Origin of the sequence: Vagococcus sp. CY53-2 (assembly GCF_022604695.1) — a bacterium.
Lineage (GTDB): Bacteria > Bacillota > Bacilli > Lactobacillales > Vagococcaceae > Vagococcus.
The window spans coordinates 595,981-791,158 of record NZ_JALAHP010000001.1 but is presented as its reverse complement, the minus strand read 5'-3'; the positions used below and the strand labels follow the sequence as shown (position 1 = coordinate 791,158).

Annotated in this window: 176 protein-coding genes, 1 tRNA gene, 1 rRNA gene, 1 riboswitch and 2 other annotated features (1 of these 181 cut by a window edge); of the genes, 136 read left to right on the top strand and 42 right to left on the bottom strand. The window is 32.9% G+C overall.

Annotated elements, in window-relative coordinates; genetic code table 11:
- Nucleotides 1-9: 9 nt before the first annotated feature.
- The 7 genes from rrf to MN581_RS03730 all read left to right on the top strand — a co-directional run bounded on the left by rrf (nucleotide 10) and on the right by MN581_RS03730 (nucleotide 6,080).
- Nucleotides 10-125 (top strand): 5S ribosomal RNA (rrf, locus tag MN581_RS03760).
- Nucleotides 126-455: 330 nt separating this feature from the next.
- The gene (locus MN581_RS03755) at nucleotides 456-611 is read left to right on the top strand and encodes a teichoic acid D-Ala incorporation-associated protein DltX (RefSeq protein WP_117974196.1); all 156 of its coding nucleotides are present in this window, start codon (nucleotides 456-458) and stop codon (nucleotides 609-611) included.
- A 17-nt stretch (nucleotides 612-628) separates the two neighbouring features.
- The gene (gene dltA, locus MN581_RS03750; RefSeq protein ID WP_117974198.1) at nucleotides 629-2,140 is read left to right on the top strand and encodes a D-alanine--poly(phosphoribitol) ligase subunit DltA; all 1,512 of its coding nucleotides are present in this window, start codon (nucleotides 629-631) and stop codon (nucleotides 2,138-2,140) included.
- Nucleotides 2,140-3,363, top strand: a complete 1,224-nt coding sequence (gene dltB, locus MN581_RS03745) for a D-alanyl-lipoteichoic acid biosynthesis protein DltB (RefSeq protein WP_117974200.1) — start codon at nucleotides 2,140-2,142, stop codon at nucleotides 3,361-3,363. The genes dltA and dltB overlap by 1 nt, the downstream gene beginning before the upstream one ends.
- Before the next feature lie 13 nt (nucleotides 3,364-3,376).
- On the top strand, nucleotides 3,377-3,613 hold the full coding sequence (gene dltC / locus MN581_RS03740) for a D-alanine--poly(phosphoribitol) ligase subunit DltC (RefSeq protein WP_117974202.1): 237 nt from the start codon (nucleotides 3,377-3,379) through the stop codon (nucleotides 3,611-3,613).
- Nucleotides 3,610-4,869 carry a D-alanyl-lipoteichoic acid biosynthesis protein DltD gene (gene dltD / locus MN581_RS03735; protein WP_117974204.1) on the top strand — a complete coding sequence of 420 codons (1,260 nt, stop codon included), beginning with the start codon at nucleotides 3,610-3,612 and terminating at the stop codon, nucleotides 4,867-4,869. The genes dltC and dltD overlap by 4 nt, the downstream gene beginning before the upstream one ends.
- 599 nt (nucleotides 4,870-5,468) lie before the next feature.
- Nucleotides 5,469-6,080 carry a lysozyme family protein gene (locus MN581_RS03730; RefSeq protein ID WP_241699212.1) on the top strand — a complete coding sequence of 204 codons (612 nt, stop codon included), beginning with the start codon at nucleotides 5,469-5,471 and terminating at the stop codon, nucleotides 6,078-6,080.
- Between the two features lie 24 nt (nucleotides 6,081-6,104).
- Here the strand turns inward: MN581_RS03730 and MN581_RS03725 are convergent, their stop codons facing one another.
- Nucleotides 6,105-6,770 carry a carbonic anhydrase family protein gene (locus MN581_RS03725; RefSeq protein ID WP_117974208.1) on the bottom strand — a complete coding sequence of 222 codons (666 nt, stop codon included), beginning with the start codon at nucleotides 6,768-6,770 and terminating at the stop codon, nucleotides 6,105-6,107.
- A gap of 231 nt (nucleotides 6,771-7,001) precedes the next feature.
- Here MN581_RS03725 and MN581_RS03720 point away from each other — a divergent pair, with 231 nt between their 5' ends.
- The 7 genes from MN581_RS03720 (at nucleotide 7,002) to MN581_RS03690 (ending at nucleotide 15,631) form a co-directional block, all read left to right on the top strand.
- Nucleotides 7,002-8,807, top strand: a complete 1,806-nt coding sequence (locus MN581_RS03720; protein ID WP_241699211.1) for a glycerophosphodiester phosphodiesterase — start codon at nucleotides 7,002-7,004, stop codon at nucleotides 8,805-8,807.
- A gap of 79 nt (nucleotides 8,808-8,886) precedes the next feature.
- On the top strand, nucleotides 8,887-9,603 hold the full coding sequence (locus MN581_RS03715) for an HAD family hydrolase (RefSeq protein ID WP_117974212.1): 717 nt from the start codon (nucleotides 8,887-8,889) through the stop codon (nucleotides 9,601-9,603).
- A gap of 4 nt (nucleotides 9,604-9,607) precedes the next feature.
- Nucleotides 9,608-10,192, top strand: coding sequence for a ribosome biogenesis GTP-binding protein YihA/YsxC (gene yihA / locus MN581_RS03710; protein WP_117974214.1), 585 nt, complete (start codon nucleotides 9,608-9,610; stop codon nucleotides 10,190-10,192).
- A gap of 184 nt (nucleotides 10,193-10,376) precedes the next feature.
- Nucleotides 10,377-10,823, top strand: coding sequence for a flavodoxin (locus tag MN581_RS03705; RefSeq protein ID WP_117974216.1), 447 nt, complete (start codon nucleotides 10,377-10,379; stop codon nucleotides 10,821-10,823).
- Between the two features lie 58 nt (nucleotides 10,824-10,881).
- Complete coding sequence (gene nifJ / locus MN581_RS03700) at nucleotides 10,882-14,415, top strand: pyruvate:ferredoxin (flavodoxin) oxidoreductase (RefSeq protein WP_241699210.1); 3,534 nt, start codon at nucleotides 10,882-10,884, stop codon at nucleotides 14,413-14,415.
- 221 nt (nucleotides 14,416-14,636) lie between these two features.
- Complete coding sequence (locus tag MN581_RS03695) at nucleotides 14,637-14,891, top strand: FtsX-like permease family protein (protein ID WP_241699209.1); 255 nt, start codon at nucleotides 14,637-14,639, stop codon at nucleotides 14,889-14,891.
- A gap of 320 nt (nucleotides 14,892-15,211) precedes the next feature.
- Nucleotides 15,212-15,631, top strand: coding sequence for an FtsX-like permease family protein (locus MN581_RS03690; protein ID WP_241699208.1), 420 nt, complete (start codon nucleotides 15,212-15,214; stop codon nucleotides 15,629-15,631).
- Nucleotides 15,632-15,682: 51 nt separating this feature from the next.
- Here the strand turns inward: MN581_RS03690 and MN581_RS03685 are convergent, their stop codons facing one another.
- Genes MN581_RS03685 through MN581_RS03675 form a run of 3 tightly spaced genes read right to left on the bottom strand, consistent with a single transcriptional unit; the run spans nucleotide 15,683 to nucleotide 18,673 of the window.
- Complete coding sequence (locus tag MN581_RS03685) at nucleotides 15,683-16,459, bottom strand: DUF1295 domain-containing protein (RefSeq protein ID WP_117973172.1); 777 nt, start codon at nucleotides 16,457-16,459, stop codon at nucleotides 15,683-15,685.
- Nucleotides 16,460-18,262 (bottom strand): DegV family protein, encoded by a 1,803-nt coding sequence (locus MN581_RS03680; protein WP_241699207.1) that lies wholly within the window; start codon nucleotides 18,260-18,262, stop codon nucleotides 16,460-16,462.
- Nucleotides 18,263-18,268: 6 nt separating this feature from the next.
- Nucleotides 18,269-18,673, bottom strand: coding sequence for a DUF2177 family protein (locus MN581_RS03675; RefSeq protein WP_241699206.1), 405 nt, complete (start codon nucleotides 18,671-18,673; stop codon nucleotides 18,269-18,271).
- 173 nt (nucleotides 18,674-18,846) lie between these two features.
- On the opposite strand from MN581_RS03675, the gene MN581_RS03670 reads away from it, so the two are divergent.
- The 6 genes from MN581_RS03670 (at nucleotide 18,847) to iolG (ending at nucleotide 26,173) form a co-directional block, all read left to right on the top strand.
- Nucleotides 18,847-19,905: a DNA/RNA non-specific endonuclease gene (locus tag MN581_RS03670; RefSeq protein WP_241699205.1), complete on the top strand. Its 1,059-nt coding sequence runs from the start codon at nucleotides 18,847-18,849 to the stop codon at nucleotides 19,903-19,905.
- Nucleotides 19,906-20,259: 354 nt separating this feature from the next.
- Nucleotides 20,260-20,489, top strand: a binding site (T-box leader).
- Nucleotides 20,490-20,520: 31 nt separating this feature from the next.
- Nucleotides 20,521-20,770: a binding site (T-box leader), on the top strand.
- Between the two features lie 98 nt (nucleotides 20,771-20,868).
- Nucleotides 20,869-21,510 (top strand): amino acid ABC transporter permease, encoded by a 642-nt coding sequence (locus MN581_RS03665; protein ID WP_117973168.1) that lies wholly within the window; start codon nucleotides 20,869-20,871, stop codon nucleotides 21,508-21,510.
- Nucleotides 21,511-21,522: 12 nt separating this feature from the next.
- On the top strand, nucleotides 21,523-22,158 hold the full coding sequence (locus tag MN581_RS03660; RefSeq protein WP_117973167.1) for an amino acid ABC transporter ATP-binding protein: 636 nt from the start codon (nucleotides 21,523-21,525) through the stop codon (nucleotides 22,156-22,158).
- 9 nt (nucleotides 22,159-22,167) lie between these two features.
- Complete coding sequence (locus tag MN581_RS03655) at nucleotides 22,168-23,010, top strand: amino acid ABC transporter substrate-binding protein (protein WP_241699204.1); 843 nt, start codon at nucleotides 22,168-22,170, stop codon at nucleotides 23,008-23,010.
- A 641-nt stretch (nucleotides 23,011-23,651) separates the two neighbouring features.
- Nucleotides 23,652-25,004 carry an amino acid permease gene (locus MN581_RS03650; protein ID WP_241699203.1) on the top strand — a complete coding sequence of 451 codons (1,353 nt, stop codon included), beginning with the start codon at nucleotides 23,652-23,654 and terminating at the stop codon, nucleotides 25,002-25,004.
- A gap of 149 nt (nucleotides 25,005-25,153) precedes the next feature.
- Nucleotides 25,154-26,173 carry an inositol 2-dehydrogenase gene (iolG, locus tag MN581_RS03645; RefSeq protein ID WP_241699202.1) on the top strand — a complete coding sequence of 340 codons (1,020 nt, stop codon included), beginning with the start codon at nucleotides 25,154-25,156 and terminating at the stop codon, nucleotides 26,171-26,173.
- Between the two features lie 62 nt (nucleotides 26,174-26,235).
- On the opposite strand, the gene MN581_RS03640 is transcribed toward iolG, so the two are convergent.
- The gene (locus MN581_RS03640) at nucleotides 26,236-26,625 is read right to left on the bottom strand and encodes a tautomerase family protein (RefSeq protein WP_117973163.1); all 390 of its coding nucleotides are present in this window, start codon (nucleotides 26,623-26,625) and stop codon (nucleotides 26,236-26,238) included.
- 227 nt (nucleotides 26,626-26,852) lie between these two features.
- On the opposite strand from MN581_RS03640, the gene MN581_RS03635 reads away from it, so the two are divergent.
- The 7 genes from MN581_RS03635 to MN581_RS03605 all read left to right on the top strand — a co-directional run bounded on the left by MN581_RS03635 (nucleotide 26,853) and on the right by MN581_RS03605 (nucleotide 37,691).
- Nucleotides 26,853-27,722, top strand: a complete 870-nt coding sequence (locus MN581_RS03635; protein ID WP_117973162.1) for a helix-turn-helix transcriptional regulator — start codon at nucleotides 26,853-26,855, stop codon at nucleotides 27,720-27,722.
- 3 nt (nucleotides 27,723-27,725) lie between these two features.
- Entirely contained in the window at nucleotides 27,726-28,655 is a 930-nt protein-coding gene (locus MN581_RS03630) for an FAD:protein FMN transferase (RefSeq protein ID WP_071456437.1), read from the top strand.
- A gap of 16 nt (nucleotides 28,656-28,671) precedes the next feature.
- Nucleotides 28,672-29,280, top strand: a complete 609-nt coding sequence (locus tag MN581_RS03625; RefSeq protein ID WP_117973161.1) for an NADPH-dependent FMN reductase — start codon at nucleotides 28,672-28,674, stop codon at nucleotides 29,278-29,280.
- A gap of 12 nt (nucleotides 29,281-29,292) precedes the next feature.
- Nucleotides 29,293-30,495 carry an NADPH-dependent oxidoreductase gene (locus MN581_RS03620; RefSeq protein WP_241699201.1) on the top strand — a complete coding sequence of 401 codons (1,203 nt, stop codon included), beginning with the start codon at nucleotides 29,293-29,295 and terminating at the stop codon, nucleotides 30,493-30,495.
- A 192-nt stretch (nucleotides 30,496-30,687) separates the two neighbouring features.
- The gene (locus tag MN581_RS03615; RefSeq protein ID WP_241699200.1) at nucleotides 30,688-36,024 is read left to right on the top strand and encodes a S8 family serine peptidase; all 5,337 of its coding nucleotides are present in this window, start codon (nucleotides 30,688-30,690) and stop codon (nucleotides 36,022-36,024) included.
- A 138-nt stretch (nucleotides 36,025-36,162) separates the two neighbouring features.
- Nucleotides 36,163-36,516 carry a PTS glucitol/sorbitol transporter subunit IIA gene (locus MN581_RS03610; protein WP_117973158.1) on the top strand — a complete coding sequence of 118 codons (354 nt, stop codon included), beginning with the start codon at nucleotides 36,163-36,165 and terminating at the stop codon, nucleotides 36,514-36,516.
- Between the two features lie 11 nt (nucleotides 36,517-36,527).
- Nucleotides 36,528-37,691, top strand: coding sequence for an AI-2E family transporter (locus tag MN581_RS03605; protein ID WP_233519178.1), 1,164 nt, complete (start codon nucleotides 36,528-36,530; stop codon nucleotides 37,689-37,691).
- A 258-nt stretch (nucleotides 37,692-37,949) separates the two neighbouring features.
- On the opposite strand, the gene MN581_RS03600 is transcribed toward MN581_RS03605, so the two are convergent.
- A complete protein-coding gene (locus MN581_RS03600) occupies nucleotides 37,950-38,804 on the bottom strand; it encodes a LysR family transcriptional regulator (protein WP_117973157.1) in 855 nt (284 codons plus the stop codon).
- A 149-nt stretch (nucleotides 38,805-38,953) separates the two neighbouring features.
- Between MN581_RS03600 and MN581_RS03595 the strand changes: the two genes are divergently transcribed.
- Complete coding sequence (locus MN581_RS03595; RefSeq protein WP_117973156.1) at nucleotides 38,954-39,244, top strand: hypothetical protein; 291 nt, start codon at nucleotides 38,954-38,956, stop codon at nucleotides 39,242-39,244.
- 43 nt (nucleotides 39,245-39,287) lie between these two features.
- On the opposite strand, the gene zwf is transcribed toward MN581_RS03595, so the two are convergent.
- Nucleotides 39,288-40,799 carry a glucose-6-phosphate dehydrogenase gene (zwf, locus tag MN581_RS03590; RefSeq protein ID WP_117973155.1) on the bottom strand — a complete coding sequence of 504 codons (1,512 nt, stop codon included), beginning with the start codon at nucleotides 40,797-40,799 and terminating at the stop codon, nucleotides 39,288-39,290.
- A gap of 183 nt (nucleotides 40,800-40,982) precedes the next feature.
- Between zwf and MN581_RS03585 the strand changes: the two genes are divergently transcribed.
- The 6 genes from MN581_RS03585 to MN581_RS03560 all read left to right on the top strand — a co-directional run bounded on the left by MN581_RS03585 (nucleotide 40,983) and on the right by MN581_RS03560 (nucleotide 46,534).
- Entirely contained in the window at nucleotides 40,983-41,714 is a 732-nt protein-coding gene (locus MN581_RS03585) for an acyl-ACP thioesterase domain-containing protein (RefSeq protein WP_117973154.1), read from the top strand.
- A gap of 86 nt (nucleotides 41,715-41,800) precedes the next feature.
- Nucleotides 41,801-42,967, top strand: a complete 1,167-nt coding sequence (locus MN581_RS03580) for an ABC transporter ATP-binding protein (RefSeq protein WP_241699199.1) — start codon at nucleotides 41,801-41,803, stop codon at nucleotides 42,965-42,967.
- A complete protein-coding gene (locus MN581_RS03575; RefSeq protein ID WP_117973152.1) occupies nucleotides 42,967-43,602 on the top strand; it encodes an ABC transporter permease in 636 nt (211 codons plus the stop codon). The genes MN581_RS03580 and MN581_RS03575 overlap by 1 nt, the downstream gene beginning before the upstream one ends.
- Nucleotides 43,602-44,531 (top strand): osmoprotectant ABC transporter substrate-binding protein, encoded by a 930-nt coding sequence (locus MN581_RS03570; RefSeq protein WP_117973151.1) that lies wholly within the window; start codon nucleotides 43,602-43,604, stop codon nucleotides 44,529-44,531. The genes MN581_RS03575 and MN581_RS03570 overlap by 1 nt, the downstream gene beginning before the upstream one ends.
- Nucleotides 44,531-45,226, top strand: coding sequence for an ABC transporter permease (locus MN581_RS03565; RefSeq protein ID WP_117973150.1), 696 nt, complete (start codon nucleotides 44,531-44,533; stop codon nucleotides 45,224-45,226). The genes MN581_RS03570 and MN581_RS03565 overlap by 1 nt, the downstream gene beginning before the upstream one ends.
- Before the next feature lie 90 nt (nucleotides 45,227-45,316).
- Nucleotides 45,317-46,534 carry a pyridoxal phosphate-dependent aminotransferase gene (locus tag MN581_RS03560; protein WP_117973149.1) on the top strand — a complete coding sequence of 406 codons (1,218 nt, stop codon included), beginning with the start codon at nucleotides 45,317-45,319 and terminating at the stop codon, nucleotides 46,532-46,534.
- A 38-nt stretch (nucleotides 46,535-46,572) separates the two neighbouring features.
- Here the strand turns inward: MN581_RS03560 and MN581_RS03555 are convergent, their stop codons facing one another.
- Complete coding sequence (locus MN581_RS03555; RefSeq protein ID WP_117973148.1) at nucleotides 46,573-46,746, bottom strand: DUF2187 domain-containing protein; 174 nt, start codon at nucleotides 46,744-46,746, stop codon at nucleotides 46,573-46,575.
- 236 nt (nucleotides 46,747-46,982) lie between these two features.
- Here MN581_RS03555 and nagA point away from each other — a divergent pair, with 236 nt between their 5' ends.
- Nucleotides 46,983-48,134 (top strand): N-acetylglucosamine-6-phosphate deacetylase, encoded by a 1,152-nt coding sequence (nagA, locus tag MN581_RS03550; RefSeq protein WP_241699198.1) that lies wholly within the window; start codon nucleotides 46,983-46,985, stop codon nucleotides 48,132-48,134.
- A 62-nt stretch (nucleotides 48,135-48,196) separates the two neighbouring features.
- Nucleotides 48,197-49,288, top strand: a complete 1,092-nt coding sequence (locus tag MN581_RS03545; RefSeq protein WP_241699197.1) for an aminopeptidase P family protein — start codon at nucleotides 48,197-48,199, stop codon at nucleotides 49,286-49,288.
- A gap of 629 nt (nucleotides 49,289-49,917) precedes the next feature.
- Here the strand turns inward: MN581_RS03545 and MN581_RS03540 are convergent.
- Together MN581_RS03540 and MN581_RS03535 are read right to left on the bottom strand one after the other, a co-directional pair.
- Entirely contained in the window at nucleotides 49,918-50,298 is a 381-nt protein-coding gene (locus MN581_RS03540; RefSeq protein WP_117973145.1) for a hypothetical protein, read from the bottom strand.
- 14 nt (nucleotides 50,299-50,312) lie between these two features.
- Nucleotides 50,313-50,987 carry a DNA/RNA non-specific endonuclease gene (locus MN581_RS03535; RefSeq protein WP_117973144.1) on the bottom strand — a complete coding sequence of 225 codons (675 nt, stop codon included), beginning with the start codon at nucleotides 50,985-50,987 and terminating at the stop codon, nucleotides 50,313-50,315.
- Nucleotides 50,988-51,126: 139 nt separating this feature from the next.
- On the opposite strand from MN581_RS03535, the gene MN581_RS03530 reads away from it, so the two are divergent.
- The 7 genes from MN581_RS03530 (at nucleotide 51,127) to MN581_RS03500 (ending at nucleotide 60,695) form a co-directional block, all read left to right on the top strand.
- Nucleotides 51,127-51,828: an ABC transporter ATP-binding protein gene (locus MN581_RS03530; protein ID WP_241699196.1), complete on the top strand. Its 702-nt coding sequence runs from the start codon at nucleotides 51,127-51,129 to the stop codon at nucleotides 51,826-51,828.
- A 16-nt stretch (nucleotides 51,829-51,844) separates the two neighbouring features.
- Nucleotides 51,845-54,595, top strand: coding sequence for an ABC transporter permease (locus tag MN581_RS03525; protein ID WP_241699195.1), 2,751 nt, complete (start codon nucleotides 51,845-51,847; stop codon nucleotides 54,593-54,595).
- Between the two features lie 141 nt (nucleotides 54,596-54,736).
- Nucleotides 54,737-55,255, top strand: coding sequence for a hypothetical protein (locus MN581_RS03520; protein ID WP_117973141.1), 519 nt, complete (start codon nucleotides 54,737-54,739; stop codon nucleotides 55,253-55,255).
- Between the two features lie 19 nt (nucleotides 55,256-55,274).
- Nucleotides 55,275-56,705 (top strand): flotillin family protein, encoded by a 1,431-nt coding sequence (locus MN581_RS03515; RefSeq protein WP_117973140.1) that lies wholly within the window; start codon nucleotides 55,275-55,277, stop codon nucleotides 56,703-56,705.
- A gap of 364 nt (nucleotides 56,706-57,069) precedes the next feature.
- Nucleotides 57,070-58,647, top strand: a complete 1,578-nt coding sequence (locus tag MN581_RS03510) for a peptide chain release factor 3 (protein WP_117973139.1) — start codon at nucleotides 57,070-57,072, stop codon at nucleotides 58,645-58,647.
- A 124-nt stretch (nucleotides 58,648-58,771) separates the two neighbouring features.
- Complete coding sequence (locus MN581_RS03505) at nucleotides 58,772-59,311, top strand: sigma-70 family RNA polymerase sigma factor (RefSeq protein ID WP_117973138.1); 540 nt, start codon at nucleotides 58,772-58,774, stop codon at nucleotides 59,309-59,311.
- The gene (locus MN581_RS03500) at nucleotides 59,298-60,695 is read left to right on the top strand and encodes a hypothetical protein (RefSeq protein ID WP_117973137.1); all 1,398 of its coding nucleotides are present in this window, start codon (nucleotides 59,298-59,300) and stop codon (nucleotides 60,693-60,695) included. The genes MN581_RS03505 and MN581_RS03500 overlap by 14 nt, the downstream gene beginning before the upstream one ends.
- A 50-nt stretch (nucleotides 60,696-60,745) precedes the next feature.
- Here the strand turns inward: MN581_RS03500 and MN581_RS03495 are convergent, their stop codons facing one another.
- From MN581_RS03495 to MN581_RS03485, 3 genes are all read right to left on the bottom strand, one after another.
- Complete coding sequence (locus MN581_RS03495; RefSeq protein ID WP_117973136.1) at nucleotides 60,746-61,789, bottom strand: hypothetical protein; 1,044 nt, start codon at nucleotides 61,787-61,789, stop codon at nucleotides 60,746-60,748.
- Nucleotides 61,790-62,146: 357 nt separating this feature from the next.
- On the bottom strand, nucleotides 62,147-62,461 hold the full coding sequence (locus tag MN581_RS03490; protein WP_241699194.1) for a multidrug efflux SMR transporter: 315 nt from the start codon (nucleotides 62,459-62,461) through the stop codon (nucleotides 62,147-62,149).
- Nucleotide 62,462: 1 nt separating this feature from the next.
- Entirely contained in the window at nucleotides 62,463-62,801 is a 339-nt protein-coding gene (locus tag MN581_RS03485) for an SMR family transporter (protein ID WP_117973134.1), read from the bottom strand.
- Nucleotides 62,802-62,855: 54 nt separating this feature from the next.
- A riboswitch (guanidine-I (ykkC/yxkD leader) is annotated at nucleotides 62,856-62,959 on the bottom strand.
- Nucleotides 62,960-63,078: 119 nt separating this feature from the next.
- Between MN581_RS03485 and MN581_RS03480 the strand changes: the two genes are divergently transcribed.
- From MN581_RS03480 to MN581_RS03465, 4 genes are all read left to right on the top strand, one after another.
- On the top strand, nucleotides 63,079-63,636 hold the full coding sequence (locus MN581_RS03480) for a hypothetical protein (RefSeq protein WP_117973133.1): 558 nt from the start codon (nucleotides 63,079-63,081) through the stop codon (nucleotides 63,634-63,636).
- A gap of 28 nt (nucleotides 63,637-63,664) precedes the next feature.
- Nucleotides 63,665-64,750, top strand: coding sequence for a UDP-N-acetylglucosamine 2-epimerase (non-hydrolyzing) (gene wecB, locus MN581_RS03475; RefSeq protein ID WP_117973197.1), 1,086 nt, complete (start codon nucleotides 63,665-63,667; stop codon nucleotides 64,748-64,750).
- A gap of 102 nt (nucleotides 64,751-64,852) precedes the next feature.
- Nucleotides 64,853-65,401 (top strand): sigma-70 family RNA polymerase sigma factor, encoded by a 549-nt coding sequence (locus MN581_RS03470; protein ID WP_117973132.1) that lies wholly within the window; start codon nucleotides 64,853-64,855, stop codon nucleotides 65,399-65,401.
- Entirely contained in the window at nucleotides 65,398-66,843 is a 1,446-nt protein-coding gene (locus tag MN581_RS03465) for a hypothetical protein (RefSeq protein WP_241699193.1), read from the top strand. The genes MN581_RS03470 and MN581_RS03465 overlap by 4 nt, the downstream gene beginning before the upstream one ends.
- 53 nt (nucleotides 66,844-66,896) lie before the next feature.
- Here the strand turns inward: MN581_RS03465 and MN581_RS03460 are convergent, their stop codons facing one another.
- Complete coding sequence (locus tag MN581_RS03460; protein WP_071456472.1) at nucleotides 66,897-67,205, bottom strand: DUF1827 family protein; 309 nt, start codon at nucleotides 67,203-67,205, stop codon at nucleotides 66,897-66,899.
- 117 nt (nucleotides 67,206-67,322) lie between these two features.
- Entirely contained in the window at nucleotides 67,323-69,485 is a 2,163-nt protein-coding gene (locus tag MN581_RS03455; protein WP_117973130.1) for an ATP-dependent Clp protease ATP-binding subunit, read from the bottom strand.
- A gap of 428 nt (nucleotides 69,486-69,913) precedes the next feature.
- Here MN581_RS03455 and MN581_RS03450 point away from each other — a divergent pair, with 428 nt between their 5' ends.
- The 15 genes from MN581_RS03450 (at nucleotide 69,914) to MN581_RS03380 (ending at nucleotide 87,198) form a co-directional block, all read left to right on the top strand.
- Complete coding sequence (locus MN581_RS03450) at nucleotides 69,914-70,180, top strand: phosphocarrier protein HPr (protein WP_071456474.1); 267 nt, start codon at nucleotides 69,914-69,916, stop codon at nucleotides 70,178-70,180.
- Complete coding sequence (gene ptsP, locus MN581_RS03445) at nucleotides 70,180-71,901, top strand: phosphoenolpyruvate--protein phosphotransferase (protein ID WP_241699192.1); 1,722 nt, start codon at nucleotides 70,180-70,182, stop codon at nucleotides 71,899-71,901. Before MN581_RS03450 ends, ptsP begins: the two co-directional genes overlap by 1 nt.
- A 172-nt stretch (nucleotides 71,902-72,073) precedes the next feature.
- On the top strand, nucleotides 72,074-73,102 hold the full coding sequence (locus MN581_RS03440) for a glycosyltransferase family 4 protein (protein WP_117973128.1): 1,029 nt from the start codon (nucleotides 72,074-72,076) through the stop codon (nucleotides 73,100-73,102).
- On the top strand, nucleotides 73,103-74,308 hold the full coding sequence (locus tag MN581_RS10150) for a glycosyltransferase family 4 protein (protein ID WP_241699191.1): 1,206 nt from the start codon (nucleotides 73,103-73,105) through the stop codon (nucleotides 74,306-74,308).
- Nucleotides 74,309-74,326: 18 nt separating this feature from the next.
- The gene (locus MN581_RS03430) at nucleotides 74,327-75,337 is read left to right on the top strand and encodes a lysylphosphatidylglycerol synthase transmembrane domain-containing protein (RefSeq protein ID WP_117973126.1); all 1,011 of its coding nucleotides are present in this window, start codon (nucleotides 74,327-74,329) and stop codon (nucleotides 75,335-75,337) included.
- A gap of 131 nt (nucleotides 75,338-75,468) precedes the next feature.
- A complete protein-coding gene (locus MN581_RS03425; RefSeq protein ID WP_117973125.1) occupies nucleotides 75,469-76,335 on the top strand; it encodes an NAD(P)-dependent oxidoreductase in 867 nt (288 codons plus the stop codon).
- Between the two features lie 89 nt (nucleotides 76,336-76,424).
- Complete coding sequence (locus MN581_RS03420) at nucleotides 76,425-76,658, top strand: YkuJ family protein (RefSeq protein ID WP_117973124.1); 234 nt, start codon at nucleotides 76,425-76,427, stop codon at nucleotides 76,656-76,658.
- A gap of 82 nt (nucleotides 76,659-76,740) precedes the next feature.
- Nucleotides 76,741-77,682 (top strand): hypothetical protein, encoded by a 942-nt coding sequence (locus MN581_RS03415; RefSeq protein WP_117973123.1) that lies wholly within the window; start codon nucleotides 76,741-76,743, stop codon nucleotides 77,680-77,682.
- A gap of 108 nt (nucleotides 77,683-77,790) precedes the next feature.
- Nucleotides 77,791-79,074, top strand: coding sequence for a trigger factor (gene tig, locus MN581_RS03410; RefSeq protein ID WP_241699190.1), 1,284 nt, complete (start codon nucleotides 77,791-77,793; stop codon nucleotides 79,072-79,074).
- A gap of 147 nt (nucleotides 79,075-79,221) precedes the next feature.
- Nucleotides 79,222-80,475 carry an ATP-dependent Clp protease ATP-binding subunit ClpX gene (clpX, locus tag MN581_RS03405; protein ID WP_117973121.1) on the top strand — a complete coding sequence of 418 codons (1,254 nt, stop codon included), beginning with the start codon at nucleotides 79,222-79,224 and terminating at the stop codon, nucleotides 80,473-80,475.
- A gap of 226 nt (nucleotides 80,476-80,701) precedes the next feature.
- Nucleotides 80,702-81,604 carry a phosphate ABC transporter substrate-binding protein PstS family protein gene (locus MN581_RS03400; protein ID WP_241699189.1) on the top strand — a complete coding sequence of 301 codons (903 nt, stop codon included), beginning with the start codon at nucleotides 80,702-80,704 and terminating at the stop codon, nucleotides 81,602-81,604.
- 99 nt (nucleotides 81,605-81,703) lie between these two features.
- Nucleotides 81,704-82,414 (top strand): response regulator transcription factor, encoded by a 711-nt coding sequence (locus MN581_RS03395; RefSeq protein WP_241699188.1) that lies wholly within the window; start codon nucleotides 81,704-81,706, stop codon nucleotides 82,412-82,414.
- Nucleotides 82,411-84,189, top strand: a complete 1,779-nt coding sequence (locus MN581_RS03390; protein ID WP_117973118.1) for an ATP-binding protein — start codon at nucleotides 82,411-82,413, stop codon at nucleotides 84,187-84,189. Before MN581_RS03395 ends, MN581_RS03390 begins: the two co-directional genes overlap by 4 nt.
- A 96-nt stretch (nucleotides 84,190-84,285) precedes the next feature.
- The gene (locus MN581_RS03385; RefSeq protein ID WP_117973117.1) at nucleotides 84,286-84,726 is read left to right on the top strand and encodes a CopY/TcrY family copper transport repressor; all 441 of its coding nucleotides are present in this window, start codon (nucleotides 84,286-84,288) and stop codon (nucleotides 84,724-84,726) included.
- 9 nt (nucleotides 84,727-84,735) lie between these two features.
- Nucleotides 84,736-87,198: a heavy metal translocating P-type ATPase gene (locus tag MN581_RS03380; protein WP_117973116.1), complete on the top strand. Its 2,463-nt coding sequence runs from the start codon at nucleotides 84,736-84,738 to the stop codon at nucleotides 87,196-87,198.
- Nucleotides 87,199-87,279: 81 nt separating this feature from the next.
- On the opposite strand, the gene MN581_RS03375 is transcribed toward MN581_RS03380, so the two are convergent.
- Entirely contained in the window at nucleotides 87,280-87,858 is a 579-nt protein-coding gene (locus tag MN581_RS03375; RefSeq protein ID WP_117973115.1) for a LysM peptidoglycan-binding domain-containing protein, read from the bottom strand.
- A 498-nt stretch (nucleotides 87,859-88,356) separates the two neighbouring features.
- On the opposite strand from MN581_RS03375, the gene MN581_RS03370 reads away from it, so the two are divergent.
- On the top strand, nucleotides 88,357-89,169 hold the full coding sequence (locus tag MN581_RS03370; RefSeq protein ID WP_117973114.1) for a hypothetical protein: 813 nt from the start codon (nucleotides 88,357-88,359) through the stop codon (nucleotides 89,167-89,169).
- 68 nt (nucleotides 89,170-89,237) lie between these two features.
- Here the strand turns inward: MN581_RS03370 and MN581_RS03365 are convergent, their stop codons facing one another.
- Nucleotides 89,238-90,572 carry an FAD-dependent oxidoreductase gene (locus MN581_RS03365; protein WP_117973113.1) on the bottom strand — a complete coding sequence of 445 codons (1,335 nt, stop codon included), beginning with the start codon at nucleotides 90,570-90,572 and terminating at the stop codon, nucleotides 89,238-89,240.
- Nucleotides 90,573-90,921: 349 nt separating this feature from the next.
- Between MN581_RS03365 and MN581_RS03360 the strand changes: the two genes are divergently transcribed.
- Together MN581_RS03360 and MN581_RS03355 are read left to right on the top strand one after the other, a co-directional pair.
- Nucleotides 90,922-92,295, top strand: coding sequence for a glycoside hydrolase family 1 protein (locus tag MN581_RS03360; RefSeq protein ID WP_117973112.1), 1,374 nt, complete (start codon nucleotides 90,922-90,924; stop codon nucleotides 92,293-92,295).
- A gap of 9 nt (nucleotides 92,296-92,304) precedes the next feature.
- Nucleotides 92,305-93,165, top strand: coding sequence for an ROK family protein (locus tag MN581_RS03355; protein WP_117973111.1), 861 nt, complete (start codon nucleotides 92,305-92,307; stop codon nucleotides 93,163-93,165).
- Nucleotides 93,166-93,188: 23 nt separating this feature from the next.
- On the opposite strand, the gene MN581_RS03350 is transcribed toward MN581_RS03355, so the two are convergent.
- Both MN581_RS03350 and MN581_RS03345 read right to left on the bottom strand, forming a co-directional pair.
- The gene (locus tag MN581_RS03350) at nucleotides 93,189-94,178 is read right to left on the bottom strand and encodes an aldose epimerase family protein (protein WP_117973110.1); all 990 of its coding nucleotides are present in this window, start codon (nucleotides 94,176-94,178) and stop codon (nucleotides 93,189-93,191) included.
- Nucleotides 94,175-94,756: an HAD hydrolase-like protein gene (locus MN581_RS03345; protein WP_117973109.1), complete on the bottom strand. Its 582-nt coding sequence runs from the start codon at nucleotides 94,754-94,756 to the stop codon at nucleotides 94,175-94,177. Before MN581_RS03345 ends, MN581_RS03350 begins: the two co-directional genes overlap by 4 nt.
- Before the next feature lie 260 nt (nucleotides 94,757-95,016).
- On the opposite strand from MN581_RS03345, the gene ahpC reads away from it, so the two are divergent.
- The 4 genes from ahpC (at nucleotide 95,017) to MN581_RS03325 (ending at nucleotide 98,386) form a co-directional block, all read left to right on the top strand.
- Nucleotides 95,017-95,580, top strand: a complete 564-nt coding sequence (gene ahpC, locus MN581_RS03340) for an alkyl hydroperoxide reductase subunit C (RefSeq protein WP_117973108.1) — start codon at nucleotides 95,017-95,019, stop codon at nucleotides 95,578-95,580.
- Nucleotides 95,581-95,590: 10 nt separating this feature from the next.
- On the top strand, nucleotides 95,591-97,117 hold the full coding sequence (gene ahpF / locus MN581_RS03335; RefSeq protein ID WP_241699187.1) for an alkyl hydroperoxide reductase subunit F: 1,527 nt from the start codon (nucleotides 95,591-95,593) through the stop codon (nucleotides 97,115-97,117).
- 122 nt (nucleotides 97,118-97,239) lie between these two features.
- On the top strand, nucleotides 97,240-97,560 hold the full coding sequence (locus MN581_RS03330) for a PadR family transcriptional regulator (protein WP_071456497.1): 321 nt from the start codon (nucleotides 97,240-97,242) through the stop codon (nucleotides 97,558-97,560).
- A gap of 4 nt (nucleotides 97,561-97,564) precedes the next feature.
- Nucleotides 97,565-98,386, top strand: coding sequence for a DUF1129 family protein (locus MN581_RS03325; RefSeq protein ID WP_117973106.1), 822 nt, complete (start codon nucleotides 97,565-97,567; stop codon nucleotides 98,384-98,386).
- A 39-nt stretch (nucleotides 98,387-98,425) separates the two neighbouring features.
- Here MN581_RS03325 and MN581_RS03320 read toward each other — a convergent pair whose 3' ends face one another.
- The 3 genes from MN581_RS03320 to MN581_RS03310 form a co-directional block, all read right to left on the bottom strand.
- Nucleotides 98,426-100,147 (bottom strand): ABC transporter permease/substrate binding protein, encoded by a 1,722-nt coding sequence (locus MN581_RS03320; protein ID WP_117973105.1) that lies wholly within the window; start codon nucleotides 100,145-100,147, stop codon nucleotides 98,426-98,428.
- The gene (locus MN581_RS03315) at nucleotides 100,140-101,357 is read right to left on the bottom strand and encodes a glycine betaine/L-proline ABC transporter ATP-binding protein (protein WP_117973104.1); all 1,218 of its coding nucleotides are present in this window, start codon (nucleotides 101,355-101,357) and stop codon (nucleotides 100,140-100,142) included. The genes MN581_RS03320 and MN581_RS03315 overlap by 8 nt, the downstream gene beginning before the upstream one ends.
- Nucleotides 101,358-101,495: 138 nt before the next feature.
- On the bottom strand, nucleotides 101,496-102,131 hold the full coding sequence (locus MN581_RS03310; RefSeq protein ID WP_241699186.1) for a TrkA C-terminal domain-containing protein: 636 nt from the start codon (nucleotides 102,129-102,131) through the stop codon (nucleotides 101,496-101,498).
- A gap of 614 nt (nucleotides 102,132-102,745) precedes the next feature.
- Here MN581_RS03310 and MN581_RS03305 point away from each other — a divergent pair.
- From MN581_RS03305 to MN581_RS03290, 4 genes are all read left to right on the top strand, one after another.
- Nucleotides 102,746-102,928 (top strand): hypothetical protein, encoded by a 183-nt coding sequence (locus MN581_RS03305; protein ID WP_241699185.1) that lies wholly within the window; start codon nucleotides 102,746-102,748, stop codon nucleotides 102,926-102,928.
- 122 nt (nucleotides 102,929-103,050) lie between these two features.
- Nucleotides 103,051-105,204, top strand: a complete 2,154-nt coding sequence (locus MN581_RS03300) for a UvrD-helicase domain-containing protein (RefSeq protein ID WP_241699184.1) — start codon at nucleotides 103,051-103,053, stop codon at nucleotides 105,202-105,204.
- Between the two features lie 68 nt (nucleotides 105,205-105,272).
- On the top strand, nucleotides 105,273-106,052 hold the full coding sequence (locus tag MN581_RS03295) for a sulfite exporter TauE/SafE family protein (protein WP_241699183.1): 780 nt from the start codon (nucleotides 105,273-105,275) through the stop codon (nucleotides 106,050-106,052).
- A gap of 130 nt (nucleotides 106,053-106,182) precedes the next feature.
- Nucleotides 106,183-107,964 (top strand): oleate hydratase, encoded by a 1,782-nt coding sequence (locus tag MN581_RS03290; protein WP_117973100.1) that lies wholly within the window; start codon nucleotides 106,183-106,185, stop codon nucleotides 107,962-107,964.
- 37 nt (nucleotides 107,965-108,001) lie between these two features.
- Here MN581_RS03290 and MN581_RS03285 read toward each other — a convergent pair whose 3' ends face one another.
- The 6 genes from MN581_RS03285 to lexA form a co-directional block, all read right to left on the bottom strand.
- Nucleotides 108,002-109,279, bottom strand: coding sequence for a hydroxymethylglutaryl-CoA reductase, degradative (locus MN581_RS03285; protein ID WP_117973099.1), 1,278 nt, complete (start codon nucleotides 109,277-109,279; stop codon nucleotides 108,002-108,004).
- 20 nt (nucleotides 109,280-109,299) lie between these two features.
- The gene (locus MN581_RS03280; RefSeq protein ID WP_241699182.1) at nucleotides 109,300-110,472 is read right to left on the bottom strand and encodes a hydroxymethylglutaryl-CoA synthase; all 1,173 of its coding nucleotides are present in this window, start codon (nucleotides 110,470-110,472) and stop codon (nucleotides 109,300-109,302) included.
- 155 nt (nucleotides 110,473-110,627) lie between these two features.
- Entirely contained in the window at nucleotides 110,628-111,248 is a 621-nt protein-coding gene (locus tag MN581_RS03275) for a 50S ribosomal protein L25/general stress protein Ctc (protein ID WP_117973097.1), read from the bottom strand.
- Nucleotides 111,249-111,607: 359 nt separating this feature from the next.
- Nucleotides 111,608-112,651: a M42 family metallopeptidase gene (locus MN581_RS03270; protein WP_199500905.1), complete on the bottom strand. Its 1,044-nt coding sequence runs from the start codon at nucleotides 112,649-112,651 to the stop codon at nucleotides 111,608-111,610.
- Between the two features lie 48 nt (nucleotides 112,652-112,699).
- A complete protein-coding gene (locus tag MN581_RS03265; RefSeq protein WP_117973095.1) occupies nucleotides 112,700-112,888 on the bottom strand; it encodes a hypothetical protein in 189 nt (62 codons plus the stop codon).
- 111 nt (nucleotides 112,889-112,999) lie between these two features.
- A complete protein-coding gene (lexA, locus tag MN581_RS03260) occupies nucleotides 113,000-113,620 on the bottom strand; it encodes a transcriptional repressor LexA (protein WP_117973094.1) in 621 nt (206 codons plus the stop codon).
- A 145-nt stretch (nucleotides 113,621-113,765) separates the two neighbouring features.
- Here lexA and MN581_RS03255 point away from each other — a divergent pair, with 145 nt between their 5' ends.
- Nucleotides 113,766-114,008, top strand: a complete 243-nt coding sequence (locus MN581_RS03255; RefSeq protein WP_117973093.1) for a DUF896 family protein — start codon at nucleotides 113,766-113,768, stop codon at nucleotides 114,006-114,008.
- Nucleotides 114,009-114,105: 97 nt separating this feature from the next.
- Entirely contained in the window at nucleotides 114,106-116,106 is a 2,001-nt protein-coding gene (tkt, locus tag MN581_RS03250; protein WP_117973092.1) for a transketolase, read from the top strand.
- Nucleotides 116,107-116,395: 289 nt separating this feature from the next.
- On the opposite strand, the gene MN581_RS03245 is transcribed toward tkt, so the two are convergent.
- Nucleotides 116,396-117,835 (bottom strand): MDR family MFS transporter, encoded by a 1,440-nt coding sequence (locus MN581_RS03245; RefSeq protein ID WP_117973091.1) that lies wholly within the window; start codon nucleotides 117,833-117,835, stop codon nucleotides 116,396-116,398.
- Between the two features lie 228 nt (nucleotides 117,836-118,063).
- On the opposite strand from MN581_RS03245, the gene glsA reads away from it, so the two are divergent.
- The 14 genes from glsA to MN581_RS03175 all read left to right on the top strand — a co-directional run bounded on the left by glsA (nucleotide 118,064) and on the right by MN581_RS03175 (nucleotide 135,665).
- A complete protein-coding gene (gene glsA / locus MN581_RS03240) occupies nucleotides 118,064-118,990 on the top strand; it encodes a glutaminase A (RefSeq protein ID WP_117973090.1) in 927 nt (308 codons plus the stop codon).
- 165 nt (nucleotides 118,991-119,155) lie between these two features.
- Nucleotides 119,156-120,097, top strand: a complete 942-nt coding sequence (locus MN581_RS03235) for a sugar ABC transporter permease (protein ID WP_117973089.1) — start codon at nucleotides 119,156-119,158, stop codon at nucleotides 120,095-120,097.
- A gap of 15 nt (nucleotides 120,098-120,112) precedes the next feature.
- On the top strand, nucleotides 120,113-121,039 hold the full coding sequence (locus MN581_RS03230; RefSeq protein ID WP_117973088.1) for a carbohydrate ABC transporter permease: 927 nt from the start codon (nucleotides 120,113-120,115) through the stop codon (nucleotides 121,037-121,039).
- A 59-nt stretch (nucleotides 121,040-121,098) separates the two neighbouring features.
- On the top strand, nucleotides 121,099-122,532 hold the full coding sequence (locus MN581_RS03225; protein WP_304466099.1) for an ABC transporter substrate-binding protein: 1,434 nt from the start codon (nucleotides 121,099-121,101) through the stop codon (nucleotides 122,530-122,532).
- Between the two features lie 107 nt (nucleotides 122,533-122,639).
- On the top strand, nucleotides 122,640-123,245 hold the full coding sequence (locus MN581_RS03220; RefSeq protein WP_117973087.1) for a DUF624 domain-containing protein: 606 nt from the start codon (nucleotides 122,640-122,642) through the stop codon (nucleotides 123,243-123,245).
- The gene (locus MN581_RS03215) at nucleotides 123,235-124,962 is read left to right on the top strand and encodes a sensor histidine kinase (protein WP_241699181.1); all 1,728 of its coding nucleotides are present in this window, start codon (nucleotides 123,235-123,237) and stop codon (nucleotides 124,960-124,962) included. Before MN581_RS03220 ends, MN581_RS03215 begins: the two co-directional genes overlap by 11 nt.
- A complete protein-coding gene (locus tag MN581_RS03210) occupies nucleotides 124,955-126,424 on the top strand; it encodes a response regulator transcription factor (protein ID WP_241699180.1) in 1,470 nt (489 codons plus the stop codon). Before MN581_RS03215 ends, MN581_RS03210 begins: the two co-directional genes overlap by 8 nt.
- A 51-nt stretch (nucleotides 126,425-126,475) precedes the next feature.
- Entirely contained in the window at nucleotides 126,476-127,984 is a 1,509-nt protein-coding gene (locus MN581_RS03205) for a helix-turn-helix domain-containing protein (RefSeq protein WP_241699179.1), read from the top strand.
- Nucleotides 127,985-128,193: 209 nt separating this feature from the next.
- Nucleotides 128,194-130,035, top strand: a complete 1,842-nt coding sequence (gene asnB, locus MN581_RS03200; RefSeq protein WP_117973083.1) for an asparagine synthase (glutamine-hydrolyzing) — start codon at nucleotides 128,194-128,196, stop codon at nucleotides 130,033-130,035.
- An 83-nt stretch (nucleotides 130,036-130,118) separates the two neighbouring features.
- Complete coding sequence (locus tag MN581_RS03195; RefSeq protein WP_233519180.1) at nucleotides 130,119-131,297, top strand: carboxylate--amine ligase; 1,179 nt, start codon at nucleotides 130,119-130,121, stop codon at nucleotides 131,295-131,297.
- Between the two features lie 11 nt (nucleotides 131,298-131,308).
- Nucleotides 131,309-132,019, top strand: coding sequence for an amino acid racemase (locus MN581_RS03190; protein ID WP_117973081.1), 711 nt, complete (start codon nucleotides 131,309-131,311; stop codon nucleotides 132,017-132,019).
- A gap of 106 nt (nucleotides 132,020-132,125) precedes the next feature.
- The gene (locus tag MN581_RS03185; protein ID WP_241699178.1) at nucleotides 132,126-134,084 is read left to right on the top strand and encodes a S9 family peptidase; all 1,959 of its coding nucleotides are present in this window, start codon (nucleotides 132,126-132,128) and stop codon (nucleotides 134,082-134,084) included.
- A complete protein-coding gene (locus MN581_RS03180; RefSeq protein WP_241699177.1) occupies nucleotides 134,081-135,052 on the top strand; it encodes a biotin--[acetyl-CoA-carboxylase] ligase in 972 nt (323 codons plus the stop codon). The genes MN581_RS03185 and MN581_RS03180 overlap by 4 nt, the downstream gene beginning before the upstream one ends.
- Before the next feature lie 76 nt (nucleotides 135,053-135,128).
- Entirely contained in the window at nucleotides 135,129-135,665 is a 537-nt protein-coding gene (locus MN581_RS03175; protein ID WP_241699176.1) for a biotin transporter BioY, read from the top strand.
- A gap of 140 nt (nucleotides 135,666-135,805) precedes the next feature.
- Here the strand turns inward: MN581_RS03175 and MN581_RS03170 are convergent, their stop codons facing one another.
- Entirely contained in the window at nucleotides 135,806-136,693 is an 888-nt protein-coding gene (locus MN581_RS03170; RefSeq protein WP_117973077.1) for a polysaccharide deacetylase family protein, read from the bottom strand.
- 138 nt (nucleotides 136,694-136,831) lie between these two features.
- Here MN581_RS03170 and recJ point away from each other — a divergent pair, with 138 nt between their 5' ends.
- A complete protein-coding gene (gene recJ, locus MN581_RS03165) occupies nucleotides 136,832-139,141 on the top strand; it encodes a single-stranded-DNA-specific exonuclease RecJ (protein WP_147340779.1) in 2,310 nt (769 codons plus the stop codon).
- The gene (locus tag MN581_RS03160) at nucleotides 139,138-139,650 is read left to right on the top strand and encodes an adenine phosphoribosyltransferase (protein ID WP_117973076.1); all 513 of its coding nucleotides are present in this window, start codon (nucleotides 139,138-139,140) and stop codon (nucleotides 139,648-139,650) included. The genes recJ and MN581_RS03160 overlap by 4 nt, the downstream gene beginning before the upstream one ends.
- 24 nt (nucleotides 139,651-139,674) lie before the next feature.
- On the opposite strand, the gene MN581_RS03155 is transcribed toward MN581_RS03160, so the two are convergent.
- Nucleotides 139,675-140,202: a hypothetical protein gene (locus MN581_RS03155; RefSeq protein WP_117973075.1), complete on the bottom strand. Its 528-nt coding sequence runs from the start codon at nucleotides 140,200-140,202 to the stop codon at nucleotides 139,675-139,677.
- Between the two features lie 171 nt (nucleotides 140,203-140,373).
- On the opposite strand from MN581_RS03155, the gene MN581_RS03150 reads away from it, so the two are divergent.
- Nucleotides 140,374-140,446 (top strand) — tRNA-Thr (locus MN581_RS03150).
- Between the two features lie 44 nt (nucleotides 140,447-140,490).
- Here MN581_RS03150 and MN581_RS03145 read toward each other — a convergent pair.
- Complete coding sequence (locus tag MN581_RS03145) at nucleotides 140,491-140,823, bottom strand: zinc ribbon domain-containing protein YjdM (protein ID WP_117973074.1); 333 nt, start codon at nucleotides 140,821-140,823, stop codon at nucleotides 140,491-140,493.
- Nucleotides 140,824-140,993: 170 nt separating this feature from the next.
- Between MN581_RS03145 and mltG the strand changes: the two genes are divergently transcribed.
- The 8 genes from mltG (at nucleotide 140,994) to MN581_RS03105 (ending at nucleotide 146,884) form a co-directional block, all read left to right on the top strand.
- Nucleotides 140,994-142,280: an endolytic transglycosylase MltG gene (gene mltG / locus MN581_RS03140; protein WP_233519177.1), complete on the top strand. Its 1,287-nt coding sequence runs from the start codon at nucleotides 140,994-140,996 to the stop codon at nucleotides 142,278-142,280.
- A 171-nt stretch (nucleotides 142,281-142,451) separates the two neighbouring features.
- A complete protein-coding gene (gene greA / locus MN581_RS03135) occupies nucleotides 142,452-142,925 on the top strand; it encodes a transcription elongation factor GreA (RefSeq protein ID WP_117973073.1) in 474 nt (157 codons plus the stop codon).
- Nucleotides 142,926-143,062: 137 nt separating this feature from the next.
- Nucleotides 143,063-143,794 carry a cell wall-active antibiotics response protein LiaF gene (gene liaF / locus MN581_RS03130; protein ID WP_117973072.1) on the top strand — a complete coding sequence of 244 codons (732 nt, stop codon included), beginning with the start codon at nucleotides 143,063-143,065 and terminating at the stop codon, nucleotides 143,792-143,794.
- On the top strand, nucleotides 143,791-144,867 hold the full coding sequence (locus MN581_RS03125; RefSeq protein ID WP_117973071.1) for a sensor histidine kinase: 1,077 nt from the start codon (nucleotides 143,791-143,793) through the stop codon (nucleotides 144,865-144,867). The genes liaF and MN581_RS03125 overlap by 4 nt, the downstream gene beginning before the upstream one ends.
- The gene (locus tag MN581_RS03120) at nucleotides 144,860-145,492 is read left to right on the top strand and encodes a response regulator transcription factor (protein ID WP_117973070.1); all 633 of its coding nucleotides are present in this window, start codon (nucleotides 144,860-144,862) and stop codon (nucleotides 145,490-145,492) included. The genes MN581_RS03125 and MN581_RS03120 overlap by 8 nt, the downstream gene beginning before the upstream one ends.
- Nucleotides 145,493-145,517: 25 nt before the next feature.
- On the top strand, nucleotides 145,518-146,180 hold the full coding sequence (locus tag MN581_RS03115) for a TrkA family potassium uptake protein (protein WP_117973069.1): 663 nt from the start codon (nucleotides 145,518-145,520) through the stop codon (nucleotides 146,178-146,180).
- Nucleotides 146,181-146,258: 78 nt separating this feature from the next.
- Nucleotides 146,259-146,546, top strand: coding sequence for a HesB/YadR/YfhF family protein (locus tag MN581_RS03110; RefSeq protein ID WP_117973068.1), 288 nt, complete (start codon nucleotides 146,259-146,261; stop codon nucleotides 146,544-146,546).
- Nucleotides 146,547-146,659: 113 nt separating this feature from the next.
- Nucleotides 146,660-146,884: a DUF6290 family protein gene (locus tag MN581_RS03105; protein WP_117973067.1), complete on the top strand. Its 225-nt coding sequence runs from the start codon at nucleotides 146,660-146,662 to the stop codon at nucleotides 146,882-146,884.
- 98 nt (nucleotides 146,885-146,982) lie between these two features.
- Here MN581_RS03105 and MN581_RS03100 read toward each other — a convergent pair whose 3' ends face one another.
- Entirely contained in the window at nucleotides 146,983-147,780 is a 798-nt protein-coding gene (locus tag MN581_RS03100) for a DUF1189 domain-containing protein (RefSeq protein ID WP_117973066.1), read from the bottom strand.
- A gap of 172 nt (nucleotides 147,781-147,952) precedes the next feature.
- Between MN581_RS03100 and MN581_RS03095 the strand changes: the two genes are divergently transcribed.
- The 14 genes from MN581_RS03095 to holA all read left to right on the top strand — a co-directional run bounded on the left by MN581_RS03095 (nucleotide 147,953) and on the right by holA (nucleotide 162,358).
- The gene (locus MN581_RS03095) at nucleotides 147,953-148,564 is read left to right on the top strand and encodes a superoxide dismutase (protein ID WP_241699175.1); all 612 of its coding nucleotides are present in this window, start codon (nucleotides 147,953-147,955) and stop codon (nucleotides 148,562-148,564) included.
- A 130-nt stretch (nucleotides 148,565-148,694) separates the two neighbouring features.
- Nucleotides 148,695-148,982 (top strand): DUF1507 family protein, encoded by a 288-nt coding sequence (locus MN581_RS03090; protein ID WP_125956165.1) that lies wholly within the window; start codon nucleotides 148,695-148,697, stop codon nucleotides 148,980-148,982.
- A gap of 23 nt (nucleotides 148,983-149,005) precedes the next feature.
- Complete coding sequence (locus tag MN581_RS03085) at nucleotides 149,006-150,205, top strand: FtsW/RodA/SpoVE family cell cycle protein (RefSeq protein ID WP_241699174.1); 1,200 nt, start codon at nucleotides 149,006-149,008, stop codon at nucleotides 150,203-150,205.
- Between the two features lie 23 nt (nucleotides 150,206-150,228).
- The gene (locus MN581_RS03080) at nucleotides 150,229-153,657 is read left to right on the top strand and encodes a pyruvate carboxylase (RefSeq protein ID WP_241699173.1); all 3,429 of its coding nucleotides are present in this window, start codon (nucleotides 150,229-150,231) and stop codon (nucleotides 153,655-153,657) included.
- Nucleotides 153,658-153,682: 25 nt separating this feature from the next.
- Entirely contained in the window at nucleotides 153,683-154,828 is a 1,146-nt protein-coding gene (locus MN581_RS03075; protein ID WP_241699172.1) for a CAP-associated domain-containing protein, read from the top strand.
- Nucleotides 154,825-155,256 (top strand): YlbF family regulator, encoded by a 432-nt coding sequence (locus tag MN581_RS03070; protein ID WP_117973060.1) that lies wholly within the window; start codon nucleotides 154,825-154,827, stop codon nucleotides 155,254-155,256. The genes MN581_RS03075 and MN581_RS03070 overlap by 4 nt, the downstream gene beginning before the upstream one ends.
- Nucleotides 155,243-155,575 carry a YlbG family protein gene (locus MN581_RS03065; protein ID WP_117973059.1) on the top strand — a complete coding sequence of 111 codons (333 nt, stop codon included), beginning with the start codon at nucleotides 155,243-155,245 and terminating at the stop codon, nucleotides 155,573-155,575. The genes MN581_RS03070 and MN581_RS03065 overlap by 14 nt, the downstream gene beginning before the upstream one ends.
- 67 nt (nucleotides 155,576-155,642) lie before the next feature.
- A complete protein-coding gene (rsmD, locus tag MN581_RS03060) occupies nucleotides 155,643-156,209 on the top strand; it encodes a 16S rRNA (guanine(966)-N(2))-methyltransferase RsmD (RefSeq protein WP_117973058.1) in 567 nt (188 codons plus the stop codon).
- Nucleotides 156,202-156,690 carry a pantetheine-phosphate adenylyltransferase gene (coaD, locus tag MN581_RS03055; protein WP_241699171.1) on the top strand — a complete coding sequence of 163 codons (489 nt, stop codon included), beginning with the start codon at nucleotides 156,202-156,204 and terminating at the stop codon, nucleotides 156,688-156,690. Before rsmD ends, coaD begins: the two co-directional genes overlap by 8 nt.
- A gap of 16 nt (nucleotides 156,691-156,706) precedes the next feature.
- Nucleotides 156,707-157,732: a SepM family pheromone-processing serine protease gene (locus MN581_RS03050; protein WP_241699170.1), complete on the top strand. Its 1,026-nt coding sequence runs from the start codon at nucleotides 156,707-156,709 to the stop codon at nucleotides 157,730-157,732.
- 48 nt (nucleotides 157,733-157,780) lie between these two features.
- The gene (locus tag MN581_RS03045) at nucleotides 157,781-158,410 is read left to right on the top strand and encodes a helix-hairpin-helix domain-containing protein (protein WP_241699169.1); all 630 of its coding nucleotides are present in this window, start codon (nucleotides 157,781-157,783) and stop codon (nucleotides 158,408-158,410) included.
- Nucleotides 158,411-158,516: 106 nt separating this feature from the next.
- Nucleotides 158,517-158,993, top strand: a complete 477-nt coding sequence (locus tag MN581_RS03040) for a ComE operon protein 2 (RefSeq protein ID WP_117973054.1) — start codon at nucleotides 158,517-158,519, stop codon at nucleotides 158,991-158,993.
- A 49-nt stretch (nucleotides 158,994-159,042) separates the two neighbouring features.
- Nucleotides 159,043-161,289 carry a DNA internalization-related competence protein ComEC/Rec2 gene (locus tag MN581_RS03035; RefSeq protein WP_241699168.1) on the top strand — a complete coding sequence of 749 codons (2,247 nt, stop codon included), beginning with the start codon at nucleotides 159,043-159,045 and terminating at the stop codon, nucleotides 161,287-161,289.
- Between the two features lie 49 nt (nucleotides 161,290-161,338).
- Nucleotides 161,339-162,358, top strand: a complete 1,020-nt coding sequence (gene holA, locus MN581_RS03030) for a DNA polymerase III subunit delta (protein WP_117973052.1) — start codon at nucleotides 161,339-161,341, stop codon at nucleotides 162,356-162,358.
- 51 nt (nucleotides 162,359-162,409) lie between these two features.
- On the opposite strand, the gene rpsT is transcribed toward holA, so the two are convergent.
- The 6 genes from rpsT to MN581_RS03000 form a co-directional block, all read right to left on the bottom strand.
- The gene (gene rpsT, locus MN581_RS03025; protein WP_117973051.1) at nucleotides 162,410-162,664 is read right to left on the bottom strand and encodes a 30S ribosomal protein S20; all 255 of its coding nucleotides are present in this window, start codon (nucleotides 162,662-162,664) and stop codon (nucleotides 162,410-162,412) included.
- 107 nt (nucleotides 162,665-162,771) lie between these two features.
- The gene (locus tag MN581_RS03020) at nucleotides 162,772-163,626 is read right to left on the bottom strand and encodes a DegV family protein (RefSeq protein ID WP_117973050.1); all 855 of its coding nucleotides are present in this window, start codon (nucleotides 163,624-163,626) and stop codon (nucleotides 162,772-162,774) included.
- Entirely contained in the window at nucleotides 163,619-164,161 is a 543-nt protein-coding gene (locus tag MN581_RS03015; protein WP_117973049.1) for a DUF1836 domain-containing protein, read from the bottom strand. Before MN581_RS03015 ends, MN581_RS03020 begins: the two co-directional genes overlap by 8 nt.
- Before the next feature lie 90 nt (nucleotides 164,162-164,251).
- Complete coding sequence (locus tag MN581_RS03010; protein ID WP_241699167.1) at nucleotides 164,252-166,165, bottom strand: heavy metal translocating P-type ATPase; 1,914 nt, start codon at nucleotides 166,163-166,165, stop codon at nucleotides 164,252-164,254.
- A 146-nt stretch (nucleotides 166,166-166,311) separates the two neighbouring features.
- Nucleotides 166,312-167,145, bottom strand: coding sequence for an undecaprenyl-diphosphate phosphatase (locus MN581_RS03005; protein ID WP_117973047.1), 834 nt, complete (start codon nucleotides 167,143-167,145; stop codon nucleotides 166,312-166,314).
- Between the two features lie 124 nt (nucleotides 167,146-167,269).
- Nucleotides 167,270-167,899, bottom strand: coding sequence for an MBL fold metallo-hydrolase (locus MN581_RS03000; RefSeq protein WP_241699166.1), 630 nt, complete (start codon nucleotides 167,897-167,899; stop codon nucleotides 167,270-167,272).
- 121 nt (nucleotides 167,900-168,020) lie between these two features.
- On the opposite strand from MN581_RS03000, the gene MN581_RS02995 reads away from it, so the two are divergent.
- The gene (locus MN581_RS02995) at nucleotides 168,021-169,364 is read left to right on the top strand and encodes a hypothetical protein (protein WP_241699165.1); all 1,344 of its coding nucleotides are present in this window, start codon (nucleotides 168,021-168,023) and stop codon (nucleotides 169,362-169,364) included.
- A 4-nt stretch (nucleotides 169,365-169,368) separates the two neighbouring features.
- On the opposite strand, the gene MN581_RS02990 is transcribed toward MN581_RS02995, so the two are convergent.
- Both MN581_RS02990 and MN581_RS02985 read right to left on the bottom strand, forming a co-directional pair.
- Complete coding sequence (locus MN581_RS02990; protein WP_117973044.1) at nucleotides 169,369-169,938, bottom strand: DUF308 domain-containing protein; 570 nt, start codon at nucleotides 169,936-169,938, stop codon at nucleotides 169,369-169,371.
- A gap of 74 nt (nucleotides 169,939-170,012) precedes the next feature.
- Nucleotides 170,013-170,633: a histidine phosphatase family protein gene (locus MN581_RS02985; protein WP_117973043.1), complete on the bottom strand. Its 621-nt coding sequence runs from the start codon at nucleotides 170,631-170,633 to the stop codon at nucleotides 170,013-170,015.
- Nucleotides 170,634-170,908: 275 nt separating this feature from the next.
- Between MN581_RS02985 and rpsB the strand changes: the two genes are divergently transcribed.
- The 10 genes from rpsB to galE all read left to right on the top strand — a co-directional run bounded on the left by rpsB (nucleotide 170,909) and on the right by galE (nucleotide 184,314).
- Entirely contained in the window at nucleotides 170,909-171,694 is a 786-nt protein-coding gene (gene rpsB, locus MN581_RS02980; RefSeq protein ID WP_117973042.1) for a 30S ribosomal protein S2, read from the top strand.
- A 123-nt stretch (nucleotides 171,695-171,817) separates the two neighbouring features.
- A complete protein-coding gene (tsf, locus tag MN581_RS02975) occupies nucleotides 171,818-172,699 on the top strand; it encodes a translation elongation factor Ts (protein WP_241699164.1) in 882 nt (293 codons plus the stop codon).
- Between the two features lie 118 nt (nucleotides 172,700-172,817).
- On the top strand, nucleotides 172,818-173,540 hold the full coding sequence (gene pyrH, locus MN581_RS02970) for a UMP kinase (protein ID WP_117973040.1): 723 nt from the start codon (nucleotides 172,818-172,820) through the stop codon (nucleotides 173,538-173,540).
- A gap of 3 nt (nucleotides 173,541-173,543) precedes the next feature.
- A complete protein-coding gene (gene frr, locus MN581_RS02965; protein ID WP_117973039.1) occupies nucleotides 173,544-174,101 on the top strand; it encodes a ribosome recycling factor in 558 nt (185 codons plus the stop codon).
- A 158-nt stretch (nucleotides 174,102-174,259) separates the two neighbouring features.
- A complete protein-coding gene (locus MN581_RS02960; RefSeq protein WP_117973038.1) occupies nucleotides 174,260-175,063 on the top strand; it encodes an isoprenyl transferase in 804 nt (267 codons plus the stop codon).
- Nucleotides 175,060-175,848: a phosphatidate cytidylyltransferase gene (locus tag MN581_RS02955; protein WP_117973037.1), complete on the top strand. Its 789-nt coding sequence runs from the start codon at nucleotides 175,060-175,062 to the stop codon at nucleotides 175,846-175,848. The genes MN581_RS02960 and MN581_RS02955 overlap by 4 nt, the downstream gene beginning before the upstream one ends.
- A gap of 34 nt (nucleotides 175,849-175,882) precedes the next feature.
- The gene (gene rseP, locus MN581_RS02950; protein WP_117973036.1) at nucleotides 175,883-177,163 is read left to right on the top strand and encodes an RIP metalloprotease RseP; all 1,281 of its coding nucleotides are present in this window, start codon (nucleotides 175,883-175,885) and stop codon (nucleotides 177,161-177,163) included.
- A 24-nt stretch (nucleotides 177,164-177,187) separates the two neighbouring features.
- Complete coding sequence (locus tag MN581_RS02945; protein ID WP_241699163.1) at nucleotides 177,188-178,888, top strand: proline--tRNA ligase; 1,701 nt, start codon at nucleotides 177,188-177,190, stop codon at nucleotides 178,886-178,888.
- A gap of 78 nt (nucleotides 178,889-178,966) precedes the next feature.
- Nucleotides 178,967-183,298: a PolC-type DNA polymerase III gene (locus MN581_RS02940; protein ID WP_241699162.1), complete on the top strand. Its 4,332-nt coding sequence runs from the start codon at nucleotides 178,967-178,969 to the stop codon at nucleotides 183,296-183,298.
- Nucleotides 183,299-183,321: 23 nt separating this feature from the next.
- Nucleotides 183,322-184,314, top strand: a complete 993-nt coding sequence (gene galE / locus MN581_RS02935; protein WP_241699161.1) for a UDP-glucose 4-epimerase GalE — start codon at nucleotides 183,322-183,324, stop codon at nucleotides 184,312-184,314.
- Between the two features lie 45 nt (nucleotides 184,315-184,359).
- On the opposite strand, the gene MN581_RS02930 is transcribed toward galE, so the two are convergent.
- Nucleotides 184,360-185,178: a metallophosphoesterase gene (locus MN581_RS02930; RefSeq protein ID WP_241699160.1), complete on the bottom strand. Its 819-nt coding sequence runs from the start codon at nucleotides 185,176-185,178 to the stop codon at nucleotides 184,360-184,362.
- 241 nt (nucleotides 185,179-185,419) lie between these two features.
- On the opposite strand from MN581_RS02930, the gene rimP reads away from it, so the two are divergent.
- The 11 genes from rimP to hrcA form a co-directional block, all read left to right on the top strand.
- The gene (gene rimP, locus MN581_RS02925) at nucleotides 185,420-185,893 is read left to right on the top strand and encodes a ribosome maturation factor RimP (protein ID WP_241699159.1); all 474 of its coding nucleotides are present in this window, start codon (nucleotides 185,420-185,422) and stop codon (nucleotides 185,891-185,893) included.
- Nucleotides 185,894-185,913: 20 nt separating this feature from the next.
- Nucleotides 185,914-187,128 (top strand): transcription termination factor NusA, encoded by a 1,215-nt coding sequence (gene nusA, locus MN581_RS02920; RefSeq protein ID WP_117973026.1) that lies wholly within the window; start codon nucleotides 185,914-185,916, stop codon nucleotides 187,126-187,128.
- A gap of 25 nt (nucleotides 187,129-187,153) precedes the next feature.
- Nucleotides 187,154-187,453 (top strand): YlxR family protein, encoded by a 300-nt coding sequence (locus MN581_RS02915; protein ID WP_117973025.1) that lies wholly within the window; start codon nucleotides 187,154-187,156, stop codon nucleotides 187,451-187,453.
- The gene (locus tag MN581_RS02910; protein WP_071456580.1) at nucleotides 187,443-187,748 is read left to right on the top strand and encodes a ribosomal L7Ae/L30e/S12e/Gadd45 family protein; all 306 of its coding nucleotides are present in this window, start codon (nucleotides 187,443-187,445) and stop codon (nucleotides 187,746-187,748) included. The genes MN581_RS02915 and MN581_RS02910 overlap by 11 nt, the downstream gene beginning before the upstream one ends.
- Before the next feature lie 12 nt (nucleotides 187,749-187,760).
- The gene (gene infB, locus MN581_RS02905) at nucleotides 187,761-190,085 is read left to right on the top strand and encodes a translation initiation factor IF-2 (protein WP_241699158.1); all 2,325 of its coding nucleotides are present in this window, start codon (nucleotides 187,761-187,763) and stop codon (nucleotides 190,083-190,085) included.
- A 31-nt stretch (nucleotides 190,086-190,116) separates the two neighbouring features.
- Entirely contained in the window at nucleotides 190,117-190,464 is a 348-nt protein-coding gene (rbfA, locus tag MN581_RS02900; RefSeq protein WP_241699157.1) for a 30S ribosome-binding factor RbfA, read from the top strand.
- Between the two features lie 125 nt (nucleotides 190,465-190,589).
- On the top strand, nucleotides 190,590-191,555 hold the full coding sequence (locus MN581_RS02895) for a Gfo/Idh/MocA family oxidoreductase (RefSeq protein WP_158559438.1): 966 nt from the start codon (nucleotides 190,590-190,592) through the stop codon (nucleotides 191,553-191,555).
- Between the two features lie 118 nt (nucleotides 191,556-191,673).
- Nucleotides 191,674-192,591: a tRNA pseudouridine(55) synthase TruB gene (truB, locus tag MN581_RS02890; protein WP_117973020.1), complete on the top strand. Its 918-nt coding sequence runs from the start codon at nucleotides 191,674-191,676 to the stop codon at nucleotides 192,589-192,591.
- A 13-nt stretch (nucleotides 192,592-192,604) separates the two neighbouring features.
- The gene (locus tag MN581_RS02885; protein WP_241699156.1) at nucleotides 192,605-193,558 is read left to right on the top strand and encodes a bifunctional riboflavin kinase/FAD synthetase; all 954 of its coding nucleotides are present in this window, start codon (nucleotides 192,605-192,607) and stop codon (nucleotides 193,556-193,558) included.
- Nucleotides 193,555-194,691, top strand: coding sequence for a radical SAM family heme chaperone HemW (gene hemW, locus MN581_RS02880; protein WP_117973018.1), 1,137 nt, complete (start codon nucleotides 193,555-193,557; stop codon nucleotides 194,689-194,691). The genes MN581_RS02885 and hemW overlap by 4 nt, the downstream gene beginning before the upstream one ends.
- A 289-nt stretch (nucleotides 194,692-194,980) precedes the next feature.
- Nucleotides 194,981-195,178 carry the 5' end (the start) of a heat-inducible transcriptional repressor HrcA gene (gene hrcA, locus MN581_RS02875; protein ID WP_117973017.1) on the top strand. Its footprint extends 849 nt past the window's final position, so the window shows 198 of its 1,047 coding nt (coding positions 1-198); the start codon lies at nucleotides 194,981-194,983; its stop codon lies off the right edge, out of view.

Here is a 195,178-nt window from a genome sequence, read left to right as displayed (position 1 = left end):
ACATATAAGTGCGGTGACGATGGCAAGAAGGATACACCTGTAACCATGCCGAACACAGAAGTTAAGCTTCTTAGCGCCGAGGGTAGTGAAGGGTTTCCCTTTGTGAGAGTAGGACGTTGCCGTGCTTTTTGTATTAATTTAAATATTAACGAGAGAGGGGGGTACATTTAATTATGTTATCTCCTTTTTTTGTTATAATAGACATGTTAATAATAATAAAGTGAGAATAAAGAATGAAATCACACAAAATATTATAAAATATAGTAGAAATATGATAAACTCATATATGAGGTTTTTTAATATTTGACTATTATTGTTGACAATAGTATTTACACTAAACTAGTCAAAGATTTATAAAAAATAGGTCTCAAGACCTATTATAAATTCAATCATATGCTTGATATAATTTAACTTAAATGATTGTAAAATGAGTTGAAAGTAAAGGAGTGCTATGTATGGAATTAAAAAAAATTGAAGTGCCAGAAAATACAAAAAGATGGATGAGTTTTGTTGGAAAAACACTTTTTTATGCAGCCATAATACTTGTATTAATTTATTTGTATCAATATAGCCATGTTGGTGGGGGCTCTTTCATATATAATCAATTTTAAAAAGGAGCTAGTAAATAATGTTAAATAAAATTTTAGAAAAAATTAAAGATATTTCATTAAATAGTGAAGAAACCATCTTTTTTGAAGAAAATAATCGTCGATACACTTATAAAGAGTTAGATAAATTATCAGATTCTCTCGCTGGATTTTTAGAAGAAAGGTACCCAGTGAAAACGCCTATTATTGTCTACGGTGGGCAAGAGGCTTTAATGGTTATTTCTTTTTTAGCTTGTACTAAATCGGGTCATTCATACGTGCCTGTTGATGATCACACACCTAAAGAACGAGTATCGATGATTGTTGAAGAAGCAAATGCTTCTTGTGTTTTATCTTTGTCTGATTGGCCATTAGATACAAAAGAAGTTTATGATAGACAAACAGTTATTTCTTTGATGAATGATGAAAAAGAATATTTAGCAAAACAAGTGGTGTGTGAAAATGATGTGTATTATATTATTTTTACATCTGGAACAACTGGAAAGCCAAAAGGGGTGCAAATCACTTATAATAATTTAATTAGTTTTACCAATTGGATGTTGAGTGATTTTTATTTGAAAAAAAATCAACGTTTTTTATGTCAAGCACCATTTTCATTTGATTTATCAGTAATGGATTTGTATCCTGCTTTATTATCAGCTGGAACTCTTATTCCAATGCCGAAAACGATGATTGAGAATTTTCCATTATTATTCAAATCAATTCCAGAAATGGCCTTGAATGTCTGGGTATCAACTCCTTCATTAATTGAAATGGTATTATTGAATCCAGAATTTGATTCTGAACATTTACCAACATTAGAAAATTTTGAATTTTGTGGCGAAGAATTACCAAAAAATACTGCTCAAAAATTGTTAGACCGTTTCCCTAATGCTAAAATTTATAATACATATGGTCCAACAGAAACAACTGTTGCTATTACTAATATTATCATCACGCAAGATGTTTTAGATAACTATGAACGAGTACCACTTGGAAAAGTTAAAAGTGATACAACAATTCATATTTTGAATGATCAGGGTGAAAAATTACCTAGTGGTGAAATTGGTGAAATTGTTATTTCTGGTCCAAGTGTATCTATAGGTTATTTTAATAATTCTGAAAAAACAAAAGAGGTGTTCTTTGAATTTGAAGGGGTACCTTCCTATCGAACCGGAGATGCAGGTTTAATCAAAGACGATTTGTTATTTTATAAAGGAAGAATGGATTTTCAAATTAAGTTAAATGGTTATAGGATGGAATTAGGTGATATTGATCACCATTTAATCACTCTGCCAGAAATTCGTTCGGCATGTTCTGTTCCAAAATATAATAAGTCTGGTAAGGTACAACAATTATTAGCTTATGTGGTGTTGGAAACACCTGTTGAAAAAGCAGATGAAAAAAGCTTGATTCAAAAATTAAAAGAGGACTTAAATAAAACAGTAATGGATTATATGGTGCCACATCGTTTTGTCTTTGTTGAAAGTCTTCCAATGACACAAAACGGAAAAATAGATCGTAAAAAGTTAATAAATGAGGTGAATAGTTAATGAGTCAGCTAGCACAGTTGATCCCATACTTGACTCCTTATGAAAAACCTTTTTATTTTATTATATTAGGTGTATTATTTATTCCATCGATTCTTTTATCCTTAAATGGTAAAAGAATGATGTGGTATCAAAATTTTTTAACTATTTTCTTTTTATGGATTAGTTTTGGTGGCCCAAATTCAAAACAGGGATTGGCTTTAATTGCCTACATGATTTGGCAAACACTATTAACGGCTATATACTTTAAATACAGACAAAAAGATAATAAAAGTAGTATTTTTTACTTAGCAGTTTTGCTAAATCTATTGCCTATGATTATCATTAAGCTTTCACCATTTTTTGGTTCTCAGTCGATTTTAGCTTTTCTAGGTTATTCTTATTTAACCTTTAAATCTGTTCAAGTCGTGATGGAAATACGTGACGGGATATTAAAGGAATTTAATATTAAATATTATATTCAATTTTTAATTTTCTTTCCAACTATTTCATCTGGTCCAATTGATCGTTATCGTCGATTTTTAAAAGATTATTTAAATCCGCCAGATAAAGAAAAATATGTAGAGTTGTTACAAAAAGGTATTCATTATATATTCTTAGGTTTATTATATAAATTTATTATAGGATATGTTTTAGGTAGTCAATTATTACCAACTGTTCAAGGAGTTGCACTAGGTGGAACGGCTCCTGTTCTTGGAACAATTGGGTATATGTATGTGTATAGTTTTTATTTATTTTTTGATTTTGCTGGTTATAGTTTGTTTGCAGTAGGGACAAGTTATTTACTTGGTTATGAAACACCCATGAACTTTAATAAACCATTTATTAGTCCCAACATCAAAGAATTTTGGAATAGATGGCACATCACTTTATCATTTTGGTTTAGAGATTATGTTTACATGAGATTGATGTTTACGTTATTAAAGAAAAAAATATTTAAGAGTCGTGTTGTGGCTTCAAACGTTGGGTATTTCGGCCTGTTCCTGTTAATGGGGTTATGGCATGGATTAACCTGGTATTATATTGTATATGGTATTTACCATGCTTTATTAATTTGTATTAATGATGCTTGGTTGAGATATAAAAAGAAACATAAAGACACATTGCCAAGTAATCGTTGGACTCATGCTTTAGCAATTTTTATTACATTTAATGCAGTATGTTTTAGTTTCTTGATATTCTCAGGATTTTTAGATACATTAATTAAGCACTTTATTTTAGTATAGGAGATGGGTAAAAATGAACGTAAAAGAGACAGTTTTAAGTATTTTAGAAGATTTAACAGGAAGTGATTTTTCAGATCAAATGACTGTTGATTTATATGAAGAAGGTATTTTAGATTCAATGGCTACTGTTCAATTGTTAGTAGAAATTGATGGTCAATTAGGTATAACTGTTCCTGTTTCAGAATATGAAAGAAGCGAGTGGGCGACTCCTGAACAAATTATTGCACAGGTTGAAGCTTTACAATCATGACACTAAAGAAAAAAATATTTTTCGCTGTTGGACCATTCGCTTTAGCAGCTTTGTTCATAGTAGTTTTATTGTATTCGCCACTAGAATTTATTAAGGAACCTTCAGAAAAGAAAGTACATGAAGCTGCATCGTCTATGTCTGTTAATGTATTAAAAGGATCTGAAATAAAAAGAGAAGCAATGGAATCTGGAAAGTATTTACCATTCTTTGGTTCATCTGAATTAAGTCGTGTGAATCCTTTTCATCCATCTGTAATGGCAAAAAAATATGATAGATCTTATGAACCGTTCCTCTTAGGAGCGCCAGGAACGCAATCTTTAACGCACTTTTTTATGTTAAATTCTGTTAAAAAACCATTAGAAAATAAAAAAGTTGTATTTATTATTTCTCCACAATGGTTTGTTAAAAAAGGTGTATCAGATCCCATGTACTCACTTTTTTATTCACCGATTGAAACGTATGAATGGTTAGTAGATTTAGATGAAACTGATCAAACTGATCAATATATTGCTGGTCGGTTACTTGAATTTGAAAGTGTAAAATCTGATACTCAGTTAAAGAAAATGTTGTTAAAATTAAAAAATGGCGAAGAACTATCAAAAGCTGATAGAAGAAAAGCTTATTATAAATATAAACGACTTCGAAATGAAGATTTACTATTTGGTCAAATTGGAATTGTTTCTAAGAATAAACGAATTGATAAACAAGCAACATATTTACCAAATCAATATAATTTTAATGAGCTTGATGCATTAGCTTATAAAATTGGACAAGAGAAAACGAATAATAACCCATTTGAAATTTCAAATGGATTTTACTCAAATAGAATTATGCCGATGAAAGGGAGGTTAAAGGATTCTCAAAAGAAATTTAACTATATCTCTTCACCAGAATATGCAGATTTTGAGGCTTTCTTAGAATTGCTTGATAAAAATAATATTGATGCCATGTTTGTTATTCCACCGGTGAATAAGTTGTGGTCTGATTATACAGGCTTATCAACTGAGATGTTAGATGATTTTTCTAAAAAAATTAATTATCAATTAACGTCACAAGGCTTTAATAATGTTGTCGATTTTACTGATAAACGTGGTGAAAAATTCTTCATGGAAGACACGATTCACATTGGTTGGCGTGGATGGTTAGAAATGGATACTCATTTACAAGAGTTTCTGAAGTCTAATAAAAAGCCTGATTATAAAATGAATCCAGAATTATTCTTTAGTAAAGAATGGCAGACAGAACAATATAAATAAACAAACACTCCATTTACCTAAACAGTAAGTGGAGTTTTTTGTATTTTTAGAGAGTCTAAAAAGAATCGCGTGGATGTGGGAGTATCCTTGAATTTCAGTGGAACAAAGTATAGCTTATGGGTCTGAATAGCAAAAATTGTCAGCTGAGGAAATAAAACAAAAAGTCACTACATTGATTACTCAGGTTGGATTGATAGGATTAGAAACTATGAACTATCTGGCGGCATGAAACAATGTTTATATAGCGCTAGAGCGATGTTAAATGAACCCTTTAGTTGTATTAGATGCGATTACAAGATGAAATAGGCAAGGCTTATTGCGATGTCTGTGGAAAGAAAAACATCAAAGTATTTTTATGATTACCCATGATATAGAAAAAGCACCTAAACTAAGTACAAGAGTATTAGTTTTACCGAAAAAATAGCACAAGATTTACATATGAGCCTGATACAGATGAGATATTTCAATAAAATAAATTATTGTTATTAAATGATATTATGTAATTGTTAAAATAAGACTAAACAGTTTAACTATGACTTGATTATTAAAACATAATATGACAAAATAATGCTACCTTGATTATAAGGAGCAATGCATGAGTGAGTAAAAAAATAATAAAACGGTATATTTTATTTTTGACATTAGTATTTTTGATTGCATGTAGTTGGTATGTTTGGCAGTTAAAAAAACATGTTACCCAAACATTAAAATGGGAACCTTTAGTGAAGACTGTTCTAGAAGAAGAAAATATGGATCAATATGAAGACCTTGTATTAGCCATTATATTTACGGAAACAAAAGGCAACAGTGTAGACGTTATGCAGAGTAGTGAAAGTAAGTATGGTGAACAAAATAAAATAACAACAGAAAAAGAGAGTATCACAAGTGGTGTGACACATTTAGCAGAGGCAATCAAGTATGCACTTGATAATGGGTGTGATATTTGGACAGGAGTTCAAGCGTATAATTTTGGTACAAGCTATGTGGATTATGTAGTCACTCATGGTGAGAAAAATTCTTTAGAATTAGCTCAAACTTATTCTAAAGAGGTGTTAGCACCTATGTTAGGAAATGCAACAGGTGCAACATATCATTATTATGAACCGATTGCATTATTTCATAATGGTGGTAAATTATATCAAAATGGTGGGAATTTCTTTTATGCGGAACTTGTTAAACGAAATATGAAGATTATTAACATATTATCATAGAAAACTCCTAATGGTATCTAGCCATTAGGAGTTTTTATTGAATGATTTAAATAAGACTTTTCGTCCATTTAATGGTTGGGTATGACGAGCATTATTAGCATGGAAATGTTTTAAAGTTTGAATTTGTTTGGCAGAAATTTCCACAGTTTCTCTAAAGAGATACCATTCGACATTTTCAGTAAGTGGAGGTGTTGTTAAAGAGCCTAGATAGTGATAATAATCAGAAATTTTAGGTAATAAGTCATACAGATACACATTGTGAATGGATTTATTTGTGTTCACAGCATCTAGTAATGTTTGAAGTGTCTCATTATGAGCACCTTCAATTAAGAATACACCTAAAACAGCTAAACGACCATTTTGTGCCTCATGAACAAAATGAAGTTCAGCATCAGATAGTTTACCATCAATTTTATGTTCGCTATGAGTATGAAAATGGAATTGTTGTAGGTTGAAAAAACGATTGTTAATATTAGCTGTTCCTGTAGCTAATCCTTGAATAGCTGAGCCAGTATCAAAAATAGCATCCACTGTACGAGAATAGGTTAGTTGTAACTTCCCCATATCCATCATTGGTTCCAAGGTACTTGTATCTATATCAATAGGTGATTGCGACATTGAGTGTTCACAACACCAGTCATGTTGATTAACGTAGTTCCAGTCAAGTATTGGTGCATTAAAATGTTTCATTCAAAAACTCCTTTTCAATCATTCAACTTTATTGTTATCAAAATTTTATCTGAAATGAATTCTTTTCGCCAAGTCAGACGTCTTGAAAAATAGTATTGTAAAGAATGTTTATTATTTAATGATATATAAATGAACAAGAAGGTGATATAACAAAAATGACACAGAATAAATAAATTATTTATCCCCTTTATGACATGTTTTAGTATATAATATTAAGAGTGAGGTGATATAATGTACAAAGTGAAGAATAGTATAAAAAGGTCACTTGAATTCATAAAAGATGGGGTAAGTTCATCTAAAAGTGTTATATTGGCCAACGTTATCATATTATTTATCATGGCACCTTTTATGGTTACATTAACTCGTTTTATTTTAAAAATGGGAGATATCCCTTATTTGTCTTATGATACTGTGGGATTAATTCTTTTTCATCATCCAATTGTGCTTTTTTTAATGATTATGATGTTATTTTTATTAGTGTTTACAATATATTTTGAGTATACGTTTTTACTACTGACGATGTACTTTGTAAAACATAAAGTAGCAATATCTTTGAGGCAATTAGCTAAGGAAACTATTTTCCAGATGAAAAAATTAAAAATTAGTAATTTTTTATTTTTTTTGTGTTATTTTATTTTATTAGGCTCAATAGGAGCAATAAGATTTAATTCGGACCTATTATCAAAATTTAAAATACCAATTTTTATTGTTGATTTTATTTTTGAGAATCGTGTTATTTTTATTATACTATTTATTTTAGCTTATGTAAGTTTAATAGCAATAGCCATTCGTTTGATGTTTACATTACCGTTAATGATTTTTAAGGACTACACTTTTAAAAAGGCTAGCCAAACAAGTTGGTATTTAACCAAAAAACATTTAAAAACGATTATCATTCAATTTATTTCGGTAATGGGTACAATCGCCATAATAGCTGTGGTGGTCAATGGATTGCTAATAGGAATACAAGAGGTGGTAGATACTTATTATCAATCATCTAGTTTTTATGTGGCAATTGTATTATTAACACTCCTTCAATTTAATTGGGTATTTAATTTAGTTTTAACGACGATTGGAATTTTCTTTATTACGATTTCATATTTAGATAAATCAGGTTATCTACCAAATACCAATGATATGTTTCCATTGATTAATAAAACAACGTTTAAACAAGTAACCTGGCCACAAAAAATAATCGTTACACTTGGTGGAATCTGGTTAATCATCAGTGTCTTGTCATACAATTATTTATTTTTAACCCAGCCAAGTATTCATCGACCGTTAACAATCTCACATCGAGGAGTTGATAATGGGAACCATGTACAAAACTCAATAGAGGCATTGGAGATGACAAGTAAGAAAACACGGCCTAATTTTGTTGAAATGGATGTGCAAGAGACAAAAGATAAGGAATTTATTGTGATGCATGATTTTAAACTAAATCAGTTAGTTAAACAAAAAGGTCGTCCAAATGAATTTACACGAGAAGAATTACAACATATGACAGCCAAAGAAAATGGCAAACAAGCACATTTGGTATCTTTTGATGACTATTTAAAACGAGCTAAGGAGCTAAACCAAAAATTATTGATTGAAATCAAAGCAACAAAACAAGATAGCCCTGATATGGTCGAGCGGTTTATAAAAAAATATTACGATACGATAAAAGAAGAAGGGCATGAAATTCAGTCATTGTCTTTTGATGTGGTAAAAGAATTAAAAGAAAAAAAACCCGATTTATATGTGGGATATATTATGCCTTTCACATTAGCTGGCCCTCCTGAAGGAAAGATGGATTTTTATTCGGTTGAATACACAACACTTACAAAAAATTTGGTTCAGTCTATGCATAATCAAGAGAAGAAAGTTTATGTGTGGACATTAAACGATACAGATACCATTAATCGTATGATTTTTTATGGAGTAGATGGAGTAATTACTGATAATATGACGTTATTAAATACTGTGCTTTCAAGGGATATTAAAGAAACGACTTATGCTGATAAGTTATTATATTTCTTGGTAGGAATTGGTTAACTCATTTGTTTCAAATAAAAATGGCATAACAGCCATTTTTTTTATATAATGAAGTGAGAATTGATTGGAGATGGAATGAATGACTGTTGTGGTGTTTGATGTGGATGATACGTTATATGACCAATTTAGTCCGTTTGAATTGGCTATGATTAAGAATTTTGGTGAAAAAAAGTGGCTAAGTGAGATTTCTTTACGAACGTTATACCAATTATTTCGTTATCATAGTGATTTAGCTTTTCCTGATACAGTATCAGGCGCATTGTCGCTAAAAGATATGCGAGTCTATCGTATTCAAGCGGCATTAAATGATTTAGGGATAGAGGAATCTAAAGGAGTGTGTCAGGCGTTTCAAGATTGTTATTTCTATGAACAAAATCAACTTGTTCTTCATCCAGAGATGGTACGATTACTTACTATCTTAGATGAAAAAAAAGTGCTAACAGGACTTTTGACTAACGGACCGACAGAACATCAACAGTTAAAAATCGAGCAATTAGGAGTGTCGAAATGGATTAGTGAAGACACCCATCATATTTCAGAAAGTATTGGCTATAGTAAACCAGATGTATCGGCATTTAAAGTAGTCGAAACCATTTATCCTGATAATAGTCAGTTTTTATATGTTGGAGATTCATATGAAAATGATGTCATCGGGGCTAAAAAGGCTGGATGGCAAATCGTTTGGTTAAACAAAAATAATAAAAGACTAACACAAGAAATGATAAAACCAGATGTGGCGTTATCATCTTATGACAACATTGTGGAAACAGTGTTAGGCTTATTACAAGAGGAGTAAACACATGAATGTAAATCATGCAGATATCGTGATTAGTGCGGTACAACCAGAGCAATACCCTAAAACAAATTTACCAGAAATAGCATTAGCAGGACGTTCGAATGTTGGAAAGTCATCCTTTATTAATACACTAGTTAATCGTAAAAATTTAGCCAGGACATCAGGGAAACCTGGAAAAACACAAACCCTAAATTTTTACATTATTGAAGATAGTTTACATTTTGTTGACGTACCAGGATATGGTTATGCCAAAGTATCTAAAACTGAGCGTGCAAAATGGGGACAAATGATTGAAACGTATCTGACTGAAAGAGAGCAATTAAAAGCTGTTGTGTCACTTGTTGATATGCGCCATGCTCCTTCGACTGAAGATATTCAAATGTATGAATTCTTGAAGTATTACAATATACCAGTCATTGTTGTTGCAACAAAATGCGATAAAATTCCTCGTGGAAAATGGAACAAGCATGAATCAATGATTAAGAAAAAATTGAATTTTGATCCATTAGATGACTTTATTATCTTTTCTTCTGAAACAAAAGAAGGAAAAGATAAAGCGTGGAAAGCCATTGAAAGTTATATGGATTAAATAAAATAAGTAGTCAAAATGAAGTATGCTCGACATGCTTCATTTTTTTATGAAAAAAGTAACAAATTGCTAAGTATTTTCATTAATTTTAGGTTTAGAATATTCATAAAATGTCTTATCTATGGTAAAATTTAGGAGACAAGGTTTGTGAAATAATTAAGATAATGTTAAGTGAGGGAGAATAATGGCTTTAGTAAAAATCGTATATGCAAGTATGACAGGAAATACAGAAGGTATTTCTGAAATTATAGAAGATCAGTTTATAGATGCAGGTTTAGAAGTGGAACGTGAAGAGTGTACAGATGTTGATCCAGACTTTTTTGAAGATGCAGATATTTGTATTGTAGCCACTTATACATATGGAGATGGTGAATTACCATTTGAGATAGAAGACTTCTTTGCTGATTTAGAAGAGGAAGATTTAGAAGACAAATTATTCGGCGTTGTTGGATCAGGTGATACAGAATACGGGGAATATTTCTGCCAGTCAGCACGAGATTTTGTGGAACAATTTAAAAAGACTGGTGCCACAGAAGGTGCTGAGATGGTTGAGATTGAAAATGAAGCAGACGGAGAAGATACAGAACGTCTTCAAGCATTTGTTGACCAATTAGTTAGTAAAGTGGAGTAGTCAGGAGCAAGGGTCACACCTTGCTTTTATTTTTAGCATAGAAAAGGATGTAACGACAATGACAGAAAAAATTACCATGGATGGCAACACAGCTGCGGCTTATGTATCTTATGCATTTACTGAATTAGTGGCAGTTTATCCGATAACACCAAGTTCTACAATGGCAGAAGTGGTAGAAAATTGGTCAGTGAAACATCGTAAAAATATTTTTGGTGAACCAGTTAAAGTAGTAAACATGCAATCAGAAGCTGGAGCAGCAGGAGCGGTACATGGATCGCTAAAAGCTGGCACATTAACCTCAACGTATACAGCATCTCAAGGATTATTGTTAATGATACCTAATATGTATAAAATAGCTGGCGAGTTGTTGCCGACAGTGTTTCATGTGGCCTCTCGAGCAGTTACAACGAACGCGTTAAGTATTTTTGGGGATCATGGAGATGTCATGGCAGCCAGACAAACTGGTTTCTGTATGTTAGCTGAGAGCTCTGTTCAAGAAGTGATGGATTTATCTGCGGTAGCTCACTTAGCTTCCATCGAAGCAAGTTTACCATTTATGAACTTTTTTGATGGGTTTAGAACAAGTCATGAAATTCAAAAAATTGATGTGATTCCATATGACGTGTTAGGAAATTTGGTGAATCAGGAAGCACTAGATGCTTTTAGAAAACGTGCAATGAATCCAAATCATCCAAGTGTTTCAGGTACAGCACAAAATCCTGATATACACTTTCAACAGAGAGAAACAATTAATCAATATTATGAACGTGTACCAGAAATTGTTCAAAAATACATGAACGACATTAATGCAATTCGTGGCACGAATTATGATTTGAGTACTTATTATGGTCATGAAGAAGCAACAGAAATTATCATTTCAATGGGGTCAGTCGCACCAACTGTTAGACAAACAGTTGATTATCTAAATAATCAAGGTCGTAAAGTAGGGCATTTAAATATACATTTGTATCGCCCATTTCCAACTGAAAATATTTTAAAAAATATTCCAGATACAGTAGAACGAATTGCTGTTTTAGATAGAACAAAAGAACCAGGGGCTGATGGCGAGCCACTTTTACTAGATATTCAAAGTGCGATGTATCGTCATAAAAATCGACCAATTGTCATTGGTGGACGATATGGATTAGGATCTAAAGATGTGCCGCCTAACCAAATTAAAGCGATTTTTGATCATTTAAGTGGACCGGTGGATAAATTATTGTATCGTTTTACTGTTGGTATCAATGATGATGTCACACATTTGTCATTACCAGTGGGACCATTGCTTGATTTAACACCAAAAAATACTTACCAAGCAAAATTTTGGGGATTTGGATCTGACGGAACAGTTGGTGCTAATAAGCAAGCCATTAAAATCATTGGAAATCACACTGACCTATATGCACAAGGGTATTTTTCTTATGATTCAAAAAAATCTGGTGGGTTAACGACCTCTTATTTACGTTTTGGAAAAGAACCAATCAATTCCCCTTATTTAATTGAAACAGCAGACTTTATTGGCTGTCATAATGGGTCATACATTCATCAATACGATTTGTTGCGTGGACTTAAAAAAGGTGGGACATTCCTTTTAAATACGACGTGGGATAAAGATCGAGTGTTACGTTTATTGCCAAAACGTTTGAAAAAAGAATTAGCTAAAAAAGAAGCAAACTTTTATATCATTGATGCGATGTCCATAGCACAAGAAGTTGGTTTGGGTCGACGTATTAATCAAGTCATGTCGACAGCGTTTTTTGAGTTGAATCAACTTATGCCAAAAGATGAATACATTAAATATTTAAAAGAAGAAGTCGTCGCAAGTTATGGTAAAAAATCGCAAGCAATTGTGGATAAAAATCATGCAGCTATAGATTTGACACTCTCCGATTTGGTAAAAGTAGATATACCTAGTGATTGGTTAGATATTGAAATAGACAAAGCAGTCGTTGATATGACAAAACCAAAATATGTCAGAGAAATATTAGAACCTGTTAATGCACAACAAGGTGATTCATTGAGTGTTAAAACACTTATTGATAATAATATGACGGATGGTAGTGTACCAATGGGAACGGCCGCTTTTGAAAAACGCGGCATTGCGTTAGAAGTTCCAGAATGGATACCTGAAGCATGTACGATGTGTAATGAGTGTGCGTTTATCTGTCCACATGCCGCGATTCGTCCATTTTTAGCGGACGATGAGGAGATGGCAGAAGCACCTGAAGGATTTATTGTACGTGAAATGAAAGGTGCAGATGGCTTGAAATATCGTATTCAAGTGTCATTGGAAGATTGTACAGGTTGTGGATTGTGTGTGGATGTGTGTCCAGCAAAAGAAAAAGCGTTAGTCATGAAACCTTATGATGAGCAAAAAGAAGAAGCAATCAACTGGGCATTTGCTATGACGCTAAAACAAAAAGCAAATCCTGTGAAGAAAAAAGAATCAATAAAAGGGTCTCAATTTGAGCAACCTTTAATGGAATTTTCAGGTGCGTGTTCTGGTTGTGGTGAAACAACTTATATCAAGCTATTAACGCAACTTTATGGTGATCGTATGTTGATGGCTAATGCGACAGGTTGTTCTTCTATTTGGGGTGCATCAGCACCATCAACTCCTTATACAACTAATTCAGAAGGACAAGGTCCTGCTTGGAGCAATTCGTTATTCGAGGACAATGCTGAGTTTGGTTTGGGGATGTACCTTGCTAATAAAACACAACGAGATGGCGTACAACATTTACTAGAAGAAGCGATTGAACAGCAAGTTGGAACCGACTCATTAAGAGAGTTGATGGCTGATTGGATTGAACACAAGGACGAAGGAAAAGGATCAAGACAGAGGTCAACAAAACTAGAAGCAGCTTTGTTAGAAGAAATGGATGGCAATGAATTACTCGAAGATATCTATCGTAAAAGAGATTTGTTTGTCAAACCTAGCCAATGGATTATTGGTGGTGATGGTTGGGCTTATGATATTGGCTTTGGTGGGATTGATCACTGTTTAGCTAGTGGTGAAGACGTGAATATTTTTATCATGGACAATGAAGTGTACTCTAATACTGGAGGTCAAACATCAAAAGCAACGCCAACTGGAGCAATTGCAAAATTCTCATCCGAAGGTAAGAGAACACCTAAAAAAGATTTAGGATTAATTGCCATGACATATGGTGGGGTGTATGTCGCACAAATTGCGATTAATGCCAACCCTACCCAAGCAATCAAAGCAATTGCTGAAGCAGAAAATTATCCAGGTCCATCCCTTATTATTGGATATGTTCCTTGTATCAATCATGGGATTCAAGGTGGAATGAGCCATGCCGTTGAAGTAACTAAACGAGCTGTCGAGTCAGGTTACTGGCCGCTTTATCGTTATAATCCTGAGCTAGTGGATAAAGGAAAAGAGCCACTAAAAATAGATTATAAAAAAGCTAATTTTGATAATCTAACAGAATTCTTTAACTATCAAACTCGTTTTTCTGCATTGGAAAATGTATTAGAAGATGAAGCAGAAGTAGCAACATTACTTGAAAAATCAGCAGATGATGCTATAGAAAAAGCTCAGACCTACAAAAAACTGTCAGGCAAATAAGTAAAAAGCATAGCAACACAAGTGAAAACCATTTCTATTATGTATAGACATAATAGAAATGGTTTTTTTATTCTAAAAAGGCGTTTCAATATGAATCACAAATTATTTATTGTAGAAGATGATTCGATTATCAGTTAAGGATTAACAACATATTTATCTTATCGATGATTTTTTTGGTCAACGTCAATGTAATTATACAAATTTTATTAAAAAATGATGGAATGAATTCTTTACTAGGAGCAGATTCAGCAAAATTATTATCTGACTTTGGCTCAATCGTCATCTTAATCTTTACAACTATTTTTTCATTGTACACCAATAGTTTTTTGCTCAAACAAAGAAAAAAAGAACTAGGGTTATACAATATATTAGGGATGGGAAAACGTGAACTTGGCAAGATTTTATTTATCGAGACCATGTTAGTGTCATTGTTTTCAATAGTAATTGGATTATTTTCTCAAAATTATCGTTTCTAATTTTGAAAAAATAACAGGATTCGGTGAAGGATGTACTTATAATTTAACGATGACGAGCCTAGGTTATGTGTTAGTATGTTTTATCGGTATCTTTTTATTATTTTATGCGATTAATATGATTCAGTTAAAACTAGTCAATCTTTTAGAATTATTAAAAGGTACTCAAACAGGGGAAAAAGAACCAAAAGTAAAATGATTAACAGGTATATCAGGCATTGATTGTATTGGTGCTGGATATTATATGTCAGTCACTATCGAGTTTCCTTTAAAAAGCAATTAGCTTATTTTTATTGCGATTGTACTTGTGATTTTTGGAACGTATGCTTTATTTATGGCAAGTAGCATTATGTGGTTTCTTATTTTTAGGTATGATTTTAGGACTTAGTTTCACTTTAGCCACAGGGTTAATCATCTACTACAAACAAATATCAGAAGGTATGCAGGATGAACATCGCTATGATATTATGCAAAAGGTTGGCATGAGTCATCAAGAAGTGAAACAAAGTATTAGAGGACAAATCATTATGGTATTCTTTTTCCCGATTATCCTCGCGACATTTCACTTAGCTTTTGCGTTTCCTTTGATGAGTAATTTACTGATGTTATTTGGATTGAGTAATAAAGTATTATTTATGATAATTTGTATCATTATGGTAGTAATCTTTTTACTAATTTACCTTGTGATGTATGCTCAAACATCTAAAGTGTATTATCGATTAGTTGAGAGAAAAGTAGTATAAGAAAAAACAGCGACGCAGAATCAAACTGTGTCGCTGTTTTAATATGTTAGTTTATAATCCCTTTTTTCCAATAAAAGGAAAGAATTTTGAAGTATGTTGTGCATAAGATTGAAAATCTTTTCTAGTTTTATATTTATTTTCTAGTAAGGGAACACCTGACACAAATAATATTAAAAAGGTAATAGTAATAGGACCAATGATAATCCAAAGATTAGTCCAATGTGATAAAGATAAAAGAAAAATCCCCCACCAACTTGTGACTTCTCCAAAATAATTTGGGTGTCTAGTAATAGACCAAAGTCCAGTTGTTAATAATTTTCCTTTATTACTAGGATTTTCTTTAAATTTAGTCAATTGATAATCTCCAATGACTTCAAATAAAAATCCAATAATCCAAATGAATACACCAAGTATTTGCCACCAACGTAAAGTATTATATACTTGTTGATTGGTAAAAGTATGTGTAACAGGTAGTGCAACAATAAACAATAAGAGGCCTTGAAGAAGAAAAACATTGATAAATGCTTTTAAGTGAACAAATTGATTTCCCCAACGTTGTTTGATTTTAACGTATCGATAATCTTCAGGAGCATTCCAATTACGTAACCCTAAATGCCAAGCAAGACGACCTCCCCAAAGTGTAACAAAGAGTAGAACAAGTATCTGTTGAATGGTATGCGGAGAGGCCATTAAAAAGCCTACCCAAGCTACCACAACAAATCCTCCCCCCCAAGCAATATCAACTAAGGAATAGTTGGATTTAATAGTTGATATAATGAACCAAATAATAAAATAAGCAAATAATGCTAGAATAATTGTAAGATACATTTAACTTTCTCCTTTTTTTAAAATACCTGCAATGGCGATACTATTTTTTCCGGCGCTGATAGCAATAGATGTTGAACTGGCTACTGAATAGTCAATTTTATCAGTATAATCTTTTAAATAATATTTTAGTAATTCAACTTGATTTTCCGAGTAAACATATGCGATAGCTAAACGATCAATTTGATGATGTCGAAATAGTTTTTTTATTTTGTTTGCTATTTTTTTAATACTTTGTTTTTGACTAAATGAAAGAGTCATTAGTTTTCCTTCGCCAAATGAATCCAGACTAACAATTGGCAAGATGTGGCAATTTTGAGCCATTTTTCCAAGAGATAAAGGAATTCGACCAGACTGTAACATCGGCGATAAATCAGCGACAGCTACATAGATAAATAACCGATGAATGGTATCTTTTAGATTAGTTATAATGTCATTAAAGCTCAAGGATTTTTCTACTAATTCTGCTGCTTTCATAACTAATAGACCTTGCGCTACAGAGTTAGCTTTTGAATCAATAACTGTTATCCATTGAGATGCCAATTTTTTAGTTTGTATTCTTTGGTTGACTAGTTGATAAGTACCACTGAGTTTTGAAGAGACTGTAATAACAATCACATGGTCATATTTCCCTTGTAAAAAAGATAGGAGGTTATCAATTGATTGAATAGTAGGTTGCGATGTACTGCATTGACTCGTATTTATACCCTTTTCAAAAATAAGCTGTGAATCAATACTTAATTTATCGAGATAATTATTAGACTCGCTTTGAACAGGCATTGGAATGACATGTATTTGGTGTTTCAATAGTAAGTCACTTGGTATATCAGCAATAGAGTCTGTCACAATAGCGATAGATGATACAGGCTTGGTATTAACTTCATATTGAAGAAGCATATCATCTATTTTTTGATAAGATATACGACCGTAGTGGTTTAATAATGATAGAACGTCTTTAGGGTTATTAGTATGTATATGAACTTTTAACTGTTGTTTATTTCCAATAACAATAACAGAATCCCCTTTATTTAATAGTTTACCTTTCAATTTTTTATCGGAAATACTTGGTTGAGTCATAATAAACTCCGAGCAGTATCGATAAGAAGGCTTTTCAGATATGATATGATCAGATGATATCAAGTTAGATGGATAGTTAGTTATAGAAGAAGGGATGGTTTCTTCTATCAACTCTTGTGGTAAATTTTGAGAGAAGGCTTCAGTCAAACCAGTAATAAAATAATAAAAACCTTTTGCTCCAGCATCCACCAACTTATTTTCTTTAAAAATTGTCATTTGAAATTGTGTCTCTAAAACGGCTTTTTCTGCTATCATCTGTGCTTGTGATAAAGATTCTTCTAATGATTGTGTTTTTTTATAAGTATCAACAAGTTTTTCAGACCAAGAGGAGATAACTGTTAGTATGGTTCCTTCTTTTGGATCTAGCAACGAATCATATACTTTAACAAGAGCTGTTTTAAAAGAAAAAACGAGTTGTTCTGTTGATAAATCACTTTGAGCATAATCTTCTGCTAAGGCATTTAAATACTGTCCTAAAATCATTCCAGAGTTACCACGAGCTCCAAGTAAAGCGGCTGATGCTACGTTAGTTAATAGAGAATGTACCGTGTCGTGATAACTAACAAGATTATCCATAATTGATTGCATAAGAAAGGCCAAATTACTACCAGTATCACCATCTGCAACAGGAAAGACATTAATACGATTTAATTCATTTTTATTCTTTATAACTAAGTTAGCACCTGATTTGATACTGTTAGCTAACTTTTTAATATCAACTTCTTCCAAATTAAATTACCCCTTCAAAAAATTAAAATTAATAAAATAAACAATTGCTGATGTAATAGCAGTGACGGATGTTCCCCATACTAAGTCAATAATTGTCATCGTTACTGGCCAATTTTTAATAGTGGCTAAATTGGTTAAATCATAGGTACTATAACAAATAAAACCAAATAGAGCCCCAGAAGAAATGGTGTAGAAAATACTTTGTTTGTCAATACCAGGGATTAGGACAAAAAATACAACCCCAACAAGGTAGACAAAATAAAAAATAATAGCGGGAGTTACCTTTACATCACCGAGTAACTCTCCTATGAAAGTTTGGTACAAATTTTTTGATACAACTAATAGCCAAAATAGATCAAACATTAAAAAGATAACAGCACTTATACCAAACAATTTTAAAAACTGATTCATAATTACTCCTCCATTCTGATTAAATAAATAGTATCATGAAAAAAAATTTTATTAAAAGGATTTACCTTGATTAACAAAAATGTACTTTTAAAAAAGTATTTTTACCACTATTAACTAAAAGTGTATAGTTTATTATAAGATAGTTTATAGGAATGAAAATATAGGAGGAAAAGATGAAGAAGAAAATGAAAAAGTGGGCGTTATCTGCTCTGTTATTGACAGGGTTAATAACTTTTGGGGGATGTGTAGCTGATAAAACAGTGGAAACAAGTGATACATCAGTTTCATCAAGTGTTATAAAAGAAAGTACAGTAGATACATCAAGTAAAGAAAAAGAAGAATTAGCTAAAAAAGAAGTAGAAGAAAAAGTAAAACAAGCTGAAATAGAAAAAAAGAAAAAAGAAGAGCAAGCCTCACAATTAAAAAATCAAGTTAGTGATTTGGCAAACTTAGAATACGAAGGAACTCAAACGATAAATGTAAACGATGGTGTACCAAGCTTTAGCGATGAAGAGCTATCTTTGAGTAATGGCGCTTGGGAAATTTATGGTGATTTAGATGGGTTAAATAGAGCAACAAGTGCAAATGCTATGCTAAATCAATCATTAATGCCAACTGGAAAAAGAGAAAGTATTTCGTCTGTTACACCAACAGGTTGGAAAAATAAAAAGATTGAAGGTGGGTATTTATTTAATCGATCACACTTAATTGGTTGGGCATTAGCTGGTGAAAATGCGAATTGGAAAAATTTAATTACAGGAACAAGACAATTAAACAGTCCAGAGATGTTACGTCATGAGATGGATGTTAAACATTATCTTGAACAAAATTCAGATAATTATGTAAGATATCGTGTGACACCAGTTTTTAGAGGAGAAGAGTTACTGGCGCGTGGCGTTCAAATGGAAGCACAATCTATTGGAAATGATACCATAAAATTTAATGTTTACATCTTTAATATTCAGGATGGGATTGACTTGAATTATGCAGATGGTAGCAGTTCAATAGGAGAGAGAGCTCAAGAAAATGAACCATCACAAGAAGAACACAATATCACGAATCATGAATCATTGGCTAATGATAATGATTCATCTGATGATATGAATCAAGTATTTGTTACACCTACTGGAAAAAAATATCATACTCATGCTCATGGGCGCGGTAATTTCACTCCCTCTACATTGGGTGAAGCCAAAAAGAAAGGGTTAGAACCATGTAACATTTGTTATTAAGTTAAAATAAAAAAGAAACGACTTTTTTGTCAGTTTCTTTTTTTGTATTTAGGGATGACTTTTTAGAAATAAAATCTAAAGATATAACAAAACATTGGAATATTTTTCTAAACTAATTGTTGAATTAGCTGACGAGTTAAGTTTTTTATCACGAAAAAAACACGTTGGTTACATGGTAAGATATTAGTTGATTATCAATATAAGAAATTAAAAAAATATGACTATGATAATTCATTCATTTACTTATATTTACATTCATTATCGAAAATTTAATTAATGATAGTTGTAGAAAAGAAGAAGTTATTACGATTAAATTAATTTTGTTGACAAGATTAAAGCCTGATGATAAAGTTGTTAAAAACCATGAACAGAAAAAGTAACTTAAATGACGTTTTATAGAGAGCCTTTGGTTGGTGGAAAAAGGTAGACGTGTTAAGTGAATCACATCTGGGAGTTAACTTTTTGAATTGTTAGTAGAAAAGTTCGTTTGAGAAACGTTATGAGCTCGAAGTTATAAACTTCATGAGGTTATTGTTGTGAAACAATAACAAATAAAGGTGGAACCGCGAATTTTCGTCCTTTGGCTTTTATAAGCCAAGGGACTTTTTTTATACCAAACAATCAATGACTAGACAAGTAGTGTATTAAGTCCATTTTGACAGAGAATTTTTCAATAGGCTGAGAGAAAAATCAACATGCTTTTACATGAACACAACTAGAAAGATGTATTTCTGAACAACAAAGTAGGGAATAACGTTTTATCCGCGTTAAGGATGAGTGTTTAAAATATTAGTTTAAACATCATGAGATTGTTATTGTGAAATAGCAATAAATTGAGGTGGAATCACGGTTTATCGTCCTCTTGGGTTATACCAAGGGGATTTTTTGTACCAACAATTAAAAATAAACGATAGGTAAATAAAAAATTATCTTGTTTAATAATTGAAAATGGAGGGATTTACCATGGAATACATAATGAAAATTTTACCATCACTTATTGATGGGGCAGGTATGACGTTAAAAGTTTTTTTCTTTACACTATTAGGATCTATCCCACTAGGAGTACTCGTTGCGTTTGGTTTACGTGTGACATTTAAACCATTGACCTTTATATTAAATCTTTATATTTGGTTAATGCGAGGGACACCGCTATTATTACAACTTATCTTTATCTTTTTTGGTTTACCAGCAATAGGTATTGTCTTTGAACGATATGATGCTGTGATGATTGCCTTTATTCTAAATTATGGAGCTTACTTCGCTGAGATATTTAGAGGAGGGTTACAGGCTATACCAAAAGGTCAAATTGAGAGTGCACAAGTGCTTGGTTTAACACCGTTTCAAACAGCATATAAAATCGTTTTGCCACAAGTGATAAAAATTATTTTACCATCCATTGGGAACGAGGTGATTAACTTAGTAAAAGACACTTCGCTGATGTATGTGTTGGGATTAGGTGACTTGTTACGAGCAGGTAAAATCGCGACAAATCGTGATGTAACACTTGTACCACTCGTTATGGTTGGGGTGATTTATCTCTTTTTCACCGCCGTTTTAACTGGTTTAATGAAATACCTTGAAAAACGATTTAGCTATTATAAATAAGGAGTGATGAGAATGCTTGAGATAAAAAATGTATCCAAAAGTTTCGGAGAAAAGAAAATTTTAGATGAGGTATCTTACACGTTTCCAATGGGAGAAATTACTGTTATCCTCGGCCCTTCAGGTGGAGGAAAAACCACTTTATTGAGATGTATTAGTGGGTTAGAAACATTCGATGGTGGCACACTACTACTTGATGAGGAAGATTTAACAAAGAAATCTCATCAAGCTATTAATGGAAAAATTGGTGTGGTATTTCAAGATTTTCAGTTGTTTCCTCATTTAAATGTATTAGAAAATATTGTATTAGCACCGACAATGGTCTTAAAACAATCCAAAGAAGAGGCTGAAAAAACCGCTAGAACATTATTAATAACTTTAGGATTAGAGGATAAAGAAAAAGCTTATCCTTTTGAATTATCTGGTGGACAAAAACAACGTGTGGCAATTGCACGTGCATTAGCTATGAAGCCACGTGTATTATGTTATGATGAGCCAACAAGTGCTTTAGATCCAGGTCTTAGTGGTGATGTAGCAGAAGTCATTTTAAATTTAAAATCGCCAGATGTGACACAAATTGTGGTCACACATGATCCAACTTTTGCAGAACGTATTGCCGATAACACTATTAGAGTAGAACCAATAAAATAAAAGGATGGGATGACAATGAAAAAAAGACATATATTAATCGTGGTGTTAGGAATTATGTTATTAGCTGTATCAGCTTGTGGAAGTAAAAAAAGCAGTAATGACTCTAGCAGGACTAATAAAGATAAATGGAGCGAGATAGAAAAAAACAAAAAAGTTGTGATAGGGTTGGATGATACGTTTGTGCCAATGGGATTTCGAGATGAATCAGATAATATTGTGGGATTTGATATTGATTTGGCTAAAGCAGTATTTGCAGAATATGGAATTGATCCTGAATTTCAATCAATAGATTGGTCAATGAAAGAAAATGAATTAAACAATGGGACAATTGATTTAATTTGGAATGGGTATAATATTACGGATGAAAGAAAGGAAAAAGTCGCCTTTAGTGATCCTTATATTACTAGTCGTCAAGAATTAGTCGTGATGAAAGATAATGGTATAACATCATATAAAGACATGAAAGGCAAAATCTTAGGAGCTCAAAATGCGTCAACAGGACAAGATATGATTGATAAAAATCCTGAAGTATTTACAGATGTGATCGCCGATAATGAGCCAGTTTTGTTTGATACTTTTAATGAAGCGTTTATTGATTTAAAAGCCAAACGAATTGATGGATTAATTGTAGATAATGTGTATGCTAATTATTATATAGCGCAACAAAAAAATCCAAATGACTACGCCATTGTTGAAACACCATTTGAAAGTGCAGATTTTGCTGTAGGTATTCGTAAAAGTGATAAAGAGTTAAAAATAAAAATTGATGAAGCTTTTAAAAAATTAAAAGATGATGGAAAAATGAAGAAAATTAGTGAAAAATGGTTTGGAAATGACCAAGCGATTCAATAAAAAAGAGCCTATAATCGGGCTCTTTTTGCTTGTTTAATGGTCAGATAACTTGTATTGATTAATGAGAAGAGTTTCGTTGTATCATGCAGAGAGGATAAGTCAATGCTAATCCATTGTTCTTTATTCATGTGATAGGCTTTATAAAACCCTTCTTTTTGAATAAGGAACTCCGATTAATTCGGTGTCTAATTTAACATCAATGATGATTGTATCTGATGATTCATCTAATCATAATTAGGAGTATTGATATTAGTATCAGAAGATAATAGAAATATCTTTATTTTTTGGCACTTGGAAGATGATGTCAATACATGATGTGACGAATATTTACGTGATAAATAAAAAGGATTAAACACTGAGTTTCTTGAAAAGTATGCTTATTTTTATGATAAAAGATTTAAGCAAATATGGCGTTTAGAAGCAAGTGTGTTCTTTCAAAATTGAATCAATGGTATTTATCAACAAACGCCATATGATGGATTTTATAATATAAGGTTTTTTCTGAAAATAGTAAGTAAATTAACATGTAAAGTTGTTTGCTTTCCCATAAGTATGATAAAATGTGCTATGTTTTAAATTTATCATTCGTTAATTCATAATGAACAGTTACTATAGATGAATTAACTTAAAAGGAGAGAAGTATGTCAAATCAAGAGGAAATTATAGTTGAAGATAGCAATCAGTTAAATCGAACGATGACGTTCTTTCCTGCTTTATCTACCGTTATGGGGACTGTTATAGGTGGAGGAGTGTTTTTCAAAGCAGCTAGTGTGACGCAATCAACTGGATCAGCTAGTCTAACGCTAATGTCATGGTTTTTAGGCGGTGTGATTAGTATCTGTGCAGGATTAACAGCAGCAGAACTATCGGCTGCTATCCCAGAAACAGGTGGAATGGTGAGATATATTGAACGGGCGTATGGTAAGTTATGGAGCTTTTTATTAGGATGGGCATTAATCATTATTTATTTTCCAGCCAACGTCGCAGCTCTTTCTATTATATTCGGTACCCAGTTTAAAAACTTATTTGGTTTATCCCACTCAGTGATTGTACCAATAGCTATTTTAGTTGGTGGTTCCATTATGTTGATTAATTTTTTAGGAGCCAGAGCTAGTGGAATATTTCAATCGATTACATTGGTTTGTAAGTTAATACCACTTGCCTTAATTGTGATTTTTGGATTACTGAGACAAGGTGACGTAAGCGTCAGTTTATTTCCAGTAACCGCAGGGGCACAAACATCTGGATTTTTCCCAGCGTTAGGAGCAGGGCTTCTTGCTACTATGTTTGCATATGATGGTTGGATTCATGTGGGAAATATATCAGGGGAGTTAAAAAATCCTGAGCGAGATTTACCAAGATCAATAGCCGGTGGATTGTTTGGTGTTATGGTGATTTATTTATTAGTTAACTTTGTTTATTTAAAAAGTTTACCCATCGAATCATTAGCAGGGAATGAAAATGCTGCGATGGATGTATCAAAACAAATATTTGGAGACTTTGGTGGGAAAATTGTTACAATCGGAATTCTAATTTCTGTATACGGTGCAATTAATGGCTATACAATGACTGGTATGAGAATCCCTTATACTATGGGATTAGATAAACAATTACCATACTCAAATCAATTAGCAAAATTAAATCGTAATAAAGTGCCTTTTATTGCAGGACTTTTTGAGTTAGCAGTAGCAGTTGTCATGATGTTATTAGGTGGATTTGATATTTTAACGGATATGTTAGTATTTGTTATTTGGATTTTTTACACATTGGTTTTTTGTGCTGTGATAAAACTTCGTAAGAAAGAACCTGATTTACCAAGGCCATATAAAGTTCCGTTATATCCATTTATCCCCATTATTTCCATCATTGGGGGAGTATTTATTCTATCCATGACGTTGATTAATCAATTATCTCTTGTCGTCACAGGTTTAGGACTAACAGCTTTAGGTATTCCATTTTATTTATATGCGAATAGAAAAAAAACTAGAAAGTGAGAGGCTTTCTAGTTTTTTGATTAATAAGAGTAACTTATAGTGGGGATTTATTTTTTTTAATATCTATCTGGATATGTTATGGATAACTTGATTATTTTATGATAAACTATTTTTAGGTAACGGTTTCATAAAAATAGGAGGTCTGATAGATGGAAACAATAAAAGTAGGTATCGTTGGATTAGGGAGATTAGGTAAGGTTCACGCTCACAATTTAAACGATAAAGTAGCTAATGCCACATTGTATGCTGCATGTAGTCCCGTTTCAGAAGAGCTAGAGTATGCTAAAAATAACTTAGGTGTACAAGTTACCTATACTGATTATGAAGAGATGGTTAAAGATGAACAACTTGATGCGATTTTTATTGTGTCACCATCAGGATTACATTGTTCTCAAATACAACTTGGATTAAAACATGGAAAACATGTTTTTTCTGAAAAACCAATCGGACTTAATATTGAAGAAATTAATGAAACGATTCAAGTTATTAATCAATACCCAAACCAAAAATTTATGCTTGGATTTATGCGACGCTTTGATACGGATTATATGTATGCGAAAGAACTTGTTGATAATGGTGAACTGGGTGACGTAACATTAATTCGTTGTTATGGAATTGATCCAAGTGAAGGTTTAGAAAGTTTTGTTAAATTTGCTGGAGCAAGTAATAGTGGTGGTTTGTTTGCTGATATGTCAATTCATGATATTGATTTAGTTCGTTGGTTTACAGGTCAAGAAGTAAGTAAAGTTTGGGCAATAGGGAAAAATGCTGCTTATAAAGAACTTGATGAAGTGGGAGAACTTGAAACAGGAGCCGCCATGCTCCAGTTAGCTGATAATACTATGGGAATATTAGTAGCTGGTAGAAATTGTCATCATGGGTATCATGTTGAAACAGAATTAATTGGAACAAAAGGCATGCTGCGTATAGCACAAGTACCAGAAAAAAATCTAGTCACTATTATGAATGAACATGGCGTTGTTCGGCCAACCTCACAAAATTTCCCAGAACGTTTTTCTCAAGCCTTTATTAATGAAGCAAATGAGTTTATTGAGTGTATTCTAACTGATAGACAGCCTAGTATTAATGCAATTGACGGATTAGAATCGACAAAAGTAGCACTTGCTTGTAAAGAATCATACGAAAAAAATCAACTAGTTACAATATAAATACAACAGAACAACGCCCTTGAAACATAGTGTTTCAAGGGCATTGTTTTGTGATATCTCATTTACAATTCTCCTGTTAAAAACTGCGCTTTACCAAATGCAAAGCTCCAATCTTCATCATCATTAACAACTAAGTTAATCATAACGTCTTCTTTTCGAATGCCTAATTCATCATTTAAAGCAGCCACTAAATTGTGGTAAAATTGTTTTTTTTGTTCAGTTGTTCTGGGGCGAGTAATAAGACTAAATAGAAGCACATCTTTTGTTCGTTCAAATCCTAAACCAGTATCTAATATTTGCATTTCATATGGTTCGTGTTGGTTGACTATTTGGTATCTATCGCCCACAGGTGCATCAAAGGCTTCTAACATCACTCTATAGGAAATTTTTAGAATTTCTTCTATTTCTTCTTGTTGTCGTCCTTTTATCATATCAATTTTCATTAATGGCATTAAAAAATTCCTCCCATAACTTAGTGATTAAAGTATCTCAAATTTAACCAACATAATCAAATTAAATGCACTAGTTTAGTAAAAGTTAATCAAAAATATTTCTTTTATACTTAAAAATATATGGTTAGATATAAAAAAATATATATTATGATTTGACATAAATGTATAAAAGTAGTATGATTTTTCCATAGAATGTGAAAAGTTAAACAATAGATCGAAAGTAAGTGATGATAGTGAATATTGAACGTTTTATAGAAGCAAGGAGACAAAAAGGGTTTTCGCAAAATGACTTAGCAGAAAATATTTGCACGCAAGCAACGTTAAGTCGGTTTGAAAATAACTCTCAAGTTCCAAATTTAAAGATACTAATTAAACTGTGTGAAAGATTGGATTTACCTTTGAGTGAGTTGTTTCCTAAAGTTGGAATTCGATACACTGATGTAATTGAAATATTAAATCAAGCAGAATTTTTATTAATAACCAGCGAATATCAAAAAGCAAAGAATTTAATGGAAACAATTGATATTTGCAAAATCGAAGACAATGATATTTTGTTGAGGTATCATTATTTGACAGGTTTTTTAATGGTTTTTCAACATGCTAAAATTACCGATATTTTGTTTAATTTTGATCAAATTTTATTAGACAATGGAGAAACTGAAGATATCTATCATCTACTGGCTTACACTGGAATTGGGATGGTATTTGCCAGAGAGAATGATGTGGAAAAAGCAGAGTTTTATTTTAATAAAGTGTTGGAAAAAATCTATCGTTATCCTATAAAAAAAGTAGAAGATACTTGGCGAGTATTAAATATTGTCTATCAATGTGGTGAGTTTTATGCTAGCATTCATGAGCTCGAGGCTAGTAATGTTTTATTAAATTATGCGATAAAAATATGCTCAGATAATCACGTGACGTATTATTTAGCTCGTGCTGCGGCACAGCTTGCGCAAAATGCAATAGAAGAAAAGAAAGATAAAAATGACATTTTAGAATTAATTTACGATGCGAGAGCTTATGCCAAAATTAATCGTAATGAGATTAAGTTAAAAGAGTTAAAGCAATTAGAAATTGCTGTTAAGAAAGGATTGTAGGCCATGCAAAATAAAGTGGTCAAACAATTACATTTGATGGGAACAGTAATAGATATTACTGTAGTAGGAAATAAAGCGGAAGAAGTAGTTGAGAAGACAGTTAGAATGCTAGAGTATTATGAAAAAATGTTTAGTGCTAATGACGATACTTCAGAATTAATGAAAATAAACTTTAATGCTGGAAAAACAGATACCATGGTTTCTCCTGAGCTATACAATCTTATTTCCCTAGGCAAGTATCATAGTATTCAGGATGATAGTTTTTTAAATATAGCGATTGGCCCTTTAATAAAAGAGTGGAAAATTGGGTTTGAAGGAGCGTTAGTTCCATCAAAAGAAGTCATTGAAAGTCTATTAAGAAAAACCAATCCAGAAAAAATTATTTTAAGTCCTAATACACATAGTATTTATTTAGAGGATAAACAAATGGAGATTGATCTAGGTGCATTAGCAAAAGGATTCATTGCTGATAAAGTAGTTGAGTATTATAAACAACAAGATATAACGTCGGCTATTTTAAATCTTGGTGGTAATGTGGTGGTCTATGGAGAAAGTCATCATCCAGATGGTTATTTTAGAGTAGGAATCCAACATCCAACAGAACCACGCTCTCATTGTTTAGTAACTATTCAAGCTAAAAATGAATCGATTGTGACGTCTGGTATTTACGAAAGAACGCTAACAGTTGGAAAAACAATCTATCATCACATAATTAATCCAAAGACAGGATATCCAATCGAAACAGATGTCGCTAGTTTGACGATTATTTCTAAACGATCAGTTGATGGAGAAATATGGACAACACGTCTATTTGGTAAAAATACTAAAGATATTATTAGTACTGTGAATCAACTTGATGCTATTGAGTGTGTTGTTATAGATAAAACAAATAAAGTATTTACTTCAGAGATGATTAAAACAAAACTAATGTAAAGAGAGGAAGATTTTTATGGATAAGTATATAGCGATAGTAGGGACAAATTCTGATCAGTCAACAAATCGAAAATTATTGTACTTTATTAGAGATTACTTTAAAAACGAGGCAGATATTGAAATAATCGAAATCAAAGAGTTCCCTATGTTCAATAAACCTGACGATGGAAATTTACCAAGTATTGTAAAAGAAGTAGCGCAAAAAATAGAAGAGGCAGACGGTGTCATTATCAGTACACCGGAATATAATCATGCCGTTCCTGCAGCATTAATGAATGCATTGAATTGGTTATCTTACAATATTTACCCATTTGTGGATAAACCAGTTATGATTACAGGAGCTTCATATGGTACGTTAGGTTCATCAAGAGCACAAAGTCATTTAAAACAAATGCTTGATTCACCTGAGTTAAAGGCTAGAACAATGCCGAGTTCGGAATTTCTATTAAGTCACTCACTTCAAGCTTTCGATGAAAGTGGAAAATTAGTAGATGAGGATCAAATTCAAAAATTACATAGTCTATTTTTAGACTTTAAGCATTTTGTCTATATGACCAATCAATTAATGAGTGCTCACAAACAAAATAAAAAAGAAGCAGAAAACTTTTCATGGGAAAATATTTAAGGAGGAAGTCAAATGAAACTAGTAGGAATTGTAGGATCAAATGCTGATAAATCATATAATCGTACGTTGTTACAATACATAAAAAAACACTTTTCTGATAAATTTGATTTAGAATTAATCGAAATTAAAGATGTTCCATTGTTTAATCAAAGTAATGATCAAACAAATACGCCAGTGATTCAGTCAATAAACCGTAAGATTTTAAATGCAGATGGGGTTATTATTGCAACACCTGAACATAACCATACAATACCAGCCAGTTTAAAGAGTGTATTAGAGTGGTTATCATTTAAAATACATCCACTAGAAAACAAACCAGTAATGATTATTGGTGCTTCATACTATGACCAAGGTTCTTCACGAGCTCAATTACATTTACGACAAATACTTGATGCACCAGGTGTTCATGCTTTAGTCATGCCAGGAAATGAATTTTTACTTGGAAAAGTACGCGAAGCTTTTGATGACAATAATGACCTAAAAGACGCTAAAACTGTTGAGTTTTTAAGTAATGTATTAGATAAATTTTTACGATATATTGAAGTAATATCTGAGCTAGAAGGAACGAAAAAGCCTGAACTGGAAAAAGAAGATTTATATTGCGAAGGGTCAATCGATACCACAATTGATGGAGTTGACAAGGGAGCTGATGACTGGGTTGAACAAGCATCAGAAAAAGTTCACGCAGTAGAAGGTGATACTTATGTCAAATTAAATCGTGGTATATTAACGGTTAATCAGTTAAATCATTTCTTTGCCTCAATGCCTATGGAATTAACCTATGCAGATAATAATAATCAATTTTTATATTATAATTATACAAAAGAAGATAAAGATATGTTAGCCTCACGTCATCCAAGTCAAGTAGGGAACCCTCTAGCCTATTGTCATCCAGAAAAAGCATTAAACGGTGTGAATTGGGTTGTTCAGCAGTTACGATCTGGAGCTCAAGATTGCGTAAGAGTACATGTTCCAACACATGGACCAGATAAATTTGTTGTACATAATTATCAAGCAATTCATGATGATGAAGGAAATTATGCTGGCATAAACGAATACATATTAGATTTTAAACCAATTGTTGATTGGTATTTAAAACAAACAGGTCAAACTTTAACACCAGGAACAGATACAGTCAGTGGAGCTTCAGAATCTTCCAAACATACTGGTTCATCTGATGCGGATGCAGTTTCAAGTGCGTCAAAAACAGAATAATAACTAGACAGCAAAAGACTAAGATGTCCTATCTTGGTCTTTTTTTTGTTCGCAAATAGTAAAGTTACTAGTATAAATTAGTTTATCCTATTGAAAATGAGAAAAAAGTTTATCATAATGAGAAAAACTTAATAAATAATAAACAATATTTTAATCTTATTGTTGTTATTAAATAATCAAAGGGGTAGGTAAATGAAAAAGTCGGTTGTTAAAAAATCTGCAGTACTTATGAGTAGCTTATTATTGTTGTCCACGCCAATTTTAGATGCAACAATTGTATTGGCACAAGAAAATGAGAAAACTAGCGACAAGCAAACAGGGAAAAAGCAGATAGAAGAGAGTTTGAAGAAGTATTTATTGGAGGAAAATGCTTCTGCAAATAAAGCGTATTCTAAAGACTTTTACGCTAGAGTCAACGAACAATTAAAAAAAGATGGGTTAATACAGGAAAAATCATCAGAAACAAAAGTTGATAATAGTCAGCGTATTAGAGTACTAATTCAACTTGATAAAGAAGTGGCTATTGATCATGTTGATTTACCAACAGGCTCTAAGTCTTCTGTTCAATCAATTGAAAAAGCGACAGAAAAAGTAGTAAAAAAACAATCGTCTTTAAAAACTAAAATTGAAAAAATATCCGGCTCACAAGCTAAACGATCATTTGGTTATTTATTAAATGGTTTTTCAATTGATGTCAAAGTAGGCGATATTGAAAAAATTGAAGCGTTACAAGGTGTCATTTCAGTCACACCAGCACAAGTTTTTTATCCAACAGATACGCATGCGAATGCTATTGCTGAAGTTCAAAAGGTTTGGGAAGAAAGAAAACTTCATGGTGAGGGAATGGTCATTTCAATCATTGATAGTGGAATTGATCCGAGTCATAAAGATTTGTTTTTATCTAATCCAGAGAGTGGCGTGTTAACAAAGGATAGTATTAACAAAATGGATAAGGGTTCTTATTTTAGTGAAAAAGTCCCATTTGGTTATAACTACGCAGATGGTAGTGATGATATCGTCGATGTGGGTGATGCTGGGATGCATGGACAACACGTTGCAGGAATTGCAGCATCAAATGGTGATGTAAAAGGAGTGGCTCCAGAAGCACAATTACTTGCAATGAAAGTTTTTTCAAATAATAAAAACATTCGTGGGTGTTATAGTGATGATGTCATTGCTGCGATTGAGGATTCTGTCAAATTAGGAGCAGACGTTATTAACATGAGTTTGGGTTCTGTTAGTGCTAACACTGATCCAGAAGATCCACAAAATCAAGCGATTAAACGAGCGAGTGATGCGGGGGTTATTTCAGTTATTTCTGCCGGGAATAACAGTGTTAGTGGAACAAATGACATGCATGATACACCAAAAAATTTACTTGATACTTCAGATATGAGTACTGTTGGAAGTCCTGGTGTAACGACAGAGGCCTTAACAGTTGCTTCATCTGAAAATTCGATTGTGACAATGGAAACGCTACAGGATAAATTAGGACATGCTGTTTTCAATTCAGTACCTGAACTAACAGATGGATCTACCACTATTTTTAGTAAAGTAGAAACAAATTATGATGTATTAAATAGTGAGCGTCAATTAGTTGACGTAGGTCTTGGACGAAAAGAAGACTACACAGACGATATTAAGAAAGCACTTAAAGGAAATATCGCTTTAATTAAACGTGGGGAAATTTCTTTTACCAATAAAGCAAGATTAGCTAAAGAAAATGGAGCTGTTGCTGCTTTTATCTATAATAATACAGATGGTGTCGTTCAAATGTCTCTAGAAGATACTGAATATCCAACGATTGGTCTATCTGATGTAGATGGAGAAGTATTGCTTCAAATCGCTAAAGATAAAAAGCCTGTTGCTTTTACGCTTGGGAAGGCAGAAGTTGATAACAAAATGTATGGTAAAATGTCTGATTTTAGCTCATGGGGACCAACACCTGAATTGAATTTTAAACCAGAAATTTCAGCACCTGGTGGAAATATCTACTCATTAGCTAATGGTAATAAATATCAAACAATGAGTGGGACGAGTATGGCATCACCATTTGTTGCAGGGTCACAGGCATTGATTTTACAAGCAATTAAAGAGAAAAAATTAAATTTAAGTGGAAAAGAATTAGTAAAATTTGCAAAAGACTCAGCTATCAGTACTTCTGTACCACTGCTTGATGTGTCACATACGAAGGAAATTATTTCACCTAGACGTCAAGGTGCTGGTGAAATAAACGTGGCTTCAGCTATTGAAAATGATGTGAGTCTTCATTACACACCAACTAAAGATTCAACCATTGCCTTAAAAGAAATTGGTCGCTCGACAACTATCAATGTTACATTAACCAATCATGGAGAAAAAGAAAAAGAGTTTACTGTTAATGATTTTGGTGGGGTATACACTCAAGCAACAGACGCTAATAAAGAAATCTACGATACGAAGATTGAAAAAGCATCTCTGTCAACAGAGAATCAAACCATTAAACTTGCAGCTGGAGAAAGTAAAGAAGTAGTATTCCAGTTAAGTTTGCCTTACTCTTTTGAAGAGCAACAATTTGTTGAAGGATTTATTGGTTTTGATGGCGTGGATACGCCAAATCTTGTGATACCTTATATGGGATTTTTTGGTAAATATTCAACTGGAAACACAATTGATCCATTAATTTACCAAGATGGACATAGTGCTCCTACGGCGTCAGGTTTTTTAGCAAGTAATAATAACTTTATTTTAGGAATGCTTAAAGATGATCAAGGTCAATCAGTTGTTTCTCCTGATGCGATGGCCATCTCTCCTCAAAATAAAGATAACATTCAAGATTATAGTATTCCTTATTTATTTTTCAATCGTAATTTTGCTAAAGCGACTTATGATATTGTAGATGATAAAGGGGAGACGATAAAAGAGTTATATATTGCTAAAAACGGACGAAAAGATTTTTACAATACAAGTTCTGGAAAATGGACAACTCATGTCGTATCTCAAGCAAAATGGTCAGGAACTCAATACGATAAAAAATCAGGAAAAGAAGTATTAGTTCCAGATGGTCGTTACCAATATAAAGTTACGGTGTCATCACAAAGTGATAATTCCGATCAAGTAACGTATATCCCAGTCACAGTCGATAATACAAAACCTAAGATAGAAAAAGTTGAGGTAACAAAGTCTGGGAAACTATTAGTAGATGCAAGTGATAAGTTATCGGGGATTAAGCAAGACGTTGTAGCATTAAGCGTCAATGGCAAGAATTACAAAGTAGCACTTAGACAGATACCACAAGGTGAGGAAAATGCAGGAAAATATGAAACGGTTCAAAAAATTTCAAGTGTCTTTTCACCAGGGAAAAATCAAATCATTCTTGCATTGAGTGATCATGCAGGTAACGTTGAATTTTCTTCAACAATCGAAGAACAAGGGAACCAAGATAATTTATTAATGTACAACGTGTCTCCAAATCAAACCATTAGCCAAAATACAGCAGGGTATAACAAAGAGGACAGTACGTTTACTTTAATAGGAAGTTATGCAAAAGATACGTTACTTTATGTGGATGGTATAGAGGTTAAAACATCAAATAAAGGATTATTTGAAGTGAAGGTTCCAATTACTAAAGACAAGACGGATTTTAATTTTACTTTAGACAAAGAAGGAAATGAACCTTTAGGAACATTATCTGTAAAAGTAGATATCGAAGCACCAATTATTCAAGTGCAGGACTTGACAGATGGTGTCATTAATACAACAAAAAATAATTATACAGTAACTGGACAGATAACAGATGCAAAAGAAGCTGTCATATATGATCCAAAAGAAGATGTTTCAACGCCACTGACATTAGATAATGGGGCATTTTCATATGATTTATCGCTTGTTTACGGGGATAATTTATACTTTGTTATTGCGGCTGACGATGCTGGTAATGAATCCGTTCAACAAGTTGTTATTCACTCATCTGGCACGACAAAATTAGATGATACTTTCATTAAATTTGATAATATCGAATCAAGTTTATCTATTATTAATACAGAGAGTCCTGGCTATGACAAGGAAAATAAAGTATTAACCATAACAGGTAAATTAGCTTATCCAGTTAAACAGTTTACATTAAATGGAGAGAAAGTTGATTATGATCCAGCGACATTAGCGTTTAGCTACCAAATGAAAAATATTTCAACAGGTTCTTATCGATTAACTGCTTATGCACAAGATGATGATTTAAATAATGGTCGACCTGTTGTTAATTATGGCTATACGATTTGGGTAGATGACAAATTACCAACATTAACGTTAGACAATGTAGAACAAGATGAGTCAGGAAAACTTGTAGGCTTTACTAATCATAATCCATATGTAGTAAAAGCAACGATTACAGATAACTTAGCCGGGTATAACTTAAGTATCAATCATAATCACGTTCACACTGATTCAGATTATGATGTGTTTAATGAAGCATTTTTTGCTAATCGACCTGCTGTTGATGTAGCGTATAAAGTAAAAATATTACCTGAAGAAACATCAAAAATGACAGCAACGCTAACAGATTTGGTTGGGAATAAACAACAGTTAGATTTTGATATTCATCATCATAAAGATGAGGCTATTAGTGCGCCAGAGATTACGTCCAATGAAACCTCATTAACCAATAAACCAATTGTTCTAACACCAAAAAATAAAGAGTCTGTCATTAAACACGCAGGGAAATTCAGTGCACCAGAGTTATATTATTCAACTGATCAAAACACTTGGACACTTGTGCCAGATACGATAACGGTCAGTGAAAATGGTGATTATTTCTTTAAATACAGTGACAAATATGGCAATGAATCTCCAGTGACTCATACAGCAATTCAAACTATTCGTTCTGAAGTTAAAGCTCTTCCAACGGTCTCATTAAGCTCATATGGAGGAAAAGAAAAGCAAGTAACAGTTACTTTAGGTATGACGGCAAAGGATGAGCATACAAGTATTAAGTATAGTTTGGACGAAGGGAAAACATGGGAAGATTATAAAGATGCTTTTGTTGTAACAAAAAATAGTGTGCTACAAGTGAAAACGGTTGATACAGCATCTAATGAAAGTCCAGTATTTTCTGAAAATATTATGGTAAAACCATCATCTGTTGAAACGACTGACAGTGGTACACAAACAGATTTACCAACTAAAAAAGAAGATGAATTAACGAAGGATAACGATAAAAAAGGAACAGACTCTGATGATAAATCAAAAGAGGGAAATCCACCTTTTGAAAAAAACAAAGATAACTCAGAAAAAGATAAAGAAGATAAAAAATCCGAAAATAGCGTGATATCGCAAGCACCTATTGGATTTATTGATGGAAATATAAATAAATATAGCGCTACATCAAATCAATCATCAACACAACATACGCAACAAGGCTCTAAAATAACCAAAGCGTTACCTAAAACTGGAGAAGTAGAGAATAAAAAAGTATTTATTTTAGGATTGTTAATGTTGTCATTACTTTCTATTAGTTGGTTTGGTAAACATAAAAGAAATAAAAAAAATAGTTAATACATGAAAAAGAAGAAGGATGGGAAGCCCTTCTTCTTTTTTAATACTTTTCAAATAATCTAGCATAAAATGAGAGTCTTATTTATTATTGTGGTATAGTTATATCATAAATACTATAAAAGTGGGGAAGATGTCTTTATGATAAAAGCAGTTGTCAAACAAATTGGCGAGCATTCAATGGATGCAAAAGATGAAATGATTATTTTATTTGGAGAAAAAGTAACAAATGAATTAGAAAAATTTTCTGTTATTCAAACAATTGAAACAGATGAACCGTTTAACATTGAAGTTGGTGGGACTATTTCTTTTGATGATCAAGAGTACCATGTTGTAAAAATTGGTCCTATAGCTAATAGACAATTAGACTCTATGGGCCATGTGTCATTAATGTTTAAAAGTCCAGAAGGAATGGACGAATTATCTAACGCTATCTATTTAGAACCATATACATTCCCTGTCATTAATGAAGGGACTATTATTACATATCGTTAGGGGGAAAGTAGTTGAAAGTAAAAAAAGAAGGAAATACCAAATCTTTATTTTATCGTTTATTTTTAAATAATAAACTTATTACTGGGTTAATGGTTATATTGCTCGTATTATTAATATTATTAGTGTTTACACAAGTATCACACTTATTTACACCAGTTGCACAATTTTTAGGTATTGTTGGTGTGCCAATCATTATATCTGGATTATTATATTATTTATTAAATCCAGTCGTAAATTTTTTTGAGAGACGTGGTATTAAGCGTGTGTATACGATAAGTGCTCTTTTTATTACCATTCTAGGTTTAATTATTTGGGGAATTGTCATCTTGATTCCTAAAATTGAATATCAGACCAAAAGTTTTGTCACAGAATGGCCTCATTATTGGGATATTATTGAACAAAAGACGACAGAATTTTTGGCTCTCCCAGCTTTAAGTGAGTTTAGTGAACCATTTGAAAAATATTTTAATGAATTAATCACATCCATTAGTAGTTTAGCTAGTTCTGTTTCAAAAACAACGTTTAATAGTCTAGGTAATATTGTGGGAGCTGTTGCGAATGTTGTTGTTACTACAATTACTGTTCCATTTATTTTATTTTATTTATTAAAAGATGGAAAACAACTTGTACCATATATTACCCCCGTAATACCTACTAAAATGAGAAAACCAACGCTGAAAGTGTTGGAAGATATCAATAAGCAATTATCTTCTTATGTTAGAGGTCAAGTGACAGTTGCCTTTGCAGTAGCTGTTATGTTTATGATTGGTTTTAGTGTAATAGGATTGGAATACAGTGTGACGTTAGGTATCTTGGCTGGTGTACTAAATCTCATTCCTTATATTGGTTCAGCTTTAGCAACTATCCCAGCAATTGTTTTAGCGTTGGTAAATGGTCCTAAGATGTTAATAGCTGTGATTATTGTTTTTGTTTTGGAACAAACCATTGAAGGTAGAGTCGTATCGCCACTTGTTTTAGGTAGTCAATTAGATATTCATCCTATTACCATTATTTTTGTATTATTATCAGCTGGTAAACTATTCGGTGTACTGGGCGTTATCTTAGGGATTCCTGGATATGCGGCCATTAAAGTTATCGTAATACATTTATTTACTTGGTACAAGGAAGTGTCAGGATTATACGAAGAAGAAAAAGAGGATACAACGTTAGTGTAATAAAAAAGTCACCAATTAATGATATTGGTGGCTTTTTTCTATTGTTAAAGAGATTTTAATATTTATGATAGCATTTTTCACATTTAGTTACAAAAAGAGTCATAAATAAATGATTTAATAAGAGTGCTCTTAGCTAAGAAATATTTTAAAGAATTTTTAAACGTAATATGTCATTCATCAAATTTATATGAGTTGTTTTTTTAATTTTAATTTGTTGTTACACTAATCAAAAAGTATTTTTTAAATGATTAAATATAATTAAAATGATAAAAATTCGGTCATAATGTGTGGAAAATATCGATGTTTTAGATAAATCCATTTATAAGAATAATGTAACTTTGGATGGGTAAGTTTATGGACATGAATACTTTTGGGCAATTCACTAAGTAAAAATTCTGGAACAAAACTGATACATTGTTTAGTCTTTATAAGTTGTAAAAGTAATTTAACATCTGTACAGCTTGTTATTTGTTTTTTACTATTAGTAGTAAGATTTAACCAAATAACAAGATCCCTATAAAGTTCTTCTTCTTTATGCAATGGTAAAATGATATCTTTTGATTGATTAAGAATTTCATTCATTGTCCAATGTTTGTCATAGTTTTCAGAGTAAACGAGGTAAACAGGAACCGTTTCTTTGTGAGCTATAGTATATTCTTTTTGATCAAGAGTGTAGTGAGTCAAAGCTACATCAATTTGTCTTTCATCTAGCCTTTCTTTTAATGTGAATTGATCATTTTGAAAAAAATTGAGTTTAATATCAGGATATTTTTTTACATAGTCTTTAATATTTGTATATAATACTGTGGATAAGAGTGAATCCACTCCGATGTTAAGGGAGCCTAGAGTTCCTACTGTACTATCGTGAATACGTTGTTTCGCTAAGTTGATTTGCGCAATAATAGATAACGCCTCGTTATACATAATACGACCACTAGGGGTAAGATGATGTTGTTTTTTGTGACGTTCAACTAAAATGGTCCCTAATTCAGTTTCTAATTGTTTTAGCATTTGACTTAATGCTGATTGAGCAATATTTAATTTTTTAGCAGCGTCGGAAATCGTATTTGCTTCGGCAATTGCAACAAAATAAGTTAGCTGTCTTATGTCCATGTGATTTCCTCCTTCCTGATTATAAAATAATTAAAAAATGAGATTATTCTAATGATATCAAAAAAAGAGATAAACGTCATTACTAAATTAAATAGAAAATAAATTTCTTTGTCATTGTACAATGAATAAATAATAATGGAGTGTTTAAAATGGAAATAAAAGAAAAAAAAGAAGAAAAAATTATTCATAATATTGTAAAGAGTATAGAAAAAATGGATAAGCATTTAGATGATATAAAACAAGAAGGAAAATTGACACAAACAAGGTTAAAGGAATGGTTTTTTGAAAAAGAAGTATTATATGATATTAGACATATACTACATGAAATTGATAAATATGATGGCTACAATCTAAACAGAATTCAACCAATCGATGAAAATTTTTTGGAACTTGGTTTAGATTCAGAAACGGCTTCTTTTATGAAGGATTACTTTGGTTAAAATAAAAAAGGTGAACTTGATGATGTAATCAAGTTCACCTTTTTTATTTTAATAATTCTTTTTCTCTATACCACTGATCAGGTTCCCAAACCCATGAACGTCCATCGTTTTCAAGTAAGTCGAAGGCTTCTTTAGGTCCCATCGTCCTAGCAGGATACGTTGGAATGTTGGAAGTATCCTTGTCCCATACATGTTTAATAACGTCAACAATTTTCCATGATGCAGCTACTTCATCCCAATGAGTGAAGTTAGTGGCATCTCCTTTTAGACAGTCTAAAAGTAATTTTTCATATGCTTCAGGACTGTTTTCTAATGTTTCACTTGAGTGACGATAATTTAGTTTAACAGGATCCATTGCAAAGCCTGATCCGATTTCTTTGCCATTTAACGTTAAAGAAAATCCTTCAGTAGGTTGGATATAAATGGTTAAGATATTTTCAGGAATATCTTCTGTTTGATCTGCTGAACGGAATACGTTAATTGGTGTTGTTTTAAAGACAATATTAATACGTGTTCCTTTTTCAGTCAGACGTTTCCCAGTACGAATATAAAAAGGAACACCTGCCCAACGAAACGTATCAATCATTAATTTTCCGGCCACAAATGTTTCAGTTGAAGAGGTAGGGTCGACATCTTTTTCTTCATGATACCCTGGGAATTGATTACTACCAAGATGACCTTTAGAATATTGTCCTCGTACAACATTTTCTTTGACTTCTTTTTCGTTGTAGATACGAATAGATTCTAATGCACTAATCTTTTCAGTTCGAATGGCATGATCAGAAAAGATGGTTGGTGGTTCCATAGCTAAAAGTGCGACTATTTGTAGAATATGATTTTGTACCATATCCTTTAATGCACCACTCTTATCATAATACCCTCCGCGCTCTTCTACACCTAAAGATTCTGCCAACGTGATTTGAACATTATCAATATAGTAGTGATTCCATAACGATTCAAAAATATTATTTCCAAAACGAATGGCAGAAATATTTTGAACCATCTCTTTTCCTAAGTAATGATCAATACGGAAAATCTGATCTTCAGTAAATGCGGCAGAAATAGAATCATTTAATTCTTTTGCTGTTTGATAATCTGTTCCAAATGGTTTTTCGATAATTAAGCGGTTGAAACCATTCTCACTTAAAATATGCTCAGATTTAATGTGTTGAGCAATTGTTCCAAAGAAACTTGGTGCCATAGCTAGGTAAAATACACGATTACCATTCAATTGGTAAGTATTATCTAGTTCACTAGCAAGTTTTTCAAGAGTAACGTACTCTTGTGTATTGGTAACATTATGTGCTTGATAATAAAAATGTGATGTGAAAGAATCAAGCTCTTTTGGGGTAGGGTTTAATTCTTGAATACTGTCTGTTATGACTTCTCTGAAGTGTTCATTTGTCCATTCACGACGAGCTGTTCCTATAACAGCAAAATGTTTGTTGATAGCTCCTTTACGGAATAAACGAAAAAGAGACGGATAAAGTTTTCTTTTAGCTAAATCTCCAGTTCCCCCAAAGATGATAAATAATGCTTTGTTGTCTTGTGTCATCTTATTTCCTACTTTCCTAACAATATATCTAAATAATCTTATTATTGGTCTTATTTTACTTGTAAAAGACGGACAAATCAATAAATTAGAGTTTTATGAGAATCTTTTTTACTTAATCGCCATGATAAGATAAACACTATTTTTATGATATAATTGATTAAAAACATATGAGAGGTTGATAATATGACAAATACGTTTACTGAAAAGTACACAATTCCTTATTATGATTGTGATGCTGAAGGGTTATTAAAAGTTCCAACACTGATAAAGATGATGATACGAACTTCTGCTAATCAAAGTGATTCTTTAGGTGTTAATGAGACGTTACTTCAAAGTTTTAATATCAATTGGATTATTACTGAACATGATTTAACCATACATTCTTTACCAGTTTCTGGAGATGATGTTTTTATAACGACTCAAGCTGAAAGTTATAATAAATATTTTTGTTATCGAAAATTTTGGTTACATGATAAAAAAAACAATGAATTGGCTTTTATGGAGTCAACCTTCGCACTAATGGATAATACCACCAGAAAAGTTCATGCCGTTCCAGATGAAGTTATTTTACCTTTTCAATCTGAGAAAACAAAACGAATAAAACGTGGAGAAAAAATTCCAACATTACAATCAGAATCGATCAATCGCTCGTTTGGTGTGAGTTTTTGGGACATTGATGATAATCATCATGTTAATAATGCCACCTATCCTGCTTGGATGATGGATAGTATGTCTTATGATTTTTTGATTAGTCATGTTCCAAGTCGAGTGATCATTAAATTTAATAAAGAAATTCGCTATGGGGAAACAGTGGATAGCTATATTGAGGAAATAGATGATAATAAAACACTTCATCAAATAAAATCTGGTACAGATATATGTGCAGATGGTTTGATAAAGTGGGAAATACGATAGTTTTATGATCAGGATAAATGAAATTTGCATATTGAGTTAAAATCGTTCACACTTAAATAAACTAAATAAAAAGGAGTTGCAAAATTTTGATTGAATTTCAAAATGTATCGAAAATTTATAAAGGAAATAAAAAGGCAGTATCTGACATAAATTTATCATTTGGGGATGGTGAATTTATTTGTTTTATCGGAACAAGTGGTAGCGGTAAAACAACTGCAATGCGTATGGTTAATCGTATGATTGAACCAACATCAGGAAAGATTTTAATTGATGGAAAAGATATCACAAAAGAAAATCCTGTTGATTTAAGACGTAGTATTGGATATGTCATCCAAAATATTGGTTTATTACCTCATATGACAATTCGAGAAAATATTACATTGGTACCGAAATTACTAAAATGGCCTGAAGAAGAACGCAATGAAATAGCAGAAAGATTGATTAAGCTAGTTGAGCTTCCTAAAGAAATGCTTGATCGCTATCCAAATGAATTATCTGGTGGACAACAACAACGTATCGGTGTGATTCGTGCGTTGGCTGCTGATCAAAATATTATTTTGATGGATGAGCCTTTTGGAGCATTAGATCCTATTACTCGCGATTCATTACAAGATTTTGTTAAAGAATTGCAAGAAAAAATGGGGAAAACGATTGTATTTGTTACACATGATATGGATGAAGCACTAAAATTAGCAACGAAAATTGTAGTCATGAGTCATGGAAAAGTGGTTCAATGTGACACGCCTGAAAATATTTTACGTAATCCAGCGAATGATTTTGTCCGCGAATTAATCGGAGAAGAACGTTTGATGCATAGTCAGCAAGATTTTATTACAGTAGGTGAAGTCATGATGAAACGTGCTATTTCGATTACACCAGAAAAATCATTGTCTCAAGCGATTCGTTTAATGCGTGAAAAACGAGTGGATACGTTACTTGTTGTCGATGGAAATAATGTCTTAAAAGGCTTTATTGATGTTGAGTCTATTAATGATAAGCGTGGGTACTCGACAAGTGTTGGGGACATCATGGAACTTGATGTATTCTATATAAAACAAACAGCCCTTTTAAGAGATGCCATTCAACGTATCTTAAAACGTGGTTTGAAATATGTGCCAGTAGTTGATGACAATAAAAAACTAGTCGGAATTTTAACTCGTTCATCTCTTGTAGACATGGTTTATGATACGATTTGGGGAGAAGAGGATTCATCATCTGAAGATGAAACACCAGTAGAGAAGGAGGAAGTATAATGAATACCTTCTTATTGGAAAATGGAAATGAATTAGTTGTCAAAACATTTGAACATATATATATTTCAGTCATCGCTTTACTACTTGGTGTGATTGTAGCGGTACCTTTAGGCATTGCATTGACTCGCACAAATAAATTAGCAAACATTATCATTGGACTTGCTAGTGTATTACAAACTATTCCTTCTTTAGCTTTATTAACAATGTTTATACCTTTTTTTGGGGTCGGGAAAATGACCGCAGTTGTCGCGTTGTTCATCTATTCGCTTCTACCTATTTTAAGAAATACATATTTGGGTATTAAAGGAGTAGATCCTAATATGGTAGATGCAGCTAAAGGAATGGGTATGACCGACTATGAACAAATTCGTTTGGTAGAAGTTCCACTTGCCTTGCCTACAATTATGCGTGGTATTCGTTTAGGAACGGTTTACGTTATTGCTTGGGCAACTTTAGCCTCGTATATTGGTGGTGGTGGTTTAGGTGATTTAATTTTTAGTGGATTGAACCTATACAAACCAGAATTAATTATTGGAGGAACTATTCCAGTGGTGCTACTAGCTTTAATAAGTGATTTTTTGTTAGGACTATTAGAAAAAAGACTATCTCCTAAAATGAAGGAGGCTAATAGTTAATGAGAACAAAACAAAACAAATTATTATTCATTTTAATGATAGGGCTTCTCTTTTTAACAGGTTGCGAATTACCTGGATTAGGTGGTGGAAAAGGAGATACTCAAACCATTCGTGTCGGATCTTTGGCCACAACGGAAAATCAGATATTAGCCAATTTAGTTAAAGGGATGATTGAACATTATACAGATGATAAAGTCGTTCTTATCAATAATTTGGGAACAAGTACAGTAGCACACAATGCAATGGTTAATGGAGATATTGATATTTCTGCTGGTCGTTATACAGGGACGGACTTAAGTGGGACACTAAATTTACCTGCTGAAAAAGATCCAGAAAAAGCGTTTGATATTGTTTCAGAAGAATTTAACAAGCGATATCATCAAACATGGTTACCTTCTTATGGATTCGCTAATACTTATGCTTTTATGGTATCAAAGGAAACAGCTGAAAAATATAATTTGAAAAAAATTAGTGATTTGAAAAATGTTGCCGATCAACTAACAGCTGGTGTTGATACATCTTGGATGAAACGTGATGGAGATGGGTATCAAGCATTCTCAGACACATATGACGTCGATTTTAAAAAGGTTTATCCTATGCAAATAGGTCTTGTATATGATGCGGTTGCTGCTGGAAAAATGGATGTTGTTTTAGGGTATTCAACAGATGGACGTATTGCAAGTTATGATTTAGTTGTGTTAGAAGATGATTTGAGATTTTTCCCACCTTATGATGGTAGTATTGTGATTGATAATGATGTGATGAATAAAAATCTAAAATTAAAAGAAGCATTACTTAAATTGTCTGGGAAAATAGATACAAAAACCATGCAACGACTTAATTACGAAGCAGATAATAATCTATTAGAACCCGAAACAGTCGCCAAAAAATTCTTAAGAGAAAATAACTTTTTTGAGGGGGAAAAATAATGCAAGATATGAATATAATGCAACAGTTCTTTTATTATTTACAAAACAATAGTGGCTATGTCCTCTCCCAATTTGTTAGACATTTTCTTATTTCAATCTACGGGGTATTTTTTGCAGCTATTGTGGGAATTCCTATTGGAATTTTTATTGCAAAAAAGAAGCATTTAGTAGATTGGGTGATTGGAGCTGCCAATGTTATTCAAACTGTTCCATCGCTGGCAATGGTATCTCTATTAATGCTTGCCTTTGGTTTAGGGGTGAATACGGTTATTATTACGGTATTTTTATATTCTCTCTTACCAATTATTTCTAATACTTATACAGGTATGACACAAGTCGATAAAGACATACTTGATGCAGGAAAAGGAATGGGAATGACGTCTTTCCAACGTTTATGGATGATTGAATTGCCATTGTCTATTTCTGTTCTGATGGCAGGAATTAGAAATGCCCTTGTCGTAGCAATAGGCATTACAGCAATTGGATCATTTGTTGGAGCTGGTGGGTTAGGAGATATTATTATCCGTGGAACAAACGCGACTGATGGAACGGCTATTATTTTAGTTGGAGCATTACCCACTGCACTGATGGCGATTGTAACAGATTGGGTACTAGGATTGGTGGAAAAACGACTGGATCCAGCTGGAAAACTAGTTGGTGCGTCAACGGCAGTAGAAGGAAAAGACACACCATAAATAATTTAAAGAAAAATTAACTTGTCTTTCATTGTTTATAGGTGTAATTTAGAAAAAAATGAAGCGAGTTTTTTATTAGGGGGAAAGTTAGTGAGACAATTTAAAAAATCATCCAAATTAGATTATGTTAGCTATGATGTAAGAGGTCCTGTATTAGAAGAGGCAGATAGAATGACAGCTAGAGGGGTTGATGTATTAAAATTAAATACTGGAAACCCTGCTGCGTTTGGCTTTAAAGCCCCTGATGAAATTATTCATGATTTAATAACGAATGCTAGAGAATCTGAAGGTTATTCAGATTCAAAAGGAATTTTTTCGGCGCGAAAAGCGATTCAGCAATACTGCCAATTAAAGAAAATGCCAAATGTTACGATTAATGACATCTATACTGGAAATGGTGTTAGCGAATTAATTACATTATCTATGCAGGCACTAATTGATAATGATGATGAAGTACTTGTTCCTATGCCAGATTATCCTTTATGGACAGCAGCGATTACACTATCAGGTGGTCGTGCGGTTCATTATGTATGTGATGAACAAGCTGATTGGTATCCTGATATTGAGGATATCAAAAGTAAAATCACACCAAAAACGAAAGGGATTGTGTTGATTAATCCTAATAATCCAACTGGAGCTCTTTATTCAAAAGAGTTATTATTAGAAATTGTAAAATTGGCGAGAGAACATGAATTAATTATTTATTCAGATGAAATTTATGATCGATTAGTAATGGATGGTTTGGAACATGTATCAATTGCTAGTTTAGCCCCTGATTTATGCGTGGTAACGTTTAATGGGTTATCCAAATCTCATCGTGTAGCAGGATTTCGTTGCGGTTGGATGGTTATTAGTGGAGAAAAGAAACACGTTAAAGGTTACATTGAAGGAATTAATATGTTAGCTTCTATGCGATTATGTTCAAACGTATTGTCGCAGCAAATTATCCAAACAGCTTTAGGTGGGCATCAAAGTGTGGATGAATTACTCTTACCAGGTGGACGAATTTATGAGCAACGTGAATACATAACCAATGCTTTAAATGCGATTCCTGGTGTAACAGTGAAAAAACCACAAGCAGCCTTTTACATTTTTCCAAAACTAGATATAGAGAAATTTAATATCCGAGATGATGAAAAATTTGTGTTAGATTTTTTACATGAACACCAAATTTTATTGGTTCATGGAAAAGGATTTAATATGTCTACTCCAGATCATTTTAGAATTGTTTATTTACCGGAAATGGAAGAACTAAAAAAAGCCACATTAAGTTTAGAAACATTTTTATCTACATATAGACAGAAATAAAAGTAGCTAGCCTAACAGGCTAACTACTTTTTTAATCATTATTTCTTTTTAATCTCTTTTTTACTCACGACGATTCGACTTAAATATTTATCTTTTAATTCATCATCGGGATTATTGACTTCAATTAAAACAGAATTCTCATATTCTTTTTCAATGATGCCTTCATAGCGTCCACCTTGCCATTTAAAGAACACTTTTTCTTTAGTATCCATACTAATCTCTCCCATATCATCCAAAAATAAAAAGCATAGTAATAATATTTCTGTATTATAACATTAAACTTTCTAAATGTGGAATAAAAACCCTTTTATTTTTCTTCTATTATTCATAAAAAAATATACAGTACATTAACAAACGAAGCGTTTATGAAATATCTAGACCAATTATTGACTAATGAATTAAATAATGATAGTTTTAAGATATATAAGAAAAGAAAGAAGTGTTAGCAATGAAAAAAGTAATCTATGCTGATAAATTTTTTTTGGCAAGTGGAGAAGTTGGACCGGGCTATTTGGAAATAAATGACGATATTTTTGGAAACGTTACACATGAGATACCTAATGAGTATGATGAATTAATTGATTTATCTGGCAAATGGGTAGCACCAGGACTGGTAGATACTCATATTCATGGTTTTAAGAACCATGATGTCATGGATAACGATGCTGACGGATTAAAAGTCATGTCAGAAGCCCTTTTATCATGTGGAGTGACTTCTTTTTTACCCACAACATTGACGTCTGATCACAAGAGACTGAAAGAAGTGGCGACAACAATTGGTAAAGTAAAAAATCAAGTCAATGGAGCTAAAATCCAAGGGATTTATTTTGAAGGTCCGTTTTTCACGGAAGAACATAAAGGAGCTCAAAATCCTGGTTACTTTTCAGACCCAAGTATTGAAGTATTTCATGAATGGCAAGACGCTTCTGGTGGCATGATTAAAAAAATAGCATTGGCTCCTGAAAGAGAAGGCGTAAAAGAATTTGTTCAACAAGTGACAAATGAAGGAGTTGTTGTGTCTCTTGGTCACAGTAATGCCACACTTGCTCAAGCGAAAGAAGTAGTTGAGTCAGGTGCAAGTGTCTTTGTTCATACTTATAATGGGATGCGTGGTTTAAATCACCGAGAGCCAGGAATGGTAGGAGCAGCACTTAGTTTGGAACATGTTTTTTCAGAATTAATTTGTGATGGTCATCATGTTCATCCTACAGCTGCTGAAATTTTAATGGATTCAACTGGTCGAGATCATGTGGCACTAATTACTGATTGTATGATGGCTGGGGGGATGCCTGATGGAGAATATATGTTGGGTGAATTTAAAGTAACGGTTAAAGATGGCACTGCCAGAATGCAAGAGGGAAATCTAGCCGGTAGTATTTTGAAATTAAAAGAAGCTGTTAAAAACGTGGTAGAGTGGGGGATTGCGACACCTGCTGAAGCCATTATGATGGCAAGTTATGTTCCCGCCATTAGTTGTAAAATAGATGACGTATGTGGCATGATTAAGCCAGGTCGTGCGGCTGACTTTATTGTTCTAGACAAATCATTAAATTTAGAAGCAACTTACCTAGACGGTGAATGCCGTTATGAAGTACAATAAAATAAGTGAAACGGTAGAGTTTTCTACCGTTTTTTTATTCAAGAAAAAGGAGACGAAGTTTAATGAATAAAGAACGAATGAACCGTGTATTACAAGAGATGAAACGACAACAGTTACCTCAATTAATCGTATCGGATCAGGCATCAATTGCCTACTTGACAGGACAATCCATTGATCCGGGAGAACGTTTAGTTGCTTTAATTATTAAAGAAGATGGCCACCACGTAGCTGTGATAAATCGATTGTTTCCTGTTTCTGAAGAATCATTAGGAATGCCAATTATTTTTGTTGATGATACTGATAAAGGAATGGGTGTTTTAACATTAGCTAAAGAACTAGATCGTAACAAACCAATAGCAGTTGAAAAAAATTGGGCAGCCCATTTTTTATTAGATATTATGAAAGAATTAGATGCACCTATTAGTCAATATACGTTAAGTTCCAATGTCATTGATAAAGTGAGAGCAGTTAAAACTGAAGAAGAAATAGAAAAAATGTTAGAAGCCTCTCATGATAATGATTTGGCGATGAATCAATTAATCGGTTTAATCCCAGAAGAATTAACTGAATTAAACATGACGGAACGATTAGAAAAAATTTATCATAAATTAGGTAATGATGGCTTCTCATTCGAACCAATTGTCGCTTATGGTGCTAATGGAGCTGATCCGCATCATATGAATGACGATTCAAAGGTAAAACCTGGTGATAGTATTATTTTAGATATCGGTGGTGTGAAAAATGGGTATTGTTCTGATATGACGCGAACTGTTTTTTATAAAGAGGTATCTGATAAAAGCCGTGATGTATACGAAACGGTACTCGAAGCAAATAAGCGAGCAATTGAAACAGTTAAACCTGGCGTTCGTTTATGTGATATTGACGCAGCGGCAAGAGATTATATTGACTCAAAAGGATATGGAGAGTACTTTACTCATAGGACAGGACATTTTATCGGCACAGAGGTACATGAGGCTGGAGATGTATCAGCAAGTAATACAGATATAGTTGAAGAAGGAATGATTTTCTCAATTGAACCCGGTATTTATATTTCTGGAGAAGTTGGTGTTCGAATTGAAGATTTAGTTGTCGTAACAAAAGATGGCTGTCAGATTTTAAATGAGTATCCAAAAGAATTAATTGTAATAGATTAAATGTGATTAAAACTATGAATTGGAGGAATAAGCTTCAGTTCATAGTTTTTATTATGATGATTAGGTGAATTGATTAGATAACGATACATTTTTTAAGACATAAACATGTTATTAGTTTCATTAGTTTTTCTAATGTCATTATTTTTCCGTTTATTTAATATAATATAAAAAAGTGAGTATCGTTTTTTTGAAAAACTTTAAGTAAGATTGTTATGAAGGATAAGTATATAGTCATAAAAGGATTGTATCAGGGAGAACAGGGTGGAAAAAAAGCAAAAAATATATAATAGCATACCTCAATTGAAACGCGTTATATCATTTTTAATAAAAATTTTTTTGTTTCTTAATAGTGTTTAGCATTTCATGATTTATATGGGGTATTTACAATACCATCATATTAGTATCATTGTATTGTTCGTTTTTGGTCATTCACTTTTTGGTTTGGGGTTATTAAAAGATTTAAAAACACATCAATTAAACGACTGTCTTTTTTTACTTTAATTTATGTTATGATTTATTTTGTTGAGTATGTCACTGTAAACGGAAAATTTAGTAAATGAAAGTATAGAGTGATATTGTTAACATATAGTATTTTTAATGTAAAAAATAGACTAGCAGGAACCTATCCTCTAGTCTATTTTGGCGATGATTTTTGAGTGTAGTTCATTATCCTCAACAAGTGAAAAAAAGGTGAAGACAGATACATCAAATGATTCACTATCAGATTGATAGCAAGAATAAGGGATAACTAGTGTTTGTTCATCTGTTGCGACAATATAATCATTGTCAATGGTTTGTGCAATAAAGGTGTAGTCTGTTAAGTCTTCTTTTGTCCAAATCCCATCATCTGCTAAAAAGTCCAATGCTTGATAAAATTGTTGGCTATTTTTGTCATTGTTAAAAATAAAATAGTCTGTCATCTCTTGCAGATTTTTTTCTTTAATGAGAGTTAAAAAATGTGCAGGTGAAGTATTTGTTGTCATTAGTGCTAGTTGTTTAAACGTCTCCATTAACCTCAACTCCATTATTGTTTGTTTTCAATTGTGACATAAAAATCAATGTTTGATTGTTTACTTAAACCTTTACCTTCTATATCGACTGCAATAGGCATAGGTTCTTTTCCATTATACACCGGCTTCACTCGATATCGAATTGTTTCCCCATCATCAGCAGCTTTTCGAACCATATTTTCATATTTTGTCATGAAGGGAGTGTTAACTGGATTTTGATATAGCGTGACCAAGTTTTCTAACTTGTCGCCCGTTCCGCCAAGTTGTCTTCCAATCAAATGGCCACGCGAATGGTTATGAGGTTCTAAACCAGAAATAAAACCAGGAGGACGAATACTTTGGTTAGCAGATGTGCCTGTATTGACCATATTGGGTTTAATAAGGGCATTGGCAGTAGTTGGTCTACCAAGTTTATCTAATTTGCCATATTCTATCCATCCTTTTGAACTATTTCTCAATTCTTCTGCTGTAAACTTTGCTTTACCATGTTCAACTGGACCTGGATTATCCTTTTGAATTGAGCTATTAGTGTGTTCATTTTTTGTGACAGAATGATTTTGCTCAAATGGTAAAAACGCCATTAATGTTTCAGGTGATTTTACACCTGCTACTACCAATATAATACAAATCACTAACCCAATGATATATTGAATAGGTGATGATTTTTTATTCTTGTTTTTCTTAGTCATGTTGTACTCCTTTTTTGTAGTTGCTTGTCATTATATGATATTACCATAAAAAGAAAAAGCGTTCTGTTTTTTTATGTTATGAATGTTTAAATAATCCATCTTTTGTTACAATAATAAGTGAGAAAAAAGGAGGGATTAGATGAGTTATGTGGAATTAAAGAATGTGTATAAACGTTATAAAATGGGAGATAGTATCATTGTTGCGAATAATGATATTAATTTTTCAATTGAGAAAGGTGAGTTTGTTGTAATACTAGGACCAAGTGGCGCAGGAAAATCAACTGTTTTAAATATTTTAGGTGGTATGGATAGTTGTAATGAAGGTCAAGTTATTGTGGATGAAACAGATATTGCAACATTCAATGCAAAGGAATTGACAAAGTATCGTCGTGTAGATGTAGGATTTGTTTTTCAATTTTATAATTTGGTACCTAACTTAACGGCTAAAGAAAATGTTGAGTTAGCATCACAAGTCTCACCAAAGGCATTAGATGTCGATAGTGTGATTGAGATGGTTCAATTGGATCATCGTAAAGATAATTTTCCTGCTCAATTATCTGGAGGTGAACAGCAACGTGTAGCCATTGCTAGAGCACTAGCTAAAAATCCTAAATTATTGTTATGTGATGAACCTACTGGAGCTTTGGATTTTGAAACAGGTAAGCATATATTGGCTATTTTGGAAGAAACTTGCCGAAAATATGGTACAACTGTGATTGTGATTACACACAATTCAGAAATTGCAAAAATGGCCGATCGCGTTATTAAAATCAATGATGCAAAAGTAAGAAGTATTGAAAAAAATGACCATCCAGTAAAAGCCAGCGAGTTAGAATGGTAAAGGGAGGTTCAGCTAAATGAAAAAGAAAAAAGCATTATGGACATCTACTTTTCGAGAAATGTATCAATCTAAGGCGAGATTTATCTCAATCCTATTAATTATTATGTTAGGTGTTGGATTTTACGCAGGTATTAAAGCAACAGGCCCTGACATGTTAAATACAGCAGATAATTATTATAAAGACTATAAATTAATGGATACAAAACTTGTGTCAACAACAGGATTAGAAGACAAAGACATTGAATTAATCAAGGAAGACAAGACTGTCCAAACAGTTGAACCGTCATATAGTTTAGATGTTCTTACAAAAGAAAATAATCATGTCTTAAAATTAATGTCCTATGAATCTAGAAAAAATGAACTTAACAAACCAGTCCTTGTAAAAGGAAAATTACCAGAAAAAGATAATGAAATGGCACTTGATACTCAAGTACAAGACAATCAATTTTATAAAATCGGTGATACGTTAACAATTCAGTTAGATGATAGCAAAAGTGTCTCACAAACTAGTTTTAAAGTTGTTGGATTTGTGAATAGTCCTATGTATATAGATAAAGTTTCCAGAGGCTATACAACAGTTGGTAAAGGAACCATTGATTATTTTGGTTATATAAAAGAAGAGGTATTTACGTTACCCGTTTACACAGAAGCGTATATTAAATATGTTAATACTGAAAAGACAGCAAGTTATAGTAAAGCTTATAATAACTACTATGATACAGATGTCAAAAATTTAAAAAATACTTTGAAAAATCGCCCATCAGAACAACTAGAAGCAATGAAAAAAGAAGCAAATGAGTCATTAGCTAAAGCTAAAACACAGATAACTGATAGCGAGACACAATTAACAAATGGAAAAAAACAATTAGCTGAAAAAGAAAAAGAATTAAATGATAATAAACAGTTAATCGAAACAGCAAAACAGCAAGGATTACCTGTAGATGAAGTACAGGAAAAAACACTAGAAGAAGCTAGTAATACATTAAATGAAGAAAAGAAAAAAATAGAACAAGAAGAACAAAAATTAGCAGAGTCAAAAGAAGAATTAGCAAAAAATCAACAAACCATTGATGACTTAAAAGCACCAACTTATCATTATTTTTCAAGAGAAGATAATCCTTCTTATGCAGAATTTCAAGATAATGCTGATCGGATTTCTTCCATCGCCACAGTATTTCCAGTATTTTTCTTTATGATAGCTGCTCTTATTTCTTTAACAACTATGACACGTATGGTGGATGAAAAGCGTGGAGAGATAGGAACACTAAAAGCCTTAGGTTATACAAATTGGGAAATTTCACAAAAATATATTGTTTACTCTACAACAGCCAGTATTATTGGAAGTTTAATTGGACTGGCAATAGGTTATTATTTATTTCCAACTGTCATTTTTGATGCATATGGTAGTATGTATAATTTGCCATCTGTGATTATTACTCATTATCCAAGTTACACCATTCAATCAATTATAGTAGCTTTACTTTGTACGTTATTAGCATCACTTCTTGTATTAAGAGTTGATTTATTGAGTACTCCAGCTACATTGATGAGACCCAAAGCACCTAAACCAGGTAAACGTATTTTATTAGAAAGAATATCTTGGTTATGGTCTAAATTTAGTTTTAATCAAAAAGTAACAGCTAGAAATCTATTTCGTTATAAACAACGTATGTTGATGACAGTCTTAGGGATAGCAGGCTGTACAGCAATGATTTTAACTGGATTTGGATTGAAAGATTCAATCGGTGATATTGTTAATCTTCAGTTTAATAAAATATGGCATTATGATGCGACAGTAACCATTAATGAAGATAGTACGACTCAAGAAAAAGAAAATTATGAGAAAATAAAAGCAGATGATAGTCAGATTAAAACAAGTTTGACTCTATCTCAACACAATATGACCGTTGTCAAAAAAGGATACATAAGTCGAGAAGTGACAGTGGATGTTCCGCAGCAAGAGAAGAGGTTAGCAGAATTTATTACATTCAATAACCGAAAATCTGGTGACACATACATGTTATCTAATGATGGAGTCATTATCAATGAAAAGTTAGCAAACTTCTTTGATGTAAAATCTGGAGATGAATTAACTATCAGAGATACAGACAATAAAGATATGACGGTAAAAGTTCAAGAGGTTGTTGAAAACTATGCCATGCATTTTGTGTACATGACACCAAGTTATTTTGAAAAAACGTTTAATAAAAAGCCTGAATATAATGTGGAATTGCTGAAATTTGATAAGTCATTAAGTGACAAACAAGAAGATAATTTAGCTGATAAATTAATGAAAAGTAATTATGCTGCAAATGTCTCCTTTACCAGTCAAATAGGTAAAACGATGGATGATACGATGTCTAGTTTAAATATCGTAGTATGGGTATTAATTATTTCAGCAGCGTTACTTGCGTTTGTCGTGTTGTATAATCTAACCAATATTAATATATCTGAACGTATACGTGAATTATCTACTATTAAAGTATTAGGATTTTACGATAGAGAAGTGACCATGTATGTGTATAGAGAAAATAATATCTTAACCGTTTTAGGGATTTTACTAGGATTTGTATTAGGGGTCCTTTTACATGGTTATGTTCTTAAAACAGCAGAAATTGATATGATGATGTTTCCAACAACCGTTCATCCAATTAGTTATGTGTATTCAGCATTACTAACGATTCTATTTTCATTTATTGTCATGTTAATTATGCATCGAAAATTAAAACATGTGGATATGATTGAAGCACTAAAATCAACTGAATAATCTTTTTAGACAAAGGAGGAAAGTCCTTTGTCTTTTTTATACCATTTTCGAATATCGGTTGGAAAATATACGATTTTTCTGTTGTTTTGATTGAAATATTGGTAAACTAATAATAATAAGGTGGGAAGGAGAGTGGGAGAGATGTTTGGAATACAATCAATTGAACAAGTGTACTTTTATATTTTAATATTTTGTACTATTTTATCTGTTGTTTTATTTTTAGTTGGTGACATCTTACAGTTTGATGGGCCAATTGATCCAGTATTAATTGTACCTTGGATTGCATTTGTTTCGCTTTTTGGCTATCTAGGGGAAACGCTATCATCATTAGGTAGTGGCTGGGTATTAATTATCGCCATTCTACTATCATCAGTTATTGTATTTTTATTAAACTTTTACATATTAATTCCTCTAAAAAATTCTGAATCAACCCTATCTGTGTCAGAAAAAACATTAGAAGGAAGAGTGGCAACTGTCATTACGCCAATACCTGTTAAGGGAATGGGAGAGATTACCATTAGCAATGTTACAGGTACGATGAGTCGTCCTGCGGCATTTTATAAGGAACAGGAAACACCAATTAATAAGGGTGAAGAAGTTCTTATTATCGAAATTAGGGAAAGAGTATGCTATGTGGTGCCATATGTTGAAAATTTTTAAAATAAAAGGAGAAATGTAAATGAATTTAGGGATTATTGCGATTGGGCTTGTGGTGTTTATACTAATCATGCTATTGATTGTATTTGTTTCAAAATATCAAACAGCTAAACCAGATGAGGCATTGATTATTAGTGGGAGCTATTTAGGAAATAAAAATGTCCATGCTGACAATGAAGGAAATCGTGTCAAAATTGTACGTGGTGGTGGAGCATTTGTTTTACCAGTGTTTCAACGAAGCAATCGTTTAAGTCTTTTATCAAGTAAATTAGATGTATCAACACCAGATGTTTATACTGAACAAGGTGTACCAGTTATGGCTGATGGGACATCCATTATTAAAATTGGCTCATCAGTTGAAGAAATCGCAACTGCAGCGGAACAATTTTTAGGAAAAACACGTGAAGAATTAGAAAATGAAGCCAGAGAAGTGTTAGAAGGACATTTACGTTCGATATTAGGTTCAATGACAGTGGAAGAAATTTATCAAAACCGAGATAAGTTCTCTCAAAGTGTGCAAGAAGTAGCCAGTGTAGATTTAGCTAAAATGGGACTTGTGATTGTGTCGTTTACTATTAAAGAAGTACGAGATAAAAATGGTTACCTTGATTCATTAGGAAAACCTCGTATTGCTCAAGTAAAACGTGATGCTGAAATTGCTGAAGCTGAAGCAAGCAAAGAAACACGTATTAAAAAAGCACAAGCGGAAAAAGAATCTCAAGAAGCAGAATTACAACGTCAGACAGAAATTGCTGAAGCAACGAAAGAAAAAGAATTAAAATTAGCTGCTTATAAGCAAGAACAAGATATTGCTAAAGCCAAAGCCGATCAAGCCTATAATTTAGAAAGTGCCAAAGCACAACAACACGTTATCGAACAAGAGATGGAAGTTAAAGTTATTGAGCGTCAAAAACAGATTGAATTAGAAGAAAAAGAAATTCAACGTCGTGAACGACAATATGATTCTGAAGTGAAGAAAAAAGCGGACGCAGATCGCTATGCTAAAGAACAAGAAGCCTTAGCAGAAAAAGCAACTGAAGTAGCTGAAGCCGAAGCACAACAATTTAAAGTGGAAGCAATGGCTAAAGCAAATGCTACTCAACTTAGAATGGAAGGGCAAGCTGAAGCGGATGCTATTCTAGCGATTGGTGAAGCCGAAGCCAAAGCGAAAGAACAAATTGCCGAAGCCTTTAAACAATACGGGGAAGCGGCTGTTATGAGTATGATTATTGAAATCTTACCTGAATTAGTGAAACAAGCAGCACAACCATTAGGAAATATCGAGAAAATTTCTGTTGTAGATACTGGTCAAGGTGGAGACAATAGTGGAGCGAATCGTGTCACAAATTATGCTACGAACCTTTTAGCTTCTACTCAAGAAACACTAAAAGAAACAACAGGGTTAAATGTTAAGGATATGTTAGAATCATTTGTTGCAAAAAAAAGTGAATAAAGAAAGAACACCTGTAGGTATTTTACTAAGGGCATTCTGACGGTAGACAAAGTATTGATAAATTTCGATGCTTTGTCTTTTTTTGGTAAAATAGAGAAAAGGCGTGACTGTTAATGTTGGAATAGATAAAGAAAAATGCACATGAAAAATTGGATAACTGTTGCATGTCTTAATATAAAAAAGATAACCCGATACGCTTAATGAGTAATTAGTTTGTCTTCGCTCTGAGACAAGGGTATTTTCTTTTGCCTTTTTAAAATTTTATGAAATAAAATCTATTGTTTGAGATTTTATGTTATACTAGAGCGTGAATTTCTACTAAATTAGTAATATAAATACATAGAAAATTAAGAGGAGTCTATATATGGGATTTGATCAACAAAAAGAAGTCGATAGAAGAAGAACATTTGCTATTATTTCGCATCCGGATGCTGGTAAAACAACAATTACGGAACAGTTACTATTGTTTGGTGGTGCAATTAGAAATGCGGGAACTGTAAAAGGTAAAAAAACGGGAAACTATGCAAAATCAGACTGGATGGATATTGAAAAACAACGTGGGATTTCGGTAACAAGTTCCGTGATGCAATTTGATTTTCAAGGCAAACGCGTGAATATTTTAGATACACCAGGACATGAGGATTTCTCGGAAGATACTTATCGTACATTGATGGCAGTCGATAGTGCTGTCATGGTCATTGATAGTGCTAAAGGGATTGAAGCACAAACGAAAAAACTTTTCCAAGTATGTCGTATGCGTGGTATTCCTATTTTTACATTCATTAACAAACTAGATAGAGATGGTCGTGAGCCACTTGATTTACTAGAAGAATTAGAAGAAGTGTTAGAAATTGATTCTTATCCAATGAACTGGCCAATCGGTATGGGAAAAGGATTTGAAGGGTTATATGATATTTACAATAATCGTATCGAAATTCATCGTCCTGATCGATTTGATGGTGAAAGGTTTTTACCTCTAAATGACGAAAGAGAATTAGAAATGGATCACCCATTAAAACAACAATCTATTTTTTCACAAGTAATGGAAGAAGTTGAGTTGTTACTTGAAGCTGGAAATGAATTTTCAGAAGAAAAAATTGCTAAAGGTGAATTAACCCCAGTATTCTTTGGTTCTGCTTTGACAAACTTTGGTGTGGAAACATTTTTAGAAACATTTTTACAATTTGCACCAAAACCGAGTGAGCATGAAACAAAAGATGGTGGCGAAGTTAGTCCTTATGACAAAGACTTTTCTGGATTTGTCTTTAAAATTCAAGCAAATATGAACCCAGCTCATAGAGATAGAATTGCATTTGTTCGTATCTGTTCAGGAAGTTTTGAAAAAGGCATGGAAGTTAAGTTAGCTCGCGAATCGAAAAAAATAAAATTAAATAACTCAACCCAGTTTATGGCTGATTCTCGTGAAATCGTAGAAGAAGCAGTGGCTGGTGATATTATCGGGCTATATGATACAGGAACCTATCAAATTGGGGACACTTTGTTCACTGGTAAAGATAAGATTGAATTTGAAGATTTACCACAATTTACGCCAGAGTTATTTATGAAAGTTACGGCGAAAAACGTGATGAAACAAAAATCGTTCCACAAAGGACTTTATCAACTAGTACAAGAAGGAGCTATTCAATTATATAAAACTTATTTAACTGAGGATTATATTATTGGAGCTGTTGGACAGTTGCAGTTTGAGGTATTCAAACATCGTATGTTGAATGAGTACAATACTGAGTTAATCATGGAACCAATGGGAACAAAAATTGCTCGTTGGATTGACCCATCTCAGTTAGATGAAAAAATGAGTTCAAGTCGAAATATCTTAGCAAAAGATCGATTTGACCAACCATTATTCTTATTTGAAAACCAATTCGCGATGCGTTGGTTTGCAGATAAGTATCCAGAAGTAGAATTGAAAACATTGTTGTAAAAATGATTTATTAGAGATTTTTCCTGTAATTTAGGAAAAATCTCTTTTTGTATGTTAAAAAGTGTCACATATTAGTTTCTTGAAACGTTATATATTATGAAGGTAGCTATGAGAGGAGTTTATCATGAAAAATCACAAATCAGATAAAGAATTTTTTGAATATTTATATGAGATTTATGAACAGAAAATATTTTATCAAGCTTTATCAGTATTGAATAATAAAGAGCAAGCAGAAGATATTACTCAAGAAGTTTTTGAACAATTATATTCAGATTTGGAAAGTATAAAAAAATTTGATGATCTACATTTAAAAAAATTTATTATCAAAATAACAAAGAATAAATCGATTGATTTGTATCGTAAAAACAATACTCAGATAAAATATCTTGAAAATTATAAAACTAAAAAGGATAAACATGAAGAAGATAATAATGTGAATGATTATGTGGATAAAATGATATCTGAACAGGAAATATTAGATATTAGTAAGCAATTAAAAGAACCATATCTTCATGTCTTTTTGTATAGAGTTTACTATGGATTATCAAATAAAGAGATAGCAAAAATAATGGATTCAAAAGAAGCAACTATACGAAAACAATTTGAGAGAGCTATAAGTATGGTGAAAAATGTGATTGGAGGGAAGAAATATGGGAAAGAATGAAAAATTTGAAAGGAAAACAATAGAAGAAATAGCAAATAGATTAGCTGAAGAAGAGTTTGATAAAGAACAAGAGATACATCATTTTTCTTCAACCTATCAATTAAATAAACAAAATTTTTTAAAAAAGGTGTCAACAAAAAAATCAAAAACCAAATTTGGATTAAAACGTGTGTTGATGATAGCCATTATATCAATAGTTTTGATTCCAACGACTATTTATGCCTCAAAAGAAATTTATCAATGGATAGTAAATAAAAATAATTATGAATTAAATATTTCTTTATCAGATAGAAAAAAATATAATCATGATCATTTTTATAAATTGAAATTCGACTATATTCCAAGAGATATGGTAGAAGATAACGACTCTAATAAGTTTAGTTATAAGAACAACATAAACAGTGGAGGAATAAGTTTCGTTTTATGGCAATTATCTGGAAAAGAAGACTTTAAAGAACTTTACACAAAAGACTATGAAGAATTAACACTTAATAATCATCCTAGTATTGTCATTAAAAAAAATATGATGAATTCCGGAGATATTCAATTTGATAAGATTGTTTATCTATTTTTTGAGAAGGAAGGTTATGTTTTACAAGCCTATATTTCAAATGATGTTAAGGAATCAGAATGGAAAAAAATGTTAGAAAAAGTATCTTTAGAAGAAACCAATGAAAAGGATGCTACTCATTATGGTATTTTAAGTAAAGACTTATTCAAAGGTAAACAACCAGAAAAAAATTACTATTTATCTAAAAATAGTTCTAATATCCATAAGATAGGTGATGCAGTAAATACTAAAGTTTATGACATGCAAGAGGTTTTATTTACCGTTAAAAGTGCCACCGTTATGGATAATATAAAATTATTAGATAAAAATAATTTTAATAGTAATTCATATGAACAGCTTAAAGACAAACAGTTAATAGCAAATGATGGTGAATTATTACCATTTAATCAAAAAATAATCAAAAAAGGAGATGGTATACAAACACTTGATGAAGTAGTAGGAGAAAGAAAAGTAAAAACTAAATTTGTTTATTTGACAGCTACGATAGAAAATAAAAGTAAAAAAACCATTAAAGACTTATATTTTCAAAATAGACTTTATCTTTTAGAAGATAGTAAAAAAGGGTTGAGTGCTACTAAAGAAGAAGTTGATTTTACTCCGTATTCTGGAGAAGTAGATTATTTAGATAGCCATGGTGAAGGAAAAAGTTTTTATAAAATGCCAGATATTAAACCTGGAGAAAAAAGGGAAATAAAATTTGGTTATTTTGTTGATGATACACAAATTAGTAAGATGTTTTTACCAGTTTTGTATTATGGTGATATTGAAAAATTAAACGCAAAGGGATTAGAATGGATAGATATTAGACAATAAATAAAAAGTCTCCTCAAACGATTTTGGATTCTTTGAGGAGACTATACTATTCATTCTAATATTTTCTCCATATCCAATGGCACGACATAATTCACAACAGTCAACCCTTTTTTATCTCTGAAACGTTGCGTACCAGATTCAAAAATAGTGTAGAGTTTGTTACCTGATACGGAAATTTGTTCTAAGTAGGGTGGTGCTAATATCATTTTTATGGCATCTTTTTCAAGGAATAAATCATTGTCATCTAATTCGTAGACAAGTATTTTCGAGTTTTTATCCCCGTAAGAACGTGATAAAAGCATATAATTTTTATAAAAAGTAATACCCTGAATTTGTGTTCCAACATGTAATTTTTCTTCAGGAGAAAGAGTTGTATCATCATCTATCAGTTCTTTTTTTCCTTTTAATGTTGTATCAAATACACCTTTTCCATTAAATAAATATTTTTCTAAAATGGCTTTATGATCAATTGAGAAATAACCAACATAAAGGGCTTTATCATGATAAGTGACGTAAGATGACCGTTTAATACCATCTAATGTGATTTCTTGGTCATAGACAATGGGTTCATAATGTTCTTCCATGTTGTATGCTTTTAATTTATCCATTGAAAAAGCCACGAGTTCAGCTTTATTAGAATCTGTTGAAGAACATACCCAAATATTTTTTGCAATAGGATCATAGGTAATACCTCCTACATGAGGATGTCCTTTTAAAATAATGGTTTTAATGTATTTGTGAGTGTTTTTATCTAGGACATAGACAACAGAGTGGTGAGTATCATCATGACTATAAGATGAAATTAATAAATAATCCTCTGCAATCGTTACACCTTGTGGATCCATAGATTGACTGACACTTTTTTTACCAGGTTTATCAAGTAATGGAACAATCGTTTCCTTGAGTCCAGGTACTGGATAGGTATCACCATTTGGTATATTAGGGAAATAACTTAAGTTATAAAAATCGGTATAGTTTTCTTTTAGCTCTTCGGCTTGTCTAGCGACACCTTTTTGTTCTGATTCTTTAGAAGATTGGCAAGCACTAATAAAAAATAATGAAATCGTTAGGATAGTTAAGGATAGTTTGTTCATTAAATATCGTCCTTTTTTATATGATATCCTTAGCATAATGGATAGGTATTTGAAACACAATGTATTTTATAGATAAATAAAAAGGACTGAATTGATTATCAATCCTTTTATTTTACTAATCCAAATTATTTATTTTTAAATTCGTAGATAGCATCGCATGTTTCTGCAACATCTTGTTCATGAATCACAATTATAATACATTAACCATCCATTATTTAAGTGCTAAAGGGCGTATTATTTTCTATTATCGACTTGTGTTTGGCAGATACTCATAGCGGTTAAAACCTTATCTAAGGCAATAAATTGTACGATTGAAAAATGGTCGATCCATCATTTTTCGATCGTATTTTATTTATCTTATCCAATCAATTTTAATCCGATTGCTGATAATAGAATAATAAAGATACACAATAGACGTTTCCAATCTTTTGATTCGCAAAAAAACAGCATACCAATCACCGACCCACCAACAACACCAATACCAGTCCAAATGGCGTATCCAGTACCCATAGGAATCGTCTTCAATGCGATACTAAGTAATATTAAACTCACACCAAATCCTAAAATAATAAGTAATCCAGTAGAGAATATGCGCTGTACAGACAAACGATTGATCATTGTGACCCCAAACATTTCAAATAAACCTGCTACAATCAAAATAATCCAGTCCATGTTATTTTTTCTCCTTTGTATTGTTTTCTGGTGTTAATAGTTTTAAACCAATAACACCACTAATAAGTAATAAAATGAGTATCAGTTTTAATAAAGTAAGTGTCGCACCAAAAAATAAGGCATCTGATAGCACAATTCCAACTGTACCAAGACCTACAAATACAGCATAGACCGTTCCAGTTGGTAGCTTACTTGTGGCTGAAACCATTAAGTAATTACTGGCAACAATAAGAAAAATAGTGAGTGTCCATTGGAATAAGTTGTTTGAGTGCGTCAAACCAATCACCCAAAAAACTTCTAGTATTGCTGCTAAGATAACTTTCGTCCATTCTTTGTTCATTGATATTCCTCCTTTTAAAATAAAAAAGCCTGAAAGACACTGTAAAAAAACAGTATCTCCCAGGCTTTTGTCCTTCCGTGACATAGATAAATTCTCTATGAGTTTTCTCTTGGACCAGACTAATACAGCGATATTACGGAACCCTAGAAAACTTAGTGTATGTAATTGGTTGTCATTTTATCAAACTATGAATCACTCGTCAACTCAGGTTAAAGTAATAGAATGTATCGTTTGTTTTCTTCATTCATGGTAATATGGATTAAAAAGGTATGAGAGTATGAAAGATTTTTTACAAACTGATCGGCTAGAGATATTATTTTCTTATCAAGAAGCAGTGGATTTGCATCCTAATATGTATCAATTTTTAGAGGATAGCTCATATAATGAGGAGATGTTTTTTCTTACATATACAACATTAAAAAGTATCTTAACTGATTTATTTTTTAAAGATGATAAGGTAATTCTTTTAATAAATAAATATCCGCTACATAACAAAAATAAAACAGATAAAATTCTCCATAAAATAGTGAAAAATATAAGAGAAATCACCTTATCTGAACAAACATTTGATTATCTTAATGATGATATAGATACTTATCTGCGATTGCAAATTGAAACAACTTACTCCAATATAAAGTGGAAGCAGTTGATACTTAGTCTGATTAATCAAGATTTTCCAGATAGACAACCGCAGTTTAAGACAAAGAATTCTTTTAAAACACCTGACATATATATCATTAGCCCGACAACTGATACGATGATACATATATATGATGATAGGGGATATATCATTTATAGTGACGACAAAATGAAAATAAAGCAACTAATTAAATAATGAGGTGACACTTTTGAAGAAAAAAATAATGTTAGTATTTGGGACACGCCCAGAAGCCATAAAGATGTGCCCACTTGTTAACGAATTAGAAAAACAGGATGAATTTGAAACGGTCGTCTGTGTGACAGGACAACATAGGGAAATGCTGGATCAAGTATTGAGTGTGTTTCATGTAGTACCCAAATATGACTTGGATATTATGAAATCACAACAAGATCTATTTGATGTCACGACAAATATTTTAGAAAAAATCAAACCTATTTTAATAAAAGAAACACCTGATATGGTACTGGTTCATGGTGATACGAGTACGTCTTATGCATCAGCTTTAGCTGCGTTTTATCTTCAAATACCAGTAGGGCATGTTGAAGCAGGCCTGCGTACGCATAATATTTCGTCACCATTTCCTGAAGAATTTAACAGGCAGTCAATTAGTTTGATGTCATCACTTGATTTTGCGCCAACTAATCAAGCAAAAGAAACCTTGCTTAATGAAGGAAAAAAAGAAGACACAGTATTTGTCACAGGCAATACAGCGATTGATGCGCTAAAAACAACGGTTAAAAATGAATACACTAGTGAGATATTAGAGTGGGTAGGAGATAGCCGACTAATTGTATTAACAGCTCATAGACGAGAAAACCAAGGAAAACCGATGAAAGAAATGTTTCAAGCTGTCAAACGAGTGGTAGATACACATGAAGACGTTAAAGTAGTGTACCCGATTCATATGAATCCTTCCATTCAGACACTTGCCAAAGAAGTATTCGGTCAGACGAATCGAGTTAAATTAATTCCACCAATGGATGTGATAGATTTCCATAACTTACTTGCTAAAAGTTATTTGATTATAACCGATAGTGGTGGAATACAAGAAGAAGCCCCTTCGCTTGGTAAACCTGTGTTAGTCATGCGTGACACAACAGAAAGACCTGAGGGAATAAAAGCAGGGACATTAAAACTAGTTGGAACAAAAGAAGACATCATTTATGAAGCACTAGACAACTTACTAACAAATGAAGCGACGTATCTTGAGATGTCGACTGCTAGTAATCCCTATGGTGATGGGACAGCTTCACAACAAATTGCGACTATTTTAAAGAAGAAACTATAACAAATAAAAGTTTTAGAGATTTCTCTAGAACTTTTTTTATGCATTTAAGGAATTTCGAAAAAATCATTGTACTGTAAGTGAGAATCATAGAGGAGGGATAATATGACAGATGAAGAGTACTTGACTAGCTTGCTTAATAAAGATGAAGAAGCATTGAGTCAATTGATGGATACATACACGAAGCTATTGTGGGCAGTTGGTTCAAAATATTTAAATCATCAGCAAGGCATGGAGATTCAAGATATTGATGAGTTAGTCAGTGATGTGTTTATTAGACTATGGAAAAATCCAAAGGGGTTTGATCCAAGCAAAGGCACACTAAAAACGTATCTATGCATGATGACGCGAAGTATGGCATTAAATAAGCTTAAACAAGTAGCCAAAGATGTGACTGTAGAGCTCGATGATAGTATCACAGCGACATTGACAAAAGAAGAAAATAACATGGATTGGCAAGCTTTTTATCAAGCGGTTATGACACTTGAAGAACCCATGAGAGAAATTATTATTAAACGTTATTTCTATGAAATGAAACCAAAAGACATTCAAGAAAAGACAGGTTATGACTCAAAATTAATTGATAATAAATTGTATCAAGGTAAGAAACAATTACAAAAACAGTTTAAAGAATTAGGAGGAGAATTGGGATGAATAAATATCAAAAAGAACCATTTGAAGAATTAACAGATGAGCAATTAGATGAATTGTTGGCGCAAATGAATCAAGAGATGCCTAATGAGTCAAAAGAAAAAATAAAACAATCAGTATTTGAAGATATCAATAAAGAAGCAGAGAAAGTCAAACCACTAAAACCTAAAAAGAAAAAATGGGCGGCTATTCTTGGGGCAGTGGCAGTGCTTAGTTTGATGGTTGGGTATACGCAGTTAGATACGATAAAAGTAACTTATACCAAAGCTTTTGGTACAGAAGCAGATAAGATATTAGTAGATGCAGAAAAACTTGATTATTCAGTAGAAGATCGAGGATTAAAACTAACGGCTAAAAATACATTCAAAGATGGTAATACTACCTATGTTTTAATGGAGTTACAAGATTTAACTGGGGATAGATTGTCTGAAGATACCATTATTGAGGATTGGTCCATGTTAAATGGTGGGAACACGCAAGTGATTAACTATGATAAAAAAACAAAGACAGCGACGTTATTAGTCAGTTCAGTAGCATGGGAAGAACATAAAGATACTGGGTTTATACTAACAGGTTTTGGTTCTCATACCAAAGAAATGGAAAATATTGTATCAGTTGATTGGAAAAAAGATTTGGCGACAAATGTTAAATGGAAAAAATATGATGGAAAAAGTGGAGTAGGAGGTGGAAGTGTTGAGGATTCAATTCTAGAGAAATTGAATGTCAACTATGAGGCGTTGTATAGTGAATACTTACCGAACAAACGATTATCGATTCCATTAATTCCTGATGAAGATTATTTTATTGAAAATATGGCTTATAAAGACGGCTTATTACATATTTTGGTGAAATGGCCCAATATAAAAGGGTACAATTTCTTAAACTTAGACTTTCAACCTAAAAATTCTAGTGAAAAAAAAACAGAAAGAAATGGTAATAAGTTATGGCCATACATTGCTTCTTATTCAGCTTATAATAATGAAACACATAAAAACGAAACAGGAAAAAGTGATTATGAGGAATTTGTTTTTGATATCAAAGAATCAGAGTTACAAAATTATGATTTAAAAGTAGAATCTGCAAAAACTCAAACGGTTGTTTTGGGTAATTGGGCAATAAAATTAAAAGAACCAAAAGAAATAGAAAGAAAAGCATTAAAAGATATCATACTTAAAAAAGAAAACTTAGCATTATCTAATATAAATCTATCCGGTTTATCTTTAAGTTTTGATGTAAAAGATTCTTCTCCAGAAAAAATGAAGGAATTGAATTTAGATGTAAAACTAGTTAAAAAAGATGGGGAGATAATTGATTTAACAAAAGATGGTGACGGTAATATATACACTGAAAACGGAGAAAGCCATGTATCCTTGATATATGATTACACTGAATTAAGTGACATTGACTCTGTTATCATTAATGGACAAACACTCAAAGTAGAATAAAAAATAAAACCATTCCTGTGCAAACGACAATTAAAGCATAGGAATGGTTTTATTTAACTAATTTTTTTTGTTTTTTTCGGTTTGACAGGAATTTCAACTTCTATAACACCGTGTGTTCGAATGATTTCTAACTCTGGATTATCCACTGTGGTATGTAATAGTTCTTCTAATACAGCATTTAGTTCTAAATCTTTAATATCACGTGTCTTATTCACTAAAACAACATCGATATGAGTGTCTGCTGTACTGTGAATCACTAATGTTTTACCTAATGAATAGACACTGACAAATCTAGCATCTGTGTTTTCCAATTGTTTAGAAACCAAAGTAGCATAACTATTTGTAACGTCAATCAATTTCATTAATATCACCCCAATTTAGTTGTATCCTTTTCTATAGATTAATTATACCACAATGATTAAAAATTAAGGAGAAAACCTTCCCATATAATAGGAAGAATTTTCTCCTTAAAACATGTATTAGTTCATTTGTTCAGTTATTGTGATAGTATCATCTACTAAATCAGCAGATAATCTTTTTGCAGAAGGGTTATCTAAATAACAATCAGCAATCCCATCTTCAATATATTCTTGAATGGTACGTCTAAGAGGTCTTGCACCCATAGCCTGATCATAACCAAGTTCAACTAATTTTTCTTTTGTTTCTTCAGTCGTATCAATATGAATACCTTGTTCTTGTAATTTTATGTTTATCTCATCAAGCATTAATGACACAATAGACAACAGATTTTCTTTACTCAATGGTTTAAATTCGATAATTCCATCAAATCGGTTTAGAAATTCTGGCTTAAAGTAATGGGTTAATTGATTTAGAACTGATTGAGTCGTACCTTCTTTGATAGCACCAAATCCAACACTTGCTTCAACATGTTGAGTTCCAGCATTGCTTGTCATGATTATCAAAGTATCTTTAAAACTGACAGTTCTTCCTTTCGCATCTGTCAATCGTCCATCTTCAAGAATTTGAAGGAATAGATGTAAAACATCTGGATGAGCTTTTTCGACTTCATCTAATAGAATTAAACTATACGGATTTCTTCTCACTCTTTCAGTTAATTGACCTGCTTCGTTGTACCCAACATAGCCAGGTGGTGAGCCAATTAATTTAGACACGCTATGTTTTTCCATGTATTCACTCATATCAAAACGAACCATGTTAGATTCATGCCCAAATAACTCTGTCGCTAGTTGTTTTGCTAGTTCAGTTTTACCAACACCAGTCGGTCCAACAAAAAGAAATGAGCCAATTGGACGATTTTTATTTCCTAAACCAATTCGATTTCGTCTAATGGCACGTGATACTTTATCAATAGCATCATCTTGCCCAATGACATGTTTTTTCAAATCACTTGCTAAATGTTTCATTTGTTGCTGCTCTGTTTCTTTTAATTTACCAACCGGAATTCCTGTCATGGTTTCCACGGTTTCTTCCATATCATTTATTGTCACAGTAGGCATACTGTCTTCAGATACTTGATGAATTTTCAAGTCTTCCAATTTTTTGATTTGATCACGGTAATAAGCCGCTTTTTCAAAATCTTCTTCTTCTGAAGCAATTTGTTTATTAGCTTCAGCCCGTGCAATTCTAGAATTTAAAATTTTGGGATCAATAGAAGGAATGGTTAAATTTTTCTTAGAACCTGTTTCATCTAGTAAGTCGATAGCTTTATCAGGTAAATGTCTGTCTTGTATAAAACGACTAGACAAGTGTACAGCCCCCTCGATGGCTTCATCTGTGTATTTCACATGATGGTAATTTTCATATTTTTCTTGGATCCCTTTTAAAATATGAATGGTTTCTTCAATAGTAGGTTCATCCACTTTTACAGGTTGTAAACGTCGTTCAAGTGCTGCATCTTTTTCGATGATTCGATATTCATTGAATGTTGTTGCGCCAACTAATTGTAATTCACCTCTAGCTAAAGCAGGTTTTAAGATATTTCCAGCGTCCATTGAACCATCACTAACTGATCCTGCTCCAACGATTTCATGGATTTCATCAATAAATAAAATGACATTCTTTTGTTCTTTTAGTTCAGTAATCAGTTGTTTCATCCGTTCTTCAAACTGGCCTCTAACACCTGTTCCTTGAACAAGTGACACGACATCAAGACGAATGACTTCTTTATTTTCTAGTTTTTGTGGGACATCACCATTAATAATACTTAACGCTAACCCTTCAACGACCGCGGTTTTACCAACACCAGGTTCACCAATAAGTACTGGATTGTTTTTAGTTCGTCTATTTAATATTTCTATCACACGTTTTATTTCAGCATCGCGACCAATAACAGGATCAATTTTTCCATCACGAGCAAGTTGTGTTAGGTTTTCCCCGTATTCTACCAGGATAGAAGAATTTCCACCACCACCGCCTTGTTGAGCTTGAATAGTTGGTTGTTGTGGTTGTTTCATTGATTGTTGGGCCAACTGTTTGAAAAAATCATTTAATTGACCAAAACCATAAGGGTCTTGAGCAAATTTTTCTCGATTCATTTGATCTTCTTGAGATTTTAAATCACGATAACATTGTTGACATAAATCTATTTGTTGTTTCTCTCCATTAACTGATGCGTGTAAGTGAATGGTTGCATCATTTTTTTTACAGTTTTTACATATCATAGGCAAATCCTCCTCTAATCAAATGATTCACCAAAACAGTTTGACCTGTTTTGACCTTATGTTTATTATATAATTTTTGAATATAAGAAGCAAAAATTATGCTTAAATTTTTTAGATAAAAACTGAAAAAAATCGTGATGTTTATTTTTATAAAAAACGTTTTTTTATAAAAAAATTTAAAATAAAGAGTAAGTGGACAAAATAGCCTCTATATCAAATTATTTCTCAAATAAACTCGCGATATTTTCTGAAATGGAACTGAAAAGTTTATAAAAGGTTTTTAAAGTTCTTTATGGAACATGGGAAAAAAGTTGTAAGTAATAGAAAAACATGGTATTCTTTATCATTGAAAGGGTTATTTTTTGAGTTATTATTCAATTAAATAATCCATCATAAAAATTTTTCACATGACAAAGGAGAAGATAATTATGGAAAAAAAAGAATTTCACGTAGTAGCAGATACAGGTATTCATGCTAGACCAGCAACTTTATTGGTACAAACAGCTAGTAAATTTAGCTCAGATGTAAATTTAGAATACAAAGGTAAATCTGTAAACTTAAAATCAATCATGGGTGTTATGTCATTAGGTGTTGGACAAGGTGCTGATGTGACAATTACAGCTGAAGGTGCTGACGAAGCAGATGCAATCGCAGCGATCGAAGAAACAATGAAAAAAGAAGGACTATCTGAATAATGACTAAACAGTTGAAAGGTATTGCGGTTAGTGATGGTATCGCAGTTGCTAAAGCATATCTTTTAGTTGAGCCGGATTTATCATTTGAAAAACGTTCAGTTGAAAACGTTGAAGCCGAAGCAGCGCGTCTTTCAGATGCTCTTAGTCAATCAACTAAAGATTTGCAAGCAATCAGAGACAAAGCGGTGAAAACTTTAGGTGAAGAAGAAGCACAAGTTTTTGATGCTCACTTAATGGTTTTATCTGACCCTGAATTAATCAGTGCAATTGAAGGAAATATCAAAGATAACAAAGTTAATGCTGAATCAGCATTAAAAGAAGTTACAGACATGTTTATTGGAATGTTTGAGGCTATGGAAGATAACCCTTACATGCAAGAAAGAGCTGCTGATATTCGTGACGTAACAAAACGTGTTATGAGTCACTTGTTAGGTGTTAAATTACCTGATTTAACAATGATTGACGAAGAAGTCATTATTGTTGCTGAAGATTTAACTCCAAGTGATACAGCACAATTAGATCGTAATTTTGTTCGTGCTTTTGTAACTAATATTGGCGGACGTACATCTCACTCTGCTATCATGGCTCGTTCTTTAGAAATTCCAGCAGTTGTTGGAACAAAAGACATTACTGAGTATGTTGTTGAAGGTGATATCTTATCTGTTGATGGTAGTGAAGGTGATGTTATTGTCAATCCTACTGATGAACAAGTTACTGATTTTAAAGCAAAAGAAAAAGCATTTAATGAATTGAAAGCTGAATGGGACAAATTAAAATACGCTAAAACAGTGACAGCAGATGGTAAACATTTTGAATTAGCTGGAAATATTGGAACACCAAAAGATCTAGATGGTGTGTTAGGTCATGGTGGAGAAGCAGTTGGTTTATACCGTACTGAATTCTTGTACATGGACTCTCCTGATTTTCCAACTGAAGACGAACAATTTGAAGCGTATAAAGCTGTCTTGGAGGGTATGGAAGGTAAACCAGTTGTGGTTCGTACGATGGATATTGGTGGGGATAAAGAACTACCTTACTTGAAATTCCCTGAAGAGATGAACCCATTCCTAGGATACCGTGCTATCCGTATTTGTTTAGCAGAAGATCAAATGTTCCGTACTCAACTACGTGCATTGTTACGTGCATCTGTTTATGGAAATTTACGTATTATGTTCCCAATGATTGCTACTTTAGCTGAATTTAGAGAAGCTAAAGCATTGCTTGAAGAGGAAAAAGCTAAATTAGTTGCTGAAGGTGTGGATGTTTCTGATGATATCCAAGTAGGTATTATGATTGAAATTCCAGCTGCGGCAGTAATTGCTGACCGTTTCGCTAAAGAAGTTGATTTCTTTAGCATTGGAACAAATGATTTAATTCAATATACAATGGCAGCAGACCGTATGAACGAACGTGTTTCTTACTTATATCAACCTTATAATCCTGCAATTTTACGTTTAATTAAAAACGTTATTGATTCAGCTCATGCTGAAGGAAAATGGGCTGGTATGTGTGGGGAAATGGCCGGCGATCAAACAGCTGTTCCATTACTAGTTGGTTTAGGATTAGATGAGTTTTCTATGAGTGCAACAAGTATTTTACGTACTCGTAGCTTAATGAGTCGTCTTGATTCTAAAAAAATGGCTGAATTAGCTGAGAAAGCAATTACCGATTGTGATACAGCTGAAGAAGTTGTTGCTTTAGTTGAAGAATATACTAAATAATTAATATTGAAAACCATAATTTACTGTTTTTATACAGTAAATTATGGTTTTTTTTTATTATAACGTGTTAAGATATATACTAGTGTACACATTTCGCATTAAAAATGCGACTGTAGTATGATGTATTGTGAAATGACTTTACGTATTATAGTAGATAGTAGGAGTGGATTTTTTGTTAAGGATAAATATGTTTTCATCAGCTGATAAAGTGAAAGGCCAAGGGGTTGGAAGTGCCTATATAGAATTAATTAATATGCTCAATAAACATTTTTCAACTGAATTTGATATTTCAATTAATAAATTTAAGCAATCAGATATTTCACATTATCATACTGTGGACCCACAGTTTTTTATTTCGACTTTTTTTAAAAAGAAAAGAGGAACAACGATAGGATATGTTCACTTTTTACCTGAAACGCTTGAGGGGAGTTTGACGCTTTTTTCACCATTTAAAAAAGTATTTGATTGGTACCTTATACGTTTTTATGGGAGAATGGATCAATTAGTGGTTGTTAATCCAACCTTTATTCCCAAATTAGTGGATGCAGGATTAAAAGAAAAGAGAATTACCTATATTCCAAATTTTGTATCAAATAAAAAGTTTTACGAAGCGACGATGGATGAAAAAAATAATTGGCGAAAAAATTACCATATTTCAGAAGAAAAACTAGTTATTTTAGGGACTGGACAAATTCAACAGAGAAAAGGCATTGATGATTTTGTTCAGTTAGCTATTGATAATCCAGACGTTCAATTTATTTGGGCAGGAGGATTTTCATTTGGAAAAATGACAGATGGATATGATCGTTATAAAAAAATATATGACAATCCACCTGAAAATTTATTATTTACTGGAATTGTAGACAGAGAAGAAATTATGAAATTGTATAACTTGGCAGATGTATTTTTATTGCCATCATATAATGAATTATTTCCTATGAGCATTCTAGAAGCATTTAATTGTGGTACACCTGTTATGTTAAGGGATTTAGATTTATATCATGCCATCATTGATGAACAGTATATATCAACGACAAATATTTATGATATGAATGAAACAATTAAAAAAATCAAAGATAATCCTGAGATATTAGAGGAATATAAGGAGAAATCGAAAAAATCAGCTTTATATTATAGTGAAGAAAATGTTGCTAAAATATGGTATGACTATTATAAAAGAAGTGCTAAGGAGGAGAACTAAGTGAAAATAGGTTTTTTTACAGATACATATTTCCCTCAAGTTAGTGGTGTATCAACATCTATTAAAATACTGAAGCAAGAACTTGAAAAATTGGGACATGACGTGTATATTTTCACCACAACAGATCCTGACGCAAAAGAAGTAGAACCACGCATTATACGTATGCCTAGTATTCCGTTTATTTCTTTTAAAGATAGACGCGTCGTTATTAGGGGAATGTTGTATGCGTATCATGTTGCAAAAGAAATAGATTTAGATATTGTTCACACACATACAGAATTTGGTGTAGGTATTTTAGGGAAACAAACAGCAAAAGCACTAGATGTTCCAGTCGTTCATACTTATCACACGATGTATGAAGATTATCTACATTATATTGCTAAGGGAAAAGTGTTAAAACCAGTTCATGTTAAGCAATTATCTAAATTATATACTAATCATATGTCTGGTATTATTTGCCCAAGTCAAAGAGTTGTTAATAAATTAAAAGAGTATGGGATTGAGCGACCAATGTCTGTTATCCCTACAGGAATTGATGTATCGCAATTTAAACCTGTTGAAGAAAAGCTCATTGAGAGTATACGAGAGACTTATAAAATTGATAATGATGCATGTCTATTGTTATCTGTGAGTCGGATATCTTACGAAAAGAATATTCAAACTTTGCTCAAAGGTATGCCTAAAGTAGTGAAAGAAATTCCAAATGTTAAATTATTGATAGTTGGTGATGGTCCGTTTAAGGCTAAATTAGAAAAACAGGTAGATGAATTAGGGTTGTTGGAGCAAGTGATTTTTACTGGTGAAATACCTAATAAAGATATAGCTCCTTTTTATCAAGCAGCAGACTATTTTGTTAGTGCATCGGATTCTGAAACACAAGGATTAACTTATACAGAAGCAATGGCGGCAAAAACAAAGGTTGTTGCAAAAGGAAATGACTATTTGGATAACTTATTTGATGATGAGAGTTTAGGTGTAACATATGATGAAAATGAAGAGTTTTCACAGACGTTAATAGATTATATTAAAAAGGATATTTCAATAAAACAATCTATTTTAGAAAATAAATTATATGATATTTCAAGTGAAGCATTTGGTAAACGAGTAGAAGAATTTTATCAAAAAGCTCTTGTCTATTTTGAAGAAAATCATCAGGAGTATGAAGATGATAGCAATTTATACTCATTAAAGTTATTTAGAAAGTAGTGCGTTAGGAGGAGCTCTATGACCAAAAAAAATAAATGGTATCTAGTTTTAGCTGTTTTATTAGGGTTGATAGTGATTGGTACTGAAATGAAAAAGGTCAGTTTGCAAGATATGGCTACAGAGTTTTCCACAATAAATTGGTGGTGGATAGCTGCAGCAGTTGCTTGTATCTTAATATATTGGGGAATTGAAGCAAAAATTGTTCAAGTACTGTTAAAACGAAGCAATCCTACCTTTAGATTTACATCAAGCTATCGAATACCGTTGATTGAACACTTATTTAATGCTATCACACCATTTTCAACAGGTGGGCAACCAGCACAAATTATTGCATTATCTAAGTCAGATGTTGACACTGGAGTAGCAACATCTGTAAGTTTGATGAAATTTGTTGTGTATCAAGTGTGGATTGTGATTAATTTTTTAATGTGTTTGGTAGGTGGATATGGTTATTTATCAAATAATTTATCTAAATTAAAACTATTAATACTGCTCAGTTTTATTATTCATTTTGTCATTGTTATTGCGTTATTGATGATAATGTATTGGTATAGTTTTACAAGAAAGTTAGTAAATATTGTATTTAAGGGGATTTATGTATTTAAGAAAGATGAAAAAGTTAATCAGTTATACCAACGAACGATTGAAAAAATGGATACTTTTTATGCAGAAAGTAACTATATGAGAGATCAGCCCATTTTAATGATTAAAGTAAGTGCGCTAACTGTTCTTCAATTGGTAGCTTATTATATTATCCCTTATTTTGTTTTACATGGGTTAGGTATTCATAATATTAGCATTTTTCATATTGTTGTTTTACATGCGTTTATTACAATGATTACTTCACTATTTCCTATTCCTGGTGGAACTGGTGGTGCAGAGTACAGTTTTAGTTTATTATTTGGAACGTTCACTTTATCACAAAGTAAATTAGTTTTAGCTATTTTTTTATGGCGCGGAGTGACCTATTATTTAGGTATTATTTTAGGTCTTGTTGCATTGACTTTTCAACAAAAAAGAACTCAATAATATTAGGACATTTAAGTTTCTGACTTGAATGTTTTTTTATTTATACATATTTAGAAGTGCTGTGACTTTATTTAATTGTTTCCTTTTTCTATAATAAGAGTATCAAACTTATTTATATGAGGTGAATTGGCATGGAAAAAATAGGATTTATAGGAACAGGTGTGATGGGTGCATCAATAGTAAAACATTTATTAACATCTGGTTATACAGTAAATGTGTATAATCGTACGAAGTCTAAGACAGATGAATTAGTCAAAGAGGGAGCTATTTGGCAAGGTACACCAAAAGATGTGACTAATAAAAGTGATATTATTTTTTCAATGGTTGGTTATCCAAAAGATGTTGAAGAAATATATTATGGAGAAAATGGTATATTTTCTGCAGACGTAATAGGAAAAATACTCATTGATATGACAACAAGTACGCCGTCACTAGCAAAAAAAATTTCACAAACAGCTAGAGAAAAAGGAGCATATAGTCTTGATGCTCCAGTATCTGGTGGTGATTTAGGAGCTAAAAATGGTACGCTAACTACGATGGTAGGTGGTGATGATGCCATTTTTGATAAAGTGGAACCAATTTTAAATGTTTTTAGTAGTAAAGTGAATCTACAAGGAAAAGCTGGTAGTGGGCAACATACTAAGATGGCTAATCAAATCATGATTGCAGGCACTATGACAGGAATGACTGAGTTACTTGTTTATGCTAAATCAGCAGATTTAGACTTAGAAAAAGTTCTTGATACAGTCGGTGGAGGAAGTGCAGCAAATTGGTCACTCACCAATTATGCTCCAAGAATTTTGAAGGAGGATTTTACGCCTGGCTTTTTTGTTAAACATTTTTTAAAGGATTTAACCATTGCATTAGAAGAAGCTGAGAAAATGTCCATTGACTTACCTGCCACTAAAGAAGCAAGACATCTCTATCAATCACTAGTAGACAAAGGGTTTGAAGACGATGGAACGCAAGCTTTGATTAAACTTTGGTGGGATATTTAAAAAAGTTAAAAAAAGACACAGTTTTTCAATGCATGTTAGGAGTGTTTCTGTTACAATATAACAGAAGAAATGCGAAGGAGGCTAGCTCTATGAAAAGTTCACAGTTAGCAGCAATTATTAAACGATTGAATGCAATGGTGGAATCTAGCGACAATGAAGTACAAGTTCGTCGATTTGAAAGAGAAGGACAAGAGCGATGCATCGTGACGTTTGATGGGAACAATGAGATGTTTGAATTAACGGAAACAGGTTCTCAAGAAGTCTATCAATTTGATGACATTGATTTAGTCACTTTAGAAATTTTTGAATTGTTACAAGACTAACGATTAAAAAGTGCGCACTGATGTGTGACGCTTTTTTTTTATAGTGTCAGTAGAATGATAAGAATGTGATGGAGGAAAGATGATGGGAGAGATGTTAGAATTTCCAGCTAATGAAAATAGATTGCTTTATCTAGGAAAAAAAAGTAGTGAACAGGGTGATGATTTAAAAGCCATACAATATTTTAACGATAGTTATGAAACTAGTCAGTCTTTAGAAGTAAATTATTTGTTAGTTAAAGCATTAATCAATGTTGGTCGGTTAGAAACGGCCTATATATATATGAAAGAATATGAAGATGACTACCGAGAACAGTCGGAATTACAGCCACTTTATTTTGATATTTTATTAAAAAGGAAGCAGTTTCTGGTTTTAGAAAAATGGCTATTGACGTTTGATAGAGCATCTCATTTAAGTGAGGAATTCAAACAGACATTGAATCAAACTCAAAAATATTGGACGCTGGTTGATAAAACGGATTATACGAATAGATTATTAAGAATAAAGTCAATAGAAAAAGTTTCTTTTATAAAGCAAAAGGCATTACTACAAGAAATGAATTATTTAACTAAGTTGGATTTTTTTAAGTTATCATCTGAAATATTTTTGATTAGTAAAAATATTTCCCCACTTATACGTTCTCAAATCATTGATGAATTGGTGCAATTAAAATATGAAGGAACAGTTAGTATTTTAGATGTATTTGGTCAACTACATCATCATGCTAAACTTAATGAAATGAATCGACTAATGCCTAGTGTCAAAAATAATTCTTTATATAAGGATTTGTCAGAATACATGGAAAATAATCAACCCAGTCAAGAGACTCTAGTTTTAAATATTGTTAAGACGCATTTAGGTATGATGTATCCTTATATTGATGATATAGTAACTGACGTGAAAAGTTGGAATAAAGCCTATCTAACTTATTTTGGGTTTGATATAATTGACAATCAGGAAGTTAACAAAATCAATCAACAAATTCAATTACTCGATCGTATTATGATGAATACGATGACAAAATAGTGAGTTGTTAGTGAAAAATGTTTACAATTAAAGGTCTTTAGTGTAATATTGTATGGTATGAAATAGTATAAAAACTATTAATGAATAGATAACTTGGAGGTACATTATATGTCTACGAAATGGGAAAAAAAAGGAACAAACGATGGTGTTTTAACGTTTGAAGTTTCTACAGAACATATTGAAAAAGGATTAAAAGCTGCATTTGATCGCGTGAAGAAAGATTTAAACGTGCCAGGATTCCGTAAAGGGAAAGTACCTCGCCAAATGTTTAACCAAATGTATGGTGAAGAAGCATTATATGAAGATGCTTTAAACGTTGTTTTGCCTGAACTGTATGAAGCAGCAATTGAAGAAGCGGGAATTGAGCCAGTTGCTCAACCAAAAATCAATGTTGAATCAATGGAAAAAGGTCAACCATGGGTTATCACAGCTGAAGTTGTTGTAAAACCTGAAGTTAAATTAGGAGATTACAAAAACTTAACAGTTCCTAAGCAAGACCGCTCAGTCACTGATGAAGAAGTTGAAGAAAACTTAGCTCAAAAACAACAATCACAAGCAGAATTAGTGATTAAAGAATCAGCAGCTGAAAATGGTGACACAGTTGTTATTGACTTTGAAGGTTTCAAAGATGATGTGGCCTTTGAAGGTGGAAAAGGTGAGAACTATTCATTAGAATTAGGTTCTAACTCATTCATCCCAGGCTTTGAAGAACAATTAGTTGGAACTAAAGCTGGAGATGACGTGGAAGTTAAAGTCACTTTCCCAGAAGAATACCAAGCTGAAGATTTAGCTGGTCAAGAAGCAGTTTTTAAAGTAACTGTTCATGAAGTAAAAGCAAAAGAATTACCTGAATTAGATGATGAGTTTGCTAAAGATGTGGATGAAGAAGTTGAAACATTAGCAGAATTAAAAGAAAAAATCAAAGCTGAATTAGTAGCTTCTAAAGAGGCAGCAGCTGAAGCAGCAATTGAGGAAGCAGCAATTTCTCAAGCAGTTGAAAATGCTGAAATCGTTGAATTACCAGAAGTAATGGTTCATGATGAAGTTCACCGTGGTATGAATGAATTCTTATCAAACATGCAAAACCAAGGTATTTCACCTGAATTATACTATCAAATCAGTGGAACAACTGAGGAAGACTTGCATAAACAATTTGAAGGCGAAGCAGAATCACGTGTTAAAACTAACTTAGTGATTGAAGCAATCGTTGAGGCTGAAAACTTTGAAGTAACTGATGAAGACATTCAAGCTGAAATTGATGATTTAGCATCTCAATACAACATGGAAGCTTCAGCTGTAAGAAACGCTTTATCTGATGATATGTTAGCTCATGATATCAAAATGAAACGAGCAGTTGATGCTATCGTTAAAACAGTTAAAGAAGAAGCATAAGAAAGACTAGAAAGACAAGGTAATAGAGCCTTGTCTTTTGTTTTCTTTTTTAATGCATTGTCTAGTATAGTATGTTATTATAAACAAGATGATTAGACTTTTGGTGAATTAGGCCGTATAGGTCTTTTTTCAATTAGGAGGGAAAACATGTACGACAATACAGGTGAAAATAATGAAGTTCGCTGTTCATTTTGTGGAAAGTCACAAGATGAAGTGAAAAAATTAGTCGCAGGACCTGGAGTATATATATGTAACGAATGTATCGATTTATGTAAAGAAATCATTGATGAAGAGATGCAAGATGAAATGGTATCTGATTTAATTAATGTATTAAAGCCAAAAGAAATTTTAGATGTGTTAAATGAATATGTTATAGGACAAGAAAGAGCCAAAATCGTCTTATCTGTTGCAGTATATAACCATTATAAGCGAGTGCAACAAATGGCAATCAACGAAGAAAATGAAGAAGTTGATGAAGTAGAACTTCAAAAAAGTAATATTTGTTTGATTGGACCAACAGGATCTGGGAAAACATTTTTAGCCCAAACTCTTGCTAGAACATTAAATGTTCCATTTGCTATTGCTGATGCAACAAGTCTAACTGAAGCTGGATATGTTGGGGAAGATGTTGAAAATATTCTTTTAAAACTATTACAAGCAGCTGACTTTAATGTTGAAAAAGCGCAGCGTGGGATTATCTATATTGATGAGATTGATAAAATTGCTAGAAAAAGTGAAAATGTATCTATTACACGTGATGTGTCGGGTGAAGGGGTACAGCAAGCTTTACTTAAAATATTAGAAGGAACAGTAGCCAGTGTGCCACCTCAAGGAGGACGTAAACACCCACAACAAGAATTGATTCAGATTGATACATCTGAAATTCTATTCATCGTAGGCGGAGCGTTTGACGGTATTGAAACAATCGTAAAAGAACGTCTAGGTGAAAAAGTAATCGGATTTGGTTCAACAAATAAAAATAAACGTGACGAAGAAAAAAGTATTATGGCACAGATTATTCCGGAAGATTTATTAAAATTCGGATTGATTCCAGAGTTTATTGGACGATTACCAGTGACAGCATCTCTTGAAAAATTAACCCGAGAAGATTTGGTAAGAATTTTAACTGAACCTAAAAATGCATTAGTGAAACAGTATAAGAAACTCTTATCTCTAGATAATGTGGAGCTTGAATTCACACCCGGAGCATTAGATGCTATTGCTAATCAAGCAATTGAACGCGATACAGGTGCTCGTGGTCTTCGTTCAATCATTGAACACGTGATGATGGGCATTATGTATGAAATTCCAACCCGAGAAGATGTAGAAAAAGTTATTATTACTAAAGAAGCTGTTGAAGGTGATGGTGAACCAGAATTAAAATTAAAAACGATTAAATAGGTAAAAGAGAGTAGAGAAATCTGCTCTCTTTTTTTGATATATTTGTTTCAATTGACGCATAACTGTTATAAAGTTTTCATTGTTTTGAAAAATGAACCAATATAATCTTACATTTGGATAATTTACGTTCATTTTACATTTATAAGACTATAAATTTTACACAAACTTGATACACTCTGTGTGTAATAAATAAATCAAACAAATAACTTTTAAGGAGTTTTGAAAAATGAAAAAGAAATTATTATCTGTCATTACAGTAGGCGTATTATTTACATTAGTAGGCTGTAAAGGTAATGGGTCAACTGAAAGTAGCAATAGTGGGACAAGTGGTTCTGAAAAAGCAAAATCTACTGAAAAAGTAGATATTACATCTGTTGGATCAACAGCATTACAGCCATTAGTAGAGAAAGTAGCAGAAATTTATATGACTGATAATCCAAACTATACTATTACAGTTCAAGGTGGTGGTAGTGGAACAGGGTTAACGCAAGTATCAACAGGTGCTGTTGATATTGGAAACTCAGATGTTTACGCCGAAGAAAAAGATGGAATTGATGCGTCGAAGATTGAAGACCATAAAGTAGCAGTTGTAGGTGTGGCTCCTGTTGTTAATAAAGAAGTAGGTGTTAAAAACCTTACTTCTGAGCAGTTAAAAGATATTTTCACTGGTAAAGTAACCAACTGGAAAGAAGTAGGTGGAAAAGATCAGAAAATTGAATTAATTAATCGTGCATCAGGAAGCGGAACTCGTGCAACTTTTGAAAAATGGGGAATCGGTGGCGCAGAAGCGGCTAAAGGACAGGAACAAGATTCATCTGGTACTGTTCGAAAAATCGTTTCTGAAACGCCCGGAGCTATTAGTTACTTAGCCTTTTCTTATATTGATGATAGTATTATTGGTCTTTCTATTGATAATGTGGAACCAAAAGATAAAAATGTATTAGATAATTCTTGGAAAATTTGGGCATATGAGCATATGTATACAAAAAAAGATGCAAGTTCTGATGTGACAGCATTCCTTGATTACATGAAATCTGATGATGTACAAAAAAATGTAGTGAACGAGTTAGGCTATATTGCTATTTCTGATATGAAGGTTGAACGTGAGTTAAACGGAACTATTAAATAATTGACTCCACGCTCATTGTTATCCTGTATTCATCTATTTATATTAACTGTGGTATAATGGAACAAACTAAACAGGATAGGGAAGGGACGTTTAGCTATTATGAAGCGAATTTTAGTAGTTGATGATGAGCCATCTATTACAACACTCTTAAAATATAATCTAGAAAAAGAAAACTTTGAAGTTGATGTCGTACATGATGGTGAAGCTGCTATTGATTGTGCTATGTCTAATCAATACAGTTTTATTATTTTGGACTTAATGTTACCTAAAATTAATGGATTTGATGTCACGAAAACATTGCGTAAAGAAAAAATTAGTACACCAATTATTATGTTAACAGCAAAAGATGAAACAATTGATAAAATTGTTGGTCTGGAGATAGGAGCAGATGATTATGTGACAAAACCATTTAGTCCAAGAGAGCTTATTGCTAGACTTAGAGCAGTGGAAAGGCGCTTAGATCATCAAACAACTGATGAAACTGAAAGTGATGTTGGAAGTAATCATTTAAATGTAGGTGATATTATAGCCTATCCAAATGATTATAAAGTATTGAAAAGGGGGATGGACATCTCTCTGACGAAAAAAGAGTTTGAACTACTTATTTATTTTATGGAACGACAAAATCGTATCATCGGACGTGATGAATTAATGTTATCAATTTGGAAAGACGATATGTATCATTTATCTCGAACAGTTGATATTCATGTTAGTCATTTAAGAGAAAAAATAGAAGACGATGCCAAAAATCCTGGATATATAAAAACAGTCAGAGGATTTGGTTATAAATTTCAGGAGCCATATGCATGAAACAGTTACAAAAAATAGTGAATCCAGCTTGGGTTATTTTAATAATAATAATATTTGTGCTCATAGGTGGTTATTATACCACCTATTTTTTTAAAAAAGATGTTATCAATCAACAAACAAAACAATTATCTGAAGAAATTGATAGATTGGTTCCATTTATTTTGCAAGATAAAGAATTTATTTTAGATAAGGAAAAACTTGATAAAAGTGTAGGAAAACATGAACGTTTAACTATATTAGATAAATCTGGGGATATCTTATATGATTCATCTAGTAATAATTTAGTTAAAGAATCAAGAAAAAATCGTCCTGAAATTAAAGAAGTGTTGCAAGAAGGTCGATCAGAAGGAGTGGCTATTAGAGAAAGTAATACAGTTGATGAAAAGCTAATCTATGTTGCAAAATCAGTGTACCAAGATAATCAGTTAATAGGGGTTATTCGTCTATCAGAAACGTATCAAGGCATTTCACAATATGTTGAGAACTTTCAGCGAATTGTGATTACAATCATGGTGTTATTATTTGTCGCAATCCTCATTATGGGATATTACATCCATCGTCAGTCAAAAAAACCAATTCAATTTATGCTACCAATTTTAAGACAAGCAATTCAAAATCCTGAGAAAAAACAAAAGGTTATAGATGCCCCTAAGGAATGGCATGAACTCTATCAAACGGTGTATGAGTTAATGGAAGAAACAAATTTACTGTATTATAAGCAGTTAAAAAATGAAGAGACATTGCATTTTTTATTTGAGAACTTAGATATCGGTATTTTTATTTTGAATGATCGATTGGAGATAACATTAGCCAATCAAACAATAGAAGAAATGTTCCAGAAAACATGGACGATTTCTCCATATGATGAATGGTTTACAGAGCCTAGATTGACTGAATTAATTAACCAGGCTGTTAAGACAAAAGAAGCAGTTCAAGGGGAAATTCGTATAGAAAAACCAAGAACGCAAGATTTAAAAATTGTTATTCGACAATTATCAATAGACAATCATGAATATGTTGGGATTATTTATGATGTTACGGAAGTCCGACAGATTGAGAGAGTACATGAGGATTTTATTAGTAATATATCACATGAGTTAAAAACACCAACGACATCCATTATTGGTTTTTCTGAAACTTTATTAGCAGGAGCAAAAGACGATCCAGAAGCTAGTAAAGAATTTTTAACGATTATTGAACGTGAAGCACAACGGTTGATGAGTTTAATTCAAACAATCTTAATGTTACTAAAAACGGAAAAAGATATTTATATGATGGATTCTTTTGTTGTCCATCCTAAGTTAGTTATAGAGGATGAAATTGATCGTTATCGATATAAAGCTTTTGACAAAGATATATCTGTTATTTTTGAAAGTGCAGTAGGAGAAGATTTAGTTATTCCTAATGATTCATTTCAAATTATTGTTAAAAATTTGTTAGAAAATGCTATTGAATACTCTGAAGAGCATGGCAAAATATTTGTTTATTTAACACAACAAAATAATGAATTAACGTTAAAAGTTGAAGACACTGGTATTGGTATTTCTGAAGAAGATCAAAAATGGATATTTGAAAGGTTTTATCGTGTGAGTCATTCAAGACAGAGAAATAATGGAGGCTCTGGGTTAGGTTTGTCACTTGTTAAACATTATGCCGAAATACTTGGTGGACGGGTTAAATTAGTAAGTGAATTAGAAGAAGGAACCACTGTTATTGTTAAAATAAATTTAGATATTCTGTCTTCAAACTATGAGAATAAACAATTAAAAGAGTAGCTAATCGCGAGCTATTCTTTTTTTAAACTCTATCGTTGACAAATGTAGACGATTAAGTTATAGTAAATTTATCAATGAATGAAGAGGTGTGACTGAATGATTCAAAAAAAGAAGTCTTTTTCTATTACGCAAGCAGAGTGGGAGATAATGAAAGTTATTTGGGCAAATGATATTGTAACAAGTCGGCAAGTGTTGGAAATACTGGGTGATAAAATGGATTGGAGCATGTCAACAGTTAAGACGTTACTCGCTAGATTAGTTGATAAGCATTTTTTATCAACTGAAAAGCAAGGAAAACAGTTTATCTATCAAGCACTTGTGGATGAAGAATTTGCTGTAAATTATATATTATTAGATGACTTAAATAAAATTTGTCAAAAAAAGAAGGGACAAGCTTTGTATCAAGTGATTGAAAAAGAAGAATTTTCTCAAAATGATATCGATCAGTTAATCTATTTATTAAAAGAAAAAAAGGTAAAAGCTCCGAAAACAGTTGATTGTAACTGTGCTATCGGTCAATGTAATTGTCATAAGTGAGGTGGAAATATGGAAAAAAGAGTGATTTTACCAGTAGAAGGAATGAGTTGTGCTTCTTGTTCTAGTACGGTTGAAAAGGTTGTATCAAAGTTAAGTGGGGTTGAAAAAGCAAGTGTTAATTTAGCGACAGAAAAATTAGATGTGACGTATGATACAACTAAATTGACTGAAGCAGATATTGCAAAAGCGGTGAGAGATGCTGGATATGAGGTTAGAGAACAACTTATCACAAATCAATTTGATGTAGAAGGAATGAGTTGCGCCTCCTGTTCTAGTACAATTGAAAAAGTTGTCGGGAAATTAGATGGTGTTAAAGAAGTATCTGTTAATTTGGCGACAGAAGAGATGAGTGTATCATATAATCCCGATGTTTTGACGAAATCAGCTATTATTCAATCAGTAGAGGCTGCTGGATATAAAGCGATTGACAAACAGATAAATACCGAAGAAAAAATGACGAAGGAAGAGAATAAAGAAAAACATATCGAAGTTATGTGGAATCGATTTGTTTCTTCCGCTATTTTTACGATTCCGTTATTGTATCTATCAATGGGGCATATGATAGGCTTACCTTTGCCCTCAGTCATTAATCCAGTGCATTCTCCACAACTTTTTGCTCTTATTCAATTTATATTGACTATCCCAGTGATAGCAATAGGATGGCCATTTTTTACAGTCGGATTTAAATCACTTGTCAAAAGACATCCTAATATGGATTCGTTAGTGGCATTAGGAACGAGTGCGGCAACAATTTATAGTTTATATGGAACCATTCAAGTGTTTATGGGAGACATAAGTTTTGCTATGAATCTTTATTATGAATCAGCTGCGACTATTTTAACATTGATTACATTAGGAAAATATTTTGAAGCAGTATCAAAAGGAAAAACATCAGAAGCGATTAAAACCTTAATTAACCTTGCACCAAAAACGGCATCCGTCATTCGTAATGAGGTAGAGCAAACCATACCAGTTGAAGAAGTTGTCTTAGATGATATCGTAATGGTTAGACCTGGTGAAAAAATCCCAGTCGATGGAGTGATTATTTCTGGTAACAGTTCAGTTGATGAATCAATGATTACTGGAGAAAGTATCCCTGTAGAAAAAAAATCTGGGGACAATGTGGTGAGTGCTAGTATAAATAAGACGGGAAGTTTTAAATTTAAGGCAACCAAAGTAGGAAAAGATACAACATTATCGCAGATAATTAAACTGGTTGAAGAAGCACAAGGATCTAAAGCGCCTATCGCACAGTTAGCTGATAAAGTTTCAGGCGTCTTTGTTCCGATTGTCATTGGACTAGCTATTATTTCAGGTTTGTTGTGGTATTTTTTAGGACAAGAATCCTGGGTATTTGCTTTAACCATTATGATTTCCGTTTTAGTTATTGCGTGTCCATGTGCACTTGGTTTAGCAACGCCAACAGCTATAATGGTAGGAACAGGTAAGGGAGCTGAAAATGGTATCCTCATTAAAAGTGGTGAGGCATTAGAAATAGCCCATAAGCTTGATACGATTGTGTTTGATAAGACAGGAACCATCACGCAAGGGAAACCAATTGTGACAGATGTGTTAGTATTTAATCAATTGAGTCAAGAGGAATTACTAATACTTGCAGCTTCAGCAGAAACTCATTCAGAGCATCCTTTGGGAGTAGCAATTGTTGAAAAAGCCAAAGAACAACATTTAGAGTTTATAAAAATTGATGATTTTTCAGCAGTACCAGGTAAGGGAATAAAGGTAAGTGTTAATAATCAGATTTATTATATTGGAAACAAACGACTGATGTTAGCACAATCCATTTCATTAGACGAAAAACAAGATATTGTTCATGAGTTAGCGACACAAGGCAAGACCCCTATGTATGTAGCGAGTGAGCAACATATTATCGGGATTATTGCTGTAGCGGATCCAATAAAAGAAAGCAGCATTAAGGCTGTGAGTACATTAAAACATTTGGGAAAACAAGTCGTCATGCTAACAGGGGATAATGAATTGACAGCTCATGCGATAGCAAAACAAGTGGGGATTGATACAGTCATTAGTGAAGTATTACCTGAAGATAAAGCACAACAAGTTGAAAATCTACAAAAAAAAGGAAAACAAGTTGGAATGGTAGGTGATGGTATTAATGATGCACCTGCTTTAGCACAAGCTGATATAGGGTTAGCCATTGGTAATGGAACGGACGTTGCCATTGAATCAGCAGATATTGTTTTAATGAATGAAGATTTAAAAACTGTTGTAACAGCGATAGAATTATCTGATGCAACCATGAGAAATATTAAAGAAAATCTATTTTGGGCATTTGGCTATAATATATTAGGTATTCCAGTAGCTATGGGAATTTTATATATTTTTGGTGGTCCATTACTTAATCCGATGATTGCTGGAGCAGCCATGAGTTTTAGTTCTGTATCCGTATTATTAAATGCTCTACGTTTAAAACGATTTAAACCTAAGCAAAAATAAAAAGCAGGAACGCAAAGTTACAATAACTTTGCGTTCCTGCTTTTTTACTCTTTATTTTAGTATGATGCTAGAGGCTATTTCTTAGTACCAACCATTGTTCATCCAAAATGCTTGAGCATTTTCCCATGAGCCATAACGGCCAGCAACATATTCATCTGCTACTTTTTCTTGATTTGCTGGAGAGTAGTCACCGTTTAAGTAACTTGGGTCTAATTGATATCGTCCAATATGGTAACCATTTGTTGCGTTATAGTCTCCACCAGATTCTTTTTGAGCGATCCATTCTTTTGCGCTAGATGTTGTAGCAGAAGTAGATGTAGATGCTTGTTGTTGAACCTCTTGTTGAACTTCTTGTTGAACTTCTTGTTGTTCTTGTGCTGGTTGGCTTGTTTCTTTAGTTGTTTCAGCAGGAGCAACTGTTGCTTTCCCATCTGTTTTAATTGTTAACTCTTGACCTGGGTGAATCAAGTTAATGTTACTGATATTATTATCTTTAGCAATTTGGTCAATATTATTGTTTGAACCAAAGAATTCAGTCGAAATTGATGAAAGTGTGTCTCCCGGTTTTACTGTGTATACAGAATCTGCGAGTACTGTTGTACTGAATAATAAGCCTAAAGCAAAGGTACTACCAAATATAATTGTTTTTAGTGATTTCATAAAATTAAAAATCTCCTTTAAATGTTTGTTTTTATTTTGTTGTTATCCAACGACAAGATATACTTTACCATCGAATAATATTTCTTAGGTGAAAGAATGTGTTTAATTTGGTAACAAAATAAAGCGAAATATTACAAAAGTTGATACATAGAAATATTTTGATGTTCGTTATTAGTTAAATAAATTAGTCATGAGTTCAACAGATGTATTTAACTAATTGGTTATTAAAAGTTTTATAAAATAAAGATAATCATATTTATAAGCATAATATATGTGTGTAGTTTATGAAATATATTTTATTATTAGATTAATTAATAAAAAGAATTATATTACATATATTACTAATGAAAAAAAAGATGTTACATTACTGACTTTTTAAAAAACCGTCGAAAAAATAAAAAAATAGGAAAAAATTTTTTTTTTCTACAAAATCTTTTGTAAAACCGGTTTTTTTTGAATATACTGTAAGTAATAGATATTTAAGGAGGATTGTTTATTATGTTAGTGGATTCTAATTTACCAGTAGAACGTGATAAATTACAAAATAGATTTGCTAGATTAGTAAAAGAAGACAGTGATATTATTGGTGCTTACTACAGTGGGTCAATAGGAGATAAAACAGAAGATTATTATTCAGATATTAATGCCCGAATTATTTTAAAACCTGGAATATTACTAGAAGAAAAACAACGTGAGATTATTAGTGCGATTGGTGATTTTTTATTTGTTGAATTATTTGATTATAATCATTCGATTATTCATTATGCAACATTTATCAAGTTAGATTTAATGGTTTATACTTTAGAAATGTTAGAGCCAAGTATTGAATATAAATACATTGAAATTATAAAAGATGATGGCACATTAACTGATTTACATCGTTTATCTCAATCAATGAATTATGTTGTGACACAAGAAGTATTTGATGTTGTCTTAAATCAGTATTATGCTGATTATTTTAATTTATATCGTGCATGGAGACGAAATGAAAGAAATCATATTGAATCAATCATATTATCAATTAAACAACATTTAGTTTCAATGTGGTATTTATCAAAAGGAGCAAAACCGAATGAATCAGATGATTGGAGACAGTATGAAGGAGATAAATCTCATTTATCACATTTAGAAAAAGAGTTTCTACTATCTTATACACCATTTGACATCGAAGAATTAGAAAACTTTACAAGAGAAATTTCAATTTTAATGTTAGAGGCAAGTGAAAAAATAGCTGTATATGATGGACTACATTTTTCTAGACCTAACTTTATGAAAGTTCACGATCGTATTTCTTTTTCTGACGAAGTGTAAAAACTAACCCTTAACTCATACGAGATGACTTAAGGGTTAGTTTTATTTGATATATAATAGTAGAAGATTTAATCCATTGCTGCTTGTGCTAATAAATTTAAATAGTTCCACGGACGATCAAAATGAGGTTGGAAGAAGAAGTCGGATAGAGCTAAATCTTCAACAGTCATTTTATTTTGAATGGCTAAAGACAATGTATTTGCTGACTGAGTGATATCATATTTCGACATTAATTGACCGCCTAATATGCGTTTTGTATCCTTGTCAAAAACCAATTGCATCATAACTTTTTCCGTTGTAGGCATAAATTCTGGACGGTAGTTATCTTCTAAATATGCCATATCAGCATTAATTCCTTGAGCTAATGCATTTTCTATGGTTAAACCGGTTGATCCTATTTTCCAACCAAATAAGTATAATCCAGACGTTCCTTGAGTCCCACGATAAGCTAGAGTTGGTTTTTTAATATTTTTTCCAACTAATAAGCCTTGTCTAACGGCGTTTGTTGCTAAAGGAATATAGTTATCTGATTGTGTTGGGTTATAGTGAACAATTGCACTATCGCCTGCAGCAAAAATATCAGGTTGACTTGTTTGCATATACTCATTCACTTTAATCGCACCATTAGGTAATTTATCCACTTTGTCACCTAATAATTCTGTCGAAGGTTTAAATCCAACACACAGAATCACCATGTCAGCTTCAAATGATTTAGAAGCCGTATGTACTTTTTTCACATTAGAGTGCTCATCGGATTCAAAGTGTGCCACATTTTCTCCTAAAGCTAGTGTGACTCCTTGGTTCAATAACTCTTGTTCTAGTTTATCTGTAAATGGTTTGTCTAAATATTTATTTAATATACGGTCTAGACCATCGATTAAGGTGACATTTTTACCTGACTCGACAAACGCTTCAACTAACTCAATCCCAATATATCCACCACCAACCACAACGATTCTTTTGGCATCTTTAGCAGAGTCGATGATTTTATTTGCTTGATTATAATTTTTACATAATAAAATATTATTAGCTTCAATTCCTGGAATAGGAGGGATGATAGGCCATGAGCCTGTTGTCATCACTAATTTATCATATGACGTAATGCTTGTTTCATTTGTTTTCAAGTTGACAGCTGTCACTTGTTTAAGTTCAGTATCGATGGATGTCACATTATGCTCCATGTTTACTGTAGCACCTAGAGAAGCTAGCTCCTCAGGATTTGAGTAGAATAAGTCTTGCGCGTTTTTGACAACGCCACCAACGTAGAGCGCGATTCCACATGATAGGAACGACACATTATCGTTTCTTTCATAGACAATCACTTCAGCTTCTGGTGATTCTTTTAAAATACTTTTTACCGCAGATGTCCCCGCATGAGTACATCCTATAACAACAACTTTCATTGTATCCACCCTTACATGTATTTTTTATCACAAATATATCGATATGTGACATGTTCAAAATATAACAGAAAGTAAAATCAATGTATAACATTATGCTTGTGAATGATAAAGTATAAAAAGGGGTATTAATAAAATTCATGCTCATTAAATATCAAGTGTTTTGTGTTATATAGAGTTAGTTATGTAACATGAATGAACAGGTATCAAAAAAGATGTCTATTCTCTTTTTTTATAAAAAATTCACAATGTTATATGATATACCAAATATTTTTTTTGATGTTTTTCTTTATAAAAGATATATCTTATTTTATAATGGATAGTAAAGATAATGAGATAAGGAGTGGGTATCATGTTAACATTTCCAGCTAATTTTTTATGGGGATCAGCAGCATCAGCACCTCAAACAGAAGGGCATTCATTAGGTAATGGAAAAAGTGCGACAACGTGGGATAAATGGTTTGAGTTAAATCCTGAGAAATTTCATGCAAATGAGGGACCAGAAAACACGTCTAATGTGTATGAGGAATACATTAATGATATTAAACGAATGAAAGAGATTGGATTAAATTCTTATCGAACCTCTATATCATGGGCAAGATTGTTACCGGATGGGAAAAAGATTAATCAAGAAGCTGTGGTGTTTTATCGAGATTACTTTCAAACGATGTTAGATGAAGGGATTCATCCAATCGTTAATTTGTTTCATTTTGATATGCCTTGGTGGCTAATGGAAAAAGGGGGTTGGGAGACAAGGGAATCAGTCGAAGCATTTCATTTTTATGCTAAAACAGCTTTTGAGTTATTTGGTGACTTGGTGAGTGATTGGGTAACATTTAATGAACCACTCGTTCATATTGAATGTGGGTATTTATATGGTTATCACTACCCAGCTATTGTTGATTTTAAAAAAGCGATTCAGGTTGGCTTTCATACACTGATGGCACATGTTTATGCAGTTAAAGCATTTCGAGATACTCGAAATGATGGCAGAATTGGTATTATATTAAACGTGACCCCTACATATGCTAAAAGTGATAGAAAACAAGATCAAGAAGCAAAAAGAAAAGCAGATTTATTAATAATAAAAAGTTTTTTAGATCCATGTGTATTAGGAACTATTCCGGCTGAATTAAGTGACTTATTATTAGAAAATGATTTAACTCCTGATAGTTTATCAGATGATAAAAAAATGATTTCTCTTAACCTTGTTGATTTTATTGGGATAAATTATTATCAACCAATGAGGGTTCAAGCCCCTAGAGAAATTCGACACCCAGCGATTTTCCCAACGGATTTTTATGAGCCATACGATTGGCCTGATAAGAGGGTTAACCCTTATCGTGGATGGGAAATTTATCCAGAAGCGATGTATGATGTGGCTATAATGATGAAAAACGATTATGGTAATATTCCGTGGTATGTATCAGAAAATGGAATGGGAGTCGCAGATGAAGAGCGTTTCATGGATGAATCTGGTATGATAATAGATGATTATCGAATTGAGTTTATGAAAGAGCATTTAGAATACCTACATCGAGGAATTGAAGAAGGTAGCAATTGTTTTGGTTACCATACATGGACATTTGTAGATTGTTGGTCATGGCTAAATGGTTATAAAAATCGTTATGGTTTTTATCGTATTGATTTAGAAAATTATTATAAACGTTCATTGAAGAAAAGTGGGTTATGGTTTAAAGAATTATCAAAAAGTAATGGATTTTGAGGTGATGACATGACAAATTTAGCCGTATTTGATATAGGAGGCACTGCTGTAAAATGTGGATTATGGGAAAATAATCAATTATCTTACCAATCTAAATTTATAACATCTAAAACATTGGATGATTTAGTAATGGATATGAAAAAAGTAATAAATCACTATCCTGTTGATATAGAAGGAATTGCTATTAGTGCACCCGGTGCTGTCAATGCCAGTACAAGAAAGATTGAAGGGATTAGTGCAGTGAAATACCTACATAATTGTTCTATTTTTGATATTTTTGAGAAGGCATTTTGTCTACCTGTTAGAATTGAAAACGATGCAAATTGTGCAGGCATCGCAGAAATGAGTTTAGGTGTAGGAAAAAATATAGAGAATGCTTTATTTGTTGTTTTGGGAACAGGCGTAGGTGGAGCTATATTTATCAATGGCTCGTTGTATAAAGGAACCCATTTATTTGGTGGAGAATTCGGATTGATGAAAAATCATACTAATCAGATATTAAGTGAAACAGGCACAATAGTCCGAGTAGCAGAAGCTTACTATAAAAAAACTGGTGAAAAAGTGGATGGAAAACAATTATTTGAATTAGCAAAGAAGAAAGACTCATTAGTCTTAGCATTATTAGACACTATGTATGAAAATATTGCACAAATACTTTATGATTTACAGGTTGCAATTGATCCAGAAATGATTATTATCGGCGGTGGTATTTCAGAACGTAAAGAAGTGATTGATGAACTTGAAAAACGGTTGTATCATAAGCTAGCAAGTGTTCATTTACCAAATATTATGCCGCAAATAGCAGCTTGTCAATTTAGAAATGACGCCAATTTAATTGGCGCTGCGACAAATTATCTAAACACTATATAAAAAAACCACATAAAGTGGTTTTTTTATATAACAGAAAACGCGTATGTTGTTTTCCATGTTTTAATTTGTTGCTCTTCTAAATCAATGTTTCCTAAGTTTGGGTGATTAACGATATCTGGAAGCTCCTGTGTTTCAATGGCAATCCCTAATTCAGAACACATTTTTTTGCCAGAAACAGATTGATTCATTTCAAAACCTGTTGTGGAAAAAATAACAACTGCTTGACGATCAGAGGAGATGCTAATGTTTCTTCCGTTACTTGGTTCACTTAATATAATTTGTGGTTGATTACCTTGTAATAAAAAGGCATCATCAAGACCATGTGAGAGTTCTTTCAAAGCGTGACTTAACAAGCGTGGTTTTCTAAAATCATAACCACTGTTATCAACCTCTAGTAGTTTTCCTGTTGGGATACTTTCATGGTCAGTTTCTAAGTATTTATCTGAGTGGATTTGTAGCATATGGTTTGTAATATCTTTTTTTGCTTGACCGTTTAAATTAAAGTAAATATGATTTGTTGGATTAACAATAGTATGACTATCTGAATGAACACTTGTTGTCATTTCAATCGAATCACTTGTTACTTTGTAAGAATTTTTGACATAAATTGGTCCAGGATAGTCAGTTAAGGTATCCTTTAACATAAAATGAACAGTGATTGACTCTTCTACTACTTCAACATCAAACAACCAAAATTGATGCCACCAACCATTACTCCCACCGTGTAAATGATGATTTCCATTATTTTTTTCAAACTGTTTATGGTTCCATATACCATTTTTGATTCGTCCGGCAACAGGTCCTACAAGTGCTCCAAATTGAGCTGTGTCAGTTAGTATTTCTTGTGGTGTATCTGGAGAAAGTAGGATATTTTCTTTTTTCCCTTGTTTATCAGGAATAATCCATTCTTGAATTCGAGCTCCAAAGTCAACAAACGTTACAGTATGATCTTTTACGGATACTGTGACATAATGAATATTCGTCGCTTTATCATGTTTAATAGTATAATTCATCGTTGTTCCTCCCAAATTTTTTTTAAATAAGCCATTGTAATCTCTTCTGTATTTTGAATACAGTGTACTCTTTTGTTATTAGAGTAATCTTGTGTTAAAAAAAGTAGCAGAGAAGGGTTATGGTTTAAGTCAGTTTTATGATCGACTATCATGATATCACTAGATTGATTGCTTAAATCATCTAAAGTAAGAATGTTGGTTTCATAATTTAGATCCAATTGTTTTAAAACGTTTTTTGCAAGAGGATTGTCTGAATAACAATTTATTTTAATCGATAAATGTTCCATCTCACTAAACAAATTGTCAATTCCTGGATAAAGGTCTTCAAAATTAAGTTTAGTTAAATAAGTTGAGTAATAGTCATTTTTCTTTTTAATAATGTCCTCTTTTTGGTCTGTATTTAAAGATAAAAGAGAGTGTAACCAATCATTTTTTCTAAAAATAATTTGTTCCTCATAAGATAGATTATCTGGCAAAAAAATATTAAAAAAATTAAAAGCGTATAAAAAGCTTTCATAGTGCATATGTGTTGTATCTGTGATGATACCATCCAATGCGAGTGTGACAGTAGAAAACACTTATTAGCACCTCTTTATCATATAGTTATAAAAATTACTATTATAATAGTCATTTTAACGAAAAAAAAGGCAATTGTCACTTGGATAGTAAAGCCTAATTAGATTAACTATAATTATGTTTTATGTGTTATATATATTATTTTATATTTAAAGTCAGTTATTTTAGGTTATATTTGACTTGTATATACCCTTAGATTATAATCATTATAAATAAGATTTTAGTTAATCTAGAATCAAAAATTAAACGGAGGGTTATGATTATGTCATTAATTGGAAAAGAAGTTGAAGAGTTTAAAGCACAAGCTTACCATAAAGGAGAATTTATTTCTGTTTCTAATGAGGATTTTAAAGGACAATGGAGTATTCTGTGTTTTTATCCAGCTGATTTCACATTTGTTTGTCCTACAGAACTTGAAGATTTACAAGACCAATACGCAACGTTAAAAAGTTTAGGGGTAGAGGTTTATTCTTGTTCAACAGACACACACTTTACGCACAAAGCATGGCATGATACATCTGATGCGATTGGTAAAATTGAATATATTATGATAGGAGACCCCTCACATGTTATTTCACGTCAATTTGATGTACTAGATGAAGCAGCAGGGGCCGCACAACGTGGTACATTTATTATTGATCCTGATGGTGTGGTTCAAACCATTGAAATCAATGCTGATGGCATTGGACGTGAAGCAAGTGTTTTAGTTGATAAAATTCGTGCAGCACAATATGTACGTGAAAATCCAGGGGAAGTTTGTCCTGCTAAATGGAAAGAAAATGGTGAAACATTAAAACCAAGTTTTGATTTAGTTGGAAAAATATAAGGAGAAAAACATGTTAGATAATGAAACAAAAGCACAATTAAAACAGTATTTAGAATTACTTGAATCAGATATTGAGTTTAAAGCTAGTTTAGATGAGAGTGAGCCATCTAATAAAGTACGAGAATTTTTGACTAGTGTTTGTGAATTATCGTCACGTCTAACTCTTGTAGAGAGTAGTCTGAACAGAACACCAAGTTTTGAAGTCAACCAACCCGGTCAAACAAGTGGTGTGACGTTTGCAGGACTACCTTTAGGACATGAATTTCCTTCTTTTATATTGGCTTTATTACAAGTTAGTGGGCGAGCACCTAAAGTAGAAGAATCTGTCATTAAAACCATCAAAAAAATAGATCAACCATTATCATTTGAAACGTTTGTGAGCCTAACTTGCCATAATTGTCCAGATGTCGTTCAAGCACTAAATATCATGAGTATTGTTAATCCAAACATTTCTCACACGATGATTGAAGGCGGTATGTATCAAGACGAAGTTGATGAAAAAAAAGTCATGGCTGTGCCTACCGTTTTTCTAAATGGTGAAGAATTCTCAAGTGGACGTATGGAATTAAGTACTATTTTAGAAAAAATTCTTGGTAGTGTTGATATCAGTGATATCGATCAAGAAAATCCATATGATGTGCTTGTGATTGGTGGAGGACCTGCTGGTGGAGCTGCCGCCATTTATGCCGCAAGAAAAGGAATCCGTACTGGAATGGTAGTTGATACATTTGGTGGACAAGTGATGGATACGCTAGGCATTGAAAATGTCATCGGAACTCCTTATATAGAAGGTCCGCAGCTGATGAATCAGATAGAAGAGCATGTGAACCAATACAATGTTGATATTATGAAAAATCAACGAGCAACTGATATTCACAAAAATGAGTTTGTCGAAGTGTCTCTGAAAAGTGGCGCAGTGATAAAAACAAAATCATTGGTTATCTCAACTGGTGCTAGATGGCGAAACATCAACGTACCTGGTGAAAAAGAATTTAAAAATAAAGGGATTGCCTATTGCCCTCATTGTGATGGACCGCTTTTTGCTGGAAAAGACATTGCAGTTATTGGTGGAGGAAATTCTGGTATTGAGGCTGCTATTGATTTAGCTGGTATGGGAAAACATGTTTATGTACTAGAATTTTTACCTGAATTAAAAGCCGATAAAGTGTTACAAGATAAGTTATATTCATTATCCAATGTTACGGTAATAACGAATGCGGCAACTAAATCAATTGAGGGTAGTGATAGTGTTGAAAAATTAGTTTATGAAGATGTTAATACGAAAGACCAACATGAATTAAATGTCAGTGGTGTGTTCATTTTGATTGGGTTAGTACCCAATACAGAATGGTTGCCAGACACAATTGATACAACAGATCGTGGTGAAATCTTAGTTGATAGCCATGGTATGACTAATGTTCCAGGCGTTTTTGCTGCAGGAGATTGTACAAATAGTGCGTACAAACAAATTATCATCTCTATGGGAAGTGGTGCAACAGCTGCTTTAGGTGCGTTTGATTATTTAATTCGTCAATAACTAAAAAAACTGATTCCGATTATGGGGTCAGTTTTTTTTTGCACGCTATTATGTTTTACATAGTAGTTGTATTGTGATATATTGTATTCAGTAGTTGGTATGACATAGTAGTGGAGGAGAACATGAAACAAACTCAATTATTAAAAGGGATTCTTGAAGGGTGTGTACTATCTATCTTAAAAGATGAGACAACATATGGTTATGAATTAGTTCAAAAATTAATTCAGTTTGGGTTCGCCGATTTAAGTGCGGGGACAGTGTATCCTTTATTACAAAAATTGGAAAAGCAACATATGATTTCTGGTGAACTAAGAGCCTCGCCAGATGGCCCAAATCGTAAGTATTACTCGCTCACAGAAGAGGGAATAGACCGTTTGGAAGAGTTTAATGATCAATGGGAAAAACTCAGTGACATTGTGAATGTCATATTAAAAAGGGGATAAGGTAATGATAGAGGAAATGATTGAAAAAAATAATGAGTTAAGAGATAAATTAACACCAGAGAATAAAAAATATTATGAGAAAATATTACTATATACACGATTTAAAGGATTGTTTGGCGATGATGAGATTATTGAAACGGCATTATTAAATATCTTATATGATTTACTTGATGCACAAGAATCAGGTATTTCAGCTGAAGATTATTTCGGTAAAGAACCGAAAAGTTATTTAGATGAGTTGTTCAAAGAGATGCCACAAGTTCCTTTAAGAAAAAAATTATCCATATTTTATATGGTGTTTGGAATTAGCTCAGGATTTTCTTTATTTAGTACACTCACACAAAGAAATCCTTCAATAAATATTTTGACCATTTTATTAAATGGAGTACTTAGCATGTTGTTAGTATTTAGTGTGTTTAAATATTTAGAAAAAATGACGTTTAAAGTCAGTAAGCAATCAAAAATTCTAGAATATATAGGTGCTTTCGTTATTGGCGGATTGTTAACAGTGGGCTACATTGGTTCGGTTATGATAGGAAATAGGTTTTTATCTATTCCGCTTCCTTTATACCTGTCAATTTTTGTTATAGTTATTGCAATGATAGTTGTTTCGTATGTTATTATCAGAAGAAAAAATAAACCCTATTATAGTTACCTAGTCTTTGGTTGGGGAATTACTTTTTTTACTACAATAAGTAGATTGCCACAGACACAAAAATGGTTTGAATCAGAGCCTGTCATGATAGGAAGTATCATAGTGATATTATTAGGTAGTTTTTTAACTGCAAGATTTTCTCAAAAATCTATTTTAGAAGAAGACAAATAAAAAAGAAACTCGTAAATTTACGAGTTTCTTTTTTTGGTTTTATTTTAACCAACTTTCAACTTTATCTTGGTTGTTGTCGACCCATTCTTTTGCAGCTACTTCAGGACTTTCTCCTTCATTAATAGCTAACATGACTGTTCCCATATCTTCGGTTGTCCAGTTGAAGTTTTTTAAGATTTTATAAGCTTCTGGTGAATCATCTTTCAACCCTAAACGAGTAAATGTGTTGATTTGTTCAGGAGCCCCCATCGCTTCTTTAGGATCTTCTAAATATTTTAAATCATATTTAGAGAACATCCAATGAGGAGTCCAACCTGTAATAATAATTGGTTCTTTATTTTTGATCGCTTGATCAAGAGCAACAACCATTGCTCCAGAAGAAGATGTCTCAACTTTCCAATCATTTAAGTTTGGATAAGTTTTAATTGTATTGTTAGCAGCTGTTACGACTCCAGCGCCAGGTTCAATTCCTGTAATAGTTTTATCAGCTTGGTTTGATAAATCTTCAATAGAAGAAACATCCATATAACTAGGAACAACTAACCCAACTTTTGCTCCGTCTAAATTTGGACCAAGAATATCAATTTTGTCTTTATATTGATCAGCTTGAGCTTTATGAGTACTAGGCAACCAAGCAGACACACTAGCATCAGCTTTTCCTGTTGCAACAGATTCCCACATAATAGCATTATCTAGTGGCGTTGTTTCAACGTCAAATCCTTGACGCTTCAATACTTCTGCTAATACATGTGTTGAGGCAACTTCTGAATCCCATTCAACATAAGCCAAGTTAATTTTTTTATCACTTGATTTATTTGAAGATAGGAACATAGATGAGCCAATGGCAGCAACTAAAACTGCAACAGCTGCAATAATTGTTACTTTTTTCTGCTTAGGATTTGTGGCTTTTGTTTTTTTAGCACGTGGTTTATTGACATACTGTGTGAATCGATCGATGATAATCGCTAAAATAACTAAAGCTAATCCATTAACAAACCCATTACCAACTTGTGCACGTTGTAAGGCTGATAATACACCTCGACCTAAACCAGGAGCACCAATCATTGATGCAATAACCACCATTGATAGAGCAAGCATTGTTGTTTGATTAATACCGGCTAAGATAGTACTTTTTGCTAGTGGTAATTCTAATTTAAATAATTTTTGCTTTCCTGTACTACCAAATGAATCGGCCGCTTCGACTAATTCCTCTGGTACTTGGCGAATACCTAAATTCGTGAAACGAACAGTTGGTGGTAATGCGAATATAACTGACGCAAAAACCCCTGGAACCATCCCAATACCAAAGAATGCAACAGCTGGAATTAAGTAAACAAAACCAGGCATTGTCTGCATAAAGTCTAAGATAGGAGTTAAAATAGCTTGAGCTTTATCACTTTTAGCCATTAAAATCCCAAGTGGCACACCAATAATAATAGAGAGAACACTTGAAATTAAAACTAGTGTCACTGTATTCATTAAATCAGCCCAGAGACCTTGGTTTAAAATAAACAATAGACCAAGAAATGTGAAAATAGTTAGCCCTTTTTTCTTATCTGAAATATAGAAAGCTAGAGCAGTTATTAAGATAATAAAAATCAGTGGTGGAATGGCAGTTAATAAATTTGTCATGCCTCCCATTACTTGTTTTCCTAGATTTTCAATTAAAGCAAATAATCCTGAAAAGGTATTTGTAAACCAATCTGTGATATTTTCTACCCAGTCTGCAACTGGTAAAGCATTCATTAGTATACTATTCATTATCCATCACCTCATTTTCATCAGTTGTTTCAGCTAGTGCTTCAATCACGCTTCCTCGAATCACAACACCTAACAAGCGATCGTTATCTTCATTGTCAACAACAGCTAGTGGTGTTGGAGAATCATAGATGAGAGGGAAAATATCACTAATTAGCATATCTTTTTCCACTGTAATAATATTTTTATCTAAGACATCATGTAGTGTTTGTTTGTTTTTTCTAGCTTCTGCAGCAGCATCTGCTGTAATAGTACCTAGTAATTCACGTTTTTTATTTATAGCAACTAACATACTAACTTCTTCACTTCTCATACGTTGTAGGGCAACGTTTGGTCCGTCAATATCAAGATTAGTTGTTATTGCAGGCACCATGATATTTTGTGCCGTTAAGACTTTTGAACGGTCAACATCTTCAACGAATTCACGGACGTAATCATTGGCTGGATTTGTTAGGATTTCTTCACCAGTACCAATTTGCATAATTTGACCATCTTTCATTAAAGCAATTCTATCCCCAATTCTCAAAGCTTCATTTAAATCATGGGTGATAAAGATAATGGTTTTTTTCACTTTATCTTGCAATTCAATTAACTCATCTTGCATTTCACGACGAATTAATGGATCAAGTGCTGAAAAGGCTTCGTCCATTAATAAGATTTCTGGATCATTTGCTAAGGCACGTGCTAATCCTACACGTTGTTGCATCCCACCTGATAATTGATCAGGGTATTGATCTTTAAAAGTAAGTAAACCAGAATTTTCTAATGCTTTTTCGGCACGTTGTTGTCGTTCTTCTTTTTCAACACCACGAACTTCTAAACCATATTCTGTATTTTCTAAAATTGTACGATGTGGAAATAAGCCGAAATTTTGGAATACCATACTCATTTTATGACGTCTTACTTCTCTTAATTCATCTTTATCAAGTTTGGCAATATCTTGTCCGTCAATATAAATATCACCAGAAGTTGGCTCAATAATTCGATTAATTAGCCGAATTAATGTTGACTTACCACTACCAGAAAGCCCCATGATAACGAAAATTTCGCCTTCTTTGACGTCGAAATTAACATCATATACACCAACAGTTGCCCCAGTTTCTTTGACAATGTCTGTTTTGGATTTTTTTTCTTTTACCATTTGTAAAGCAACCTGTTGTTGTTGTTTTTTACCAAAAATTTTGGTCAAATTTTCAACCTTTACTTTAGTCATTACAAAACTCCTTTATATAATTTCTTTTTTGCTCGAAGTGACCACACTATGTTATAACGAAATGGTCACTTTGTCAAAGATAAAAAAGCCTTATTATCATATTTTCTGAAAATAAAATGATAATAAGGCTTGATATAACTAGGATTCAGATGGATAAAAAAAATTTGAGAGACGTTGTTTTGAAAATTCATCTCCAATGAAATATAAAATGTCACCAGCAGTTATTTTTGCGTAAGGACCAGGTGATACGAGAAGCTGTTGGTCATGTAATATAGCGACAACTGTTGCGGATGTTTCTTGCCATATATTTAAGTCTTTGATGGTTTGATTGAGATACTTTGCTTCGTTTGTTAAAAGTAGCTCAGATGGAAGAAGTGGATTGGCATGATTGATTTTTTTTGTTTGAGAAACAAGTAAATTCGCTAAATCAGTTAAGTCATCCAATTCCTTTTTTTGTTGTTGAATATTCATTAGTAAGTCTTGTTTGATTTCTTCAATATTTTGGACATCTTTATATTGTGATAAAAAAGAAGTTGCTTTTTCTTTTGATGCTACAATGACACCACTGCCATGTTTGACTTCCATAATACCAACATCAACTAAAATATTGACAGCTTTTCTGGCTGTTTCGGGTGATACACTAAAAGTATTAGCTAAAGTTGATCTGGCATGAATTTTGTCACCAACTTTATAGTAATTCGTATCAATTCGTTCAGCAATTTCAATTGCCACTTGTTGATACTTAGGTAATATAATTTTTTTATGTTTGACCATGTTGCTCGACCCTTTCTACGTTACTTATTATCGCTATCGTACTAAAAAAAGAACTAAAATGCAAAAAGGTTTTTTATTGACTAACTGGTATTTGGATTCTAATAAACATATTTCTCTCTAGTTTTGAAGTATGTGACATTTTTCTGATAACTTCACATAAATAGTCACCATTAATTCGTCTGTGTGAGGTAGTCACTTTGTCTTTAAAGGCTATGAAACATCTTTTTTTCTTTAACGAAAGACTGATAGTAATCAATTACAAATTCGCTAGATTTTAAAGTCACAACATTTGATAAATGGTTCAAATCAGCCGAACAAAAAACGAAAAAATTATTGGAGTAAAGAGTATCTTGAAGTAAATCAATCTGTTTGATGATAGACTCAACATGACTGAACTGTCTCAGATATCTTTCATATTACATGCTCGATAAATCATAGATATTGACATCAATTGTGTACGTATATAGGTAACGAGTTGGGAATGATTGGTATTCAAAAGATTGAATTTCTCTATTTTTTTGGTAAATCATGTTATTATTTAAAAATATTTCAGTGATATTGATTTGTTGCTGAATTTTTTTGTTGTTCTTTTAATGCGTTAAGATTTAACGCCAATGTTTCATGTATCCTTGGCTCATACATGTGCGACTGTTGTGAATCGCACTCCATCATTATTACAAGCACCAGCAGGATTTATCACAGCAGAAAAATTAAACGAAGTAGAATTTACTACTTATCCATTACATATGTATAAATATATAAATAAAAATAGGGTAAACCGCGGGGATACTTTTTAAGTATTTACCGCAGTCTTTTAGATTATTTCGCTAAACGAGTGTTCTTATCTTGTCTTAGAAAAAAAATGATGATATGGTTATTCTTTAATAATGCAGTTCCATGTTGAAAGGAATGAACATCATTGTCTGAAAAAATTCGACAACAAGAAGAAGATTATTTGAAATCAACGTATCATCAGTTGCAGAAAACACAGAAAACACTTAGTGAGTGGTTAAATGAAACAAAGCAATCTGGTCAAACGATGATGAGCAAAATTACAGAAGACATTAAACTAAATGTAGATGGCATATCTGATAAGTTAGATAGTTTTTCGCAAATAGAAATGAAAAATCGTGAAATTGATCAGTATAATATCAAAATTAGAAATGGTGAAGTCACTTTAGATAAAGTTAATCGATTATTAGAAAATCCATATTTTGGAAAAATTAAAGTCGACTTTTTAGATGAAGAAGAGCCAGAGTCTTTTTATATTGGGATGCATGGTTTTTCAGATGCTAGTAATGATAACTTGATTTATGATTGGCGCTCTCCAATAGCTGAATTATTCTATAATAATGAAATAGGCCCTTCATCATATAACGTGAGAGGAAATGCCATTGAAACATCCATTGAAGAACGACGTCAATTTGTCATTGAAAAAGACAAGCTGATTACTTATTTCGATACGATGGTGTCGATTCAAGATGATGTATTGCTCGATGCTTTAGCAAAAGATGATACCAAAAAAATGCGGGACATCACAGCGACAATTCAAAAAGAACAAAATGTGATTATTCGTGACACAAGTACGCCTTATATGTTAGTCAATGGAGTGGCAGGTAGTGGGAAAACATCAGCTATTATGCAACGAATCGCGTACTTACTATATAATATGCAAGATGACATTACCTCTGATGATGTGTTGATACTGTCTCCAAACAAAGCGTTTATTCAATATGTGTCAGACGTATTGCCATCATTAGGAGAAAAAAATCCACGCAACATGACATTGTTACAATTTGCTCAAAGTTATATGCGTCGACATATTGAGTCAGAAGAAAATTATTTCAAACGAATTTCTAAAGAGAGCGTGTCAAAAGAAACAGAGTACTTAAGAGATGGTCAGTTTATTCATTACATAAAAGATAATGTTTATCGAGAGTTTGATAGTAGTAAATTGTTTGATGATATTACACTACGTGATAAAACGATTATTTCAAAGGAACATATCAAACAATTATTTGATGAAACACCAAACAATAGTCCGCATGTTGACCGAGTACAAGGAGTAAAACAACGCTTGTTAAGTAGTTGGAATCAACGTTTAATCAAACAATCTAGAACTAAAAAAATCCATGACCAAGTCACATCTTTAACAGAAGAGCAACAAGAAAAATACTTTGGGCATTTAATCCAAGATGATTCTGAAAAAAGCTTAACACGTTATGCTGAACAACTTTTAAGAAAGAAATATAAAAAAGTAACACAGCAAATCAATCGTTATCGTTGGCTAAATCAGGAGATTTTATTTAATGAATTATTTAAAGGATTTTCGGGTGTCACATATCAAAGACAAATGGCTCCTATTACGTTAGATGAAGCTATTGCAATATTGACGATTACACATTATTACGTAGAACGACTTACTATGCCAAATATGCGATTTGTCTTAGTGGATGAAGTACAAGACTACACTCCAGCACAGTTACAATTCTTACTGTTGTTGTTTCCAAAAAGTGATTTTACTATGGTGGGGGATGAGAATCAGGCTATTTTTAATACAAACACACCATTTAAAGCAATTGAAGCATTGTTTACCTCTGATGGTAAAGAATTAACGACCTATCAACTATTGACGAGTTATCGTTCGACAGGGGCTATTACGAAAGCATTTAATGAATTATCTTTATCAAAAAATGCAACAATTGTGCCAATCAGACCACAAGGAGACGAACCTGTGCTGATTCAGTATAACGAGTTATCTGATATCAACACAATCGTAACGGATATTTTAACAGAATTGAACGGCGAAACATTAACCATTATTGTTAAAACAGAGGACGAAAAAGAATTACTTGAACGTTGGTTTGACGAGTCATTGAATGTGCAGGTGACAAGTATTAACTTAGCTAAAGGTCTTGAATTTGATAATGTGCTACTCTGGGGTGCGTCAAGTGAGCATTACCATGACATTAGAGATCAAAAAATACTATATACAGCCTTTTCTCGTGCTATGAATCGACTGTATATTGCGTACGATAAAAACATCTCGCCACTTCTATCTTATTTATTTTAATATTAATAGACAGACTACTTATCACCCGATAAACTAGGAGGTAAGTAGTCTTTTTTAGGAGGGAAAACATGGTTGGTTGGGTTTATTTTTTCATTATTATTTTTGCAAATAGTATAGGTGCCGTATCAGGTATGGGTGGAGGAGTGATCATCAAACCATTATTTGATACATTAGGATTTCATGACGTATTAAGTATTTCATTTTACTCAACTGTAGCTGTTTTAAGTATGTCGATCGTCTCAACAATCAGGCAAGCACAAAATGGGATTAAAATAAATTGGTCATTTGCATTATGGCTATCTTTTGGTTCTGTCTTAGGTGGTATATTTGGCAGTCTTGGATTGGACAAATTAGTTGGTATCATGCCTTCTGAAAAGATCGTCTCATTGGTTCAAATCGTCTTGATTGTTGCAACGTTACTCTTTTCATATGCATATAGTAAAAAGCACTGGAGAGGGTACCAGTTAAACAGTACGATTTCTATTCTAGGATGTGGGTTATTTTTAGGAGCGATTGCTAGTTTTCTAGGAATAGGGGGAGGACCTTTAAATGTGGCTCTATTGATGATGCTGTTTCAAGTACCCATTAAAGATGCCACAGTATATTCTATTATTACGATTCTTTTTTCACAATTATCAAAGGTTATCACGATTTCAGTAAGTACCGGATTTTCTCAATTTGATTTAAGTTTACTTATATATATCATTCCAGCTGGTATTATTGGTGGCTTTTTAGGAGCCTATTTAAGTAAAATAGTATCGTCAGAAAAAGTGACGACAATTTATCAATTTGTGATAATTGGAGTTCTTTTTGTCAATTTTTATAATGCGTACAAATTATTCTTATAAGAATTTTAACTTTTGAGGAACAAATGGTCTCTTTTGTCATTTTAAACGCGTTAAATAAAATGTTTTTTTAGATTGTGTGCGTTAGAATAGTCTTTAGTAAGAGTAGAAACAAATACTGGAGGTTATGATAATGTATACAAGTAATGGAAATTATGAAGCATTTGCTCGACCAAAGAAACCAGAAAGAACAGATAAAATTTCAGCTGTTTATTTAGTAGGCTCAGGATTAGCCTCATTATCTGCAGCAGCTTTTTTAATCAGAGATGCTCAATTACCAGGTAATAAAATTACGATTTTAGAAGAGTTACCACTTCCAGGTGGATCTCTTGATGGCATTGATAAAGATCACTATGGTTTTGTTATACGTGGTGGTCGTGAGATGGAAAATCACTTTGAATGTTTATGGGATTTATATCGTTCAGTTCCATCGTTAGAGGTAGAAAATGCCTCAGTATTAGATGAATTTTATTGGTTAAATAAAGAAGACCCCAACTCATCCGAATGTCGCTTGATTCATAGTCAAGGTATTCAATCAGATACGGATGGAAAATTTACATTGACTGAAAAGGGATTAAAAGAAATTATCTCATTGTGTTTAACTAAAGAAGATGACTTACAAGATAAAAGAATTGATGAAGTCTTTTCACAAGAATTTTTTGACTCTAATTTTTGGAAATATTGGTGTACAATGTTTGCCTTTGAAAACTGGCATTCAGCAATGGAAATGCGTCGCTACTTAATGCGTTTTGTGCATCATATTGATGGATTAGCAGATTTTAGTGCATTGAAATTCACAAAATACAATCAGTATGAATCTCTGGTGATGCCATTAGTTGACTATTTAACTGAGCAAGGTGTGACAGTTCAATACAATACAAAAGTTGATAATATCATCGTGAATTGTTCTAACAATCAAAAAATAGCTGAAAAATTAGAATTAATAGTAGACGGTAAAGAACAAACAATCGAGTTAAAAGAAGACGATTTAGTGTTTGTAACAAATGGTTCAATCACTGAAAGTTCAACTTATGGTACACAAACAACACCAGCGCCAATTCCAAGTACAGAAGATCTTGGTGGTAGTTGGAATCTATGGAAAAAATTAGCTGAACAATGTGATGAATTTGGTCACCCAGAAAAATTCTGTGAAAACTTACCAAGTGAAAGCTGGGTTATATCAGCTACAATTACAACATTAGATAAAAAAATAGCACCATATCTTGAAAATATCAGTAAAAGAGATCCTTATTCAGGTCGTGTTGTGACAGGTGGGATTGTCTATTCTGAAGATTCAAATTGGCGTCAAAGTTACACTATTAATCGTCAACCGCACTTTAAAAAACAACCTAAAGATGAATTAGTTATCTGGTTTTACGCATTGTGTTCAAACAAAGATGGAAATTATGTGAAGAAACCAATTACCTCATGTACTGGTGAAGAAATAGCGAAAGAATGGTTGTATCATATCGGGGTACCCGTTGATAAGATTGATGATTTAGCTAAAAATTCTGTTAATGTTATCCCAACTTATATGCCATTTATTACGTCTTACTTTATGCCAAGAGCAAATGGTGATAGACCATTAGTTGTCCCAAATGGTTCTAAAAATCTAGCATTCATTGGAAATTTTGCTGAAACGAAACGAGACACAGTGTTTACAACAGAGTATTCTGTTAGAACAGCGATGGAAGCTGTGTATGAATTAATGGACGTTGATAGAGGCGTACCTGAAGTATTCGCATCAGCATTTGATATTCGAACATTACTTCGTGCAACTTATTATTTAACAGATAAGAAAACTCTCCCTGAAATAAAAGTACCTTGGTTAATGAGTAAGGTTGAAAAACATGAACTGAAAAAAATTCAAGGCACATTTGTTGAAGAGTTATTAAAAGATAATCATTTATTATAATTGAAAAAGCAACTTCAAATGAAACTGGAGTTGCTTTTTATTTTTGTCTTAATTGGTTTAAAATATCTGTGGCTGTTTGGGTATTCATATGGGGAGACTGTCTTAGTTTTTCTGTGACTTGTTCTATTTCATCCCCAGTGGCGCCAACTTGTATAGCTAAAGAGCTTGCATGTAATTTCATATGCCCTTTTTGAATACCATCACTAACCAGTGCTTTTAGTGCGGCAAGGTTTTGAGCAAGACCTACTGAAACAATTATTCTAGCAAGTTCTTCAGACGTTGATATAGACATCATATTTAAATTTGCTTGTGCCATAGGAAGAACCGAAATAGCTCCTCCCACGCTACCAATTGACATCGGTAAAGTCAGTTTCCCAACTAAGTACTCATCTTGCACGTGCCATTCTGTCATACTTTGATACGTACCGTTCTTGCTAGCATATGCATGAGCAGCAGCCGAGACAGCTCGCGGATCGTTTCCTGTTGCAATAACAACAGAATCAATACCATTCATGATGCCTTTATTATGAGTGACAGCACGATATGTATCGAGGTTGGCATATTGAGTGGCTTTTTCAATTCTTTGAGCAATGTTTTTCCCACTAGTTGATTGATTTCCAAGTTTATCAAAAGGAATCGAGCAAGTCGAAGTGACAAGGGATTCGGTGTTATAGTTACTCAAAATAGACATCAGTGCTTCACCACCGACTAAATCAACAATAAGTGGGGTGACCCCTTCAAGAATCGTATTAATAATATTCGCTCCCATAGCTTTTTGGACATCTACTAATAAATACACAGTTAAAAATGTATCATCACCGTTTTCAGATTCAAAAATGTCGCAAGTAATCTCTTTTAACCCGCCACCACGTTTTACGATTGATGGGTGAGCGTTATCTGCGACTTCTTTAATTATATCAACCTGTGACAAAATTAGCTTTTTAGCGTCATTTGGATTCGTTACGCCTGTTAAGATAATTTGCCCGCGTTTCAAATAAGTTTCGATAGATGTTTTAAAACCATTGGGTCTAGCTAATTTAGCAGCATTGCTACAAGCAGCTATAACAGAAGGCTCTTCAACAACCATTGGAATGATTTTTTCTTCACCATCAATCAGAAAATTCAGTGCAACACCTAAAGGAAGTGGAAATTGAGTTAATTGATTTTCAATCAGAGAATTAGCCACGTCATTATCTAAAGGTGAATTGTTTTTAAACAAGCAATAGTCTTTGTCGTCTAGATAATGCTCACTAAGTAAGATAGAGAGTCTTTCATCTCGTGTTTTCTTATAAAACTTATTAAATAAATTCGTCACTAAAATACTCTCCTTGAAATTTAGTTTTTACCGTACAGACGTTGATGATTATCAGTACCTTTAAAGAAAAAGATGCCATTGTCTGTTTTATCTTGATTAAACAAATGATTACCATCTGAATCGATGCTTAATTCTTTGGTAAACATCGTCGTATAGTCTTCGATAGATAAATCCATTCTATTGGTTAATAGTTTTTCATGTTCAGCTGCTAATAAAGAATCTTTAAAACCATCAACTAATTTTCCGGTAAATATTTCTGCTACAGCACCGCTACCGTAACTAAAGAAACCAATGCGATCAGTTGCGGTAAGAGAAGATGACGCATGTTCAATCAAGGACATAAAACTTAAATACAATGAACCAGTGTAAATATTTCCGATATCACGAGAGTAGTTTGTACTATATTGGTAGTTTTCTAGTAATAAGTCTTTGTTTTTTGGTGCCTCTTTCTCCAAAACTGGTAGTAAAGCTTTTTTCCCCATTTTGGTATAAGGTAAATGGAAACAAAAAGCAGAAAAATCTTCTAGTGATAGATTAGTCCGTTTAGAATATTCTACCCATAACTCACTGAAAAAAGAAATATACGCTTCATTTGAGAATTTGCCATCGACAATGGCTGTTTTAGAATAATTTGGTCGCCAAAAATCAAAAATACTTTTTGTCATAGAAACGGATACTTCCTCAATTTCTAAAATACTAGGTGAAGAGCTGATAATCATTGCAATAGCACCAGCTCCTTGTGTGACTTCGCCAGAACTATTTAGTCCATATCGTGAAATATCTGATCCAATTACTAATGCTTTTTTATCTGGATGCAGTTTAACAAAGTCAACAGCCATCATTAAACCGGCTGTCGCACCATAGCATGCCTGTTTTAAATCAACTGATTTTGCAAAAGGATGGATGTCTAGTAGTTGATGAATAAATGAAGCAACTGATTTTGATGCATCGACACCTGTTTCAGTTCCAACAACGATTAAATCTATGTTATTTAAATCATTTTTTGTAAGTAGAGGATAGGCGGCATTTGCAGCCATGCTGACTGTATCTTGACTTATAGGAGGAACAGACATTTTTGATTGTCCAATGCCTATAGTAAATTTATCAGGATCTACCCCACGATAATTTGCTAGTTCTTCTAATTTAATATATGTGTTTGGGGTGTAAAAATTTATTTTATCTATACCAACCATACATTTAACCTACTTTCTTTTAGAATAAGAGTCATTTATAAGTATTCTATCATAGAAAGAGATAAAGAGTGGAACTTCTTCAGTGATTTTAGTAATCTCTTAAAGTATAAAAAAACAGAACTCTTAAAAAGAGTTCTGTTTAGTATATTTTTTAATTAAGCTTCTTCAGGTTTAGCATTAACTAACTCAGGTTCTGCAACGATATCGTTAGCTTCATCTTCAACAGGAGCAGCCATTTCAACTACAGCACAAATTTGTTCTTCTGCATCTGTAATGATTGTAAACTCATCATGTTTAGGAATATCAGCAACTACTAAAGAATCTCCAATTTCTAAATCTTCAATGTTTACTTCAACACGTTCTGGTAATTTATCTGGAGTAGCTGATACAATAACACTATATAAGTTTTGTTCTAGAATACCACCAGATTTAACTCCTTTAGAAGTTCCAACAAGTGATAATTCAGCTTCTACTTCAGTTTCTTGAGACATATCTACTGCTAAGAATTCTACGTGAATCCATGATTTAGTGAATGTATCTAATTCATAAGTATGTAATAATGTACTAATTTTTTTACCGTCTAACTCTAATACATAAACAGCATTTAATCCATTTTCACGAATATCTTTTTCAAGTTGACGGGCATCAACAGAAATTGATAGATTTTGTATACCGTTACCATTTACAGCTCCAGGTACACGTCCTTCTTCTCTAAGTTTTCTGCGGATAGATCTTGGTCTAGTTGCTCTTTCTTCTACTTTTAACACTACTGACATAAATAATTTCCTCCTTTAGAATATAACATCTTAATTAGTTCGTTATTTAGTTCATGTAGACGTAATCGTTGTGATGAGCTAATCGATTAATCTAGGTGATATTGATAAGTGTGTTAAATTTATCAATAACGAACAATAAGATTATATTATACCTTTTGAGGCAATCTTAATAATTAAATACTAATTAATAAGTTAAATATGGTGACTAAGGACTTAAGCAATCCATATATTGCCTGCTCATCATGGTTTTAAACCACACTATAATATAAGCTTATGAACTAACCATACGACGAAAAGAAGAAAAGGTCAAGTGATATAGTTTTAAACAAAAAAACAAACTCCATGAGTTTGTTTTTTTGTTATGATAAAGAACTAAATAAATATTCTCTTACTAATTGTTCAGTAGCGTCAATAGAATCTTTATGGGTTCTTTCATAAGCATGACTTGACTCTATACCTGCTCCAATTAGCCCGTGTTTAACATCTGCTCCAGCTTTCATTGCAGCAGATGCATCACTACCATAATAAGGATAAATATCTAATTGGTAAGGAATTTTTTTCTCCTTGCACAGTGACACGAAATGATTTCGAAGGTCTACATGATAAGGACCACTAGCATCTTTGACACAGATAGATACGGTGTGTTCATCTGTTTGTTGATCATCTCCCATAGCTCCCATATCAACTGCAACATATTCAACAACTTGAGAATCAATATTTGAATTTCCACCATAACCGATTTCTTCGTTATTTGAAAAGAAGAAATGGGTTGTGTATGGCAAGGTTTGTTTGGTTTCTTTTAGATTGATTAAAAAATTTATTAGAATAGCTGCGCTAACTTTATCATCTAGATGACGAGATTTTATATATCCTGATGGTGTAATAATTGTTCTTGGATCAAAACTAATAAAATCTCCTACTTGAATACCAAGTTGTTCTGTTTCATCTTTTGAAAATACTTTTTCATCAATTCTAACTTCCATATTTTGTTGGTCGCGTTTAGCTGTTCCAGCATCTTTATAAACGTGAACACTAGTTTGATGCATTAAAATCGTACCTGTGTAGTCTCCGTTATTTTGAGTATGAATTGTGCAGTATTCACCTTCAATTGAATTGAAATGAAACCCACCAATTAAGTCCAATTTTAACCTACCATCTGGTTTAACGGCACGAACCATAGCACCTAACGTGTCAATATGAGCAGTAATAAATCGTTGTTTCTCTTGATTTGTTCCAGGAACAGTGATTATTAAACTTCCTTTATTATTAATACAAGGCTTATAACCAGATTTATTTAATAGGTTACTAATAAATGCAATAATTTTTTTAGTATCTCCCGTTGGAGAAGGAATATTGGTTAATTCCTTTGTTAATTCAATAGTATCTTTATACAAATGACTCATCCTTTCTTTTTAATTAAGGGTAGATGAATCATTCATAAAAAGCAATGCTTATTTTTTATAGGATAGATGGTTATGTTTTTGTTGAGAGCGACGATAACTTTTTTCATCCCAAAGCATTAACCATAATAATACAAGTGGGGTCAATATAATTAATGCAACATCTAATCCCATATTACCTAAAATAACACCAATAATTAAGACAATTAAAATTAGAGCATATCTTCTGATAGCAAACATAAAACCACTCCTTAAACTATTTGATAGAACATATGTTCTTATCTTTGAATATATTATACAAACATCCGTTCCCTTTGTAAAGAAAAAAATAAAGCATAGTGTTATGCTTTATTAAATATGATTTCTATAAAGTCCAACCACTTTACCTAAAATAGCGACACTGTTTAAGATAATTGGTTCTAATGTATCATTTTCCGGTTGTAATCTAATATGATTTTTTTCTTTAAAAAACCTTTTACATGTTGCTTCATTTTCATCTGTCATAGCAATAACAATTTCACCATTAATAGCAGATGACTGTTTTCTTACAATGACATGATCACCATCAAATATCCCAGCATTTATCATACTATCTCCACGAATGGTTAACATGAATAAACTGTTTTGTTCATATTTTAAGTCAGGAGGTAATGGGAAAAAATCTGATGCTTCTTCAACAGCTAAGATTGGCTCACCTGCAGTTACAACACCAAGCATTGGAATAAAAGGAGAGTTAACGCCAATCATTTTTAACCCTTCATTTGTTAATTCGATTGCTCTGGGCTTAGTTGGATCACGAGTAATCAATCCTTTTTTTTCCAAACGTGATAAGTGACCATGAACAGTAGACGTTGATGAAAGGTTAACAGCTGTTCCAATTTCTCTTACAGTTGGAGGATACCCTTTTTTTTCAACTTGTTCATGAATATATTTTAAAACGTCTAATTGCCTAGAAGAACGTTTAGTTGACATGATGATACCTCATTTCCTTTTTTTTGAGTGTAACATAATTTTTTCTTAAAATCAAACGCATGTTCGTACGTTTGAACGATATATAATTGTTTTTTTATCTTTTTTAAGCTACTATTTAGGTAGTACTTTAAGGAGGTCGTGACTTATGTTAAGTGAAAAAAAATTAGCAAGAATTAATGAGCTAGCAAAGAAAGCAAAAACAACTGAGGGACTAACTGACGTTGAAAAAAAAGAACAACAATTATTGAGGGAAGAATATTTACATAGTTTTAGAAAAGGTATGAGAAATCACATTGAGGGAATGAAAGTAGTCGATGAAGAGGGGACAGATGTTACTCCTGAGAAATTAAAACAAATCCAAAAAGAAAAAGGATTACATGATCGATAAAATTGCATGTGTTATTTCTATAAAAACGCTTGTAAAATAATATTATTAGATGTAAAATACAATAAAGGTAAAAAAAACCTAAATAGGAGGGCGTTATATGTTATTTGATCAAATTGATCAACTAGGTGTGAATGCAATTCGTACCCTTAGTTTAGACATGGTTCAACAAGCAAATTCAGGACATCCAGGATTACCCATGGGGGCAGCTCCAATGGCTTATACTCTTTGGACAAAATTTTTAAAGGTCAATCCTAAAACATCAAGACAATGGGTAGACCGTGATCGTTTTGTGTTATCGGCAGGACATGGTTCTGCAATGCTTTATAGTTTACTTCATTTGTCAGGTTATAACTTACCAATGGAGGAATTAAAAAAATTCCGTCAATGGGATAGTTTGACACCAGGACATCCTGAAGTTCATCATACAGATGGGGTAGAAGCAACAACTGGTCCATTAGGTCAAGGAATTGCGATGAGTGTTGGATTTGCGATGGCAGAAGCGCACCTCGCTGCAACATATAACAAAGATCAATTTAATATCGTTGACCATTACACGTATGCTTTATGTGGTGATGGTGATTTAATGGAAGGTATTTCTCAAGAAGCAATCAGTTTAGCTGGTCATTTAAAACTTGGTAAATTAATTGTGTTATATGATTCAAATGGTATTTCATTAGACGGACCATTAGATAAGTCATTTACGGAAGACGTTAAAGGTCGTGTTGAATCATCAGGATGGCAACACATTTTAGTCAAAGATGGCAATGATTTAGAAGAAATTGCGAATGCTATTGAATCCGCACAAAAAGAAACTACAAAACCAACCATGATTGAAGTCAAAACAGTGATTGGGTTTGGTGCTGAAAACGAAGGGACAAACAAAGTTCATGGTGCACCACTTGGAGCTGAAGGTGTGGCGTTTGCTAAAAAATCTTACGGTTGGGATTACCCAGCATTTACTGTACCAGAAGAAGTCGCAACACGTTTCCACGCTGATATGGTAGAAAAAGGTGAAAAAGCAGAAGCAGAGTGGCAAAAACAATTTGCTGATTATAAAGCTGCTTATCCAGAACTAGCGAAACAATTTGAAGAAGCCTTCAAAGGTGACGTGACAGTTGATTTGGAATCTGTTTTACCAACATATGAACTTGGTGAAAGTGCGGCAAGTCGTGTGACAAGTAAAGAAGCCATTCAAGTCTTATCTAAAGAAATCCCATCATTCTGGGGAGGATCTGCCGATTTATCATCATCAAATAATACCATGGTGGCAGCTGAAAAAGATTTTGAACCAGGACAATATGAAGGCCGTAATATTTGGTTTGGGGTTCGTGAATTTGGTATGGCAGCAGCAATGAATGGGATTGCTTTGCATGGTGGAACACGTGTCTATGGTGGAACATTCTTTGTATTCGTTGATTACCTACGTCCAGCGTTACGTTTATCAGCGATTCAAAAAGCCCCTGTCACATTTGTGTTAACACATGATTCGATTGCGGTTGGTGAAGATGGTCCAACGCATGAGCCAATCGAACAGTTATCAAGCTTACGTGGGATACCAAATGTAAACTTAATTCGTCCAGCTGATGGCAATGAAGTATCAGCTGCATGGAAATTGGCCGCAACGTCAACGGAGACACCAACTGTTTTAGCTTTATCAAGACAAAACTTACCTGTTCTTGAAGGAACAAAAGAAAAAGCCTATGAAGGCGTGGGACGTGGAGCATACGTATTATCTCCATCAAAACGTGACACACCAGACGGAATCTTAATCGCGACTGGATCAGAAGTTAAATTGGCAATGGATGCTCAAAAAGCGTTGTATGAAAAAGAAGGCGTGGATGTGTCAGTCGTTTCAATGCCATCGACTACTTTATTTGACGCACAAGATACAGCTTATAAAGAAAGTGTGTTACCTTCATCAGTGAGCAAGCGTGTATCAATCGAAATGGGTGCAACATTTGGTTGGGAACGTTATGTTGGCTTGTCTGGAAAAACGATGGGCATTGATCGATTTGGTGCCAGTGCACCTGGCAATAAAGTGATTGAAGAATACGGATTTACAGTAGAAAATGTTGTAAAAACATTTAATTCTTTATAATAAAAAAACCCGGTAGTTTTTAAACTTTCGGGTTTTTTTGTTTATTATGATATAATTTATAATTAGTTAGTGGTGTGAATAGATAGTGTTGTATAATAGTAAAAAATAAAAAAAGCGCCACAAAAGTTGATTAAGGACTAAGCCTTATTTTAACTCGCTATATTGTTTTGAATGCTTCCAAAAAACATACTAAGGTTCCTTTCAATGCATACACGTTTTAGAACTATGAAACTAATCATTATTTATAAAAATCTATGTCAATGTTACTTTGTTGACATAGATTTTTATTTTATTTATTCAAAGATTTGTTCATGCCCATAAAAATGGCTTGCGCTAGACCCATTGCACAAAATAGTGTTGCGACGATAAAGGCAATATTGTAACCATGTAAAGTAGCAGATAACACATCTGATTTGTAAGTAATAGGAGAACTTAACAGAAGTGATTTATGCGGCATATCTTTTAGGGTTGCTTGAGATAGGAAACTAATTAAGATGGCTGTCCCAATAGAGCTGAATAATTGTTTTGCTGTATTATTTGCAGCGGAACCATGACTAATGAGAGTATCAGGTAGTGAATTCATACCAGCTGTGGTTATTGGCATCATAACCATACTGACACCTAGCATTCTGACGCCGTAAATAATGGTGATAAAATGCATAGGTGTTTTTTCATTTAGTGTACATAAACAAGCAGTCCCAATTGTTAGTAAACTCATTCCGATAATTGATAAATATTTTTCTCCATACTTATCAAATAATTTACCAGTAATGGGCATCATAATGCCTAAGATTAAAGCACCTGGAAATAACACTAATCCAGAATGAAATGGATTATACCCACGAACATTTTGGATATAGAGAGGGAGTACCATTTCAGCACCAACCATAGCCATATTCACAATACCACTTAAAATGGTTGTATTAATAAATAATTTTGATTTAAAGACCTCCATACGCAAAAAAGGGTTACTGATTTTAAGTTGTCTTTTGCAGAAAATCACCACAAGGGCAGTCCCTAAAATAAGTAATAAAAGAACAAGAGGATCTGTCCAGCCATGATCTCCGACAAGAGAAAACCCATAAAGTAAACTACCAAAACCAAGAGTGGATAGGATAGGTGAAGGAATATCTATTTTTGAAGGATGCAAGGGAAGCACATTCTGCATAAAAATAATAGATAGAACGATAACAAAAAGAATGATGGGGATAAGTAAGCCAAATAAGTAACGCCAGTTGAAAGTATCGATAACCCAACCAGAAAGCGTTGGACCAATAGCTGGAGCAAGACCGATAACAATCCCTGCAATACCTAGTGCTTTACCACGCTCATTTTCAGGATAGATGCTTAACATAATGGTTTGTAAAAGAGGAAGTGAGATACCAACTCCCATAGCTTGAATGATTCGACCAAATAATAAGAGGTTAAAAGAAGTTGAGACAAAGCAAATAATGGTTCCTATTAAAAAAAGAGTAATCGCCCCAATGTATAATTTTTTAGTGGGAACATTATTCATAAAATAAGCACTAACTGGAATCATTATACCATTGACTAATAAAAATCCGGTTGTCAGCCATTGAATCGTTGAGGTTGAGACAGAAAATTGGCGCATTAAATCAGGATAAGCAGTTGTTAGAAGCATTTGGTTTAAAACAGTGCAAAAACTTCCAATAATAATTGTAATGACTAATATATTACGATGTTTGAGTTTGACAATTGGTTGTTCCATAAAAATCCCTCCTTAAATCATATGATGTGATATTACGCTACTTTTTTGAAAAACTAATGAAAATGTTTATGATTTATTGTCATTTTTCGTAGAATATCTTATTTTGTCATGTTGACCAGTTGCCGTAGGATAAAAAACTAAGAAGATTTGTAAAAATAACATTATTTTTTCTTTTGTGTGAGGCAAACTGATATTATGACAAAATTGGATGAAAGTAGATGATGGATAATGAATCAAAAGGAATTAGAACAATTGGTGATAAAAAATAAATCATATTGTAGTGAAGGTCAAAACGCTCATTATATCCCAGCTCTAGCAAAAGTGAATCCCAACCAGCTAGGGATAACTTTGTATAATATAAAAACAAGGGATATGTTATCAGTAGGTGATTCTTCTGTTAAATTTGCTATTGAGAGTATCTCAAAAGTGCCAGCATTATTGTTAGCCATTGAGGACAATGGTTTGTCTAATGTATTAAACCATATAAACACTGAAGCCACTGGTTTTTCTTTTAATTCACCTCTTAATATGGAAATAAATCACGATAAACACCCACTTAATCCTTTTGTTAATATAGGGGCTATTGAAACAACATCGTTAATTCAGGGAAGTTCTCCTGATGACTGTTATAGTAGATTGCTAAGCTTTATTAAAGAAATCTGTCATGATAATACCATTTCTTTAAATGAGGAAATCTATCAGTCAGAGGCAAAAACTGGAGATATTAATCGTTCACTAGCTTATTATTTAAAAGGGAATAATATGCTCTCAAAAGAGGTTGAAGGCGTATTGGAAGTTTATTTTAAGCAGTGTTCTTTGAATGTAACTACTGAAAATATCGCCATGATGGCAAGTGTTTTAGCCAATAAAGGAATTAAACCATGGGATAATAAGCGACTTATCTCAGAGGAATCTGCCACACTGGTTAAATCTGTTATGACAACTGCTGGATTGTATGATGAGTCGGGTGAGTTTTCTGCACATGTTGGTATACCAGGTAAGAGTGGTGTTGGTGGGGGATTGATGGGTGTCTCGCCCAATCAATTTGGGATTGGAGTATTCAGTCCGCCACTAGATAAGTCAGGAAATAGTTTGGCAGGGGTGAGATTATTAAAAGACGTAGTAACTAAATTACATATAAATATCTTTGATTAAGAAACTAAAATCATATTAACGTATCCAAAGTGGTTAAAAAATTAATTTGAAAATGTTTTTATGAGACAAAACTATAATTTGTTTAGATAAAACTATAATTTGTTTCTTAAAAAAATGAGACCTCAGTATTATACTGTATCTATAAGTTATGAGGGAGGGAAACAAATGGGCAATAAATTAAAAAAAACATGGTCTGACATTGTTCGATATAAGGCCTTAATTTTGATGGCTTTACCAGGCATGATTTGGTTTATTTTTTTCTTCTATATTCCAGTAATGGCTAATGTGGTTGCCTTTAAAGATTTTAGAATATCTCCAGATGGTTTTTTTGCTAGTTTAAAACAGAGTCCTTGGGTTGGGTTTGAAAATTTCAAATTTTTATTTGCCTCAAGTGATGCGTGGTTAATTACTAGAAATACATTGGTTTATAATATTGTATTTTTAGCATTTAATTTGTTTTTTGCTATAGCGTTTGCCATTATCATGAGTGAGTTGAGAAATAAACGAGCAGTAAAAGTTTATCATACGATGTCTTTACTGCCGTATTTCTTGTCTTGGGTAGTTATTTCCTATTTTGTATACGCATTCTTAAGTCCAGATAAAGGTATCATTAATCATTTGTTATTATCAAATGGAAAAACATCAATTAATTGGTATGCTGATCCAAAATGGTGGCCATTAATTTTTGTTATCTTAAATGTATGGAAGAGTCTGGGATACAACAGTATTATCTACTATGCATCAGTTATGGGGATTGATCCAACATATTATGAAGCAGCAATGGTGGACGGTGCAAGCAAGTGGCAACAAATCAAAAATGTGACCATTCCACAAATTATCCCAATGATGAGTGTGTTATTAATTTTAAACATTGGAGGTATCTTTAGAGCAGACTTTGGAATGTTCTATTCTGTTCCAATGAATTCTGGTGCATTGTATCAAGTGACATCTGTGCTGGATACTTATATTTACAATGGTATGACGGCAACAGGGGACATTGGGATGTCAGCTGCGGCAAGTTTATATCAATCAGTTGTAGGAAGTATCTTATTATTAGGGACTAATGCAATTGTTAGAAAATTAGATCCAGATGCAGCATTATTCTAATGGAGGTGAGTAATATTGAGAGAAAAAAAGAAAGTTAAGAAGGTTGAAATACGTGCTTTTAGTCCAAAAGTGGATTTGTTTTTCAGTATCTTAATCGCGTTATTTGCTATTTCTTGTTTAATCCCATTTATTTTTGTCATTATTATTTCACTGACAGGTGAATCGGCATTAACAGCAAATGGATATAGCTTTTTCCCAAAAGAGTGGTCATTTGAAGCATACAAATATATTTTTTCTGGAAACATGTCAGCTAAAATTGTACGCTCATTTGGAGTGACTATTTTCGTCACAGTTGTGGGAACAATTGTAAATGCTACCATAACTAGTTTATACGCTTATGCGATTTCTAGAAATAATTTTCCATTTAAACGATTTTTTACACTGTTTGCTTTAATTACGATGTTATTTGTACCTGGTATGGTGGCAAATTACTTAGTGATGAGTAACTTACTTCAATTAAAAGATACGATATGGGCATTGATTTTACCGTTAGCCCTTGGACCATTTAATATTTTGGTTATGCGGACTTTCTTTAGAAAAAATGTTCCAGATAGTATTATCGAATCAGCTAGAATTGATGGCGCGAGTGAATTAAAGATTTTTGTTCGTATTGTATTACCACTTGCAGTACCAGGTATTGCAACGATTAGTTTATTTGCAGCCCTTGGGTATTGGAATGACTGGTTTAATGCGTTACTTTATATACAAAATGACAACTTAATTCCATTACAGTATTTATTAATGAAGATTCAAAATAACTTAGACTATCTAGCACAAAATGCAGGAATGAGTGCTCAAGTATCAGGAGGTCTAGCAGCCTTACCAAGCGAGTCAGCTCGTATGGCGATTGTCGTGATTTCAACATTACCTATAGCAATAACCTACCCGTTTTTCCAAAAATATTTTGTTGGCGGATTAACAATTGGTGGAGTAAAAGAATAACTATTTAGGAGGAATTATTAGTGAAACATGTAAAGAAATTTTTATTTGCGTCGACTGCGATTGTGGCAACCCTTGCGTTAACAGCTTGTGGTGGAGATAAAAAAGCAGATGATAAAAAAAGTAGCGGAAAAGATGGTGATGTCACCACTTTATTGATGTATCAAATTGGCGATAAACCAGAAAATTATGATGAGTTGATGTCAATTGCTAATAAGCAAATTGAAGAAGCCATTAATGTAAAAGTTGATTTACAATATATTGGTTGGGGTGATTGGGACAAGAAAATGAGTACCATCATTGCTTCAGGCGAAAACTATGACATCTCTTTTGCTTCAAATTATGTGGCAAATGCGCAAAAAGGTGCTTATGCTGATTTAACTGAATTAGCTCCTAAATATGCTAAAGATGCTTATGAGCAACTGGATGAAGCTTATATTAAAGGAAATACAATTGATGGAAAATTATATGCTTTTCCAGTGAATGGGAATGTGTATGGTCAACAAGTTCTAACATTTAATAAAGAGTATTTAGATAAATACAATTTAAACATTGATGATATTAAATCATATGCAGATGCTGAAAAAGTATTAAAAGAATTTCATGAGAAAGAACCTAGTATAGCGCCATTTGCTATTGGACAATCATTCCAATTATCAGGAGATTATGATTACCCATTAGGAAAAGAATACCCATTTGCTGTGAAAAATGATAGTAAAGATGGTATCAAAATTATTAATCAATATGACGATCCAGACTTTGTGTCTAACTTAGAATTAATGCATAAATGGTATGAAGACAAATTGATTCCAACAGATGCATCAACAAACACAACGGGTTATCCTTTAGAAGGTAATACTTGGTTTATGCGTGAAGAAACACAAGGACCAATGGATTATGGTGATACAATTTTAAGTAATGCTGCTGGTCATCCATTAGTGTCAAAAGCAATTACTAAGCCATTAAAAACAACAGCACAAGCTCAAATGGCAAACTTTGCTGTATCAAACGTTTCTAAAAATAAAGAAAAATCAGTCGAATTTTTAGGATTATTAAACAGTGATCCAACTTTATTAAATGGATTAGTTTGGGGTGTTGAAGGCAAAGCGTGGGAAAAAGTTGGTGACAATCGTATTAAATTATTAGACGGTTATAAACCAAATATGCATATGGCCGCTTGGAATACAGGGAACAACATGATTTTATACACACAAGATACATTACCAGAAGAAAAAATTAAAGAACGTGATGAAAGCATCAAAAATGCAGAAGTGTCACCAATCTTAGGATTTAACTTTAATACAGCTCCTGTAAAAACTGAAATTACTAACATTGCAAACGTCATGAATCGTTATAAAGCAAGTCTAAATACCGGAACAGTTGATCCAAAAGAAACATTACCGAAATTAAATAAGGATTTGGAAACGGCAGGATGGGATAAAGTACAAAAAGAAATGCAATCTCAATTGGATGACTTTTTAAAGACAAGTAAATAATAGAGAAAGACTGAAACGAGCAAAAGTGTTTCAGTCTTTTCACATTATTATCATTGAATAGGTATTAAATAATGGTATGATATAAAAAAATAGAAGAGGTGAAAGTGATGATTGACAAAGGATTTAAAGGTGTATGGTTAATAGTTAAATTAAATTTATTATTTGTTCTATTTAGTTTATGTGGACTAGTTGTGTTTGGTGTAGGTCCAGCACTTCAAATGATGAATGATTTATTTGTTGAATCTGAATTTGATTACAAAGAAATAACGTTTCATAAAGCGTGGGAATCATTTAAAGGTCATTTTGTTCGGAGTAATCAATTATTTTGGTTATACAATGGCTGTTTAGCTATTTTATTTTATAATTTATACCTATCTGTCCAGCTTAAGGGATTGTTATGGCTAATCATCGACTTTTTATTATTAACCATGAGCTTACTCATTTTCGTGTCTTATCAATATGTATTAGTGTATGAATCAGAGTATGAGTTACCGATATTACAGTTAATTAAATTATCGTGTATTAGTGTCTTTTTAAGTTTTTCTTCTTTTTTAAAATTATTAATTGGGATTGCTATTATTTTAGGATTTAGTTGGGGGATGAAAGGTTTATTGCTTTTTGCTACATTTGCACTGTGGACAGCATGGAATAATATTGCAACAAAACATAACCGAGAGTTTGTTGAAAAAAGGTTAGTGGGAAATGAAAGCTAAATTACATCGTTTATTTTCAAAAAATATTTTAATGAATCAATTAATGACAATTTATAGTTTGCTATTAGTAGGGTCAATTGGGATTATTTTAATAGGTTATACGATTTTAACAGTTAATTTTACTAGGGATGATTCCAAAAAAGTATTAGATACAGTCTCTAGAGAATTAACAGCATCTATTCAAGTGAAAGATGCAACGTTGTCTGGGATTTTATGGGATATTGCGTTAACACCAAATCAATTTGATAATTTAAATCAATTTATGACGTTACCCATTAGTGAATACGTAGAATATTCATTGGATAACTGGCGTGAAACGAATAATAATGATTTTTTCCCAAATGTGTTAAATAATTTGTTTTATAGTTTTCCATCAATTCAAACAATCGACATCGTGTGGGATGGAAGAGAGGATTATTTACATGCTGATACTAGAAAAACAAATGGTGTGTTTTTACAAGGGAAACCGGTAATATCAAAGGACTTCACTTTATCACGACCAATTCCTATACCAAATACACGTGAGATGGTGGGGCATATTTATGTGACGTTTGATGACATGTTTTTATCAAAAGACTTAGCCAATGATTATGCTGTTAAGACATTTGTATTTGATACTGGGCATCAAGTGGTGTATGAACATGGAACATCACTGAATGATAAAAAAATTAATCAGATAGTAGAAAATTTTCAAAAAACAGGTGACCTGGATAGAACAACATTACAAAAAGAAGCAGTCTTTAATGATGAGGTAGTTAAGGGCTTGACTGTGTTAACTATTTTAGATAAATCAAACGTGACGAAAGATATATTACACTCGCTAATTCCTGTATGGGGAGTGGGATTATTTGTCATTGCTTTTTTATTAGTCAGTTTAAAAAGGGTCTTTAGTAACTATGCTAAAAAAGTAAACAGTATTGTATCAGTTACTAAAGAAGTCAGTCAAGGAAATTTATCGGCACAAATTGATACAACAGATATGAAAATGGAATTATGTGATTTATCAGATGCGGTGAATGATATGATTGTGAGTTTAAATCAATATATTCAAGATGTGTATGTTTTAGAGGTTAAACAGCGTGATGCTCATTTACGCGCGTTACAGTCACAAATTAATCCTCATTTTATGTATAATACATTAGAATATATTCGCATGTATGCAATTAGCAAGGATCAAATGGAGTTGGCGGATGTTGTTTTTGCTTTTTCATCGTTGTTACGAAATAATATCGATCAAGCTAAAACCATTGATTTAGAATCAGAATTAAGTTTTTGTGAAAAATACGTGTACTTGTACCAAATGCGGTTTCCAGACAGTGTTGCGTATCATTTTATTATTGATGAATCACTCAAAAATTTTACGATTCCAAAATTTATGATTCAACCCTTGATTGAAAATTATTTTATTCATGGAATGGATCACTCGCGTATTGATAATGCTATTAGTGTCAAAGCAACGACACATGACTCTTATGTTGAAATTTTAGTGGAAGATAATGGAAAAGGGATCACAACAGAAAAATTAAAAGAAGTCACAGAAAAACTAGAAGGTAGTGATACATTATTATCTGGATCAATTGGACTGGAGAATGTGTATCAGCGTATGCAAAACTACTTTTCAAATGGCGTTGAATTAGTAATTGAATCACAAATTGGTGTGGGAACTAAAATACAAATCATTATTTATCAACCGAAGGATGTGAGTGTGGATGTATAGCGTTTTGTTAGTTGATGATGAGTACATGATTTTAGAGGGGTTAAAAAAAATCATCCCATGGAATGACTTAGGATTTGAAGTGGTTTCTACTTGTCGTAGAACAGAGGATGCGATTTGTTATCTGGAGAATCATTCTGTTGATTTAGTGATTACCGATGTTAATATGCCTGAAAAGTCAGGGATTGATTTGATCCGTTACATGAAAGAAACAGGCATGACCCCAGAAATACTGATTTTATCTGGCTATCAAGAATTTATGTATGTAAAGCAAGGACTCGAGCTTGGCATTAAAGGCTATTTGTTAAAGCCGGTGGACAAAAATGAACTAACTGAAAAAGTAATGATGATAAAAGAAGAGTTAAATCATGATAGACAAGAAAAACAAAAAGAACGTTTATATAACGAAATGCTATTAATTAGATGGTTAAATGATGAGTTAAATGAATCAGAATACCATAATTTTATTCAGCATTTTGATGTAGAGAAACTTGATGATTATGCTGTTATTATCTGTGCCAATGACGTTTATACGGATACTATAAGGCAATATAGTTTGGCGATGGGACAAAAATTATGTGTAATTCAAGAAAACGAAGACACGTTTTATACGATTATTGTGTATCATGGCTCTAAAAAGGGATTATCAACTTTTTTATTACAGATGGATCAGACAATAGAAGAAGATTATCAATTAAGTGTGGGTGAATTGGTACAGGAGTGGGAAAATGTTTATGAAAGTTATGAACAGGCGTTAGCTATGATGACTTTTTCTGTGTTTTATGATAATAAACAAATTTTGAGTAACTCATCAACAAACGTGTTGAATCTACTTGATGATGAGACATTCGAGTTTATGTCTTTTAATAAAGCATTAATGGTTGGTGACATGAATGAGACGATTACCAAATTAAAAGGGATATTCTCTCAAATGCGACAACTTGCTTTTCTACCTGATAACGTCCGTCATGTCACGTTTTTATTATTTACGGATATTTATCGCCGCTTCCCTTCATTAAGTGTAGCGATTTATAATGAAACATTAGAAAAAATAAAGCAATCTCATAATATTAAAGAGTTAGAAGATTGGCTGATTTATTTACTTGAACTAACTGAAAGTATGGATGAGAATATGCAACGTTACTCAGAACTAGTTCAAAAGAGTATGGATATTATCGATAAAGAGTACAAGAAGGATTTGACTCTTAAGCGACTATCTGAAGAACTTCATGTTAATTCAGTTTATTTGGGCCAACTTGTTAAAAAAGAAACCGGACGTAGTTTTGCTCAGGTGTTAAACCAATTACGTATTGAAAAAGCTCAGGATATGTTATTGCATACTGATTTAACAATTAATGAGATATCCTTTGAAATTGGGTATAATAATATGACGTATTTTTTAAAAATGTTTCGTAAATTAAATGGTATGACGCCAAAAGAATTTAGAGAAAAATATAAAAAATAACACATAATAAAAGTAGAATTAAGAAAATAGTACACGAAAAGTGGTGAGCTGATGGAAAAGCAAATGTTTCGATTACTAAATTCGACAAACCAACAATTATTAACTATATTGGAACTGATTTCTGAAAATAAACGATGGTATACAACAAAAGAGATTGGATTACATATCAATGTTACTGAAAGAACAGCTCAAAGGTATATACACCAAATACGTGAATTGACGGTAGCATTTAATGATTACTCAACAAAAAATGTCATGATTTATTTTGAAAAATATCGTGGCATTTATCTAGAGAGTGAGTCTGGATATATTGAATTAAAGAATTATATTTTTGAGCAGGACGAGACCATTCAACTTTTAAAGCACCTTATTGTAGAAGATGGTGTAATAATTGATCAATACGTAGTAGACTATTATATTAGCGTTAATTCTGTTAAATCATCGCTTAAAAAAATTAAAGTTTTGTTTGAATTGTATGACTTGACTCTGTCTAGACAAACATACGCTATTATTGGCAATGAAAAACAAATCAGATTAATTATTTATATTATGATGTGGACATTATATAAAGGAATGAAGTGGCCATTTGAAACAATTAATGAGCATATTATGTATCAAACGGTTGATTTGTTTTCTGAAACGAATCACTTAACTTTTTCTGTTATTCAGAGAAAACAATTAGCTTACGTGCTATCAACAAATTTAATTCGTCTTAGAAAAAAACATTTTATAGAGATGGAAGAAGATTGGCGAAATTATGTTAATATGGATGTTTTACTTGAAAAATTATCCTTTTTGAAAAATTTAATGCAAGAATTTAATATTTATTCTGAGTCAGAAGTTTATTTTTATGCTGTTGTCTCACAAATTAAAACCAAATTTTACGAGTCTTCCATTTTTAAAGAGGAAATATTGTCTTATCATAAACGTCAACAATCAGACGTTTATTTGGCTACACAACAATTTATGGAATTGTTTCAAAAAACGTTTAGTAAGATACCGACTGATTTACTAGATCGTTTTTTTATTACCAGTTTTTGTGCACACATGTTTTCACGGTTATTTAAACGAGTTCATGTTGACGTGGATGGTCATTATGTTATTAATGAAATAAATGATCGGTATCCAGTTTTAAAACGTAAGATGTTAGAGATGATTCATCAGTTATATAAAGACACAGGAAATGATTTATTTCTGATGAAAGACTTTTTGTTACAAAAATATATTTTACTTTTTTCATCAGTTAAGCCATTAACATATTATGAATCAGAAATTACAATTTATCTCGATACAGATTTGCCCTATTTTGTAATACGAGATATAGAAGAAAGAATTATGCATCGTTATAAGTATGATTATCATATAGTATTCAAGACACTTAATGAAACAAAACGAATAGATTTGGTTTTAACTAATATTCCAAATACTTTAGAAGAAATGAATCGCTATTCTCCACATGTCCAATTATTTGATTATCCAATTAAAGAACGTGATTTAATAGACATTGGAAAAAAATTACAACTTTTGGTACAAGAGAAAAGTGACATGATTCGGCTTTAAGAAATATACGTTTCTTAAAGCCTTTTTTATCGCTTTGTTGTTGTATTCTTAATAAAATATTAAGAGATTTGTAGGGTTATCTTATTTTAATTTGAAACTATCTATTATATACTTTAATTTACAGGTGATTTGAAGTATACTTGATAGTTGAAGAATCATGAGTTACTTGTGATTAAAAGTTTTATTTATAAAAATTGGAGGACGAAAACATGTGTGGATTTGTCGGATATATGAACCAACCAGGTATTGATCCAACAGTCATCAAAAAAATGGCGGATCGTATTGTACATAGAGGACCAGATGATGAAGGATTTTACCAAGATGACGTTATCTCAATGGGATTTAGACGCCTATCAATTATTGATTTAAATCATGGACAACAACCAATGACTAACCAAACCAATACAAAAGTATTAACGTTTAATGGTGAAATATATAATTACGTAGAATTAAGAGAAGAATTACAAGAATTAGGTTACGAATTTAAAACAGAAGTGGATTCTGAAGTATTGATTCATGGCTATGATGCTTGGCAAGAGGGATTATTAGACCGTATTCGTGGAATGTACGCGTTTGTTATTTATGATTCTGAAAACGGTGAAGTCTTTGGAGCACGTGATCACTTTGGTATTAAACCTCTTTACTACTTTAAAAATGAGGATACCTTTATGTGGGGATCAGAAATAAAAGCCTTTTTAGATCACCCATCATTCGTTAAAGAATTAAATGAGGAATTATTACCAATTCATCTAAGTTTTGAATACATTCCAAGTGACGAAACATTATTCAAAAATGTTTATAAAGTTAATCCAGGTCATTATTTCAAATTTAAAAATAACGATTTAGAAGTGAATGAATACTATCACTTCACATTTGAAGAAGAACAAAAAATGACCATGGATGAAGCAAAACGTGACATTATCGATACAGTAGACGAATCAGTGAAAAAACACATGATTGCAGACGTTGAAGTGGGAAGTTTCTTATCAAGTGGGATTGATTCAAGCTACATTTTAAATGAAGCATCACAAGATAGAGATATCCAATCATTTTCATTAGGATTTGACGATAAAAACATCAGTGAATTAGAATGGGCACAAGAATTTGCAAAAGAAATTGACCAAAAAAATACAGCTATCATGATTAATGATGAAGATTTCTTTGGTATTATTCCTAAGGCAATGTATCACATGGATGAGCCTTTATCTAACCCTTCTGCGATTCAATTGTATTTCTTATCAAAAGAAACAAGTAAGCATGTAAAAGTGGCTTTGTCTGGAGAAGGAGCCGATGAATTTTTCGGTGGCTATAATACCTATTTAGAAGCAGGAACATTTAAAAAATATGAAAAGTTTACGACACGAAATATGCGTCAATTGTTCGCTCAAACAGCGAAACGTTTGCCACATTTTCATGGTCGCCGTTTCTTAATTCGTGGGGCACAAGATATCAGTGAACGTTATTATCGTGTGAATTATGTGTTTAACGAAGCAGAAAGAAATGACTTGCTAAAAGATACGCGTTTTAACAAATCTTCATCGTTATATGTAAAAGATTTATTTGATGAAGCAAAAAGCAAAGATGATGTCACTAAAATGCAACATTTTGATATTCATGGATGGTTAGCTTATGATATTTTACATAAAGCAGACCGTATGAGTATGGCTAATTCATTAGAGGTTAGAACACCTTTAGTGGATAAAGAAGTGGCTGAAATTGCAAAGCGTATGCCAACTGATACGCGTGTTGACATGAAAAACGGTGTGACAAAAATTGCTTGGCGTGAAGCTTCTGAAGCTAAATTACCCGATCGCATTGTAAATCGTGAAAAATTAGGATTCCCGTCACCACTTGCTTCATGGTTAAAAGAAGATAAATACCAAGAGATGTTAAAAGACGCATTTAATTCTGATATTGCAAAAGAATTCTTTAATGTCGATTACTTAAATCGTTTATTAGAAGAACAAAAACAAGGAATAGCAAATATGCAAAAAATATTTACTATTTACACATTTATTGTTTGGTACCGAGTTTATTTTATTGAAAATTAATTAGAAGAAGGGAACCGATTATATTGACTCAAAAACAAGATTTTATCCCAGTGTTGTTAGGGGGAGATTTGAATCTGTATGGGATGGCCCGCTCATTTTATGACATTACAAATAAACCAGTCCGGACAATCGCCAGCGCCTCTATTGCACCAACAAAACATACGAAAATATTAGCTATCGAAGTTGTACCAAGTTTTGATACAGATCCAACGTTTATCGAAACCATGAGAGAAGTCGCAAAAGAGTATAAAGATTCTGATGTGCCAGTTATTTTGATGGGAATGGGAGATTGGTATACAGAACTTATCTCAAAACATTTAGAGGAATTATCTGAAACGTTTGTTTGCCCATACATCAATAAAGAGTTAGAAAAACAATTAGTTAATAAGCAAGATTTTTATGATATTTGCGAAAAGTATGATTTACCTTATCCAAAAACGAAAATTATCACTCGTCGTATGGTGGAAAATTCTGAAGCTACACAGCCTTTTGATTTTCCGATTGCGTTAAAACCAGCAAACAGTGTGTCATGGAATGATTTTACCGATCCGATTAAGGAAAAAGTTTATATTATTGACAATATGACAGAATATAATCGTGTTATTCATGGCATCTATGGAGCTGGATACAAAGACAATTTAATCTTACAAGAATTTGTGGAGGGCAATGAAAGTCCAATGCGTGTGTTAAATTGTTATGTTGACAAAAATCATCAAGTAAAAATGATGTGTTTAGGTCATCCATTACTTGAAGACCCGACACCACTTGGTATTGGCAATTACTTAGCTATTATGCCTGATTATAATGAAGCGATTTATAAACAAGTAAAAGACTTTTTAGAAGATATTAAATACACAGGTTTTGCAAACTTTGATTTGAAATATGACATTAAAGACAATACCTTTAAATTCTTTGAAATTAATTTAAGACAAGGAAGAAGTAGTTTCTTTGTAACGCTTAATGGATTAAACTTAGCTGAGTGGGTTGTGAGAGATTATATTTATGATGATTTAAAAGATAGTGATACAGTTTATGCCAACATCCCAGATGATAAGGGGCAACTATGGCTAAATGTACCAATCGATATTTTTGATAAATATGTTCCTGAAACACAATATAAAGATATTGCTAGAGAGATGATAGCCGATAAACGCTATGGTTATACTTTCTATTATGATGGAGATCGTAGTTTAGGTCGTTATTTATTGCTTCAGCGTATGTTTAGGTATTATCGAAAAGCGTTTAAAAAATATGGTAAGTAAGGTGGGATGATATGGAACATTTCTTTACCGTCATTGGAGGTATGGGAACTAAAGCAACAGAATTATATGTCAAGATGGTGAATGATAAAACACCAGCCGAAAAAGACCAAGATTATTTAAATTATGTTTTAGTTAATTATGCCACTATTCCTGATAGAAGTTCTTATATAATGGATAAAGAAAATAATGAAAATCCATTACCATACTTACTTGATGTGATTAAAACATATGATAAGTTATCGCCAGATTTCTTTGTTTTAACCTGTAATACAGCGCATTATTTTTTTGATGAGTTAGAAAAAGCAACAGACAAACCACTTCTTCATATGCCAAAATTGGCTATTTCAAGAGTCAGTGATGCGTATGCAAAAAATGCACGTGTCGGGATTATTGGGACAGAAGGAACGATAAAAAATAAGATTTATGATCCTTTTATTGAAGAAGCTGGTTTCAACGTCGTTCATCCAACAAAAGATATCCAAGATAAAGTGAGTACGTTAATTTTTGATAAAATTAAACACTTAGATCAATTAGATCATGACTTATATCATGAAATACTTGATGATATGTTTAATGAACTAAACTGTGATGTCATAGTGTTAGGTTGTACAGAATTATCTATGATGGAAGACGCTGAAAATCAGATGAATGAGCATGTCATTGATCCACAAAATGTCTTAGCAGAAGAAACAGTGGCACTAGCTTTACAAAATAGAAAATAATAAAAAGATGACCTTGTCTGCGGATGATGTCATCTTTTTTTGTGTAAAACTAGTATATTTTTAAGGGTTGATTTACAATGAGACTAATAAAGAAAGGAATGAGTCTATGAAAACAATAACGAAAGAAAGTTTATTTGAACTAAATAGTTTATCCCAACCTATTTCAGTGGGAAATATCATCTTTTTTATGGAGCATTCGATTAATAAAGAGAGTAATCAATACGAATCTCGTATTTATAGTGTAGATAAACAGACAAAAGAGCGTCGATTATGGAGTGGTGAGGAGACTTCAATTAGTCAGTTGAAAATATCACCAAATAAAAAATGGCTAAGCTATGTGAGTAAAGTTGGCAAAAAACTTCATTTAAAAATCCAATCACTAGATGGAGGTAGTGCCTATAGTTTGATGCAAAAAGATTCTTTTTCGGATTACATTTGGAATGAATCAAGTAGTGCGATTTATTTTGTCCAAACGAAATCAACTGATGAAAAGAAAGAAGAAAAGATTTTAGAGCAACCAAAAAGATGGAATAAATTGATTTATAAACTAGATGGAGCTGGATTATTAGACTTGAACGCGACGTATCAATTAAGTAAGATAATGCTAGCAACGAAAGAAGAAAGCATCCTATTTGAAACTACTGATGAAATCAATTTAACCTATGTTTCTAAAGATGAAAGCTATGTGTTACTTGGACGAGATAAAGAACCACAAGATGAGTGGGATTATGGTAGTACATTGTATAAATATGATTTATCAACAAAATCTCTGATGAATTTAACAGAGTCATTGCCTAAAGGAAGTTTTTATTATGGTAAAATGAATCCTACTGAAGAAGATTTATTATTAGTTGGAAATACCTTTGAATATGGTTTTGTTACCCAAAATAAATTGTATCACTATGACATGAAAAGTGGTTTCTTAACCTGTTTAACTGAAAGCTTAGATGAAGAAGTAGGTGACGCTATTGTTGGAGATTTCCAACAACAAGTAAGAGGAGTCGATATTGACTTTTTAACTTCTGATACTTTTATTTTCCCCGTGACTCATCATGGTAAAATTGTGTTATACAAGGGTGATTTTGATGGTAATTTAAAAAAAATATATGATGAAAAAAATCATCTAACAGATGCGTATTTAACAGGTAGTGAACTGATTGTGACGTATTCAACATTAATAGAGCCATCAGTTTTAGCGACTTTATCTTTAGAAGATGTCACATTAAAAACAGTATACAATCCAAATGAGTTAATTTTAAAAGATATGATATTATCAACACCACAAGAGTTTTGGTACGAATCTGAGGAGGATGTATCCGTTCAGGGATGGTATGTGCCACCTGTATTAAGTGAAAAACAGCATCCAGCCGTTCTATATATTCATGGTGGGCCTCAAGTATGTTATGGTGAAACGTTCTTCCATGAAATGCAATACCATGCGGCAAATGGTTATGGCGTGATTATGTTAAATCCAAGAGGTGGACAAGGTTACGGCCAGGAATTTGTTAGTGCGATATTAGGAGATTATGGCAATAAAGACTATACGGATTTGATGGTAGGGTTAGATGCTGTGTTAACAGAACATCCTGAAATTGATGAGAAAAAATTAGTGGTTGCTGGTGGAAGTTATGGAGGCTTTATGACAAACTGGATTGTTGGCCATTCTAAACGATTTCAAGCGGCAGTGACACAACGTTCTATTTCTAACTGGATTAGTTTTTATGGGACAAGTGATATTGGGGCATTCTTCGTAAAATATCAGTTATTAACTGATTTACCAAATATTTCAGATATGTGGAAGTTATCACCATTAGCTTACGTAGAACATGGGCAAACACCTTTACTTGTTTTACATGGAGAAGACGATTTACGTTGTCCAAAAGAGCAAGGTGAGCAGATGTATACAGCGATGAAACGCTTTAACGTGCCTACTGAAATGGTTGTGTATCCGAAATCGAGTCATGGCTTATCAAGAGGAGGATTACCTCATTTACGTTTAGCTCGTCTGACAGATATTTCATCATGGTTTGATAAGCATTTAAACAATGGAGAGACAATAAAATGAGTGTAAAAGACAAAACATTAGCAATGTTAGAAAATCATCGGGGAGAGTTTTTCTCCGGTGAAAAACTAGCTGAAACATTAGGTGTTTCAAGAAATGCTGTTTGGAAGGCGGTTAAACAATTAGAAACAGAAGGCTATCCAATTAAAGCCGTAAAAAGTAAAGGGTATTCACTAGAAGAAACAAGTGATAAGTTGTCTCTGCAGGGAATGTTACCATTTTTGGATAAGTCGATTGATTCAAGTTTAATTCAAGTTTATGAGTCGATTGATTCAACCAATAATTTAGCAAAAGAGTTAGCTGTGTCAGGAGCTGCAAATGGGACAGTGATTATTGCAAACGAACAAACAAAGGGGCGTGGAAGATATGGGAAAACATTTGAATCGCCAAAAGATTCAGGTATTTATATGAGTATCATACTAAGACCTGAAGAGATGCCGCAAATTGATCCATCTCTTATGACAGCCTATTCAGCGGTTGTTGTCTCAGAAGTGTTAGAACAATTATCCGGTGAAATAATAGGTATAAAATGGGTTAATGATTTGTTTTTAAATGGAAAAAAAGTATGTGGTATCTTAACAGAGGCGGTTAGTAATTTAGAAACTGGACGTTTAGATTGGATTGTAGTCGGTATTGGTATTAATGTATCAACTAAATCTGAGCTATTTTCAAAAAACGTTCAATCTGTTGCAACAGCATTGTTTAACAATAAAAATACGATAAGAAATAAAATTGCTGCTAACGTTATCAATCAATTTTTCTTACAAGCTTCTAACATGATGCAAAAAAGTATGATGCAACAGTATCGTGAAAAATCTATCGTAGTTGGTCAACTGGTTTCCATTGTGTCAGGAGCAGATTCTTATGTTGCTCAAGTGGAAGATATTAAAGATAATGGCTCTTTGATGATTAAATTGTCTAATGGGGAAACAAGAGAGTTGAGATTTGGTGAAGTGTCGTTAAAACTATAATAGTCACCTTTTTTTATTTTTTTAGTTGACTAACCTTTTCTTTTTGTTATAATAAAAAATGAAAAGGGGAGAAATAATGACAAAATTTAAAACATTTGATTTAACAAAAATTGCTTTATTTACTGCTGTGATAGTTGTCTTATCACAAATTAGTATTCCAATGCCATATGGTGTCCCAATGACGTTACAAACATTTATTATTCCATTGGCAGGCGTATTACTTGGAAAAAGATCAGGCACTATGTCCACAATATTATATGTTTTGTTAGGATTAATTGGTTTGCCTGTTTTTGCAGGATTTTCTGGAGGAGCTGCTATTGTATTTGGTCCAACAGGAGGTTTTATTTTAAGTTTTCCCATTATGGCATATATTGCAGGTTGGTTTGCAGAACGTGAGAATATTGTGTTCCTATATATAGGATTATTTTTAGGAGCGATGATTAATTTTTTAGTAGGCTTTATTGTGTTTCATCTTGTAACGGGAAGTAGCTTATCTGTGGCTTTTGCAGCAACAGTGTTACCATTTATTCCAACAACAATTATAAAAGTTATTGTCATTGGATTGGTATCACAAAAATTAAGACCGTTAGTAAAAAATAAAGTATTAGTATAGAAAAAAAGTTGACTAGAAAGCCTTAAAATAGAAAAAAAACCATGAAATCCGTTAATTCCAACGTTGATTTCATGGGTTTTTTATTTTGTTAGTTGAGTGTTTTTATTTAAAAAATCATTTTCTAGTCAGTCTTTTTTGTGTTATTGAGCTGATAGTAGGTAGTTTCCAAAGGCTTCTTTGTCATATCCGGGAGAAATTCTAACACGTTTTAAAGCAAATAAGCCATCATTCTTACTAGCATATCCAGGTTCGGTAGTCAGTGCTAATTTATACCCCACATTTTCTGCTTCTTTTTCAACTCGTTCATCATATCGACCAGCTGGATAACAAACGACTGATGTATTCTGATTTAGAGTAGTATCCATCCAAGTTTTAGAATCTGCTAGCTCTGTATGAATTTGTTCATCACTTAATGTGTTTAAATCCAAATGGCTTACAGTATGACTTTCGATTGAAATAAAGCCACTGTCAATCATTTTTTTCATATCGTCTTCATGAAAATAATATTGATTATCTAGTTTTGAGGTAATGTAATTAATAGTCGCATTCATTTTTAAATCTTCTAATATTGGAAAGCCTTCAGTAAAATTATTTAAGTAACCGTCATCTAAAGTAACCCAAACGATATTTTCTTTTGGTTTTTTATTTTCTGTTAATACAACGTAGGCCTCTTCAGGAGTTAACGTATAATAATCATGTTCTTTCAGCCATTCCATATGTTGTTTAAATTCTTCAGGTGGGAGTTTCAAGGTGTTACCATCATCACTTTTAGTTAAACTATGATACATTAAAATTGGAAAAGAAATAGTTGTATCGCTGGTTATCCAATTAGACGTATCAATGTCACCAGAATGTTTTTTCTTTTCAGATGTCTGAGTTGTTTCTTGGTTTGCTACATCAACTAAACTAGATGATGCGGTTGTTTTAGCAGTCTTTAGTTGATTATGTGGTTGAAATAATTTTACACCCAAAATAATAAGTTCAACAGATAATAGGATAACTAAAAACCATAGTATTTTTTTCTTCATTTGTTGCCTCCTTGTCTTGTCTATAGTATCAAAGCACTCTTTAGATTGGCAAGTATTTGTTGAAAGAATTGAGCTATGTTAAACTGTTTAAGGTGAGTTAAGCAGAATTAATAGATAAAATAGAATGGAAGTGTTTGGGTGAAACAATCTCAATTTAAATGGGAAGAGCAATCATTATCTGAAGAACAACAACAACTTATTGAAGTGTTTAAAGAAAATAAATTTTCTCCAATTATGAGTGAATTATTAGTAAAACGTGGTGTATCAACTTTAGAAGAAGCACAATCTTTTTTGACCCCTACATTAGCAGCTACACATGACCCTTTTTTGTTATACGATATGGACAAAGCCGTTAGTCGTATTCAACAAGCTATCGAACAAGGCGAAAAAATCTTAATATATGGTGATTATGATGCAGATGGTATTACCAGCACAACTGTGTTAAAAGAAGCAATTGAATTGATTGGTGGAGAAGTAGAGTATTATTTACCAGATCGATTTGTTGATGGGTATGGACCTAATATAGAAGTCTATCAATATTATATTAATCAAGGAATTAATTTAATTGTGACAGTCGATAATGGTGTGAGTGGTCATGAAGCGTTAATGTTTGCAAAAGAGCAAGGAGTAGATGTGATTGTCACAGATCATCATGAGTTGCCAGCTGAATTACCTGAAGCGTATGCAATTATTCACCCAAGACATCCGTTGGGAGAGTATCCATTTAAAGATTTAGCAGGAGTTGGTGTAGCATTTAAAGTTGCCACTGCCCTTTTAGGTGAAATTCCTATGGAAAGCTTAGATTTAGTGGCAATTGGAACAGTAGCTGATTTAGTTTCTTTAACTGGAGAAAATAGAATATTAGTTAGTTCCGGATTGAAAATATTAAAACAAACTGAGCGAGTTGGCTTGCATGCTTTAGCAGAAATTGGGAACTTAGATTTAGCCAATGCAAATGAAGAAGCGATTGGATTTGGCATTGCCCCTAGATTAAATGCAATGGGACGATTAAAAAGTGCTATGCCAGCTGTAGAGTTAATGACAACATTTGATGATGAAGAGGCAATGAGTATTGCAACAGATATTCAAGAAACCAATGCTGAACGTCAAGCTTTAGTTAAAGATATTACAAAAGATGCTTTAGAAATGGTTGATGCTATGGGAGAGTTGCCTATCTATGTTTTGTATAAAGAAGAGTGGCATGAAGGGGTATTAGGTATTGTTGCAAGCCACATTGTCAGACAAACACAACGACCAACCATTGTTTTAACGAAAAACAATGATACACAATTATTAAAAGGATCTGGAAGAAGTATTGCTAACATTGATTTATTTCAAGTTTTATCACAAATAAAAGAGCAATTTGTGTCTTTTGGTGGACATCATATGGCAGCAGGGCTATCATTTGAGTCGGGTAAATTAGATGAAATTAAGAATGATTTGATTAAGATTGTGTCTCCTTTAATAACGGATGAAACCAAAGAAATTTTAACAATTGATGCGAGACTTGAACTCTCAGATATTTCAGTTGAACTAATTGAGGAATTAACTCAGTTATCTCCTTTTGGAACAGGTAACCCATCACCACATTTTTTATTTGAAAAAAATCAAGTGAATGGAATGAAAAAAATTGGGACAGATAACAATCATCTAAAGGGACAATTAGTTCAGACTACTAGTCAAATTGATTGTATTGCATTTGGAAAAGGGGATGCAATAGATGAACTAGTGACAGGGGAATCGGTTGATGTAGTAGGAAAGTTATCCATTAATGAGTGGAATGGGTTTAGGAAAGCTCAATTAATGATGGAAGATTATCAGGTATCTGGCATTCAAATTTTTGATATGCGTGGTGGCAAAACCAATGATTTTGATCAGCTATCAATTAATCCTGCTTATGTCATTTTTAATGATGAAACGCCCGTAGATAATATACCGACAGACCGTTTGTATCATGTTAAAACTAAAAAAGATATTGAGATTTTAAAACAATTTAAAGAGATGGTGTTTGTTGATTGCCCTTATGATTTAGAAGTAGTTTCATCTTTAGTGTCATTGTGTGATATTCATCGTTTGTACTTGTGGATAAACGTCTCGACAGAACATTATTTATCAGGCGTTCCAACACGAGAACAGTTTAGTAAAGTGTTTAAATTGGTTCAAACGCAAGAAAGTCTAGATGTGCGTTATAAATTAATAGAGCTATCCAATTATCTACAAATATCTAAAAATCATTTAATTTTTATCATAAAAGTGTTTTTTGATTTAGGATTTGTTACAATAGAAGATGGTTTGATGAGTAAAGTTGCCAATCCTAGTGCTAAAGCTTTAGAAGAAAGTGACGTTTATCAAGCCTACCTACATAAAATTGACATGGAAAAACTATTTTTATATAGTAATGTAGCAGATATTCGTCATTGGATATCGCAACAGGAGGAAGACAGATGAATTTAAAAGATTATATTGCTAGTATCCCTAATTACCCTCAAGAAGGTGTTGTCTTTAGAGATATTTCGCCGTTAATGGGAGACGGAGCAGCCTATCAAGAAGCCACAAACCAAATTGTAACATATGCTAAAGAACGTGGAGCTGAAATGGTTGTTGGACCAGAAGCTCGTGGTTTTATTATTGGTTGTCCAGTTGCTTATGAACTAGGTATAGGGTTTGCACCAGCTCGTAAAAAAGGAAAATTACCTCGTGAAACGATTGAAGTAGACTATGGTTTAGAATATGGTGAAGCAACATTAACACTTCATAAAGATGCGATTAAACCCGGTCAAAAAGTGATTATTTGTGATGATTTATTGGCAACAGGCGGTACAATTGCAGCCACAATTGAATTAGTGGAGCAATTAGGTGGGGAAGTAGTTGGATGTGCTTTCTTAGTGGAATTAAATGAGTTAAATGGTAGAAAAAAAATTGAAGATTATGATATTCTAGCATTAATGGATTTCTAGATATAGAAAAAAACGATAAGGAAGCTATTTCTTATCGTTTTTTTTGTTTGTAGAGTAAAAATATTGTCGTAATTCTCTGTGAACGCGTTTTATATCTTCAGGGGACTCTAAAATTAACAATTTACCGTGGTCAGTAGTTAAATTTTTTTTAATATCTGGTAGACGTTTTTTGAAACGGTTGTTCCATTTATAAAGTTTGAACATACGTTTAATGGTTTTTTTTCGTTGGGTAAATGTTTTATTTTTAGTAAAACATTGAGTAAAAGCTCTCTTGGTAACACGATACTGTGTCAGATAGATAGGATAATCAAGAATGATAATTAAATCTGCTTCTTTTGTCGCTTTGTCTGTCCAGTGACTAACTTGAACGCCTTCTACAATCCAATTAGGTAGTTCAGAAAGATGGGTATTAAGTTGATGGTAACGCTTGTTTTTATCTTTTATTTTTAAGTAGTCATCTAAAGAGATTCCTTGTATGTGATACTTTTCTTGAAGCTTAATAGCTAAAGATGTTTTACCGCTACCTGCATACCCAATAATTCGTATTTTCATTCTAATTTGATTCTCCAGTCAATCTTTCTGTACATATCGTACAATAAATGCTGGTCTTTTTCAATAAAATACACTAATAAAAAAATTAATGATAAAAGAAGTGGTGATATTATTAAATTGTTTGTTGACAATTTTTAGTATCATGGGTATGATATGGAGTGTAATTTAATTGCCGCCTTAGCTCAGCTGGTAGAGCACCACCATGGTAAGGTGGGGGTCGTCGGTTCAAGTCCGACAGGTGGCTTACAAAGAAGAAATATCACTAGGATGATTTCCTAGTGATATTTTTTATAGTTTTTTAACAAATTCAGATTTTAATTTCATTGGTCCAAATCCATCAACTTTACAGTCAATGTCATGATCGCCTTCTACTAAGCGAATATTTTTAACTTTAGTTCCTTGTTTGATTGGTTGACTAGCGCCTTTTACTTTTAAGTCTTTGATAACTGTGACTGAGTCACCATCTACTAACGGATTTCCAAACGCATCTTTTTTTACAATCTCTGTTATTTTTTCTTCTTCTTTAGACCATTCATGTGCACATTCAGGACATACATACATTAGTCCATCCTCGTATGTGTAAGTTGATTGGCATTCTGGGCAATTTGGTAATGTTTCCACTGTCTTACCCTCCTTTCGACCATTTATTTTATTGTATCTTATTTGTTATAAAAAAGAAAGTTGCATTTAAAAAGTTAAAGATTCATGTTTAAATATAATAAGGTATTTGGATTTTTATTATAATCATGTATAATGATAGAAGCAAATTTAAATAAAAGGAGGCCCCTTTTTTGACTGATAAAAATGATGACTTTAATCGTGAAGATGAACATAAGACGGGAAAAGAGTTGAAGGATTATGTTCTTGACTCAATGCAGTCAGAGGATGCAGAAAAAGAAGAACCAACCAATCATACAACAAATGATACCTATAAACGTAGTAGAGAAAGAAGTTCTAGTAGAAGGCAAGAACAAAGCTATAAGGGACGTAAAAAAGAAAATAACATGGTAAAAAAAATTGTACTAATTATTGTAGCCGTTCTTATTTTGACATTATCTATTGCTGGATTTTATGCGTATCAATATTTTACATCTAGCCTAAAGCCGTTAGATAGTAGTAATCAAAAATTAGTCCAAGTGGAGATTCCTCAAGGGAGTAGTAGCAAGCAAATTGGTCAAATATTAGAAAAAAATAAAATCATTAAAAGTGGTTTGGTTTTCTCATATTATGTCAAGATGAATAATAAAGCAAACTTCCAAGCAGGTTATTATCAAATGTCTCCAAGTATGACATTAGAAGCAATTACCAATAGTCTAGAAGAAGGTGGAACGGATGAGCCAGTATCGTTAGCAGATGCTAAAATCACAGTTCCTGAAGGATATTCTGTTGATCAAATTGCTGAATTATTTAGTAAAGAAACGAAATTGCCTAAAGATGATTTCCTAAATGTCATGAAAGATGAGGATTTCTTTAATGAATTAGTCAAAAAATACCCTGATCTCCTAACTAGTGCAAAAGAAGCTAAAGATGTCAGGTATCGTTTGGAAGGGTATCTATATCCTGCTACCTATTACTACTATAAAGATGTCCCAATTAAAGATATGATAACGCAAATGGTTGATAAAACGAATCAAGTATTAGCTCCATATTATGACCAAATTAAAGAGAAAAAAATGACAGTACAAGAAGTATTAACACTTGCTTCTTTAGTTGAAAAAGAAGGTGTAACGCCTGATGACCGACGTAAAATTGCTCAAGTCTTTTTAAATCGATTGGCAATCGATATGCCGATTCAATCTGATATATCGATTCTTTATGCGATGGATGAGCATAAAGTTCATCTATCTGAAAAAGATACACAAGTTGATTCACCATATAACTTGTATACTAATAAAGGGACTGGACCAGGGCCATTTAATAACCCTAGTCAACAAGCTATTGAATCTGTTCTAAATCCAGAAGCAACGGATGCTCTATATTTTTTAGCTGATGTATCAACGGGTAAAGTGTACTACGCTAAAACATATGATGAACATTTAGCGAATAAAAAAGAGTATATTGATGACAAAAATAATTAATTTTTATGATATTAAACGTTTCATAAAATAAAGAGTTTACATTTTTCAAACAACGTGGTATTGTGTTTTGTATATTAAATAGGGTAAGCTTTTCTGATACGAATTTATCAGGAAAGCTATTCCTTTATTAGAAAATAAGCTAATATAAATTAGTTAAGGAGAAGTGAGAGTATTATGGAAAAAGTCTATCCTGTGACTTTAGAAGGTAAATTAAAATTAGAAGAAGAATTAGAAATGCTAAAAACAGTCAAACGTAAAGAGATTGTTGAACGCATCAAGATTGCAAGAAGTTTTGGTGATTTATCTGAAAACTCTGAATATGAATCAGCTAAAGATGAACAAGCCTTTGTAGAAGGTCGTATTACAACGTTGGAAAACATGATTCGCTTTGCACAAATTATTGATAGCAACAGTGCTGATAAAGATACGGTATCTTTGGGTAGAACTATAACGTTTGTTGAATTACCTGATGGTGAAGAAGAAGAATACACAATTGTTGGTAGTGCAGAAGCAGATCCATTTGAAGGGAAAATTTCAAATGACTCTCCAATTGCTAAAGCGTTATTAGGGCATAAGTTAAATGATATTGTTAAAATTGAAACACCAGGTGGAAGCATGGATGTTAAAATACAAAAAATTTCTTAAAAGTTATGCTATAGCATAACTTTTTCTTTTGAATTTAAGACTTAAGTCTGATGGAAGATTCAATCTTTTGAAGTTGTGTGATCTATTTAAGAAACGTTATAATAAATGAAAAGAAAAATAAAAGGAGCCGATTTATTGTGCGTAGCTCATGGAGAGTATTTATTGTGATTGAGTCATTATTATTATTATGGGCTTTTTATCAGATGCTTGGAAACGTTCCAGCTATTATTTTTTTAACATTTGCGTTAATTAATTTATTTTATGTAGTAAAGAAAAATAGAAAAACCTCTTTTAATCAATTTCAACTGATAGCTTCTATTATTATTATCGTGTTGTCCTTACTTAGTAGTCCAGCTATTTGGTTAGCTCTAGCATTGGCTATTATTTATTTTGGTCTTATAATGGGAGAGATATCAGAAGTTAGATTATTTAATTTTGCTCCTTGGAAGAAAAAGCAAATTAAAATGATTCAAACAACTAGTCATAATGTTAGATCAGGTAAACGATTTAAACGACCTTGGATTGGTAGTCAACGTCTTGGAAATGATGCTTATGAGTGGGATGATATTAATTTTTCAGTCGTTATTGGGGATACGATTATTGATTTGGGAAATACATTATTACCTAAAGAAGACAATGTAGTTATTATCAGAAAAGGTTTTGGTCGTACTCGTATTTTAGTTCCAACTGGGATAGGTGTGATGTTAGAACATTCAAGTATGCGTGGGGCAGTTCATTTTGATCAAGAAGTCTATCATTTAAATAATGAATCCCTCAAGTTATATAGTGAAGACTATGATGAGTCTACACGACGTTTAAAGATAATTACCAATACACTATTTGGAGATTTAGAGGTGATTCGTGTATGATGTCTAAAAAGAGTCGTCCTCTTATCTTTTTTTATTCGTTTTTATTAACGTTCATTGTATTAATAGTGACGCTTTACACATATTTTTATGCGAATAATCAACGTAAATGGATGCTTGAATTAATCACGACTCGTCTATTTAAAGTGCCTATTATTGTATATATTGTATTGATAGCCATTGCAGTTAGCGGGATTGTATTCTCAATTTTATATTTATTTAATCGACATACATATGGTAAAATTGAGGAACAATTACACTTTTTAAGTGTTGGTAATTATGATCATAGTATTTTTTCAAATAAGGGGAAACAATATCAAGAAGATAGTTTGATTGATGAATTGGAGCAAGATGTTCAAAATATCCGTTCAAAAATGTTATCTATGTCAAAAGAACTACAAGAGATGAGTGCCATTCCTAAACAGGTAAATGGTGAGTCGAAAGAAGATATTATTAAATCTGAAAGACAACGAATTGCAAGAGAATTGCATGATTCTGTTAGTCAACAGTTATTTGCAGCAACGATGATGTTGTCAACTTTAAATGAAGTGGTTGAAGAAATGGATATTCCAGACATTGTTGAATCTCAATTACAAGTTGTTGCTTCAATTATTAATACATCTCAATCAGAAATGCGCGCGCTATTATTACATTTAAGGCCAATTAATTTAGAAGAGAAAACATTGCAACAAGGAATCGAAATGTTATTGAAAGAATTACAAACAAAGATTAATATAGAGCTAAAGTGGCAAATAGAAAATGTATTCTTACCTAGTTCAATAGAAGATAATTTATTTAGAATCACACAAGAGCTTTTATCCAACACCTTGCGTCATGCTAAAGCTAATTTATTAGAGGTTTACTTGAAAAAAATTGATCAAACGGTTTTATTGCGGTTGGTAGATGATGGCGTTGGATTTGATGTGAAAAAAGAAAAAGTAGGCAGCTATGGTTTACGAAATATTCGTGAGCGCGTTCAAGGAATGGGAGGGATGTGTCGGATAGTTAGTTTTAAAGGACAAGGAACAAGTATTGAAATTAAAGTCCCGATTCTAAAGGAGGAACGTGATGATTAGAGTTCTGTTAGTAGATGATCATGAGATGGTTCGTTTAGGTGTGTCATCTTATTTATCCATTCAATCAGATATTGAGGTGGTAGGAGAAGCTGAGAATGGTTTGATAGGTTATGAAAAAGCATTAGAAAAAAGGCCAGATGTAATTTTAATGGATTTAGTGATGGAAGTAATGGATGGGATTGAAGCTACAAAAAAAATTTTATCAGAGTGGCCAGAAGCAAAAGTGATTATTGTGACGAGCTTCATTGATGATGAGAAGGTTTATCCAGCGATTGAAGCAGGTGCTGCTGGTTATTTATTAAAAACATCTTCAGCTAAAGATATAGCCAATGCCATTAGATCAGCGCATAACGGTGAAAAAGTACTAGAACCTGAAGTAACTAGTAAAATGATGGAGCGGTTATCTAAACCAAAAGCTCATGTTTTACATGAGGATTTAACTAATAGGGAGAAAGAAATATTACTATTAATCTCTGAAGGGAAAAGTAACCAAGAAATAGCAGATGAGTTATTTATCACATTAAAGACAGTGAAAACACATGTATCGAATATCTTATCAAAACTAGATGTAGATGATAGAACACAGGCAGCTATTTATGCGTTTAAACATGGCATTGTAAAATAATTAAGTCATTAAGGAGACAAAACACATGAGAAAAACATTTGCAGTTATCGGATTAGGGCGTTTTGGTGGTAGTGTGTGTAGAGAATTAGTAGAATCAAACCAAGAAGTATTAGCAATTGATAATTGCGAAGATCGTGTTAACGAATACATGAATATTGCCACTCATACCGTTTTGGCTAATGCTCAAGATGAAGCAACGTTACGTTCATTAGGTTTGAGAAATTTTGACCATGTGATTGTGACAATTGGGGAAGATATTCAAGCAAGTATCTTAGTGACATTGATGGCAAAAGAAATGGGTGTCCCACATATTACTGCTAAAGCTCAAAATGAGTATCATGGACGAGTATTAGAAAAAGTTGGGGCAGACTTAGTTGTTCATCCCGAACGAGATATGGGTTTCCGATTGGGGCATAAATTAACGTCAAATAATATGATTGATTTCATCGAGTTATCCGATGACTATTCTTTAGCTGAAATTCGTGTTAATTATAAACAATTCTTTAATAAAACAATCGAAAAAATTAATTTCAGAAAGCATTACAATGTCACTATTGTAGCAATTCGTCGGGGAAAAAATGATTTGATTGTTTCACCTCCTGCTGAACAAGTTATTTTAGAAGGAGATGTTTTACTTGTCGTTGGGCATAATGATGATGTCGACTATCTAGACGCAAAAATGAAATAGAGATAAGCATGAAGTTAAAAGGTTCTCAATGTTTATGTTACAATAAGTGCGACATCCGAATAGTTAGGGGAAGATAAAATGAAACTTATAGTAACTGATGATGCACACAAATGGTTTGTAGAAGAACTAGGAATCGAATCCGGGGATTTTGTCCGCCTTTTTGGTAAATATGGTGGTAGCACCAATGTTCATGTTGGATTTTCAACTGGTATTCAATTAGTTGAGCCAGAAAATCCATTAATAACGACGGTAATTGATGGTATCACTTATTTTGTAGAACAAGCAGATGATTGGTTTTTCACTGATTATACACTGACTGTGGGTATGGATAATACACTAAATGAGCCTAACTTTACATATGCCTAGATAAAACATTTAGGAACAATATTGTTCTAAAAGAGAGTGAAAGTTTATTTCTCTCTTTTTTATTATAGACATAATGTGTTATATCACTTTGTTAATCAAAAGGAGAGTAAAAGATGCCTGGTTTTTTTATTAACGTATCAAAAGAAGAAGCTCAGCTTATTCGTTCATTTTCAATACGTCATGACATTAATATAGAAGATTTATTTAAAGAATCAGTTTTAGAGAAGATAGAAGATGAATTAGACTGTCAAATGTACAATAAAGCAATGGAAGAATATCGTAACCATTCTGTTAGCTATACATTTGATGAAGTAAAAAAAGAATTAGGTTTTGATTGATAGAACAAAGCGTGTCATCTATTATAAAAATAAAAGAAAAAGCCATCAATCTTCTGATGGCTAAATGTCATAAATAGAAAGATTAGACAATCATCTTTCTATTTTTTTATTCGTTTTGGTAAAGCATTGAAATAGATTAGTAAAGTTAGTGCCACACCAACGGAACCAAATGAAACACTTGGCCAAATGAATTGAAGAACAGCTGTTAAAACACTCGGTAAGGTGGCAGCATATACAATGATTTTGAAAACATCCTTATATCTAAATCCAATCAGCCTAAATTTAGTAAATAAATTGGCAAAAAAGGAAAGAATTACGATATCGACAAACAGATTAAAAAACACCATAAACCAAGTTACTAGGAAAATAACACTAAACCACATTGATTGACTACTATTACTAGTAAAAAGTTGCTCTAGTATTTGTTTGTTTAATCCATTTGCTTGATACATTGAATATGGAATACTAAGAACGTTATTATCCATAATATCTGTTGTTGTACTGACTCTAGGTAAAATCATGATAACTTCTTTTTTTAATAATCCAACAACGAGTACGTTTCCGGTTGCATCTGATTCAATTTCTTTTTTTGTTCGCTTATCTGTGGGATCAAATGTGAAAATAATAGAGTCTGTTTGGTAGATAAAGCCATCTGTTTTTTCTTTTGTCACTAATGTGTTATCTTCAATAGAAAAATCAGGTAGTTTTTGAATGATTTTTTCTCCATCATCTTGAATAGTCTTTGTGATTAAGCTTGCCTGGTAAATAACAGGAAGTGACAGTACAATAGCTAGTAATAATAGATATAAAAAAACGTGAAATCCTTTTTTATTTCGACCTTCTAATAACAAAGTAGGTTGTTTAAAACTAGCCTTAATTAAGTCAAATGTTCGCATAATTACTCCTTTGCAATATAAATTAATTACTATTCATTGTAACGCTTTTATCTACTGAATACAAGAAAGCAAAAATTATGAGTTTTCGGTTTTATTTTTTGCTTTTTCTATTGTTTCAATGGTATATTGAAATTGTTCATAATTATCAAAAAATTTAGGGGGCTTTATTATTATGACTTATACTTTACCAGACTTACCATATGCATATGATGCGTTAGAACCACATATTGATGAATTAACAATGACATTACATCATGACAAACATCACAATACATATGTGACTAATTTAAATGCAGCAATTGAAAAACATCCAGAATTGGGTGAGCAATCAATTGAAGAATTAATTACTAATTTAAACGATGTCCCTGAAGATATCCGTATGGCTGTTAGAAACAATGGTGGCGGACACGCAAATCATGCATTCTTCTGGGAAATTATGGGACCTAATGGTGGTGGAGAACCTACTGGAGCAATTAAAGGTGCAATCGAAAGTGCATTTGGTAGCTATGATAACTTTAAAGATCAATTTTTAGCAGCTGCCACTGGTCGTTTTGGTTCAGGTTGGGCTTGGTTAGTTGATAACAATGGGAAATTAGAAATTATGTCAACTCCAAACCAAGATTCTCCATTAACTGAAGGAAAGACTCCTTTATTAGGGATAGATGTTTGGGAACATGCTTACTATAAAAAATATAGCAATGTTAGACCTGACTATGTGAAAGCATTTTTCAATGTGATTAACTGGGATGAAGTAAACAACCGTTATAAAGCAGTTCAAAAATAATTAGTTTAGGGGGGAGCAAAACGCTTTCCCTTTTTTTTTGTGAAAATTTGCATGTATCCTGTAAAAGTTAAACATATGAAGGAAAAGAATATGGTATAATGAACGAAAATAAAAGGGAGGGCAAGTCCGTATGTTAGAACTATCTAAAGAATCGGTATTAAGTGCATTAAAACATGAAGCTGATAAAATTAAACACTTGCTAACGAATCAAAGAAATCATCAATGTATTGCCCAGTGTAAAGCCTTTGAAGAAGTCGTTGATACACAAATGTTTGGTTTTTCAAAACAGGTAGAATTCGCTCAATCCATTGGTTTAATTGACAGACAAGAAGGGCTTGATATGGTTATCGAATTAGAAAAAGAGTTAAATAGAGTCTATAACACGGTATATCAAGAAGTAAAAGAGTCAGAGAGTTAAAGGATTTGGGGGTTGTTTAATCGGTGCATAAAAAAATAAATAAAAAATTTTTTCTAGACTATCTCATTTTAGTTCCTTATTTGATATTATCAGTTGTTGGAATATTAATGGTATATAGTGCAAGCTCTGTTAATTCACAAGGTTTAGCTTTAGAAGCAATTAAACAAGGTGGATTTTTTATAGTGGGATTAATTGCTATTTTCTTTATTTATAAAATGAAAACACAAGTATTTCAGAATAAACAGTTTATTATGACTGCCATTATCACAATAGGAGCTTTACTTATTTTGACGAAATTCACTAGTTTAGGTGTTAAAGGAGGAGGCGCTGATGGCTGGTTGAAGATTGGCGCTATCACATTACAACCTGTTGAATTTTTAAAAATTATTGTCATATGGTATTTAGCTTATATTTTGTCGCGTAGACAAGATACAATTTTATCTCATTTTAAAGATGCCTTACTAAAACCTATGATGTTAATTGGTTTATTAATTTTTCTAGTATTAATTCAACCAGATACTGGAGGAGCAGCTATTTTAATTTTGATTACATTAATTATGGTTTTAGCTAGCGGGATACCGTATTTATATAGTCTAGTAGCGATTGGTGGAGGGGTAGTTGTATCTACTTTTTTAATTCAATTTATAGCGTTATTTGGAGGGGCATTATTTCCAAAACGTATGATGTACGTATATAAACGATTTAAAACATTTACTAATCCATTTGAAGACCCATTAGGCGATGGACATCAGATGATTAATTCATATTTTGCTCTGAATAATGGTGGTTGGTTTGGTTTAGGTCTTGGTAAGAGTATTCAAAAAAAAGGTTTTTTAACGAATGCTCAGACAGATTTTATGTTTTCAATTGTGGTTGAAGAATTAGGGTTAATTCTGTCATTGATTTTACTTGTGTTATTATTCTTTTTGATTTTAAGAATATTTGCCATTGGCATTCGTTCAACGGATAGTTTTAATTCGTTAATGTGTATAGGAGTTGCTGGCATGATACTAATACAAGTATTTGTTAATTTAGGAGGTGTCACTGGGTTGATTCCATTAACGGGTGTGACGTTTCCTTTTTTAAGTCAAGGAGGATCGAGTTTAGTTACTTTATCAATCGGTGTTGGCTTTGCATTAAATATTAGTGCAGATGAAAAACGTAAAAAATATGAAAGCAACGAGTATGAAGAGACTCGTTTGCTATTAATGTTAAATGATTAATAAAAAATGTGGGGGATATAAATATGAAGAAAGTATTAGTAGCTAACCGCGGGGAAATAGCTATCAGAGTGTTTCGAGCGTGTACTGAGTTAAATTTACAAACAGTAGCAGTATATGCAACTGAAGATGATCGTTCGATTCATCGTTTTAAAGCAGATGAGGCTTACTTAGTTGGAAAAGGAAAAAAACCAATTGATGCTTATTTAGATACAGAAGATATCATTCGTATCGCAAAAAAATGTGGAGCAGACGCCATCCATCCGGGATATGGCTTTCTATCTGAAAATATTCATTTTGCTAGACGTTGTGACGAAGAAGGAATCAAATTTATTGGACCAAGTTTACATCACTTAGATATTTTTGGAGATAAAATTAAAGCAAAATTAGCAGCTCAAGAAGCAGGGATTTCTTCTATTCCAGGAACAGATGGCCCTGTCAGCGGAGTGGATGATGTTGTCGCATTTGGGGAAGAATTCGGATACCCAATTATGATTAAAGCCGCTTTAGGTGGAGGTGGACGTGGTATGCGTGTGGCTCATAATAATGAAGAGGCACGCGATGGGTATGAACGGGCTAAAAGTGAAGCTAAAGCTGCATTTGGTAGTGATGAAATTTATGTTGAAAAATACATTGTGAATCCAAAACATATTGAAGTACAGATTTTAGGGGATGAACATGGCAATGTTATCCATCTTTTTGAACGTGACTGCTCTGTTCAACGACGTCATCAAAAAGTAGTTGAAGTTGCACCTTGTGTGTCTATGTCGGATGAAAAACGTGAAGAAATTTGTCAATCAGCAGTAAAATTAATGTCACACGTTGGTTATATTAATGCTGGGACAGTAGAATTTTTAGTTGATAAAGATAGCTTCTATTTTATTGAAGTGAACCCACGTGTCCAAGTAGAACATACGATAACAGAATTAATTACTGATGTTGATATTGTGACTAGTCAATTACAAATTGCGATGGGAAAAGATTTACATAAAGAAATTGGATTACCAGAGCAAAAAGATATTCATATTCACGGATATGCGATTCAATGTCGAATTACAACAGAAGACCCATTGAATAACTTTTTACCTGATATTGGTAAAATTGATACATACCGTTCCCCAGGTGGTTATGGTATTCGTTTAGACGTAGGGAATGCTTTTGCAGGAGCAATGGTAACGCCATTTTTTGATTCATTATTAGTTAAAGTCTGTACACATGGTATTACATTTGAGCAAACTGTCCAAAAAATGTTACGTGCACTAAAAGAATTTAGAATTCGTGGTGTTAAAACCAATATTCCGTTTCTTTATAATGTACTATCTCACGAAGTTTTTACGAGCGGAGAAGCAACGACAACGTTTATTGATACAACAGACGAATTATTTAATTTCCCTAAAATGCGTGACCGTGGAAATAAAACAATGAAATATATTGGAGAAGTCACAGTCAATGGTTTCCCTGGAATTGGAAAACATGAGAAAAAATACCATTCTTCTCCTAGAATTCCTGAAATTATTACAACAACAGATAAACGAATTGAAACACCAAAAATGATTTTAGATGCCAAAGGACCTGATGCTGTCGTCGATTGGGTAAAAAATCAGTCGTCTGTTTTAGTGACAGACACCACTTTTAGAGATGCTCATCAGAGTTTACTTGCAACACGTGTCAGAACAAATGATTTAAAACGAATTGCAAAAGAAACAGGTGAACTTATACCAGAATTATTTTCACTTGAAATGTGGGGTGGGGCAACGTTTGACGTAGCGTATCGCTTCTTAAATGAAGACCCTTGGGTGAGATTGAAGAAATTACGTAAGTTAATGCCAAATACTTTGTTCCAAATGTTATTTAGAGGATCAAATGCTGTGGGTTATCAAAATTATCCAGACAATGTGATTGAAGAATTTATTACGGTTGCAGCTAGAGAAGGCATTGATGTATTCCGTATCTTTGATAGTCTAAACTGGTTGCCACAGATGGAAAAAAGTATTCAGTATGTAAGAGATGCCGATAAAATTGCTGAAGCGACTATTTGTTATACTGGAGATGTATTAGATCCTCGTCGTCCAAAATACAATATGGCTTATTACAAACAAATGGCACGTGATTTAGAAAATATGGGAGCTCATATTATTGCGATTAAAGACATGGCTGGTTTATTACAACCGCAAGCGGCGTATCATTTGATTTCTGAATTAAAAGCAACCGTTGATGTGCCAATTCATTTACATACACATGATACAGCAGGTAATGGAATCATTACTTATTCTGCAGCCGCTAAAGCAGGCGTTGATATTGTTGATGTGGCGATGAGTGCTATGAGTGGTTCAACAAGTCAACCAAGTATGAGTAGTTTATATTATGCGTTAGAAAATGGTGACCGTGATTTAGATATTAATATTGAATCTGTTCAAAAAATTAATCACTACTGGGAAGATGTGCGAGCTTTCTATGCCCCATTTGGCAATGGTATTAATGCGCCTCAAACAGAAGTTTACCAACATGAAATGCCAGGTGGACAATATTCTAACTTACAACAACAAGCCAAAGCAGTTGGGCTTGGCGATCGTTGGGAAGACATCAAAAAAATGTATGAACGTGTGAACTATTTATTTGGCGATATTGTTAAAGTAACCCCATCTTCAAAAGTAGTGGGAGATATGGCACTATTTATGGTTCAAAATAATTTGACTGAAGAAGATGTGGAAGAAAGAGGTAGTGAGTTAAACTTCCCAGAGTCAGTGATTAGTTTCTTCCAAGGTGATTTGGGTCAACCAACTGGCGGTTTCCCTAAAAAGTTAAAAGAAACCATTTTAAATGGTCGTCCGTCAATCGAAGTTCGTCCTGGTAGTTTAGCAGAACCCGTTGATTTTGATAAAGTAAAAACAGAATTAGCAACTAAAATTGACCGTGAACCGACAGATAAAGAAGTAATCAGCTATATCATGTACCCACAAGTATTTCTAGATTATATGACAATGTATAATACTTATGGTGATGTGGAATTACTTGATACACCAACTTTCTTCCAAGGAATGCGTGTGGGAGAAACAGTTGAAGTGCGTATTGAAAAAGGAAAAACATTGATTATCACATTAGATGAAATCGGTGAGCCTAACCTTGAAGGAAATCGCGTCTTATTCTTTAATTTAAATGGTCAACGCCGTGAAATTGTGATTAAAGATAGTAATATCAAATCAACTGTTATGGCAAAAGAAAAGGCTGAGCCAACAAATGGTGCACACGTTGCCGCAACAATGCCAGGTTCTGTCTTAAAGGTATTAGTAACACCAGGAGATTCTTTGCAAAAAGGTGATCCTATTATGATTACTGAAGCTATGAAGATGGAAACAACTATTTATGCAAAACGCAATGGGATTGTAAAACGTGTCCTGGTGTCAGATGAGGAAGCCATTCAAGCAGGTGATTTATTAGTTGAATTAACGATTTAATAATACTTTTAGGAGAGGTGACAAGATGCGACGTATAGGAGAATTTATTTTAGTGTTTTTAATAGTGCTGGCATTTTTTTATATGAAACCAGTCGTCTTGTCACAAAGATCTCCAAATTCAGTAGAGGAATTGGTTGTTAATGAGGTAAAACCTCAAACAAAATCTAATCAACAAAATGAACTAAATGCTACGGGATTAGCAACAATTATCGGGTTACCAGAAAAGCAACTAAAAGAAAAAATGCCTAATCCTAAAAATGAATGGGTTGTGGGTATTGATAAAAAATGGTTGGTTTATGGAGATAAGAACACCGATTATTATCAAGTTGAGTTGACAGATGATAAAGTATCAAGTGTGTTTGTTTTAGGGACAAAAGTTGACGTTTCTCCTTTTAGTATGGATATGACATTAGGTGATATATCAGAAATCACAACAATTTATCCTAATTTCGAGTTTGACTATCGTGATAAAAAATATGAAATAGAGCTCACAGAAGACGATATGAATTATCGACCACTCATAGCTTTTGATAACGGGACGTTTGCTTTATTACATTTTAATTATGATACAGGAAAACTATTAGGAGTTCGCTATGTTAGTAAGAGCACTTTGGTGGAAATGATTCCCTATCAATTAAACGAAGAAGTCTTTCTTCAACCAGTTGAGTTAACAGATGAGCAGTGGAATCAATTTAATCAAGCAAATACAGAACAAATGTTTACGATTTTAAATATTATGCGTGAAAGGGTCAATCGTAAACCTTATAAGTTAGATGCTGAATTAGCTTTAGAAAGCAAAAAAGCTCTAGAAGAGTTTAATGCAGATCCCAAACTAGTTATAAAAAAAGAAGAAAGATTAGACCAATGGCAAGAAAAAGTGGATTCAAGTAATCCCAGTGATAGTTTTATTTTAGTTGATGAAGAGTTAGAACGTCTATTAAAACTAGGAAAGCCTATTGACAAAGGAACACATGGTTTATTCGTCCAAAGTATGGGTGATGTGCCATTTATTGTGTCAAACTGGTTTGTTAATCGATTTGACCAACAAGAAATTAATGATGCGAAGGATGAGTATATAGGAATTGCCTTTAATAAAAATCAAGTATTGGTCTTATTTAATCAAAAGGCAGTAAATACTTCACTAACCACTGAAAGTAGTGATAAAAAATGATTTATAATGATGAATTATTTGATTTAGAAGATAAAGTTAATCAGTTAGCTAAAGATGTATTAAATAGTCAAACTGTGATAGATTATCTCCATGCCTATCAAGCGATTGATAAAAGTAGCGAGGTATCTGATTTAGTGTCAGATTTTTTAACTAAAAAAGAAGCGTTTGAAAAAATAGAACCTTATGGGAAGTATGCCCCTGATTTTAAGGAAACAAGACGTGCACTAAGAAAATCCAAACGGGCACTAGATACGAATGAATTAGTTGCAACGTTTAAAATAAGTGAAACAACTGTTCAAAATGTGTTAGACTATATTAGTCTAGATATTGCTCAAACCATATCTGATACGATAAAAGTTGATGCAGGAAATCCCTTTTTTGAATTTGCTAAAAAAGGATGTGGAGGGACATGTCATGTTAACAAATGAATTGGAATTAATGCCAAGACGTGGTTTAATCGTTTGGGTGTATAGTTTAAAACAATTAAGAAATCTAAAACGATTTGGCTATGTTTATTATGTATCAAAAAAAATGAAATATGTGGTTTTATATGTAGATGAAGAGTCTGTTGAAGAAACAATTGAAAAATTAAATAAACAGTTTTTTGTTAGAAGTGTAGACAAGTCTTTTAGACCAGATATTAATATGAATTTTACTAATAGATTAGGAAATCAAGATTGTCATGATGAACCGTTAGATTTTGAAGAGCAAAAAACAGAAATTCGCTTAGCAGAATTTGATGATTAAAGTATTTGTCTGACATAAGACAAATACTTTTTTTATCGCCAGTTTTATATAGAGAGGAAGAAATATCATGCGAGTGATTGCAGGTGAATTTAAGGGAAGAAAATTACAATCATTAAAAGGGGATAATACTAGGCCCACATCTGATAAAATAAAAGGATCAATTTTCAACATGATTGGACCTTATTTTGATGGTGGTGTGTGTTTAGATTTATATAGTGGCAGTGGTAACCTAGCAGTAGAAAGTGTTTCACGCGGTATGGACAAAGCGTATTGTTTTGATATTTTTTTCCCCGCTGTAAAAGTTATAGAAGAGAACGTAGCAATGACAAAACAACCAGATTCTTTTATTGTAAAAAAATTAGATGCATCTAAAGCACTTCATTTTTTATCTAAACAAGGCGTGCTGTGTGACTATGTATTTTTAGACCCACCTTATGCTAAAGAAGAGTTAGAAAAAAATATGATGGATTTACAATCATTAAATTTATTAAAAAAACAGGCAAAAATCATTTGTGAGATGGATAAACATGTTATATTACCAGATATAATTGGTCAATTAGTCTTACAACGAGAACAGCAATATGGTGTGACAAAAGTCAGAATTTATCAGTTGAAGGAGGGAAAAGATGATTAAAAAAAGAATTGCTCTTTTTCCGGGGAGTTTTGATCCAGTAACCAATGGGCATTTAAATACTATTAAAAAAGCCAGTAGATTATTTGATGAGTTAGTTGTAGGAGTCTTTACTAATACGACCAAAAAAACGTTATTTACTCCAATTGAAAGGCAAAAATTTATTGCTGAAGAAGTAAAAGAGTTAGAAAATGTTTCAGTTAGATTATGTGATAATGACTTAACTATTCGAATTGCTGAGGAGTTAGGGGCAGATTATTTAGTTCGTGGTATTCGTAATCAACTCGATTATGAGTATGAAAAAAGTATTGCCGTTTTAAATAAACATCTTTCTTCTCACATTGAAACCATTTTTTTGATTTCTGATGAAGAATATAATCATATCAGTTCTAGTATGGTGAAAGAAATTGCTAAATTTCAAGGAAATATCACCGATTTTGTTCCAGAAAAGGTCAATGACGCACTCAAATTAAAATTTAAATAATAAGAAGGTTATAGTCATGAACAAGGAGCTTTTTAAAAAGAAATCATTTTATCTAAAAGTGTTAGGTGTTTTAGTGATTTTATTTGTTTTAATTTTTCCATTACCCTATTATATTGAATCACCAGGTAGTGCTGATAAATTAAATCAAATTATTACTGTAGATGGTAAAAAGGATACGCAAGAAGGCTCGTTTATGATGACGACAGTTCAAGTCCAAAAAGCCAATGTTTTAACGGTTTTATTAAGTAAATTGGATCGTAATGCAGAGCTAATTCCCCAACAAGACATATTAGGTGACTCCAATTCAGCTGAGTATGAACGTATTCAAGAATATAATATGGAAGACTCAAAAAATGAAGCCATCCAGATTGCATTGGAATTAGCTGATATTCCTTATAGGCGTGTATATAAAGGGATTTATGTATTATCTGTTGCAGACTATTCTAGTTTTTATAAAAAATTAGAAGTGGGTGATTTAATTCAAAAATTAAATGGAAAGACAATGCTACAATCGGATGATTTTATTCAAACTTTACAAAAGATGCCAATTGATGAATCTCTTTCTATTGGTTATGAGCGAAATGGGCACGAAGAAGTGGCTGATGGAAAAATTATTAAGTTACCAAAATTAAATCGACCGGGAATTGGTGTGACTGTTGTGGATCAAACATCTATTGATACTAAGAAAGACATTCAATTTAATACACAAGGTGTAAGTGGTCCTTCAGCGGGATTAATGTTTAGTTTGGAACTTTATAGCATGTTAAGTCAGAAAGATTTAAAACAAGGACGAAATATTGCAGGGACAGGAACGATTAACGATAAAGGAAAAGTAGGAGATATTGGCGGAATCGAGAAAAAGGTAGTGGCAGCTGAAAAAGCTGGAGCAACGATATTTTTCGCCCCGAATAATGAAACAGAAGGAAAAACGAATTATGAATTAGCCAAGGAATCAGCGGATAAAAATCATCTTTCACTAAAAGTGGTACCTGTTAAAACGATTCAAGATGCGATAAATTACTTAGAAAAACACACGCCTTAGGAATAAGACGTGTGTTTTTTCGTATCTATTAATGAAAGGAGAGGTAAGATGAATTGTTTTAAAAAATTAGAAGATAAAAAATGGCTTGTACTTGGCGTTGTAAGTATGATTATAGTGAGTGCTTTTGTGCTGATAAGAATGTTTTCTGCAAATAAGATAATAGTTGAGGAGTCCACCACTATCACAACGAATAGTACACTAAGAGAAAATATTGAAAAAAATGTTATATCAACTGATGAGATGTATGTAGATATTAAGGGTGCGGTTATCAATCCAGGTATTTATCAAGTAACTGGTAATATGAGAGTATTGAATGTCGTGGAATTAGCAGGCGGATTTTTATCTAATGCTGATGATAAACGGGTGAATCTATCTGAGCGTGTAAGTGATCAAATGGTTATTTACATCCCAAAAGAGGGCGAAGTACTAGATGACATACCAATGCTACAAAGTAATGGAAAAGACAAGCAAGACTCAAGTAAGTCAGATTTAATTAATCTTAATACAGCAACCATAGATGAGTTAAAAACATTAAATGGTATTGGTGAGAAAAAAGCAGAAAGTATTATTAAATACCGTGAAGAAAAAGGGTTATTTAAAACAATAGAAGATTTAACAAATGTTGATGGTATTGGTGAAAAAACTTTTGAAAGTTTAAAATCATCCATCATAGTGTAGAAGAATAGAAAAGTGGAAGATGTTATAGTTGAATAAATAAAATAACTAGTTAAAACATTAAAAATCAATTACAATAAACTTAAGTTAAAGAAAAAGAGGTTTAAAGATGAGAAGAGAAAGAATTCCTTGGGATCAATACTTTATGGCTCAAAGTCTATTGTTATCTTTACGTAGCACATGTACAAGATTATCAGTTGGAGCAACAATTGTCCGAGATAGACGAATAATAGCTGGAGGATATAATGGATCTGTAACGGGAGATGTTCATTGCATAGATGAAGGATGTTACCTTGTTGATGGACATTGTGTACGAACCATCCATGCAGAGATGAATGCTATTTTACAATGCGCAAAATTTGGCGTTGAAACAGATGGGGCAGAAATTTATGTGACACACTTTCCCTGTTTACAATGCACTAAAATGATTTTACAAGCGGGGATTAAAATGATTCACTATTTGAAAGATTATCGAAATGATGATTATGCAATGAAATTGATTAAACAAGCGGGCGCAACAATTGATAAAGTCACGTTATCTCAAGAATATTTTGACACACTTGCTTTTGGTGAAGACAATGATTAAAGAAAATACCTCTGTAAAGGGGTATTTTTTTTATCCTTTGATGATATTTGTGATATGGCTATTATGTTTATTAAATCAATCGTGGATAGGGCTTTTTTTAGTATTATTTTGTACGGTTCATGTATGGCGTTTAAACAATTCTAGGCTATTCATGCTGAGTATTGTTTGCTTTATTTTATCAAATGGTTATTTTTTTCTAACAGTCCCTTATAGACACGATGTATTTATTAATGAAGATAAAGAAACATGGACAGTACTGCCTGACACATTACAAGTAGACGGTGATTTTGTTAAAGCTAAAGCGAAGAAGAATCATCGTCGCTATTTTTTACGATATAAACTGACTTCTAAAGAAGAAAAAGAGGCTTTGTTATCAGTTAATCACCCATTGGTTATAACGAGCAGTCAAGAAAAAGTTTCAGCACAATCAAAACGCAATTTAAATGGTTTTGATTATAGCAACTATTTATTTTCTCAACAAGTCGTTGGAATTTATCAGCTAAAAGATATTGTGGAAGTTAAAGAAAAATCACTATCTATTATTCATCCAATTGAGTTGATATCAAGTTTTCGAGCATCTTCTTATCAGTCAATTAATCAAACTTTTTTACCTTATACGTCGTTTTACATGACTAGTTTACTATTAGGAATCAATGACGGAGAAAATAGAGAGGTATGGAATAAATTAAGTTTGTCGCACTTATTTGCTTTGTCTGGTCTACATGTTACTTTTTTAGTGATGATGATACGATCAGTATTACTAAGAGCAGGCATTACAAAAGAAGCCACGTCAATCATAGAATGTTTATTTTTATTGCTATTCGTTGGTCTCTCAGGTTATAGTGTTGGAGTGATTCGAGCAAGTTTGCAACATATTATAAAAAAGAGTTCAACTCATTATCAGTGGTATTTGAGTTCACTGGATTGTTGGAGTGTGACATTATTTATCCATACGTTTTTATTTCCAACCGTTTTACTGACTATTGGGGGAGTACTTAGCTATTATTTAAGTTTTTTAATTATATTTATCCAACCAATTATATCCATCTATAAAAAATATCAACAGACAATATTTTTTCAATTATTGTTAACGTTTTTTTCTCTTCCATTAATTTGCTATTACTTTTTTGAGTTCAATATTTTATCTGGTTTATTTAGTTTATTATTCACACCTATTTTATTCCAAGTATTACTACCACTATTAGTCATTAGTTTCATAATGTTAGCATTCTTACCCAACTTTATTATCATTTCGATAGAAAGTATTGTGAGAATGATTCATTTATTTGCTATATGGTGTCAAAAGTGGACGATGTTTCAAGTCACAACTGGAACATTTTCTAAAGTATTACTTATTCTTATCATTATTGGCCAATTTGGTTGTTTAATTTACTGGGAGAAAGTAAAAAAAATATCAGCAAAACAGGTATCCTTTATTCTGCTAAGTCCGTTTATGATACTGAGTATTAAATACATCAATCCTTTTGGTATAATTGCTTTTGTTGATGTAGGACAAGGAGATGCGATTTTTATTCAGCTTCCATTTTATCAAGGGAATTATTTAATTGATACAGGCGGAAGTTTATCTTTTGAGCAAGAGGCTTGGAAGCAAAAAATAAACAGTAAGCGAAATGCTGATTACACTTTACTGCCATTTTTAAAAAGTAAGGGGATATCAAAACTAGATGCTCTTTTTATTACACATGCTCATGAAGATCATTTTGGTGATATGGACCGATTAAGTGAAGAGGTAACGATTAAACAGATTATTACCACACCAGGGGCATATGAACAAGAGAATTTCCAACGAAAATTAGAGAAAATGAATGTATCATCTGTTCATCCAGTAACTCAGAAAAATCAATTAACGCTATCTAATTTACAATTTGATGTATTATCTCCTTTAGGTGTAGGCGATGGTCAAAATAATGATTCGCTTGTATTAAAGGTTACGATTCATCAAAAAGCATTTTTATTAATGGGTGACTTAGAAAAAGAAGGAGAATTGCGTTTAATGGATCAATACAAACAAGATGACCTAAAGGCAGACTGTATTAAAGTTGGGCATCATGGTAGTAAAACATCTAGTTATCATGACTTCATAGAAAAAGTAGATCCCAACCAAGCTATAATACTTGTCGGAGAAAATAATCGATTTAAACATCCTTCACCAGAAACACTGGATACCTTAACCAATCATCATATTACTATTTTTAGGACAGATGAAGATGGGATGATTTATCAAAAATGGTTACCTTTTAAAAAAGAGATGTTGAAAATGAAGTCAATAAAATAAAAATCTGTTAGAATAGTGAAGAGAAGACAAGAAGGATGTGTCGTAATAAGTGAGTTTTCAAAAAGAAATCGCAAAAATTAAAGAAAAAAAATTTGATTCTGTTTATGTCCTATTGGGAAAAGAGCGGTATCTTACTAATCAATTTAAACAACAATTAATCGCATCTGGCATGGAAGAAGAAGAGCAATCTTTTAACTTGATGACTTTTGATATGAAGCAAGACTTGTTAGATAACGTTATGATAGAAGCACAAACGATTCCTTTTTTTGGAGAAAGAAAGATTATCTTCATTCAAGAACCATACTTTTTGACAGGTGAAAAGAAAAAGACAGATGTTGAACATAATTTAAATACATTATTAGACTATCTTGATGAGCCTTCCCCATCAACGATATTAGTGTTTTTAGCACCTTATGATAAGTTAGACGAACGTAAGAAAATAGTAAAAAAATTAAAAAAAGAAGCAACACTGATTGATGTTTCGGATATGACGAATCGTTTGGCACAACAATATGTTTCAGATACGATAAAAAATGAAGGCTACGAGATAAGCAAAGAGGCGTTTGAAGAATTTATTTATTTGACGAATGCTAATCTTAGCCAAATGATGAATGAATTAGATAAATTGTTTTTGGTAGCAACTGAATCAAAAAAAATAACCAAAGAGATGGTTAAACAACTCATCCCAAGGTCACTAGAACATAGTATTTTTGACTTACTGAAGTATATTTTAGCTAATCAAAAAGAGCAATCATTGGCTTTATATAATGAATTATTACTACAAGGAGAAGACCCTATTAAAATTAACGCTATTTTAATTAGTCAGTTTCGTTTGTTGTTACAAGTGAAAATAATGGCAGAAAGGCATTATCAACAAAGTAATATGATTGATGTGTTGAAAATCCATCCCTATAGAATAAAACTATCACTACAAGAAGCAAAAAAATTTGATTTAAAAACACTAGGTGCTATTTTTGATTATTTAGTCGAAAATGATTATAAGATGAAATCAGGTTATATGGATGCTAATTTGTTGTTTGAACTCTTTTTAATGAAACAATTTAAATAAAAGAAAAAACTTGATGACTAGAAATCAAAAGATTCAGTCAATCAAGTTTTTTTATTTTGCGATTTTTTTAGCTAAACGTGATTTTTCACGGTTTGCTTTGTTTTGATGGATTAATCCTTTTGCACTAACCATATCAATTTCGCGTGTAGCAGCAACTAATAATTCTTGTTGATTATCAGCATTTTCTTCTACAGCTTTTTCAAATTTCTTCATAGCAGTACGCATTTTGCTTAATTTTGCAGAGTTAGACTCGTTTGCAATCTTGCTAGTGCGAGCACGTTTGATAGCAGATTCGATATTTGGCATTTATTTTCACCTCCGACATAGAGTTTACATTGATAAATCATATGTAATCAACATTCTCATTATACAGAAACCATAATCAGTTTGCAATAAATTAATTGCAATGTTTCTTAATTTAAATCTAAAATAGTGACACCAATGACGTCTGGACCAGTGTGAACCCCTAATACAGGACTGACGTCATTAAAATAAATAACTGTAGCATGTGGTAATTTTTCCTCAATTGTTTTTTTGACAAGTTCAGCTTCCTCTTGACAGGTTCCATATGCAATGCCTATGCGGTAGTCTGTACTATTTTCACCAAAAGCGACTAATTGGTCAATCATTTTTTGTAAACTTTTTTTTCTACCACGAGCTTTTGTCACCGTATAGTAAATCCCTTCATCATTACATGAAATCACTGGGTTAAGGTTTAAAGCTGTCCCTAAAATAGAAGTAACTAAACCAATTCTTCCACCTTTTTTTAAATATTCAAGAGTCGGAATACTAAAAAAGATCCGACCTTTTTTAGGTAACAATTCTCCAATTTCAACAAGAGAATCAAATGAATAGTGTTTGTCAATTAATTCTTTTAAGTAAGCAGCTTGTATCCCACCACCAATACCAATACTTTTCGTATCAATAATGTGAGAGGTGATATCTTCATGACCATTTAATAATAATCTTAATGCATTGTGAGTCCCACTTAAGCCACTAGAAATAGATACAGCTAAGATGTGTGTGTATCCTTCATTTTTTATTTGCTGAATAGTATTTTCAATAATTTCAAGTGAGGGAAGAGACGTTGTGGGGATTTCTTGATCTAATCGGTCATAAATTTCAGCGGCTGTGATATCGATTTTATCCAAGAAGCTCCCATTTGAATAATTAATACTTAAAGGAACAATAAATACACCATCTAGTGCTGCGATTTCTGGTGGTAAGTCCATTCCGGAATCAACAAATAATGCCATTTTTTCAGTCATGTTGTGATACCATCTCCTTATTGTTTATCATATTTAGCGTAGATGTGAGGGCGCATTCTGTAAATAATTTACTCACAATTGTAATACATGCCCAACGTATAGGGGCGATATCTGTTTCGGGATTATTAAATACAATTGTTTCTCCCTGTGTTGAAAAAGCATGAAGTGATTCATGAAGATACTGACAAAATAAATTGTAAGCATCTTTTGAATTAGTATTTTCAGTTTGTAAATCAATGCTTTGTTGAATAGAAGGAATATCAAATACTTGTTTTAAAATAGTAATTACAATAATCCTTGCAATATGTTTTCGACTATATCTTTTTTTGATTGGTTTAGGGATTAACTTTAATTTAACGTAATTATTTACCATTGAGGGGGTTAATGGCTTAAAAGGTATGCCATTTTCAGATAAAGGTTGTAAATATCGATCAATAATAGTAACTAATTGGTCCATATAAACATCAATATCTGGTAATTCATCCCATACAGGTAGAGAAAAATCTGTTAAATCATCCGTAATAGAATTAATCAATATTAAAAACTCCTTTATCTAGTTTTTAAAACTATATCATAAAGTTTTCTAAATGACAATGAAAAAATCTTGGACAATTTGTCCAAGATTTTAGTTAGCTGTCTTTGTTTTGGGTTGAGTATAGAAAGGTTTTTTTTCTTTTTTGATTGGTTTTAACAGTCTCAAACCATTTAATATGACTAAAATGGTACTCCCTTCATGTCCAATAACACCTAATGGAAGGTTAATGACTTGTAAGAAATTTGAGATAATCAATAAAACAATCATAGAAATAGAAAAGATGATATTTTCAGTCACAATTTTTTTTAGTTTTAGAGACATTTCGTGACTCATCGCCAATTTATTTAAATCATTTTGCATTAATACAATATCAGCAACATCAATAGCAATGTCAGTTCCTTGCCCCATAGCAACACCAATCGTTGCATTTGCCAATGCTGGAGCATCATTTATTCCATCACCAATCATAGCGTTGGTTCCAACTTTATCTTTTTGTTCTTTAATAAAAATCGTTTTATCTTCGGGTAGACAGTCAGCTATTACATGATCCACGCCAACTATTTGAGCGACAGCATTGGCTGTTTGGTGATGATCACCTGTTAACATAGTAGTTGTAATGCCAACTTTTTTAAAATAGTTAACACATTCAATCGCTTCAGGTTTTGGTACGTCAAGTAATCCAAAGAACGCCACTACTTGATTATTTTTAGATAGATAAATGACTGTCTTTCCTTCTTGCTGTAATTGCAATGTTTTTTCCAGCGTTTTATTATCAAGGTGTTTATTTGTCACAAAATCACTGTTTCCAACTTTCCATAAAGTGTCTTCTTCAGTTGCTTGCATACCTGATCCTGCAATTTCTTCTACAATAAGTGTATCGTTAATAGATACTTTCGAACCTTGATAGAATCTCACAATAGCATTGGCTAAAGGATGAGTAGAATTTTTTTCAATGGTCACTAAAGCTGAAATGGCTTTATCGCATTGGGTTTCAATAAATATTTCATCTGTTACAACAGGAATTCCTTTTGTAAGAGTTCCTGTTTTATCAAAGGTAATAGCTTTTAAATCAGAGAGTGATTCTAAAAAGACGCCACCTTTAAAAAGAACGCCATTTTTTGCCCCGTTAGAAATAGCAGCTAGAGTAGCAGGCGTAGCTGAGGCAACAAGAGCGCAAGGAGAGGCGACAACTAATAGAACCATCCCACGATAGAAACTCTCATTCCAAGTCCAACCTAAAACGAAATAAGGAAGGAAAATCATTAGTGGGACAATAACCAATACAACTTTAACATAGGTATTTTCAAATCGATCTAAGAAACTCGCTGTTTTTGAAGGCGTGTTTTGTGCCTCATCAACTAATTGAATGATTTTACTAAACAAGGTATCTTTAGCTTCTTTGGTTACTATCATCGAGATAGCATTTCCTACATTAATTGTCCCAGCAAATAAAGCATCATGATGTAATTTTTCGACTGGAATAGATTCGCCTGTAATGGCGGCTTCATCAACGGAAGAGTGATCACTTAATAATTCTCCATCAATTGGGACACTTGATCCTTTAGGAACAAGCAATGTATCACCAATTTTTAGCTCTGCAACAGGAACTTCTTTTGTTGTATTATCAGCTAATAATAAAAAGGCATTTTCCGGCTGAATAGCCATTAGGTTTTCAATTTCTTTTTTACTTTTACTTGTTGTGTATTCTTCTAATGAACCACTTAATGAAAAAATAAATGTTAACATAATTCCTTCAAAATAAAATTGAATTGTGCAGGCACCAATAGCAGCTAGAGCCATTAATAAATCGACACTTAAATGTTTATTCTCAATTGTGTCCTCGATTCCTTCTTTTGTCTGTGAAAATCCACCGATAATCATTCCGGTAATATAAATAATAGGAGCAAAATTCATGTGATTTTTGTCTACAATAAAACCTAATAACATAAGGGTACCACAGACGATTGTGGCAAGCATTTGTTTGTTTTCTTTAATATAAGTCATTTGTATTACCTCCTTATGAACTAAGTGTAACACAAAAAAATCTAGATTAGAATAGTTATAATCTAGATGGGATTGATAGTCGTTATCAATGAGAATGATTATAAAAAAAAGAAGCGATGAATCGCTTCTTAAACGGTTTTTATTGATTATAATGTTGTTAACCAGTAAATGAGAATGATGGTTCCCAAAATAATTCGATACCAACCAAAAACTTTGAAATCATGTTTTTTGATGTAACCCATCAAGAACTTGATCGCTAATATTGAAACGACAAATGAAACAATTGTGCCAATTGATAATAAGATGATTTCAGGAGAACCAAACGAATTTCCTTTTAATAAGAACTTCAAAATCTTAACCCCACTAGCTCCAAACATGACAGGAATTCCTAAAAAGAAAGTAAATTCTGCTGCTACATAACGTGAACAGCCAATAATTATTGCCCCAATAATAGTAGCACCTGAACGAGATGTTCCAGGTATTAATGACAGCACTTGGAATAAACCAATAATGAAGGCAGTTTTATAAGTTAGTTGATTAAGCGTTGTTGTGGTTGGTTTAATGGTTTTATTTCTATTTTCAACAATAATAAATAGTACACCATAAAGAATTAACATCATCGCAACAGGGACAAACTTATGAAAATGTTCCTCTAAAAAATCATCAAACAAAATTCCTAAGACACCTGCTGGAATACATGCAACCACTACTTTGAACCATAAAGACCAAGTATCTTTTTTTTCAATATCAGATTTATTTCTAGCAAATGGGTTTAATTTATTGAAATAAAGAACCACTACGGCGAGAATTGCTCCTAGTTGAATGACGACATTAAACATTTCTTTAAAGTCATTTGAAGCATCAAGCTTTAAAAATTGGTCTACTAAAATCAAATGACCAGTGCTACTGATTGGCAGCCATTCTGTAATCCCCTCAACAATCCCTAAAAAGATCACTTTTAATATATTATAAAAATCCATTCTTAATAGTCTCCTTTTTCCTTTTTATCACAATTAAGTATACATTATCTTTTTTTAAAACCAAATCTTTTTTCGAAAAAAAACCCCTTAGAAAAATTTAATTATCTAAGGAGTTAAAAGCTCTTTAATTAAAAAATGGATTTTCGCGTTTTTCACGACCAATACTTGTTACGGGGCCATGACCTGAATAGGCTTTGAATTCATCTGGCAGAGTAAATAATTCAGCTTTTATACCAGAAAGCAAGGTTTGTGAATCGCCAAAAGGTAAGTCAGTTCGTCCGACACTACCTCTAAATAGAGCATCACCACAAACAACAAAATCATCAAAAATAAAGCTAACACTACCTGGTGAGTGTCCAGGTGTTGGAACGACTTTAAATGTCATGTCACCAATAGTGTATGTATCATAGTTTTTAAATTCAAATTCAGCTTCTCTAGCAGTTACATCAGCCATATCATCATGACGAGCTAGACCTGATAAGTTTAATTGTGGATCAGTCAGCCATGATTGTTCAATTGGACTAATATATACAGGAATATTGTATCTATCTCTGATTTCATCTACCGCACCAATGTGATCATAGTGAGCATGTGTAATAAGAATAGCTTCAGGTTTTACATTGAGTTCATCTATGGCAGATTCGATTTTTTTTGCATCGTCACCTGGATCGACTATCAGTAATGATTGATTATTATAAATTAAGTAGCAATTTTCTTGGATTGCACCTGTTGGAATTTGTTTAATTGTTAGCACTTGAATTCCTCCTTTGAGTATAAATGTATTATAACGAAAAAAAGGATATTTCTAAAGTATAAAGAATTTTGTTAAGAAGAAAAAAATATTGTAAACTAAGTAGGGAAAGAGAGGTGCTGTGGTGGAGACCGTGAAAAAGAAGTTTGAATCATTACAGTTTATTCCTTTTGTATTGGTTAACGGAATGAACTTATTTCCAATATTTATTTTGGTCCATATTTTTTTACAAAATAATCATGAATTTCGTTATTTATTACCCTTACTATTCTTTTATTGCTTTAAATCAACTATTTTGTTTTTAATTCGTTTAAAAACATTGCCTATGCGACGCTTATTATTTGTAGCAATTGGACTAGGTATTTTAGGTTGTGGGTTTGGGTTATTGCTGAATCAATCGATTGCGTTTGGTTGGATTGCTGGAGGGTTATTGGGTATTTGTTCAGGTTTAATGTTTCCAAGCTATATGACAGTTATGTTTCATGAGAGAACACTGAATGATTTTAATAATAAAGAAAGCAACCAATTATATTCATTAGGTTTTGCCATTATTTTTTCAACTATATTGTTTAAGTTGATTGATGCATCAATAGTAGGAACCTTTTTATTTTTAGGATTAAATTTATTGTTGTTAGCTAGTGTTTTATCAACTTATCCAACCTATACAATAGATGAAACGATTCCTTATCCAAATTATTCAACTATTGAAACACTTGTTTTATTTTTTGTTGGATTTTTTAGTGTGTTTATCATAAAAGGGGATAAAAAATTAGGTGTGAGTCATTTTTTATTAACACTGATGATTATAATGGCTATACTGTTGGTTATTTACTTTATTTACTATAAAAAAATTACGCGTCAACGTCAATTTAGACCGCTAGAGAGTGCTATGATGTTATATAAAGGTATGTTGACTAATTTTATTTTAGTGTTTTGCACATTGTATCAAATGATTAATCATGGAAAATCTTCATTAATGATAATATATAGTTTGTATTTAACTTCCATTATTATCTCTCCAATGATGGCAAAAAAAATACAGAATAAAGAGAAAATTATTTTTTATGGCTTGATGTTCGGCTTTTTATTATTGATAACGCACGAATTATTTTATGTAGGAGTGTTTACTTTAAGTGTGATTACCTCTATTTATAATCAGCAATTAAATCAAGCGGTTTATCATTATCCAGTTTTGCCAAGAGATTTTCGGTTAATTGCCAAATATCGCTTAGGAAATATTGGGAGCATTTTACATCAATTACTTATGATGTCAACGTTATTTATCGTAACAAAGTATGCACATAATGTATCGTTAGATAATATTCTTCGAAGCTATACTTTTAAACAAATTGATACAAATGCTATATCAGTATTAGATATGAGTAAATATGCCTTATTAGGCTGTTTTGCCATTATTTTGATAATATTGAAAAATAGACAAAAAAAAGAAGCTGTCTTTTCAAAATAAAAGATTAGCTTCTTTTTTTTATAATTTGATAATTTTCCCAAAGAAGAATTCCCCCAGAGAGAAAATAATAGACGATGGCAAACATTAAAGGATTAATGAATGGAATAAACGATTGGAATATTAATATAACACCGCATAAGACGGAGATCCCTTGTATGATCCTGAAAGTGATAAGAAGTTGTGATTCATTGATAAATTCCAATTCACTCAAAATAATTTGTGGGATATAATCCCAAATAAACCAAAGACCACAAATGACACAAAGTGCATTATTTGTTGCTGAAAAATTAAAGATAATAGAAAGACCAACAATGACACTGACAATTCCTGAGATGAGATAAATAATATGCCATGTTTCTTTTGGCTCCAATCGAATGTTTGTCGAATAATAATTGAAGTTTAAAAAACCTTTTAAAATAGCGACAAGTCCCATGATAATACTAAACTGTTTGATTTGTGAATCAAGATGGAAAACCATAATAAATCCAAAAATCATCATCAATCCACCCATTAAAAATGAATGCCACTCTATTTTCTTTGCATACTTTAAAAGTGTGTTGCTAAATTGCTTCATTTTTATAACACTCCTTAATTTAATCGAACTTTTTCATTTTAACATGAAATAAAGGAGCTGAGTAGATAAAAAGATTAAAGAGTATGAGTTAAATCATTATAGCGTGTCACGGAAAATTCTTCAGCATTTTTTGCTTCAATAATAGAAATACTTGTATTTCCTAAAAGTTCACCGTTTCTAATGTCACTAATGGGTAACCCTTGAAAATGCTTAAGTAATGTTTGAAGTGTTAATCCATGAGAAACAACTAAAATAGTGTCATTGGGATATTTAGTAGCATATTCTTTAAAAACAGATTTTGTTCGATTTAATAGTGTCTCAAAATCTTCTCCACCAAATTCACTTGGATCATAAAGATGAGGGCGATATTTTAAATGCTCAAATTGAGTCTGACCTTCATAGCTTTTTTCAAGGGTACCATCCCAAGTACCAAATTTCATTTCCCGTATATCTTCAACCGTTTCTTTTATTGGATTAGAGGAGTGAGTAGATAAAAAGGCTCTCGCGGTATCTTGTGCACGTTTTTGAGGAGAGATAATCACACGATCAAAAGACACATCTTGCAAATAGTTTCCAGCTTTTTTGGCTGTTTCAATCCCTTCATCAAGCAGTGGTGAATCAACCAGCCCCCCTTGAAAAATACCTGCTTGATTAAATTCAGTTTTCCCATGTCTCATGCAGTAAAAAGTTGTCATGTAGTAAATTGCCTCCTATATAATAGTAATTTAAGTATACAAGAAAAGTAGAGTATAGTAAAAAAGAAAAATAAAAGGTCTCTGATATAAAAAATTAGTGAAAAATGTTTGATTTTCTTATATGGCTGTTATATACTAACGAAGGTGCTACTGTAAGGTAGGATCAAATCCACATTTTCAGCTGATTTTTTGTGAGGTGCTTAAATACTTTAAGTCCACAAGAAAAGTGAGGCTGTTAAGAGGGAAAATAAAAACCACATTGGAGGAAACAAAAAATGGCAGTAATTAGCATGAAACAGTTACTTGAAGCTGGTGTACATTTTGGTCACCAAACTCGTCGCTGGAACCCAAAAATGAAGAAATATATCTTCACAGAAAGAAATGGTATTTATATCATTGATTTACAAAAAACAGTTCGCTTAGTAGATGATGCTTATAACTATATGAGAAACATCGCTGAAGAAGGCGGAATTGCTTTATTTGTAGGAACTAAAAAACAAGCTCAAGAAGCGATTAAAGACGAAGCAATTCGTTCAGGTCAATTCTACGTTAACCATCGTTGGTTAGGTGGAACATTGACTAACTGGGATACAATCCAAAAACGTATTGCACGTTTGAAACAAATCACAACTATGGAAGAAGACGGTGTTTTTGAAGTCTTACCTAAAAAAGAAGTTGCTGGTTTAATGAAAGAACGTGAAAGATTAGAAAAATTCTTAGGTGGTATCGCTGATATGCCAAGAATTCCTGATGTTATGTTTATCGTTGACCCACGTAAAGAACGTATTGCCGTTCAAGAAGCTCATAAATTAAATATTCCAATCGTTGCTATGGTTGATACTAACTGTGATCCAGATGAGATCGATGTTGTCATCCCATCAAACGATGATGCAATTCGTGCGGTTAAATTAATTTCTGGAAAAATGGCTGATGCATTCATCGAAGGTCGCCAAGGCGAAGATGAAATTGTAGAAGAAGTCTTTACAGAAGAAGTTGTTTCTGAGGAAGCTCCATCAATCGAAGAAATCGTTGAAGTTGTTGAAGGAAGTAACGCTGAATAATAAATAAATTAAAGCTGTCTAGGGCTGCTGGCAAAGGTGAACAAAGTAGCCAATGGTTTTGTCAATTGTCTTAGATGGCTTTTTCATTAAAATAATACACAAACACTTGGGAGGAAACAATAAATGGGTAAAATTAGTGCTTCTATGGTAAAAGAATTACGCGAACGTACTGGTGTCGGTATGATGGACGCTAAACGTGCGTTAGTTGAAGTTGAAGGTAAAATGGAAGAAGCAATCGATTTATTAAGAGAAAAAGGAATGGCAAAAGCTGGTAAGAAAAATGATCGTATCGCTGCTGAAGGTTTAGCAAATGTATACGTTAATGGAAATACAGCTGCTATCGTTGAAGTTAACTCTGAAACAGATTTCGTTGCTAAAAACGAAAAATTCCAAGACTTAGTAAAAAATATTGCTAAATTAGTTGCTGAAAACAAACCAGCTAACATGGAAGAAGCTTTAAAAATTAAAACAGAAACAGGTACAATTGAGTCTGACGTGATTGAAGCAACTCAAGTTATTGGAGAAAAAATTAGCTTCCGTCGTTTTGAAATCTTAGAAAAAGACGATAACGCTGCATTTGGTGGATACTTACACATGGGTGGACGTATTGCCGTATTAACAGTTATTGATGGAACAACAGATGAAGTCGTAGCGAAAGATGTTGCAATGCATGTTGCAGCTATTAATCCTCGTTACGTATCTCAAGACCAAGTATCTCAAGATGAACTAGATCATGAGAAAAAAGTATTAACAGAGCAAGCTTTAAATGAAGGTAAACCAGAAAAAATCGTTGAAAAAATGGTTATTGGTCGTATGAATAAATTCTTAGCTGAAATTTGTTTAGTAGACCAACCATTTGTTAAAGATCCAGATATGACTGTTGAAAAATTTGTTGCATCTAAAGGTGGAACAGTGAAAGAATTCGTACGTTTTGAAGTTGGAGAAGGTATGGAAAAACGTGAAGAAAACTTTGCTGATGAAGTTGCAAGTCAAATGGGTAAATAGTTAATCATCGGGAACGCATTTATTGTTGTTATGATATATGCGCTCCTTTTTTTTGAAAAAATTACTGTATAAAGTGGTTTGTATAGTAAGACTAAAGGATAAAAGCGGAGGCATAAAAATGGTAGAACCTACATATCGTAGAGTATTATTAAAAGTTAGTGGCGAAGCATTAGCTGGAGAAAAAGGATTTGGCATTAATCCAAGTGTTGTCAATGGCTTAGTGAAAGAAATTAAAGAAATTCACGATCTTGGAATAGAAGTGGCTATAGTTGTTGGTGGTGGAAATATTTGGCGCGGTAATATTGGTGCTGAAATGGGAATGGAACGTTCTCAAGCAGATTACATGGGAATGCTTGCTACTGTAATGAATGGACTAGCACTACAAGATACACTTGAAAACTTGGGTGTACCAACCCGCGTCCAAACATCAATTGAAATGAGACAAATTGCTGAGCCGTATATCAGACGTCGTGCTATTCGTCATTTAGAAAAACGTCGTGTTGTTATTTTTGCTGGTGGAACCGGTAATCCATATTTCACTACAGATACTACAGCAGCACTTAGAGCAGTTGAAATTGGTGCAGATGTTATTTTAATGGCTAAAAACAACGTGGATGGAGTATACTCTGCAGATCCTAAGTTAGATATGAATGCCACAAAATTTGAAGAATTAACTCATATGGAAGTTATTTCAAAAGGCTTATCAGTAATGGATTCAACAGCAAGTAGTTTAAGTATGGATAATGATATACCTTTAGTAGTTTTCAATATGAATGAACCAGGAAATATTAAACGAGTTTGTTTAGGTGAACAAATCGGAACAACTGTAAGGGGGAAATAAATTATGAGTCAAACGATTTTAAATGATGCAAAAGAAAAGATGAAAAAATCTGAGGAAAGTTTACGTCGTGAACTAGGGCAAATTAGAGCAGGTCGTGCTAACGCTAGTTTGTTAGAACGTATTACAGTAGACTACTACGGAGTACCAACACCACTAAATCAGTTGTCTTCTATTACCATTCCAGAAGCGCGTGTATTAATGATTACGCCTTTCGATAAATCTGCAATGGAAAACATTGAAAAAGCTATTCTAGCAAGTGATATTGGTATTTCACCAACTAATGATGGAACAGTTATTCGTTTGGTTATCCCTCAATTAACAGAAGAACGTCGTAAAGATATTGCGAAAGAAGTGGGCAAACAAGGTGAAAATGCTAAGATTGCTATTCGTAATATCCGTCGTGATGCGATTGATGAATTGAAAAAGTTAGAAAAAAACAAAGAAATTTCTGAAGATGAGTTACGTGGATTTGAAAAAGATGTTCAATCATTGACTGATGCTAGTGCAAAAAATATTGAAGCCATTGTTAGTGAAAAAGAAAAAGAAATTTTAGATGTTTAACGAATAAAATAAAGCCGCGAAGAGATTCGTGGCTTGTTTTTTTATAATTTCTTTTAAAAAAAGTAGGATTATCCTTTTTTTTATAGGTTTTTCTAGTCCCATTTGCTACAATAAGGTGAGTGCATGTTTATGCTCAAGTCTTTTGAGGGGGCTTTTTTATGTTTAATATATTTACAAAGCAAACGAAGAAAAAATTAGGAGAAGAAAAAACGATAAACTTTTCCAAAGATGGAGATATTCCCAAGCATATAGCAATTATAATGGACGGTAATGGACGGTGGGCGCAAAAAAGACGTCTTCCACGTATTGCTGGACATAAGGAAGGGATGAATAATGTTAAAAAAATAACGACTTATGCAAGCAAATTAGGAGTTAAAGTATTAACATTATACGCTTTCTCGACGGAAAATTGGAAGCGTCCATCAAATGAAGTCGATTTTTTAATGAAATTACCAGTTGATTTCTTTGATGTCTTTGTACCAGAGTTGATTAAAGAAAATGTCAAGGTCAATGTGATGGGTTTTACAGAACATTTACCAAAACACACGCAAAAAGCAGTAGAAAATGCTATTAAGGAAACAAAAAATAACACAGGCATGATATTAAACTTTGCGTTAAACTATGGTAGTCGGGCAGAAATCTTAACAGCAGTAAACGACTTGTTAAATGAAGTAAAACAAGGAAACTTCACAGAAGAAGTTGATGAGGATATGTTTTCTAATTATTTAATGACAGCAAGTTTGGGAAACGAGTTACAAGACCCAGATTTATTGATTCGAACAAGTGGGGAAGAGAGAATCAGTAATTTTTTATTATGGCAAATTGCTTATAGTGAATTATATTTTACAGAGACCTATTGGCCAGATTTTAGTTTGGTCCACTTAGAAGAGGCCATTGGGTCTTACCAAAAACGTCAACGTCGTTTTGGGGGATTGAAAATAGAAGGAGAGGCAAGTAAATGAGACAAAGAGTGATTACAGCAGTTGTTGCATTAATTTTATTTATTCCACTAATAGTTATTGGACAAATGCCACTGCAAGTCGTGATGGCTATGTTAGGTGGGATTGCGGTTTATGAGTTATTTAGGATGAAAGGGTTAGACATTAAAACACCAGAGGGGATTTTAGCAATAGTTGGTTCCGTTGTGTTGATTTTACCACACTCAACGTGGTATGATTTTTTACCTAAAACAGTGAATGGTAACACCTTGTTTTATTTAGTCGTGATGGCATTATTAGTTCTACCTGTTTTTCTTAAAAATGCGTTAACTTTTGATACTATTGGTTTTCCAGTATTAGTGAGTCTATATGTGGGGACTGGTTTTCAAAACTTTATTTCTGCTAGAGAAATGGGATTACATGTCTTGATGTATGCATTATTTATTGTTTGGTCTACAGATATTGGGGCTTACATGATTGGTAGAAAATATGGTAAAAGAAAATTAGCACCAGATATTTCCCCAAATAAAACCGTTGAAGGCTCTCTTGGTGGTATGTTATGTGCAGTGGTTGTGTCACTTGTTTTTACTTTAATATGGCCATTAACTTATAATGTGTTTGTGATGTTATTACTAGCTATCATTTTTTCAGTTGTCGGACAATTGGGTGATTTGGTTGAATCAGCTTATAAACGTTACTATGGTGTGAAAGACTCTGGAAATATTTTACCAGGACATGGTGGCATATTAGATCGGTTTGATAGCTTATTATTTGTCTTTCCATTGATGCATTTAGTCGGATTGTTTTAAATAGATTGATACAATAAGTAGAAGGGATGTTCTGATGAAAACATTTTTAACATTTATTTTTGTGTTTGGTTTGATTGTTCTAGTTCACGAGTTTGGTCATTTTATTTTTGCTAAACGTGGCGGCATATTGGTTCGTGAGTTTTCAATTGGCATGGGACCAAAATTATTTTATCATCGTCATAACGGAACAACGTATACTATCCGTTTACTACCAATTGGTGGGTATGTTCGAATGGCGGGTGAAGGTGAAGAGGAGGGAGAACTATCTCCTGGAATGCACTTGTCACTTGTTATAGATGAAAATGGTATTGTAACGAAAATCAACCCAACAAAAAAAGTACAATTACCTAATAGTATACCAATTGAATTGATTGCATATGATTTAGAAGATAAATTATTTATTAAAGGATATGAAAATGGGGATGAATCTGAAGAAAAGATTTTTCCAGTATCTCATGACGCAACGATTATTGAAGAAGATGGTATTGAAACACAAATTGCACCACGTGATGTTCAATTTCAATCAGCTTCTTTAGGTCGTCGAATGATGACAAATTTTGCAGGACCCATGAATAATTTCATCTTAGCTGCAGTTCTGTTTATCCTTGTAGCTTTTATGCAAGGTGGAAAATATGTTGAAGATCCATCAAATGCGATTGGTGGAGTTATCCAAAATAGTGTAGCGGATAAAGCAGGCATTAAACCGGGTGATAAAATTATTCAAGTAAATAGTAATGACACACCAAAATTTACGGATATTTCAGCAGAAATTTCTTCTAATGCTGGAAAAAAAGTGTCTTTAGTTTTAGAAAATGATAAAAATGAAAAAAGAACGGTTGAAGTCGTACCAGAAAAAAGTGAACAAAATCCTAGTGTTGGAATGATTGGGATTCAGATGAGCAATAAGTTCATGCCATTATCATTTTTTGGTAAGATCCAATATGGAGTGACACAAATGATTGCTAATTCATTAACTATTTTTAAAGCATTGGGTGATTTGATTACTGGATTTAGTATTAATAAATTAGGTGGTCCTGTCATGATTTTTAAACTATCTGAATCTGTGTCAAAAAGTGGCATCATCGCTATCTTATCCTTTACCGCGATGTTATCAGTCAATTTAGGAATTATGAACCTAATTCCATTACCAGGTCTTGATGGTGGAAAGTTAATGCTGAATTTATATGAAGGTGTTCGCGGTAAACCATTAAGTCAAGAAAAAGAAGTGATGATTACTATGGCTGGAGTGGTGATTCTAGTTGTATTAATGGTTGCTGTTACTTGGAATGATATTCAACGATTTTTTATTCAATAATATGTTTAGGGGAGTTTAATAATAATGAAACAATCAAAATTTTTTATGCCAACTTTGCGTGAGGTACCAAGTGAAGCCGAGGCAATGAGTCATAAAGTGTTACTTCGTGGTGGATACATTAGACAGGTGTCAAGTGGTTATTATATTTATTTACCACTTGCTTATAAAGTGATTCAAAAAATTGAAAACATCATGCGAGAAGAATTTGCTAAAATTAATGCTAATGAGATGCTTTTACCAGCCGTTATACCAGCTGATTTATGGCGAGAAAGTGGTCGTTATGCAACATATGGCGATGCCTTGATGACGTTTACTGCAGATGGTGATAAAGAGTATCTTTTAGGACCAACACATGAAGAAACATTTACAGATTTAATTCGTAAAGATGTGAATTCTTATAAAAAATTACCACTTTATCTATACCAAATTCAATCAAAATACCGTGGGGAAAAACGTCCACGTTTTGGTCTACTACGTGGACGCGAATTTATTATGAAAGATGCGTATTCTTTCCATGCCTCAACAGAGAGTTTAGATGAAGGCTTTAATGACTTTGAAGAAGCCTATAAAAAAATATTTGACCGTTGTGGCTTAAACTACCGTATTATTATTGGTGATGGCGGTGCAATGGGAAGTAATGATTCAAAAGAATTTATGGCCATTGCTGAGATTGGTGAAGATACGATTGTTTATTCAAATGAAAGTGATTATGCAGCTAATTTAGAGATGGCGACTAGTTTTTATGCCTCTAAAAAATCTCATGAAACACCACTTGAAATGGAAAAAATTGAAACTCCAGATGTTGGAACAATTTCAGAATTATCTGACTTTCTATCTATTTCAGAAGATAAAACAGTGAAATCTTTGTTTTATATGGCTGATGGAAACCCTGTGATGATTTTACTTCGCGGTGATCACGAGTTAAATGACGTAAAATTAAAAAATTATTTAAACGCTGTTAATTTAGAACCAGCAACAGATGATGAGGTAAAAGAAGTCTTAGGAGTAGAATTTGGTTCTTTAGGTCCTGTAGGATTACCTGATACGGTTGAATTACTAGCTGATTTATATGTACAAGATTTATCTAATACAGTAGTTGGGGCAAATGAAACAGGGTATCATATCAAAAATGTGAATCCAGGCCGTGACTTTGAACCAAAAGAATATTTAGATTTACGATTAGTCAAAGAAGGCGAAATTTCTCCTGATGGTCGTGGAAAATTACAATTTACACGAGGTATTGAATTAGGACATATCTTTAAACTTGGAACATTTTATTCTGAAAAAATGAAAGCAGAAGTGTTAGATGAGAATGGAAAAGCTATTCCCGTTCAAATGGGGTGTTATGGTATTGGTGTGAGTCGTTTACTTTCAGCTATTACCGAACAAATGTCTGACGAGGACGGCATCAACTGGCCAGCTGAAATTGCGCCATTTGATGTGCATATCATTCCAATTAATCCAAAAGATGAGCATCAATGGAACTTAGCCTTAGATATTGAAAAAGAATTAGAAAGCTATGGCTTAGATGTGTTGCTAGATGATAGAAAAGAACGTCCAGGAGTGAAATTTAAAGATGCTGACTTAGTTGGTGCCCCATTTAGAATCACTGTTGGTAAAAAAGCAGAAGAAGAAATTATTGAAGTGAAAATCAAGAAAACACAAGACGAGTTAGAAATTCGTCGCGACGAGTTATATGCAACGTTAAATATCTTGAATAAGTAACAATACCTTTAAGGTTCTTAGTCTTATTTACTAAGAACCTTTTTCATGTATAATGTAAAAAGGAAAGTAGGGATGACCATGAGCTTATCACCAGTAGAATTATATGCTCAATTAATAAAACAAATTGCTTTAGATGACCAATTATCCAACTATCCTCTTTTAGAAACAGGTGAAGTGAAAAAAGTCACTGTACATAAAAAAAGTCGACTATGGGAGTTTAATTTAGGGTTTCATCATATTTTACCAATGTCACATTATCAGTTGTTATCTACTCATTTAGAGACTGCTTTTAATGATATTGCGCGTACTTCATTGGTTGTATCGAGCCAAAATAAAGACTTAAATGATGATTTATTAGCAGATTATTGGTATCACGTATTAAAGGCCAATGAAGAGATGACAAATGTTGTGAAAAATTCATTGTTGCAAACACCACCATTTGTTGAAGACCAGCAGGTTATTTTATTGGTTGAAAATGAAGGGGTCGAAAAATATTTAAGTCAAAAACATTTAGGACGCCTTAGTGAGCTATATAAACGCTACGGATTTCCTGAGTTTAAATTTGTTGTTCGAATTGATGACACAAAAGAGTCAGATATTCAAAAGGCGTTTGAACAACGGCAACAAGAGCAAGCAGAAGAATTAATGAAACAAACAGCTGCAGCCATTGAAAAAAATCAACAACAAAAGAAAAAACAAGAAACGCTTGAACATGAAGGCCCAATTCAACTTGGAAGAACGATTCCAAGTGATGAGGTGATCACACGTATGGAAGACATCATTGAAGAAGAACGTCGTGTGACTATCGAAGGGTTTGTGTTTGATAAAGAAATTAGAGAATTACGTTCAGGCAGAAAGTTATTAATTGTCAAAATCACAGATTATTCATCGTCATTTGCTGTGAAGAAATTTTCTAATAATGAAAAAGACGTCGCTTTATTTGAAGCAATTAAAACCGGAAGTTGGTTAAGAGCACGAGGTAGTATCCAGGAAGACACGTTTATGCGTGATTTAGTGATGAATTGTCAAGACTTAGTTGAGGTAAAAAAAGAATTAAGAAAAGATACAGCCCCTGAAGAGGAAAAACGTGTTGAGCTTCATCTTCATACAAATATGAGTACCATGGATGCGACCAATAGTGCCACAGATTTAGTGGCTCAAGCTGGAAAATGGGGGATGCCAGGAATTGCGATTACCGACCATAGTGGCGCACAAGCGTATCCAGATGCTTATTTTGCTGGGAAAAAACATGGTGTAAAAGTGTTGTTTGGTGTGGAAGCAAACATCGTCGATGATGGTGTCCCGATTGCGTATAATCCAAAACATATTAGTTTAACAGATGCGACTTATGTTGTCTTTGACGTGGAAACAACGGGACTATCAGCGGTTTATGACACGATTATCGAGTTAGCTGCTGTGAAAATGCATAAGGGAAACATTATTGATACCTTTGAACAATTTATCGATCCAGGTCATCCATTATCTCAAACAACCATTCATCTGACGGGAATTACAGATGATATGGTAAAGGGGTCAAAATCTGAAAAAGAAGTCTTAACGCTATTTGAAGAGTTCTGCCGTGATAGTATTTTAGTTGCCCACAATGCTAGTTTTGATATGGGATTCTTGAATACTAGTTATGAAAAATACGATATGCCAGAAGCTCCTAATCCAGTCATTGATACCCTGGAACTATCACGACTACTTCATCCTGAATTAAAGTCACATCGTTTAAACCGTTTGACCAAAAAATATAACATCAACTTGGAGCAACATCACCGTGCGATTTATGACTCGGAAGCAACAGGTCATTTGTGTTGGATATTTGTCAAAAAAGCACAAGAAGAATTTGGCGTGCATTTCCATGATGAGTTTAATCAACATATTGGTGAGGGAGATGCGTATAAGCGAGCACGACCGTTCCATGCGACGATTCTCGCTCAAACACAAGCAGGGTTGAAAAATTTATTTAAATTAATCTCGATGTCAAATGTTAATTATTTTTACCGTGTACCACGTATTCCACGCTCGAAGTTATCTGAATTTCGTGAAGGATTGTTAGTAGGCTCAGCATGTAGTAATGGTGAAATTTTTGAAGCGATGATGCAAAAAGGTGTCGAAGAAGCCAAAAAGCGTGCAAAATTTTATGACTATATCGAAGTCATGCCAAAACAAGTTTATGCTCCATTGATTGAAGCAGAACTCGTTAAAAATGATGAGGACTTAGAAGACATCATGACTAATCTGGTGTCGATTGGGGACGATTTAGGTAAGATAGTGGTGGCAACAGGAAATGTTCACTATTTAAATAAAGAAGACGCTATTTATCGTAAAATTTTAATTAATTCGATGGGAGGAGCGAATCCTCTAAATCGCTATGAATTACCGGACGTCCACTTTTTAACAACGAATGAAATGTTGGATGCGTTTAGTTTTTTAGGTGAAGAAAAAGCCAAAGAAATTGTGGTAGACAACACACGAAAAATTATGGATATGTGTGAAGACGTTGTACCTGTCAAACAAGAGTTATATACCCCAAAAATTGAAGGGTCAGAAGATGAGATTACGAAATTAAGTTATGATGAAGCACATCGACTTTACGGTGAGGAGTTGCCAGAAATCGTTGAGAAACGAATTGAAAAAGAGCTAAAAAGTATAAACGGGAATGGGTTCTCCGTTATTTATTTAATCTCTCAAAAGCTGGTTCATAAGAGTTTAGAAGATGGTTACTTAGTTGGGTCTCGTGGATCAGTTGGGTCAAGTTTTGTCGCAACCATGACAGGTATTACAGAAGTAAATCCACTTCCACCACATTATTTGTGTCCTGAATGTCAGTATTCAGAGTTTTTTGAAGATGGTAGTTATGGTTCAGGCTTTGACTTACCAGAAAAAGACTGTCCTAAATGTGGGGCTAAACTGTCAAAAGACGGACACGATATTCCATTTGAGACGTTCTTAGGATTCCACGGTGATAAAGTACCCGATATTGATTTGAACTTCTCAGGGACATACCAACCAGAAGCACATAATTATACGAAAGTGTTGTTTGGGGAAGATTATGTTTTCCGTGCCGGAACAATCGGTACAGTAGCTGATAAAACGGCTTATGGGTTTGTAAAAGGCTACGAACGAGACAATGATTTGAGTTTTCGTGGCGCTGAAATTGACCGTCTAGCAAAAGGATCAACAGGTGTGAAACGAACCACTGGACAGCATCCAGGGGGAATTATTGTGATTCCTGATTATATGGATGTGTATGACTTTACCCCAATCCAATACCCAGCTGATGACCAAGATTCTGAGTGGCGTACGACTCACTTTGATTTCCATTCGATTCATGATAATGTGTTAAAACTTGATATACTTGGACACGATGATCCAACAGTCATTCGTATGTTGCAGGATTTATCTGGAATTGATCCAAAAACCATTCCGGCTGATGATCCAGAAGTCATGAAGATTTTCTCTGGACCACAAGTTTTAGGTGTAGAGCCTGATCAAATTTATTCTAAAACAGGTACACTTGGTATTCCTGAGTTTGGGACAAAATTTGTTCGTGGTATGTTAGAACAAACAAAACCAACTACTTTTGCCGAGTTACTACAAATATCTGGCCTCTCACATGGTACAGACGTTTGGTTAGGTAATGCGGAAGAATTAATTCGCCAAGGAACGACCACACTGGCTGATGTGATTGGGTGTCGTGATGATATCATGGTGTATCTAATGCATGCTGGGTTAGAAGATGGCTTAGCGTTTAAGATAATGGAAAGTGTCCGTAAAGGAAAAGGAATACCTGACGACTGGCAAGCAGAGATGCGTGCGAATAATGTGCCAGAGTGGTACATTGAATCGTGTTTGAAAATCAAGTATATGTTCCCTAAAGCTCATGCCGCAGCGTATGTATTGATGGCATTACGTGTTGCTTACTTTAAAGTGCATCATCCCATTTTTTATTATGCAGCGTATTTCTCAGTTCGTGCTAATGACTTTGATATTGTGGCAATGTCAAAAGGAAAAGACGCGGTCAAAGCACGCATGAAAGAAATCACTGATAAGGGAATGGATGCCTCAACTAAAGAGAAAAACTTATTAACCGTTTTGGAAATCGCTAATGAAATGTTAGAACGTGGTTTTAAATTCCAAATGATTGATTTATACAAATCGGATGCAGAAGATTTTGTGATTGAAGGCGATACGTTAATTGCGCCATTTCGTTCTGTTCCAAGTTTAGGATTAAACGTGGCAAAACAAATTGTGGCCGCTCGTGAAGAACAAGATTTTTTATCTAAGGAAGATTTATCTAATAGAGGAAAAGTATCTAAAACATTGATCGAATACATGACAGACAATGGTGTATTGAAAGATTTACCAGATGAGAATCAATTATCCTTGTTTGATATGTTATAAGAAAAAATTTAGGAGGAAGACAAATGTCAAAAGTGTTAGTTTTAGGTGGAGCAGGTTACATTGGCTCTCATGCAGTAAAACGGTTATTGGATAGTGGCAAAGAAGTGGTTGTGGTGGATAATTTATTGACTGGACATAAAGAAGCAGTGGACGAACGTGCCACGTTTTATGAAGGAGATATTCGTGATAAAGATTTTTTAACAGGTGTTTTTGAGAAAGAAGATATTTCCCAAGTGGTTCATTTTGCCGCAAGTTCACTTGTTGGAGAATCAGTTGAAAATCCACTAAAATACTTTAATAATAATGTATATGGCATGCAAACCTTACTTGAGGTGATGAATGAATTTGGCGTAAAAGAAATTGTCTTTTCTTCAACCGCTGCGACTTATGGCGAACCTGATGTAACGCCTATTACGGAAGACACACCAACGAATCCAACGAATCCATATGGTGAAAGTAAACTCATGATGGAAAAAATGATGAAATGGTGTGATAACGCATATGGGATTAAATATGTATCATTGCGTTATTTCAATGTGGCAGGTGCGATGCTTGATGCGTCAATCGGTGAAGATCACACCCCTGAAACCCATTTACTCCCAATCATTTTACAAGTGGCACTAAATCAACGTGAAAAGTTAATGATTTTTGGTGATGATTATCCAACGCCAGATGGCACATGCATTCGTGATTATGTGCATGTCGTAGATTTAGTTGACGCGCATATATTAGCCTTAAACTATTTATCCACACATGATGAAAGCCAAATTATTAATCTTGGTAGTAGCAATGGGTTTTCAGTAAAAGAATTGCTGACTGAAGCCATCAAAGTAACTGGAAAAGCTATTCCTTCTGAGATTGCACCAAGACGTGCAGGAGACCCGTCAATGTTAGTGGCTTCAAATGAAAAAGCGAAAACTATTTTAGGGTGGAATCCTCAATACACTGATGTGGAAACGATTATTTCCAGTGCGTGGCAATGGCATCAAAGTCACCCACATGGATACGAAAAATAGCGAGTAAATGTTAAGCCAAGGACGGTCATCGTTCTTGGCTTTTTTCTATGCCTGTTTAATAGTGGTAAAAATGAGGTGTGGATAGTTATTTAATCTAATTGGGAATTTGCTGTTAGCTAGGCCACGACTGACAATAAGATTTGAGTCATCCTTAATGTATAAGCCATTTGTTAGTTTTGGTAACACCCCTTGATCAGGTGATAAAAGACCATCTGTTTTAGGTAAACGCCATTGTCCACCATGAGCATGACCGCTAAAAATAGCAAGAGGGCTATTAAAAGAGTTAATGTATTCATCAAATAGTTCAGGATGATGCGCTAAAACTAACGTCTCTTGATTAGTATTCATTTTCGCCATATCTTTACTTGAAAGTGAAGTGTGTCGATTACTTAATCCAACAAGGTTAAAGGCATTATTGTTGATGACTAAATTAGTGACATCATTTTCTAAATAAACCGCATCACTGGCTTTGATTTTTTGTCTCCATAAAGCATAATCTGGGTTTGTTTCTTCGTGGTTACCATTGATAACATAAGTTTGGTAGCGCGAGGTTAATGTAGTTAAAAAATCAAAAAATTCGGTTGTTTCTACAGACTCAGTGCGATCAATCGTGTCACCAGTTAAAAACACGACATCAGGTTGTTCTTTTTCTAATTCGTTTAATAATTGTGTTTGACTAACTCTTAATCTTGGAAACTGTAAGTCGGATAAGTGCGCAATTTTTACAGGATTATCATTAACCCGATTACTTGTGATGAAAATTGATTCAACATCAAGTTGTCTGTTTTCACGAATGCCTTCTGCCATGATAAAGAGAGGCAGTCCAATTAGTAATCCAGTAATAATTTTTTTCGTTCTAGTCATGTTAGTACTCCTTTGAAATAATCAATATCTTTAGTTAAATTAACAAAAATTTTTTAATAAAGAATTAAAAATAAAAATCTTAGAAAAATCTTAACCGTATTTTCAAAAAAAAGTTAGTAACATTGAATAGTTATGAAAAATATGCTAATATAAAATTGTGTGATATGAGTGGAAAGAGTGAGCGTGTTGACGCTCACTCTTTTTGATGAATTTCTCGAAAATGTATAGGGAGGCGAAAATATTGGCAAATGTAGTCGAAATAGTCACTGACTTAGTTACTCCGATCTTGGAAGACTATCAATTTGACTTAGTAGATATTGAGTATGTTAAAGAAGGGAAAAATTGGTTCCTAAGAGTATTTATTGATAAAGATGGCGGTATTGATATCAACGAATGTGCACTAGTCAGTGAGGCGTTAGGTGAAAAACTTGACACAATCGATCCAGATCCGATTCCACAAGCCTATTTCTTAGAGGTGTCTTCACCAGGGGCAGAAAGACCTTTGAAAAAAGAAGAAGATTATGTTAATGCTATTGGAGAGTATGTAAATATCTCTTTTTATCAAGCTGTTGAAGGAGAAAAGCAGTATCAAGGTTTCTTAAAAGAAGTAACCCCAGAGACGCTCACCCTATTAGTAAAAATTAAAACGCAAGAAAAAGAAATGACATTTGATAGAAAAAATATTGCCAAAGCAAGATTGGCTATTCAATTTTAAAATGGAGGTTAAGGAAATACATGAACAAGGAAATGTTAGGAGCACTAGATGCTCTTGAACGCGAAAAAGGTATTTCAAAAAGTATCGTCATTGAAGCACTAGAAGCAGCAATGGTTTCAGCGTATAAACGTCACTATGGACAAGCACAAAATGTAGATGTTGAGTTTGATGAGAAAAAGGGGGATGTGCATATTTTTTCTGTTAAAGAAGTAACAGAAGAAGTCATGGATTCTCAATTAGAAGTTAGCTTGAAAGAAGCGTTAAAAATTAATGGTGCTTATGAAATTGGTGATATGATTCGTTTTGAGGTAACCCCAAAAGACTTTGGCCGTATTGCAGCACAAACAGCTAAACAAGTTATCTTACAACGTGTACGTGAAGCAGAACGCTCAATTATTTATAATGAATTTAGTGCTTACGAAAATGAAATTATGCAAGGAATTGTGGAACGTCAAGATAATCGCTATATTTATGTCAATTTAGGTAAAATTGAAGCCGTATTATCTAAACAAGATCAAATCCCAAATGAAGTTTATCAACCACACGATCGCATCAAGGTTTATATTTCAAAAGTAGAAAATACATCAAAAGGTCCACAAGTTTACGTTAGTCGTAGCCATCCAGATTTATTAAAACGATTATTTGAACAAGAGATACCAGAAGTGTATGATGGAGAAGTAGAGATTATTAGTATTGCAAGAGAAGCAGGAGACAGAGCAAAAGTCGCAGTGACAGCTGCTAATAAAGACATTGATCCAGTTGGAACGTGTGTCGGACCAAAAGGACAACGTGTTCAAGCCATTGTTAATGAATTAAAAGGCGAAAACATGGATATCGTGGAGTGGAATGAAGACCCTGCTGTCTTTATCTCAAATGCACTAAATCCAGCACAAGTATTAGATGTTATTTTTGAGCCAAACCAACGTGCTTGTACAGTCGTTGTGCCAGATTTCCAATTATCATTAGCTATTGGGAAACGTGGACAAAATGCGAGATTAGCGGCTAAATTAACTGGCTATAAAATTGATATTAAACCTGAATCCGAATGGGAAAAAATAGCTGCAGAAAATGAAGAAGAGTTACTTGAAGAAGTACTTGAAGCAAATGAAGAATTAGTCGTTGAAGATGTATTAGATGAAGCTGTTGAAGAAATATCAGAAGAAACTACATCAGAAGAATCAACAGAGAACGCTACAGAAGACATTGTCGTAACTGTTGAAGAAGATGAAGAATAATACCACTTTTTGGGAGGCGAAATAGATGAAACAAAGAAAAATTCCAATGCGTAAATGTGTTGTATCAAATGAAATGAAACCCAAAAAAGAAATGATTCGTATTGTTCGTTCTAAAGAAGGCGAGATTTCGATTGATCCAACTGGAAAAATGCCAGGTCGTGGAGCTTATCTATCTATGGAACCAGATGTCGTCCAAAAAAGTTGGGATCAAAAAATTTTAGACAGAGTATTAAACGATACATTAACAGATGACTTCTATCAAGAGTTGCTAGACTATGTGTCACATCAAAAAGCAAGGAGAGAATTATTCGGAAATGGAAAATAAACAACGATTTCTTAATCTCCTAGGTTTAGCAATGAAAGCCGGTAAACTTGTGACTGGTGAAGAAACAACCTTACAGTCAGTGAGAAAAAATACTGTAAATTTGGTGATTTTAGCAAGTGACGCAAGTGAAAATACCGAAAAAAAAATGAGAGACAAGTGCCATAGTTATCATACAAAATTGATTTCGCCATGCACCTCAGCCGAACTGAGTTCTGCTATTGGTAAAAATCGTATGATTGTCGGGGTATGTGACACCGGATTTTCTCGAAAGATGTGTGAACTAATGACAGAATAGGATGGTGAGAGAATGAGTAAAAAACGCGTATATGAATTAGCGAAAGAACTAAATGTTCCAAGTAAAGATATCGTAGAAAAAGCTCAGTCCGCAGGTGTTGATGTGAAAAATCATATGAGTACATTAAATGACTCAGATATTGACAAAGTCAAACACCTATTAGCACCTTCAAAAGCTAAGGGACAAGATAATAAAAAAACTGGTCAAGTACCAGCTAAAAAAAATAATCATTCTAATAAAAAGTTAGAAAATAATGATAACAGTAAGGGTAATCGAGTGAATAATCAGAATCAAAACAAACAACAACCAACGAATAAACAAAATAATCACCAAAAATCTTCAGCAAATGGAACAAAAAAACCAGCTGGAAATACATCTAATCAAGCAAATAGAAGCAATAATTCAACAGGTAATAACAATAACCAAAATAAAGGTGGAAACCGTAATAACAATGGTAACCGACCTTATCAAGGAAACCAAAACAATCGCTATAACAAAAATAATAAGCGACGTAACAATAAAAAAGGCAAACAGCAAACATCTAATAAGCCAGCTGTACCACCACGTAAATTTAAAGAATTACCAGAAGTGTTAGTTTACACTGAAGGCATGAATGTAGCAGATATTGCTAAGAAAATTTACCGTGAACCAGCAGAAATTATTAAAAAATTATTCCTTTTAGGTGTGATGGTTAACCAAAACCAAGCATTAGATAAAGATACAATTGAATTATTAGCAACAGATTACGGTATTGAAGCGGAAGAAAAAGTTCAAGAAGATGTGGCTGATATTGACAAATTCTTTGAAGCAGATGTTGTTGATCCTGATAAATTAGTCAGTCGTCCTCCTGTTGTGACTGTTATGGGACACGTTGACCATGGTAAAACAACCTTATTAGATACATTAAGAAATGCAAAAGTAACATCTGGTGAAGCAGGCGGGATTACACAACATATTGGTGCCTACCAAATTGATATTGATGGCAAACCAATTACATTCTTAGATACACCAGGACATGCGGCGTTTACTAGTATGCGTGCTCGTGGAGCAAGTATCACAGATATTACCATTTTGGTTGTAGCAGCAGATGATGGTGTCATGCCTCAAACAGTTGAAGCCATTAACCATGCTAAAGCAGCAGAAGTCCCAATTATTGTGGCGGTCAATAAAATTGATAAACCAAGTGCCAATCCAGATCGCGTGATGCAAGAATTAAGTGAATATGGCTTGATTCCAGAATCATGGGGTGGAGACACCATTTTTGTTCCAATCTCTGCCAAATTTGGGGATAATATTGAAGAATTATTAGAAATGATTTTACTTGTTTCTGAAGTGGAAGACTTAAAAGCTGACCCAACACAACGTGCAATCGGTACAGTTATTGAAGCACGCTTAGATAAAAGTAAAGGACCTGTTGTAACCTTATTAGTACAACAAGGAACACTACATGTTCAAGACCCAATCGTTGTTGGTAACACCCACGGACGTGTGCGTGTGATGACAAACGATATTGGTCGTCGTGATAAAACAGCTGGACCAGCAACACCAGTTGAAATTACCGGGTTAAATGATGTACCACAAGCTGGTGACAGATTTGTAACCTTCGAAGACGAAAAAACAGCTCGTGCAGCTGGAGAAGAAAGAGCAAAACGTGCTTTATTAGAACAACGTCAAGTGAGTCAACGTGTGACATTAGATAACTTATTCGAAAGTCTGAAAGATGGCGAAATGAAAGAAGTTAACGTTATTATCAAAGCGGACGTTCAAGGGTCAGCTGAAGCATTAGCTGCTAGTTTAACCAAAATTGATGTTGAAGGCGTTCGTGTGAAAATTGTCCATTCAGCAGTTGGGGCAATTAATGAAAGTGATATTACATTAGCTTCTGCAAGTAATGCGATTATCGTCGGTTTTAATGTTCGTCCAACAGCACAAGCTCGTACACAAGCAGAACAAGAACAAGTCGATATTCGTTTACACAGAATCATCTATAAAGTTATCGAAGAAATTGAAACAGCGATGAAAGGAATGCTTGATCCTGAATTTGTTGAAAAAATTACAGGACAAATGCAAGTTCGTGAAACTTACAATGTGTCTAAAGTTGGGACAATTGCAGGATGTTACGTAACAGAAGGCTTCATTCGTCGTGATTGTGGTATTCGTTTAATTCGTGATGGTATTGTTATCCATGAAGGTAACCTAGCTAGTTTGAAACGATTTAAAGATGATGCAAAAGAGGTAAAAATGGGATTTGAATGTGGTGCCACTCTTGAAAATTACAATGACGTAAAAGTTGATGATGTCATTGAAGGGTTCATCATGGAAGAAGTGAAAAAATAATTCAGCTCATTTATATGAGGAGGATAAGCATATGGCAAATTACCGAGATCGTCGTGTCGCTCAAGAAATATTAAAAGAAGTGAATGATATTTTACATAAAAAAGTGCGTGATCCACGTGTACAAGATGTAAGTATCACTGACGTAAAAGTAACTGGTGATTTACAAGAAGCAACTATTTTTTATAGCTTGTTGAGTGATAAAGCGTCTGATAAGCAAAAAGCGCAAGAAGGATTGGATAAAGCGACAGGATTAGTTCGTCGTGAATTAGGTCATAGATTAAGTATCTATAAAACACCTGAAATTACCTTTGCAAGAGATGAGTCAGTCGAATATGGAAATCATATTGATGAACTATTAAGAGGATTGCATAAAGATTAATTTAAAAAAGACTAGAGGAAAATTTATTTCTTCTGGTCTTTTTAATTTTTCATAAAATAGGAATGATTAACGCATAATAATGAAGTATGATACACTAAGGTTAGATTAATTAGGAGGCGATTCGATTGGTAAAAAATATCGGAATAGTTGGGACAGGTGTGATTGCAACAGAATTTGTAACGCAAGTAGATACGTCAAAATACACGGTCCATTCAGTGTATAATCGTAACCCAAGATCTCTTGAAACGTTTAAAGAAGCCCATCAATTACATAATGGCTACACAGATTATGATGAGTTTTTAAATGATGATACCCTTGAGTGTGTCTATATTGCAACACCAAATCAAACGCATTATGACTATGCTAAAAAAGCAATCGAAAAGGGTAAACATGTATTATGTGAAAAAGTGATGGTATTAAATGCTGACCAAGCACGTGAGTTATTTGAATTAGCGAAAAAGTATCACGTGGTTATACTGGAAGCTGTAACATTATTCTTCATGCCAATGTATCATGAAGTGAGCCATTTATTAGAACAAAATGTGTTAGGTAAAATTAGTGGGGCGAATATCACATTTGGTAGTTGTAAAGAATATGATGTAAATAATCGATTTTTCTCATTAGAAAAAGGCGGTGGGGCATTATTTGATATTGGACCATATGCCTTATCAGCAGCTGTTTATTTATTAGGGACAGACATTGAGTTAGTTTCTTCTGAGGTTGTCATGGCACCAAGTGGCGTTGATGAAAAATCAGTGACTACATTAAAAACAAAAAATAACGAACTAGCTAGTGTGATGTTATCGTTTAGAGGAAGATTACCAAAACAAATTTTAGTCACAGGTGATGAAGGCTATTTAATGATTAATGATTTTCCAAGAGCGACAACAGCCAATATCTTTTATAATGATGGAACAACACAAGTCATTGAAGCAGGCGATGGAAAAGATGTATTTACCTATGAGATGGATATGTTAAATCATTTGGCTAGTGAAAAAGACTTAGAGCATGTTCCTGATTGTCGAGAAGTCAGTCAACGAGTGATTGAGTTGATGGACGCCATGAGACATGAGTGGGGATGGAAATTATAATAGACACCTAAAAGGAGGGCGGCCTCCTTTTTTTATGTTTACAATCGCTTTTATCCTAATTAGGTCTTTAAGTATGCTATAATATTGAGGAAATGATGAAAAGAGTAGGAGAAGACAAATGGAAGGAATTATCCCTCTATGGAAACCACGTGGCATGACAAGTCATGATTGTGTTTTCCAGTTAAGAAAAATCTTAAAAACAAAAAAAGTTGGACATAGTGGCACACTTGACCCAGATGTTGATGGCATATTGCCTATTTGTGTCGGTAAAGCAACAAAAGTTGTTGAGTATTTGCAAGAATCCAATAAACTATATGTTGGGGAAATAACCCTTGGATTTTCAACAGAAACAGAAGATGCAAGTGGGGAAATTGTGGCAAAAAGTCCTATTACCAAGCCTTTAACAGAAAAAGAAATTGATGAAGCTATGTTATCTTTCACAGGTGATATTCAACAAATTCCTCCTATGTATTCTGCTGTTAAAGTGAATGGTCGACGATTATATGATTATGCGAGAAAAGGCGAATCAGTTGATCGTCCAGTTAGACAAACAGTTATTCATCGTTATAAACGCATCAGTCAACCAATCTTTTCAGAAGAAACACAGACACAGTCTTGGAAATTTGAAGTGGATTGTGCAAAAGGAACGTATGTTAGAACACTTGCTGTGGATACAGGAAAAAAATTAGGTTATGAGGCACATATGTCAGATTTGACGAGGTTATCAAGTGGAGGGTTTGACGTGAAAGAAGCCATTACGTTAGAAAGAGTAAGAGAACTTGTTGAAGATAATCAATCATCAGAAATATTCTATCCGCTTGAGAGAGCTGTCGAGACGTTTCCTAAAAAACGATTAACACCAGATGAGTATCAATTAATCAGAAATGGATTAGTGATGCCAGATTCTTTTTTTGAGGGATATGATGACACACCGTTGATTGCATTATTCTACAATCAACAACTTGTTAGTTTATATGGTAAACACCCAAGTAAACCTGGCTTATTTAAGCCAGTTAAAGTGATTCGAAACGATTAAAGGAGTATATGTTATGCAAATTATTAATATTCATCATCCGTATGATCCATGTGACTTACCTAAGGATGATGTCGTGTTAGCTTTAGGTTTTTTTGACGGCGTTCATAGAGGCCATCAAGAAGTAATCCGAACAGCTAAGACTATAGCAAATGAAAAAGGATTAAAATTGGCTGTGATGACATTTAATCATCATCCTGCAGTTGTTTTCCAAAAAGTAAACTATAAGAAAATGAAATACATTACAACAATTGAGCAGAAAGAAGAAAAAATGAGGCAATTGGGTGTCGATTATTTATATATCATTGAGTTTACGTCTTCTTTTGCCAGTCTTTCGCCACAAGATTTCGTCGATGAATACATGGTAGGATTGCATGCTAAAGTTGTTGTAGCAGGATTTGATTATACCTATGGAAAGAAAGATATTGCCAATATGAGTATCTTACCTACCTATGCAAAAGGTCGATTTGAAGTAGTTGAAGTTGAAAAATTAAGTGAACATGACGAAAAAGTTAGTTCAACAGCTATTCGTGAATGCATGAAGATAGGTGATATGTATGCAGCGAACAAATTATTGGGCTATGCTTATGAAACAACGGGCATTGTAGTACACGGAGATAAACGCGGTCGATTATTAGGGTATCCAACTGCTAATATTAAAGTGCCAACATATTCGTTATTACCTACTGGTGGGGTATATGTTGTGAAGATAAAAGTATCAAATAAATGGTATATGGGTATGGCGCAAATAGGATACAATATCACATTTGAGAGCAATCGTCCAATGACCATCGAAGTCAATATTCTAGATTTTTCAGATGATATTTACGGTGAACAAGTGAGTGTTGAATGGCTACACTTTTTACGTGGAGAGCAAAAATTTGATAATGTGGATGGACTAATTGCTCAATTAAAACAAGATGAACAAAATACAAGGGATTATTTTGATGCAAGAGGAGGACTAATATGACGTCAGCCTATATACATATTCCTTTTTGTGAACATATCTGTTTTTATTGTGACTTCAATAAAGTATTTATTGAAGGACAACCTGTTGATGAATACATTGAGGCTTTGTTGAAAGAAATCAAGTTAACAAAAGAAGCTTATCCATCAGATACAACTGAAACCATTTATATTGGTGGTGGTACACCAACGTCTTTATCTGCTAAACAGCTCGACCGTCTATTAAGTGGTATAAAAGAATTATTACCGTTTAACCCAAGTGATGAATTTACTGTAGAGGCTAATCCAGGTGATTTGACAATGGATAAAATAAAAGTTCTTCAAACACATGGGGTCAATCGATTGTCTATGGGAGTTCAAACGTTTGATAATAGGTTATTAAAAAAAATTGGTCGAAAACATTCAGCACAAGATGTATTTGATACGATGTCTCTTTTAGAACGTGCTGATTTTTCCAATGTTAGTATTGATTTAATTTATGCTTTACCAAATCAAACAATGGAAAGTTTTGAAGACACGCTGGATAAAGCTTTGGCACTAGATTTACCTCATTATTCTATGTATTCATTGATTTTAGAAAATAAAACCATGTTTTATAATTGGGCAAGGCAAGGCAGATTGCATTTACCAGGAATTGATGTTGAGGGAGATATGTTTGAGCGAGCTATCGAACGCATGACGTTAGCTGGAAAACATCAGTATGAAGTGAGTAATTTTGCTGAAGTAGGAAAAGAGAGCAAACATAACTTGGTTTACTGGAATAATGATCATTATTATGGATTGGGCGCAGGAGCAAGTGGTTATTTAGGCAATATTCGTTATAAAAATCATGGACCTATCCAACATTACTTAGAACCCTTAAGACAAAATAACTTACCTACTATTACAACAGAAAATTTAACGATTAAGCATCAAATGGAAGAGGAAATGTTTTTAGGATTACGTAAAAAACAAGGTGTTTCTCTATCTAATTTTGAACAAAAATTTGGTCAAACATTTGAATCTATTTATGGAAGTGTCGCTGAGCGTTTAATAGAGGAAGAAATGATTCAAATAAGAGATGGCTTTATTTCGTTAACGGATAAAGGATTAATTTTAGGAAATGATGTTTTTGAGAAATTTTTATTAGAAAAATAAGTATGAAACAGTCTAAAGAGAAAAAATTAGGCTGTTTTTTTGTTATTCTCGTTTTTTTGACAAAATAAATTGACATATTCTTGTGATTACTCATTTATAGATTTGTCATAATATAGATGAATCCTTTGTTTATTAAGCTTTATTAATATGGTATCGTTAGATTTAGCACTCTATAACAAAGAGTGCTAAAAAGGAGAGGCTTTTAGTTGACAAAAAAATTAATCCTTGTTATATTAATAATGTAGTTAGCACTTAGTGTGAATGAGTGCTAATAAGGAAGGTGATTCGCATGTTGAGTATGAGACAAGAACACATCTTACAATTATTAGTTCAGCTCTATACTGAAACAGGACAACCTGTTGGATCGAAGACCTTGATGAATAACGGGATTACAGTTAGTTCAGCAACCATTCGAAATGAGCTGTCGAAATTGGAAGATTTTGGTCTTATTCAAAAAATGCACACGTCTTCCGGTAGAATTCCTTCA

What these genes read in the sequence shown, in the direction of transcription:
- MN581_RS03755 (WP_117974196.1), top strand. Translation starts at nt 456, where the DNA reads ATGGAATTAAAAAAAATTGAAGTGCCAGAAAATACAAAAAGATGGATG.
- dltA (WP_117974198.1), top strand. Translation starts at nt 629, where the DNA reads ATGTTAAATAAAATTTTAGAAAAAATTAAAGATATTTCATTAAATAGT.
- dltB (WP_117974200.1), top strand. Translation starts at nt 2,140, where the DNA reads ATGAGTCAGCTAGCACAGTTGATCCCATACTTGACTCCTTATGAAAAA.
- dltC (WP_117974202.1), top strand. Translation starts at nt 3,377, where the DNA reads ATGAACGTAAAAGAGACAGTTTTAAGTATTTTAGAAGATTTAACAGGA.
- dltD (WP_117974204.1), top strand. Translation starts at nt 3,610, where the DNA reads ATGACACTAAAGAAAAAAATATTTTTCGCTGTTGGACCATTCGCTTTA.
- MN581_RS03725 (WP_117974208.1), bottom strand. Translation starts at nt 6,770, where the DNA reads ATGAAACATTTTAATGCACCAATACTTGACTGGAACTACGTTAATCAA.
- MN581_RS03720 (WP_241699211.1), top strand. Translation starts at nt 7,002, where the DNA reads ATGTACAAAGTGAAGAATAGTATAAAAAGGTCACTTGAATTCATAAAA.
- MN581_RS03715 (WP_117974212.1), top strand. Translation starts at nt 8,887, where the DNA reads ATGACTGTTGTGGTGTTTGATGTGGATGATACGTTATATGACCAATTT.
- yihA (WP_117974214.1), top strand. Translation starts at nt 9,608, where the DNA reads ATGAATGTAAATCATGCAGATATCGTGATTAGTGCGGTACAACCAGAG.
- MN581_RS03705 (WP_117974216.1), top strand. Translation starts at nt 10,377, where the DNA reads ATGGCTTTAGTAAAAATCGTATATGCAAGTATGACAGGAAATACAGAA.
- nifJ (WP_241699210.1), top strand. Translation starts at nt 10,882, where the DNA reads ATGACAGAAAAAATTACCATGGATGGCAACACAGCTGCGGCTTATGTA.
- MN581_RS03695 (WP_241699209.1), top strand. Translation starts at nt 14,637, where the DNA reads ATGAATTCTTTACTAGGAGCAGATTCAGCAAAATTATTATCTGACTTT.
- MN581_RS03690 (WP_241699208.1), top strand. Translation starts at nt 15,212, where the DNA reads ATGCTTTATTTATGGCAAGTAGCATTATGTGGTTTCTTATTTTTAGGT.
- MN581_RS03685 (WP_117973172.1), bottom strand. Translation starts at nt 16,459, where the DNA reads ATGTATCTTACAATTATTCTAGCATTATTTGCTTATTTTATTATTTGG.
- MN581_RS03675 (WP_241699206.1), bottom strand. Translation starts at nt 18,673, where the DNA reads ATGAATCAGTTTTTAAAATTGTTTGGTATAAGTGCTGTTATCTTTTTA.
- MN581_RS03670 (WP_241699205.1), top strand. Translation starts at nt 18,847, where the DNA reads ATGAAGAAGAAAATGAAAAAGTGGGCGTTATCTGCTCTGTTATTGACA.
- MN581_RS03665 (WP_117973168.1), top strand. Translation starts at nt 20,869, where the DNA reads ATGGAATACATAATGAAAATTTTACCATCACTTATTGATGGGGCAGGT.
- MN581_RS03660 (WP_117973167.1), top strand. Translation starts at nt 21,523, where the DNA reads ATGCTTGAGATAAAAAATGTATCCAAAAGTTTCGGAGAAAAGAAAATT.
- MN581_RS03655 (WP_241699204.1), top strand. Translation starts at nt 22,168, where the DNA reads ATGACAATGAAAAAAAGACATATATTAATCGTGGTGTTAGGAATTATG.
- MN581_RS03650 (WP_241699203.1), top strand. Translation starts at nt 23,652, where the DNA reads ATGTCAAATCAAGAGGAAATTATAGTTGAAGATAGCAATCAGTTAAAT.
- iolG (WP_241699202.1), top strand. Translation starts at nt 25,154, where the DNA reads ATGGAAACAATAAAAGTAGGTATCGTTGGATTAGGGAGATTAGGTAAG.
- MN581_RS03640 (WP_117973163.1), bottom strand. Translation starts at nt 26,625, where the DNA reads ATGCCATTAATGAAAATTGATATGATAAAAGGACGACAACAAGAAGAA.
- MN581_RS03635 (WP_117973162.1), top strand. Translation starts at nt 26,853, where the DNA reads ATGATAGTGAATATTGAACGTTTTATAGAAGCAAGGAGACAAAAAGGG.
- MN581_RS03630 (WP_071456437.1), top strand. Translation starts at nt 27,726, where the DNA reads ATGCAAAATAAAGTGGTCAAACAATTACATTTGATGGGAACAGTAATA.
- MN581_RS03625 (WP_117973161.1), top strand. Translation starts at nt 28,672, where the DNA reads ATGGATAAGTATATAGCGATAGTAGGGACAAATTCTGATCAGTCAACA.
- MN581_RS03620 (WP_241699201.1), top strand. Translation starts at nt 29,293, where the DNA reads ATGAAACTAGTAGGAATTGTAGGATCAAATGCTGATAAATCATATAAT.
- MN581_RS03615 (WP_241699200.1), top strand. Translation starts at nt 30,688, where the DNA reads ATGAAAAAGTCGGTTGTTAAAAAATCTGCAGTACTTATGAGTAGCTTA.
- MN581_RS03610 (WP_117973158.1), top strand. Translation starts at nt 36,163, where the DNA reads ATGATAAAAGCAGTTGTCAAACAAATTGGCGAGCATTCAATGGATGCA.
- MN581_RS03600 (WP_117973157.1), bottom strand. Translation starts at nt 38,804, where the DNA reads ATGGACATAAGACAGCTAACTTATTTTGTTGCAATTGCCGAAGCAAAT.
- MN581_RS03595 (WP_117973156.1), top strand. Translation starts at nt 38,954, where the DNA reads ATGGAAATAAAAGAAAAAAAAGAAGAAAAAATTATTCATAATATTGTA.
- zwf (WP_117973155.1), bottom strand. Translation starts at nt 40,799, where the DNA reads ATGACACAAGACAACAAAGCATTATTTATCATCTTTGGGGGAACTGGA.
- MN581_RS03585 (WP_117973154.1), top strand. Translation starts at nt 40,983, where the DNA reads ATGACAAATACGTTTACTGAAAAGTACACAATTCCTTATTATGATTGT.
- MN581_RS03575 (WP_117973152.1), top strand. Translation starts at nt 42,967, where the DNA reads ATGAATACCTTCTTATTGGAAAATGGAAATGAATTAGTTGTCAAAACA.
- MN581_RS03570 (WP_117973151.1), top strand. Translation starts at nt 43,602, where the DNA reads ATGAGAACAAAACAAAACAAATTATTATTCATTTTAATGATAGGGCTT.
- MN581_RS03565 (WP_117973150.1), top strand. Translation starts at nt 44,531, where the DNA reads ATGCAAGATATGAATATAATGCAACAGTTCTTTTATTATTTACAAAAC.
- MN581_RS03555 (WP_117973148.1), bottom strand. Translation starts at nt 46,746, where the DNA reads ATGGATACTAAAGAAAAAGTGTTCTTTAAATGGCAAGGTGGACGCTAT.
- nagA (WP_241699198.1), top strand. Translation starts at nt 46,983, where the DNA reads ATGAAAAAAGTAATCTATGCTGATAAATTTTTTTTGGCAAGTGGAGAA.
- MN581_RS03545 (WP_241699197.1), top strand. Translation starts at nt 48,197, where the DNA reads ATGAATAAAGAACGAATGAACCGTGTATTACAAGAGATGAAACGACAA.
- MN581_RS03540 (WP_117973145.1), bottom strand. Translation starts at nt 50,298, where the DNA reads ATGGAGACGTTTAAACAACTAGCACTAATGACAACAAATACTTCACCT.
- MN581_RS03535 (WP_117973144.1), bottom strand. Translation starts at nt 50,987, where the DNA reads ATGACTAAGAAAAACAAGAATAAAAAATCATCACCTATTCAATATATC.
- MN581_RS03530 (WP_241699196.1), top strand. Translation starts at nt 51,127, where the DNA reads ATGAGTTATGTGGAATTAAAGAATGTGTATAAACGTTATAAAATGGGA.
- MN581_RS03525 (WP_241699195.1), top strand. Translation starts at nt 51,845, where the DNA reads ATGAAAAAGAAAAAAGCATTATGGACATCTACTTTTCGAGAAATGTAT.
- MN581_RS03520 (WP_117973141.1), top strand. Translation starts at nt 54,737, where the DNA reads ATGTTTGGAATACAATCAATTGAACAAGTGTACTTTTATATTTTAATA.
- MN581_RS03515 (WP_117973140.1), top strand. Translation starts at nt 55,275, where the DNA reads ATGAATTTAGGGATTATTGCGATTGGGCTTGTGGTGTTTATACTAATC.
- MN581_RS03510 (WP_117973139.1), top strand. Translation starts at nt 57,070, where the DNA reads ATGGGATTTGATCAACAAAAAGAAGTCGATAGAAGAAGAACATTTGCT.
- MN581_RS03505 (WP_117973138.1), top strand. Translation starts at nt 58,772, where the DNA reads ATGAAAAATCACAAATCAGATAAAGAATTTTTTGAATATTTATATGAG.
- MN581_RS03500 (WP_117973137.1), top strand. Translation starts at nt 59,298, where the DNA reads ATGGGAAAGAATGAAAAATTTGAAAGGAAAACAATAGAAGAAATAGCA.
- MN581_RS03495 (WP_117973136.1), bottom strand. Translation starts at nt 61,789, where the DNA reads ATGAACAAACTATCCTTAACTATCCTAACGATTTCATTATTTTTTATT.
- MN581_RS03490 (WP_241699194.1), bottom strand. Translation starts at nt 62,461, where the DNA reads ATGGACTGGATTATTTTGATTGTAGCAGGTTTATTTGAAATGTTTGGG.
- MN581_RS03485 (WP_117973134.1), bottom strand. Translation starts at nt 62,801, where the DNA reads ATGAACAAAGAATGGACGAAAGTTATCTTAGCAGCAATACTAGAAGTT.
- MN581_RS03480 (WP_117973133.1), top strand. Translation starts at nt 63,079, where the DNA reads ATGAAAGATTTTTTACAAACTGATCGGCTAGAGATATTATTTTCTTAT.
- wecB (WP_117973197.1), top strand. Translation starts at nt 63,665, where the DNA reads ATGTTAGTATTTGGGACACGCCCAGAAGCCATAAAGATGTGCCCACTT.
- MN581_RS03470 (WP_117973132.1), top strand. Translation starts at nt 64,853, where the DNA reads ATGACAGATGAAGAGTACTTGACTAGCTTGCTTAATAAAGATGAAGAA.
- MN581_RS03465 (WP_241699193.1), top strand. Translation starts at nt 65,398, where the DNA reads ATGAATAAATATCAAAAAGAACCATTTGAAGAATTAACAGATGAGCAA.
- MN581_RS03460 (WP_071456472.1), bottom strand. Translation starts at nt 67,205, where the DNA reads ATGAAATTGATTGACGTTACAAATAGTTATGCTACTTTGGTTTCTAAA.
- MN581_RS03455 (WP_117973130.1), bottom strand. Translation starts at nt 69,485, where the DNA reads ATGATATGTAAAAACTGTAAAAAAAATGATGCAACCATTCACTTACAC.
- MN581_RS03450 (WP_071456474.1), top strand. Translation starts at nt 69,914, where the DNA reads ATGGAAAAAAAAGAATTTCACGTAGTAGCAGATACAGGTATTCATGCT.
- ptsP (WP_241699192.1), top strand. Translation starts at nt 70,180, where the DNA reads ATGACTAAACAGTTGAAAGGTATTGCGGTTAGTGATGGTATCGCAGTT.
- MN581_RS03430 (WP_117973126.1), top strand. Translation starts at nt 74,327, where the DNA reads ATGACCAAAAAAAATAAATGGTATCTAGTTTTAGCTGTTTTATTAGGG.
- MN581_RS03425 (WP_117973125.1), top strand. Translation starts at nt 75,469, where the DNA reads ATGGAAAAAATAGGATTTATAGGAACAGGTGTGATGGGTGCATCAATA.
- MN581_RS03420 (WP_117973124.1), top strand. Translation starts at nt 76,425, where the DNA reads ATGAAAAGTTCACAGTTAGCAGCAATTATTAAACGATTGAATGCAATG.
- MN581_RS03415 (WP_117973123.1), top strand. Translation starts at nt 76,741, where the DNA reads ATGGGAGAGATGTTAGAATTTCCAGCTAATGAAAATAGATTGCTTTAT.
- tig (WP_241699190.1), top strand. Translation starts at nt 77,791, where the DNA reads ATGTCTACGAAATGGGAAAAAAAAGGAACAAACGATGGTGTTTTAACG.
- clpX (WP_117973121.1), top strand. Translation starts at nt 79,222, where the DNA reads ATGTACGACAATACAGGTGAAAATAATGAAGTTCGCTGTTCATTTTGT.
- MN581_RS03400 (WP_241699189.1), top strand. Translation starts at nt 80,702, where the DNA reads ATGAAAAAGAAATTATTATCTGTCATTACAGTAGGCGTATTATTTACA.
- MN581_RS03395 (WP_241699188.1), top strand. Translation starts at nt 81,704, where the DNA reads ATGAAGCGAATTTTAGTAGTTGATGATGAGCCATCTATTACAACACTC.
- MN581_RS03390 (WP_117973118.1), top strand. Translation starts at nt 82,411, where the DNA reads ATGAAACAGTTACAAAAAATAGTGAATCCAGCTTGGGTTATTTTAATA.
- MN581_RS03385 (WP_117973117.1), top strand. Translation starts at nt 84,286, where the DNA reads ATGATTCAAAAAAAGAAGTCTTTTTCTATTACGCAAGCAGAGTGGGAG.
- MN581_RS03380 (WP_117973116.1), top strand. Translation starts at nt 84,736, where the DNA reads ATGGAAAAAAGAGTGATTTTACCAGTAGAAGGAATGAGTTGTGCTTCT.
- MN581_RS03375 (WP_117973115.1), bottom strand. Translation starts at nt 87,858, where the DNA reads ATGAAATCACTAAAAACAATTATATTTGGTAGTACCTTTGCTTTAGGC.
- MN581_RS03370 (WP_117973114.1), top strand. Translation starts at nt 88,357, where the DNA reads ATGTTAGTGGATTCTAATTTACCAGTAGAACGTGATAAATTACAAAAT.
- MN581_RS03365 (WP_117973113.1), bottom strand. Translation starts at nt 90,572, where the DNA reads ATGAAAGTTGTTGTTATAGGATGTACTCATGCGGGGACATCTGCGGTA.
- MN581_RS03360 (WP_117973112.1), top strand. Translation starts at nt 90,922, where the DNA reads ATGTTAACATTTCCAGCTAATTTTTTATGGGGATCAGCAGCATCAGCA.
- MN581_RS03355 (WP_117973111.1), top strand. Translation starts at nt 92,305, where the DNA reads ATGACAAATTTAGCCGTATTTGATATAGGAGGCACTGCTGTAAAATGT.
- MN581_RS03350 (WP_117973110.1), bottom strand. Translation starts at nt 94,178, where the DNA reads ATGAATTATACTATTAAACATGATAAAGCGACGAATATTCATTATGTC.
- ahpC (WP_117973108.1), top strand. Translation starts at nt 95,017, where the DNA reads ATGTCATTAATTGGAAAAGAAGTTGAAGAGTTTAAAGCACAAGCTTAC.
- ahpF (WP_241699187.1), top strand. Translation starts at nt 95,591, where the DNA reads ATGTTAGATAATGAAACAAAAGCACAATTAAAACAGTATTTAGAATTA.
- MN581_RS03330 (WP_071456497.1), top strand. Translation starts at nt 97,240, where the DNA reads ATGAAACAAACTCAATTATTAAAAGGGATTCTTGAAGGGTGTGTACTA.
- MN581_RS03325 (WP_117973106.1), top strand. Translation starts at nt 97,565, where the DNA reads ATGATAGAGGAAATGATTGAAAAAAATAATGAGTTAAGAGATAAATTA.
- MN581_RS03320 (WP_117973105.1), bottom strand. Translation starts at nt 100,147, where the DNA reads ATGAATAGTATACTAATGAATGCTTTACCAGTTGCAGACTGGGTAGAA.
- MN581_RS03315 (WP_117973104.1), bottom strand. Translation starts at nt 101,357, where the DNA reads ATGACTAAAGTAAAGGTTGAAAATTTGACCAAAATTTTTGGTAAAAAA.
- MN581_RS03310 (WP_241699186.1), bottom strand. Translation starts at nt 102,131, where the DNA reads ATGGTCAAACATAAAAAAATTATATTACCTAAGTATCAACAAGTGGCA.
- MN581_RS03305 (WP_241699185.1), top strand. Translation starts at nt 102,746, where the DNA reads ATGTTTCATGTATCCTTGGCTCATACATGTGCGACTGTTGTGAATCGC.
- MN581_RS03295 (WP_241699183.1), top strand. Translation starts at nt 105,273, where the DNA reads ATGGTTGGTTGGGTTTATTTTTTCATTATTATTTTTGCAAATAGTATA.
- MN581_RS03290 (WP_117973100.1), top strand. Translation starts at nt 106,183, where the DNA reads ATGTATACAAGTAATGGAAATTATGAAGCATTTGCTCGACCAAAGAAA.
- MN581_RS03280 (WP_241699182.1), bottom strand. Translation starts at nt 110,472, where the DNA reads ATGGTTGGTATAGATAAAATAAATTTTTACACCCCAAACACATATATT.
- MN581_RS03275 (WP_117973097.1), bottom strand. Translation starts at nt 111,248, where the DNA reads ATGTCAGTAGTGTTAAAAGTAGAAGAAAGAGCAACTAGACCAAGATCT.
- MN581_RS03270 (WP_199500905.1), bottom strand. Translation starts at nt 112,651, where the DNA reads ATGAGTCATTTGTATAAAGATACTATTGAATTAACAAAGGAATTAACC.
- MN581_RS03265 (WP_117973095.1), bottom strand. Translation starts at nt 112,888, where the DNA reads ATGTTTGCTATCAGAAGATATGCTCTAATTTTAATTGTCTTAATTATT.
- lexA (WP_117973094.1), bottom strand. Translation starts at nt 113,620, where the DNA reads ATGTCAACTAAACGTTCTTCTAGGCAATTAGACGTTTTAAAATATATT.
- MN581_RS03255 (WP_117973093.1), top strand. Translation starts at nt 113,766, where the DNA reads ATGTTAAGTGAAAAAAAATTAGCAAGAATTAATGAGCTAGCAAAGAAA.
- tkt (WP_117973092.1), top strand. Translation starts at nt 114,106, where the DNA reads ATGTTATTTGATCAAATTGATCAACTAGGTGTGAATGCAATTCGTACC.
- MN581_RS03245 (WP_117973091.1), bottom strand. Translation starts at nt 117,835, where the DNA reads ATGGAACAACCAATTGTCAAACTCAAACATCGTAATATATTAGTCATT.
- glsA (WP_117973090.1), top strand. Translation starts at nt 118,064, where the DNA reads ATGAATCAAAAGGAATTAGAACAATTGGTGATAAAAAATAAATCATAT.
- MN581_RS03235 (WP_117973089.1), top strand. Translation starts at nt 119,156, where the DNA reads ATGGGCAATAAATTAAAAAAAACATGGTCTGACATTGTTCGATATAAG.
- MN581_RS03220 (WP_117973087.1), top strand. Translation starts at nt 122,640, where the DNA reads ATGATTGACAAAGGATTTAAAGGTGTATGGTTAATAGTTAAATTAAAT.
- MN581_RS03215 (WP_241699181.1), top strand. Translation starts at nt 123,235, where the DNA reads ATGAAAGCTAAATTACATCGTTTATTTTCAAAAAATATTTTAATGAAT.
- MN581_RS03210 (WP_241699180.1), top strand. Translation starts at nt 124,955, where the DNA reads ATGTATAGCGTTTTGTTAGTTGATGATGAGTACATGATTTTAGAGGGG.
- MN581_RS03205 (WP_241699179.1), top strand. Translation starts at nt 126,476, where the DNA reads ATGGAAAAGCAAATGTTTCGATTACTAAATTCGACAAACCAACAATTA.
- asnB (WP_117973083.1), top strand. Translation starts at nt 128,194, where the DNA reads ATGTGTGGATTTGTCGGATATATGAACCAACCAGGTATTGATCCAACA.
- MN581_RS03195 (WP_233519180.1), top strand. Translation starts at nt 130,119, where the DNA reads ATGGCCCGCTCATTTTATGACATTACAAATAAACCAGTCCGGACAATC.
- MN581_RS03190 (WP_117973081.1), top strand. Translation starts at nt 131,309, where the DNA reads ATGGAACATTTCTTTACCGTCATTGGAGGTATGGGAACTAAAGCAACA.
- MN581_RS03185 (WP_241699178.1), top strand. Translation starts at nt 132,126, where the DNA reads ATGAAAACAATAACGAAAGAAAGTTTATTTGAACTAAATAGTTTATCC.
- MN581_RS03180 (WP_241699177.1), top strand. Translation starts at nt 134,081, where the DNA reads ATGAGTGTAAAAGACAAAACATTAGCAATGTTAGAAAATCATCGGGGA.
- MN581_RS03175 (WP_241699176.1), top strand. Translation starts at nt 135,129, where the DNA reads ATGACAAAATTTAAAACATTTGATTTAACAAAAATTGCTTTATTTACT.
- MN581_RS03170 (WP_117973077.1), bottom strand. Translation starts at nt 136,693, where the DNA reads ATGAAGAAAAAAATACTATGGTTTTTAGTTATCCTATTATCTGTTGAA.
- MN581_RS03160 (WP_117973076.1), top strand. Translation starts at nt 139,138, where the DNA reads ATGAATTTAAAAGATTATATTGCTAGTATCCCTAATTACCCTCAAGAA.
- MN581_RS03155 (WP_117973075.1), bottom strand. Translation starts at nt 140,202, where the DNA reads ATGAAAATACGAATTATTGGGTATGCAGGTAGCGGTAAAACATCTTTA.
- MN581_RS03125 (WP_117973071.1), top strand. Translation starts at nt 143,791, where the DNA reads ATGATGTCTAAAAAGAGTCGTCCTCTTATCTTTTTTTATTCGTTTTTA.
- MN581_RS03120 (WP_117973070.1), top strand. Translation starts at nt 144,860, where the DNA reads ATGATTAGAGTTCTGTTAGTAGATGATCATGAGATGGTTCGTTTAGGT.
- MN581_RS03115 (WP_117973069.1), top strand. Translation starts at nt 145,518, where the DNA reads ATGAGAAAAACATTTGCAGTTATCGGATTAGGGCGTTTTGGTGGTAGT.
- MN581_RS03110 (WP_117973068.1), top strand. Translation starts at nt 146,259, where the DNA reads ATGAAACTTATAGTAACTGATGATGCACACAAATGGTTTGTAGAAGAA.
- MN581_RS03105 (WP_117973067.1), top strand. Translation starts at nt 146,660, where the DNA reads ATGCCTGGTTTTTTTATTAACGTATCAAAAGAAGAAGCTCAGCTTATT.
- MN581_RS03100 (WP_117973066.1), bottom strand. Translation starts at nt 147,780, where the DNA reads ATGCGAACATTTGACTTAATTAAGGCTAGTTTTAAACAACCTACTTTG.
- MN581_RS03095 (WP_241699175.1), top strand. Translation starts at nt 147,953, where the DNA reads ATGACTTATACTTTACCAGACTTACCATATGCATATGATGCGTTAGAA.
- MN581_RS03090 (WP_125956165.1), top strand. Translation starts at nt 148,695, where the DNA reads ATGTTAGAACTATCTAAAGAATCGGTATTAAGTGCATTAAAACATGAA.
- MN581_RS03080 (WP_241699173.1), top strand. Translation starts at nt 150,229, where the DNA reads ATGAAGAAAGTATTAGTAGCTAACCGCGGGGAAATAGCTATCAGAGTG.
- MN581_RS03075 (WP_241699172.1), top strand. Translation starts at nt 153,683, where the DNA reads ATGCGACGTATAGGAGAATTTATTTTAGTGTTTTTAATAGTGCTGGCA.
- MN581_RS03070 (WP_117973060.1), top strand. Translation starts at nt 154,825, where the DNA reads ATGATTTATAATGATGAATTATTTGATTTAGAAGATAAAGTTAATCAG.
- MN581_RS03065 (WP_117973059.1), top strand. Translation starts at nt 155,243, where the DNA reads ATGTTAACAAATGAATTGGAATTAATGCCAAGACGTGGTTTAATCGTT.
- rsmD (WP_117973058.1), top strand. Translation starts at nt 155,643, where the DNA reads ATGCGAGTGATTGCAGGTGAATTTAAGGGAAGAAAATTACAATCATTA.
- coaD (WP_241699171.1), top strand. Translation starts at nt 156,202, where the DNA reads ATGATTAAAAAAAGAATTGCTCTTTTTCCGGGGAGTTTTGATCCAGTA.
- MN581_RS03050 (WP_241699170.1), top strand. Translation starts at nt 156,707, where the DNA reads ATGAACAAGGAGCTTTTTAAAAAGAAATCATTTTATCTAAAAGTGTTA.
- MN581_RS03045 (WP_241699169.1), top strand. Translation starts at nt 157,781, where the DNA reads ATGAATTGTTTTAAAAAATTAGAAGATAAAAAATGGCTTGTACTTGGC.
- MN581_RS03040 (WP_117973054.1), top strand. Translation starts at nt 158,517, where the DNA reads ATGAGAAGAGAAAGAATTCCTTGGGATCAATACTTTATGGCTCAAAGT.
- rpsT (WP_117973051.1), bottom strand. Translation starts at nt 162,664, where the DNA reads ATGCCAAATATCGAATCTGCTATCAAACGTGCTCGCACTAGCAAGATT.
- MN581_RS03020 (WP_117973050.1), bottom strand. Translation starts at nt 163,626, where the DNA reads ATGACTGAAAAAATGGCATTATTTGTTGATTCCGGAATGGACTTACCA.
- MN581_RS03010 (WP_241699167.1), bottom strand. Translation starts at nt 166,165, where the DNA reads ATGACTTATATTAAAGAAAACAAACAAATGCTTGCCACAATCGTCTGT.
- MN581_RS03005 (WP_117973047.1), bottom strand. Translation starts at nt 167,145, where the DNA reads ATGGATTTTTATAATATATTAAAAGTGATCTTTTTAGGGATTGTTGAG.
- MN581_RS02990 (WP_117973044.1), bottom strand. Translation starts at nt 169,938, where the DNA reads ATGAAGCAATTTAGCAACACACTTTTAAAGTATGCAAAGAAAATAGAG.
- MN581_RS02985 (WP_117973043.1), bottom strand. Translation starts at nt 170,633, where the DNA reads ATGACAACTTTTTACTGCATGAGACATGGGAAAACTGAATTTAATCAA.
- rpsB (WP_117973042.1), top strand. Translation starts at nt 170,909, where the DNA reads ATGGCAGTAATTAGCATGAAACAGTTACTTGAAGCTGGTGTACATTTT.
- tsf (WP_241699164.1), top strand. Translation starts at nt 171,818, where the DNA reads ATGGGTAAAATTAGTGCTTCTATGGTAAAAGAATTACGCGAACGTACT.
- pyrH (WP_117973040.1), top strand. Translation starts at nt 172,818, where the DNA reads ATGGTAGAACCTACATATCGTAGAGTATTATTAAAAGTTAGTGGCGAA.
- frr (WP_117973039.1), top strand. Translation starts at nt 173,544, where the DNA reads ATGAGTCAAACGATTTTAAATGATGCAAAAGAAAAGATGAAAAAATCT.
- MN581_RS02960 (WP_117973038.1), top strand. Translation starts at nt 174,260, where the DNA reads ATGTTTAATATATTTACAAAGCAAACGAAGAAAAAATTAGGAGAAGAA.
- MN581_RS02955 (WP_117973037.1), top strand. Translation starts at nt 175,060, where the DNA reads ATGAGACAAAGAGTGATTACAGCAGTTGTTGCATTAATTTTATTTATT.
- rseP (WP_117973036.1), top strand. Translation starts at nt 175,883, where the DNA reads ATGAAAACATTTTTAACATTTATTTTTGTGTTTGGTTTGATTGTTCTA.
- MN581_RS02945 (WP_241699163.1), top strand. Translation starts at nt 177,188, where the DNA reads ATGAAACAATCAAAATTTTTTATGCCAACTTTGCGTGAGGTACCAAGT.
- MN581_RS02940 (WP_241699162.1), top strand. Translation starts at nt 178,967, where the DNA reads ATGAGCTTATCACCAGTAGAATTATATGCTCAATTAATAAAACAAATT.
- galE (WP_241699161.1), top strand. Translation starts at nt 183,322, where the DNA reads ATGTCAAAAGTGTTAGTTTTAGGTGGAGCAGGTTACATTGGCTCTCAT.
- MN581_RS02930 (WP_241699160.1), bottom strand. Translation starts at nt 185,178, where the DNA reads ATGACTAGAACGAAAAAAATTATTACTGGATTACTAATTGGACTGCCT.
- nusA (WP_117973026.1), top strand. Translation starts at nt 185,914, where the DNA reads ATGAACAAGGAAATGTTAGGAGCACTAGATGCTCTTGAACGCGAAAAA.
- MN581_RS02915 (WP_117973025.1), top strand. Translation starts at nt 187,154, where the DNA reads ATGAAACAAAGAAAAATTCCAATGCGTAAATGTGTTGTATCAAATGAA.
- MN581_RS02910 (WP_071456580.1), top strand. Translation starts at nt 187,443, where the DNA reads ATGGAAAATAAACAACGATTTCTTAATCTCCTAGGTTTAGCAATGAAA.
- infB (WP_241699158.1), top strand. Translation starts at nt 187,761, where the DNA reads ATGAGTAAAAAACGCGTATATGAATTAGCGAAAGAACTAAATGTTCCA.
- rbfA (WP_241699157.1), top strand. Translation starts at nt 190,117, where the DNA reads ATGGCAAATTACCGAGATCGTCGTGTCGCTCAAGAAATATTAAAAGAA.
- truB (WP_117973020.1), top strand. Translation starts at nt 191,674, where the DNA reads ATGGAAGGAATTATCCCTCTATGGAAACCACGTGGCATGACAAGTCAT.
- MN581_RS02885 (WP_241699156.1), top strand. Translation starts at nt 192,605, where the DNA reads ATGCAAATTATTAATATTCATCATCCGTATGATCCATGTGACTTACCT.
- hemW (WP_117973018.1), top strand. Translation starts at nt 193,555, where the DNA reads ATGACGTCAGCCTATATACATATTCCTTTTTGTGAACATATCTGTTTT.